At 70.2% G+C, this 222,943-nt stretch carries 212 protein-coding genes, 1 tRNA gene and 6 pseudogenes (2 of these 219 running past the window's edge); 115 read left to right on the top strand and 104 right to left on the bottom strand.

Going from position 1 to position 222,943, the window contains the following annotated elements; all coding sequences use genetic code 11:
• On the top strand, positions 1-1,154 hold the 3' portion of the coding sequence (locus GGQ91_RS02945; RefSeq protein WP_182591301.1) for a pyridoxal phosphate-dependent aminotransferase. Its footprint begins 67 nt before the window's first position; only the last 1,154 of its 1,221 coding nucleotides appear in the window; its start codon lies off the left edge, out of view; it ends in the stop codon at positions 1,152-1,154.
• Positions 1,155-1,297: 143 nt separating this feature from the next.
• Here GGQ91_RS02945 and GGQ91_RS02950 read toward each other — a convergent pair whose 3' ends face one another.
• Positions 1,298-2,224: a dihydrodipicolinate synthase family protein gene (locus GGQ91_RS02950; RefSeq protein WP_043357464.1), complete on the bottom strand. Its 927-nt coding sequence runs from the start codon at positions 2,222-2,224 to the stop codon at positions 1,298-1,300.
• Between the two features lie 388 nt (positions 2,225-2,612).
• On the opposite strand from GGQ91_RS02950, the gene GGQ91_RS02955 reads away from it, so the two are divergent.
• The 3 genes from GGQ91_RS02955 to GGQ91_RS02965 all read left to right on the top strand — a co-directional run bounded on the left by GGQ91_RS02955 (position 2,613) and on the right by GGQ91_RS02965 (position 4,988).
• A complete protein-coding gene (locus GGQ91_RS02955) occupies positions 2,613-3,329 on the top strand; it encodes an amino acid ABC transporter substrate-binding protein (RefSeq protein ID WP_403090817.1) in 717 nt (238 codons plus the stop codon).
• Positions 3,330-3,549: 220 nt separating this feature from the next.
• Complete coding sequence (locus GGQ91_RS02960) at positions 3,550-4,230, top strand: amino acid ABC transporter permease (RefSeq protein ID WP_043760078.1); 681 nt, start codon at positions 3,550-3,552, stop codon at positions 4,228-4,230.
• Entirely contained in the window at positions 4,227-4,988 is a 762-nt protein-coding gene (locus GGQ91_RS02965; RefSeq protein ID WP_043760076.1) for an amino acid ABC transporter ATP-binding protein, read from the top strand. The genes GGQ91_RS02960 and GGQ91_RS02965 overlap by 4 nt, the downstream gene beginning before the upstream one ends.
• A gap of 18 nt (positions 4,989-5,006) precedes the next feature.
• Here GGQ91_RS02965 and GGQ91_RS02970 read toward each other — a convergent pair whose 3' ends face one another.
• The gene (locus GGQ91_RS02970; RefSeq protein WP_043388993.1) at positions 5,007-5,735 is read right to left on the bottom strand and encodes an SDR family oxidoreductase; all 729 of its coding nucleotides are present in this window, start codon (positions 5,733-5,735) and stop codon (positions 5,007-5,009) included.
• Between the two features lie 266 nt (positions 5,736-6,001).
• On the opposite strand from GGQ91_RS02970, the gene GGQ91_RS02975 reads away from it, so the two are divergent.
• A complete protein-coding gene (locus GGQ91_RS02975) occupies positions 6,002-6,226 on the top strand; it encodes a hypothetical protein (protein ID WP_075382059.1) in 225 nt (74 codons plus the stop codon).
• 384 nt (positions 6,227-6,610) lie between these two features.
• Positions 6,611-7,351, top strand: a complete 741-nt coding sequence (locus GGQ91_RS02980; protein ID WP_182591303.1) for a DUF4336 domain-containing protein — start codon at positions 6,611-6,613, stop codon at positions 7,349-7,351.
• Positions 7,352-7,369: 18 nt separating this feature from the next.
• Here the strand turns inward: GGQ91_RS02980 and GGQ91_RS02985 are convergent, their stop codons facing one another.
• The 4 genes from GGQ91_RS02985 to GGQ91_RS03000 form a co-directional block, all read right to left on the bottom strand.
• Positions 7,370-7,615 (bottom strand): hypothetical protein, encoded by a 246-nt coding sequence (locus GGQ91_RS02985; protein WP_043357477.1) that lies wholly within the window; start codon positions 7,613-7,615, stop codon positions 7,370-7,372.
• A gap of 296 nt (positions 7,616-7,911) precedes the next feature.
• Positions 7,912-8,175 (bottom strand): hypothetical protein, encoded by a 264-nt coding sequence (locus GGQ91_RS02990; RefSeq protein ID WP_043357480.1) that lies wholly within the window; start codon positions 8,173-8,175, stop codon positions 7,912-7,914.
• 64 nt (positions 8,176-8,239) lie between these two features.
• On the bottom strand, positions 8,240-8,425 hold the full coding sequence (locus tag GGQ91_RS02995) for a hypothetical protein (protein ID WP_043357482.1): 186 nt from the start codon (positions 8,423-8,425) through the stop codon (positions 8,240-8,242).
• 20 nt (positions 8,426-8,445) lie between these two features.
• Positions 8,446-8,832 carry a hypothetical protein gene (locus GGQ91_RS03000; RefSeq protein WP_043357484.1) on the bottom strand — a complete coding sequence of 129 codons (387 nt, stop codon included), beginning with the start codon at positions 8,830-8,832 and terminating at the stop codon, positions 8,446-8,448.
• 238 nt (positions 8,833-9,070) lie between these two features.
• Between GGQ91_RS03000 and GGQ91_RS03005 the strand changes: the two genes are divergently transcribed.
• A complete protein-coding gene (locus GGQ91_RS03005) occupies positions 9,071-9,334 on the top strand; it encodes a hypothetical protein (protein WP_043389003.1) in 264 nt (87 codons plus the stop codon).
• 173 nt (positions 9,335-9,507) lie between these two features.
• Positions 9,508-9,696: a hypothetical protein gene (locus GGQ91_RS03010; RefSeq protein ID WP_043357488.1), complete on the top strand. Its 189-nt coding sequence runs from the start codon at positions 9,508-9,510 to the stop codon at positions 9,694-9,696.
• 16 nt (positions 9,697-9,712) lie between these two features.
• Here the strand turns inward: GGQ91_RS03010 and GGQ91_RS03015 are convergent, their stop codons facing one another.
• The 3 genes from GGQ91_RS03015 to GGQ91_RS03025 form a co-directional block, all read right to left on the bottom strand.
• Positions 9,713-9,958 (bottom strand): hypothetical protein, encoded by a 246-nt coding sequence (locus GGQ91_RS03015; protein ID WP_236961841.1) that lies wholly within the window; start codon positions 9,956-9,958, stop codon positions 9,713-9,715.
• A 196-nt stretch (positions 9,959-10,154) separates the two neighbouring features.
• Positions 10,155-10,484, bottom strand: coding sequence for a hypothetical protein (locus GGQ91_RS03020; RefSeq protein ID WP_236952769.1), 330 nt, complete (start codon positions 10,482-10,484; stop codon positions 10,155-10,157).
• Positions 10,485-10,569: 85 nt separating this feature from the next.
• The gene (locus GGQ91_RS03025; RefSeq protein WP_043357492.1) at positions 10,570-11,328 is read right to left on the bottom strand and encodes a CDP-diacylglycerol diphosphatase; all 759 of its coding nucleotides are present in this window, start codon (positions 11,326-11,328) and stop codon (positions 10,570-10,572) included.
• A 96-nt stretch (positions 11,329-11,424) separates the two neighbouring features.
• Here GGQ91_RS03025 and GGQ91_RS03030 point away from each other — a divergent pair, with 96 nt between their 5' ends.
• From GGQ91_RS03030 to GGQ91_RS03050, 5 genes are all read left to right on the top strand, one after another.
• Positions 11,425-11,805: a hypothetical protein gene (locus GGQ91_RS03030; RefSeq protein WP_043357494.1), complete on the top strand. Its 381-nt coding sequence runs from the start codon at positions 11,425-11,427 to the stop codon at positions 11,803-11,805.
• Between the two features lie 174 nt (positions 11,806-11,979).
• The gene (locus GGQ91_RS03035) at positions 11,980-12,282 is read left to right on the top strand and encodes a hypothetical protein (RefSeq protein ID WP_043357496.1); all 303 of its coding nucleotides are present in this window, start codon (positions 11,980-11,982) and stop codon (positions 12,280-12,282) included.
• Positions 12,283-12,634: 352 nt separating this feature from the next.
• Positions 12,635-13,165, top strand: a complete 531-nt coding sequence (locus GGQ91_RS03040) for a Ros/MucR family transcriptional regulator (RefSeq protein WP_043389007.1) — start codon at positions 12,635-12,637, stop codon at positions 13,163-13,165.
• Between the two features lie 178 nt (positions 13,166-13,343).
• Positions 13,344-13,604: a hypothetical protein gene (locus GGQ91_RS03045; protein WP_182591304.1), complete on the top strand. Its 261-nt coding sequence runs from the start codon at positions 13,344-13,346 to the stop codon at positions 13,602-13,604.
• Positions 13,605-13,936: 332 nt separating this feature from the next.
• On the top strand, positions 13,937-15,412 hold the full coding sequence (locus GGQ91_RS03050; RefSeq protein WP_182591305.1) for a protein adenylyltransferase SelO: 1,476 nt from the start codon (positions 13,937-13,939) through the stop codon (positions 15,410-15,412).
• A 16-nt stretch (positions 15,413-15,428) separates the two neighbouring features.
• On the opposite strand, the gene GGQ91_RS03055 is transcribed toward GGQ91_RS03050, so the two are convergent.
• Positions 15,429-15,644, bottom strand: coding sequence for a hypothetical protein (locus GGQ91_RS03055; RefSeq protein ID WP_043357502.1), 216 nt, complete (start codon positions 15,642-15,644; stop codon positions 15,429-15,431).
• 442 nt (positions 15,645-16,086) lie between these two features.
• Between GGQ91_RS03055 and osmF the strand changes: the two genes are divergently transcribed.
• The 7 genes from osmF (at position 16,087) to GGQ91_RS03090 (ending at position 21,763) form a co-directional block, all read left to right on the top strand.
• Positions 16,087-16,980 (top strand): glycine betaine ABC transporter substrate-binding protein OsmF, encoded by an 894-nt coding sequence (gene osmF, locus GGQ91_RS03060; RefSeq protein ID WP_182591480.1) that lies wholly within the window; start codon positions 16,087-16,089, stop codon positions 16,978-16,980.
• A gap of 118 nt (positions 16,981-17,098) precedes the next feature.
• Positions 17,099-18,289: an ABC transporter permease gene (locus tag GGQ91_RS03065; RefSeq protein WP_182591306.1), complete on the top strand. Its 1,191-nt coding sequence runs from the start codon at positions 17,099-17,101 to the stop codon at positions 18,287-18,289.
• Complete coding sequence (locus tag GGQ91_RS03070; protein WP_182591307.1) at positions 18,286-19,218, top strand: ABC transporter ATP-binding protein; 933 nt, start codon at positions 18,286-18,288, stop codon at positions 19,216-19,218. The genes GGQ91_RS03065 and GGQ91_RS03070 overlap by 4 nt, the downstream gene beginning before the upstream one ends.
• On the top strand, positions 19,215-19,958 hold the full coding sequence (locus GGQ91_RS03075) for an ABC transporter permease (protein WP_053609670.1): 744 nt from the start codon (positions 19,215-19,217) through the stop codon (positions 19,956-19,958). The genes GGQ91_RS03070 and GGQ91_RS03075 overlap by 4 nt, the downstream gene beginning before the upstream one ends.
• Positions 19,959-20,215: 257 nt before the next feature.
• The gene (locus GGQ91_RS03080; RefSeq protein WP_043389020.1) at positions 20,216-20,428 is read left to right on the top strand and encodes a hypothetical protein; all 213 of its coding nucleotides are present in this window, start codon (positions 20,216-20,218) and stop codon (positions 20,426-20,428) included.
• Between the two features lie 464 nt (positions 20,429-20,892).
• The gene (locus GGQ91_RS03085; protein WP_236952768.1) at positions 20,893-21,258 is read left to right on the top strand and encodes a hypothetical protein; all 366 of its coding nucleotides are present in this window, start codon (positions 20,893-20,895) and stop codon (positions 21,256-21,258) included.
• A gap of 52 nt (positions 21,259-21,310) precedes the next feature.
• Positions 21,311-21,763 (top strand): hypothetical protein, encoded by a 453-nt coding sequence (locus tag GGQ91_RS03090; RefSeq protein WP_043357521.1) that lies wholly within the window; start codon positions 21,311-21,313, stop codon positions 21,761-21,763.
• A 27-nt stretch (positions 21,764-21,790) separates the two neighbouring features.
• Here GGQ91_RS03090 and GGQ91_RS03095 read toward each other — a convergent pair whose 3' ends face one another.
• The 3 genes from GGQ91_RS03095 to GGQ91_RS03105 all read right to left on the bottom strand — a co-directional run bounded on the left by GGQ91_RS03095 (position 21,791) and on the right by GGQ91_RS03105 (position 22,856).
• Complete coding sequence (locus GGQ91_RS03095; RefSeq protein WP_182591308.1) at positions 21,791-22,102, bottom strand: hypothetical protein; 312 nt, start codon at positions 22,100-22,102, stop codon at positions 21,791-21,793.
• An 86-nt stretch (positions 22,103-22,188) separates the two neighbouring features.
• Positions 22,189-22,596 carry a hypothetical protein gene (locus tag GGQ91_RS03100; protein WP_043760055.1) on the bottom strand — a complete coding sequence of 136 codons (408 nt, stop codon included), beginning with the start codon at positions 22,594-22,596 and terminating at the stop codon, positions 22,189-22,191.
• Positions 22,596-22,856 carry a hypothetical protein gene (locus GGQ91_RS03105; RefSeq protein ID WP_043760054.1) on the bottom strand — a complete coding sequence of 87 codons (261 nt, stop codon included), beginning with the start codon at positions 22,854-22,856 and terminating at the stop codon, positions 22,596-22,598. Before GGQ91_RS03105 ends, GGQ91_RS03100 begins: the two co-directional genes overlap by 1 nt.
• Before the next feature lie 529 nt (positions 22,857-23,385).
• On the opposite strand from GGQ91_RS03105, the gene GGQ91_RS03110 reads away from it, so the two are divergent.
• From GGQ91_RS03110 to GGQ91_RS03125, 4 genes are all read left to right on the top strand, one after another.
• Positions 23,386-23,799: a Ros/MucR family transcriptional regulator gene (locus tag GGQ91_RS03110; protein WP_043389239.1), complete on the top strand. Its 414-nt coding sequence runs from the start codon at positions 23,386-23,388 to the stop codon at positions 23,797-23,799.
• Positions 23,800-24,018: 219 nt separating this feature from the next.
• Positions 24,019-24,264 carry a hypothetical protein gene (locus tag GGQ91_RS03115; protein ID WP_246410535.1) on the top strand — a complete coding sequence of 82 codons (246 nt, stop codon included), beginning with the start codon at positions 24,019-24,021 and terminating at the stop codon, positions 24,262-24,264.
• Positions 24,265-24,514: 250 nt separating this feature from the next.
• Positions 24,515-25,924 carry an MFS transporter gene (locus GGQ91_RS03120; protein WP_246410536.1) on the top strand — a complete coding sequence of 470 codons (1,410 nt, stop codon included), beginning with the start codon at positions 24,515-24,517 and terminating at the stop codon, positions 25,922-25,924.
• 124 nt (positions 25,925-26,048) lie between these two features.
• Positions 26,049-27,053 carry a helix-turn-helix domain-containing protein gene (locus GGQ91_RS03125; protein WP_182591310.1) on the top strand — a complete coding sequence of 335 codons (1,005 nt, stop codon included), beginning with the start codon at positions 26,049-26,051 and terminating at the stop codon, positions 27,051-27,053.
• On the opposite strand, the gene GGQ91_RS03130 is transcribed toward GGQ91_RS03125, so the two are convergent.
• Both GGQ91_RS03130 and GGQ91_RS03135 read right to left on the bottom strand, forming a co-directional pair.
• On the bottom strand, positions 27,019-29,160 hold the full coding sequence (locus GGQ91_RS03130; RefSeq protein WP_075381214.1) for a peptidase domain-containing ABC transporter: 2,142 nt from the start codon (positions 29,158-29,160) through the stop codon (positions 27,019-27,021). The two genes, GGQ91_RS03125 and GGQ91_RS03130, sit on opposite strands and share 35 nt — an antisense overlap.
• Positions 29,157-30,473, bottom strand: coding sequence for an HlyD family secretion protein (locus tag GGQ91_RS03135; protein WP_043389035.1), 1,317 nt, complete (start codon positions 30,471-30,473; stop codon positions 29,157-29,159). The genes GGQ91_RS03130 and GGQ91_RS03135 overlap by 4 nt, the downstream gene beginning before the upstream one ends.
• Positions 30,474-31,026: 553 nt before the next feature.
• Here GGQ91_RS03135 and GGQ91_RS03140 point away from each other — a divergent pair.
• Both GGQ91_RS03140 and GGQ91_RS03145 read left to right on the top strand, forming a co-directional pair.
• Positions 31,027-31,257, top strand: a complete 231-nt coding sequence (locus tag GGQ91_RS03140; RefSeq protein WP_043357549.1) for a hypothetical protein — start codon at positions 31,027-31,029, stop codon at positions 31,255-31,257.
• An 81-nt stretch (positions 31,258-31,338) separates the two neighbouring features.
• The gene (locus GGQ91_RS03145) at positions 31,339-32,229 is read left to right on the top strand and encodes an AraC family transcriptional regulator (RefSeq protein WP_043357551.1); all 891 of its coding nucleotides are present in this window, start codon (positions 31,339-31,341) and stop codon (positions 32,227-32,229) included.
• A gap of 4 nt (positions 32,230-32,233) precedes the next feature.
• On the opposite strand, the gene GGQ91_RS03150 is transcribed toward GGQ91_RS03145, so the two are convergent.
• Positions 32,234-33,595: an NAD(P)H-dependent oxidoreductase gene (locus tag GGQ91_RS03150; protein WP_043760044.1), complete on the bottom strand. Its 1,362-nt coding sequence runs from the start codon at positions 33,593-33,595 to the stop codon at positions 32,234-32,236.
• A 296-nt stretch (positions 33,596-33,891) separates the two neighbouring features.
• The gene (locus GGQ91_RS03155; protein WP_043357555.1) at positions 33,892-34,785 is read right to left on the bottom strand and encodes a LysR substrate-binding domain-containing protein; all 894 of its coding nucleotides are present in this window, start codon (positions 34,783-34,785) and stop codon (positions 33,892-33,894) included.
• Between the two features lie 131 nt (positions 34,786-34,916).
• Between GGQ91_RS03155 and GGQ91_RS03160 the strand changes: the two genes are divergently transcribed.
• The 16 genes from GGQ91_RS03160 to GGQ91_RS03235 all read left to right on the top strand — a co-directional run bounded on the left by GGQ91_RS03160 (position 34,917) and on the right by GGQ91_RS03235 (position 53,414).
• Entirely contained in the window at positions 34,917-36,221 is a 1,305-nt protein-coding gene (locus GGQ91_RS03160; RefSeq protein WP_053609664.1) for an MFS transporter, read from the top strand.
• A 32-nt stretch (positions 36,222-36,253) separates the two neighbouring features.
• Positions 36,254-37,117 carry a class II aldolase/adducin family protein gene (locus GGQ91_RS03165; RefSeq protein WP_182591311.1) on the top strand — a complete coding sequence of 288 codons (864 nt, stop codon included), beginning with the start codon at positions 36,254-36,256 and terminating at the stop codon, positions 37,115-37,117.
• 226 nt (positions 37,118-37,343) lie between these two features.
• The gene (locus GGQ91_RS03170) at positions 37,344-38,786 is read left to right on the top strand and encodes a CoA transferase (protein ID WP_182591312.1); all 1,443 of its coding nucleotides are present in this window, start codon (positions 37,344-37,346) and stop codon (positions 38,784-38,786) included.
• Positions 38,787-39,056: 270 nt separating this feature from the next.
• The gene (fumC, locus tag GGQ91_RS03175) at positions 39,057-40,514 is read left to right on the top strand and encodes a class II fumarate hydratase (protein WP_210281092.1); all 1,458 of its coding nucleotides are present in this window, start codon (positions 39,057-39,059) and stop codon (positions 40,512-40,514) included.
• A 46-nt stretch (positions 40,515-40,560) separates the two neighbouring features.
• Positions 40,561-42,288, top strand: a complete 1,728-nt coding sequence (gene poxB / locus GGQ91_RS03180; RefSeq protein WP_182591314.1) for a ubiquinone-dependent pyruvate dehydrogenase — start codon at positions 40,561-40,563, stop codon at positions 42,286-42,288.
• A 30-nt stretch (positions 42,289-42,318) separates the two neighbouring features.
• The gene (locus GGQ91_RS03185) at positions 42,319-42,714 is read left to right on the top strand and encodes a cupin domain-containing protein (protein WP_182591315.1); all 396 of its coding nucleotides are present in this window, start codon (positions 42,319-42,321) and stop codon (positions 42,712-42,714) included.
• A 31-nt stretch (positions 42,715-42,745) separates the two neighbouring features.
• Positions 42,746-44,257 carry a malate dehydrogenase (quinone) gene (gene mqo / locus GGQ91_RS03190; RefSeq protein WP_043389053.1) on the top strand — a complete coding sequence of 504 codons (1,512 nt, stop codon included), beginning with the start codon at positions 42,746-42,748 and terminating at the stop codon, positions 44,255-44,257.
• A gap of 107 nt (positions 44,258-44,364) precedes the next feature.
• A complete protein-coding gene (locus GGQ91_RS03195; protein WP_182591316.1) occupies positions 44,365-45,789 on the top strand; it encodes a cytochrome ubiquinol oxidase subunit I in 1,425 nt (474 codons plus the stop codon).
• Between the two features lie 6 nt (positions 45,790-45,795).
• Positions 45,796-46,782, top strand: coding sequence for a cytochrome d ubiquinol oxidase subunit II (gene cydB, locus GGQ91_RS03200; RefSeq protein WP_043389059.1), 987 nt, complete (start codon positions 45,796-45,798; stop codon positions 46,780-46,782).
• 47 nt (positions 46,783-46,829) lie between these two features.
• The gene (locus GGQ91_RS03205; protein WP_043760025.1) at positions 46,830-48,686 is read left to right on the top strand and encodes an FUSC family protein; all 1,857 of its coding nucleotides are present in this window, start codon (positions 46,830-46,832) and stop codon (positions 48,684-48,686) included.
• On the top strand, positions 48,683-48,898 hold the full coding sequence (locus tag GGQ91_RS03210; protein ID WP_236952766.1) for a DUF1656 domain-containing protein: 216 nt from the start codon (positions 48,683-48,685) through the stop codon (positions 48,896-48,898). The genes GGQ91_RS03205 and GGQ91_RS03210 overlap by 4 nt, the downstream gene beginning before the upstream one ends.
• A gap of 1 nt (position 48,899) precedes the next feature.
• Positions 48,900-49,895: an HlyD family secretion protein gene (locus GGQ91_RS03215; RefSeq protein WP_052083752.1), complete on the top strand. Its 996-nt coding sequence runs from the start codon at positions 48,900-48,902 to the stop codon at positions 49,893-49,895.
• Positions 49,896-50,006: 111 nt separating this feature from the next.
• Positions 50,007-51,038 (top strand): aldo/keto reductase, encoded by a 1,032-nt coding sequence (locus GGQ91_RS03220; RefSeq protein ID WP_043357881.1) that lies wholly within the window; start codon positions 50,007-50,009, stop codon positions 51,036-51,038.
• A 197-nt stretch (positions 51,039-51,235) separates the two neighbouring features.
• Positions 51,236-52,174 (top strand): pirin family protein, encoded by a 939-nt coding sequence (locus GGQ91_RS03225; RefSeq protein ID WP_043389064.1) that lies wholly within the window; start codon positions 51,236-51,238, stop codon positions 52,172-52,174.
• 168 nt (positions 52,175-52,342) lie between these two features.
• Positions 52,343-52,867: a hypothetical protein gene (locus GGQ91_RS03230; protein ID WP_043389068.1), complete on the top strand. Its 525-nt coding sequence runs from the start codon at positions 52,343-52,345 to the stop codon at positions 52,865-52,867.
• A gap of 31 nt (positions 52,868-52,898) precedes the next feature.
• The gene (locus GGQ91_RS03235) at positions 52,899-53,414 is read left to right on the top strand and encodes a hypothetical protein (RefSeq protein WP_043389071.1); all 516 of its coding nucleotides are present in this window, start codon (positions 52,899-52,901) and stop codon (positions 53,412-53,414) included.
• 141 nt (positions 53,415-53,555) lie between these two features.
• Here GGQ91_RS03235 and GGQ91_RS03240 read toward each other — a convergent pair whose 3' ends face one another.
• Entirely contained in the window at positions 53,556-53,999 is a 444-nt protein-coding gene (locus GGQ91_RS03240) for a Ros/MucR family transcriptional regulator (protein WP_343066748.1), read from the bottom strand.
• A 121-nt stretch (positions 54,000-54,120) separates the two neighbouring features.
• Here GGQ91_RS03240 and GGQ91_RS03245 point away from each other — a divergent pair, with 121 nt between their 5' ends.
• Positions 54,121-55,077 carry a helix-turn-helix domain-containing protein gene (locus GGQ91_RS03245; RefSeq protein ID WP_043357887.1) on the top strand — a complete coding sequence of 319 codons (957 nt, stop codon included), beginning with the start codon at positions 54,121-54,123 and terminating at the stop codon, positions 55,075-55,077.
• Between the two features lie 7 nt (positions 55,078-55,084).
• Here the strand turns inward: GGQ91_RS03245 and GGQ91_RS03250 are convergent, their stop codons facing one another.
• The 3 genes from GGQ91_RS03250 to ppk2 form a co-directional block, all read right to left on the bottom strand.
• Entirely contained in the window at positions 55,085-55,312 is a 228-nt protein-coding gene (locus tag GGQ91_RS03250; RefSeq protein WP_043357889.1) for a hypothetical protein, read from the bottom strand.
• A 522-nt stretch (positions 55,313-55,834) separates the two neighbouring features.
• Positions 55,835-56,083 (bottom strand): hypothetical protein, encoded by a 249-nt coding sequence (locus tag GGQ91_RS03255; RefSeq protein ID WP_124262955.1) that lies wholly within the window; start codon positions 56,081-56,083, stop codon positions 55,835-55,837.
• 80 nt (positions 56,084-56,163) lie between these two features.
• Complete coding sequence (ppk2, locus tag GGQ91_RS03260) at positions 56,164-57,081, bottom strand: polyphosphate kinase 2 (RefSeq protein WP_043357892.1); 918 nt, start codon at positions 57,079-57,081, stop codon at positions 56,164-56,166.
• 154 nt (positions 57,082-57,235) lie between these two features.
• Here ppk2 and GGQ91_RS03265 point away from each other — a divergent pair, with 154 nt between their 5' ends.
• Positions 57,236-57,511, top strand: a complete 276-nt coding sequence (locus GGQ91_RS03265; RefSeq protein ID WP_182591317.1) for a hypothetical protein — start codon at positions 57,236-57,238, stop codon at positions 57,509-57,511.
• A 59-nt stretch (positions 57,512-57,570) separates the two neighbouring features.
• Positions 57,571-58,431: a hypothetical protein gene (locus GGQ91_RS03270; protein WP_043357896.1), complete on the top strand. Its 861-nt coding sequence runs from the start codon at positions 57,571-57,573 to the stop codon at positions 58,429-58,431.
• Between the two features lie 115 nt (positions 58,432-58,546).
• On the opposite strand, the gene GGQ91_RS03275 is transcribed toward GGQ91_RS03270, so the two are convergent.
• The 5 genes from GGQ91_RS03275 to GGQ91_RS03295 all read right to left on the bottom strand — a co-directional run bounded on the left by GGQ91_RS03275 (position 58,547) and on the right by GGQ91_RS03295 (position 63,551).
• Positions 58,547-59,071 (bottom strand): cupin domain-containing protein, encoded by a 525-nt coding sequence (locus tag GGQ91_RS03275; protein WP_182591318.1) that lies wholly within the window; start codon positions 59,069-59,071, stop codon positions 58,547-58,549.
• Between the two features lie 95 nt (positions 59,072-59,166).
• Positions 59,167-60,525, bottom strand: coding sequence for an MFS transporter (locus GGQ91_RS03280; protein WP_083683655.1), 1,359 nt, complete (start codon positions 60,523-60,525; stop codon positions 59,167-59,169).
• A 44-nt stretch (positions 60,526-60,569) separates the two neighbouring features.
• The gene (locus GGQ91_RS03285; protein WP_182591319.1) at positions 60,570-61,484 is read right to left on the bottom strand and encodes an amidohydrolase family protein; all 915 of its coding nucleotides are present in this window, start codon (positions 61,482-61,484) and stop codon (positions 60,570-60,572) included.
• A 4-nt stretch (positions 61,485-61,488) separates the two neighbouring features.
• The gene (locus tag GGQ91_RS03290) at positions 61,489-62,724 is read right to left on the bottom strand and encodes an MFS transporter (RefSeq protein ID WP_043357908.1); all 1,236 of its coding nucleotides are present in this window, start codon (positions 62,722-62,724) and stop codon (positions 61,489-61,491) included.
• 86 nt (positions 62,725-62,810) lie between these two features.
• A complete protein-coding gene (locus tag GGQ91_RS03295; protein ID WP_053609648.1) occupies positions 62,811-63,551 on the bottom strand; it encodes a GntR family transcriptional regulator in 741 nt (246 codons plus the stop codon).
• Positions 63,552-63,691: 140 nt separating this feature from the next.
• Here GGQ91_RS03295 and GGQ91_RS03300 point away from each other — a divergent pair, with 140 nt between their 5' ends.
• A complete protein-coding gene (locus GGQ91_RS03300; protein WP_043389089.1) occupies positions 63,692-63,937 on the top strand; it encodes a hypothetical protein in 246 nt (81 codons plus the stop codon).
• Positions 63,938-64,301: 364 nt separating this feature from the next.
• Positions 64,302-66,620, top strand: coding sequence for a catalase/peroxidase HPI (katG, locus tag GGQ91_RS03305; RefSeq protein WP_043389091.1), 2,319 nt, complete (start codon positions 64,302-64,304; stop codon positions 66,618-66,620).
• A 106-nt stretch (positions 66,621-66,726) separates the two neighbouring features.
• Here the strand turns inward: katG and GGQ91_RS03310 are convergent, their stop codons facing one another.
• The 7 genes from GGQ91_RS03310 to GGQ91_RS03340 form a co-directional block, all read right to left on the bottom strand.
• Positions 66,727-67,881: a M20 aminoacylase family protein gene (locus GGQ91_RS03310; RefSeq protein ID WP_043389094.1), complete on the bottom strand. Its 1,155-nt coding sequence runs from the start codon at positions 67,879-67,881 to the stop codon at positions 66,727-66,729.
• A 78-nt stretch (positions 67,882-67,959) separates the two neighbouring features.
• On the bottom strand, positions 67,960-69,324 hold the full coding sequence (locus GGQ91_RS03315) for a DUF3100 domain-containing protein (RefSeq protein ID WP_236952765.1): 1,365 nt from the start codon (positions 69,322-69,324) through the stop codon (positions 67,960-67,962).
• Positions 69,325-69,427: 103 nt separating this feature from the next.
• Complete coding sequence (locus GGQ91_RS03320; protein WP_182591320.1) at positions 69,428-70,966, bottom strand: aldehyde dehydrogenase family protein; 1,539 nt, start codon at positions 70,964-70,966, stop codon at positions 69,428-69,430.
• A complete protein-coding gene (locus GGQ91_RS03325; RefSeq protein WP_182591321.1) occupies positions 70,966-71,850 on the bottom strand; it encodes an NAD(P)-dependent oxidoreductase in 885 nt (294 codons plus the stop codon). The genes GGQ91_RS03320 and GGQ91_RS03325 overlap by 1 nt, the downstream gene beginning before the upstream one ends.
• A 102-nt stretch (positions 71,851-71,952) precedes the next feature.
• Positions 71,953-72,864 (bottom strand): LysR family transcriptional regulator, encoded by a 912-nt coding sequence (locus tag GGQ91_RS03330; protein WP_043354113.1) that lies wholly within the window; start codon positions 72,862-72,864, stop codon positions 71,953-71,955.
• The gene (locus GGQ91_RS03335; protein ID WP_182591322.1) at positions 72,861-74,102 is read right to left on the bottom strand and encodes an amidohydrolase; all 1,242 of its coding nucleotides are present in this window, start codon (positions 74,100-74,102) and stop codon (positions 72,861-72,863) included. Before GGQ91_RS03335 ends, GGQ91_RS03330 begins: the two co-directional genes overlap by 4 nt.
• Before the next feature lie 37 nt (positions 74,103-74,139).
• On the bottom strand, positions 74,140-74,589 hold the full coding sequence (locus GGQ91_RS03340) for an Lrp/AsnC family transcriptional regulator (RefSeq protein ID WP_043354111.1): 450 nt from the start codon (positions 74,587-74,589) through the stop codon (positions 74,140-74,142).
• 148 nt (positions 74,590-74,737) lie between these two features.
• On the opposite strand from GGQ91_RS03340, the gene alr reads away from it, so the two are divergent.
• The 3 genes from alr (at position 74,738) to GGQ91_RS03355 (ending at position 77,843) form a co-directional block, all read left to right on the top strand.
• Positions 74,738-75,871 carry an alanine racemase gene (gene alr, locus GGQ91_RS03345; protein ID WP_182591323.1) on the top strand — a complete coding sequence of 378 codons (1,134 nt, stop codon included), beginning with the start codon at positions 74,738-74,740 and terminating at the stop codon, positions 75,869-75,871.
• A gap of 8 nt (positions 75,872-75,879) precedes the next feature.
• Positions 75,880-77,139, top strand: coding sequence for a D-amino acid dehydrogenase (locus GGQ91_RS03350; RefSeq protein ID WP_182591324.1), 1,260 nt, complete (start codon positions 75,880-75,882; stop codon positions 77,137-77,139).
• A gap of 338 nt (positions 77,140-77,477) precedes the next feature.
• The gene (locus GGQ91_RS03355) at positions 77,478-77,843 is read left to right on the top strand and encodes a hypothetical protein (protein ID WP_083936110.1); all 366 of its coding nucleotides are present in this window, start codon (positions 77,478-77,480) and stop codon (positions 77,841-77,843) included.
• Positions 77,844-77,869: 26 nt separating this feature from the next.
• Here the strand turns inward: GGQ91_RS03355 and GGQ91_RS03360 are convergent, their stop codons facing one another.
• The 7 genes from GGQ91_RS03360 to GGQ91_RS28340 all read right to left on the bottom strand — a co-directional run bounded on the left by GGQ91_RS03360 (position 77,870) and on the right by GGQ91_RS28340 (position 86,976).
• Positions 77,870-78,961, bottom strand: coding sequence for a protein-glutamate methylesterase/protein-glutamine glutaminase (locus tag GGQ91_RS03360; RefSeq protein ID WP_043389114.1), 1,092 nt, complete (start codon positions 78,959-78,961; stop codon positions 77,870-77,872).
• Positions 78,958-79,806 (bottom strand): CheR family methyltransferase, encoded by an 849-nt coding sequence (locus GGQ91_RS03365; protein ID WP_043354100.1) that lies wholly within the window; start codon positions 79,804-79,806, stop codon positions 78,958-78,960. Before GGQ91_RS03365 ends, GGQ91_RS03360 begins: the two co-directional genes overlap by 4 nt.
• Before the next feature lie 14 nt (positions 79,807-79,820).
• Entirely contained in the window at positions 79,821-80,294 is a 474-nt protein-coding gene (locus tag GGQ91_RS03370; RefSeq protein WP_043354099.1) for a chemotaxis protein CheW, read from the bottom strand.
• Between the two features lie 113 nt (positions 80,295-80,407).
• A complete protein-coding gene (locus tag GGQ91_RS03375; RefSeq protein WP_182591325.1) occupies positions 80,408-82,603 on the bottom strand; it encodes a HAMP domain-containing methyl-accepting chemotaxis protein in 2,196 nt (731 codons plus the stop codon).
• 48 nt (positions 82,604-82,651) lie between these two features.
• Positions 82,652-83,137 carry a chemotaxis protein CheW gene (locus GGQ91_RS03380; protein ID WP_043354088.1) on the bottom strand — a complete coding sequence of 162 codons (486 nt, stop codon included), beginning with the start codon at positions 83,135-83,137 and terminating at the stop codon, positions 82,652-82,654.
• Positions 83,137-85,215 carry a chemotaxis protein CheA gene (locus GGQ91_RS03385; RefSeq protein ID WP_182591326.1) on the bottom strand — a complete coding sequence of 693 codons (2,079 nt, stop codon included), beginning with the start codon at positions 85,213-85,215 and terminating at the stop codon, positions 83,137-83,139. The genes GGQ91_RS03380 and GGQ91_RS03385 overlap by 1 nt, the downstream gene beginning before the upstream one ends.
• A gap of 528 nt (positions 85,216-85,743) precedes the next feature.
• Entirely contained in the window at positions 85,744-86,976 is a 1,233-nt protein-coding gene (locus GGQ91_RS28340) for a methyl-accepting chemotaxis protein (protein WP_182591327.1), read from the bottom strand.
• A gap of 3 nt (positions 86,977-86,979) precedes the next feature.
• On the opposite strand from GGQ91_RS28340, the gene GGQ91_RS03395 reads away from it, so the two are divergent.
• From GGQ91_RS03395 to GGQ91_RS03405, 3 genes are all read left to right on the top strand, one after another.
• Positions 86,980-87,126 carry a hypothetical protein gene (locus tag GGQ91_RS03395; RefSeq protein WP_158498479.1) on the top strand — a complete coding sequence of 49 codons (147 nt, stop codon included), beginning with the start codon at positions 86,980-86,982 and terminating at the stop codon, positions 87,124-87,126.
• A gap of 173 nt (positions 87,127-87,299) precedes the next feature.
• Positions 87,300-87,581 carry an STAS domain-containing protein gene (locus GGQ91_RS03400; RefSeq protein WP_043389130.1) on the top strand — a complete coding sequence of 94 codons (282 nt, stop codon included), beginning with the start codon at positions 87,300-87,302 and terminating at the stop codon, positions 87,579-87,581.
• A gap of 35 nt (positions 87,582-87,616) precedes the next feature.
• Entirely contained in the window at positions 87,617-87,982 is a 366-nt protein-coding gene (locus GGQ91_RS03405) for a response regulator (protein ID WP_043389132.1), read from the top strand.
• A 97-nt stretch (positions 87,983-88,079) separates the two neighbouring features.
• On the opposite strand, the gene GGQ91_RS03410 is transcribed toward GGQ91_RS03405, so the two are convergent.
• Both GGQ91_RS03410 and GGQ91_RS03415 read right to left on the bottom strand, forming a co-directional pair.
• A complete protein-coding gene (locus GGQ91_RS03410; RefSeq protein WP_182591328.1) occupies positions 88,080-89,219 on the bottom strand; it encodes a hypothetical protein in 1,140 nt (379 codons plus the stop codon).
• Positions 89,220-89,242: 23 nt separating this feature from the next.
• Positions 89,243-90,199, bottom strand: a complete 957-nt coding sequence (locus GGQ91_RS03415; protein ID WP_043760000.1) for an antibiotic biosynthesis monooxygenase — start codon at positions 90,197-90,199, stop codon at positions 89,243-89,245.
• 1,050 nt (positions 90,200-91,249) lie between these two features.
• On the opposite strand from GGQ91_RS03415, the gene GGQ91_RS03420 reads away from it, so the two are divergent.
• Both GGQ91_RS03420 and GGQ91_RS03425 read left to right on the top strand, forming a co-directional pair.
• Entirely contained in the window at positions 91,250-91,732 is a 483-nt protein-coding gene (locus GGQ91_RS03420) for a nucleoside deaminase (RefSeq protein WP_043354062.1), read from the top strand.
• A gap of 86 nt (positions 91,733-91,818) precedes the next feature.
• Positions 91,819-93,231 (top strand): FAD-binding oxidoreductase, encoded by a 1,413-nt coding sequence (locus GGQ91_RS03425; protein WP_182591329.1) that lies wholly within the window; start codon positions 91,819-91,821, stop codon positions 93,229-93,231.
• A gap of 60 nt (positions 93,232-93,291) precedes the next feature.
• Here the strand turns inward: GGQ91_RS03425 and GGQ91_RS03430 are convergent, their stop codons facing one another.
• Complete coding sequence (locus GGQ91_RS03430) at positions 93,292-94,989, bottom strand: dihydroxy-acid dehydratase (protein ID WP_182591330.1); 1,698 nt, start codon at positions 94,987-94,989, stop codon at positions 93,292-93,294.
• Positions 94,990-95,361: 372 nt separating this feature from the next.
• Positions 95,362-95,997, bottom strand: a complete 636-nt coding sequence (locus GGQ91_RS03435; protein ID WP_236961850.1) for a LacI family DNA-binding transcriptional regulator — start codon at positions 95,995-95,997, stop codon at positions 95,362-95,364.
• Between GGQ91_RS03435 and GGQ91_RS28010 the strand changes: the two genes are divergently transcribed.
• From GGQ91_RS28010 to GGQ91_RS03455, 5 genes are all read left to right on the top strand, one after another.
• Positions 95,983-96,198, top strand: coding sequence for a hypothetical protein (locus tag GGQ91_RS28010; protein ID WP_246410581.1), 216 nt, complete (start codon positions 95,983-95,985; stop codon positions 96,196-96,198). The two genes, GGQ91_RS03435 and GGQ91_RS28010, sit on opposite strands and share 15 nt — an antisense overlap.
• Before the next feature lie 24 nt (positions 96,199-96,222).
• The gene (locus tag GGQ91_RS03440) at positions 96,223-96,885 is read left to right on the top strand and encodes a fructose-specific PTS transporter subunit EIIC (protein WP_343066754.1); all 663 of its coding nucleotides are present in this window, start codon (positions 96,223-96,225) and stop codon (positions 96,883-96,885) included.
• Positions 96,886-96,952: 67 nt separating this feature from the next.
• Complete coding sequence (locus GGQ91_RS03445; RefSeq protein WP_182591331.1) at positions 96,953-98,440, top strand: carbohydrate porin; 1,488 nt, start codon at positions 96,953-96,955, stop codon at positions 98,438-98,440.
• A 579-nt stretch (positions 98,441-99,019) separates the two neighbouring features.
• Entirely contained in the window at positions 99,020-100,309 is a 1,290-nt protein-coding gene (locus GGQ91_RS03450; protein WP_182591337.1) for an AraC family transcriptional regulator, read from the top strand.
• A complete protein-coding gene (locus GGQ91_RS03455; RefSeq protein WP_236961854.1) occupies positions 100,306-100,659 on the top strand; it encodes a GCG_CRPN prefix-to-repeats domain-containing protein in 354 nt (117 codons plus the stop codon). The genes GGQ91_RS03450 and GGQ91_RS03455 overlap by 4 nt, the downstream gene beginning before the upstream one ends.
• A gap of 82 nt (positions 100,660-100,741) precedes the next feature.
• Here GGQ91_RS03455 and GGQ91_RS03460 read toward each other — a convergent pair whose 3' ends face one another.
• Together GGQ91_RS03460 and GGQ91_RS03465 are read right to left on the bottom strand one after the other, a co-directional pair.
• The gene (locus GGQ91_RS03460; protein WP_053610318.1) at positions 100,742-101,167 is read right to left on the bottom strand and encodes a phospholipase A2 family protein; all 426 of its coding nucleotides are present in this window, start codon (positions 101,165-101,167) and stop codon (positions 100,742-100,744) included.
• A 114-nt stretch (positions 101,168-101,281) separates the two neighbouring features.
• Entirely contained in the window at positions 101,282-101,731 is a 450-nt protein-coding gene (locus GGQ91_RS03465; protein WP_182591338.1) for a hypothetical protein, read from the bottom strand.
• A gap of 501 nt (positions 101,732-102,232) precedes the next feature.
• On the opposite strand from GGQ91_RS03465, the gene GGQ91_RS03470 reads away from it, so the two are divergent.
• Both GGQ91_RS03470 and GGQ91_RS03475 read left to right on the top strand, forming a co-directional pair.
• Positions 102,233-102,736: a DUF892 family protein gene (locus tag GGQ91_RS03470; protein WP_182591340.1), complete on the top strand. Its 504-nt coding sequence runs from the start codon at positions 102,233-102,235 to the stop codon at positions 102,734-102,736.
• Between the two features lie 155 nt (positions 102,737-102,891).
• The gene (locus tag GGQ91_RS03475) at positions 102,892-103,497 is read left to right on the top strand and encodes a hypothetical protein (RefSeq protein WP_091994905.1); all 606 of its coding nucleotides are present in this window, start codon (positions 102,892-102,894) and stop codon (positions 103,495-103,497) included.
• A 75-nt stretch (positions 103,498-103,572) separates the two neighbouring features.
• Here GGQ91_RS03475 and GGQ91_RS03480 read toward each other — a convergent pair whose 3' ends face one another.
• The 3 genes from GGQ91_RS03480 to GGQ91_RS03490 form a co-directional block, all read right to left on the bottom strand.
• Positions 103,573-104,880: a TAXI family TRAP transporter solute-binding subunit gene (locus GGQ91_RS03480; protein ID WP_343066749.1), complete on the bottom strand. Its 1,308-nt coding sequence runs from the start codon at positions 104,878-104,880 to the stop codon at positions 103,573-103,575.
• Positions 104,881-105,042: 162 nt separating this feature from the next.
• Entirely contained in the window at positions 105,043-105,345 is a 303-nt protein-coding gene (locus GGQ91_RS03485; RefSeq protein ID WP_179697561.1) for a hypothetical protein, read from the bottom strand.
• A gap of 1,133 nt (positions 105,346-106,478) precedes the next feature.
• Positions 106,479-108,341 (bottom strand): putative bifunctional diguanylate cyclase/phosphodiesterase, encoded by a 1,863-nt coding sequence (locus GGQ91_RS03490; RefSeq protein WP_182591344.1) that lies wholly within the window; start codon positions 108,339-108,341, stop codon positions 106,479-106,481.
• Between the two features lie 457 nt (positions 108,342-108,798).
• Between GGQ91_RS03490 and GGQ91_RS03495 the strand changes: the two genes are divergently transcribed.
• The 3 genes from GGQ91_RS03495 (at position 108,799) to GGQ91_RS03505 (ending at position 111,670) form a co-directional block, all read left to right on the top strand.
• Positions 108,799-109,227: a MerR family transcriptional regulator gene (locus GGQ91_RS03495; RefSeq protein ID WP_043759986.1), complete on the top strand. Its 429-nt coding sequence runs from the start codon at positions 108,799-108,801 to the stop codon at positions 109,225-109,227.
• Entirely contained in the window at positions 109,163-109,552 is a 390-nt protein-coding gene (locus GGQ91_RS03500) for a carboxymuconolactone decarboxylase family protein (protein ID WP_182591345.1), read from the top strand. The genes GGQ91_RS03495 and GGQ91_RS03500 overlap by 65 nt, the downstream gene beginning before the upstream one ends.
• A 432-nt stretch (positions 109,553-109,984) precedes the next feature.
• Complete coding sequence (locus tag GGQ91_RS03505; protein WP_182591346.1) at positions 109,985-111,670, top strand: methyl-accepting chemotaxis protein; 1,686 nt, start codon at positions 109,985-109,987, stop codon at positions 111,668-111,670.
• A gap of 105 nt (positions 111,671-111,775) precedes the next feature.
• Here the strand turns inward: GGQ91_RS03505 and GGQ91_RS03510 are convergent.
• A pseudogene (locus GGQ91_RS03510) lies at positions 111,776-111,907 on the bottom strand (transposase); the annotation flags it as partial.
• 290 nt (positions 111,908-112,197) lie between these two features.
• Positions 112,198-114,909, bottom strand: coding sequence for a bifunctional diguanylate cyclase/phosphodiesterase (locus GGQ91_RS03515; RefSeq protein WP_182591348.1), 2,712 nt, complete (start codon positions 114,907-114,909; stop codon positions 112,198-112,200).
• A 623-nt stretch (positions 114,910-115,532) separates the two neighbouring features.
• On the opposite strand from GGQ91_RS03515, the pseudogene GGQ91_RS03520 reads away from it, so the two are divergent.
• The 8 genes and pseudogenes from GGQ91_RS03520 to GGQ91_RS03555 all read left to right on the top strand — a co-directional run.
• Positions 115,533-116,027, top strand: a pseudogene (locus GGQ91_RS03520) (transposase); the annotation flags it as partial.
• Positions 116,028-116,522: 495 nt separating this feature from the next.
• Positions 116,523-117,148 (top strand): annotated as a pseudogene (locus GGQ91_RS03525) (solute symporter family protein); the annotation flags it as partial.
• 394 nt (positions 117,149-117,542) lie between these two features.
• Positions 117,543-118,787, top strand: coding sequence for an urea ABC transporter substrate-binding protein (locus tag GGQ91_RS03530; protein WP_043389182.1), 1,245 nt, complete (start codon positions 117,543-117,545; stop codon positions 118,785-118,787).
• 5 nt (positions 118,788-118,792) lie between these two features.
• A complete protein-coding gene (locus tag GGQ91_RS03535; protein WP_179697558.1) occupies positions 118,793-119,659 on the top strand; it encodes a branched-chain amino acid ABC transporter permease in 867 nt (288 codons plus the stop codon).
• The gene (locus GGQ91_RS03540) at positions 119,656-120,717 is read left to right on the top strand and encodes an ABC transporter permease subunit (protein ID WP_053610313.1); all 1,062 of its coding nucleotides are present in this window, start codon (positions 119,656-119,658) and stop codon (positions 120,715-120,717) included. The genes GGQ91_RS03535 and GGQ91_RS03540 overlap by 4 nt, the downstream gene beginning before the upstream one ends.
• On the top strand, positions 120,714-121,472 hold the full coding sequence (locus GGQ91_RS03545; protein WP_052083746.1) for an ATP-binding cassette domain-containing protein: 759 nt from the start codon (positions 120,714-120,716) through the stop codon (positions 121,470-121,472). The genes GGQ91_RS03540 and GGQ91_RS03545 overlap by 4 nt, the downstream gene beginning before the upstream one ends.
• 1 nt (position 121,473) lies before the next feature.
• The gene (locus GGQ91_RS03550) at positions 121,474-122,199 is read left to right on the top strand and encodes an ABC transporter ATP-binding protein (RefSeq protein ID WP_182591349.1); all 726 of its coding nucleotides are present in this window, start codon (positions 121,474-121,476) and stop codon (positions 122,197-122,199) included.
• Positions 122,200-122,242: 43 nt separating this feature from the next.
• The gene (locus GGQ91_RS03555; protein WP_182591351.1) at positions 122,243-123,799 is read left to right on the top strand and encodes an amidase; all 1,557 of its coding nucleotides are present in this window, start codon (positions 122,243-122,245) and stop codon (positions 123,797-123,799) included.
• 33 nt (positions 123,800-123,832) lie between these two features.
• Here GGQ91_RS03555 and eutC read toward each other — a convergent pair whose 3' ends face one another.
• From eutC to GGQ91_RS03610, 11 genes are all read right to left on the bottom strand, one after another.
• Positions 123,833-124,624 carry an ethanolamine ammonia-lyase subunit EutC gene (gene eutC / locus GGQ91_RS03560; RefSeq protein WP_182591352.1) on the bottom strand — a complete coding sequence of 264 codons (792 nt, stop codon included), beginning with the start codon at positions 124,622-124,624 and terminating at the stop codon, positions 123,833-123,835.
• Positions 124,621-126,024, bottom strand: a complete 1,404-nt coding sequence (locus tag GGQ91_RS03565) for an ethanolamine ammonia-lyase subunit EutB (protein WP_182591354.1) — start codon at positions 126,022-126,024, stop codon at positions 124,621-124,623. Before GGQ91_RS03565 ends, eutC begins: the two co-directional genes overlap by 4 nt.
• A 29-nt stretch (positions 126,025-126,053) precedes the next feature.
• A complete protein-coding gene (hisN, locus tag GGQ91_RS03570) occupies positions 126,054-126,842 on the bottom strand; it encodes a histidinol-phosphatase (RefSeq protein ID WP_182591355.1) in 789 nt (262 codons plus the stop codon).
• A gap of 2 nt (positions 126,843-126,844) precedes the next feature.
• On the bottom strand, positions 126,845-127,780 hold the full coding sequence (locus tag GGQ91_RS03575) for a phosphotransferase (RefSeq protein WP_043387991.1): 936 nt from the start codon (positions 127,778-127,780) through the stop codon (positions 126,845-126,847).
• Positions 127,781-127,790: 10 nt separating this feature from the next.
• On the bottom strand, positions 127,791-128,771 hold the full coding sequence (locus tag GGQ91_RS03580) for a phosphotransferase (protein ID WP_043759974.1): 981 nt from the start codon (positions 128,769-128,771) through the stop codon (positions 127,791-127,793).
• Positions 128,768-130,060 carry a Zn-dependent hydrolase gene (locus GGQ91_RS03585; protein ID WP_182591357.1) on the bottom strand — a complete coding sequence of 431 codons (1,293 nt, stop codon included), beginning with the start codon at positions 130,058-130,060 and terminating at the stop codon, positions 128,768-128,770. Before GGQ91_RS03585 ends, GGQ91_RS03580 begins: the two co-directional genes overlap by 4 nt.
• A complete protein-coding gene (locus GGQ91_RS03590; protein WP_182591358.1) occupies positions 130,053-130,811 on the bottom strand; it encodes a DeoR/GlpR family DNA-binding transcription regulator in 759 nt (252 codons plus the stop codon). Before GGQ91_RS03590 ends, GGQ91_RS03585 begins: the two co-directional genes overlap by 8 nt.
• 105 nt (positions 130,812-130,916) lie before the next feature.
• Complete coding sequence (locus tag GGQ91_RS03595; RefSeq protein ID WP_182591483.1) at positions 130,917-132,761, bottom strand: ABC transporter ATP-binding protein; 1,845 nt, start codon at positions 132,759-132,761, stop codon at positions 130,917-130,919.
• 5 nt (positions 132,762-132,766) lie between these two features.
• Positions 132,767-133,687, bottom strand: coding sequence for an ABC transporter permease (locus tag GGQ91_RS03600; RefSeq protein WP_182591359.1), 921 nt, complete (start codon positions 133,685-133,687; stop codon positions 132,767-132,769).
• Positions 133,687-134,667, bottom strand: a complete 981-nt coding sequence (locus tag GGQ91_RS03605) for an ABC transporter permease (RefSeq protein WP_043347197.1) — start codon at positions 134,665-134,667, stop codon at positions 133,687-133,689. Before GGQ91_RS03605 ends, GGQ91_RS03600 begins: the two co-directional genes overlap by 1 nt.
• A 56-nt stretch (positions 134,668-134,723) precedes the next feature.
• A complete protein-coding gene (locus GGQ91_RS03610; RefSeq protein WP_182591361.1) occupies positions 134,724-136,283 on the bottom strand; it encodes an ABC transporter substrate-binding protein in 1,560 nt (519 codons plus the stop codon).
• 685 nt (positions 136,284-136,968) lie between these two features.
• On the opposite strand from GGQ91_RS03610, the gene GGQ91_RS03615 reads away from it, so the two are divergent.
• Positions 136,969-138,420 carry a carbohydrate porin gene (locus tag GGQ91_RS03615; RefSeq protein WP_182591362.1) on the top strand — a complete coding sequence of 484 codons (1,452 nt, stop codon included), beginning with the start codon at positions 136,969-136,971 and terminating at the stop codon, positions 138,418-138,420.
• Positions 138,421-139,016: 596 nt separating this feature from the next.
• Here the strand turns inward: GGQ91_RS03615 and GGQ91_RS03620 are convergent.
• From GGQ91_RS03620 to GGQ91_RS03640, 5 genes are read right to left on the bottom strand one after another with little or no spacing between them, the layout of a single operon-like run.
• The gene (locus tag GGQ91_RS03620) at positions 139,017-139,784 is read right to left on the bottom strand and encodes an amino acid ABC transporter ATP-binding protein (protein WP_043759968.1); all 768 of its coding nucleotides are present in this window, start codon (positions 139,782-139,784) and stop codon (positions 139,017-139,019) included.
• Complete coding sequence (locus GGQ91_RS03625; protein WP_075381171.1) at positions 139,777-140,433, bottom strand: amino acid ABC transporter permease; 657 nt, start codon at positions 140,431-140,433, stop codon at positions 139,777-139,779. The genes GGQ91_RS03620 and GGQ91_RS03625 overlap by 8 nt, the downstream gene beginning before the upstream one ends.
• Entirely contained in the window at positions 140,430-141,083 is a 654-nt protein-coding gene (locus GGQ91_RS03630) for an amino acid ABC transporter permease (protein ID WP_043346416.1), read from the bottom strand. The genes GGQ91_RS03625 and GGQ91_RS03630 overlap by 4 nt, the downstream gene beginning before the upstream one ends.
• A 44-nt stretch (positions 141,084-141,127) precedes the next feature.
• Entirely contained in the window at positions 141,128-141,958 is an 831-nt protein-coding gene (locus GGQ91_RS03635) for a transporter substrate-binding domain-containing protein (protein ID WP_043346418.1), read from the bottom strand.
• A 3-nt stretch (positions 141,959-141,961) separates the two neighbouring features.
• Positions 141,962-142,381: a RidA family protein gene (locus GGQ91_RS03640; RefSeq protein ID WP_182591484.1), complete on the bottom strand. Its 420-nt coding sequence runs from the start codon at positions 142,379-142,381 to the stop codon at positions 141,962-141,964.
• A gap of 213 nt (positions 142,382-142,594) precedes the next feature.
• Between GGQ91_RS03640 and GGQ91_RS03645 the strand changes: the two genes are divergently transcribed.
• Together GGQ91_RS03645 and GGQ91_RS03650 are read left to right on the top strand one after the other, a co-directional pair.
• The gene (locus GGQ91_RS03645) at positions 142,595-144,001 is read left to right on the top strand and encodes an aminotransferase-like domain-containing protein (RefSeq protein ID WP_182591363.1); all 1,407 of its coding nucleotides are present in this window, start codon (positions 142,595-142,597) and stop codon (positions 143,999-144,001) included.
• 368 nt (positions 144,002-144,369) lie between these two features.
• Positions 144,370-144,767: pseudogene (locus GGQ91_RS03650) on the top strand (transposase).
• A gap of 21 nt (positions 144,768-144,788) precedes the next feature.
• On the opposite strand, the gene GGQ91_RS03655 reads toward GGQ91_RS03650, so the two are convergent.
• The 6 genes and pseudogenes from GGQ91_RS03655 to GGQ91_RS03680 all read right to left on the bottom strand — a co-directional run bounded on the left by GGQ91_RS03655 (position 144,789) and on the right by GGQ91_RS03680 (position 152,098).
• The gene (locus tag GGQ91_RS03655; protein ID WP_081948847.1) at positions 144,789-145,067 is read right to left on the bottom strand and encodes a hypothetical protein; all 279 of its coding nucleotides are present in this window, start codon (positions 145,065-145,067) and stop codon (positions 144,789-144,791) included.
• Between the two features lie 417 nt (positions 145,068-145,484).
• On the bottom strand, positions 145,485-147,140 hold the full coding sequence (locus GGQ91_RS03660; protein WP_043388089.1) for a porin: 1,656 nt from the start codon (positions 147,138-147,140) through the stop codon (positions 145,485-145,487).
• A gap of 482 nt (positions 147,141-147,622) precedes the next feature.
• Positions 147,623-147,822 (bottom strand): annotated as a pseudogene (locus GGQ91_RS03665) (IS3 family transposase); the annotation flags it as partial.
• Between the two features lie 46 nt (positions 147,823-147,868).
• Complete coding sequence (locus GGQ91_RS03670) at positions 147,869-149,506, bottom strand: efflux transporter outer membrane subunit (RefSeq protein ID WP_182591365.1); 1,638 nt, start codon at positions 149,504-149,506, stop codon at positions 147,869-147,871.
• A 1-nt stretch (position 149,507) separates the two neighbouring features.
• On the bottom strand, positions 149,508-151,082 hold the full coding sequence (locus GGQ91_RS03675; RefSeq protein WP_043388087.1) for a DHA2 family efflux MFS transporter permease subunit: 1,575 nt from the start codon (positions 151,080-151,082) through the stop codon (positions 149,508-149,510).
• Positions 151,079-152,098, bottom strand: coding sequence for an HlyD family secretion protein (locus GGQ91_RS03680; RefSeq protein ID WP_236961860.1), 1,020 nt, complete (start codon positions 152,096-152,098; stop codon positions 151,079-151,081). The genes GGQ91_RS03675 and GGQ91_RS03680 overlap by 4 nt, the downstream gene beginning before the upstream one ends.
• 575 nt (positions 152,099-152,673) lie before the next feature.
• Between GGQ91_RS03680 and GGQ91_RS03685 the strand changes: the two genes are divergently transcribed.
• Together GGQ91_RS03685 and GGQ91_RS03690 are read left to right on the top strand one after the other, a co-directional pair.
• The gene (locus GGQ91_RS03685) at positions 152,674-153,330 is read left to right on the top strand and encodes a TetR/AcrR family transcriptional regulator (protein WP_051976314.1); all 657 of its coding nucleotides are present in this window, start codon (positions 152,674-152,676) and stop codon (positions 153,328-153,330) included.
• A 196-nt stretch (positions 153,331-153,526) separates the two neighbouring features.
• Positions 153,527-154,436 (top strand): annotated as a pseudogene (locus GGQ91_RS03690) (IS630 family transposase); the annotation flags it as partial.
• Between the two features lie 283 nt (positions 154,437-154,719).
• Here the strand turns inward: GGQ91_RS03690 and GGQ91_RS03695 are convergent.
• From GGQ91_RS03695 to GGQ91_RS03710, 4 genes are all read right to left on the bottom strand, one after another.
• Positions 154,720-154,809: transfer RNA gene (locus tag GGQ91_RS03695), tRNA-Ser, on the bottom strand.
• Positions 154,810-154,890: 81 nt separating this feature from the next.
• A complete protein-coding gene (locus tag GGQ91_RS03700; RefSeq protein WP_043379141.1) occupies positions 154,891-156,009 on the bottom strand; it encodes an ATP-dependent DNA helicase in 1,119 nt (372 codons plus the stop codon).
• A complete protein-coding gene (gene hemF / locus GGQ91_RS03705; protein ID WP_043759901.1) occupies positions 156,006-156,938 on the bottom strand; it encodes an oxygen-dependent coproporphyrinogen oxidase in 933 nt (310 codons plus the stop codon). The genes GGQ91_RS03700 and hemF overlap by 4 nt, the downstream gene beginning before the upstream one ends.
• A gap of 104 nt (positions 156,939-157,042) precedes the next feature.
• Positions 157,043-157,456: a hotdog fold thioesterase gene (locus GGQ91_RS03710; protein WP_182591366.1), complete on the bottom strand. Its 414-nt coding sequence runs from the start codon at positions 157,454-157,456 to the stop codon at positions 157,043-157,045.
• A 437-nt stretch (positions 157,457-157,893) separates the two neighbouring features.
• Between GGQ91_RS03710 and GGQ91_RS03715 the strand changes: the two genes are divergently transcribed.
• Positions 157,894-158,409: a Ros/MucR family transcriptional regulator gene (locus tag GGQ91_RS03715; protein WP_043355409.1), complete on the top strand. Its 516-nt coding sequence runs from the start codon at positions 157,894-157,896 to the stop codon at positions 158,407-158,409.
• Between the two features lie 61 nt (positions 158,410-158,470).
• On the opposite strand, the gene GGQ91_RS03720 is transcribed toward GGQ91_RS03715, so the two are convergent.
• Complete coding sequence (locus GGQ91_RS03720) at positions 158,471-158,650, bottom strand: hypothetical protein (RefSeq protein WP_043355407.1); 180 nt, start codon at positions 158,648-158,650, stop codon at positions 158,471-158,473.
• A gap of 276 nt (positions 158,651-158,926) precedes the next feature.
• On the opposite strand from GGQ91_RS03720, the gene GGQ91_RS03725 reads away from it, so the two are divergent.
• The 3 genes from GGQ91_RS03725 (at position 158,927) to GGQ91_RS03735 (ending at position 161,076) form a co-directional block, all read left to right on the top strand.
• Positions 158,927-159,388, top strand: coding sequence for a GNAT family N-acetyltransferase (locus GGQ91_RS03725; protein WP_043379130.1), 462 nt, complete (start codon positions 158,927-158,929; stop codon positions 159,386-159,388).
• A gap of 70 nt (positions 159,389-159,458) precedes the next feature.
• Positions 159,459-159,815, top strand: coding sequence for a hypothetical protein (locus GGQ91_RS03730; protein ID WP_182591368.1), 357 nt, complete (start codon positions 159,459-159,461; stop codon positions 159,813-159,815).
• A 130-nt stretch (positions 159,816-159,945) separates the two neighbouring features.
• Positions 159,946-161,076: a DUF2336 domain-containing protein gene (locus GGQ91_RS03735; RefSeq protein ID WP_182591369.1), complete on the top strand. Its 1,131-nt coding sequence runs from the start codon at positions 159,946-159,948 to the stop codon at positions 161,074-161,076.
• Positions 161,077-161,087: 11 nt separating this feature from the next.
• On the opposite strand, the gene GGQ91_RS03740 is transcribed toward GGQ91_RS03735, so the two are convergent.
• Entirely contained in the window at positions 161,088-161,417 is a 330-nt protein-coding gene (locus tag GGQ91_RS03740) for a hypothetical protein (protein WP_043355398.1), read from the bottom strand.
• 253 nt (positions 161,418-161,670) lie between these two features.
• Between GGQ91_RS03740 and GGQ91_RS03745 the strand changes: the two genes are divergently transcribed.
• Both GGQ91_RS03745 and GGQ91_RS03750 read left to right on the top strand, forming a co-directional pair.
• The gene (locus GGQ91_RS03745; RefSeq protein WP_043379122.1) at positions 161,671-163,563 is read left to right on the top strand and encodes a sensor histidine kinase; all 1,893 of its coding nucleotides are present in this window, start codon (positions 161,671-161,673) and stop codon (positions 163,561-163,563) included.
• Between the two features lie 27 nt (positions 163,564-163,590).
• The gene (locus GGQ91_RS03750) at positions 163,591-164,307 is read left to right on the top strand and encodes a peptidoglycan-binding domain-containing protein (protein ID WP_043355396.1); all 717 of its coding nucleotides are present in this window, start codon (positions 163,591-163,593) and stop codon (positions 164,305-164,307) included.
• Positions 164,308-164,379: 72 nt separating this feature from the next.
• On the opposite strand, the gene GGQ91_RS03755 is transcribed toward GGQ91_RS03750, so the two are convergent.
• Positions 164,380-164,670: a hypothetical protein gene (locus GGQ91_RS03755; protein ID WP_179697541.1), complete on the bottom strand. Its 291-nt coding sequence runs from the start codon at positions 164,668-164,670 to the stop codon at positions 164,380-164,382.
• Between the two features lie 318 nt (positions 164,671-164,988).
• Between GGQ91_RS03755 and GGQ91_RS03760 the strand changes: the two genes are divergently transcribed.
• Positions 164,989-165,327, top strand: a complete 339-nt coding sequence (locus GGQ91_RS03760) for a DUF1491 family protein (RefSeq protein ID WP_043355392.1) — start codon at positions 164,989-164,991, stop codon at positions 165,325-165,327.
• Between the two features lie 363 nt (positions 165,328-165,690).
• Here GGQ91_RS03760 and GGQ91_RS03765 read toward each other — a convergent pair whose 3' ends face one another.
• From GGQ91_RS03765 to GGQ91_RS03785, 5 genes are all read right to left on the bottom strand, one after another.
• Positions 165,691-166,740: a ketopantoate reductase family protein gene (locus tag GGQ91_RS03765; protein WP_043355391.1), complete on the bottom strand. Its 1,050-nt coding sequence runs from the start codon at positions 166,738-166,740 to the stop codon at positions 165,691-165,693.
• A 182-nt stretch (positions 166,741-166,922) separates the two neighbouring features.
• Complete coding sequence (gene dgcA / locus GGQ91_RS03770) at positions 166,923-167,906, bottom strand: N-acetyl-D-Glu racemase DgcA (protein WP_043355389.1); 984 nt, start codon at positions 167,904-167,906, stop codon at positions 166,923-166,925.
• Position 167,907: 1 nt separating this feature from the next.
• Positions 167,908-168,921, bottom strand: a complete 1,014-nt coding sequence (gene dgcN, locus GGQ91_RS03775; protein ID WP_043355388.1) for an N-acetyltransferase DgcN — start codon at positions 168,919-168,921, stop codon at positions 167,908-167,910.
• Between the two features lie 318 nt (positions 168,922-169,239).
• Positions 169,240-169,791, bottom strand: a complete 552-nt coding sequence (locus GGQ91_RS03780; RefSeq protein ID WP_179697539.1) for a GNAT family N-acetyltransferase — start codon at positions 169,789-169,791, stop codon at positions 169,240-169,242.
• A 131-nt stretch (positions 169,792-169,922) separates the two neighbouring features.
• A complete protein-coding gene (locus GGQ91_RS03785) occupies positions 169,923-171,089 on the bottom strand; it encodes a type III PLP-dependent enzyme (RefSeq protein WP_043355385.1) in 1,167 nt (388 codons plus the stop codon).
• A 719-nt stretch (positions 171,090-171,808) separates the two neighbouring features.
• Between GGQ91_RS03785 and GGQ91_RS03790 the strand changes: the two genes are divergently transcribed.
• The 7 genes from GGQ91_RS03790 (at position 171,809) to GGQ91_RS03820 (ending at position 184,452) form a co-directional block, all read left to right on the top strand.
• Positions 171,809-172,315 (top strand): GNAT family N-acetyltransferase, encoded by a 507-nt coding sequence (locus GGQ91_RS03790; protein WP_043355384.1) that lies wholly within the window; start codon positions 171,809-171,811, stop codon positions 172,313-172,315.
• A 504-nt stretch (positions 172,316-172,819) separates the two neighbouring features.
• Positions 172,820-174,919 carry a methyl-accepting chemotaxis protein gene (locus GGQ91_RS03795; protein WP_182591370.1) on the top strand — a complete coding sequence of 700 codons (2,100 nt, stop codon included), beginning with the start codon at positions 172,820-172,822 and terminating at the stop codon, positions 174,917-174,919.
• A 124-nt stretch (positions 174,920-175,043) separates the two neighbouring features.
• The gene (locus tag GGQ91_RS03800) at positions 175,044-176,546 is read left to right on the top strand and encodes a lipopolysaccharide biosynthesis protein (protein WP_051045044.1); all 1,503 of its coding nucleotides are present in this window, start codon (positions 175,044-175,046) and stop codon (positions 176,544-176,546) included.
• 90 nt (positions 176,547-176,636) lie between these two features.
• The gene (glcE, locus tag GGQ91_RS03805) at positions 176,637-177,824 is read left to right on the top strand and encodes a glycolate oxidase subunit GlcE (protein ID WP_179697536.1); all 1,188 of its coding nucleotides are present in this window, start codon (positions 176,637-176,639) and stop codon (positions 177,822-177,824) included.
• A gap of 148 nt (positions 177,825-177,972) precedes the next feature.
• Complete coding sequence (glcF, locus tag GGQ91_RS03810) at positions 177,973-179,301, top strand: glycolate oxidase subunit GlcF (RefSeq protein ID WP_043379110.1); 1,329 nt, start codon at positions 177,973-177,975, stop codon at positions 179,299-179,301.
• 672 nt (positions 179,302-179,973) lie between these two features.
• Positions 179,974-183,036: an Rne/Rng family ribonuclease gene (locus GGQ91_RS03815; RefSeq protein ID WP_182591372.1), complete on the top strand. Its 3,063-nt coding sequence runs from the start codon at positions 179,974-179,976 to the stop codon at positions 183,034-183,036.
• Between the two features lie 267 nt (positions 183,037-183,303).
• Positions 183,304-184,452 carry a methyl-accepting chemotaxis protein gene (locus tag GGQ91_RS03820; RefSeq protein ID WP_236952758.1) on the top strand — a complete coding sequence of 383 codons (1,149 nt, stop codon included), beginning with the start codon at positions 183,304-183,306 and terminating at the stop codon, positions 184,450-184,452.
• 40 nt (positions 184,453-184,492) lie between these two features.
• On the opposite strand, the gene uraD is transcribed toward GGQ91_RS03820, so the two are convergent.
• From uraD to GGQ91_RS03845, 5 genes are all read right to left on the bottom strand, one after another.
• Positions 184,493-185,002: a 2-oxo-4-hydroxy-4-carboxy-5-ureidoimidazoline decarboxylase gene (gene uraD / locus GGQ91_RS03825; RefSeq protein WP_278306233.1), complete on the bottom strand. Its 510-nt coding sequence runs from the start codon at positions 185,000-185,002 to the stop codon at positions 184,493-184,495.
• Between the two features lie 337 nt (positions 185,003-185,339).
• On the bottom strand, positions 185,340-185,645 hold the full coding sequence (locus tag GGQ91_RS28485) for a DUF2934 domain-containing protein (RefSeq protein ID WP_043379099.1): 306 nt from the start codon (positions 185,643-185,645) through the stop codon (positions 185,340-185,342).
• A gap of 13 nt (positions 185,646-185,658) precedes the next feature.
• Entirely contained in the window at positions 185,659-185,829 is a 171-nt protein-coding gene (locus GGQ91_RS03835; RefSeq protein WP_075381142.1) for a DUF3606 domain-containing protein, read from the bottom strand.
• Positions 185,830-186,066: 237 nt separating this feature from the next.
• Entirely contained in the window at positions 186,067-186,405 is a 339-nt protein-coding gene (gene yidD / locus GGQ91_RS03840; protein WP_182591374.1) for a membrane protein insertion efficiency factor YidD, read from the bottom strand.
• Between the two features lie 4 nt (positions 186,406-186,409).
• Positions 186,410-186,853: an iron-sulfur cluster assembly scaffold protein gene (locus tag GGQ91_RS03845; protein ID WP_182591376.1), complete on the bottom strand. Its 444-nt coding sequence runs from the start codon at positions 186,851-186,853 to the stop codon at positions 186,410-186,412.
• Positions 186,854-187,092: 239 nt separating this feature from the next.
• Between GGQ91_RS03845 and folE the strand changes: the two genes are divergently transcribed.
• The 4 genes from folE (at position 187,093) to GGQ91_RS03865 (ending at position 191,003) form a co-directional block, all read left to right on the top strand.
• Positions 187,093-187,911 (top strand): GTP cyclohydrolase I FolE, encoded by an 819-nt coding sequence (folE, locus tag GGQ91_RS03850; RefSeq protein WP_043379097.1) that lies wholly within the window; start codon positions 187,093-187,095, stop codon positions 187,909-187,911.
• Between the two features lie 20 nt (positions 187,912-187,931).
• On the top strand, positions 187,932-188,354 hold the full coding sequence (gene hisI / locus GGQ91_RS03855; protein ID WP_043355359.1) for a phosphoribosyl-AMP cyclohydrolase: 423 nt from the start codon (positions 187,932-187,934) through the stop codon (positions 188,352-188,354).
• Positions 188,351-189,334: a patatin-like phospholipase family protein gene (locus tag GGQ91_RS03860; protein WP_182591377.1), complete on the top strand. Its 984-nt coding sequence runs from the start codon at positions 188,351-188,353 to the stop codon at positions 189,332-189,334. The genes hisI and GGQ91_RS03860 overlap by 4 nt, the downstream gene beginning before the upstream one ends.
• A gap of 97 nt (positions 189,335-189,431) precedes the next feature.
• Complete coding sequence (locus GGQ91_RS03865) at positions 189,432-191,003, top strand: alkaline phosphatase D family protein (protein WP_053609314.1); 1,572 nt, start codon at positions 189,432-189,434, stop codon at positions 191,001-191,003.
• A gap of 179 nt (positions 191,004-191,182) precedes the next feature.
• On the opposite strand, the gene GGQ91_RS03870 is transcribed toward GGQ91_RS03865, so the two are convergent.
• Positions 191,183-191,614, bottom strand: a complete 432-nt coding sequence (locus tag GGQ91_RS03870) for a CBS domain-containing protein (RefSeq protein ID WP_043355353.1) — start codon at positions 191,612-191,614, stop codon at positions 191,183-191,185.
• 131 nt (positions 191,615-191,745) lie between these two features.
• Complete coding sequence (locus GGQ91_RS03875) at positions 191,746-192,567, bottom strand: rhomboid family intramembrane serine protease (RefSeq protein WP_043355351.1); 822 nt, start codon at positions 192,565-192,567, stop codon at positions 191,746-191,748.
• Positions 192,568-192,917: 350 nt separating this feature from the next.
• Between GGQ91_RS03875 and GGQ91_RS03880 the strand changes: the two genes are divergently transcribed.
• The gene (locus tag GGQ91_RS03880; protein ID WP_043379090.1) at positions 192,918-193,517 is read left to right on the top strand and encodes a PAS domain-containing protein; all 600 of its coding nucleotides are present in this window, start codon (positions 192,918-192,920) and stop codon (positions 193,515-193,517) included.
• Between the two features lie 230 nt (positions 193,518-193,747).
• Entirely contained in the window at positions 193,748-194,389 is a 642-nt protein-coding gene (locus GGQ91_RS03885; protein WP_043355343.1) for a PilZ domain-containing protein, read from the top strand.
• A gap of 27 nt (positions 194,390-194,416) precedes the next feature.
• On the opposite strand, the gene GGQ91_RS03890 is transcribed toward GGQ91_RS03885, so the two are convergent.
• Together GGQ91_RS03890 and GGQ91_RS03895 are read right to left on the bottom strand one after the other, a co-directional pair.
• Positions 194,417-194,998, bottom strand: coding sequence for an SCO family protein (locus tag GGQ91_RS03890; RefSeq protein ID WP_043355341.1), 582 nt, complete (start codon positions 194,996-194,998; stop codon positions 194,417-194,419).
• Positions 194,999-195,103: 105 nt separating this feature from the next.
• Positions 195,104-195,607: a PRC-barrel domain-containing protein gene (locus GGQ91_RS03895; RefSeq protein ID WP_043355339.1), complete on the bottom strand. Its 504-nt coding sequence runs from the start codon at positions 195,605-195,607 to the stop codon at positions 195,104-195,106.
• A gap of 178 nt (positions 195,608-195,785) precedes the next feature.
• Between GGQ91_RS03895 and GGQ91_RS03900 the strand changes: the two genes are divergently transcribed.
• Together GGQ91_RS03900 and GGQ91_RS03905 are read left to right on the top strand one after the other, a co-directional pair.
• Positions 195,786-196,256: a tRNA (cytidine(34)-2'-O)-methyltransferase gene (locus GGQ91_RS03900; RefSeq protein WP_182591379.1), complete on the top strand. Its 471-nt coding sequence runs from the start codon at positions 195,786-195,788 to the stop codon at positions 196,254-196,256.
• A 594-nt stretch (positions 196,257-196,850) separates the two neighbouring features.
• Complete coding sequence (locus tag GGQ91_RS03905; protein WP_043355336.1) at positions 196,851-197,207, top strand: hypothetical protein; 357 nt, start codon at positions 196,851-196,853, stop codon at positions 197,205-197,207.
• Here the strand turns inward: GGQ91_RS03905 and GGQ91_RS03910 are convergent.
• The 6 genes from GGQ91_RS03910 to GGQ91_RS03935 form a co-directional block, all read right to left on the bottom strand.
• Entirely contained in the window at positions 197,201-198,199 is a 999-nt protein-coding gene (locus GGQ91_RS03910; protein WP_182591380.1) for a lytic transglycosylase domain-containing protein, read from the bottom strand. The two genes, GGQ91_RS03905 and GGQ91_RS03910, sit on opposite strands and share 7 nt — an antisense overlap.
• Before the next feature lie 6 nt (positions 198,200-198,205).
• Positions 198,206-199,117 (bottom strand): CsgG/HfaB family protein, encoded by a 912-nt coding sequence (locus GGQ91_RS03915; RefSeq protein WP_043379424.1) that lies wholly within the window; start codon positions 199,115-199,117, stop codon positions 198,206-198,208.
• A 116-nt stretch (positions 199,118-199,233) separates the two neighbouring features.
• Positions 199,234-199,731: a curli assembly protein CsgF gene (locus tag GGQ91_RS03920; protein WP_182591382.1), complete on the bottom strand. Its 498-nt coding sequence runs from the start codon at positions 199,729-199,731 to the stop codon at positions 199,234-199,236.
• 4 nt (positions 199,732-199,735) lie between these two features.
• Positions 199,736-200,299 (bottom strand): hypothetical protein, encoded by a 564-nt coding sequence (locus tag GGQ91_RS03925; RefSeq protein WP_236961864.1) that lies wholly within the window; start codon positions 200,297-200,299, stop codon positions 199,736-199,738.
• Positions 200,300-200,536: 237 nt separating this feature from the next.
• Complete coding sequence (gene csgH, locus GGQ91_RS03930) at positions 200,537-200,818, bottom strand: curli-like amyloid fiber formation chaperone CsgH (protein WP_182591384.1); 282 nt, start codon at positions 200,816-200,818, stop codon at positions 200,537-200,539.
• 152 nt (positions 200,819-200,970) lie between these two features.
• A complete protein-coding gene (locus tag GGQ91_RS03935; protein WP_182591386.1) occupies positions 200,971-201,816 on the bottom strand; it encodes a hypothetical protein in 846 nt (281 codons plus the stop codon).
• Positions 201,817-202,365: 549 nt separating this feature from the next.
• Here GGQ91_RS03935 and GGQ91_RS03940 point away from each other — a divergent pair.
• Together GGQ91_RS03940 and GGQ91_RS03945 are read left to right on the top strand one after the other, a co-directional pair.
• Positions 202,366-203,037, top strand: a complete 672-nt coding sequence (locus GGQ91_RS03940; protein ID WP_246410539.1) for a hypothetical protein — start codon at positions 202,366-202,368, stop codon at positions 203,035-203,037.
• Positions 203,034-203,414 (top strand): hypothetical protein, encoded by a 381-nt coding sequence (locus GGQ91_RS03945; RefSeq protein WP_043379074.1) that lies wholly within the window; start codon positions 203,034-203,036, stop codon positions 203,412-203,414. Before GGQ91_RS03940 ends, GGQ91_RS03945 begins: the two co-directional genes overlap by 4 nt.
• A gap of 47 nt (positions 203,415-203,461) precedes the next feature.
• Here the strand turns inward: GGQ91_RS03945 and GGQ91_RS03950 are convergent, their stop codons facing one another.
• The gene (locus tag GGQ91_RS03950; protein ID WP_182591387.1) at positions 203,462-204,469 is read right to left on the bottom strand and encodes a dienelactone hydrolase family protein; all 1,008 of its coding nucleotides are present in this window, start codon (positions 204,467-204,469) and stop codon (positions 203,462-203,464) included.
• Positions 204,470-204,795: 326 nt separating this feature from the next.
• Here GGQ91_RS03950 and phnD point away from each other — a divergent pair, with 326 nt between their 5' ends.
• Genes phnD through phnE (GGQ91_RS03970) form a run of 4 tightly spaced genes read left to right on the top strand, consistent with a single transcriptional unit; the run spans position 204,796 to position 208,263 of the window.
• Positions 204,796-205,818, top strand: a complete 1,023-nt coding sequence (gene phnD / locus GGQ91_RS03955; protein WP_182591394.1) for a phosphate/phosphite/phosphonate ABC transporter substrate-binding protein — start codon at positions 204,796-204,798, stop codon at positions 205,816-205,818.
• A gap of 26 nt (positions 205,819-205,844) precedes the next feature.
• Positions 205,845-206,648 carry a phosphonate ABC transporter ATP-binding protein gene (gene phnC / locus GGQ91_RS03960; RefSeq protein WP_182591396.1) on the top strand — a complete coding sequence of 268 codons (804 nt, stop codon included), beginning with the start codon at positions 205,845-205,847 and terminating at the stop codon, positions 206,646-206,648.
• Positions 206,645-207,451, top strand: coding sequence for a phosphonate ABC transporter, permease protein PhnE (gene phnE / locus GGQ91_RS03965; RefSeq protein ID WP_043356475.1), 807 nt, complete (start codon positions 206,645-206,647; stop codon positions 207,449-207,451). Before phnC ends, phnE (GGQ91_RS03965) begins: the two co-directional genes overlap by 4 nt.
• Entirely contained in the window at positions 207,448-208,263 is an 816-nt protein-coding gene (phnE, locus tag GGQ91_RS03970; protein WP_043379068.1) for a phosphonate ABC transporter, permease protein PhnE, read from the top strand. The genes phnE (GGQ91_RS03965) and phnE (GGQ91_RS03970) overlap by 4 nt, the downstream gene beginning before the upstream one ends.
• Before the next feature lie 7 nt (positions 208,264-208,270).
• Here the strand turns inward: phnE (GGQ91_RS03970) and GGQ91_RS03975 are convergent, their stop codons facing one another.
• Positions 208,271-209,692 (bottom strand): M20 family metallopeptidase, encoded by a 1,422-nt coding sequence (locus tag GGQ91_RS03975; RefSeq protein WP_182591397.1) that lies wholly within the window; start codon positions 209,690-209,692, stop codon positions 208,271-208,273.
• A 329-nt stretch (positions 209,693-210,021) separates the two neighbouring features.
• Here GGQ91_RS03975 and GGQ91_RS03980 point away from each other — a divergent pair, with 329 nt between their 5' ends.
• From GGQ91_RS03980 to GGQ91_RS04020, 9 genes are all read left to right on the top strand, one after another.
• Positions 210,022-211,812 (top strand): peptide ABC transporter substrate-binding protein, encoded by a 1,791-nt coding sequence (locus GGQ91_RS03980; protein WP_182591399.1) that lies wholly within the window; start codon positions 210,022-210,024, stop codon positions 211,810-211,812.
• A gap of 15 nt (positions 211,813-211,827) precedes the next feature.
• On the top strand, positions 211,828-212,787 hold the full coding sequence (locus tag GGQ91_RS03985) for an ABC transporter permease (protein ID WP_182591400.1): 960 nt from the start codon (positions 211,828-211,830) through the stop codon (positions 212,785-212,787).
• The gene (locus GGQ91_RS03990; RefSeq protein WP_182591402.1) at positions 212,753-213,685 is read left to right on the top strand and encodes an ABC transporter permease; all 933 of its coding nucleotides are present in this window, start codon (positions 212,753-212,755) and stop codon (positions 213,683-213,685) included. Before GGQ91_RS03985 ends, GGQ91_RS03990 begins: the two co-directional genes overlap by 35 nt.
• Positions 213,686-214,065: 380 nt before the next feature.
• Positions 214,066-215,916, top strand: a complete 1,851-nt coding sequence (locus tag GGQ91_RS03995) for a dipeptide ABC transporter ATP-binding protein (protein WP_182591404.1) — start codon at positions 214,066-214,068, stop codon at positions 215,914-215,916.
• Positions 215,917-216,306: 390 nt separating this feature from the next.
• Entirely contained in the window at positions 216,307-216,519 is a 213-nt protein-coding gene (locus GGQ91_RS04000) for a hemin uptake protein HemP (protein ID WP_043353304.1), read from the top strand.
• Positions 216,516-217,394: a heme/hemin ABC transporter substrate-binding protein gene (locus GGQ91_RS04005; protein WP_182591406.1), complete on the top strand. Its 879-nt coding sequence runs from the start codon at positions 216,516-216,518 to the stop codon at positions 217,392-217,394. Before GGQ91_RS04000 ends, GGQ91_RS04005 begins: the two co-directional genes overlap by 4 nt.
• 24 nt (positions 217,395-217,418) lie before the next feature.
• Entirely contained in the window at positions 217,419-218,465 is a 1,047-nt protein-coding gene (locus GGQ91_RS04010; RefSeq protein WP_182591407.1) for an iron chelate uptake ABC transporter family permease subunit, read from the top strand.
• Positions 218,458-219,282 carry a heme ABC transporter ATP-binding protein gene (locus GGQ91_RS04015; RefSeq protein WP_182591409.1) on the top strand — a complete coding sequence of 275 codons (825 nt, stop codon included), beginning with the start codon at positions 218,458-218,460 and terminating at the stop codon, positions 219,280-219,282. The genes GGQ91_RS04010 and GGQ91_RS04015 overlap by 8 nt, the downstream gene beginning before the upstream one ends.
• 180 nt (positions 219,283-219,462) lie before the next feature.
• Positions 219,463-221,598 (top strand): TonB-dependent hemoglobin/transferrin/lactoferrin family receptor, encoded by a 2,136-nt coding sequence (locus tag GGQ91_RS04020; protein ID WP_182591411.1) that lies wholly within the window; start codon positions 219,463-219,465, stop codon positions 221,596-221,598.
• A 16-nt stretch (positions 221,599-221,614) separates the two neighbouring features.
• On the opposite strand, the gene GGQ91_RS04025 is transcribed toward GGQ91_RS04020, so the two are convergent.
• Both GGQ91_RS04025 and GGQ91_RS04030 read right to left on the bottom strand, forming a co-directional pair.
• The gene (locus GGQ91_RS04025; protein ID WP_043355178.1) at positions 221,615-222,547 is read right to left on the bottom strand and encodes a glycosyltransferase family 2 protein; all 933 of its coding nucleotides are present in this window, start codon (positions 222,545-222,547) and stop codon (positions 221,615-221,617) included.
• A 4-nt stretch (positions 222,548-222,551) separates the two neighbouring features.
• Positions 222,552-222,943, bottom strand: partial view of a glycosyltransferase family 2 protein gene (locus tag GGQ91_RS04030; protein ID WP_182591413.1) — the 3' portion only. It continues 643 nt past the right edge of the window; 392 of the gene's 1,035 nt are visible here — the last part of the coding sequence; its start codon lies beyond the right edge, outside the window; the stop codon is at positions 222,552-222,554.

Consider the following 222,943-nt stretch of genomic DNA (forward strand, 5'->3'; position numbering starts at 1 on the left):
GCATCGGGACGAGCCAGATCGGGCTGGTGGCGGATCGCGGGCGGGACGACCCGGAGGTCGTGAAGCTCTGGATCGGCGAGGGCGATCTGCCGACCCCGCCCTTCATCGTCGAGGCGGCCCACAAGGCGATGCTCGCCGGGCACACCCGCTACACGACCTCGCTGGGGCTGCCGGCGCTGCGCGCGGCGCTCGGCGCCTATCACGCCCGCCATTGGGACATGGAGATCCCGCCCGACCGGTTCGCCGTCACGGCGGGCGGCATGAACGCGATCATGCAGGCCGCCCAGGTGCTGCTGGAGCCGGGCGACGAGATGATCATCCCGTCCCCGGCCTGGCCGAATCTCGGCGAGGCGGTCCGCATCGCCGGCGGCATCCCGGTGACGGTCCCGTACCGCAGGCTGCCGGACGGACGCTTCGCGCTGCCGCTCGCCGATATCGAGGCGGCGCTCACCCCGCGCACCCGGGTGATCATGGTGAATTCACCCTCCAATCCAACCGGCTGGACCATGCCGCTGCCGGAGATGAAGGCCCTGCGCGACCTCGCCCGGGAGCGCGGCCTCTGGATCCTCTCGGACGAGGTCTACGCGCATTTCACCTACGGCAACCGGATCGCGCCGTCCTTCCTGCAGATCTGCTCGGAGGACGACCGGCTGATCGTCACCAACACCTTCTCGAAGAACTGGGCCATGACCGGCTGGCGCGCCGGCTGGGTGATCTATCCCCGTGGCCTCGCGCCCACCTTCGCCAAGCTCGGACAGTACAGCACCACCTCGATCCCGACCTTCGTCCAGCACGCTTGCATCGCGGCCCTCGAGGAGGGCGACGGCTTCATCCGCACCATGGTCGACCGCTGCGCCGAGGCCCGGGCGATCCTGATGGAGGGCTTGTCCCGTCTCCCGGGCGTCACGGTCGCACCGCCTGACGGGGCCTTCTACCTCATGGCCCGGATGGGCGGCGACGAGCCCAGCCTCGACCTGGCACTGCGCCTGCTGCGGGAGGCCAAGGTCGGGGTGGCGCCGGGGACCGCCTTCGGGCCGGAGGGCGAAGGTCTGGTCCGGATCTGCTTCGCCATCAGCCCGGCCCTGGCGCGAGAGGCGGTACGGCGGCTCTCGGGCGCACTCGGGACCCGCGACCCGGCCGCGTCGGCGCATTGAGCCGGGCGGGTTAGGCGGCCCCGCTCGCCTTGCACGCGCGGCGACGAAGCAGGGCGGTGATACAAGGCGGTGAAGCAGAGACGGTGAAGGCCTACGGGCCTTCCTTGCTCAGGGAGTCGCCTGTCCGAGGCCGCCGCGCCATCTCAGCGCCCCCAGCGCAGGACCAGCGCATCGTTCCGGCGGGCCAGTTCGATCAGCCCGGCGCGCGTGTCGGGGTGCAGCGGCTGGATCGGCAGCCGCGCGGTCTCGTGGGCGATCACCCCGCCCTCGGCCATCAGCGCCTTGCAGGCCAGCAGGCCGCATTGCCGGTTCTCGTAGTTGATCAGCGGCAGCCAGCGCGCGTAGGCGTCCATGGCCTCGTCCCGGCGGCCCGCCGCGTAGGCGTCGGTGATCTGCCGGATCCCGTCCGGATAGGCCCCGCCGGTCATCGCTCCGGTGGCGCCGGCATCGAGGTCGGCCATCAGGGTGATCGCCTCCTCGCCGTCCCAGGGGCCCACCACCGCTTCGCCGCCCAGCGCGATCAACTCGCGGAGCTTGGCTGCAGCCTGCGCGGTCTCGATCTTGAAATAGGCGACGTTGGCGATCTCCCGGGCCATGCGCGCCAGGAACGCGGCCGAGAGCGGCGTCCCCGAAACCGGAGCGTCCTGGATCATGATCGGGATCGAGATCGCGTCCGAGACCGCGCGGAAGAACTCGTAGATGCCGAGGTCCGGCACGCGGATCGTGGCCCCGTGATAGGGCGGCATGATCATCACCATGGCGGCCCCGGCCTCCTGCGCCAGCCGCGAGCGCTCGGCACAGACCTGCGTGGCGAAGTGGGTCGTGGTGACGATCACGGGCACGCGGCCGGCCACGTGCTCCAGCACGGCGTGCATGACGGTCTCCCGCTCCGCGTCGGTGAGGACGAACTGCTCGGAGAAGTTGGCGAGGATGCACAGGCCCTGGCTGCCGGCGTCGATCATGAAGTCGATCGCCCGGCGCTGCCCGTCGAGGTCGAGGGCGCCCGCGGCGTCGAAGACCGTCGGGGCGACCGGGAAGACGCCCCGGTAGGATTGGGCAGGCGAGGTCATGCGCGCTCCTTCCATCGAGAAGGCCGCGTTCCCCGGCGCGTGAATCGGTCCGGATTCGAGACCCGCTTCCTCCTAGCACGGAGCCGGCCTGTCCGCGGCCGCATCATATCCCCGGGACGATGCCCCTGTCGGTAGGCGTCCCGGGTTCCCCTTGATATGGGGAGCGCGGCCTTCCGGAGCGTGGCGCCATGCGGCGGCATGCTCTGACGGTCCATCAAGTCCCGGCCACGCGCTGGCCGCCCGAAACCTTTACTGCGTCCCGCGTCGACAGCTGAGAGCGACCTCGGCGACAGCGGCAGGACCTTCTATCGCGCTGGAGCCAACCACGATGCGCTTTGTCTCGACCCGCCTCGCCCTGGTCCTCGCCGCTGCGGCATGCCTCCTCGGAATGCCCGCGCAGGCGGACGACCTCGACGCGATCCGTGCGGCCAAGACCCTGCGCATCGGGACGGAGGGCACCTACGCGCCGTTCACGTTCCACGACGCCTCCGGGGCGCTCGTCGGCTTCGACGTGGAGATCGGTCGCAAGGTCGCCGAGAAGCTCGGCGTCACGCCGCAATTCCTCGAAGGCAAATGGGACGGCCTGATCGCCGGCCTCGACGGCAAGCGCTACGACGTGGTGATCAACCAAGTCGGCATCACCAAGGAGCGTCAGGCGAAGTTCGACTTCTCCGAGCCCTATATCCGGGCGCGGGCCGTGCTGATCACCCGCACGGACCGGGCGGACATCACGTCCTTCGCCGACCTGAAGGGCAAGAAGGCCGCGCAGAGCCTGAGCAGCAACTTCGCGCGCCTTGCCGAGCAGTCCGGTGCCGAGCTCGTCGGCACGGACGGATTCGATCAGTCGGTTCAGCTCGTGGCCACCGGCCGCGCCGACGCGACCGTCAACGACAGCCTGTCGTTCCTCGACTTCCACAAGCAGAAGCCGAATGCGCCCGTGAAGATCGTCGCCGAGCAGACGGACGCGGACGCATCCGGGATCATCATGCGCAAGGACAACCCCGCGCTGAAGGCTGCCATCGACAAGGCGCTGGAGTCGATCAAGGCCGACGGCAGCTACGCGGCGATCGCCCAGAAGTACTTCGGCGCCGACGTCTCGAAGTAGCCGTCCGGAAGGGGCCCGTCGCGGCGCCCCTGCGGGTCGCCTGCAGGCTCTGCAAGCCTGAAGGCTGCGAGGATCCGGGCGCGCCTCTGAAGGCAGAGCGCATCGGGATCCCTCCCCGAGGGGACGCGGGGATCCGCACATATCCTTCGGCGAAGGCCATGCCCCGAGGCCGAACCTGCGAAACCCGTAACCCTGTCCGACCGAAAGGAAACGTCGCCCTGTGCCGCACTGGCTCGACCTCATGCTCCAGTCGCTGGGGCCGCTGCTCGCGGCCGGCCTCCGCTTCACGGTCCCGCTGACCCTGATCGCCTTCATGCTGGGGCTCGGCCTGGGGCTCGGAACCGCGCTCGTGCGCCTGTTCGCCCCACGCCCGCTGGCGGCCTTGGCCTGGTTCTACGTGTGGATCTTCCGGGGCACGCCGCTCCTCGTGCAGCTCTTCGTGATCTTCTACGGGCTGCCGAGCACCGGCATCCTGATCGACGCCTTCCCTGCGGCCGTGATCGGGTTCACGCTCAATGTCGGCGCCTACACGTCCGAGATCATCCGCGCCGCCATCGCCTCCATTCCGAGGGGACAATGGGAGGCGGCCTACGCCACCGGCATGACGCCCGCTCAAGCCCTGCGGCGCACGATCCTGCCTCAGGCAGCGCGGGTGGCGGTGCCGTCGCTCGCCAACTCCTTCATCGCGCTGGTCAAGGACACCTCGCTCGCGGCCGCGATCACCGTGCCGGAACTGTTCCAGGCCGCCCAGCGCATCGTGGCCGTCACCTACGAGCCGCTGATCCTCTACATCGAAGTGGCGCTGATCTACCTCGTCCTGTCCACGTGCCTGTCCTGGCTCCAGACGCTCTTGGAGCGGCGGCTCGGGCGATACGGCGGATATCTGGAGGCGCGCGCATGATCGCCCTGTCGGCCATCGAGAAGAGTTTTGGCGGGAACGCGGTCCTGCGGGGCATCGATCTCGCAGTGCCCGAGGGCCGCGTCACGGCGCTGATCGGCCCGTCCGGCTCGGGCAAGTCGACGCTCCTGCGCTGCGTCAACCTGCTGGAGATGCCGCGGTCCGGTACGCTCGACCTCGGCGATATCCGACTCACCTTCCGACCGGACCGGCCGCCGACCCGGCGGGAGATGCTCGCGGTGCGCCGCCAGACCGGCATGGTGTTCCAGAATTTCCAGCTCTTTCCCCATCGCACCGTCATCGAGAACATCACGGAGGGGCTCGTCACCGTCGCCAAGTGGCCGCAGGCCAGGGCGCGGGCGCGGGCGCTGGAGTTGCTGGAGCGCGTCGGCCTCGCCCACAAGGCGGGGGACTGGCCTGCCAACCTGTCAGGCGGCCAGCAGCAGCGGGTCGCCATCGCCCGGGCGCTCGCCCCCTCCCCGCGCCTGCTCCTCTGCGACGAGCCGACCTCGGCCCTCGACCCGGAACTCGCAGCCGAGGTGGTGGACGTGCTGGCCAGCCTCGCGGGGGAGGGCATGACCATGCTGATGGCAACCCACGACCTGCGCCTCGCGCGGCGCGTCGCCGACACGGTGGTGTTCCTGGAGGGCGGCACGATCGTCGAGCGGGGACCGGCGCCGGACCTGTTCGCCCACCCGAAGGATCCGCGCACCCGCCGCTTCATCCGGACTCTGCTCGGTGAAGCCGCGGAGGAGGCGTGAAGGGCGATCCGGCCTGGATCAGATCGTCCAGCCGCCGTCGATCATGACGGCTTGGCCGGTCGTGTAGGTCGCGCCCGCCAGGTAAACGGCGAGGTCGGCGATCTCCTCGGCGGTACCCAGCCGCCCGATCGGCTGCCGCGCGATGAAGGCCGCGCGGGTCTGCGCGTAGTCGCCCTGCGCGCGGATGCGCTCTTGGAGCGACGGGCTCTCCACCGTGCCGGGGCAGATCGCGTTGCAGCGGATGTTGTGGCCGACATAGTCGGCCGCCACCGCCTTGGTCAGGCCGATCACCGCCGCCTTCGTCAACCCGTAGGCGAAGCGGTTGGGCACGCCCTTCACCGAGGAGGCAACCGACGCCATGTTGACGATGGCGCCGTCGCGGCGCTCCAGCATCCCGGGCAGAACCGCCCGGATCGTACGGATCATCGCCTTGACGTTGAGATCGAGGGCGAAGTCGAGGTCGTCGTCGCGCATCTCCAGGATGGTGCCGGCATGCACGATGCCGGCGCAGTTGAACAGGACGTCGACCACGCCGATCCGCGCGACCAGGGTGCTGACGGCGCCCGCATCGAGAACGTCGAGGATCGCGGTGCTGAGACCGTCGGCGCGCAGCCCGGCGAGGGCATCCGCGTTGATGTCGGTGGCGTGGACCCGAGCCCCGGCTTGGGCGAAGGCGAGCGCGCTCGCCCGCCCGATCCCCTGCCCCGCCGCCGTGATCAGGACCGTCTTCCCGGACAGATCTGCCATTGTTCGCTCCCAGCAGGCTGCACTTCGCCGCGTCGGCTCCTGGACCGGGATACGCCGGCCAGATCCGGGCATCCGGGCTGAGTGCCCCCCAGCGTTGTAGGTTCCGGATGGGCGGGGCTCCAGGCCCGATCGCCCCGTCCATCCGACCCGACGCCGCCGCCCGGAGCGACGCAATCAACCGACCGCGCGGGATGACCGGCACGGCGGCGGATCTCTGGATGCCCGTCCGGCGTTCTCACGACGAAACTTTTTCGTGGAGGATCGCCGTGGGGCTTGCCGCCTTCGTCTTCTTCGTCGTGCCCTGGATGGCCGTGGCGATCTGGCTCTCGCTGCGTCCGTCCGGCGCCCGCCTGGGCGCCCCGGCTGCTCCCTGGCGTCCGCTGACGGATTATCCGCCGCCGACGCGGGACCAGCAGGACAGCGCAGAGACGCAGAGCCTGGATTCGGGTGCGGCGCATGACGGCAAGCACGCACCGATCCAGGCCGTGTAGGGCCCGCTGAGGCGGCGGATGGTGGAGGTGGAGATTTCCACCTCCCGGCCAACAAGCGCCACATCATCCCATCCGCCGCGACCGCCCTGCGCCTCGATCCGTTCGGACCCTGGGCTGCACCAAGGGGGGGCAGCGGCGACGCGCGTCTGGATCGGTCCGGACGGTCCGGCACTCGGACGGGCCTGCCATGCGCCGACACGATCCTCAGGATCGTGAGCGCACTTCGACGCGCCGTCCTGGCTCCTGTGAGGAGGTCGGGCGCGCCGGCCGCGGCGGGGGCGTGGTCCGCCGGCCTGCGGCGATCCATCCCGGAAATCCGTTGCGCTTCCGCGGTTGCACAGGTTCGTGGGCGCGACGTTGCGCGGCCGAGGGAGAGACCGGGACTTGCCCGAAGCCACCTATCCGCCCCTCGACGTCCTCAAGCCGGTGGCCGATGGCGTCTGGATCGTCGACAGCGGGCCGCTCCGCGTCCTCGGCATCCCCCTCCCGGTCCGCATGACCGTCGTCCGCCTAGGCGACGGCGGACTCTGGCTGCACTCACCGACACGGTTCGATCCGCACCTGTACCGCGAGATCGCCGCATTGGGGCCGATCCGGCATCTGGTCGCCCCCAACATCGCCCACTGGACCTTCCTGAAGGCGTGGCAGGCGCATTGTCCGGAGGCGCTGACCTGGGCGGCTCCGAATCTCCGCCAGCGTCGCCCGGTCCGCCGCGCCGGCCTCCGCATCGACCGGGTTCTCGGGGACGATGCCCCCTCCGATTGGGCGGCCGATTTGCGCCAGATCGTCGTGCCGGGCGGCTTAGGGTTCCGGGAGGTCGCGTTCGTCCACGGGGCGAGCCGGACGCTGATCCTGACCGATCTCGTCCTCAACCTGGAACCGGAGAAGATGCCGGCGCTCCTGCGTCCGTTCCTGCGCCTCGCCCGCATGACGCGACCGCACGGCCAGCCGCCACCCTACCTGCGCCTCGTGATCAAACTCCGCCGGCACGACGCCGCGAGAGCAGCGAGCGACCTTCTCACCTTGGCTCCCGAGCGGGTCATCTTCGCACACGGCCTCTGGTTCGCCGGGGACGGCGCAGCGCGCCTCAGACACGCGCTCCGCTGGCTCGCGAAAGGCCTCTGAGGGCGGGCGGTATCGGGATTACGCCGCAGCGATCAGCCGCCGCATGATCCAGGCCCGGGCGGCCGCGAGATCCGCGAAGAGCGGCGGACAAGCCGGTGCGAGCGGGCCGAATCCGGCCTCCAGGAACCACTTTCCGGTGTCCTCGCCGTGCTGCGCCGAGAGGCGGACCAACACCGCGACCAGAAATCCGTCGGCGAAGACGAGCTGGCTCTCGGTATCGTCGCTGCTGGTCGCGACCTGCACGGCCTGCAGGCTCAGGATCATTCGGCCATCGACTTCAAGGCGAAGACTTCGGCCGGATCAGTCCATCGCACGTTGGCAACGGGCGCAGATCTCCGTACCGATCCCTCTGGTCAATCGACCCTTCGCGCCGAAGTTCCGACGTCGATAGGGTCCGGCCGGCAGCCGCCCCCCGCGATGGCGCAGTCGGGGATCGCCCGCCCCGCGAAGCAGGCGTGCAGATGGATGACGGCCCGCGCGCCGATTCGGTCCGGGCTCGGCCCGGCGGACGCCTTCGCGCGGGGCACCGACGATGCGTCGACCAGGAGAAGGGCGGTCGTTCAGGGCTCTTCCGGCGGGTCAGCCGCGACGGTGACGGCCCCCTCGATCGAGCGGGCGAGTTCGGTCAGCACCTCCTCCACCATCGGCGGCCAGGGTGCCTTCTCCTCGTCCATGAGGCGGGCAGCGCCGACCAGGGCGGCGATCTGCGCCTCATAGACGGGACGGCCGACGAGCTGCGCGTAGCGCACCCGCGCCGCAAGCGCCGTGGCGAGGCGCTGGACCTCCGCGATCTTCACGCTCGGCGCGCCGCTGCCGTCGCTCATCCGTCCATCCCTCCGGATCCTCGCCGATCCTCATAGGCCATGGGCGGGATACAGTCAGGACCGGCTACCAAGCCTGGAGGATCCAGCCGCAGGCGAGGGCGACGACGACGCCGGCCAGCAACGCCAGGGCGATGTCCCACAGCGGAGCGGTGAACGCTCCCGGCTCCGAGACGAAGCGTGTCAGACTCTCGGGCAGGACCGGTGCCGGCGGCCCGCGCCGCCAGCGCAGGCCAGTGCGGATGCGGCGCATGCGCAGATCCCCCGACCCTCTCAGGCGGTCTCGGCCAGGCGGCCGGCGGCGGCCTGCGCCTTCCGCGCCCCGCCCTTGGTGCGGACGAATTCGCCGAGCGGCTTGCAGGCCGGAAGGCCGATCACCTCCGCGGGCCGCATCCCGGCCGGCGGCACCGGATCGCACCGGGTCAGGGTGCCGGCGGCCTCCGCGGTCCCGGCGGATCCGCCATCCGCGCTCGGCAGGTCGACGCGATGCCCGATCAGGTACGCTTCGAGGTCGATCAGGCGGTGGCGCAGGCGCCAGATGTCGTTCTCGACGCCGTTGATCTGGACCAGCAGGTCGGAGACGGTACCCTGGCGCGCCGCGATGGCCGACAGCACGGCGGCCCGCTCGTTCAGCAGAACGGCTTTGACGGTCGGGTTCATGACGCACGCCTCCGAATGTTACTGCGCCACGATCCGCCAATTCCGCCTGCGAAATACCTCTCAAAATTGATTAGCCATTACGCCCGAAGGTTAACCGCGGAATTCGACGGCATCGCCGCGAAACGGCGCCTCCGAATGCACCACATGCCGGCGCGGGCGCGTCGCGGGCGCGGGAACTTCATGAACGGACAAGCGTCGGTTTCTCGCAGACCGACGCACGCAGTTCCGGGAGCTTCACATGCGCAGATCCGCAACCCTCGCCATGGCCGCCACCCTGAGCCTGGCTTCAGCCACCGCCTGGGCCGACCCCGTCGGCAGGACGGGAACCGGGGGCGGCCCCGATACGACCGCCAAGGCGCCCCACACCGCCGCGACCGGCCAGACGGTGCCCAACCCCGGCGCCCTCGGCCCGAGCGAGACCGGCAGCATCGAGCGGCGGGATGCCATCGAGGAGCGCAACGACGCGATCACGCGCGGAATCTGCATCGGCTGCAGCCGCTGAGACCGCAGGCCGTCCGGCCCCATCGCGCCCGGCCAGGCGGGCCATCTGCAGGGCGCCCCCAAGGGTATGACGAACCGTCATGGCCGGGGCGCCCTGTTCCGGGCGGGGGTTGAAGCCGCGGCCGCCGCGGCCCAAATCATCGGCCCTCACCCACCATGAACAGGAGTCGAAGCGTGGCGAACGAGTCTGTCGAACAGGCGACAGAGAAGACCTATTTCGGATTGACCCTCGCGCAGCATGCGGAGCGGATCCGAAAGCTCGCGACCGAGCGCGGTCTCACCGGCGATGTCTTCGACCGCGTGACCGCGAAGGCCGTCGCGATGATCCCGACCGTCAAGGTGAACGACGCCGCCCAGCGGTGAGCCCGGACGGGCCGGATCAGCCTTCGGCCCGCAGACCCTTGATGATGCGCCGGGCGATGGTCCGCACGGCCTCATCGTCCCGCGCCTCGCCCTCGACCGGATCCCACAGGTGGGCGAGGCTGCCCTCAAGCTCGTCCAGCAATTCCGGATGACGCTGCGCCAGAAACCGAACCGTCCCGAACAGCAGATGCTCGGTCGCCATCTCGCGACGACGGGCCTCGGCGACGGCATCGGGATGAAGCTTGGGATTCTGCGCGCTCATGGATGCCCAACGATCGGCGGCGGCGGCGGTTCGTCCCGCAAGGCGTGGTGCGACGCCGCGGAGCGGGCTTCAGCGAACGCGATATCCGCGACGGTTCGTGAGCGTCGCGGACACGCAGCGCACAAGATCGTGCCGGCCAGATCGTGCCGGCCCGGTGCGACTGGATCGGACGCGAGAAACGCGGCACGGGGCGCCCTCAGCGCCGCAGCGCCCCGAACCAGGTGACAAGGGGCTCCGCGAACGCGGCCCAGGTCCGCGACCACACCGTGCCGGTGCGTGCGTCCGCCGGGCGGGCGCCGGCCATCAGGGATGCCACCAGGGCATCCTCGCGGGACTTGCACTCGTCGAGGGCGTTGCGCTCGTCCCCGGCGCGGCTCTGACCCGTCGGCTGATGCCCGGAGGCGTCTCGAAGGCAGCGGTGCCACGCGCGCTCCAGCTCGGCCGGATCGGACGCTCCGGCGACCGGACCCGCGACGGCAGGACCGGTGGTCAGGAGGAGCATCGCGGACAAGCTGAGCACCGGCATGCGCATGATCGCTTTATGACCGATTCGCGCCCAGCTCGGATAGAACGTAGCAGCAACAGTGGCCGTGACTCGGGACGGCGGCCGATCAGCCGTGCCGGCCGGGCTTGGCCATCCGGCAGCTGTGATCCATCAGGTACTCGGCGCTGGCCTCCGGCTCCCGATAGGCCAGGAGGATCATCCCGCCCTGCGGATCCCCGGGATCCGCCTCCACCGCCGCGAAGCTCGCGTCGTGCAGATGCCCCTGCCAGCCCGGCACCCGGGCCAGCGCCGCGAACGGGTTGAACTCCGCCACCGCGTCCGGGGGAATCCGCAGCGCGACGTAACGCGCCTCCGCCAGCGGCACGGGGAACGGGGCCCAGGTCTCGCCGACGGCGCCGCCATGGGCCTTCAGGGCCGCCATGACGCTCCGGTGCATGCAGTCGAGATGGATGTGAAGCTGGTCCTGGCTGCGGCCGCCGACGGAATTCACCTCCAGACCCACCGCCGCGACCGGCAGCCGGCCCGGCAGCGCATCCGACACAAAGTGCCGGGCCGCGAGCGCCGCGCGCCAATAGGCGGCGCCCCGCGGTCCCTGGAGCACGGGCGCCTCGATGCCCGAGATGCTGTCGGTGGGCATCACCACCGTGTGGGTAGGCTGTCCCGGCGCGCGCAGCACCGCCGTCCCCGGGCGCGTACCATCGCCGAGGTCGACGGAGAGGCAGGGAAAGCTCCGGCCCGCCGCCTTCTTGGCGAGCACGCAGCCCTGCAGCGCCACCCAGAGCACGTCCCGCACCGGGTTCGCCGCGATGGCGGCCGGCACCGTGGCGAAGGCGAACAGGATCGCGGCGACCAGACGACGAAGCATGAGCAGATGTTCCGGTCCCCGGCCGCCGTTATGCTACAGGCGGCAGCGCGCCATCACTGTACGCGGGCGCCGTCGGCGCGAGGTTACGATTCCGCGATGCTGAGAGGGAAGGTGCCGTGGCTCGGCCTGATCCGGATCGCGGCCTGGATCCTGGTGGCCCTGATCGCCGCCGTCACGCTGGTGCCGATCGGGCTCCGCCCCGTCGTCACGGCCGAACCCAGCATCGAGCGCTTCGCCGCCTACGCGCTCGCCGGGCTGCTGATGGCCATGGGCTACCCGCGGCACGGGCGCTGGATCCTCGTCGGCAGCATCCTCCTCGCCGGCGGCCTGGAGTTTGGGCAGACCCTTACCGGGACCCGCCACGGCCGGTTCGACGATTTCCTCGTGAAAGCCGTCGCGGCCTTGGCCGGCGCGGTGGCGGGCCGCCTGCTCGCCGTCCTGGGCCGCGGGCGCCCGGACGACGCGACCTGCCGATGAATCCGGCCCGGCCGGACCGTCGCCGCGGACGCGGACGCGGACGTTTGCACATGTCCCAATGCATGTCGCCGATGCATGTCTGCGCCGCCAGCCCGGCATCCTGCGGTCGGTCTCCGGCGGAAACCGCCGAGCTTGACCCACGTTGGCTCAGGGGGCTCTCACGCGAGGTGCGGCATGTTCGGCGCAGCCAAGCTCACGGGACGGTTCTGGTTTCGCAAGACGTGGACGGGCAAGCTGGTCCTGCTCGTCGAGGAAGAGAAGCCCCGGTGGCTCAGCCGGACCGGCCTCACCAAGCGCCGCTGGCGCGACGCGCGCCTTCTCGACCTGGCTGAAGCCCCGATGCACGCGCTGATGACGCTCGAGCGCGGCTATCGCGGGGATCCCGCATCCGGTCCGGCGCGGATTCTGCAATCGGTGGTCCCACCCGGGACGCGCGGCGCGATCGCCACGCCGATCGGGACCGCCGTCAACGCGTGAGCGCCGCAGGGGCGCGGGCCGAGCATGGAGGGGCAGGGCTCGGCCCGCCTGCCGTTCGGCTTCTTACCCCCAAAGCCGGAGCGACCCTGCCACTGATCACGGCAGGATTAACACTTCCTGAAGCCGCCCGCCCGGGCCCGCGCCGCAGGCCCCCGTGCGGACGATCCGAGGGAAGCCGCGCTGCCAGCTCCGACCGGAATGATCCAGCGGCAGAATCGCTACTGATCTATGTTGGTATTCGCCCAGACATTCGGTAGATAACAGCCATAATAGGTTATCTTCGCTCATATATGGACTTGACTGTCGAGAGGCGGATCAACGTTCATGCATCACTCCAACGTGAGAGGCGTTCATGGAAGATAGCAATCCCGCACCGCATCAGGATCCTGTCGATTTCGTGGAGCTGACGGCCGACATTGTTTCCGCTTACGTAGCCAACAATTCCGTCCCGGTCCCCGATCTGCCGTCGCTGCTGTCCGGCGTTCATGCCGCGCTCGCCGGCCTGAGCCAGACGACGGTCTCGGCCGAGCCGGAATTCAAGAAGGCGACGCCTGCGCAGATCAAGAAATCGATCACCCCCGACGCCCTGATCAGCTTCATCGACGGCAAGCCGTACAAGACGCTGAAGCGGCATCTCACCGGCAACGGCATGACGATCGAGCAGTATCGGCAGCGCTACGGTCTGCCGCCGGACTATCCGACGACCGCATCCACCTACTCGGCGATGCGGGCCGAGTTCGCCCGCAATGCCGGCCTGGGCCACAAGCGCCGGAGCCCGGCCGCGAAGCGGGGCGAGCCTGCGGCGTCCGCCGCGGCGCCGGATGCGGACGGCACGAAGGTGGCCAAGGGCCGCAAGACCCGGAAGGCCGACGCGGAGGCGTGAGCCCTGAGGTTGCGGGCCCTGACGTGCGATCCCGGGGCCCGGACTCGGAATGACGGGATCGGGCGCGGCCAGGGCGGCCGCATCCACCCGTCAAGACCGCGGCGCGGAGTGCCGGAACGACGCCTGCGGCCATCCGTTGGCCCTGCGGAACGCCCGGCTGAACGCCACGGAGCCCAACGTGAACCGACCGATCCCCGCCCTTCTCCTCGCCGCCGCGACCGTGGTCGCCCTCCCGGCCGCAGCCTGGGCGCAGGATCGGCCCGGAACCGGACCGGCGCCCCGGACCGAGACCGCACCGAAGCCGGCGGCCGATACGAAGGATCCCGGCCGGACGGCGACGGAAGCCGTCACCCATCCGTCGGCCGTTCCGCCGACGGAGGGTCAGGTCGGCACTGGCAAGCCCCCGGCCACCGGGACCCCTCCGACGACGAGCCGCTAGCGCTCCATCACAGGCCCGGCGCCCCCAGCCGAACTAGGGCAGCCGCACGGGCCTGTCCCCGCCGGGGCGCGACTTCGAGGGATATCGGTCCGGCGGGACAGACGCGGCGTAGGCCCGCCGCCGTGGCCGTCGCGCCCAGCGGATCGGGCCGCCATCACAGGCCGCGCCTGCCGGTGGGGCCAGAGCAGCGGGTGCACGGAACCGTGCCCGTCTGCCGCGAGCGCTGCGGCACGCATCGGTGGAAACGACCCGGCCGGCCGGCGGTGACGCGATCGACGAGCTCCTTCAGGCTTCCGCTTGTCCCCCGCGCCCACCGTCCATAGATCCCGACGATGACGGCACTCCCCTTCGACAACAGCTACGCCCGCCTGCCGGAGCGCTTCTACGCGCGCCGGCCGCCGACGCCCGTGGCGGCCCCGCGCCTCGTCCGGCTGAACCGGGCGCTCGCCGCGGAGCTCGGCCTCGATCCGGACTGGCTTGCCGGCCCGGACGGCGTGGCGGCCCTTGCGGGAAACGCCGTCCCGGAGGGCGCCGATCCGATCGCGGCGGCCTATGCCGGACATCAGTTCGGCCAGTTCGTGCCGCAGCTCGGCGACGGCCGCGCAGTCCTCCTGGGCGAAGTGCTCGACCGGACTGGGCAGCGCCGCGATATCCAGCTGAAGGGCGCGGGCCCGACACCGTTCTCCCGGCGGGGCGACGGGCGGGCGGCGCTCGGTCCGGTGCTGCGCGAGTATCTCGTCAGCGAGGCCATGGCGGCGCTCGGCATCCCGACCACCCGGGCGCTCGCCGCCGTGACGACCGGCGAGCCGGTGGTGCGCGAGACGCTCCTGCCGGGCGCGGTCCTCACCCGCGTGGCCGCGAGTCACATCCGGGTCGGGACGTTCCAGTTCTTCGCGGTCCGGGGCGATGTCGAGGGCCTGCGGGCGCTCGCCGACCACGTCGTGGCCCGGCACTATCCCGAGGCCGCTTCGGCCGCGAACCCCTACCGCGCGCTGCTGGAGGGCGTCATCGCCGCCCAGGCCGAACTCGTCGCCCGCTGGCTGCATGTGGGCTTCGTCCACGGGGTCATGAACACCGACAACATGTCGATCGCCGGCGAGACGATCGATTACGGCCCCTGCGCCTTCCTCGACGCCTACGATCCCGGGACCGTCTTCAGCTCCATCGACCGCAACGGCCGCTACGCCTACGGCCAGCAGCCGCGCATCGCGCTGTGGAACCTGACGCGGCTGGCCGAGACCCTGCTGCCGCTGCTCGCCGAGGACGAGGCGGGCTCGGTCGCCGAGGCCGAGGCGGCGCTGGCCTCCTATGCGGCGCGCTTCGAGACGGCCTATCACGGCGGCCTCGCCCGCAAGCTCGGCCTCGCCGAGACCCGGGACGGCGACGCCGCTTTGGCGGGCGACCTCCTCAAGCGCATGGCCGAGAATCGGGCCGACTTCACCTTGACGTTCCGCACGCTCTGCGCCGCCGCGGAGCGGCCGGAGGCCGACGCGGGCGTGCGCGACCTGTTCGTCGATCCAATGGCCTACGATGCCTGGGCGAAGGACTGGCGCGGGCGGCTCTCGCAGGAGGCCCGCGACCCGGCCGAGACCGCCGCCGCGATGCGCCGGGTCAATCCGGCCTTCATCCCGCGCAACCACCGGGTCGAGGCGATGATCGAGGCAGCCGTGGAACGGGGGGATTTCGCCCCGTTCGAGACGCTGCTGACCGTGCTGTCCCGCCCCTACGCGGATCAGCCGGATCAGGCCGCCTTCGCCTTGGCGCCCGAGGACGGTGGCGTCGGCTACCGCACCTTCTGCGGCACCTGAGGCGTCGCGCCGGCGGTCACTGCCGCGGCCAGGTGAAGATCTCGCGCACCCCGCCCTCGTGCCGAAACCAATGGACGCGGGTGGCGGGGTTGAAACCGTGATCCCGGTACGACGTGGCGATCACGGAAACGAGAGTCTCCGCCGCCGACCGGTCGTGAATGTCGTAGGCCAGAAGTTTGGGAGCACCGCCAGGTTCGCGGGCGAGATCGCGGACCAGAATCGAATACGACATCCTCCCCTCCTTTCGACGCAAACGATCTACTCAACATTATATCTCTAAGGCTAGGATTGTTCGCGTCAGCATCGTGTAAAGGTTAAACATTATTAACCGGAGTGCGTTGATTTGATACGGTCGAGGTCGGAGGCGCCGGGCGCGGAGGTCATCGCTGTCGTCACGAGCCTCGCGAGGGGACCGAGAGCGGCGCGGGAGCGATGAGCGGGGCGCGGCCGGATCCCTCAGCTGCGCGTGCAAAGGCGGCGAAGCCATCCCCATGAAACGGAAGTCGAATCGCGTCGCGACCGTGGCCGCCGGCCTGTCTCCCGGGCTCAACGGGATCATCGCCCGCCCCAGCCGGACATCGCGCGCGGCAGGCGCCCGCCGAGACCGGACGACGCGAACGGGGGATCCGAAGGCCAAGGTGAGGCGGATCCTCGCGTGGTTCGTCGCACCGGCCCTGGCGCTGCTGGTCGCCCAATGTGGCCCGACGCCCGGCGCGCCGGCGGCCGGGATCGTCGTGGCCTCCAAGATCGACACGGAGGGCGGGGTGCTCGGCAACATCATCCTGCAGGCCCTGCAGGCCCGGGGCCTCCCGACGGTCGACAAGATCCAGCTCGGCGCCACCGCGATCGTGCGCCAGGCCCTGATCGAGGGTCAGATCGACATCTACCCGGAATACACCGGCAACGCGGCGTTCTTCTTCGGGAAGGCGGATCTCCCGGCCTGGAAGGATCCCGAGGCGGCCTATCGGACGGCCCGGGACTCGGATCGCGCGGCCAACGACCTCGTCTGGCTGACGCCCGCCTCGGCCAACAACACCTGGGCGATCGCGGTGCGCCAGGAGATCGCGCAGGCCGCGGGCCTGAAAACCCTGAGCGACTTCGGCCGCTACGTAGCGGGCGGCGGCGCGATCAAGCTCGCCGCCGCGTCGGAATTCGTGACCGCCCCGGGCGCCCTGCCGGCCTTCGGCAGGACCTACGGCTTCACCCTCAAGCCGGAGCAGCTCGTCATCCTGGCCGGCGGCGACACGGCCGCCACGATCGCCGCGGCGGCGCGGGGCACGTCCGGCACGAACGCCGCCATGGTGTTCGGCACCGATGGCGCCCTCGCGGTCGCGCGCCTCGTGACGATGGACGACGACAAGGGCGTCCAGCCGGTCTATCAGCCGGCGCCGGTGGTCCGCGGGGCGGTCCTCATGGCCCATCCCGAGATCGCCACGGTGCTGGATCCGATCTTCCGCAGACTCGACCTGGCGACGCTCCGGGATCTCAACGGCCGCGTCCAGATCGGCGGCGAGCCCGCCTCCGCGGTCGCGGCGGACTTCCTCCGGCAGAACGGATTCGTGCGCTGACACGCGTCGACAAGCCGAAGCTCTGCCGGCATGGGTTCTCGGCGGGTCGCGGGGACTCGTCGCGAGGCCGGCCACTTTTGCGCGGGCCCGCGCGCGCCGGCGCCGTCGGAGCTTGAGGATGGGGGGACATTCCGCGACGGGGCTGCTCCGCCCGGGCGTCGATCCGCTGGGCTCGGCCTTCGCGGCCCTGCTGGGACTGAGCCTGCTCGCGCTCCCGCTGATGACGACCCGGCCGAACCGGATCGCGGCCGGCACCGGGCTGACGGCCTGGTCCGCCCTCCCGTCGGGTGCGGTGCTCCTCCTCGGAGGCGTCGTCGCCCTCGGTCTGCCGCTGCTGGCGCTCCGGGCGGCGCCGCCCCTGCGCCTCGCCGCCGCCGCCGCGATCCTCCTGCTCCTCGGCCTGTCGGCCGGCTGGGCGGCCGATCACCTGACCCTGCCGGGCGACCGGTACGGCCGGGTCTCGCCGGATGCAGGCTGGTGGCTCGCCTTCGCGACGGCGGCCCTCGCCGTCGGCGACGGGCTGGCGCGGCTGCGGCCGGGACCGATCCTGCGGATCGCCCTGCTGGCCCTGCTGGTCGGCGCGACGGGACTCGCCCTGCGGACCGGGTTCTGGAACAACCTTTCGGTGCTGCGGGAATATGCCAGCCGCTCCGACACGTTCGGCCGGGAGTTGCGGACCCATGCCGTTCTCGCCCTCACCTCGGTGGCGGCCGCCGCCGCTCTGGGGATCCCGGCGGCCATCCTGGCGCGCCCGGTTCCTGCGCTGCGGACGGGCCTGCTCGCGACCCTCAACGTCGTGCAGACCATCCCGTCCATGGCGCTGTTCGGGATGCTGATCGCGCCCCTGGCCTGGATCGGCCGGGCGGTCCCGGGCGCGGCCGCCCTCGGCATTGCGGGAATCGGCGCCGCGCCGGCCTTCGTGGCGCTGTTAGCCTACGCGCTCCTGCCCGTGGCCGCCGCGACTGTCGCGGGCCTCGATGCCGTGCCCTGGCCGGTGCGCGACGCCGCCCGGGGCGTCGGCATGACCGCGCGGCAGCGGCTGCTCCAGGTGGAGCTGCCCCTCGCCCTCCCGGCGATCCTGACCGGAATCCGGATCGTCCTCGTCCAGAACATCGGGCTTGCGGTGATCGCGGGGCTCGTGGGCGGCGGCGGCCTCGGCGTGTTCGTCTTCCAGGGCATCAGCCAGAATGCGGGCGACCTCGTCCTGCTCGGCGCGCTGCCGACCGTCGCCATGGCGACCGGCGCCGCGGTGCTGCTCGACGCGGTCGTCGATCTGAGCCGGGGCCGGGCGGCGGAGCGGGTTCCATGATCGACCTCGCCCAGGTGAGCCGCGTCTTCGAAGGACGCACGGTCGTGGCGGACGTGACCCTCCGGGTCGAGGCCGGGACGATCCTGACGGTGGTCGGCACCTCGGGATCGGGCAAGACCACCCTGCTGCGGATGATCAACCGCCTGATCGAGCCGAGCACCGGCACGATCCAGATCGCAGGCCGCGACATCCGGGACGTGCCCCCGCATCTCCTGCGGCGCGGGATCGGCTACGCCATCCAGGGACACGGGCTGTTCCCCCACCGCACGGTCGCGGAGAACATCGCGGTGGTGCCGAAGCTGCTCGACTGGGACCGGGGGCGGATCGCAGCCCGGGTCGACGAACTCCTCAGCCTGTTCAACCTCGATCCGGCGGCCTACCGGGATCGCCTGCCGGCGGCGCTCTCCGGCGGCGAACAGCAGCGGATCGGCGTGGCCCGGGCGCTCGCCGCCGAGCCGCCGATCCTGCTCATGGACGAGCCCTTCGGCGCCCTCGATCCGATCATCCGCGGTCGGGCGCAGGAGGATCTGCGGACGATCCAGCAGCGCTACAACACCACGATCGTGCTGGTGACCCACGACATGGACGAGGCCCTGCACCTCGGCCACCGGATCGCCGTGATGGATGCCGGGCGCCTCGTGCAGGAGGCGCCGCCGGCAGACCTTCTCGGCGCACCCGCCACCGCCTTCGTCGGCACCCTCCTCGGCAGCGGCGACCGGGCCTTCCAGCTCATGGCCCTGCGCGTGGTGGACGATCTGGTGGAGCCCGGCCCGGCGCCGGGCCCGCCCATCCCGGCCGGGACCTCGGTGCGGGCCGCCCTCGCGGAGAGCCTGTGGTCCCGGCGCCCGGCCCTGCCGGTCAGCCGCGACGGCGTCATCCTGGGACGGGTGACGCGGGCGGCCCTCGAGGCGCAGGGCGGCCGGCCGTGAGCCGGGCCCCGCCTCTTGCCTGGGCCGCGCTCCTCGCCCTCCTCGGCGTGTTCCTGGTCGCTCCGGGCCGATTCGCGCCCCTGTTTCAGCCGTTCGCCCCCGGCGACACGCCGCCGATCTACGCGCAGACGCCGCTGCTGACGCTCGCCGTCAATCACCTCCTGCTGGTCGCCGCCGCGACCCTGACGGCCGCCGCGATCGCCGTCGGCCTGGCGGTCGCGGCCACCCGGCCGGCCGGGCGCGACGTGCTTCCGTTCGCCCGGTCGGTGGCCCGGATCGGGCAGACCTTTCCGCCGGTGGCGGTCCTGGCCCTGGCGGTGCCGATCTTCGGGTTCGGCGCCGTCCCGACCCTGATCGCCCTGGTGCTCTACGGGCTCCTGCCGATCTTCGAGACCGCGCTCACCGGGCTCGACGGGCTCGATCCCGCGCTGATGGAGGCCGCGCGCGGCATGGGCATGACCGACCGGCAGCGGCTCCTCCGCGTCGAACTGCCCCTGGCGCTGCCGATGATCCTGTCGGGGATCCGCCTCGCTGCCGTCATCGGCCTCGCGACGGCGACCATCGGCTCGACGGTGGCGGCCAGCACCCTCGGCGAAGTGATCATCTCCGGCCTCCTCACCGGCAACACCGCCTACGTGCTGCAGGGCGGCCTCGTGGTGTCGGCGCTGGCCCTCCTGATCGATGCCGGCTTCCGCCATGTCGAGCGCGGGGCGGCACGCCGGGCTGGATTTCGTTCCTAGACGCGACTAAAACGCCAGCGGGGCCGTACGCGCGGCCCTGGGGCGTGGAACCCCCTGTCTGATGGTTGGTGCCGACCAGAACGGCACCCGCATCCTTGGCCATACGGTCGGGGAGCCTGCGACGCATGTCCAGGCGTTCCGGCGCTAAAGGTCGTAGGGACCGTTCAGACACGGTTTTCCAACTCCCCGACTCGGGATGGTCGAAGGCTCGTTCGCGGGGGCGCACCGCGGATCAGAGCCCGCCGGGGGGATGGACCATGGGCTCCAGCGATCCCGAAACGCGCGGACGTCAGCTCGCCCGGCTGCGCGCGGCCTACGAGGGCCGTCCGGGGCGGCCGGACCGCGCCGGCAGTGGCGCGCGGCACTCGCGGGCGCTCTTGGGACGGATCCTCGTGGTGCTCGGCGGCCTGCCGGACGGGACCGGCTTGCCGGTGATCGGTCCGGGCGGGGACGGACGCGCCCGCTCGTAGCATCGGCCCGCCCACGCGCCGGAATCGCGCGGCATGACCGGCCCCAGACGCACGGCGGGCCAGGCGCATATGGACCGCCAGCCGGCCCGGCAGCGATGGCGACGCGCAGATCGAGCGACAAAAACTGTCAAACTCCAAACATATTGATTATTTAAACCCGCTATAACAATATTAACTCGACGCACACGATTCGTTCGGCCGTCGTCCAATTGCGCGATCGATGCCGACCGGTCTTGAAAGCGTCGGACTGGGAGGTCGCCATGACACGAAGGACCATCCACACAGCATTCGCCCCAGGACTCTCCGCTGTCGCGCTCGTCCTGATGCTGCCCGCTGCCATAACGGCCCGCGCCGAGGACATGCCGCGACAGGGCGATTTCAGGATAACTTACACATCGACAAATATCTCTGCGGCGAAACCTGTCACGATCGGCGACAACCGAACGGCTTCGGCAACGATCAACATGATGACCGCCGTCAACGAATCGGGCGGGCGGCTCCTGCACAACATGGCCGGACGCTGCACCTCCGCCCCGCTGATCGACACCGCCGCCAAGACCCTCGAGAATCACGGCTATTGCGACTACGTCGACGCCGACGGCGACCACGTCTTCGAGAAGTGGGACTATCCGGTCCAGCCCCTGGGCGCGGTCAACGAGGGCACGGGCGAGTGGATCGGCGGAACCGGCAAGTACGCCGGCATCTCCGGGACCATGAAGATCCGCTCCCGACGGCTGAACTCCCTCACGGACGGCGCCATCCAGGTGGTCGGCGAGAAGCTCGGCAGCTACAGCTTCACCAACGCGGTGGCCAGCGCGAAGCGGGACTGACAGGTTCGGGGCGACGGGACAGGCGGGCCGACTTGGCGGTAAGACGCCGTTCATGACGCCCGCCGACCGAGACCGGTTCGAAAAATGCCTCGCCCTCGCCGCCCAGGGCGCCACGATGGGCGAGCGCGCGGCCGCCCGGGCCGCCGCCGAGCGCATCGCCCGGGGCGCGGGCCTCACCTTCGCCGAGGCGGCCGAAGGGCTCCGGCGGACGGGACAGGAATCCGCCCACCGGGCGACCCGTCCGCCACCGCCCCGGCGGTCCTATCCCTGGGCGCAACCCAAGGCGCCGGTGACGCCCATCACGGTCGAGGAACTGCTCCACCAGAAGGCCGAGACGGAGGCGTGGCAGAAGCGGTCGGCGGCCGCCGCCGACCGCCGCCGGAAGCGGGAGCGCGCCGACCAGGACGCCTACGTGGCGGAGCAGCGCGCCCGGCAGGCGGAGCGCGACCGGGACTGGGCCCGCACCCGCACGGATCCTCCGGCCGCGCCGGGGGACGAGGCCTGAGCGTCGCTCGGCCGGCGGAGAGCCGTCTCAGCGGCGGGGCTGCGGACGCGCGCTCCGGTGCGCCCGCGCCCGGCGATGGCGCGGGGCGATCCGCGGCGTGGCCTGCGGCGGCGCTGCGGCGGCCGGGGGACCGGGCGCGACGCCGTCATGGGCCGCGACGATCCGGCGGGCCTCCTCGACGCTCATGTCGCAGGCGCTCGTCATGCCCTGCAGGGCGCCCAGGGCGCGGTTGTATTCGGGAAGGTTGGTGCATCCGGGAACGCCCCACGCCCAGGCGGGAGCCGGCACTATCCCCACCGCCGCCAGCACGAGGGCGACAAGACCGTTCCTGATCGACACGGATGCTCCTCCGCTCCCCGAGACCTGGATTCCGGCCCCCGGCGGGGAAACGCGGTCACACTGGTGGCGGGTTCACCGCCGCCGGGTCAGGCCCCGCCGCACATGTGCTGGGAGTCGGGCAGAGTCCAGGAATCCAGCGTGCGCAGGTTGGTCGTCGTATACATCTTGCCGCGATCGTCGCCCTTGGGGCAGCCGGTCGGCAGGGCGACGAGGCAGGTCATCACCCGATCGCCAACCCGCGACCGCGCGATCGCGTCGATATAGGCGTAGGAGACGCCGTAGACGCCGTTCTTGAGATCGACGCTCGTCCCCTCGTCGATCCCGTCGCCCTTCGGCTTCACGAGCTTGTCGCTGAACCGCGTCCCGATCCGCGAGATCGTGGTCGCCACGCAGGTGCCGACCCGTGTCGGCATCTGCGCCGCGGCGGTGCCGGGGGCGAGCCCGAGACCGACGACGAGCGCGCCCGCCAGAACCGCACCGGCCCGGCCCCCCATCAGGCGGCTTCGAGCAGGAAATTGGCCCGCCGGAACATCAGCTCGCGCCGGTAGAGGTAGACGCCGCCCCGCCGCATCGCCGCATGCGCCGCGTCCGCATCGAACCCGTACGGCTTGTCCCGCGCGGTATCGATGCAGCCGACATACATCCAGCGCACACCGTCGATGATCGCCGGGATCGGCTGGTCTTGTCGGACGGCGCAGAACTGCTCACCGTCCGTGGCCGCCACGAAAATGTAGAAGGTCTTCCGCGCGCACATCCGAACCTCCAGAGGTCTCGGGGGTGTAACCGCAAGGCAACGGTCAAGGGATAAACTGATTCCGCTGCAATAGTCAAGCTTCTGCCACATTTTCGTCACGCCCGAGACAGAACCGGCGCAGCCTCACACCCGCCACCCTTCGAAGATCGGCCGCGCCCGAGAGCCCGCCCCGTCCGGCGCGCCTCCCATCGCGAACGAGGCATGACCCGGCAAGGTCCGGCGCCGGCCTGGATCCATCGACGGCTCGGCCCCGTCGGACCGTCGCTTCGGCCGCGCTCCTTCGCCCGGCTTCAGGCAGCCGCACATTCCCTGCGCCCGACGGTGGACCACCCCGGCGCGAAGGCCGGACACCTCAGACAACAGCGCAGACCGATAAGCCTTCGGATCCGGCTCTCTAAGATCTCAATAAAATTTTGTATGCATAACAAGAGGTTTACCGGACATGCGAACAAGTATTGACAGGCCATAATGTACGAGTAGTCATAAGGACCGAGCGAGGTTGCCGGGACCAGAGATGCGATCGATCGCGTTGCCGAAAGACCAAGACCATCTCGAATCGACGATCAGCGAGGTCGCGGTGCGCGTCGTCACGGCCTACCTGTCGAACAACGCAATTCCTCACACCAGCCTGCCGCCGCTTCTGGCCACCGTGCACGGCGCCCTGTTCGCACTGACAGACCGGCCGAAGGCCGCCGAGATCCCCTATGAGCAGCCGACCCCCGCGCAGATCCATCGGTCGGTCCGCCCGGACGGCATCGTCAGCTTCATCGATGGCCGATCTTACAAGACCTTGAAGCGGCATCTCACGGCGCATGGGCTGACGCCGGCCTCGTATCGCGCGCGCTACGGGCTGCCGGAGGACTACCCGATGACCGCGCCCGGCTATGCCGAGCGACGTTCGGAAATCGCCAAGGCGATCCGGCTCGGCCGCAACGCGGCCTGACCGGCGCGATCCCCGGCGCCGCTCCCGGCTGCCGCGCGGCACCCCGACCGCGCCCGCGCACGATGGCCGGGCGGGCTCCCGCCGGGAGCCTCACCGGGCTCGGCGGACCAGCCTCGCGCTCGCTTGTGAACCGATCGTCCGCGTGGACGTAGATACCATGGACCTATGACGCGCGCCGGCGACGCTGGGACGGCGCGATCAGGCGAGGGGAATACGGGCATGAAGGGTCTGTCGGGCTGCGTCGTCATCCTGTCCCTGCTCGGCGGGGGAGCGGCCTCCGCACAGACCGTCCTGGCGCCATCCGGCGACTCGGCCGTGACGCAGCCCGGTGGGACGGCCGGTCGCTCCGCACGACGCAACATCCGGGAGGCCTACCGCAACGGCGACGTGATCGGCCATCGGCCCGGCCCGGTCGCTCCCGTATCGCAGCGCGATCGATCTAAGCACATGCAACCGCGCTTCTAGCGGGCGGCTGCGGACCCTATCAGCGCGGCGCGCGCCCAGGCCGGCTTCGCTCCGTCGGCGGAACGAGCGGGAGGCAGGGACGTCCGCGGCAGCCGGCCGGCCTGCGCGGCGCCGGATCTCGTGTGACCCGCGACAGCAGCGCCTCGTGCGTTTGTGGGCGCCGCCACGTTTCCCCGTTTGAAGCGCGCAGCTATGGCGGTGCGGCACCGGTTGCGCGCACGCTCCGGTCGGGAGAGGACACACGCCCTTGATGGACGCCCGCCTGCAGGCTGCGACGCCCTCCCATAGCGCCGCGCCCGCGGCCGGATCGGTGGCGGTCGTCACGCGGCGGCTCGATACCCTCCCGATCACGCGGCTCCACGTGGCGGCGCTCGCTGTCTGCACGCTGGGCCTGTTCACCGACATCGCCGAGGTCGCCTTGAGCAACGCCTTGGCGGCCATCTTCCTCGCACCGCCCCACAACATGCCACGGGGCAGCCTCTCGCTGCTCCTCGCCTCCGTCTTCGCCGGTGGGGCGGTGGGCGCCCCCTTCTTCGGGATCCTGGGTGATCGCTTCGGCCGCAGGCGCGCCCTTCAGGCCTCCCTGGCGCTGATGGCCGCCGGATCTCTGGCGGCCGCCGCGAGCCAGGGGCTCACGGCGCTGACGCTCGCCCGCACGGTCTCGGGTTTCGCGATCGGCGGGTTTCCGCCCCTCGTCGCGACCTACCTCGCCGAGGTGACGCCGGCGCGCCACCGCGGCGCGACACTGATGGTCTGTGCCGGGATCGGGCTCCTCGGCGGCTTGGCCGTCCTCCTCCTGGTGCAGGCGCTCGCACCGGGGGCTCCCCTCGGCGTCGAACCGTGGCGCTGGGCCCTGATCCTCGGGGGCGCCCTGGCGGCCCTGGGCAGCATCCTGTTCGCGGGGCTGCCGGAATCGCCGCGATGGCTGGCCTCGGTCGGGCGACCCGTCGAGGCCGACGGGGCCTGCCGCCGGTTCGAGCGCGCGGCCGGCCGGGCGCCGGTCGTGGGAGCAGCCGACCTCGCCCCAGCGCCGGCGATACACGGGCCGGCGATACACGGGCCGGCGGGCTTTCGCGCCCTGTTCACCGGGACGCGCCAGACGCGCCAGACGGCCCTGTTCGTGGGCCTCTTCACGCTCGCCCCCCTGGCGACGATCGCCTTCCCGCTGCTCAGCGCCGTCGTGATGGTGGAGAAGGGCTTCCGGGTCGATCAATCCCTCGCCTTCGCCGCGCTGTCGATGCTCGGCCCGCCGCTGGGCACCCTCCTGACCGCGCTGGTGATCGACCGGCTTGAGCGGCGCGCCTGCCTGACGGCCCTGGCGGCCGCGATGGCGGCCCTGGGCACGGCCTTCGCGGCGAGCGGCACGTTCCTGACGCTGGTTCTCGTCGGCATCGCCTTCAACACCGCCGCGGCGACCTACGGCAGCGTCCTCGCCGTCTACGCCACGGAACTCCTCCCGACGCCGCTGCGGGCCTCGGCCATGACCTGCGCCTGGGCCGGCGGCCGGGTCGCCGCCGCCCTGGCGCCGCTCATCCTCCTGCCGGTCCTTTCGGCCTACGGACCGCACGCGATGTTCGCGGTGATCACGATCGTCCTCGGGGCCAGCGCCGCGCTGCTGCTTGCCGGACCGCGCGGCTTGTCCGGCCGGGCCGTTGCATAGGCCGCGCGGGGACGCCCCGCATCGTCAGGCCCGATCGGCGTCGGTTGCCAATCCGGCAAGATTCACACGATAGAGTTGCACAGGCGCTGGGACAGCGCCGCCGGGCCGGACGGGAGTGTCACACGTGTTGAGCCCGGTGCTCGTCCCAAGCCTCGTCGAGACGACCAATCACGTCGAGCCCAAGCAGGCCTTCGAATTCTGGCGCTGCACGGCCCTGGCCGCTTTCGGCGACATCGGCCGGCGGCATCCCCGGGAGCGCTTCGCGGCCAAACGCCTGACCGTGGCGTCGGCCGGCTGGTCGCTGACCCATACGGTCAGCAGCCCGGTGGAGCTGGAGTTCCGGTCCCGGCACGTCGACCGGAATGCCCGCGCGATGGTGGTGATCGGCCTCGGGCTCGACGGCGTCGGCTATCACGAGCAGCACGGCCGCGGCGCGCAACTGAACCCCGGTGATATCAGCTTCCTGTCGCGGAACCGGCCCTTCGTGGCCGGCACCCAGAGCGCCTACGGCGAGATCCGGCTCGCCGTGCCGCGCGAGGTCTTCGAAGCCTGGGTCGGCGATGCGGACGCCTTCGCGGGCCGCAGCCTCAACCCGCACCCGGCCGGGGTGGCGTTCCGGACGCGCCTGTGCACCGTGGCCGCCTCCATCGCCTGGATGTCCGAGGGCGAGGCACAGACCGCGATCGAGGGCGTGCTGCACCTTCTCGGCCACCTCGTCGACGGCACGGCCCGGCGCACGAAGCCCGCGGAGGTTTCGCAAGCGGCGGTGGTCTCGCTCGCCCGCGCCCATATCGCGCGCCGGATGCACGATCCCGACCTGACCCCGCAGGACATCCAGAGGGCGCTGGGCCTGTCCCGGACGAGCATGTACCGCGCCTTCGCGGAGACCGGCGGCATCGCGACGGCGATCCGCGACGCGCGCCTCGACCTCGCGCGCCGACGGTTGGAAGCTGCCCGCGACGGCAAGGTGCGGATCGCCTCGATCGCCTATGCGTGCGGGTTCACCGACGTGCCGACCTTCAACCGCGGGTTCCGCAAGCGCTTCGGCCTGGCACCGGGCGACCTCCGGCCCGCGCGGCCTCAGGCGGACCGCATCAGCCCGCGGCAGCCAGATCCGCCGCGCCCCTGACCTGGGCGGGGAAATCGAACACCGCGTCCGCATGGGCGATCGTCGCCGGGCGATGGGCTACGATGACCCGCGTCATGCGCAGGTCCCGCAGAGCCTCGGCGATCACCGCCTCGGTGGCCTCGTCGAGATGGCTCGTAGCCTCGTCGAGGAACAGGATCTCGGGCCGCCGGTAGAGGGCGCGCGCCAGCACGATGCGCTGCTTCTGGCCCCCCGACAGGGTCGAGCCCATGTCGCCGACGAGGCTCTCGAAGCCCATCGGCATGCGGCGGATATCGTCCAGGATCGCGGCCCGGGCCGCACATTCGGCGATCCAGCCGGCATCCGGATGCTCGTCGAAGGCAGCGATGTTCTCGGCGATGGAGCCCGCAAACAGGCCGTCGTTCTGCATCACGCCGGCGATCCGGCGGCGGTAGGATCCGGCGGCGGTGCGGATGTCCTGGCCGTCGGCGGCGACGATCCCCTCGGTCGGGGGCGTCAGCCCCATCATCACCTTCATGAGCGAGGTCTTGCCGCATCCCGAGGGACCGGTGATCGCGAAGCAGGCGCCGGCCCGGACCGACAGCGAGACCCCGCGGAAGATCCAGGGCTCGTCCGCGCCGTAGCGCAGCGCCAGGCTTACGCCGGCGAGCGCCCCGGCCTTCAGGGCGACGACCGGCGCCGCGGGCGGCGCGGCGGCAGCGAGATCCTGCTCCTCGGGCTCGCACAGCACGATGTCGGCGAGCCGGTCGGTCTGCACGTCGAGCATGCGCAGCTTGAACCACGCGTCGATCAGGCTGCCGATCCGCGTGGCGAACTGGTCGCGATAGGCCAGGAACGCCACCAGCATGCCGAGCGACAGCGACCCGCCGATCACGGCGCGGGCGCCCAGCACCAGCAGGATCAGGCGGTCGAGGCCGAACAGGAACTCGTTCGCGCGGCCGAACACGAGGTCGAGGCGCTGCAGCCGCAGCCGGGCGTTCAAGGCCGTGACGAAGTGGTTCATCCAGGCGCCGCCGCGCCGCTCGCGCAGGTCGAGAAGCTTGACGCTCGCCATGCCGCGGACCGTCTCGATGAAGTGCGTCTGCTGGCGGGCCTCGGCCACGAGGGCCTCCTCGCTGCCCTCGCGATAGGCGCCGTAGGCGAAGACCCGGAGGATCGCGTTGAGCGCCGTCGAGGCCAGAACCACCGCGACCAGCCAGCCGCCATAGACCATCAGCATGGCCAGCATCCCGACCGCCATGAGGCCGTCGAGGACGGCCTGGACGAGGTCGGTCGTCAGGCCCTTCTGGATGGTGGCCAGGGAGCCGAACCGGGAGATCACGTCGCCGACATGGCGCTTCTCGAAATAGTCGAGGGGCAGCCGCGACAGGTGGTCGAACAGGCCGGCCGACCATTGGTAGTTCAGCCGGGTCCCGGCCAGCATGATCGCCCAGGTCCGGGCGATGCTGAGGCCGAGCTGGAGCAGCAGCAGCAATCCGAGGCCGATCGCCACCACGAGGAGCAGGTCGTGGTCGGCATTCACGATCACCTCGTCGATCACGACCTGCGAGGCGATGGGCATCAGCAGGGCGACGAGTTCGATCCCCAGGGAGAGGGCCAGCACCTGGGCCAGGGCGGCGCGGATGCCGGCCATGTTGCGGAACAGGTCGCGCAGCCGCAGGCCCGGGTTGGCCCGCTCGCGCTTGAAGCCCGGGTTCGGCACCGCCTCCAGGGCGACACCGGTGAATTCCCGCGAGGCCTCCGCGAGGCTGATCCGGCGCCGGCCGCGGCCCGGATCGTTGATGACGAGGCCGCCGCGCTCGACACGGGTCAGCACCACGAAGTGGTTGAGGCCCCAGTGCAGGATGCAGGGGAGCCGGAGCCGGGGCAGATCCGTGAGTTCGACCCGCAGGGCGCGGGCGGTCAGGCCCTGGGCGCCGCAGAGGTCGATCAGGTTGCGCAGGGTCATGCCCTTGAGCGACAGGGGATGGCGCCGCCGCAGCGTGGCGAGGTCAAGCTGGCGGCCGTGATAGGCCAGGACCATGGCGAGGCAGGCCATGCCGCATTCGGCAGCCTCGGCCTGGAGGACGACCGGCACCCGGCGGCGAAGCCCGAAGTCCAGCCGGGCGGCACGGGATGGCGCCGTCACGGGGCCGCCTTCCGGACCGGCAGGGCGTCGAGGCCGCCGCGCGTGACGAGGGCGAGGCTTTCCCGAACATGCGCGACGGGATCGAGCAGCCAGCGGTAGAGCGACCGCTTCTCCAGGGCGATATCGGCCTCGACCCGCATGCCCGCCTCGAGGCTGCGCCGCTCGCCATAGGCCAGCACGGTGTCGGAATCGGGCCGGACGACGATGCGGTACAGGTCGGTCCCCTCCCCCCGGGCGGAGGCGCGGCGCGCGAAATCCGGGGCGTCGTCGCTGCCCAGCGGCGCCCGCGTGACCTCGGTGACGACGCCGCGATGCAAGCCGAAGCGCTGGAACGGGAAGGCGGCGTAGCGCAGCATCACCGGCGCGCCGGCCTCGGCGAAGCCGATGGCCGACGAATCGACGAACAGGTTGGCCTGGAGGCGCCCCGCGCTCGGCAGCAGGGTCAGGAGCGTCGCCCCGGCCGCCACGGTCTGGCCGACCTGCGCGCGGATCGACGTCAGGGTCCCGGCCTCCGGTGCCCGGACCTCGATGGCGCGGCGCGCCTCGCTCTCGGCCTTCTGCTGCGCCAGCTGGGCGGCGGTCCGGTCGAGGTCGGCGAGGTCGCGGGCCAGCCGGTCGTCGTAGGCGGCGAGCTGGGATTTCGTGTCGGCGAGCTTGCCGTCGACCTGGAGGCGGCTCTGCTGGAACTGCGCGAGCTGCGCGCTCGCCTGCATGTAGAGGTAGTTCTGGCTCTGGAGATCGGCGGCGCGGGCGAAGCCGCGCGCCACGGCGTCGGCGAGTTCCTCGACCCGCGACCGGAGCGGCGGCACCAGCTTCTCCTGCAGCTCGATCTGCTTGGCGAGCTGGGCGGATTGCTCGCTCAGATTCGCCACCTGCTCCCGGAGGGCCTGCCGCTCCGTCCCGGCCAGATCGGCCCGGGCGGCCCGCTGCCGCTCCACGCTCTGCCGCTGGCGCTCCAGCTCGGCGATCACCCGTTCCTGCGTAGGCCCGCTCGCCGACACGGCGTCGAGGTCGATCGTGTAAAGCAGCTGCCCCCGGGCGACCTTGTCGCCCTCGCGCACCCCCGTCGAGCCGACGCGGCCGGCGACCGGGCTGGCGAGACTGATCAGACCGATATCGGGCGCGAGCAGGCCGACGGCGTGGATGCGGCGGGTATAGGTGCCCTGCCAGGCATAGAGGCCGATGGCCGCCACCATGGCCACGCAGGACAGGGCCACGATGCGGATCGGCAAAGGCTGGATGATCTGCGCCTCGCCCAGCCACGCATTGCGTCGCGCCTCTATAACTTCCAGTCGAAAGAGCGGACTTGGCACCCGGCTAAAGCAACCTTCCCAGAACGAGACCACATCTTCGAGGATAGCACGCCTCGGCGTCATCCGGCTTGCTCGGTCGCATCGTACGAGTGCTGTGTCAACACTGCACGGGAATGCGAATTTTGTATTCCCGATGTCGCGTCAGATTGTCGCATTTTTCTATAAAAATTCAACGATATCAATTACTTGAACGAAATGAGGATCCGGCTTGTTTTGCGCCGCAAAACAAGGTCAATTTTTGCGCGCTCTCGTGCTGCAGCGCAAAGATCGCGTCTTCGCGATGCTGTCGAGAGGCACGGGGCCCCAGCGAAGACGGCGCTTGATGCGAAAGCGCCTGGAGCGCGCCCTGGGAAAGGCAAGCCCGGTCAGTTTTTGCGCATTCGCCGAATTCGAGAGAACTCGACACGTATCGGCAGCCAGATACCGATTGACACGAAGCACATCTCTGTAATCCTAAAGGCAGGTGCCGACGTCCAAGGCGCCTCGACGCTGCGATCAGACAATAGATCGAGCAGAATAAACTTCTTCTTGAATCTCAATCAGGAGAACGATCATGCAGGACAGCATCGATACCGTCCGCGAGCTGAGCGCCACCGAGCTTGACCAGGTGGGCGGCGGCCTCGGGGTCGGCCTCACCGTCGGCCTGGGGGTCGACGCAAGCCAGGAACTCGGTGCGGTCTCGGGGGTCGTCGGCCAAGCGGGCAGCCTCGTGAGCGGCTTGGTGGGCAGCGTGCTCGGCGCGGTTGGCGGCCTCGTAGGCGGCGTGACCGGCGCCCTTCGCTGACGGAGGAGAATCGGGAGGGCGGCCGCGAGGCCGCCCTCCTCAGGCGCCCGAGGGCGACGAAGCCGGAACCGACTGGCCCGCATGGACAGCACGCCCGAGACCATCACGTACGCCACCAGCGGCAGTTCCGGACATCTCTCCGGCCGTCCCGAACTGACCTGCTGCGCGCCGGGCGACCGCGGTCTCCCGGAGATCACCTTCATCGATTTCCGCTTCGCCACCGGGGGCTGGAGCACGCATGCGGTCTCCGGTCTCGAAGTCGCCGCCAGCACGCAGCCCGCGGGGGCGCATCACGAGGTCGATTACGAGATCGCGGCGCGGCTGAGCGACCGCGAGGGCCTGCTGGTCCGGCGCCCCGGTCTGCACGGCACGACCCGGTGGGTCGGCCCGTATACCGGCCGGGTCCTGTCCTTCTCGGCGGCGGCCGTCGAGCGCCTCGCGGAAGCGCCCATCGGAAAGATCGCGTTTGCGACCGACGGGCGCGACCTCCGCGCCTGCCGGAGCACCTGTCACATCCTCAGCGCGCTGAGCTGCGCGCATCGGGACGATCCTTCGCCCGACCCGCTTTTGATCGAGAGCCTCCATCTGGCGGTCCTGCGCTCGGTCATCGCGGTCCGCACGGCGGGCCGGTCGGCCGGACCCGATCTGTCGGCATCGCAGGCCGGGCGCGCCTGCGCGTATATCCGGGAGCACCTGGACCGGGAGATCACCGTGTCGGCCCTGGCCGGGATCGTCGGGCTCAGCGAGGGCTACTTCATCCGGGCCTTCCGCCAGAGCACCGGGGTGACGCCGTACCAGTACATCATGCGCGAGCGCGTCGGCCGGGCCGAGGCCCTGATCCGCTCCGGCGCGGGATCCATGGCGGAGGTCGCCGCGCGGTCGGGCTTCACGAGCGCCGGCGCCATGAGCCGGACGTTCCGGAAGCTGGTCGGGCGCTCGCCGACCGGGCGCACGGCCGGCCGGCGCGCCTGAGCGCCTAGCCGGCGGCCCGCCCCGTCGCCCCACGGAACAGGTCCTCCATCTCGCGCCGGACGCGGATCGCCTCCTGGTCGGCCTCGTACGCGACGTCGCTCCAGCGCACGGCCCGGCCGGCGGGCACGTCGGTCTTGAGGACCATGTTGTGGGCGAGCCCGATCGGCAGGGCGTCCTGCGCCAGGGCCTCCGCCGCCGGCATCAGCTTGCCGTAGACGGTGAACCCGCCCTCGCCGTCGAGCCGCTCGCCGGCCCGCAGGGCGCGCTTGGCGGTGGCGGCGACGTCGCCGCGCCAGTCGCCGGTGGCACCCGTGGCCTCGCCGCGGACCGCGATGGAGGCCACCGAGATCCCGAGTTCCAGCCCGATCAGGTGATAGGGCTTGTAGGTGGCGGCGAACCGGCCGCTGGCGTCGGTCTTGAGGCCGTACTGGGCGAAGCAGTCGCGCACGTAGGGGCTCGGCGCCTCGAACACCGCGTAGACGCCCCAGCGCAGGTCCCGGAACACCGGCCGCCCGTCCCGCTCGACGGACGAGACCACCTCGACGGTGCCGCGCTCGGTGAGGAGGCCGCCATCCGCCACGGGCTTCAGGATGCTCGGCAGGTCGTCGACGCCGCAGGGCGGGAAGGCGAGGCCGTCGCGCGGGGGGGTGAGCCCGCAGGCATTGGCCACCGCGGCCATCTCCAGGGCCGACTTGGTGCCGTCGAGGAAGGAGTTGAACATCTGCGGGTTGAAGTCGCCGCCCGCGACCTGGCTCTCGCTGAAGCCGTAATGGCCCCAGACCGTGTCGGGCGTGGAGGCGTGGTAGGCCGGCAGGTACTTGGTGCCCTTGCCGGCGCAGATCACCTCCAGCCCGATCGTGCGCGCCCAGTCGACCAGCTCGGCGATCAGCGCCGGCTGGTCGCCCGAGGCCATGGAGTAGATCACCCCGGCCTCGGCCGCCTTGCGCGCCAGCAGCGGCCCGGCCAGCACGTCGGCCTCGACGTTGACCATCACGATGTGCTTGGCCGCCGCGAAGGCCCGCAGCGCGTGGCGGATTCCGGCGGCCGGGCTGCCGGTGGCGTCGATGACGATGTCCACGAACGGGCTCGCGATCATCGCGTCGGCATCCTCGGTGACGAGGGTCGTGCCGGCCCGGGCAGCCTCCTCCATTCCGCGCGCCGCGAACCGGGCCTCCTCCCAGCCGACCCGCCGCAGCGACGCGCGCGCCCGGTCGGGCGACAGATCGGCCACGGCGATCAGGTGGATCCCGGGCGTGCGTGGCGCCTGCGAGAGGTACATCGCGCCGAACTTGCCGGCCCCGATCAGGCCGACCCGGACGGGCCGGCCCTCGTCGGCGCGCCGCTGCAGCTTGGCGAAGAGGGACATGGGGCGTTCTCCCTGGGGGCGCACGGTCGGGCTCGGGTCCCGCCGCGTTTGCCGCGTTGTTTGGACCTGCACCTAGCGCGGCTCCCGATCCCGTTGAGACCCGCCGCATGACAAGACTGGCACAACCGTTTCGACCGAGGGGACGCGCGCCGGACCCTGCACCGCCATTGGCTCCGGGTTCCGGGCTCGCCTCGCGTGCCCCGGATCGACGGCGTGAGGTGCCCGCCGGTCGCCGAAGCGATCCGGCCGACGACGATCACCGCGCCCATGTCTTTCCGCGCCAACATCTTTCCGCGTCAGGCCGGAACCGCCCGGCTCTCCACCTCCACGTCGAGCAGCCAGCGGCGGAAGGCCCGGATCTTCTCCAGGGCCCCGTCGCGCTCGCGGTAGCAGATGAAGTGCAGGTCCCGGGACAGGCTCTCGAACCGCCCGCCGCCAAGGCGCACCAGCTGCCCGGCGGCGAGTTCGTCCCGGGCGAACCGCAGGGTCTCCAGCGCCACGCCGAGCCCCTGGACGGCCGCCGAGATCACCAGCGAACCCCGGTCGAAGGCCGCGCCCGATGCCCCGGTCGGGACGGGCAGGCCGTTATGGGCGAACCAGTCCGGCCAGCGGATGGGGCTGAAGGACGAGTCCAGCCGGGTGAAGGCCCCGGCCGACCCCGCGGCCCGGGCAACCTCCGGCGTGCACAGGGCGGCGATCTCCTCCGGCCCTAGGGACTCGACGGTCAGGCCGGGCCCGCGCGGCGGCCGGCCGTAGGCGATCAGGATGTCGATCTCCTCGTGCCGGGCGAGATCCAACGGGTCGGCGCTGGTGGAAAGGCGGATGGCGATGCCGGGATGCGTCTCCACGAAGGCGGGGAGCCGGGGCCCCAGCCACTTCGCCGCGAAGCTCGGCGTGCAGTGGACGGCCAGCGACGAGGGCGGCGGCGGGCTCAGCTCGGCACAGACCGCCTCGATGGCGTCGAAGGCGCTGGAGAGCCCCGCGAGCAGGCGCTGGCCGTCGGCGGTGAGCGTCGCCTGACGGTTCGCCCGCCGGAACAGAGCCCGTCCGAACCAGCGCTCCAGGGCGCGGATCTGGTGACTCACCGCCGAGGGCGTGAGGTGCAGCTCCTCGCTCGCCCGCGCGAAGCTGCCGAGGCGCGCGGCCGCCTCGAAGGCCCGCAGGGCGGGGAAGCTCGGGATCCGGCGCATGGGACAATCCGTGAATTGAATTCACGAAAAGCGTGAAAAATCGTCGTTTGTCAACGATTGGACGCAGCACGATAGTGCCGGCCGCGCCGCGCAGACGGTGGCGAAACGATAAAGTCTAGGGAGACATCGGAATGGCACAGGGGGTCATGACCCTCGTCGAGCCCAGTATCGACGAGACGACGCGGGTCTACCGCAAGGTTACGTGGCGCCTCGTGCCGTTCCTGTTCGCCTGCTACGTCGCGGCCTATCTCGACCGCGTCAATGTCGGTTTCGCCAAGCTGCAGATGCTGAGCGACCTGCAGTTCAGCGAAACCGTCTACGGCCTCGGCGCCGGAATCTTCTTTCTCGGCTACTTCCTGTTCGAGGTGCCGAGCAACATGATCCTCCACAAGGTCGGCGCCCGGATCTGGATCGCCCGGGTCATGCTGAGCTGGGCCGTCATCTCGGCGGCCATGATGTTCGTGACCTCGCCGACCTGGTTCTACGTCCTGCGCTTCCTGCTGGGCCTCGCCGAGGCGGGCCTGTTCCCGGGCGTGATCCTGTACCTGACCTACTGGTACCCGTCCGAGCGCCGCGGCGGCATCATCGCCATGTTCATGACCGGCATCCCGATCGCCGGCCTGATCGGCGGACCGGTCTCCGGCTGGATCATGAACGCGTTTGCCGGCACGGGCGGCCTCGCGGGCTGGCAGTGGCTGTTCCTGATCGAGGCGCTTCCGTCCGTCGTGCTGGGCTTCTGCGTCCTCGCCTATCTCGACGACGGCATCCAGAAGGCCAAGTGGCTGAGCGCCGACGAGAAGGCGCTGCTCGCCCACAATGTCGCCGCCGACGGCGCCTCCGTGACCGCGCACCGATTCCGGGACGGCTTCACCAGCGGCTGGGTCTGGCTGCTCTGCGGGATCTACTTCTTCTTCATCATGGGCCTCTACGGCGTCGGCTTCTGGCTGCCGACCCTGATCAAGGGCGCGGGCGTCTCCGACCCGCTGCAGATCGGCCTCCTGACCATGCTGCCCTACGGCGCCGCCGCCGTGGCGATGATCACGGTCGGGCGCCTGTCCGACGCGGCCCGGGAGCGGCGCTGGCACATCACGGTGCCGGGCCTCGTCGGGGTGGCGGGCTGGCTGGTCAGCATCCGGTTCAGCACGGACCTCGTGATCGCCGAGGCGGCGCTCACCGTGGCGACGATCGGCGTGCTGGTGACGCTCGCCCAGTTCTGGTGCCTGCCGACCGCCATCCTGGCGGGGGCGGCCGCCGCCACCGGCATCGCGGTGATCAACTCGGTCGGCAACCTCGCGGGCTTCGTGAGCCCCTACCTGATCGGCTGGATCATCGACACCACCAAGTCCACGAGCCTCGGCGTCTACACCCTCGCCGCGTGCCTCGCCCTGGGCAGCCTCCTGGCGCTGACGGTGCCCAAGCGCCTCGTCAACCGCTGACGCCCTCCCCTCACCCGACGAAAGGATACGCCATGCTCGACGATCATTCCCACGACGCGCCCGTCGCCCTCGACCTGCCCGACGACGATGCCGGCCGCAAGCGGACCTCGATCTACCAGCCGGAGCAGGCCGGCCTGATCTTCCCGGAGATCCCGGAATTCGCCAACCACGCCGAGGCGCGCGACTACCGCAAGAAGCACCTCGTGGCCGCCTGCCGCGCCTTCGCGATGCACGGCTTCGACTACGGCTTCGCCGGGCACCTGACGATCCGCGACCCGGAGCGTCCGGAGCTCTACTGGACCAACCCGATGTGCGTGCACTTCTCGCAGGTGCGGATGTCGAACCTGATCCTGGCCGACCACAAGGGCCGGGTGGTCGAGGGGCGCCACGCCATCAACCGGGCGGGCTTCGTCCTCCACGCCGCCGTGCACGACGAGTACCCCGAGGTCATGGCGATGTGCCACGCGCACACCACTTACGGCACCGCGTGGTGCGCCACCGGCCGGCCCCTCGACATGATCAGCCAGGACGCGGCGGCCTTCTACAACAGCCACGCGGTGATCGGCGCCTCGGCCGGCGCCGTGGCGGTGGAGAAGGAGAGCGGCCTCTCGGTCGCCCAGCAGATCGGCCGCAACCGCGGCGTGCTGCACCAGAACCACGGCCTGCTGACCTGCTCGCACCACAGCATCGACGACGCGGCCTTCTGGTTCATCGCCCTGGAGCGGGCCTGCAAGCAGCAGCTCCTCGTCGAGGCCTCCGGCATCAAGCCGCAGCTCCTCTCGGAGAAGACCGCCCACTACAGCCGCGAGCATGTCGGCAGCGACTATATCGGCTGGCTGCACTTCCAGACGCTGTACAACCACATCGCCGAGACCCAGCCCGACATGTTCGCCTGAGGCCCGGCGGGCGCCGCCCCCGCGCGGACGGCGCCGCGACGCGCATCGGGGCCGGCCGCGAGGCCGGCCCTGCCGCTATGGGCCGGTATGGGCCGGTATGGGCCGGCGCCCGGACGGCGCCGTCCGGATGGAGCGGGGAGCCGGTCCGTCCTGCCCATCAGCGGTACAAGATTGATTCATCCGTCGGCGGCCGCCACCCTGCACAGGTCATGTGAGGGCCGCGACCATGCGCAAGCGACACGCCGACGAGGACGCCCTGCGGTCGATCTTCGCGGAGGCGCTGGCAGCCCTGGCGCTGCCGCCCGATGCCGGAGACCGGCTGACGGTCACCGGCACGGAGAGCCTGCCGTCCTGCTTCCCCGTCACGGAGCTGGCGACGGCGGCGATCGGTGCCGCCGGCCTCGCCGTCTCCGAACTTCTGGGCCTGTTCGGAGATGCGCCCGCCGTGACGGTGGACCGGCATCTCGCCTCGGCGTGGTTCGGCCCGTCGGTGCGGCCGCGCGGATGGACAATGCCGGCCGCCTGGGACCCGATCGCCGGCGACTACCGGGCGGCGGACGGCTGGATCCGGCTGCACACCAACGCGCCCCACCATCGCGCCGCCGCCCTCTCGGTGCTTGACTGTCCGGGCGACCGGCAGGCGGTTGCGGCCGCCGTGGCCCGGGAGACGGCCGAGACCCTGGAATCGGCGATCCTGCGCGCGGGGGGCTGCGCCGCGGCGATGCGCAGCCTGGAGGCGTGGCAGCGACTGGACCAGGGCCGGGCGGTCCGGGCCGAGCCCCTCGTGGCGGTCACGGAGGCGCCCGGCCACGACTCCGGACGGTGGCGCCCGGACCCGGCCCGTCCCCTCGCGGGGATCCGGGTCCTCGACCTGACCCGCATCCTGGCGGGGCCTGTGGCCACGCGCTTCCTGGCCGGGCTGGGCGCCGACGTCCTGAGAATCGACCCGCCCGGCTGGGACGAGCCGTCCCTGGCGCCCGACGTCACCCTGGGCAAGGTCTGCACCCGGCTCGACCTCCATCGGGCCGCCGACCGACAGCGGTTCGAGGGGCTGCTCTCGGAGGCGGACATCCTAGTCCATGGATACCGCCCGGATGCCCTGGAGCGGCTCGGCTACGGGGAGAAGCATCGCCGGGCGTTCAATCCGAACCTGATCGACGTCACGCTCTGCGCCTATGGCTGGACCGGGCCCTGGGCCGGCCGGCGCGGCTTCGACAGCCTCGTCCAGATGTCGGCCGGCATCGCGGCGGCCGGACAGTGCTGGAAACAGGCCGACCCGCCGGTGCCGCTGCCCGTCCAGGCGCTCGACCACGCCACCGGCTATCTGATGGCGGCAGCGTCCATACGGGGCCTGATCGCCCGGTTGCGGGAGGGGCGCGCCGTCACCGCGAAGCTCTCCCTGGCCCGCACGGCGTTTCTGCTCACCGACCATGCCGGCGGCGCACCGGGGCCCGCCTTCAGCGGAGATCAGGATCGGGACTTCTTACCAAAGATCGAACACACGGCGTGGGGATCCGCCCTCAGGCTGTACGCGCCCGCGCGGATCGACGGCGTTCCCCTGCGATGGGATAGGCCCGCCCGAGATCTCGGATCTACGGAGGCTGCACTGGTTTCCAATTTCGATAGCGCGCAATTTTCCAGCCCGAACAGCAGCCGCGCTATAAATTGATCAATCCATCTAATATTTTTGCACCGGCGACATTACGCGACCCTTGACATCGATCCGCGTCGTCTGGCAATCGGCACGTACGATATGCATGACACTATGTTAATATATTCAAAAATTTGTAAAAAAAGAACAGAAAATTCCTGAAGATCTCGATTTGGCAACAGTCCATCAAGCAACAGGGAATATTAATACGATTTACCTCAAAGCACATCCGTTTCGCCGACCCAGACTTGCTCTGTGCCATACGGTTCGACACCGAGAAGGATGACGATGCCCGCGTCTGCCCCGGACCATCCTGTCCTGCGCGAAATCCCGATCGGCATCTCCGCCACGGGGACACGCCGCGAGACGGATTCGATGGGGGCGATCGACGTTCCGGCGGACCGCTACTGGGGGGCGCAGACGCAGCGCTCGCTCCAGCATTTCTCGATCGGCAACGATCGCATGCCCAAGCGGGTCTATCACGCCTACGGCTACGTCAAGAAGGCCGCGGCCCTGGTCAACGCCGCGGCCGGACGCCTGGAGGACTGGCGGGCGCAGGCCATCGTCCGGGCCGCCGACGAGACGATCGCGGGAAAGCTCGACGCGCATTATCCGCTCTACGTCTGGCAGACCGGCTCCGGCACCCAGTCCAACATGAACGTCAACGAGGTGCTGTCGAACCGCGCGATCCAGCTCCTCGGCGGTGAACTCGGCTCCAAGAGCCCGGTCCACCCGAACGACCACGTCAACATGGGCCAGTCGTCGAACGACACCTTCCCGACCGCGATGCACATCGCGACGGTGCTGGAACTCGACGAGGTGCTCCTCCCGCAGGCGCACGCCCTTGCCGACGCGATCGACGCGAAGGCGCAGGCCTGGATGGATGTGGTCAAGACCGGCCGCACTCATCTTCAGGATGCGACGCCGTTGACGGTCGGCCAGGAATGGTCGGGCTACGTGGAGCAGATGCGCGACGCGCTGGCCGGAGTCGCGGCGTCGCGGGCCGGGCTCTACAAGCTCGCGGCCGGCGGCACCGCGGTCGGCACCGGCCTCAACGCCCCGGAGGGCTTCAGCGCGGAGATCGCCGGCCAGATCGCCGCGCTGACCGGCAAGCCGTTCGTCACGGCGCCCAACAAGTTCGCCGCCCAAGGCTCCCTCGACGCCATGGTCGCCGCCATGGCGGCGGTGCGCGGGCTCGCGGTCGCGCTGATGAAGATCGCCAACGACATGCGCTGGCTCGCCTCGGGGCCGCGCTGCGGTCTCGGCGAATTGCTGCTGCCCGCCAACGAGCCGGGCTCCTCGATCATGCCCGGCAAGGTCAACCCGACCCAGTGCGAGGCCATGGTGATGGTCTGCATCCAAGTGATCGGCGAGGACAACGCCGTCGCCTTCGCGGGCGCGCAGGGCAACTTCGAGTTGAACGCGATGCGCCCGATCATCATCAACAACACGCTGCACGCGATCCGCGTGCTGGGCGATGCCTGCGAGAAATTCCGGACCTACTCGGTCGCGGGCACGGAGCTCAACCGGAAGCGGATCGACGAGACCGTGAACCAGTCGCTGATGCTGGTCACGGCCCTGTCGCCGGTGATCGGCTATGACCTCGCATCCAAAATCGCCCACCGCGCCAACGACGAGGGTACGACGCTGCGCGAGGCCGCCCTGGCCGAGGGCGTTCCGGCCGAGCGCTTCGACGCGGTGTGCGATCCCAAGACCATGACCGGCCACGGGCTGGCCGGCGCCTGAACCCGCCGGGACCATCCGTCGGGGCCCCTCAGCTGAGCGAGACACCATGAGCACGAAGGTCGCCGATCTGTTCGTCCGGGCGCTGGCGCAGGCCGGCGTGAAGCGCATCTACGGCGTCGTCGGCGACAGCCTCAACGGGCTGACCGAGGCCCTGCGCCAGGACGGCTCGATTGCCTGGATCCACACGCGCCACGAGGAGAGCGCCGCCTTCGCGGCCGGCGCCGAGGCGCACCTGACCGGCGACCTCGCGGTCTGCGCCGGCTCCTGCGGGCCGGGCAACCTCCACCTGATCAACGGCCTGTTCGACGCGCACCGCTCCCGCGTGCCGGTGCTGGCCATCGCGGCCCAGATCCCCTCGGCGGAGATCGGCCGGGGCTACTTCCAAGAGACCCACCCGCAGAACCTGTTCCAGGAATGCAGCCACTATTGCGAACTGGTCTCCTCGCCGGCCCAGCTGCCCGGCGTGATCGAGACCGCGATCCGCGTCGCCGTCGCCGAGCGCGGGGTCGCCGTGGTGGTGATCCCCGGCGATGTCGGCCTCATGGCCATGCCGGGGAACGCGCCCGAACTCTCCGCCGCCCTGGTGCCGCCCCCGCCCGTGGTGCGCCCGCGCGACGCCGACCTCGATGCGCTGGCCGGGATGCTCAACGATGCCGGCCGCGTGACCCTGTTCTGCGGCCGCGGCTGCGCCGGCGCCCACGCGGAGCTGCTGCAGCTCGCCGAGGCGCTGAAGGCGCCGGTGGTCCACGCGCTGGGCGGCAAGGAATACGTCGAGTGGGACAATCCCTACGACGTCGGCATGACCGGGCTGATCGGCTTCTCGTCGGGCTACCGGGCGATGCTCGACTGCGACACCCTGCTTCTGCTCGGCACCAGCTTCCCCTACCGCCAGTTCTACCCGGAGGACGCCAAGATCGCGCAGGTCGACCTGCGGGCCGAAAGCCTGGGGCGCCACTGCCGGATCGATCTCGGCCTGATCGGCGACGTCGGCGCGACGATCACGGCGCTGCTGCCGAAGCTGCAGGCGAAGACCGACCGGGCGCATCTCGACGACAGCCTCGCCCATTACCGCAAAGCCCGCGCCGGGCTCGACGCCCTGGCGGCGGGCAAGCCCGGCGGCAAGATCCACCCGCAATACGTCGCCCGGACGCTCAGCGAGGCGGCCTCCGAGGACGCGGTGTTCACGTTCGACGTCGGCACGCCGACGATCTGGGCGGCCCGCTACCTCGCCATGAACGGCAAGCGCCGGCTGATCGGCTCGCTCAACCACGGCTCCATGGCCAACGCCCTGCCGCAGGCGATCGGCGCGCAGGCGGCCTATCCCGGGCGGCAGATCATCTCGTTCTCCGGCGACGGCGGCTTCGCCATGCTGATGGGCGACCTGCTGACCCTCAACCAGCACAAGCTGCCGGTGAAGATCGTGGTGCTGAACAACGGCACCCTGGGCTTCGTCGAGATGGAGATGAAGGCCGCGGGCTTCCTCGAGACCGGCGTCGAACTGGTGAACCCGGACTTCGCCGCCATGGCGCGCGGGGCCGGCATCTTCGCCCGGCGCGTCGAGGATCCGGCCGAACTGCCGGACGCGATGCGCGCGCTGCTCGACCACGACGGTCCGGCCCTCCTCGACGTCGTCTCGGCCCGCCAGGAACTGTCGATGCCGCCGAAGGTCGGCCTCGAGCAGGTGACGGGCTTCGGGATGTGGCTCGCCAAGGCGGTGATCGACGGGCGCGGGACCGAGATCGTCGACCTCGCCAAGACCAACCTCTGGCGCTGACGCGCCGATCCCAAGCTGGAGGTCAGCCCGATGATCCGCTGCGTTCGCATCTGGACCGGTGACGACGGCAATTCCCACTTCGCGGAGGGCGTCATCGCCCTGCCCCACGGCGAGCGCGGCGACATCCTCAGCGGCACGACCGACGTGGTCTCGATCTCCTTCCGGGAGACGCAGGCCGGCGGCACCTACGCGTGGCATGCGGCCCCGACCCGCCAGTTCGTCATTACCCTGCGCGGCACCCTCGACTTCCAGACGAAGGCCGGGGCGCATTTCACGATCCGGCCCGGCGACATCCTCATCGCCGAGGACACGGCCGGCTCCGGCCATTCCTGGCGCCTCGTCGACGACGAGCCCTGGTGCCGGGCCTACGTGATCCTCGCCCCCGGCGCCGAGGCCCGGCTGCCCTTCGTCCCGAACGCCCAGTGAGTTCCCCCGAACCGGTGCCAGGAGTTCCGCGATGGCCGGCCTAAGCGACGACGACACTCCCGACGTGGTGCTCATCGGCGCCGGGATCATGAGCGCGACCTTCGGCACGGTCCTGAAGGAGCTGGAGCCGTCGCTGCGGATCGCGATGTTCGAGACGCTCCACGACTGCGCGCAGGAGAGCTCGGAGGGCTGGAACAACGCCGGCACCGGCCACGCGGCCAATTGCGAGTTGAACTACACGCCCCAGCGCCCCGACGGCAGCGTCGACATCGCCAAGGCCCTGGAGGTCAACACCGAGTTCGACATCTCGCGCCAGCTCTGGGCGCATCTCGTGCGGAAGGGCGCGATCCCCGATCCCCGCGCCTTCATCCATCCCTGCCCGCACATGAGCTTCGTCTGGGGGGCCGAGAACGTCGCGTTCCTCAAGGCGCGCTACGCCGCGATGTCGGCGCACCATTGCTATCACGGCATGGAATACAGCGAGGATCCGCAGGTCATCGCCGGCTGGGCGCCGCTGATCATCGAGGGCCGCGCCCCCGGCGAGCCCATCGCCGCCACCCGGATCGTCACAGGGACGGATGTCGATTACGGCGCCCTCACGCACCTGCTGGTCAAGCAGCTCGCGGCGCAGCCCGGCTTTTCCGTGCACTACAACCGGAAGGTCGTCGCCCTCGACCGGGTCGACGACGGCCGCTGGGCCGTCACCGTCGAGGACACCTACGACGGCACGCGCCAGACCGTGACGGCGAAGTTCGTGTTCATCGGCGCGGGCGGCGGCTCGCTGCCGCTGCTGCAGGCCTCGAAGATCCCGGAGGGGCGCGGCTACGGCGGCTTCCCGGTCTCCGGCATCTGGCTGCGCTGCGACGTTGACGCGGTCAGCGCGCGCCACCACGCCAAGGTCTACGGCAAGGCGGCCTCCGGCTCGCCGCCGATGTCGGTGCCCCACCTCGACACCCGCATCATCGGCGGCAAGCGCTCGCTGCTGTTCGGACCCTATGCGGGCTTCTCGTCGCGCTTCCTCAAGCACGGCGCGCTCACGGACCTGTTCACCGCGCTGACCCCGCACAACATCGTGCCGCTGCTCGACGTCGCCAAGGACAACGTCGCGCTGACCGAGTACCTCGTGGGCCAAGTGCTCCAGAGTTCCGACCACCAGTTCGCGACCCTGAAGCAGTTCTTCCCCAAGGCGCTGAAGCAGGACTGGACGTCGGCGGTCGCCGGCCAGCGGGTGCAGACGATCAAGCCGACCGGCCAGTCGAACCCGCTGGAGGAGGGCTACCTCGAGTTCGGCACCGAGCTCGTGGCCGCCGCCGACCACTCGATCTGCGCGCTGCTCGGCGCCTCGCCGGGCGCCTCGACGGCGGCCTTCATCGCGGTCGAGGTGCTGGAGAAGTGCTTCGCCGACCGGCTGACGCCGGAGGGCTGGCTGCCCCGCCTCAAGGCCGTGATCCCGACCTACGGCATCGACCTCAAGCAGGATGCCGAGGCCTGCCGGCGCAGCCGGGCCGAGACGGCACCGATCCTGAGGATCGACACCGTCTGACACTTCCGCGAGGCGCGGTTCCCCGCGCCCCGCCGGCGGACATCTGAGGGTGCGACGCGCCCGAGCGGGGGCGGCGGACCGGCGAGCTTCGGCTGGAGAGAGGAACGATGGACATCTCCGCCCTGATGCTGTCGCGCATCCAGTTCGCCTTCACGGTCTCGTTCCACATCATCTTCCCGGCCTTCACGGTCGGGCTGGCGGCCTGGCTCGCCTTCCTCCAGGCGCGGGCGATGATCTCGGGCGAGCCGGTCTACGACCGCCTGTTCGACTTCTGGCTCAAGATCTTCGCGGTCGCCTTCGGGCTCGGGGTCGTCTCCGGCATCGTCATGGCGTTCCAGTTCGGCACCAACTGGAGCGAACTCGCCCGCCGCACCGGGCCGATCCAGGGGCCGCTTCTCGGCTACGAGAGCTTCACGGCCTTCGCGCTGGAGGCCTCGTTCTTCGGCGTGCTGATGTTCGGCCGGCGGCGGGTGCCGCGCTGGTTCTACCTGTTCGCCTGCCTGATGGTCTGCCTCGGCACCAGCCTGTCGTCGTTCTGGATCCTCGTGAACAACTCGTGGATGCAGTATCCGACCGGCTTCGCCCTGCGGCCGGACGGCGTGTTCGTGCCGACCGACTGGTGGGCGATCCTCTTCAACGGGGTCGTCTGGGTCCGCTTCCCCCACATGGTCCTGGCCGCCTACGTCACCACCAGCTTCTGCGTGGCGGCGACGGGCGCGTGGTCCATGCTGCGGGGCCGGGACCGCGTCGAGGCCCGCGCCATGGTCCGGATGGGGCTCGGCCTCGCCGCGGTCCTCGTGCCGCTGCAGCTGTTCTTCGGCCACCTCACCGGCGACTACGTCGTCCGGCACCAGCCCTCGAAGATCGCCGCCATCGAGGGCCACTGGGAGAGCCGGGCGCCGGCCGGCGAGATCCTGTTCGCGTGGCCCGACGAGGCGCAGGAGACAAACCACTTCGTCATCGCCCTGCCCGCCCCCGCCGGCAGCCTGATCGACGACGGCACCCTCACCGGCAAGGTGATCGGCATCAAGGACATCCCCAAGGCCGACCGGCCGCCGGTGCTGATCCCGTTCTTCGCCTTCCGCATCATGGTCGGCTGCGGGCTGCTGATGCTGGCGCTCGCCTGGGGCGGGATGGCCTTCTACGCCAGCGGGCGGCTGGAGCGGGCGCGCTGGCTGCAATGGGCGATCTTCCTGTCGTTCCCCCTGGGCTTCGTCGCGACGCTGACCGGATGGTTCACCGCCGAGGTCGGGCGCCAGCCCTGGACGGTCTACGGCCAGCTCCGCACTGCCGATGCGGCGACGCCGTTCCTGACATCCCCGCAGGTGGCGACCTCCCTCGCCGTGTTCGGCGCGGTCTACGCGCTGATCTTCGCGGCCGGCACCGTCTACATCTACCGCATGCTCAGGGCCGGCATCCTGCCGACGCCCGCGCATGCGGGGAGCGCCGCCAACCCCAAGCGGCCGCTCGCCGTACCGGGCGACAGTCCCGGCACGCCCGGCGCCACGCCGACCGGCACACCGGCGGAGTGAGCAGCCATGATCGAATTCTGGGCCGCCGCCCTCGCCCTCACCCTGATGCTCTACGTGCTGCTCGACGGATTCGACCTCGGCGTCGGCATGCTGTTCGGGATCGCCCCGGACGAGGCGGCGCGCCGCCACATGATGCAGGCGATCGCCCCGGTCTGGGACGGCAACGAGACCTGGCTGGTTCTGGCCGCGACGATCCTGTTCGGGGCCTTCCCCGCGGTCTACGCGCTGCTGCTCTCGGCCTTCTACCTGCCGCTCCTCCTGATGCTCGCGGCCCTGATCCTGCGCGGCGTCGCCTTCGAGTTCCGCTACAAGTCCCGGCGGCTGCGGCGGGTCTGGGACGCGGGCTTCGTCGGCGGCTCCTTTTGCGCGGCCTTCGTGCAGGGCGTGACGGTCGGGGCGCTGGTGCAGGAACTGCCGGTCCGGGACGGGCTCTATGTCGGCGGGGCGTTCGGGTGGCTCACGCCCTTCTCGCTGCTCTGCGGGCTCGGCCTGTGCCTCGGCTACGCGCTGCTCGGCGCCGCGTGGCTGTGCGGCAAGACCGAGTCCGACGTGCGCGACCTCGGCTTCCGGCTGCTGCCGCGGCTCCTGCTCGGGGTGCTGGCCTTCCTGGGCGCGGCCTTCGTGTACGCACTGGCGATCAACCTGCGGGTGCTGCACCGCTGGATCGAGCGGCCCGAGATGCTGGTCCTGCCCCTCGTGGGGGCCGCGGCCTGCGCGGGGCTCCTCTACGCGGCGCGGCGCCGGAACGACGCCCTGCCGTTCCCGCTGGTGGCGCTGATCTTCGCCGCCGCCTTCGCGACGCTCGCCGCCTCGTTCCTGCCCTACATGGTGCCGTTCAGCGTGACGGTGACCGAGGCGGCGGCGCCGGAGGCGAGCCTGTCCTTCATGTTCTGGGGCGCGGGGATCGTGGTCCTGCCGATCACCCTGATCTACACCCTGGTCGTCTACCGGGTGTTCAAGGGGAAGGTCGACGTCGCCGAGCATTATGAGTGAGCCCGCGACCGGGCTCCCCGACCCGACCCGGCCGCTGAGGCCGCGCCGTGGCCGGTGAGGTCGCGCTCTCCGAGGACGCGCCGGGCCTCCTGCAGCGCCTCGCCGCGTGGTGGCCGCGGGAGGCGGCCGAGGCCGTGCGCATCGCGCTCACCGCCATCGCGGCGATCTGGCTCGCCATGTGGCTCGAACTGGCGCTGCCGCACTGGGCCGGCTGGACGGTCATCTCGGTGACGCTCGCCACCCGCGCGGCCTCCCTGCGCAAGAGCCTGTGGCGGGCCGGCAGCACGCTTGTCGGCGTCACCGTCGCGATGGTGCTGGTGGCCAATTTCGCCCAGGCGACCCTGGCCTTCGACCTCGCCCTGGCCCTGTGGATGGGCCTGCTCACCGCGGCCTCCAGCGTCGAGAGCGGCCAGCGCGCCTACGGCTTCGCATCCATGGGCTTCACGGTGCCGATCATCGCCCTGGCCGACGTGCAGAGCCCCGAGACGGTGTTCCAGATCGGCGTCGACCGCTGCTCGACGATCCTGCTCGGGATCGGCTGCGCCTACGCGTCGAACGTGTTCGTGGCGCCGGGCGTCCCCGCCGTCAGCCGCGCCCTGGCGGGGCGGCTCGAGGCGGCCGCGCAGGCCTGCGACGCCTGGATGGCCGCCCTGCGGCGGGGCGAGCGGCCGGGCCCGATGCCCATCGCCGCCGTGATGACGCTCGGCGAGGAGGTCACCGACACGTTCACCGAGCAGCCCTCCCTCCGTTCCGGCGGCCGGGGGATCCGCAACGCCGCCCCCCGGCTGCGGCGCGTGCTCGCCGCGGGCCTGCTGCGGGCCCTGCTGCCGGACCGGCCGGGATCGCGCTCGACCGACCTGATCGGGGCCGGCGGGGCGATCGCCGTCCGGCAGATCGGGCGCGTCCGGGTCTCGGCGCGGCTCCTGCGGGCCGGGGGCCGGGTGGGGCGGCGGCGCGTGCCGTTCCGCCCGCACCTGCTCTTGTGGAACGACCTGGACTGGGACGGCTGGCACGCCTTCGACAACGGCCTGCGCACCGCCGCCGCCGTCCTGCTCGTCAACGGCTTCTGGTACGTCACCGGCTGGTCGCACGGGGCCGGCGCCGCGACCTGGGCGAGCCTCGTCTGCGTCCTGCTCGCCGCCCATGCCGACCCGCGGGCGGAATCCCGCGCCTTCCTGATCGGCGCGCTGCTCGCCGCCGTGGTCGGGCTGACCCTGCGCTACACCCTGCTGACCACCACCGGGAGCTTCGCGCTCCTGGCCGCCGTGCTCCTGCCGGTGGCGATGCTGGCGGTGGTCGGCCGGGCCGACAAGCGTGCGATCTACGGCATCGGCTTCGGCTTCTTCGTCTTCGGCGTCCTCGATCCCAAGAACCCGATGACCTACGACCTCGCCGACTCGCTCAACACCGTGCTGGCCGAGCTGCTCGGGATGGCGGTGGCGGCGGTCGCGTTCGCCGCCCTGCCGCCGCCGGTGAGCCCCGCGACGCTGCGGCTGCGGGCCCGCCGCCGGCTGGTCCGGTCGGTGCGCGGCGCGGCCCTCGACCCGGCGCTCCTGCTGCCGCCCCGCGACCGCTATCTCGCCCGGGGTTTCGGCCGGCTCGCCCTCATCGGCGCGGATGAGGCGATGGCCCGGGGCGGCGAGCGCCTGCTCGTCATCGGGCTCCTGCTGCTCGCCCTGCGGGAGACGGACGACCGGGAAGGCCGCCGCGTCGGCCGGGCGGTCTGGGCCCGGCTCGCCGCGTCCCGTCCGGCAGAGGCGGATGCGGTGCCGGATCCCTTGCGCGAGCTCGCCGACCGGGCGACCCTGCCGCTCCAGGCGGAGCGCATCGGGGCGCTGGCCGCCCTCGTGTCGGATCTCGACCGCGCGGGCTGGCCGAACCTCGATCCGGGGGTGCGGGCGTGATCGGATTGCGGGCGGTCGACGTGCTGGGGCTCTACGTCGAGCCCGCGGTGATCTGCCTGCTCGCCGCCCTGGTGATCACCTGGGGCCTGCGCTGGATCCTGGACTGGATCGGCATCAACCACCTTGTCTGGAACCGCGCCCTGTTCGACTTCAGCCTCCTGACCGCCGTGACGGCTCTGCTGATCCTGTCCCTGCGCGTCCAGGGTCCGTGACATGGCCACGACCCCGCGACCGTCCCTGCGCGACTGGCAGCCGCCGCCCGCCTACAACGTCGCCGCCACCCTGCTGGCGCTGGCGGCGGCAATGGGCCTCGCCTACCTCGCCTTCCTCTACTACGCCTACACGCCCTGGACCCGGGACGGGCGCGTGCGCGTCTACACCGTGCAGGTGGCTCCCGAGGTCTCCGGGACGGTGGTGGCGGTCCGCGTCCGGGACAACCAGTTCGTCCGCAAGGGCGACGTGCTGTTCACGATCGATCCCGGCACGTTCAGGAACGCCGTGACCCAGGCGGAGGGCGCCCTCGCCAGTGCCCGGGCACAGGCCGGCTACCTCGCGGGTATCGCGCAGCGCACCGCCGAACTCGACGATCTCGCCACCACCCCGCAGCAGAAGCAGACGACCAGCGGCCAGGCGCAGGCCGCCCAGGCCAACGTGGTCCAGGCGGAGGGCGCGCTGGCGCAGGCGCGGCTCAACCTGGAGCGCACGACCCTGCGGGCCACCGTGAACGGCTGGGTCACCAACCTGCTGCTGCAGGAGGGCGGGTTCGCCGCCACGGGGCAGCCGGCGCTGACGCTGGTCAACGGCGACAGCTTCTGGATCGAAGGCTACTTCGAGGAGACCCAGCTGCCGCGCATCGGCGAGGGTGACGCCGCGCGGGTGTCGCTGATGGCGTGGCCGGACCGTCCGATCCGGGGCCGGGTGACCGGCCTCGGCCGCGGCATCAGCGTCGCCGACGCCGCCCCGGGCGTTCAGGGGCTGCCGACGGTCAATCCGATCTTCACCTGGGTCCGGCTGGCGCAAAGGGTGCCGATCCGGATCGACCTCGACGACGTGCCGTGCCCGATCGTGCTGGCGGCGGGGATGACGGCGAATGTCGCGATCCTGCCCGAGAAGGCCGGATCCCCGGACGCCCTGCCGCCCGACCGGCGCACCGGCGCGGCCGCCGGCCAGCGCTGCGAGGGGGCGCCGGTCGTCGAGTCGCGGCGCTGACGCGCACGGCCCTCGTCGTGGCATGCCCGCCGCCGGGAAAACCGGGGCGGCGGCCGCGTTAGACCGGCAGGCGCGCCGACATGCGGCGCCCGCGATCGCGATGAGGATCCGATGGACTACAGGCAGTTCGGACGCTCCGGCCTTACCGTGCCGGTGCTCAGCTTCGGCACCGGCACCTTCGGCGGCACGAACGAATTCTTCCAGCGCTGGGGCCAGACGGACGTCGCGGAGGCGACCCGCATGGTCGATCTCTGCCTCGATTCCGGGGTCAACTTCTTCGACACGGCCGACATCTACTCGGGCGGCGCCTCCGAGGAGATCCTGGGTCAGGCCCTCAAGGGCAAGCGCGACCGGGCGCTGATCTCCACCAAGGCGACCTTCCGGTTTAACGACGACCTGAACCAGGTGGGCTCCTCGCGCTACCACCTGGTCCGCGCCTGCGAGGCCAGCCTGAAGCGGCTCGGCACCGACCATATCGACGTCTACTTCATGCACGGGTTCGATGCGCTCACCCCCGTGGACGAGACCCTGCGGGCGCTGGACGACCTCACCCGCGCGGGCAAGATCGGCTACATCGGCGCCTCGAATTTTTCCGGCTGGCAGCTCATGAAGGCGCTCGCGACCTCGGAGCGCCACGGCCTCGCCCGCTACGTCGCCTACCAGGGCTACTATTCGCTGATCGGCCGGCACTACGAGTGGGAGTTGATGCCCCTCGGGATCGACCAGGGTGTCGGCTTGATGGTCTGGAGCCCGCTGGGCTGGGGCCGCCTCACCGGCAAGATTCGCCGCGGACAGGCCAACCAGAGCGGCCGCATCGCCGCCGGTGGCGCCGAGGGTGGGCCGCCTGTCTCCGACGAATACCTGTTCGGCGTGGTCGACGCCCTCGACGCCGTGGCGGCCGAGACCGGCAAGACGGTGGCGCAGGTGGCGCTCAACTGGCTGCTGACCCGGCCGACCGTGTGCAACATCGTGGTCGGCGCCCGCACCGAGGAACAGCTGAAGCAGAATCTCGGCGCCCTCGGCTGGACCCTGACCGCCGAGCAGGTCGCCCGCCTCGACGCGGCGAGCCACGAGACGCCGATCTATCCGTACTGGCACCAGAAGGGCTTTGACGAGCGCAACCCGAAGCCGACGGTCTGGTAGCCAGCGGCGCGCGGCCGGGACCCTGAGGGCGGAAATCGGAAACGATGCGTTTCGATCGTTTCTGTTTCAACTCGTGCGGTCCCGGTCCAGGATGCCTGCGGATGGCCGGCCGATCCCGAACGATGTCGGCTCCGCCATCCGGGGCGCCGCGCAGCAGCCGATGGCGCTCCTCCCTCCCCGCGCGAAGGAGCAAGGCGATGAGCTGGCACAGTGCCGAGGATCCGATCCCGGGCGACCATTTCAGCTGCGACGCGATCCGGACCCTGATCGTGCCCCGCTCGCGCGATCTCGGCTCCTTCGCGGTGCGGCGGGCGCTGCCCTCCACCGAGTGCCGGATGGTCGGCCCCTTCATCTTCTTCGATCAGATGGGCCCCTCCGAGTTCCTGCTCGGGCAGGGCATGGACGTGCGGCCGCATCCGCATATCGGCCTCTCCACCGTCACCTACCTGTTCGACGGCGAGATCATGCACCGCGACAGCCTCGGCACGGAGTTGCCGATCCGGCCGGGCGAGCTGAACTGGATGACCGCGGGCCGCGGCATCACCCATTCGGAGCGCACGGCCCCGACGCTGCGGCAGACCGGCTCCCGGCTGTTCGGCATCCAGAGCTGGGTCGCCCTCACCGACCGGGACGAGGAGAACGCCCCCGCCTTCGAGCATTACGACGCCGCCGCGCTGCCGGTCCTCACCGGCGAAGGCAAGACCGTCCGGCTGATCGCGGGCGAGGCCTTCGGCGCACGCTCGCCGGTGCGCACCTCGAGCCCGATGGTCTACGCCGACGTGGCGCTCGAGGCCGGGGCCGTCCTGCCCCTCGATCCGACCTACGACGAGCGGGCGATCTACACGGTGGCGGGCGCCATCGAGATCGCCGGCGACGGCTTCGGGCCCGGCCAGCTGCTGGTGTTCCGGCCCGGCGACCGCATCAGCGTGCGCGCCCTGGAGGGGGCCCGGTTCATGGTGCTGGGCGGCGAGCCGATGGATGGTCCACGCCACTTGTGGTGGAACTTCGTCTCCTCCCGCCCCGAGCGGATCGCGCAGGCCAAGGAGGATTGGCGCCAGGGCCGGTTCGACACGGTGCCGAACGACGCCGAATTCATCCCCCTGCCGGAGGATCCGCAGCCCGTCCGCTACCCCTGAGCCGACAGCCCGATCCGGCGGTCCGGCGTGCAGCGACAGGCGATCATGGCCGCTCGAACGCAACCCTAGCGCGAGTGTTAAGGAGTTGTTAACCATTTTCCATCGGTGTGGGACGGACACCGATGCCTCATCGGAGGCTTGCGCTGCACCCTGCCGGCAGGACGCGTGATGGAACAGACGAAGCACCCTAAGGCCGAGACGCTGACACCGATCGAAGCCGCCGCGCGCGACGTCCGCGAGCCGACGACCCGGATTCGGACCGGCAACCTGGTCCTTCTCGCCGCGGACGAGCGCGCCACCGCGCAGGGCCGGAATCCGAACCCGTCGCCGGTGGAGCGGTGGCCGGACCTGCTGGAGCGGGTGCAGGGCGCGGCCCGGTACATCCGGGACGTCGAAGACCGGGCGCAGGAGCAGGAGACGCACGTCCAGGATCTCCTGCGGCAGGTGCGGGCCGACATGGATGCGGCCCGCGCCCAGGTGCAGGCGGCCGAGCGGGAGACCCACGAGGTCCATGCGCAGGCGATCAAACTGATCCAGGCCGCCGAGGACCGGGCCGCGGCCGCCGAAGAGCGGGCTGCAGCGGCGGAACTCATGCTCCAACGCATCGCCGAGACGATCGACGCGGAGTTCGTGACGCAGGCGGGCCCACAGGACGCCCGGACCCGGGCCTCCGCCACCCGGGCGGCCTCGTGACCCGCGCGGGCCCGGCCGGATCGCGGCGGCGATGAACGCGGCCTTCTGGGCAGAGCTCGACGCACGCATCGCGCGCGCGGAGCCGGCCCCGGCGACCGCCGACGGCAATCCGGCGGTCGCCGGGCCGCTCCCGGTGGCGGCCTCCGGAGCGGGTCCCGAGACGCCGTCCGAGCCACCGTCCGAGCCACCGTCGCGGCCGGATGCGGACTGGAGCCAGGTTCTGGACACGCTGTCGGCCGCGAGCATCGCGGCCCAGGAGCAGGATCAGCGCCTGCGCCAGCGATCCGCCACCTGCGAGACCCTGTCTGCGGAGCTGCAGGCGGCCCGGCAGGAAATCGAGGCGCTGCGGGCGCATCTGCAGGAGGTGCAGACCCAGGCGGCACTGCGCGTCCGCGAGGTCGAGGCGCTGGCCGACGGGCGGGTCCGGGACGCCGACGAGCGCGCCGAGGCCGCGATCGTGCGGGCGGAGTCGGCCGAGGACTGGCTCAAGCGTATCGAACAGGCCAGCCGGGATCTGCTGCCGGACGGCCGGCATGCGGCCGCCTGAAGCGCGGGACGCCGGGCCTTTCGGAAACGCCGGTCTCCCGGTGGGTCATCGGCCCCGGGAAGACGGCCCGTTGCCCGGTCAGGAGAACCTCCTCGTCGGAATCCGAGGTGGGTCGGCCTCAGCCCGTCGGGATCCGCCGGCTCAGGCGGCCCGGTCGCGGGGCACGCCCTGGGCGATCGCACGCGCCAGCGCGGCCCGGCGTTCGGCATATTCCCGCGCGACCATCGGATAGTCGCCCGGCAGGCCGAAGCGGGCGCGATAGCTCTGCGGGTCCAGCCCATGCGCCGTCAGATGGCGCTTGAGGGTCTTGTAGACGCGCCCGTCGATGAAGCTCATGATGCCATCGGGCCGGACCGAGCCGCGGACCTGCGCCGCGCTCGGCTTGTCGAGCCGCACCTGCAGATCCGGGGCCGCCGCCACCGGCCCGCTCCCGGGATACGCCAGCGCGCTGATCGCGCTGTGGCACTGCGCGATCAGGGCCGGCAATTCGGTGACGGGGACCCGGTTATTCGACACGTAGGCAACGACGAGCCCAGCAACCAGCTCGATATTGGATTGGGGGCTCATCGGAGTCGATGGGGACACGGGGCGGCCTCCTGAATGGGATGAAAACCTTCATAGGTTGGTCCGTCCCATTGCGCTTGCCTGGAAGCGTGCTACCGTTTTCCTGAGCGCGCACGCGGGCGCCCGAATACAAGAAGTTGCAATGAGGACTTTGTTCTCGACGGCGGATTACGCGCCAGAAGACAGTTTCCGCTTCTGGCGTGAGACGATCTTCGATCGCATTGTGCCTGTCGAACTTACGCCCACCGCCGCTCACGGATTCGCCGGCTCCCTGGAGGCCGCCGAGGTCGGACCTCTGCTCATCACGCGGGTGACGCAGAGTGCCGTCACGACCGTCGCGACCCCGGACACGATCCGGCGGCACGGCAAATACGAGACGCTGAACGTCGCGATCACCCTGAAGGGCCGCGTGTTCAGCGCGCAGGACGATCGCACCGCGATCCAAAATCCCGGCGACATCGTCGTGATGGATCGGCGACCGGCCGTCATGGGTTCGGATGGCGACACGCAGACGCTGTTCATCGAGATGCCGCGCGCGTGCCTGGAACGGGCGCTCGGCTCGACGCGCCGCTTCACGGCCCTGACGATCGGGGCCGACCAAGTCGGCACGTCGATGGTCACGACCTTCTTCCAGGAGCTCGCCCGCACCGCCGGTCAGATGACCCCGGACATGGCGAACCGCATGGCCTCGATCGGCGTCGACTTGGTGGTCGCCAGCATCGCGGAGCGCCTCGCCCACGAGCCCCCGAGGAACATCCAGGGGATCCTCATCTTTCAGCGCGCCTTGGCCCACATCGAGGCCAATCTGGGCGACGTGAATCTCGACCCCGCCCAGCTCGCGGCGGCGGTCGGCGTGTCGCTGCGCCACCTGCAGACGCTGTTCCGCGAGCAGGACCGCAACATCGCAGACTGGATCTGGCGGCGGCGTCTGGAGAGCGCCGCACAGCGGCTCACGGATCCCGGCTTCAGCCACCTGTCCGTGGGCGAGCTGGCCTATAGCTGCGGCTTCAGTACCCAGAGCCACTTCAGCCGACGCTTCAAGGAGAGCTACGGACTCTCACCGAGCGATTACCGGAGGGCGCCCGGGATCGCGGGCTGACGGCCGGCTATTGGGGACGGGCCCCCGCGGAGTTCGCCCGGATCCATCCCGGCGCGAGGATGTCGCCGTCCTCCGTGATGATCCACGGGCTGGCATCCTCGGCGTCGATCGCCGCGACCGCGGCGGCCAGGGCGGCCCGCAGCGTCGGGAAGCTGCGCGAGTCGGCGACCCGGGCGGGCGCGTAGCCCGGCCAGAGAGTCAGTTCGGCGGGTCTGTCGAGGTCGGTCGGCATCATGGCGTAGGCGGGTCTGGAGGGGCACGCCGCCGATGCCGCGGACGTGCAGGGGAAGCGAGCGGAGCGCGGGAGGCCTCCCGGGCCGCCCGCCGAGCGGAACGCGACGCGCGTTCAGGCGGCTTTCGGCTTCGGCCGGGGAACACGCACCTCGACGGTTTGTCCGGTCAGCGGATTCAAGATCAGCATGGCAGCACGTCTCCGGTGGAACTGCCCGTAGAACGCCGGCCGATCGCATCCGGATCGGGGCGGTCGGTGCAAGTTTGCCGATTGGGTAAACCAATCGTTCACCGTGGCGGCGGGCCGTCCATCCGCCCCGTGATCGCCCCAGGATAGATCCGGGTCGCCGCGCCGATGGAAGGCCGCGCGCATACCGCTTTAGGAGGAGGTCCGGCACGGGCGCAGATCGGGCGCAGATCGCGCGCAAGCGGGCCGACCGGGCGCCGCCGGACGCGACCGCGCCGGCGGTGCGACGGGCCCCGCCATCCCGAGCGCGGCAGTCACGGGCCGAACGGCCCGGTTCGATCAGACCCGTTCGGGCTCCGCCAGCAGGATGGCGGCGCGGATCGCCGCCCGGCGCAGTCCGGTATCGGCCCAGGGCTGATCGATCAGCGTCCGGGCGAAGGGATGCGAGGCCACCGCCACCGCAGGGTCGATGCGGAAGCCGTCCCCGAACGCCACAGAGCCGGGCGTGGGATCGGCCAGATACGCGTCCACGACGGCCGAGACGTCGTCATCGACGATGTCGAGGGTCGTGAACAGGTCGAGGGTCATCGGGCGCTTCGCCATGGCGGCGCTATAGCGGCGTCTGCACGACAGGATCACGACTCTCGCCCCGGGCCGCGGCGCCCCGTTCAGTACGCGTCCGGCACGTACATCTCGGCGGGGACCGGACCGCGCACGTAATCCGCATGCCGCAGGCGGGCCGGCAGGTGGACCGGCGGGTGCTCCACGCTGCCGTACGGGATCTGGCCGAGCAGATGGCTGATGCAGTTCAGGCGGGCCCGGCGCTTGTCCACCGCCTCGACCACCCGCCAGGGCGCCTCGGGGATGTGGGTGCGCGCCAGCATATCCTCCTTCGCCCGCGTGTAATCCTCCCAGCGCCGACGCGACTCGACGTCCATCGGCGACAGCTTCCACTGCTTGAGCGGATCGCGGATCCGCATCTGGAAGCGGAATTCCTGTTCCGCGTCGGTGATCGAGAACCAGTATTTGAGGAGGACGATGCCGGAGCGCACCAGCATCCGCTCGAACTCGGGCACCGAGCGGAAGAACTCCTCGACCTCCGCCTCGGTGCAGAAGCCCATCACCCGCTCGACCCCGGCGCGGTTGTACCAGGACCGGTCGAACAGCACGATCTCCCCGCCGGCCGGCAGGTGAGAGACGTAGCGCTGGAAGTACCATTGCGTCCGCTCGCGCTCGCTCGGGGCCGGCAGGGCGGCCACGCGGCAGACGCGGGGGTTGAGGCGCTGGGTGATCCGCTTGATCACGCCGCCCTTGCCGGCCGAATCGCGGCCCTCGAAGAGGACGACGACACGCAGCTTCCGATCCTGCACCCAGTCCTGGAGGCGGACCAGTTCGTGCTGCAGGCGCAGCAGTTCGCGGAAATAGACCTTGCGGTCCAGGCGCTCGGGCTGTGCGCCGTCGGCGGCGAGCCGATCGAGGCGCTCCTCCTCGAGCCCGAGTTCCACCTCCTCATCGTAGCTGTCGGCAAGGTCGCGCCGGATCGCCTCCAGGGCGGCATCCAGGGCAGCACTGTCGTCGAGCCTCATCGCGGGTCCCCCTGCGTGTCGGACGGCCGAGCTAGAGCAGCCTTCCGTGACAGGCCTGAGAAGCGATCGGTCCGCGGGCGGACGATCCGGTATCGCACCCGTGATCGTTCCGTCATACGCTTCGGCCACGGAGCACCGCGACCGGAGACGCGTCATGGCTGGAGAAGCGACGAAGCCCCCGCCGGGGCGGGCGCCGGACGATCGGGATCCGGCCCGGGCCGAAGGCGAGAAGGTCGGCGCCCGGATCGACGCGGCGTTCGAGAAGCTCGCCAGGAAGCTGCGCGCCCGCGCCGACAAGGCCCATGGCAAGCTCGATGCGGCGACGCCGGCCGAGAAGCGCGCGGTCCTGCTCCGCCGCTACGAACTCTACGCGGATGCGGCGGCCTATCTCGAAGAACGGCTGGTGCAACGCGGGGAGCGGTCCACGTGATCTGCACCGACCCGGCCGGGCGCGTCGCCGCCGGCCGCAGCTGACGGCGAGGCCCGACCATGTTCGACGCGACCAAGATGCTCGCCGATGCCCTCGGCGAGCACCTCGCCGTCACCTACCAGCGGACCTTCGGCAGTCGGGAGCCGCGCTATGCCGAGATCATCGAGGCCTCGGCGCGCCTGACGATCGAGCGGATCGTCGGGAGCGATGCCCTCTACCATGACGGCGATCATACGGCCCTCGTCACCCTGGTCGCCCAGGACATCCTGCGCGGCCGCTTCCTGCACGAGGGTGTCACGCCGGAGGACTGGCTGCACATGATCCTGGCCGCCCTCTACCACGACATCGGTTACGTGCGCGGCGTCTGCGCGGGCGACCGGGCCCAGGCCTTCGTCATCGACGCGCGGGGCGGGACCGTGTGCCTGCCCCGCGGGGCCTCCGATGCGGCGCTGGCGCCGTATCACGTCGAGCGCTCGAAACTCGCTGTCCAGGAGCGCTTCGGCACGCACGATCTCGTCGATGCGGGCCGGGTCATCCGGGCGATCGAGCTGACCCGCTTCCCGGTGCCGGAAGACGACGCGCATCGCGAGACCGGGACCGAGGCGGGCCTGTTGCGGGCGGCCGACCTGATCGGGCAGCTCGGCGACCCGCTTTATCCGCGCAAGTTGAATGCGCTGTTTCACGAATTCGCCGAGATCGGCGTCAACGCGGAACTCGGCTACGACAGCCCGGCCGACCTTGCCGAGCGCTATCCGTCCTTCTTCTGGGGCAAGATCGAGCCCGTGATCGGGGATGCGATCCGCTTCCTCGACCTCACGGTCGAGGGCCGGGGCTGGGTCGCCAACCTCTACGCCCATGTCTTCGCCATCGAACACGACCGCCGCCGCATGGGCCCGCATCCCGGATCGGGGCCCGTCTGAGGCCGGCGGGGCGTCCGGCGGGAAGACGCGGTGGGCCGGCCGGGCGAGGCCGCTGTCGCACTCGACGCGGCCGCCGGGGCGCGGCGTCCGGCCTATCGCCGCGGGCGCCGGTCGCTCACGGATGCCTGTGGATCGGATCGACCCAGTAGACGGTCTCGGGCGTCTCGGCGGCCTCGACATCGGGCAGGTTGACCACCACCGCCTCGTTGTCGGAGCGCACCAGCACGCAATGCAGGGGCTCGTCGGTCGAGGCGTTGATCTCCTGGTGCGGCACGAAGGGCGGCACGAAGATGAATTCGCCGGGGCCGGCCTCGGCCACGTATTCGAGCTTGTCGCCCCAGCGCATCCGGGCCCGGCCGGAGACCACGTAGATCACGCTCTCCAGCTCGCCGTGATGGTGCACGCCGGTCTTGGCGTCGGGCTGGATCGCCACCGTGCCGGCCCAGATCTTCTGGGCGCCGACCCGGGCGGCGTTGACGGCCGCCTGCCGGAACATGCCGGGCGTCTGCGCGGTGTTGGCATCGAGCCGGTCGCCCGGGATGACCCGCACGCCGTCGTGCTTCCACCGCTCCGGGGCGCCCGGCTCGTGGGCCTCGTCGTGCGCATGCGGGTGCGTGTGATCGTCGCCGCTGTCGTGCATGTCGAATCCTCCCGCGCCATCATGGCATGGCGGCGCGGGATCGCCGAGGAGGCCGGTCGCGGGATCGACGGGCGGCCGGACGGTTCCCCGCCGCCTCAGCCCCCCGCCACCGACGGGGCCGGGCCGACGGCCGGCGGCCGCGACGGGTGCCGGCCGATCCAGAAGACCAGGGCACAGCCGATGCCCGTGAGGGCGCAGAGCGGCAGCAGGGCGACGGGGAAGCTGCCGGTCTGCTCGCGCAGCACCCCGATCAGCGAGGTGATCGCTCCGGTCCCCAGATGCGCCAGCGTGTTGATCGCCGCGATGCCGGCCGCCGTCTGGGCTGGCGGCAGCGTCTCGGTCGCCAGGGCGAAGAACGGGCCCTTGATCGCGTAATTGCCGAGCAGGACCAGCGAGAGCAGGACCAGGGTGATCCAGAGGGAGCCCGTCAGCAGGGTCAGGGCGAAGCTCAGCGAGGTCAGTGCCAGCGGCAGGGCCGTGCTCCAGATGCGCTCGCCGCTGCGGTCCGCCCGCAGGCCCCAGACGATCATGAACACCGAGGCGATGCCGAAGGGGATCATGTTCAGCAGGCCGGTCTCCAGGTTGCTGAGGCCGAACCCCTTGAGGATCTGCGGCATCCACAGCGACAGCGTGTTGCTGGTGGCCGAGCTGCCCGCGTAGATAACGGCGAGGAGCCAGACCTGACGGCTGGCGAGCACCGCCCACACCGCCGCGAGGCCGTGGGCGTGGTGGGATGAACCCGCCTCCGCGGCGCGGCGCTCGGTCTCCAGCCGGTCCGCCAGCCATCGGCGCTCCGCCGGGCTCAGGAAGGCCGCCTCGGCCGGCCGGCTCGGCAGCAGCGCCAGGGCGGCGATGCCGAGGAGAACGGCCGGGATCGCCTCCATGATCAGCAGCCACTGCCAGCCGCGCAGGGACGCGGCCCCGTCGAGGGTGAGCAGCGCCGCCGAGAGCGGCGAGCCGAAGAAGCTGGAGAGCGGGATCGCGACCATGAACATCGCCACGATCCGCGCCCGGTAGGCCTTGGGGAACCAGTAGGTCAGGTACAGGATCACGCCGGGGAAGAAGCCGGCCTCGGCCGCGCCGAGCAGGAAGCGGGCGGTGGCGAAGCTCGCCGGACCGGTGACGAAGGCCGAACCGATGCCGACGAGCCCCCAGGTGATCATGATCCGCGCGATCCAGATCCGGGCGCCGACCCGCTCCATGGCGAGGTTGCTCGGCACCTCGAACAGCACGTAGGCCACGAAGAACAGGCCGCCGCCCAGGCCGAAGGCCGCGGCGGAAAGGCCGAGGTCGCGGTTCATGGTCAGCGCCGCGAATCCGACATTCACCCGGTCGACGTAGGCGATGAAGTAGCAGAGCACGAGGAAGGGGATCAGGCGCAGGCCGACCTTCCGCATCGTTCGGCTCTCGAAGGCGGCCGCGTCCGCCCCGTGAGGCATGGTCGGTGTTGCCATGGTCCTGTCCTCGTTGAAATCCGGGCTGGCGCGCGCCGGGCGGCTCAGTGGTCGAAGCGGAAAAGGGCGGCGGGCGTCTCGCCCAGGATGATCCGGCGCTCGGCCGGGTCGGGTACCCAGGCGTCGAGGTCGCGCCGCGCCTCGGCGGGGCTGGCCTGGGTCTCGAACTGCGTGTGCGGCCAGTCGCTGCCCCAGAGCAGGCGCCGCGCACCGAAGGCACCGCGCAGGCGCTCGGCCGCCTGCAGCGCCGTCTGCCGGCCGGCCGCGCCGCTGCCGATGCGGTAGGCGCCCGAGAGCTTGACCCAGACGCGGCCGCCGCGGCCGAAGCCGAGGAGGTCGGCGAAGCCCGGATCGGCGATGCCGAGGGCAGGGTCGATCCGGCCGAAATGATCGACCACCACCGGGATGCCCGCTTCGATCAGCGGCGGCAGCAGATGCGCGAGGCGCCGCGCCTCGGCCTGGACCTCGATCTGCCAGCCGAGATCCGCCACGCGGGCGAGGTGGGCCCGCCAGACCGGACTGCCGAACTCCGGGTCCGGCCGGCCGATCAGGTTGAGGCGCAGACCGACGACGCCCTGGTCGGCGAGATCGCGCAGGGTGACCGTCTCCGCCGCGGGGTCCAGCACCGCGATGCCGCGCAGCCGCTCCGGGGCGGATCGCAGGGCCGAGACCATGTAGCTGTTGTCGGTGCCGAGGAAGCTCGGCTGGATCAGCACGCCGCGCGCCATGCCGTTCCGGTCCAGCATGGCGCGATAATCGGCGATGCTCGCGTCGTAGGCCGGGGCGTAGCGCCGGTCCCCGACCAGGGTGAGGGTCCGGGTGAAGACGTGGGCGTGGGTATCCACCGCCGCCACGCCGTCGCGCGCGTCGAGGCCCGTCTCGGCCGCCCGGCCGCGGACGGGGAATGCGAGCGCGACGCCGCCCGCGAACAGGGTACGGCAGAACAGGCGCCGGTTCATCGGATCATCTCACGGTCTGGGGGAGCAGCGCGCCGCCGGACTGCCGATCCGGCAGGAGCGCGACGGCGAGGAGGACGAGCCCGTAGGCGCCGATGGCCGACAGGCCGATCGCCGTCCCAAGGCCGCAGATCTCGCTGAGCAGGCCGACGCCGAGGGGCAGCAACCCGGAGGCGAGACGGCCGGCATTGTAGCAGAAGCCCATCCCGGTCCCGCGCAGGCCGTCCGGGAAGAGCTCGCTGAACAGAGCGGCGAGACTCGCGGGGATCCCGGCCGTGCAGAAACCGAGCGGGGCGCCGAGAAGGAGCAGCCCCGTGCCGCCGACCGGCACCAGCAGGTAGAGGACGACCAGGGCCATGCAGCCGGCGGCGAACAACGCCACCGTCCGCCGGCGGCCGAGCCGGTCCACGAGGCCGCCCGCCACGAGGCAGCCCAGGCCGAAGGCCGCGATGATGATCGCGAGGTAGAGCCCGGTGCCCGCCACGGAGGCGCCGCGCTCGACGCTCAGATACGTGGGCAGCCACGTGAACAGGGCGTGGAAGCCCCCGTGCGCCCCCAGCCCGAGCAGCGTCCCGATCACCGTGATCCGGCGCAGGCCGGGCGAGAAGATCAGGAGCGGCCCGATGGCCGGCCGGATCGGTCCGGCGGCCGGTCGGACCGGCTCCGGGACCGAGCGGCGGAGGTAGAGGACGAGGAGCGCGGGCGCGAGGCCGCAGGCGAACAGAGCCCGCCAGGCGGTCTCCTGATCCAGGACGGAGAAGGCCGCGGTAGAGAGGAGCACGGCCGCGCCCCAGCCGAGCGCCCAGCCGCCCTGGACGGCGCCCAGCGCCTTGCCGCGATGCTCGGGCCGAATGGCATCCGCCATCAGGACCGCGCCGGCCGCCCATTCGGCGCCGAAGCCGATCCCCTGCAGCGCCTTCACGATCAAGAGCTGGCCGAAGCTCTGCGCGAAGGCCGCCAGGAAGGTCGCGACCGCGAACCACAGCACCGTGATCTGAAGGGCCCGGACGCGGCCGATCCGATCCGCCATGAGGCCGCCGAGCCAGCCGCCGATCGCCGCCGTGACCAGCGTGACCGCGCCGATCAGGCCGGCCTCCGGGCGGCTGAGCCCGAAGCTCGCGACCAGGGCGGGGATGGCGAGGCTGAACATCTGCACGTCCAGGGCGTCGAGCGACCACCCGCCCAGACAGGCCCAGAAGGTGCGACGCTCGGCCGGACCGACCTCACGGTACCAGCGGAACACGGGCTTTCCTCCGCCCTCTAAAGAGGACTAGTCATTTATATGACTTAATGAGCATGGGCCCGATGGCCCGTCAAGCCGGCGGCCTTTCACCGGATGTCGATGTGGTACCGGAAGTCCTTGGCGGCGCCGCGCGTTACGCGCCACTCGATCGGGCGGGCATCGAAGCCGAAGGCGAGGCGCGCGATCACGACGACGGGCTCGCCCTCCGCGATCCCGAGGCGCTCGGCGTCGGTCGCATCGGCGATGCCGACCGTCAGGGTCTCCTCCGCCCGGGCGACGATCTCGCCGCACAGGCGCTCGTAGGCGGGGTAGAGCAGATCGCCGATCTCCGTCAGCGGCGCCTCGAGGAGCGGTGCGAAGCGCGCGGCCGGCAGCCAGATCTCCTCGGACAGGATCGGTCGGCCCTGCAGGAGCCGCGTCCGGATCAGGCGGATCGCCTCGCCGCTTGCGTCGGGGCCGAGGGCTTCACGCACGGCCGCGGGCGCCGGCCGGGCCTCGCGCAGCAGGATCCGCCCTTCCGGCACGGCCTGGCTCCCATCCGGCCCCAGATGCCGGAAGAACCGGAACAAGGATCGGTCGAAGCGCGGCCGGCGGACGAAGGTCCCGCGGCCCTGCTGGCGCTCCACCAAGCCGTCGGCGACCAGGACATCGATCGCCTTGCGCACGGTGCCGATGGCGACACGATGGGTCGCCGCGAGTTCCGCCTCCGTGGGAATCGGTTCGCCCGACCGCCAGACGTTGCGCGCGATCTGGAAGGCGATCGCGTCGCGCAGTCGCTGATAGAGCGGCAGACGGAGATCGGGCTGCGGCGCGGGCGTGAAGGTCATGTGTATGACTGTATGATCCTCGCGCATCGCCGCCAATGGGGCCGAGGGAGGCGGCGGTGCACAGCGTCGCAGGGCGGGACCCAGGCGCAGCGTCGCGGGTTTGAGCCCGGATGTCTGAAGACGGGCTCAGCGAGGAGCGGATGATCGAACGTCGCACGGCTCAGGAGAGCCGCCAGGGCCGGCGGGGCAGGCCGGTTCTCGTCGTGCTCGCCGTGAGTGTGGCGCTGATGATCGCCGCATGGGCCGGTCTGCTGATCTGGCAGGGCGCGGCATCGCCGCCCGATTACGCCAGCCAGAGCCAGGCCGCGGCCCGAAAGGTCGTGACCGGTTCCGAGACGGGCTCCGCCGGAGCCGCCCCGGCAGCCAGCGCGCGTCCGGCGCCCTGACGAGGAGCGGATTCACGCCAGAGGGTGCGCCAAGTGGTGCGCTGAGACGCCGAGACACAGATTCGCGAGGATCAGCGACCCCCGGGCGGGTATCCGTGTCGACGTGGAATCCCCGCGCGCCGTCGGTGCCTGCGGCGGCGGGTCGGATCACGGCAATGTCATCGGCACTATTGCGAGGCCGCCTGCCCCGGTCCTTGGAAGGACTTCGCTGCTCCGAACTTGATCCCGGGAGCGACTGCCTCATTTCGTCACCAGCCTCGAGCGCGACGGGGATTCCCCGGAGGTTCGAACTGCCTGCACCGCCCCGCCGCCTTCGATGCCCGAGCCTCGGGCGGCCGGCGGCTCAATGCCTAGGGGACCACTGATGAGCGAGACGATCGACAAGACGGACACCACGACGTTCCCGATGGCGGGCAAGTGTCCGTTCGGCGGCGACCGGATCGGTGGCGCCCACGGCAACCGGCCGACGCTGGAGAACTGGTATCCCCATCGCCTGCGGGTGGAAGTGCTCCACCAGAACGGGCTGGCGGCCGATCCCCTCGGGCCGGATTTCGACTACGCGGCTGAGTTCGCCAAGATCGACTTCGAGGCGCTCAAGCGCGACATCAAGCAGTTCCTGACCTCCTCGGTGGACTGGTGGCCCTCCGACTACGGCAATTACGGCCCGCAGATGATCCGCATGGCCTGGCACTCGGCCGGCACCTACCGGATCGCCGACGGGCGCGGCGGCGCCGGCACCGGCATGCAGCGCTTCGCGCCGATCTCCAGCTGGTGGGACAACGGCAACACCGACAAGTCGCGCCGCCTCCTGCAGCCGATCAAGCACAAGTACGGCAACGCCCTGTCCTGGGCCGACCTGATGGTCCTGACCGGCAATTGCGCCCTGGAGATCATGGGCCTGCCGACCTACGGGTTCGGCGGCGGGCGGCTCGACGCCTGGGAGGCGGACAACGCCACCTACTGGGGCCCCGAGGTGGTCGAGATGGGCTCGGTCTCGAGCTTCGACGACATGGTGAACCGCGACAAGCGCTGGCGCGGCAAGAACGGCGACGCCGACTACGACCTGGAGAACCCGCTCGCCGCCTCCCACCAGGCGCTCATCTACGTGAACCCCGAGGGACCCTACGCCAACGGCGATCCGCAGGGGTCGGCCAACGACATCCGGGTGACCTTCACCCGCATGGCGATGAACGACGAGGAGACCGTGGCGCTGATCGCGGGCGGCCACGCCTTCGGCAAGAGCCACGGCATGACCCCCGCCAAGGAGATCGGTCCGCCCCCCGAGATGGCGCCGATGGAGGCGATGGGCCTCGGCTGGCACAATCCGAAGGGGTCCGGCTCCGGCAAGGACACGATGACCAACGGCATCGAGGGCAGCTGGACGCCCGATCCGACCAAGTGGGACAACGCCTACCTGGAGAACCTCTTCAAGTTCGAGTGGGAACAGACGAAGAGCCCGGCCGGGGCGCTCCAGTGGACGCCGAAGGACCCGAACGCGCCGAAGACGCCGGACGCCCATGTCGCGGGTCAGATGCACCCGCTGATGATGATGACCTCGGACATCGCCCTCAAGGTCGATCCCGAGTACCGCAAGGTCTGCGAGAAGTTCCTCAACGACTTCGACGCCTTCACCCAGGCCTTCTCCAAGGCGTGGTACAAGCTCACGCACCGCGACATGGGTCCGAAGCACCGTTATCTCGGCCCGGAGGTGGTGATCGAGGACGGGCTCCTGTGGCAGGATCCGCTGCCGGAGCGCGACTACGACCTCGTCGGCGAGGCCGAGATCGCCGTGCTGAAGCAGGCGATCGCCGGGACCGGCCTGTCGGTGTCCGATCTGGCCTTCACGGCCTTCTCGGCGGCCTCGACCTATCGGGACAGCGACAAGCGCGGCGGTGCCAATGGCGGCCGACTCGCCCTCGCCCCGCAGAAGGATTGGGCCGTCAACCGCCGGGCCGCGCCGGTGATCGAGGCCCTGCGCAACGTGATGTCGACCTTCAACGGCGGGCGCAGCGACGGGAAGAAGATCTCCCTCGCGGACCTGATCGTGCTCGGCGGCTGCGTCGCCGTGGAGAAGGCGGCCCGCGATGCCGGAGTCGACACGCCGGTGCCGTTCACGCCGGGCCGGGTGGACACGACCCAGGCGCTCACGGACCTCGAGATGTTCGAGTGGCTGAAGCCGGTGGTGGACGGGTTCCGCAACTACGTCGATGACGGCTTCGGGCAGATGACCCGCAGCGTCTCGCCGGAGGAGATGTTCCTCGACAAGGCCAACCTGCTGACGCTGACGGCCCCGGAATGGACCGTCCTGACCGGCGGCCTGCGGGCGCTCAACGCCAACCACGACGGGTCGAACCGGGGCGTCCTGACCGATCGGATCGGGGTGCTGACGACCGACTTCTTCCGCAACCTGACCGACGTCGATCTGGTCTGGGAGAAGGCGGATGCGGACGGGATGACCTTCGCGCTCAAGGACCGTGCGAGCGGCCAGACGAAGTTCGAGGCGACCCGCAGCGACCTCGTCTTCGGGTCGAACGCACAGCTCCGGTCGATCGCCGACGCCTACGCGGGCAGCGACGGCCAGCGGCGCTTCGTGGCGGACTTCGTCAAGGCCTGGGACAAGGTCATGATGCTCGACCGCTTCGACGTGAAGGGTCACAAGCGCTACGCGCCGATGGCGGCCTGACACCCGCCCTCAAGATACGCCCGCGCGGCCTGCGCGGGCGTTATTCCGGAGCATGCGCCGCGGACGGACCGACGATGTCCGCGGCCGCGCCTTCCGTGCCGCAGCTTCAGGTCCCGAGGCTGTGTGCGGCCAGTGCAGCCCAGTAGGCCGCGCCGACCGGCAGGGCCTCGTCGTTGAAATCGTAGCCCGGATTGTGGAGCGGCAGGCTCGGCCGCGTCCCGTCGGTGCCGATCCAGGCATAGGCGCCCGGGCAGGCTTCGAGCATGTAGGCGAAATCCTCCGACGCCATGGAGGGGCCGACATCGCCGCGGCGCGCGGTGATGTCCGGGACGGTCCCGGCGGCCGCGAGGGCGGTGCCGACGGCATCGGCGGTGTTGACCGTGGCCGGGTATCCGAACCGGTACGCCACCTCCGCGCGGGCGCCGTGCGTGCCGGCGGTCCCGCCGGCGATGGCCTCGATGAGTTCCGCGACGCGCTTGCGCACCGCCTCGTCCAGGCAGCGGACCGTGCCGCGGATGACGGCGTGGTCGGGAATGACGTTGTAGGCGTCGCCGCCATGGATCTGCGTGACGCTGAGCACGACCGGCTCCGTGGGGGCGATGCGGCGGCTGACGATGGTCTGCAGGGCGAGGACGATCTCGGAGACGACCACGAGCGTGTCGGTGCCGCGCTCCGGCATGGCCGCATGGGTGCCGAATCCGGTGACCGCGATCTCGAACGTGTCCAGGGAGGCCATGATGGCGCCGACCCGGGTCGCGAAGGTCCCAAGGGGCAGGCCCGGCCAATTGTGCAGCCCGTAGACGGAGTCGCAGGGGAACAGCCGGAACAGGCCGTCCTCGACCATCGCGCGCCCGCCGCCCTCGCACTCCTCCGCAGGCTGGAAGATAAAGTGGACCGTCCCGGTCAGGTCGGTGCGAGCCGCGAGATGCCGCGCCGCCCCGAGCAGCATCGCCACGTGGCCGTCATGGCCGCAGGCATGCATGACGCCGGGCGTCCGGGAGGCGTAGGCGACGCCTGTCGCCTCCTGGATCGGCAGGGCATCCATGTCGGCCCGCAGGCCGATGGTCGGGCCGTCGCCCCGGCTCAGGGTCCCGACCACGCCCGTGCGCCCGAGCCCGGTCTTCACGGACAGGCCGCAGGCGGCCAGTTCCCGGGCGACGAGATCCGCCGTGCGGACCTCTTGGTAGGCCAGTTCGGGATGGGTGTGCAGGTCGCGCCGCCACGCGACCATCCGCTCCACGGTCTCTGCCTCGATCCCCATGTGGTCTCTCACCCATGCCAGAGGCCGCCGGAGCGCCTCGTTCCCCCTGCCTCACCCTACGCCGGACGGCGCGGCGGTTCACCCCAGCGGCGGATGCATGAAGAACTGCGCGATCAGGGCCGCACCGAGGAACGTCCCGGCATTGGCCATGAACGAGACCACCACGATCCGCCAGCCGAGGCGGCGGAAGGCGGGCACGTCCTTGGCGACGGAGAGGCCCGCGAAGGTCAGGATCGGCGTGGCCAGGGCCAGGAAGTTGATCTTGCCGGTCAGGGCGGCGATCTCGGCGGCGTAGGGCGTGCCGGGATAGGTCAGGGCCATGCCGATGATCGAGACCCACAGGACCGCCGGCAGGCGCCGGCCGAGGAGCAGGTAGACGATCCAGCCGGCCAGCACGGTGCCGATGATGATCGCCATCCCGCCGACGACCTTCGCGTCCGGGACGACGCCGTAGGTCAGCCAGTTGCCGATGAGCCCGTAGGCACCGATCAGGATCCAGGCCAGGACGGTCTCGGCGAGGCCGATCCGCACCTCCTGATGGACCGGTGCCTCCGCCTGCGGGTCGACCGCCGCCGGGCGGGCGGCATCCGGCCGGTTGCGGCCGAGGATCGGCTCCAGCTTGCCGTAGGCCCAGATCGTGAAGGGCAACGACAGGAACAGGGTGAAGTACGTGCCGATCGTCGTGGTGACGAGGTTGCTGGCCGCCGCGAAGGTCGCGACATCCTTGGCGACCTCGGGGGTCTGCTGAGCGGCGATCGCCCCCGAGGCGGCGGCCATCATGCTGCCGGAGCCGACGCCGGCGCCCATCGCCAGGGCCAGCGGGTTGAAGACGCCCAGGCTGGCGATCAGCCCGGCCAGCAGGGCGATGAACACCGCGCCGAACACCGTGCCGGTCAGGTACTCCGCCAGCACGCCGCGGCCCTCCGGAGAATCCATGCCGTAGCGCTCGCCGATGATGGCGAGGCTCGGCTCGCGGCCGACCGAGAAGGTCGCGCCGATCGCCTCGCGCTTGATGCCGAGGAGGAGCGCCACCGGCAGGCCGAACACCATCGTCCCGAAGAAATGGCCGAATTCCTGGAAGGCGAGCGCCCAGCCCGAGGCCAGGATCTTCGGCAGCGAGCCCCCGACCAGCAGGCCGAGCTTGGCGATGAAGATCAGCAGCGCCGGCTGGAGATAGGCGCCGGCCGCGTTCTGCAGGGCGCCCGTCAGCCGCAGGGGCGCCGGGAGGCGCGGGCTCATCAGCCCCAGGGCCCCGCCGAGGAGCAGGGCCCAGAGCAGCGGCAGCAGGACGATCTTGCCGGCCCCCACCGGGATGCTGACGTTGCCGATCGCCTCGGCGATGATGACGATGACCAGGGCGAGCAGGAACAGCGTCAGCTTCCCGCCGCCGGAAACGGGCGGCGCGTCCGGCCGCGTGTTCGTCGCAAACAGTTCGCCCGCCATCGTCATCCTCCCCGCCCCTCCGGGGCTGCCCATCGCCCTGCCTGCCGGACTTGGCCGCCGGTCGTGTCGGTTGATCCCGTCCGTCGCCCCCCGCGCCCGGCGCCTAGCCCACGTAGCCGAAGGTCACCGCCGGCTGGGCCGCGGTCTCGACCCAGACGCTCTTGGTCTGCGTGTAGGCCATCAGCGCCTCGCGGCCCGAGGAGCGGCCGAAGCCCGAGCGGCCGAAGCCGCCGAAGGGCGAGGCCACGTTGATGGTCTTGTAGCCGTTGACCCACACCGTTCCGGCCCGCAAAGCCGCCGCGACCCGGTGGCCGCGGCCGCCGTCGCCGGTCCAGACCGCGCCCGCGAGGCCGTAGGGCGTGCCGTTGGCCAGCGCCACCGCCTCGTCCTCGCCGTCGAACGGCAGGACCGTGAGGACCGGGCCGAACACCTCCTCCCGGGCGATCGCCGCGTCCGGCGCGACGCCGTCCACGATGGTCGGGCCGAAATAGAAGCCGCCCGTGTCCCGCAGGGACGCGGGGCAGGCGCCGCCGGCCGCGATGGTTGCGCCGGCGCTCGCCGCGGCCTCGACCATGCCGGCGATCTTGTCGCGTTGGCGCCGGTTGTTGATCGGCCCGATCTGCGTCGCCGGGTCGGTCGGCGCCCCCACCGGGATACGCGCGGCGGCGTGGGACAGGCGCTCCACGAAGGACGCGTGGATCGAACGGTGCACGAGGAGGCGGGAGCCCGCCACGCAGCTCTGGCCGGCGCCGCCGAAGATCGCGGCCTGCGCGCCGATCAGCGCCCGGTCGAGGTCGGCGTCGGCGAACACGATGTTGGCCGACTTGCCGCCGAGCTCCAGCACGCTCGGCACGATGGCGCGGGCCGCCGCGGCGGCGATCTGCGCGCCGGCCTCGGCCGAGCCGACGAACACGACGAGGCGGGTGTCGGGATGGGCCACCGCGGCGGCCCCCGTGGTCGGACCGGCGCCGGCGAGCACCGAGACGAGGCCGCGGGGCATCCCCTCGGCGCGGTCGCAGAGCAGGCCCAGCGCCAGCGAGGTCAGCGGTGTCAGCTCGGAGGGCTTCAGCACCACGGCGTTGCCGGCGCAGAGGGCCGGGGCGATCTGCCAGCCGGCGGTGAAGATCGGCGCGTTCCAGGGGGTGATCTGCACCACGGTGCCGAAGGGCTCGTGGCGGGTGTAGTTCAGGTGCGAACTCGGCACCGGGATGACGTCGCCGTGGAGCTTGTCGCACCAGCCGGCATAATACTCGAACATCTCGGCGACCTTGGCGACCTCGCCGCGTGTGTCGCGGATCGGCTTGCCGGCCGAGAGGGTCTCCAGCTCGGCCAGCGCCCCGGCGTGCTGCCGGACCAGGGCGGCGACCGCCCACAGGGCCCGGCCCCGGGCGGCGGCGCTCATCCCCCACCACGCGCGCTGGGCGTCGCGGGCCGCCGCCATGGCGGCCTCGACCACCGACGGCCCGGCATCGGCGAAGGTCGCGAGCACACCGCCGTCCGCGGGGTTGACGAGGTCGAGGGCGGCGCCGGTCCCGGCGAGGACCTCGCCGGCCACGACGCTGCCGATGCGGCCGCCCGGCAGGAGGTCGGTCAGGAGGGCGGCGACCCGGTCGGCGGCGGGCGAGTGCGGCGTGCCGGACATCAGTGGGCTTCCTTGTGATCGCGGTAATCGGCCATGCGGGTGAAGTCGGCCGTGTCGGGGATGGCGGCCTGCGTGGCCTGCCAGATCCGCTTCACCTCGGCGGAGAGCGGCAGGTCGATCCCGCATTCGGCGGCGAGCTCCAGGGCGAGGCGCACGTCCTTGCGCATCAGGCCGGCCGAGAAGCCGCTGTCGAAGGTGCCGGACTGGACCCAGCGCGGGACCATGACCTCGCTGATCGCGCTGCGGCCGGTGGCGGTGTTGACGACCTTGACCGCCTCGTCGGCCGAGAGGCCCGCGGCCTCCGACAGGCGCAGGGCCTCGCCGGTGGTCACGAGATGGGCCGCCACCAGCAGGTTGTTGACGAGCTTGACGATGTTGCCGGCGCCCGACGGCCCGACATGGGGGGCGCGGGCCGACATGGCCTCCAGGACCGGCCGGGCCAGGGCGTAATCCGCCTCCGCCCCGCCGACCATCATGGTCAGGGTCCCCTCGGCGGCGCCGGACGGGCCGCCGCTCACCGGCGCGTCGAGGAGCGCGTGGCCGGCCGCGGCGAGGCGCTCGGCCAGGCGCCGGGTGGTGCCGGGATCCGAGGTCGAGGTGTCGACCACGATTACCTTCCGGTCGGTCCGGGACAGGAGGCCGCCCTCCGCGGTGACCACCGCCTCCACGTCCCGCGCCAGCGGCAGCGAGAAGACCAGGGCGTCGGCCGCTTGCAGGACCTCGTTGAGGGTGTTGCGTGTCGTCACGCCGGCGGCCTCCGCGGCCGGGCGCCGGGCCGGACTGAGGTCGTAGCCCAGGACCGTGAAGCCCTTGCGGGCCAGGGTCGCGGCCATGCCCAGACCCATATTGCCGAGCCCGACGACCCCTACCGTTGCGATGGTCATGCCGATCCTTCCTCACGATGCGGCACTATCGTTCCGGTAATTGAGCGTTGCGACAACAACCGATTTCTGCACGATGCGTGCGGAAATTCAGCACGGTCCCGATCAGGCCGGCGGCGGCCGGAACGCCACCATGTGGTCGGCCAGCCAGCCCAGCAGCCGGGCCGCCCCCTCGGGCAGCCGTCGCCCGGCCCGGATGACCAAGTGGGCGCTCGCCTCGGACAGGATGGCGTCGCGCAACGGCACCGCGTCCAGGAGGTCGGCGCGCAATTCGGCCGCGACCACGAAGCGGGGCAGGAAGGCCACCCCCATGGCCGCCATGACGAAGCGGCGGTGCAGTTCGAAGGACGCCGTCTCCAGCCGCGGCACCAGCCGGAACCCGCCATCCGCCTCGACGCGGCCGAGGAGCTGGCGCACCCCGTGGTCGGGCGGCAGCAGGGCGGCCGGCTCGGTGGCGAAGCTGCGCAGGGGAACCGGCGCCGACCCATTGGCGAGGGGGTGCCCCTTCGGCAGGACGGCGAGCAGGGGCTGCCGGGCGGAGACGACGCCGCGGACATCCGGATGCGCGGGCGGATTGTAGACGAGGCCGATATCCGCCTCACCCCGCGCGATCGCCGCGAGGATGCCGTCGGTGGTGCCGATCTCGACCTGATAGGCGATGCCCGGATGGTCCTGCGCGAAGCCCGCGAGGGCGTTGTCGAGGAGGTCGATCAGGAAGCCGGCGCCGCAGCGCAGGCTGATCGTCCCCCGCTGCACCCCGCGCAGGCGCTTGAGCTGGTCCTCCAGGAGCGCCGCCTCGTCGGCCTGTCGCTGCGCGTGCTCGGCGACCAGACGGCCGGCCTCGGTGGGGACTACGCCCCGGGGCAGGCGTTCGAGCAGCGTCTCGCCGACCTGCGCCTCCAGCTCGATGATCTGCCGACTGACGGCCGAGGCGGCGACGTTCAGGCCCTCGGCGGCGGCCCGGACCGAGCCCGCGCGCACGACGGCGAGGAGGTAGCGCAGGGCGCGGTCGTTCACGGCGGCGGGCCTCCGGCGGCCGCACCGTGCCGGTCGATCGCGACGGTCCCCCGCGCCACGACGAGCACGGGCGCCTGGCGCTCGACGATCACCTGGGGCACGCCGCCGGCGCGGAAGGCGACCAGGTCGGCCCGGGCCCCCGGCGCCACCACGCCCGGGCCCAGCCCCAGAATCCGCGCCGGGACGGTTGTGACGGGGTCGAGCAGCGCGGCGAGCTCTCCGTCGGTGCGGAGATCGAACCGGTAGGCGGCGAGCTGGGCGCGGTCGACCATGCCGGTGACCGTGGCGGGATTCCAGCAGTCGCGGACATTGTCGGTGCCGAAGCAGACCGGGACCCCGAGCTCCCGCAGCCGCGGAATCGGCGGGCACCGGCGCCCGCCCGGCACGCTGCTGAGGATCGCGACCCCAGCCCGGTTCAGGCCTTCCGCGATCCGGCCGAGTTGGAGATCGTCGGCTTCCGCGAGGGCGAAGGCGTGGCTGATCGTGACCCGCCCGCCGAAGCCGGCCGCCGCCGTGCGGGCCGCGATCGCCGCGATCGTGTCGAGGCCGGCTTCGCCGCCATCGTGAAGGTGGATGTCGATGCCCCTTCCGTGACGCTCGGCCAGGGCGAAGACGATGTCCAGGTGACCGTCGCGATCGCCGTCGATGCCGACGGGATCGAGGCCGCCGACGAGATCGGCGCCCATCCGCAGGGCCTCGTCCAGGTCACCCGCGACCGGCGGGCATCCCAGGATCCCGCTCTGCGGGAAGGCGACGATCTGGATCTGCATCCGGTCGGACCAGCGCGCCCGCAGGTCGAGGATCTGGGCGAGGTGGTCGAGCCGCGTGACGTCGTCGATGTCGACATGGGTCCGCAGGCTCGTCGTGCCGCCGCGGAGCATGCGTTCGAGGAGGGCCTCGGCGCCCTGCGCGGCGAGCGGCACCCGCGTGGTCCGGCGGAAGGCCTTCTCGTCCGCGATGATCGCGCGGACGGTTCCCTGCGCCCGGTGGGGGCGCCACGCGAGGCCGAGCAGGCACTTGTCGAGGTGGACGTGCCCGTCCGCCAAGCCCGGCAGCACCAGGGCGCCGCCGAGGTCGATCGTGCGAGCGGCGGGGGGCAGCGGCGCGCCGGGATCGTGCAGGATGGCCACGCGGCCGTCCCGGATGTCGATGGTCGCCCGGCGGCCTTCGGCGAGCGTGACATCGCGCAGGCGCAGGTCGCAGGGGGCTACCGCGTCAGAACCGGGACTCGACGTCATGCCGGGGCTCCTCTCGCATCCTGATCCGCGGCGGCCATCAGAGGGGCCGGCCCGCCGCCACGACGGTCCGGATGGCGAAGCTCGATTGCAGCCGGGCCACGCCGGGGAGACGCGACAGGACATCCTTGTGCAGCCGCTCGTAATCGGCCGCGTCGACCACCTTGAGCTTGACCAGGTAATCGGCCGTCCCGGTCATCAAATAGCAATCCTGCACCTCGGGACAGCGCCGGACGGCCGCCTCGAAGCGGTTGAGGTAATCCTCGGTCTGGCGGTCCAGGGTGAACTGCGTGAGCACCACGAGGCCCGGCGCGTCGGCGCCGCCGCCGATCAGCGCCGTGTAGCCCCGGATGATCCCGGATTCCTCCAGCAGGCGCACGCGGCGGTGGCAGGCGGAGGCGGACAGGCCGATTGCGGCGGCGAGGTCGGCATTGCTGATCCGGCCGTCGACGCGCAGGGCCTGGATGATGCGGCGGTCGATCTCGTCCACGGCGGGTCACGAAGGATCTTCGAAATCGCCGTAGAAAATTGCACGAGCCGCCAATCGTCGCAAGACGCTTCGACACATCGCACGCCTGTTCGACGATCCTCCGTATAGCTTGGCGGCAGCGCATCAGGGAGCCGCCCCGGGGGTCGCCATGAGCAGGATCGATCGCGATCACCGGCCCGATGCCGGTCCCGCAGGCACGGCAGCCGCGCTCCTGACGATCGACCTCGGGGCCATCGCCGACAATTACCGTGCCCTCGCGTTGCAGGCCGGGCCGGCCGTCTGCGCGGCGGTGGTCAAGGCGGACGCCTACGGGCTCGGCGCCGAGCGGGTGGCGCCGGTCCTGGCCGCCGCCGGCTGTCGGCACTTCTTCGTGGCGCAGGTCGGCGAGGGCGTCGCCCTCCGGGCGATCCTCGGCCCCGGCCCCGTGATCGCCGTGCTCAACGGCGCCTCCCCGGGCAGCGAGGCGACCTGTGCGGCCCACGACCTCGTCCCCGTCCTCAACGACCGGTCGCAGCGCGACGGCTGGCAGGGTCTCGCCCGGCGCCTGGACCGGCGCCTGCCCGCGATCCTCCAGATCGATTCCGGCATGGCCCGGTTCGGCTTCGCGGCCGAAGAGGCCTGCGCGCTCCTCGACGCGCCGGACGCGCTGGCGGGCCTCGACCTGCAGCTGGTGATGAGCCACCTCGCCTGTGCGGGCGAGTTGGACAGCCCCGTCAACGCGGCGCAGCGCGCCGTCTTCGAGGTCGTCCGGCGGCGCCTGCCGGCCGTGCCCGCGAGCCTCGCGGCCTCCTCCGGGATCTTCCTCGGGCCGGACTTCCGGTTCGACCTGGTGCGCCCCGGCGCCGCCCTCTACGGGATCGCCCCGCAGGCGGACGCCCCGAATCCGATGCGGCCGGTGATCGGTCTGCGGGCGCGGGTGATGCAGACGCGCAGCGTCCCGGCCGGAACCCCCGTCGGCTACGGGCACGCGGCGACCGTCGGCCGGGACAGCCGCCTCGCCACCGTGGCGATCGGCTACGCGGACGGGTTCTTCCGCAGCACCGCCGGTGGGGCGGCCTGGTTCGGCGGCACGCGCCTGCCCGTGGTCGGGCGGGTCTCGATGGACAGCCTCGTCCTGGACGTCACCGACCTGGCCCCCGGCACGATCGGGCCGGGGGCGCTCGTCGACATCATCGGGCCGGAGCGCGACGTCGACGCCGTCGCCGCGGCGGCCGGCACGATCGGCTACGAGGTCCTGACCAACCTCGGCCACCGCTTCCACCGCGTCTATCTCGGAGCCTGAGGCCCGCCATGAACGTCCTCATCCTCGGCGGCGGCGTCGTCGGCGTCACCTCGGCCTATTACCTCGCCCGGGCCGGCCATCAGGTCACCGTGCTGGAGCGCCAGCCCGGCGCCGGCCTGGAGACCAGCTTCGCCAATGCCGGCCAGGTCTCGCCGGGCTACGCGGCGCCCTGGGCGGCCCCCGGGATCCCCGTGAAGGCGCTCAAGTGGCTGATGATGCGGCACCGCCCCCTGGTGCTCTGGCCGCGCCTGGAGCCCCGCCTCTACGGCTGGCTCACGCGGATGCTCGCCAACTGCACCGAGGAGGCCTACCGGCGGAACAAGGGCCGCATGGTCCGGCTCGCCGAGTACAGCCGCGACGTGCTGCGCGACCTGCGCACCGAGACGGGCATCGCCTACGACCACCGGGAGAAGGGCACGCTGCAGCTCTTCCGGACGCAGAAGCAGCTCGACCATGTCGGCGACGACACCCGCGTCCTCGACGCCTACGGCGTGCCCTACACGGTTCTGGATCCGGCGGGCTGCATCGCCGCGGAGCCCGCGCTCGCGGCGGTGCCGGACGTGTTCGTCGGCGGCCTGCGGCTGCCGGGCGACGAGACCGGCGACGCGCACCTGTTCACGCAGCGCCTCGCCGCGATCTGCGAGGGACTCGGCGTCACCTTCCGCTACGGGACGGCGATCGCGCGCCTGCACCATGCCGGCGACCGGGTAACGGCGGTGGAGACCGCCGATGGTGAGCTCCTGCGGGCGGAGGCCTACGTGGCGGCGCTCGGCAGCTACACGCCGGCCCTGCTGCGCCCCCTCGGGATCGCCCTGCCGGTCTACCCGGTGAAGGGCTATTCCCTGACCCTGCCCATCGCCGATGCGGCCGCCGCCCCGGTCTCGACGGTGATGGACGAGACCTACAAGGTGGCGATCACCCGGCTCGGCGACCGCATCCGCGTCGGCGGCACCGCCGAACTCGCCGGTTTCAGCAGCGCCCTGCGCCTGCCGCGCCGCGAGACCCTCGCGCGCTCGGTGCAGGACCTGTTCCCCGCGGGCGGCGACCTCTCCCGGGCCGCGTTCTGGACCGGCCTGCGGCCGATGACGCCGGACGGCACGCCGATCGTCGGGGGGACGCGGGTCGCGAACCTGTTCACCAACACCGGCCACGGCACCCTCGGCTGGACGATGGCCTGCGGCTCGGGCCGCCTGCTCGCCGACCTCGTGTCCGGCCGGGCCCCGGAGATCGCGAGCGACGATCTGGCGCTCGACCGCTACGCCGCGTGAGCCGGCCGGGCTTTCCGCGCCGCGTGGTGACGGCGGTGCCGGCACGCGGCGCCCTGGGGACGTGGCGCACGGGCACAGCCTCGCCTCGTCCTGCGCGGGGCCGGCCCCGACCCTGCCGGCGCCGAAGCGGCCGCCGCGAGCGGTCGCCGCGAGTGGTCGCGAAGCCCTGCCCCGGGCCTGCCCAATGATTCGGCACTCTTCGCGACACGACTGCAAGTTGATTACATCGCGTTCATGAAGCGCCGATGTCCGACATCACCGGACGACTTCACAACGGCCTGAGCAACCCTTCGCATCCCGTCGAGTTTAGGATCTGAACCAACGATCCGGGTGCGCAGATGAGTTTCATCGTCGTACAGGGCAGGGAAGATCAAGAGCAGGCGGATGCCGTGCTCAGAGGCGTCGCCGACGGGCTGGCCAGCCTGTTTCCCGTGCCCGATCATCCGCCCGGTGTTCAGGACCTGCTGGATGCCCGGACACAGGAGGCCGGCATCCGCGCAGGCAGCATCGCAACGTCGAGCGGGCGGAGTACGAAGCGCGCGAAAGCGGGTGCGCGCCGCGGCGGGGATATGGGGCCGCCTCCGGCCCGCGCCGTGAAGACGGCTCCCGCCGGGGCGCTGCGCGGATCGCCTCCGCAATACAGCCGCACGCGGGCGCGCCGGGCGAGATCCGAGGCGAAGTCCGAGCGTCGCGACCAGTCCTGAGCCCGAGGCCGGCGGTCACACCGGCCTCAGCGCGGCCCCGCCACGGTCAGGCCGAACCGCCGGATCTCCCCGGGCATCTGCTCGAGCGGCAGGACCTTGGCGGCCGCGCCGCGATCGATCGCCTCCTTGGGCATCCCGAACACCACGCAACTCGCCTCGTCCTGCGCCACGGTCTGCGCCCCGGCCCGGCGCATCTCCAGCAGGCCGTTGGCGCCGTCGTCGCCCATGCCGGTCATCAGGATGCCCAGTGCGTTCGCGGCCGCCGCCCGGGCGGCCGACCGGAACAGCACATCGACGGATGGGCGATGGCGCGCGACGAGCGGACCGTCCTTCACCGACACCGCGTAGCTGCCGCCCCGGCGCTCGACCATGAGGTGCCGCCCGCCCGGGGCGATCAGGGCCCGGCCCCGCAGCACCGGATCGCCGTCCTCCGCCTCCTTGACGGTGATCGCGCAGAGCCCGTTCAGGCGCTTGGCGAAGGCCGCCGTGAAGTGCTCCGGCATGTGCTGCACGATGACGAGGCCGGGGGACTCGGCGGGCAGCACCTCGAGCACGTCGCGCAGGGCTTCCGTCCCGCCCGTCGACGCGCCGATGCAGACGATCCGGTCGGTCTCGACCACGACGCGTCCGGGCACGGGCGGCGGCAGGACGACATCGGCCGAGAGCTTCGCTTCGACGAGCTGTCGCGGCGGCCGGCTGCCGCGCAGCTTGGCCCGGGCGGCCGCGCGCACCGCGTCGCAGACCCGCACCGTGGATTCGAGCAGGAACTGGCGGGTGTCGACCCGCGGCTTCGGCAGCACGTCGACGGCGCCCGCCTCCAGCACCTCGAACAGGATCCGGGAACCCGCCTCGGTCAGGGTCGAGCAGACGATCACCGGGAGCGGCTTCTGCGCCATGATCTTGCGCAGGAAGGTCAGGCCGTCCATGCGCGGCATCTCGAGATCGAGGATGATGACGTCCGGGATCTCCTCCTGGATCCGGCGGGCGGCGATGAACGGATCGGCCGCGGTACCCAGGACCGCGATGTCGGGCGCCGTCTCCAGGATGCCGCACAGGGTCTGGCGGACGGAGGCCGAGTCGTCGACGATGAGGACGCGGATCGGTCTCGACGCATTCACCGGCCGGAATCCCTCAGCTTGCTGAAGACGGTCGAGGACATCTGGTCGAGGCCCGCCACGCCGACGCCCGCCATCGATTCGGAATGGCCGACGATCAGGTATCCGCCGGGGCGCAGGTGCCCGGCCAGGCGTGCGACCACGGCCTTCTGGGTCGGCTTGTCGAAGTAGATCAGCACGTTGCGGCAGAAGACGAGGTCGACGTCCCGGTCGATCGGGTAGCTTTCGTCCATCAGGTTGAGCCGCTGGAACCGCACCCGGGCGCGCAGCTCGGGCACGATCCGCCCCTCGCGCCGGGCCGGATCGCGCGCGACCATCACGTAGCGCCGCCGCAGGTCCGGCGGCACCGCCTCCAGCATCTCCTCCGGGTAGATCGCCGTCCGGGCGCGGTCGAGCACCTCCGAGGAGATGTCGGTCCCGAGGATGGCGTAGCGGAACCGGTCGGCGGCCATGTCCTGCAGGACCATCGCCAGCGTATAGGCCTCCGCCCCGGTCGAAGCCGCCGCGCTCCAGACCTTGAGCAGCGGCCGGTCGCCCCGCGCCGCCAGCCGCGGGACGATCGTCGTGCGCAGCAGATCGAAATGCGCGGGCTCGCGGAAGAAGTCGGTCTTGTTCGTCGTCACGCAGTCGACGAGGTGCGGGAACTCGTCCGCGAGATGGCCCGCCTCGAACAGGTGGTGGCCATAGGCCTCGAGGGTCGGAAGATCGAGGGCGCGCATGCGCTTGCGCAGCCGGCCCTCGACCATGGTGCGCTTGGCCGGCGGCAGCTGGATGCCGGCATGGTGCTGGACGAGGTCGGCGACCGAGCGGAAATGCCGGTCGCTCAGGTGACCCGGATCGGTCTCCATGGTCCCGGGTCCGCTCAGGCGGCCTGGGGCGACGCGGCGAGCGCGGGCCCGTCGCCGTCCATGAGCGCGACGAGGTCGAACACCACCACGAACGCCTCGCCCCGGCGGCCGATCCCGGCGATGTAGCGCGCGTTCCAGCGGCCGCCGACCTCGGGGGCCGCCTCCATCTCGGTCCCGTCGAGTTCCGTCACCTCGATCACCCGGTCGGCCACGAACCCGACCCGGAGCGCCCGGCCCGGCATCGGCACGTTGAGCAGGATGATCCGCGTCGCCGGCGTGCGCGCCACGGGCGGCAGTCCGAGCTTGGTGCGCAGGTCCACCACCGGGTAGCTCTGCCCGCGCACGTCGATCATGCCGAGCAGGAAGGCCGGCGCCTGCGGCAGGGCCGCCGGGACCCGGTAGTCCAGGATCTCGTGGACGTGCTCGACGTCGATCCCGAAGGTCTCGGCACCGAGACCGAGGGTCAGGTACTGCCACACACTGGACATGCAGAGTCTCCGGATGGACTGCGACGCGCGCCGACGGCGGGATCCGCGCGGGGACGAGCGCCGCGCGGATCCGGGCCTCGCCCGACAGGTCGGGCGACCTGTCGGGCGAGGTGTCAGGCGACGCGGGTGAAGGCGGCGTCCTGCGCGTCGCCCTCGCCCATGTCGAGGGCGAAGCCCCCGGCCGCGGCCGGGTTGCGCCCCCCCGCCCGCTTCGGGCTCGGCGAGCGGATCGCCGCCGAGGGCGCGCCCATCCGCGTCGCGGTCGCGCGCAGCCGCGTCACCGCCTGATCGACACCGGCCAGAGGCCCGACCGATGCGGCCGCCTCGGTGATGCGGAAGTAGGCGATCGTCGCCTGCAGCTTCTCGGCCTGGGTGGCCAGTTCCTCGGAGGTGGCCGAGACCTGCTCGGAGGCGCTGGCGTTCTGCTGGGTCACCTTGTCGAGCTGCTGGATCGCCTGATTGATCTGGCCCGAGCCGACATCCTGCTCGCGGCAGGCGGCGGTGATCTCCTCCACCAGGCTGGCGGTCTTCTTGATGTCGGGCACGAGCTTGCCGAGCATGTCGCCGGCCTGCTGGGCGGCCTTGACGGTGTCGGACGACAGCGTGCCGATCTCGGCCGCGGCCGCCTGGCTGCGCTCGGCGAGCTTGCGCACCTCGCTGGCCACCACCGCGAAGCCGCGGCCGTGCTCGCCGGCCCGGGCCGCCTCGACGGCGGCGTTGAGGGCCAGCAGGTCGGTCTGGCGGGCGATCTCCTGCACGATGGTGATCTTCTGCGCGATGGTCTGCATGGCCTCGACGGCGCGGCCGACGGCGACCCCGCTGGCCTCCGCGTCCTGGGCCGATTGCCGGGCGATCGTCTCGGTCTGGCTGGCGTTCTCGGCGTTCTGCTTCACGTTGGCGGCCATCTCCTCCATCGAGGCCGAGGCCTCCTCGGTCGAGGCCGCCTGCTCGGTCGAGCCCTGCGACAGCTGCTCGGCCGAGGCCGACAGCTCCTGGGACCCCGCCGACACGTTGCTCGCCGCCGCGCTCGCCTCGGCCACGACGGCGCGCAGCTTCGTCAGCATGGTCTGCAGGGCGATGCCCATCGTGTCCTTGTCGGAGAGCGGCCGGGCCTCGACCCTGAGGTCGCCCTGGGCGATGGCGTTGGCGAGCGCGGCCGTCGCGTTCAGGTTCTCGGTCATGCGGCCCATGGCCCCCACCAGGTCGCCGAGCTCGTCGTTGGAGGTGACCTTCGCGGTCTGGCTCAGGTCGCCCATCGCCACCGCGTCGGCGAGGGTCACGGCGCGGCCGAGGCCACGGGAGATCGAGAAGGCGAGCCAGGTGGCGATGCCGAGGCCGAGGAGGAGCGCCGCCGCAACGGTGGCGAGCAGGATCGTCTGGCCCTCGCTCGCATCGGCCTTGGCCCTGCCGACGGCGTCGATCATGCGGCGGTTCTGGAATTCGGCCAGCGCGTCGAAGGCCCGGTTCGCCGCGAGGCTCAGCGTCGCGTATTCGCCGGAGGCGAGGTCGGCGGCCTTGACGGCGGCCCCCGTCTCGATGGTCGCCAGCGCCTTCTGGAACGAGGCCGACCAGGCGGCGTATTTCTGGCGCACCCCCTCGGTCGAGATGCCCTGCGCGGCGCTCGCGCGCAGGAGGTCGTCCATGGCGTGCGCGACCTCATCCCGCACCTGCTTGGCCGCGTTCACCCGCTGCTCCAGCACCTCGAGGGTCGTCGCACCGGTCGCCGATTGAAGCTGTCCCCAGGCCCGCTCCATGCGGATCTGGAAGGCGGCCGCAGACTTGGCCAAGTCGTCACCCGATGTCTCGCCCGAGCGGCCCTTGGCCAAGGTGTCGAGTTCCGAACGGAGCGCCGCCGTCGCCGGCCGACCCGTCGTGTTGATCTCGGCCCAGGTCCTGACGCCGGAATTCTGCTTCGTCAGATCGATGATCTTCCCGGCCAGGGCGCGCTGCTTCTCGTACTTGTCGGACAGGTCATCCAGCAGCCGCTTGCCCTCATCCGCGACGATGTAGCCCTTGGCCTTGGCCAAGCCCGCCACGGCGTCGTTGCGGTTGTCCGCAGCGCGCTTGCTGAACTCCGTCATCTGGGCGTCATCGGTGCTGATCACCGCCGCCCGCACGTTGCTGACGCCATTGATCGCGTGGCCCTTCGCGTCCAGCACGAGGGCCTGCAGCTCGGCGCGGCTGATGACGAACTTCATCGACTCCTCGGAAGACATCAACTTCTGATAGCCGACGCCGCCGGCCGCGGCGGTCAGGAGCAGGACGGCGCCGAAGCCGCCTGCGAGCTTGGCCTTGATCGAGAAACGCATCGTACTCACCCCACGCACGCAACACTTGGACAGGACAGCCACAAGATTTCAGTTGAGGATCTGCTCGAGTTCGGGGACGATGATGAATTCATCCCTCGCCTTGACGATCGACCGGATGTATTCAGGGCGCCACGTCGTGCCGACCGGCGGCACCGCCTGGCAGCTCGCCGGATCGATCTCCGTCACCGCGAACACCTTGTCGGCCACCAGCGCGACCACCACCGGATCGCCCCCCACTGCAACCTCCAGCACCAGGAAGCGCGTGTCCGGGCTGTCCGCCGCCGCCGGCATCCCGAACCGCTCGCGGATGTCGGCCAGGGGGATGACGTTGCCGCGCACGTTCACGATCCGGTCGATATGCGGCCGCGCCCCCGCCACCCGCGTCGCCGGGATCGGATCGATGATCTCGCGCACCATCCCGGCATCCAGCGCGAAGCTCTCCGTGCCGATCCGGAACATCACCACCTGCTGGCCGCCCCGCGACCCCGCCTGCGGTCCGGTTCCGAGAGAACCGCTCGTCACGCCGCCGCTCATCACGCCACCTCCTGATACGCGCGCGCGCCCTCGGCGCCGCCGCCGCTCACGAGCCGGCCGACATCGATGATCAGCGCCGCCGTGCCGTCGCCCAGGATCGTCGCCCCCGAGAACGTCGCCACGTCCGCGTGCAGCTTCGACAGCGACTTGATCACCGTCTGGTGGTTGCCGATGATCTGGTCCGCCACCAGCCCGACCCGGGCCTCGCCCGCCGCGACGATGATCACCTTCTGGTGCAGCTCCGGCTCGCCCGCGGCCCCGAACAGGCTGCGCAGCCGCAGGAACGGCACCAGCGCGCCCCGGATGTTCAGGAAGTCCCGCCCGCGCCCGCCGCGCTCGCCGGCGGGCAGCTCGACGCATTCCTCCACCGCCGCCAGGGGGATGACGTAGCGCCCCTCCCCCACCCGGATCAGCAATCCCTCGATGATCGCCAGCGTCAGCGGCAGGCGCAGGGCGACCGTCGTGCCGCCCCCCGGCTCGGTCGCGATGTCGATCGTGCCGCGCAGGCTCTCGATCGTCTTCTTGACCACGTCCATGCCGACCCCGCGCCCCGACAGGGCCGAGATCTCCTGGGCGGTCGAGAAGCCCGGCGCGAACAGGAACTGGTAGACCTGCTGGTCGGTGAGCACCGCGCCGGGCGCGCACAGGCCCTTCTCTTCGGCCTTGGCGCGGATGCGTGCCGCGTCGAGCCCGGCGCCGTCGTCGCGCACGCTCACCAGCACCTGGGCGCCGACATGCTCGGCGGTCAGCGTGATACGCCCGGTCGCGGCCTTGGCGGCGGCGGCCCGGCGCCCGGGCGCCTCGATGCCGTGGTCGATGGCGTTGCGGATCAGGTGGACGAGCGGGTCGGCCAGCCGCTCGATCACGGTCTTGTCGAGTTCGGTGTCCTCGCCGCCGGTGACGAACTCCACCGGCTTGCCGAGATCGCGCGAGAGATCGTGGATCAGGCGGCGGAAACGGCCGAACAGCGCGCCGATGGCGACCATGCGGATGCTCATCGTGGTGTCGCGCAGCCGCGCCGACAGGCGCTCGATCTCCTCCGCGATGCCCTTGAGGCCGGGATCGGCGCTCAGGCCGGCGAGCTGGCTCAGCCGGGCCTGGGCGATGACCAGCTCGCCGACCCGGTCCATCAGCTCGTCGAGCCGCTCCGCCTCGACCCGCACGCTGCTGGCCGGCCGCTCCTCGGCCCGCCGCGCCGGGCTCCGCTCAGCGGTCGGGGCCGCGGGCGCGATCGCCGGCGGCGCGACGGGTGGGGCTTCGACGGAGGCGATGGCGGCGAGACCCGCCGCCGGAGCCGTGACGGTCGGCGGCGCAAACGGCCCGGGCGCGGCCTCGCCCGGTTCGGGTGCGGCGTCCGGCTGCGCCGGCGAGACCGGGACCAGGGTCAGGGTCATCTCGTCCCGCACGAACAGGAAGACATCCTCGATCGCCTCGCGGGTCACGGCCGCGCGCAGCGTGACGTCCCAGCCGATGGCGAGGCTCTCGGGATCGAGGCCCGGCAGTTCGGGCAGCGCGTCGAGGCGCGGCACGATCGTGCAGGCGCCGAGGTCGCGCAGTTCGTCGAGGAGCGCCAGGGGATTGGTACCGTTGCGCAGCACGTCGGGCGCGAAGGCGATGCCGATCTGCCAGCCGCCCTCCACCATCGGGACGGGATCGGCGACCGGCTCCGGATGGGGGGCCAACGGCGCGGCGGCGGGGCGGCCGGTGGTGCCGAGGAGCTGCTCGAGTTCGGCCAGGATGGCCTCGCCGATGATGGGCGCGCTGGCCTCGGGCTCCTCGATGAGGCCGCGGATATAGTCCTTGGCCGAGAGGGAGACGTTGACGAGGTCGTGGCCGACCGCAACCTCGCCGCGACGGACGCGGTCGAAGGCGGTCTCGAAGTCGTGGGTGAAGGCGGCGACCTGCTCGAAGCCGAACATGGCGCCCGAGCCCTTGATGGTGTGCAGGGCGCGGAAGGCGGTGTCGATCAGGGCGCGGTCCTCGGGCCTGTCGCCGAGGTCGAGCAGGGTCGTCTCCAGGCAGGCCAGAAGCTCGGCGGCTTCGGCCCGGAAGACGTCGGCGGGATCGAGAGCAGTCATGGGGCGATTGGACCCGCTCACGCTAGACACAGATGCAGAATGAACCGCCCGGCTTCGAGCGAACGCGAAGACTTCGACTTTGTCACCGGGCGAATGTCTTTGAACTCAAGCGTTCGGCTGGATTGCCGAGTCGCGCCGCACCCTTACGGCGACGCGAAACGACGATCATCCGCCGCTCGATTTCGCCGGTTGTATATAATCCGACTAAAAATTTTCGGTTAACGCCGAGGTTTCGATGCCTGACGGACAGTATATCCGCCCATCGCCCAGAGTATTTGATTATCGGATACTGAGATCACGTGAGCCGTGGATCACAGGATCGCCGTATCCGGCATCCTGCGCCGGTCGGTCCGGCACGGGCTCTCGTCGTGCATCCCATGCGGATGGGGGCCGCGGCCCTGCTGGGTGCGGCCGGCGGAGAGACGGGGATGAGACGTGGGGCCGGTCGCGGCAGATCCGGCCGCGGCGCAACCGCCGACCGGGCCGGACCGGATTGCCCGCGGACCGCGCCTGGCGGCGCGCTCGGGTTCAGAACAGGTCGATGCCGTCCAGATCGTCGGCGGCCGGGCGCTGCGCGACCGGGGCGACCCCGAGCAGTCGCTCCGTCAGGCGCGCCCGGACCTCGCCGAGGGTGCAGCGCGCGATCGCCGCCTCGATCCAGGCCGGGTCGGCGCTGGAATCCGGCACCGCGCCGTCGCCCGCGCTCGCGCCGGAGAGACGGCCGAGTTCCGCACCGGCCGCGCGCAGCAGGCCTTCGACGTTCTCGATGCGCTGCTTGGCCCGGTCCTGGAACTGCATCGCCACGATCGCCGCCGACACGTCCTCGGTGATGGCCTGCGTCGTCTCGGCGGTCTGGCGCAGGACGCCGGCGACCTGGGCGTTCTGCTCGACGAGGGCCCGCATCACCATGCGGACGCGCAGCTCGGCGGTGCGGCTCTCCTCGGACATGTCGATCGCCGCGATGTCGCCCAGCAGGGCGTGGCTGCTGCGCAGGTCGGCCGCCATGGTGCCAATCTGCTGCTTGATCACGTCCGACAGGGCGTTGATGGTCGTGGCGAGGCCGCGCACCTCGTCGGCGACCACCGCGAAGGCCGCGCCGCTGCTGCCGGCCCGGGCGGCCTCGATCTTGGCGTTCAGGGCAAGCAGGTTGGTCTGGCGGTTGATCTTCTCGATCTCCGCCACGCTGCCCTCGACCGACGACAGGCCGTCGAGCGCCCCCGCCAGCCCCTGCGCGAGGGTCGTCCCGCGGGAGGACATCAGCGTGATCCGCGCGATCAGCGCGGCGAGCGTCTCGCCGAGGCCGGCGGCGACATCTCCGAGGTCCAGGGTCTTGTCGTCGATCCGTACGGTCTGAACCGAGGCGACGAGGCCGCGCACGATCTCCGACTGCTCGCAGGTCGAGGCCGCGATGTTCTGAAAGCGGTTGGACAGGCCGTGGACATTCGCCTCCACATCCGCGGAGACGATCCCGAGCTCGGCGATGAGGGCGTCCAGGAGCCCCCGCTGCTGCGCCGAGAGGCCGAGCCAGGCCTGGAGCAGATCGGCCGACCGCGTGGCGGCCGCCGGGTCGGCCGGGATCTCGATCTGCGGCGCCGGCGACGTATCGGCGGCGGGGGATGCCACCGTCTCGGGACGATCCGGCGGCGCGAGCGCGGAGCCGGACACCGCGCCGGGCACTGCGCCGGATCCGCGCCGTCCGTCGGCCCGCCGGAAGCGGGCCGGGACCTGCCTGAGAATGTCGTGGGCAGCTTGGAAGGACATCAGATGTCGGATCTCTCGGCGTCGACCGTCGCGCGCCGGTCAAGCCGCAAACCGATGGACGGCGTCGGCCCGACGGTAAGGATCGCCGTTAAAGAAAGCGTTATCACCGGCAATGAAGCGCAAGAGCGAGACAACAGATTTCTGTATTGACGCTTGAATTCCGTTCCATGATGAATCGAATTCCAGCTGTGCTGCGTCCGGCGGCGGCGGCAACAGCGGTGGATTGGTCTGCCGTCGGTCAGAAAGAATTTACCCGCCGCGGTGTTGTCTCCGCCGGAGAGGCGCAGCGGCGCCCAATCCTGTCGTCGAGGGCCTGAACCCGCATGTCCGAGGCTTCCGTCCTCACGCTCGAATCCGACTGCACCATCCGGACGGTCCGGTCGCTGCAGGGCGCTTTGGCGGCGGCCCTCGCCGGCGCGACGCGCCTCACCCTGGACTGCGCGGCGGTCGAGCGCGCGGACATCACCTTCGTCCAGATCGTGCTCGCGGCGGACAAGGCGGCACAGCGTCAAGCCACGGAGATCGCGCTGGCCAATGTGCCGCCGGCAGTCAGCGGCGCGTTCCAACGCGCTGCGATCGCCCTCCCCGGCCAGGCACTCCGCTAGGCCCACGCTTCAGGCACAAGAACGGGATCCTTGTCATGGCCACTGTCCTCGCCGTCGACGACTCGCCCAGCATCCGGCAGATGATCAAGGTCGTCCTCGGCCCGGCCGGCCACACGGTGATCGAGGCCGGCGATGGCGCCGAAGGCTTGGCGAAAGCCAAGAGCGCCAGCCTCAACCTCGTCATCACGGATCTCAACATGCCGGTGATGAACGGGCTGGAGATGATCAAGCAATTGCGGACGTTGCCCGCCTGCACGGGCGTTCCGATCCTCTTCCTGAGCACGGAATCGGATGAGGGCATCAAGCAGCAGGCGAAGGCGGCCGGGGCGACCGGCTGGATCACCAAGCCGTTCAAGCCCGAGCAGCTGCTGGCCGTCGTGTCCAAGCTGGTGCGCGCCTGAGGGCGCGGGGCCGGTCCCGGCGGCGCGGCCTTCCGGGACGCCGGCCCCGAGACGTCGGCGCCATCCCCCGCACCGCGAGCGGGGACGCGCGTCGCCGTCACTTCAGGTGGTAGGCGACCCCCGCGATCAGCGCCTTTTCCTCGGTGTTGATGGTGCGCCGCGGGTCGGCGCCAAACTTGTTGCGCCAATACTGGAACCCGGCGAAGACCTCGACCCGGTTGGGGGTCCCGGCGAGCAACTGCCCGACATCCAGGACAAGGTTCGTCTGTGAGGCGAACTCCAATTGCGTGTCGTTCTGGTTGATCGTGCCGTAGCGCCCCTTGGGCAGGATGATCGTGTTGAAGCCGGCCAGGGACAGCGGCAGCCCGGTGAACGGCAGCGGGATCGTGTAGGTGATCTCGAATTCCGGGGTCAACTTGAACTCGACACTGCGGAAGTGCGAGTAATCGAAGCCCGGCACGGCGCCATTCCCGGGAATGCCCGGCGTGGGCCCGTTCCCCGCAAAGCCGTTGCGGGAGAAGTCCTTGTAGCCCTGGACCTTCAGGTTCACGAACCCGGCCGGCACGTCGAAGGCGAAGCTGAGGCCGAAGGTGCCGGCCCGCTTCTCGGCGTCGAAATACGTGTCCTTGGTGTTGATGTCGGCCCCGAACGACAGGCCGACATCCTTGACGAAGCCCGGAATCGCGAAGGTCTCGGTATCGAAGATCTTGTTGAAGCTCAGGACGCCGCGATAGATCAGGTAGATTTCGGTCGCGCCGTAATCCTTGAACGGGCGCCGCTTGTCGCCCGCAGGATCCTGGGAGCCGGATGTGAGGATGTCGAGGGAGATGAGGTTGGTGCCATAAGCCCATGAGTCGGCGTGAAACACGTTGACGACGTTCTTCGGCACCTCGCGCGGGGCGAACCCACCCTGCGCCGTGCCGTCGGGACGCCGCACGAAGAGCCCGGGCTCCGCCGACGGGCCCTGGAAGCGGTAGCTAACCACCGTGTCGGAGAAGCCGAGGTACGAGGGCGGCGGCGCCGCCATCACGGTGGCGGCCGCCACGGAAATTCCGGCCTCCTGGCGCTCCGCGCGGGCCGGAGCCCGCGCCCCGGGAACGCGCGTGCCGCCTGCCGCCCCGGCGACCTCCGGAGCCGGGGACGTGGCCGAATCCGGCGAAGGCTCGGCCCGGGCCAGCCCGACCGGCCCGGATCCGCAGGCCAGCATCAGCAGACCCGCCGCGGAGAACGGCCTCATCCGGGATAGCAACCGGAGCCCGGTCAAGACAGCTTCCAGAAGGCAAGGATCATGATCGCGTAGGCGGCGATCAGCAGCGCGGCGCCCTGAAGGTTGGCCCGGGCCCGCCGCCCCGGAGCCGGCGACAGCCACCAGCCCAGCCGCCGGGCCGTCCAGGGCACCATCTGCGCGGTGAGGAGCACGCTGAACACGTTGCCGATGAACAGGGCGACCGGGAAATCCAGCTTCAGCATCCCGGAGAGGATCGGCGTGCCGACCAGGACCCCCCACAGGAACACGGTGGGGTAGAGCGTCAGCACGACGATCATGTTCATCTTCCACGCCGCGGGCGCCGGGCCTCCGGCGGGGGCGACGGTGCGGAACCATTGCTCGAAGCCGCTCTGCACCGTCCGCGTGTGGAATTCCGCGGTCAGCGGCGCCGCTTCGGCGACGAGGGCCCGCCGCTCGGGCGAGTCCATCCAGGTTTGCAGGTTCGCCTCGCCGTCGAAGCGCAGGATCGCGACGTAATCCTCCTGCACTCCCGGCACGGCCGGCTCGAACCGGTAGCCCTGCATGCCGGGCGCCTTCGATTGGGCGGCGGCGATCTTCTGCTCCCACTTGAGGTAGGCGGCCTCCAGGCCGGGCTTAACGCGGGTGCTGATCACCGCGCTGACCGGCGACGTGCGGGCTGCACTGGCATCGTCCTTGACGATATGGACGTCGTCGCGGCCCACGAGCATGGGCGTGGCGCCCTCGATCCGGGCCTGCCGCTCGGGCGAGGCCAGCCACGCCCGCGCCTGCTCCAGGCCGCTGAAGCGCTGCAGGATGACCCAATCCACCTGCAGCGGCGGCCGCGGCGGGATGAGCTGCTGCTCGATGAAGCCCGGAAAGGTCGCCACGACGGCATGGGTGTCGGACTGCCATCGGGCGAAGGCGTCGGCGCTCTCCGGCCGGATGGTCGTCTGCGTCACGATGGTGACGGACGTCGAGGCACCGCTCATGAACCGACGCACTTCCGTTGCACGACGCCCTGCCCTCGCCCGCTCGTGCGAAGCGGGGTGCGGCCCTCGGCGCTAAACCGAGCCACACCGCCGGGCGGATCGAAGCATCGGTTCGGGGACCATCACACCGCGACCGCGGCAGACTTGAAGAAGCCCGCCGCCCACGAAAGACGAGGAGGAACAGCCGAAGATTGGTCTCGCATCGCATAGCCGCCGTTCCGCCGGCGGCGTCGCTCTGCATGCCCCCATCAGCAAGCCGACACCAGTTAAAGTCAAGGCCTTGGCGGAAAAGATCAATGCAAATATTGTAAATATAATACAATACAGCTATAGATCGTTCTTTGACCCAAAACATCGAAAGGATAGTTATATCTCGGGGACGCAGCCAGAATCGCCGGACTTTTTCCAGCGCGCCGGCGCCTCGCGTGCCGCAGGTCTGGGACGGAGCGACAACAAAAAGGCGGCGCGCTGTCCAAACGGACGAGGCGGAGGCGGAAATATTTTTTCTTGTTCCTGCGTCTCAGACCGAGCGCCATCCGACTTCGCGAACTCCACGGTGCGACCGCAGCGCCTCGGATCTGCTGCAGGAACCGCGACCCCGGCGAATCTGATCGGCTATGCTTCGAATATTTATTGCATTCGTGAATATTTACAATTCAATTGCGATCTATGTCTTGACGGCGTTGACGCGTCTCCCGGTGCCATGTCTAGTCAGATCGTCGTCGGATCATGACCATCCGGTATTGGCGAACGGACATGCGCTTCACGGGACGCACGGCCTTGGCGGGACGACCTGATCTGCGAGAACCATCGCGGCGGATGCGGGCGCGGCTCGATCCCGCCCCCCCTCGCAACCTGCGCCGTTTCATCGACCCACGAGACCATCTGTCCCGAACCGAAGGCGATGCCGGCCTCCGAGGCAGGATTCTTGATCATACGGCGCCAAGTTCAAATCCGTCGATCGACGCCCATCCCCCCGGACATCGACGAGAACATCGCCGCAGATCATAGTCGCACTTGGCCTGAAAACATGACGATGCAGAGGATTCGATGACCGAAAAACACGAACAGTTCATGGCCCGCGCGATCGCGCTGTCGGAGAAGACGTCGCTGGTCGACAGTGCCGGCGGCGTGTTCGGCTGCGTGATCGTCCAAGACGGTGAAATCATCGCGGAGGGCGCCAATCGCGTCGTCGCCGAGAACGATCCGACGTGGCACGGGGAGATCGAGGCCATCCGCAAGGCCTGCAAGTCGCAGGGTACCTTCAAGCTGCGGGACGCGACGCTCTATACCAGCGCCGAGCCTTGCCCGATGTGCATGGCGGCCGCGTATTGGGCCGGGATCAAAAATGTCTACTATGCGGCTCAGGTCGAGGACGCGCTCGAATACGGCGGCTTCGACGACAGCATGATCTACGCCGAGCTCAAGAAGGATGTCGGGGAGCGCTCGATCCCGACCCAGCAGATCATGCGCGAAGAAGCCGTGGAGGTGTGGAAGAAATACGCCCAGAAGGCGGACCGCGTCCCCTATTGAGGGTCGGGCCGGGCGACCGACCGCAACCTTGAACCCGCTCGGGCAGATCGGTCCGGGCGGGTTCCTCGCTCGTGCAGGGCTTGGCCATGAATGCTGAGGATCTGAGGACGCTCTGCAAGGGTCCCGTTATCGACGCGGGCGATGCGCAGTTCCGGGACGCCCTTCATGGGAATCTGTGGAACCGGCTGATCCCGGACCGGGCGCCGCGCATGATCGTGAAGGTGGCCGACGAGGACGACATCATCGCCACCGTGAAGTTCGCCCGCGCGCATGGCCTCAAGGTGGTCGTCCGCGGCGGCGGCCACAACTGGTGCCAGCCGACGCTGCGCAACGGCGGCATCCTGATCGACCTCGAACGCCTCAACAGGATCCTCTCGATCGATGTCGAGCATCGCAGGGCGGTCATCCAGCCCATCCTCAGCAATCGCGAAATCCAGACGGCGCTCAACGCCCACGGGCTCGCCTTTCCGACCGGCCATTGTCCGCAGGTCAAGGCCAGCGGCTACTTCCTCGGTGGCGGCATGGCCTGGAACCCCACGGTCTGGGGATACGGCACCGAGAGCCTGGAGGCGATCGAACTCGTCACGGCCGAGGGCACGCTGATCCGGGCGAGCGAGGCCGAGAACGCGGATTTCTTCTGGGCCGCACGCGGCGCAGGCTCGGGTTTCTTCGGCATCGTCACGAAATACTTTCTGAAACTTCACCCGCTGCCGAGGGCGATTCATGGCAGTCAGTCCTTCTATCGGCTCGCGGATGCCCCGGCTGTCGGCACCTGGCTGGGGCAGGCCGCACCGGCGATCTCGCCCAGCGTCGAGCTGACCCTGTTCCTCGTCCAGGCCCCGCCCGCGCTGGCGGACAGGGCGGCCGGCAGCAACGGCTGGGTCTGCATGGTCACCGCGACCGCCTTCGAGGACGATCCGGAAGCGGCCCGGCGCGCCTTGCAGCCGCTGGACGATGCGCCGGTCGAGCCGCTGTCGCGTTCCCGGGTCACGCCCCTCGATTTCGAGCAGCTCTTCGATGCCTCCGGCGCGCTTTTCCCGGAGGGCGTGCGATCCAGAGTCGAAGCCACCTATTCCGACCACTGCCCCGGCGCGGTGATGGCGGCCATCCTGCCGGCCTGGCAGCGGGCCCCCTCGGCGATCTCGGTGTTCCTGACGACGATCTTCTGCGGGCCCCATGTTCCGGGGCCGCAACGGGACATGGCGCGCTCGATCACCTCCAAGATCTATGGCGGCCCCTGGACGATGTGGCACGATGCGGATGCCGACGCCGTCAATGCCGAATGGCATCGGGCGGTGACCGCCGTCTTGAAACCGTTCAACGTCGGGTACTACATCGGCGAGACCAACACGGTCGAACAGCCCGAGATCGTCGCCCAGGCCTTCACGCCCGAGAAGTGGCGGAGGCTGTGCGACCTGCGCGACAGGTACGATCCGGACCGCGTCTTCTTCGATTATTTCGACGGCCTCACCGCCGAGCCGAGTCGAGAGGTCGGATAGGATCGGACGTCGCGACGGTCGACCCGACGACGCAGGCCGGCCGCGCGATCGGACGAGGCCCTAGGCGTCGACCTTCGTCAGGAAGTCGAAGTCGCAGCCGTGCGGGGCCTGCGTGACGGTGCGGCGGTAGAGGGCCTTGTAGCCCCGGGCCGGGGCCGGCGGCGGCCGGTGGTCAGCGAGCCTGCGGGCGATCTCGTCGGCCTCGACCAGCAGGTCGACCCGCCTGTCCCGGATCGACAGGCGGATCCGGTCGCCGTCGCGCACCGCCGCCAGCGGTCCGCCCACCGCCGCCTCGGGCGCCACGTGCAGGACGATCGAGCCGAACGCCGTACCGGACATCCGGGCGTCGGAGATCCGCACCATGTCCGTCACCCCCGCCCGGGCGAGCTTCTTCGGGATCGGCAGATACCCGGCCTCCGGCATGCCGGCGGCGTGGGGACCGGCGTTCTGCAGCACGAGGATATCGCCCGGCTCGACGTCGAGGTCGGGATCGTCGATGCGGGCGGAGAGATCCTCCAGGCCGGTGAACACCACCGCCCGGCCCTCGGATTCGAACAGCGCCGGGGTTGCGGCCGCGCGCTTGAAGATCGCTCCGTCCGGGGCGAGGCTGCCCGACAGGGCGACCAACCCGCCCACGGCCGAGACCGGCTCGGCGAAGGGGCGGATCACCGTGCGGTCGACCCAGCCGGCGGGCTCGTCGAGGCGCTCGGCGAGGGTGCGGCCCTCCACATCGACGGTGTCGAGGTGCAGGAGCGGCCGCAGCTCGCGCAACAGCGCCCCCATGCCGCCGGCGGCGTGGAAATCCTCCATGTACCCCTGACCCACGGGCTTCAGATCGACCAGAACCGGTGTCTCGTCCGAGATCTGGTTGAAGCGCTCGGGGGAGACCCGGATGCCGAGCCGCCCGGCGATCGCCGTGAGATGCACGATGGCGTTGGTCGAGCCCGAGACCGCCATCAGCACCCGGATCGCGTTCTCCACCGACTTCTCGGTGATGACCTGGGAGGGCCGGATCTTCGTCTCGATGAGACGCACGGCGGCCCGGCCGGTCTCCTCGGCGGCCACCAGCCGGTCGGAATGCACCGCGGGGATCGCCGCGGTGCCGGGCAGCGACAGGCCCAGCGCCTCGGCGATGCAGGCCATGGTCGAGGCCGTGCCCATCACCGCGCAGGTGCCCTGCGTGACCGAGAGCCGTCCCTCGACTTCGGTGATCTCCTCCGCATCGACGGTGCCGGCCCGGTACTTGGCCCAGAAGCCCCGGCAATCCGTGCAGGCGCCGAGCCTCTGCCCGCGGTGGCGCCCGGTGGACATCGGGCCGGTGACGAGCTGGATCGCCGGCAGGTCGGCGGAAGCCGCCCCCATGAGCTGGGCCGGCACGGTCTTGTCGCAGCCGCCGATCAGCACGACCGCGTCCATGGGCTGGGCCCCGATCATCTCCTCGGTGTCCATGGCCATCAGGTTGCGATACATCATGCTGGTCGGGTTGAGGAAAACCTCGCCGAGCGACACGGTGGGGAAGGGCCGCGGCAGGGCGCCGGCCGCCAGCACGCCGCGGGAGACCGCCTCCACCAGCTCGGGCATGCCCCGGTGGCAGTTGTTGAAGCCCGACGGCGTCATCGCGATGCCGACCACCGGCTTGTTCAGGAGTCCGACCGAGATGCCCATGGAGCGGGCGAAGGACCGGCGCAGGTAGCGCGCGAAGTCGCGATCGCCGTAATTGGTCAAGCCGCGATCGAGGCCGTGCGGTTCGTCGGTCATCGTCGGATCCTGTTTCGAAGGCGCGGATGTCTGCGGTGTCGTCCCGGGCCTCGGGCACCCTGTCGGTCATGCCCTTCGCGACCGGAGACCGTGCCGGCCGTCGGAGCCTTCGCGCAGCCGATCCGGCCGGTCGCGGCCCGGCATCCGGAGGTGCGCGCCGAAGCCTTCGGCAGGTGGACCGGGACCGCTCGTCCGGACCGGGCCCGGCGGGAGGCTACCGCATGGCGTTTGCCCTGGGTAGCCGGAAGACCCGCTTCGGGCGCTGCCCGGCGCGGGCCGCCGACCCAACGCCCCGCGCGGCCGGAACCGGTGGCGTGTTCCGCCCGGTAGACACCCCGATCCGCGGCGCCGCGCGCGCGCTCAGGCAGACCGTCACCGTGTCCCAGTCGAACCGCGCGGGACGAGACAGCCGCTGAGGACCACGCGCCGGACCGGCTGATCCGGCCTCTCGATCCGCTCGAACAACAGGCGCATCGCCTGGGTGCCGATCTCGGCGACCGGTTGCTCGATCACGGTGAGGCCCGGTTCGGCGAGTTCGGTCCACGGCTCGTTGTCGAAGCCGGCGAGCGCGAGATCCCGCGGGAGCGCGAGATTCAGGGCACGGGCCGCCCGCACGGCCCCCATCAGGATGAGCCCGTTCGAGACCACGAGCGCCTCCGGCCTGTCGGGCTCCTGGAACCAGCGCGTGGCCTCCGCCATCGCCGCGGCCGCGTTCGGGGGCACGCTGCGGATCTGCGGCGCCAAGCCGTGCCGCCCCATCGCCTCCAGATAGCCGGCACGGCGCTCCTGCGCGGTCGAACTCGTCGAGCCAAACAGGCCGCCGATCCGCCCGTAGCCCTGGGCCGCCAGATGATCGACGAGGGTCGCGCAGGCCGCCACGTTGTCGAGGACGACGCTGTCGTAGGCCCCCGGCGGTCCGGCCCGGTCGATCAGCACCACCGGGAAATCGAACCGGCGCGCGCCGAGCCCCCCGGGGTCGGCGGAATCGACGCCATGGCGCCGGACCACGCGGGAACCCTGGGCTACGCCCTCGGGCAGATCGGCGCCAAGGCGGCCTTCGCCCTGATCGTCCCGGCGCTCGCCGGCTACATCGCCTACTCGATCGCCGACCGGCCCGGGATCGCCCCCGGCATGATCGGCGGCATGCTGGCGGCCAATCTCCAGGCCGGCTTCCTCGGCGGCATCGCGGCCGGGTTCATCGCCGGCTAGGCCGCCCGCTTCCTCAACACGCATATCCGGCTGCCCAGGAACCTCGAGGGCCTGAAGCCGGTCCTGATCCTGCCGCTCCTCGCCACCACGATCACCGGCCTCCTGATGATCTACGTGGTCGGCGTGCCGGTCGCGGCGGTGCTGTCGGCGCTCACGACCTGGCTCAAGGGCATGCAGGGCGCGAGCGCCCTGGTGCTCGGGCTCGTCCTCGGCGGCATGATGGCGGTCGACATGGGCGGCCCGATCAACAAGGCTGCCTACGCCTCGGCGGCGGCCCTGCTCTCCTCCGGCGTCGACGCGCCCATGGCGGCGGTGATGCTCGGCGGGATGACCCCGCCGCTGGGCCTCGCCTTGGCGACCCGCCTGTTCCCGGCCCGGTTCACGCAAGCCGAGCGCGAGGCCGGCGGCGCCGCCGCCGTGCTGGGGGCGGCCTTCATCACCGAGGGGGCGATCCCCTTCGCGGCGGCCGACCCCCTCCGGGTGATCCCGTCTCTGGTCGCGGGGTCCGCGGTGGCGGGCGCCCTGGCGCTCACCCTCGGCGTGACCCTGAAGGTGCCGCATGGCGGCCTGTTCGTCCTGCCGATCCCGAACGCCGTCACGAACCTGCCGGGCGCCGTCCTGGCGCTCGCCGCCGGCACCCTGGTCACCGCGCTCACGGTGGGCCTCATCAAGAAGCGCCCAGGCTGAGGCCCCGATCCGGAGCCCGGCGCACGACCGGGCCCGGACACCACAGAGCGTCACGGGGGGATCCGTCATGAAGGGTTTGGCGACGCGCGCCGCGCTCGCGCTCGCGTTGGGCTTGGCGCTGCCGCACCCCGGATGGAGCCAGGAGGCGGGGGCCGGCCGCGCCGTGCCGGCCACGGCCGTCGGCCCGGTGCTGCGGCGCCGGGCCAGCCGCCCGCCGCCGCGATCGGACGGCCCGGGCTCCGACGGGGCCGACAGCGCGGCCGGCGCCGCCGACACGCTCGGGCAGACCGCGACGCCGCCGACCCTGCCGCCCGGCACCCTGGATCCCGGCAACGGCCTCAGTCTCCTGGCCAATTACACCGGGCAAGGGGCGATCAACCCGGTCGGCGGCCTGCGGCAGGGCGCGGCTTATGCCGGCCAGCTCGTCCTCGGCATCGACGGCGACCTGCAGCGCCTCGCCGGGATCGAGGGCGGCGCATTCCACGTGGCGGTGACGAACCGGCACGGACGCAGCCTGTCGAACGATGTCATCGGCAACAACACCAGCGTGCAGGAGATCTACGGCGGCGGCCAGACCACCCGGCTGACGCTGCTCTCCTACCAGCAGAAGCTGTTCGACAATCGTCTCGACGTCGAGGTCGGCCGCTTGGTCGCCAATATCAGCTTCCTGAACTCGCCGTTCTACTGCAACTTCCAGTCTAATTCAGCCTGCGGCAACCCGACCTTCGTGTTCAAGACCTCGAATTTCACCTTCTGGCCGGTCTCCAGCTGGGGAGCGCATGCCAGGGCGTGGCTCACCGACACGACGTTTTTCCATGTCGGCGCCTACGAGGTGAACCCGCGACATCAGCAGCCGGGCGACAACGGCCTCGATTTCTCGCTCGAGGGCGCGACGGGCGCCATCGTGCCGTTCGAACTCGGCTACACGACCACCTTCGCCAACGACGTGCTGCCCCGCAATTACGGAATCGGCGGCTGGTACGACGCCTCGGATTACGCCGATCCGGTGCGCGACGTGACCGGGCAGCCCGCGGTGCTCACCGGCCTGCCGGCGATGACCCGGTTCGGCCGCTCGGGTGTCTACGCCCGGTTCGACCAGATGGTGTGGCGGCCGGATCCGAAGGCGATCCAGGGCCTGACGCTATTCGGCGTCGCGATGGCCGGCACCTCGGGCCGGCTCGTCGAGGACCACTTCCTGGAGATCGGCGCCCTGCAGACCGGCACCTTCGCGGGCCGGCCGTTCGATACGGTCGGCTTCGTCATCAACACGCAGGCCTTCGGCCGGCTCGCCCTGTCCAACATCGCCCTGGCGCAGGGCACGCTCGGCCTGTTCCGCAAGATCCCGACGCAGCAGGTGATGATGGAGCTGAACTACGGCATCCAGGTCAATCCGGCGATCCGGCTGACGCCGAACCTGCAATACATCGTCGATCCGGACCAGACCCGGTTCCCATTCTACCGCAAGACCATCCCCGACGCCTTCGTGGTCGGCGCCAAGCTGTCGATCGATCTGTTCACCCTGGCGGGGCTCGCGCGCGGTCGCGGCAGCCGGTGACCGCCGGCCGGGTGTCCCGGTCGGCCCAGCATCGCGCAGGCCGGCGGCGTCTGGGCCCGGCAGGTTCTCCGGCGCGCGCATGTCGATCCCGCGGGCCGCGATGTCGGTGTTTCCAGGCGGGATAGGGCTGCATCACGCCCGTCGGCTTGTCCGTCGACTTGTCCGTCGCCTTGCCCGTCGTCCCGCCGGTGAGCGCGATGGCCTGCGGGCCGAGGCGTGGCTGCGGGTGGAGGCGCGGCGCCGGGTCGGCATCGCCCCGCGCGAGGCCGCCCGCCGTTCCCGGTCCGTCACCCGGATCTCGGCCGCGTTGTTCTCCGGAGAGGGCGGGAGCCAGGCCTTCCCCGCCGCCGTGCACCACGCCGCGCCGTGCGCGACATGGCCGGAGCCGCAGATACCGACACACGATTGCGAAAACGCCGATCGACCACCTGTACCCGGACAAAAACCTTCATGAATACTGCATTTTAGTTGCATATTCAAAACATGTCACAGATTTTTTGACAATATTGATCCAGCGCAATGCCGCCGGGAGGGCAAGATTTTGAATTGAGCCCGAATTGGAGAAATGGGATTTGTGCAATGACCAGTCGCCTCGCTCTCGTGTGCGAAGACTCTTGTGACAGTCTCGAATTCTTCCACCCATCGGATGCGGATCTTTCCCCCTCCGTCGAAACCGTTCATGGCGGCGTCGCGAGCGCGACCCGTGCCGCTCTCCGGGAACTCGGCGCCGATCCCGTCCACATCCTGCGCGAGGCCGGTTGCGATCGCTGGGCGTCCGGAGACGATGCCAGCCCGATCTCGAACGCCGCGCTCGGCCGCGTGCTCCAGTTGGGGGCGAACCGCACGCGGTGCGGCCATCTCGGCCTGCTGGTGGGGCAGCGCATTGCCCTCGCCAAGCTCGGGCCCAGCAACATCCTGATCCGGAACGCGGCGACCATCGGCGACGCCCTCCATGTGCTGGAGACCCGGCCCTGGGCCTGGACCTGCGGCTCGGCGGTCCGACTCTTCGTCGAGGCCGACTTGGCGCTGCTTCATTACTTTCCCTACGAGACTGGCGCGACGGCAGTGGGCCTGCAGGCGGAGGGGGCGCTCGCCACCGTCGTCAATATCGTGCGCGCCCTGTGCGGCGCCCGCTGGTCCCCGTCGGAGCTTCTGCTGCCGCGGGCACCGCCGGAGCAGACCGATCCCTATTGGCACTTCTTCCGCGCGCCCGTCAGGTTCGATCAGGAATGGGCGGCCCTCGCCTTTCCGGCGCGCCTTCTGGAGCAACCGGTCCCGGGCGCAGATCGGACGGCACACCGGATCGCCGAAGGCCGCATCCGACAGGTCGGGGCGGCAGCTCCGCTCCCGATGTCGGACCGGTTGCGGCGGCTGCTCCGCGCGGAGTTCATCCAGGATCCGTGGTCCGGCCAAGCCGTCGCGCGCCATCTGGCGGTGCATCGGCGCACCCTCAGCCGCCGCCTGAGGGCCGAAGGCACGAGCTTCCGGTCGGTGGCCACCCAGATCCGGTTCGAGACGGCGCAGCAGCTCCTGGCCGATACCAACATGACGCTGGCGCAGATCTCGGCCTGTCTGGGCTTTTCCGAAGCCGCCGCCTTCACGCACGCGTTCAGACGCTGGTCCGGTACGACGCCGAGCATCTGGAGGCGTGGGAGCCGGCCTCCGGATGCGGCAGCCGATCCGGGGCCGCCCGATCCCGTACCCCTTCCTGAATGGACGGAACGGACCGGCCTTTCAGGCCGCCCTTGGGCGCCAAGGCCGCAATCGCCGGACGACCGCTTTCCCATGGACGGCAGACAGCATTGGTCAATCGAGCACAAGAATCCGGATTGCATGGCATCACCCGGCGAATTCAGGAGATCCCGATGAAAGCGACACGGACCATCTCGCTCGCAGCCCTCACCCTGGCTGCCATGCTGGGCCTGCCTCCCATCGGCTCGGGCGGACTCGGCATTGCGGCCGCGCAGGCCGCCGGCGGCTGTGGGCCCGGATTTCATCGGGGCCCCTACGGCGCCTGCCGACCGAACGTCTCCGGCGCACCGGGCTACTACGGGCCCCGGGGTGGCGGCGTGTACGGATACCGCGGCGGCGCCCGCTACGGATACCGGGGCGGTGCCGTCTATCGGGGTGCGCGGGTGTATCGGGGGGGCCGCGTATACGGGGGCCGCGCCGTTTACGGACGGCGCGTCGGCGGGTTCCGGGGCGGCTTCCGCCGCTGACCGCGCCGGCCAGACTTAACCGCGCCGGCCGGACTTGGCTGCCCCGCAGCCTTGTCCGGCCGACGCAACCGGAGGTCGTGCCCTAATAGGCGCGGTAGACGGCCCGATGGACGCGAGCCGGAGGAACGTCGTAGCGCACGGAGGCCGGAATCCGCACGGCCACCGGGGCATTCGGGTCGAACGGCAAGATCGCGGCCCCGGCTGCGATGAAGCCCGCCAGGGCGCGGATATCGTCCGGCTGCCGCAGATCGCGCGCGATGCGGTCCGTCTCCCATTGAAGCCGCAGATTGCAGGCCCGTGACGGCAATCCGCCGACGGGGGTGCAGGCGTCATGACGCGCACAGGCGGCATCGAGCGCATCGACGGGCGGCAACGGAGCATTGCTGCCGAGGCCACAATAGTTGCCGTGAATGAGCGCCGCAGGCTGCTGCAAGCCGGACGGCTGCGCCAGGGCGGGTGCGCTCAGGCAGGCGGCGAGGAGGAGCGGGGCGACGATTCGAAAGGTCATGGCTTGGGCCGAACCCATTCTGGGGCCACTCTGCCGGGGCGGGCCGCCGGCTCGGGCCGGATGATCGGGGGTTGGGGGTCGGGGTCTGCCGGCCTCGACCCTCTCGCGGCAGGATCAATACGGGCGGCAGACGCCCGCATAGGCATCGTAATAGGCGTAGGGTCCGCAGCGGCCGTAGGTGGCACCGTATCCGGTGGCGGCGGCAGCGCCCACGGCAGCCGCGCCCAGGCCGTAGCCGTAGGGACGGACGCCGTAGCGGCCATATCCGTATCCGTAACGGCCAACCCCGCCATATCGGCCGACCGCCCCATAGCGGCCGACCGCGCCGTAACGGCCGACCGCGCCGTAGCGGCCGACCGCGCCGTAGCGGCCGACCGCGCCGTAGCGGCCGCGATAGCCCACCCCCCCGCGATAGCCGCCGACCCGGACGCCCTGGACGCCGCCGGCGCGGAAACCACCGCCGCGGAAGCCTCCCCGGCCGCCGTAGAAGCCACGCGCTTCGGCCACCATGCCGCTCATGATCAGGGCGGCACAGGCCACCGACGCAATCTGCAGAGTTCTCATGGATGATCTCCGTTCAGGAGAACGACCTGCCGAGGGGCGCCGGACGCGAAGCCCTGCGGCCCCTCGGACACGTCTCGGCCGTACCGTACGCCGAGCTGCCGACGCCGCTTGATCCGCGGGGACTCGCGTGCCGGTGAACCGGCGCAGCCGCGTTGCGCCGCTCCGACCGCAGCGTTCCATCCTGAACGTCGCTTCCGTCCGGCGCCCAGGCGGCCCGAAGCCGTTGTCAATCGCGCCGGCGGCCGGTGTCTTCCCCGATCAAGCATGGGATCGCCGCGACTGCATAATGGGCCCTCCGCTTCGGTGCGGTGAGGCGAGGCAGGGAACTGACCTTGCGTGCCCGGTCAGGGCGCGACCGATCGGGCTTCCTAGCGGTCGGCGCGTTCCGCACATCCCGGCGATCGGAAGAACGCTGCCTCCGGTCCGCTCAAGGACGCGCGAAGCGGTCTCGGCATTTGAGAGATGCCTCGGTTGATCACGATGCAGCGTGAGGAGATGACCATGCCGATCAAGTCACCGAAGGAGCTTTTCGTGCGCATGTTGAGCGATGCGCGGCATCACGCGGAGCGCGCGACGAAGATTTACGAGGAGCTGGGCCAAGCCACGCAGGATCCGGCCATCCAAGAGGCGCTCCAGTCACGCGCCTTCATCCAAGAGAAGACGGTCAAGTCGCTCGATCGCTGCTTTCAGCTGATCGGCGAGAAACCGATTGCCTCCAACGGTCGGCTTCAAGAAGTCTTCCTCGAAGACTTCCGGCGCGAGCTGGCCGAGATCCAGGCCCCGGCCGCCAAGGCCCTGTTCATCCTGATCAAGGCCAATCACCTGATGCATCTGCGCATCGCCGAGTATGTCGCCCTCGTCGCCATGGCCGATGTGAGCGGTCACTTCGGGGTCGGCGTCCTGCTGGAGAGCTGCCTGGCGGACAAGATGGCCTTCACCGAGCGGACCCGTCGCCTGATCCGGCGGACGATCGAGAGCAAGCACGCCGTCAAGCTCGCGGCCTGACCCGCGGCCCGTCAGACCCCGGACCGGGCAGCCCGGTCCGGGGCTTCGGGCGCGCATGCGGAACCGGCCCATGGTCCACGCGCCCGGCGCGCGGACCATGGGCGCACGGGAGCCGCGGAGAACGAGCCATGCCCCCTGTCACGTCTCGAGAGGCGATGGCGGCTGCCCCTGCCCCTGCCCCTGCCCCTGCCCCGCGGGAGCTGCCGGGTGCCGACGGGCGCGCCAAGTCCCGATCCCTGGGACGTCGGGCCGCCGCCGAAGCGAAGCGCTACCTGGCCTTCGCGATCTACCTGATCGTCGTTTTCGGTACCCTGATCCTGTTCAGCATCAACATCTACGCACGGGTCGATCAGGATATCCCGCACTATCCGAGCTATCACTTCTATGCGCTCGGGCTGATCAACGCCCTGGTCCTGGCCAAGTTCATGCTGATCGCCGAGGCGGCGAAGCTCGGATCCCTCCGTCTCGGCCGGCGCATCACGCGCGGCCCCCTCGTCTACGGGATCCTGTACCGCTCCCTTCTGTTCACCGCCGTCCTGGTGGCGGCCTACGGACTCGAAGAGGTGCTGGTGGGGGCCTGGCACGGGAAGGCGCCGGGCACCGTTCTTCCGGAGATGGCCGGCGGCCCGCGGGGCGTGCTCACCTTCGCCTGGGTGATGTTCGTGGCGCTGCTCCCGTATTTCGCCTACCGGGAGATCGGCCGCGTGCTGGGCGGCGGTCGCCTGCGCGTCCTGCTCCTCCGCACGCCGGCGGCGCGCTAGAGCGCCTTCACGGCTTCGGTCGCTCGATCGCCGGCCGCAGCCGGCCCGAGCCACCGCCCGGGCCCGGGCCCGCCGTCAATGGGCGACCACGAGCGTCGGTGCGGACGGGAGCGCCGTCTCGGGGCCGAGGCTTGCGCGCCGGCGGTCGAGGGCGTCGCGCGCATGGGCCAGGGCCGTCGCGAAGGCCGACAGGCAGTCGGTGCTGACAGCCCCGGTGGTGCAGCCCAGCATCGCCGAGACGATCGCCCGGAATTCGCCCTCCAGGGCGGCGAGCTCCGCACGGTCGGCGCCGGGCGCCGCGTCGGCAATCTCGACCAGGCGCCGGACCGGGCGCCATTCCGCCTCCGATCGGCGCCGGGCCCAGCCCGCCGAGGCGGCGGCGAGGAGCGATCCGGCGAGGCTGATCACCACGCCGCCGAGATAGAGATATTGCTGGGCTTGGTCGAAGAAGCTCTGGTCCCCGTTGCTGAGATAGGACGCGACCCCCGGATGGACGGGCAGGATCGGGCTCTTGTCGTCCGGATCGGGCGCCTCGATCTGCGCGGCGAGCGGCGTCACGGCCGTGAGCTTGGCCTTTGTGGTCAGGATCGACCGGGCGATGGCGGCCGCGACGACGTTGGGCATCAGCTCCGAGGCGGCGAACCGATAGGTGACCGCCAGCGTCGTGACCGACTCGCTGGGCGTGGCGGGACGCGCCCGGAACGCCCCCACGGGCACGTCGATCGCCTCGAAGCCGGGGAACCGCTTGCCGATCGCCTCCGCCTCGTCGAGCGCGAGGATGCCCGGCGTGCCCTTCGTGGCGCGCGCGACGGCGGCGACCCCATCGACGATCTCGCCCGGCGCCATGGGACCGACCGCCAGGATGGCCGCCACCTTCTTCTGCCGGACGGCCTGGGCCAGCGCGTCGATCGGAAGAATGGCCCTGCCGACATCCTTGGCGGGGATGTTGAAGTAGCTCAGCACCATGTCGAGGACACGCGTGTTGGTGTCTTGCAGCGGCCCGGCCACGAGGCCGACGGTCTTGCCCGCCAGGTTGGCGACCGAGGTGACAGGGTTGTGCGGGGGCACGATCAAGGCGACCACGTCCCGGCGCAGGATGACGATGGTCTGTGCGTTGGCGGGTGCCCCCGCGTCGCTGCGCACGATGGCGAGATCGGTCCGGCGCTCCTCCAGAGCCTTGGCGCTCCCCGCGAGGTCGTCGACCCGCACGAGGTCGAGATTGACGCGGGGATGCTGCACCCGGGAGACGGACACGAAGGCCGTGATGAACCGCTCGGCCGTGCTGCCGGGGGGGCCGAGCGTGATGCGCAGGTTAGCGTGCGGCGACCAGACATGCGCAACCGCGAACGCGCCGGCGGCCACGAGCAGGATGGCGACGGCCACGAGCGCCCGGCTCCACCGCCGGGGCGGCTTGGCGCGGTGCCGCGGGCTTTCCGATCCCGTCCGGTCGGGATCGACAGCGACAGGCTTGGCATCCTGCATCGTGACCTCACACCGGGATTTCGGACCGGGGGCGTGTCGCGCGGAGGCGCCGGCCGGAACCGTTCAGCACGCCTCGCAGGCGCCCCCCTCCCCCGGGAGCCTGCGGTCGTTGCGGCGATCCCGCGGGTCTCGATGCCGCCTCTGCGTGCCCGGTTCGACGCCCGGCGGAGGATCGCTCACATCGAGGGGAGGCGTGGTGATCGCCTCGCGTTCGAGGCGGTTGAGCTGCGCCTCGCTGGGGATGGCGATGCCACCCTGCGCGAGGCGGATCTGCGCTTCCCCGCGGGTGGCCGCACCCGCGACTCCGCCGGGAAGGGCGAGCATCAGGAGGGCGGCCCCGGCCCGTGAAAACGGTGAAAACGCCATGGCGACCTCCTCGGCAGCCGCTGAACGGACGATACTCCGCCCACATAGCCCGTCTCGGCGGGCGCTCCTTGACCGAACCGGACAGGGACTGCACTCAACGCGCGCCGTATTCGGCGATGTGTCCTGGGAGACGACCCACGAAGTCCCGCGCACGCCGAACGCCCGACCTGATGTGGAGATCGAGCTGGCGGCTTGCGCGAAGCGGCCATTTCCCGCCGCGGCGTTCGGGGCGGGCCTCATGGCCGATGTGCGGCCCTCCGGGCGTGGCGAGGGCCGCCTCTCCGGATCTCAGGCCGAGGCGCGGATCGGACGAGCGGCGACCGTGACGAATGTCACCGGAGCCGCCCGGCGCAGGCGCCCGATCTGAGCCGGCGCAAGCCGTTCGACGATGTGCGGCAGAGCATCACCCCGGCCACCACGCACCGCGACACGGCCGGATCCACAGAGCACTTCAGGGGGACGACTGGCGGAGAAGGGGGACGCTCCGCACTTCCGGCCAAGTTCCTCGACACTCCGCCAAATCCGCCCCGGACACGCAGCGGAGGGTATAATGGAATGTGCATAGCGTTGGCGCGGAGCCCTGCAACTGCTCGGTTCCACCCTAGAGCGCGATCCGAGCGAGTTGAGTCGCCTGGGGTTTTGGCACGGACGGAGATGTGATTCGATGCACGGCTTTCTGATCAGGAGAGCCGGATGCCCTGTCCGCCGATCTGCGTGAACGCGTCGTGACGGCCATCGAAGCGGGAGCCTCGCGCCGTGATCTAGCCTGACCGTCTGGCGGGAGCCCCTCGGCCAAGCCTCGGGTCAAATCTCAATCCAGGCCGACCGCGAGTTTTTCAACGAAATCGGTCGTGAGCGGGCGGAACGGTGACGTCCGCTTCATCGCGAGGCCGGTGTTTCGGTTGCGACCCGATGCGGTCATGTCGTGACACGCGTTGCTGTCCTGTTAGCAGACACCCCCGCTGCCGTGTTGCGGATCAGTGACACTGAATTGGCTGACTTTGGCGACGGCCTCGCAATTGCGCTACGCAGCTTTCAGCTGGCGGAGGTCGAACTCGGCGTGAACGCCTCCGGGCTTCGCCATCCGTTCCTCGCGATAGGGTCGCCTCGGCGTTCCTGGTCAATCGAATGAGTCACCTCATGGCGCATAGATCCGGCACCGGGCTCTCGCGTGGTAAAATTGAATTTTTCCGCGATACTTGCGCCACCTTATTCTTGGAATGCTCGACTTTAAATAGGGCATCGACTTCCTGCGCAGGGCGCGGAGGACTGAACAGAAAGCCCTGCATCTCATGAGCCCCCTCGGAGAGGACAGCGTTACGCTGGATGTCCGTCTCGATACCCTCCACAAGGGTCGTCATATTGAGGCTCTGGCCGAGACCGATAATAGCCCGAATGATCGCGGCCGCCTCGGGTTTCTCGCCGATCTCGCGCACGAAGGACCGATCAATCTTGATCTTGTCAAAGGGGAACCGGCGCAGGTAGCTGATACTGGAGTAGCCGGTGCCGAAGTCGTCCATGGCGATGCGGATACCAAAACTGCGCAAGACGTGCAGTGTCTCAAGGTTCGCATCGGTTTCTTCCAGAAGTACGCTCTCGGTGATTTCCAGTTCGAGCCGACTCGGATCGAGGCCGCTTTCTGATAGAATCGAGAACACCATCGTCGCGAAGTTGCGCTGGCGCAGCTGATGGGCCGATACGTTGACCGCGACCCCGACGTGAGCGGGCCATCGCTTGGCATCCTCGCACGCCCGCCGCAACACCCACTCGCCCAACGGTACGATCAAGCCAGTTTCTTCTGCGATGGGAATGAACACCGCAGGGCTCACGAGGCCCCGCTCGGCGTGCCGCCACCGAACCAGGGCTTCAACGCCAGTCACGTCGTTGCTGCTGAGTTTGACGAGCGGCTGGTAGTGCACCTCAAAGCGCTCATTGGTCAGCGCCTCGCGCAGTTCCCGCTCCAAGTTGAGGCGGGCTCGTGCGCTTTCGTCCATCTGGGGTTCGAAGACCCGAAACGTCCCCCGCCCGTCCGATTTTGCTTGGTAGAGCGCCAGATCGGCGTTCTGCAGAAGCTGAGTGACGTCACGATCCATCTCGCCGGACAACACAATTCCGGCACTCATACCGATCTCAACCCGCAATCCGTCGAGCTCGTAGGGCGCGCTGACTGACGCGATCAGTCGCCGCGCCAGCGCTTCCGCCGCCTTCAGGTCCTTGACCCGGTGCAGGACGACGAACTCGTCTCCCCCCATCCGCGCGACGGTAGTCCCTTCACGAACTTCTCGCTGAAGCCGCTGAGCGACACACCGTAGAAGTTGGTCGCCCACCGCGTGGCCGAACCCATCGTTGACGAGCTTGAACCGATCAAGGTCGAGACACAGCACGGCGAGGGAACGACCCGGCATAGGCTGCCCCAGCATTCCGTTGCCAAACTCATGCAAGGCCATGCGGTTGGGCAAATCGGTCAGGGCGTCGTGCCGCGCCATGTAGGTGATACGGTCTTCGTTGCGGCGGCGCTCAGTCACATCCTCGAAGGTTGCGACCCACCCGCCGCCGCTCATCGCCCTGTGAGTCGCTGAGACCGTTCGCCCATCCGCGAGCTCCCGCAGGATTGACGTAGCCTGCCCCTCGATAAGCGAGGTCCGAGTGCCTTCACTCAGAGCATCGACCGTGGTGCCAGCTGCGTAACGTCCGAGGTCAACCAAGATCTCGATGATCTGTCGCTGGCTCATTCCGACATGCAAATGGTCTGTCGCAAGTCCGAAGATCTCCAGATATCTCTTGTTCCAGACCAACAAACGTCGATCCGCATCGAACATGCACAGGCCTTGGTTCATATTCTCCAAGGCTGCATCGAAGCGTCGATTTTGTTCAATCAGTTGCTCGTGCGGCACAGAGGACTGACTAAGCCACGGCACGAAGGTAGCTGTGGCATTGGAATACCAACACCAAATGCCACAAGAGGTTGGTAATTCCCAAGCATCGAGAGCAGACATGGAATGCGGTCAGCGTGTTGAATTTGGCATACGATAAGATAGATATCTTAATTTATTAGCTGCCTACTCGATGGGCATATGCACTTACAATCATCAACTTAGCGAACCAAAGACAGGCGCTCACTACAGCTTGTCCGATTGTATCACGGGCCGGCCTCTGCACGATGCGCACCGGCAAGCGCTGCAGTGTCGGGAGCGGGACCCATCCGGTCGTATGCATTTGCCGTGCTCAGTAAAGGAAGCGGAAGGGCTGAAATTCACCCCAAGCCATTCCGGAAGCGACCCAAGCCGGCCGTGCAGGCCGTTGTTAGGTTTTTCCGAAAGCGGTCCTTTGCAGGAACCCATCGACCTTGGCTCGCGGTATGGCGCGAACCGAGACATAGCGGCTGGATAGGGCCTTGACTTAGAGCGCACTCCAACTCCTAGCCTCAGATGCGTCGTGGCGAGAACGGTGCTCATGAAGATTGGCGAACTGGCGAAGCGTTCGGGACTGTCCGCTCACACCATCCGCTATTACGAGCGGATCGGACTGCTTCCCTATGCCGACCGGGACCAATCGAGCCAACGTGACTACGACGCATCGATCCTGATCTGGATCGCGTTCCTTGGCCGTCTCAAGACGACTGGAATGCCGATCCGGGAGATGCTGCGCTACGCAGCCTTGCGGGAGAGCGGCGTCGTCACCGAGGCTGAGCGCCGGGACATGCTGGAGCAGCACCGCGAGCGCGTCCGCGCCCACGTGGCTGACCTGCAAGCCTGCCTCCTCGTCCTCGACACCAAGATCACCGGCTACGCCGGTCCGGACGAGAGGACACAGGCCTATGACGAAATTCCCCCACAGCGGCAGCGAAAGCCGGCTCGAACGCGGACGACGGGCACTCGCTGAGATCGACGGCGAGGCCGGAGAGAAGGTCGTCGCCTCGCTCGCCGACATTGCCCCCGACTTCGCGACCTACCTGCTCGAGTTCCCCTTCGGCGACATCTACAGCCGCCCCGGCCTCGACCTGCGCGCCCGCGAGATCGCCACCATCGCGGCTCTGACAGCGATGGGCAACGCGGCCCCGCAGCTCAAGGTTCACATCGCGGCGGGCCTTAATGTTGGTCTCTCGCGCGAAGAAATCACCGAGATCATTATGCAGATGGCCGTCTACGCAGGATTTCCTGCGGCACTCAATGGCCTGTTCGCTGCCAAGGAGGTATTCGCGAAATGATGCGCCGACCGATGTGATTGCGGCGGGTCGAACGCAAACGTCATAACGAGGTCCGCTTCGAAGCGTTTGTCGCCCGAAAGCGGACCAGCGGAAAATCACCGAAAGCCGCCATTCCTATAACAACCCAGATCGGGCGTCATGGACATGTCCCGGGCTTCTTGAAAGCCGTCAGTCGCCGGCTGCCACACAAAGTCGGCTCAGGGGGATTGCGGGCCTAGACGCATGCCGAGCTTGCTCGTGTCGTTCTTCGAGAGCGAGCAACCGTGATCTACACTGTGATACCGCATCCGGCCCTTCAGTCGAGCCGACCCTGTCGGCAGAAACAGATCTCACGGTTGCGCGATACCCGTAGCCGTTTAGGCAGGTGGTAACCCTTGCTGGATGGTATGCCATCGGACGCCTCGTAGCGTTCCACTATCCGCCGGATCATCGATGCGTATCTCGATCAAGGCCGCGCTTGCCGGCCTTTTTGCTTTACTGGCAGTCATTATAGCCGGCGAAAGTGCCCTCACGCTGCTCAAGCTCAGCGCGATCCGTCACAGTGCGACCGAAGTCGCAGGCAACTGGCTGCCCTCCGTTCAAACGCTCGGCGAGCTGAACTCAGCCGTCGATAAGGCTCGCGTGCGCCAGTACCGGCTCGTAGCCGCGACGCGTGACACACAGCAACTGGCCGAGCATCGTAAGCAGTACTTGTCGGCAATCGAAGCCGCTGAACAGGTCAGCAAACGCTATGAAGCGCTTATCTCCTCGCCCCAGGAGCGCGCTCTCCACGATCAGTTCGTGCAAGAGTGGACCGAATTCGGAGCCATCGGCAAGCATGCGGTCGAGCTGATGGATGCAGGCCGCCAGCCGGAGGCGCTAACCGAGATTACGCAGCCTGAGATCGTGAGGCTCTACTCAGGCTTGTCTCAGATCATCACACAAGCTGTGGCCCTCAATCGAAAGGGTGCTCAGGACGAGGCGGACACGACCGTGTCCAACGTCGACGAAACAGCACGCGTGACCTACGTCGCGATGGTCGTCGCCCTTGTCCTTGCGCTTGGAGCGACGCTGTTCAGCCTCCTCCGCGTCGCGCACCCGATCACCCGCATGACGGCCACGATGGGCACGCTCGCGGCCGGCGATACCTCTGTCACGGTTCCCGGGGCCGACCGACGCGACGAGCTTGGCGCGATGGCCGCCGCCGTACAGGTGTTCAAGGACAACCTGATCCGCACCCGGCAGCTTGAAGCAGAGACTGCCCAGGCCCGTTTGGCTGCCGAGGAACAACGCAAGGCCGGCATGCGGCAGATGGCCGACAGCTTTGAGGCCGCCGTCGGCGGCATCATCGGCCTGGTGTCGTCCTCAGCGACCGAGCTGCAGGCGACCGCGCAGACCATGACCGCCACGGCGACGGAAACGGCGAGCCAGTCGACCACGGTGGCCGCGGCCGCCGAGGAGGCCGCCTCGAACGTCAACACCGTCGCTGCGGCCGCTGAGGAACTCGGTTCGTCCGTTCAGGAGATCGGTCGGCAGGTGGCCGGCTCGGCGGGTCTCGCGCGGACCGCTGTTACCGAGGCCGGTCAGACCGGCGGACTTGTTCAGGAGCTGAGCGCCGCGGTGTCGCGCATCGGCGATGTGGTCACAATGATCTCCTCGATCGCTGGGCAGACGAACCTTCTGGCTCTGAACGCGACGATCGAGGCGGCGCGCGCCGGCGCGGCAGGGCGCGGCTTCGCGGTCGTGGCGTCTGAGGTGAAGGCGCTCGCTGAGCAGACCGCCAAGGCGACGGGTGAGATATCGGGTCAGATCGCTCAGATCCAGGCCTCGACCGGTCAAGCTGTCACGTCGATCACCGGGATCACCGAACGGATCCGCGAGATCAGCGGCGTTGCGACCTCGATCGCCGCAGCCGTCGAGGAACAGGGTGCGGCGACTCAGGAGATCGTCAGGAATGTCTCTCAGGCGGCGCAGGGTACCGGTGAGGTGACAAGCAACATCGCGGGTGTTGCCGGTGCGGCCGAGGAGACGGGCGCGGCGGCGAGCCAGGTCCTCGGCGCGGCCTCGGAGTTGTCGCGCCAGTCAGAGCACCTCAGTGCTGAGGTTGCGCGCTTCCTAGCCACCGTGAGGGCGGCATAGAGCCTAACGAGGCCGTGCTTTTCAGGAGCACGGCCTCAACCATGCTGTCCGCTTCGCCACATCCCCTTACGAAAGCGGATCGGCTTAAAGCCGCCCGCTCAGCTCGAAGGTTTCGGCTGCAGGAGCTAGGGCGATCAGCGCCGTGGCGGTGATCGGACCCATACCTGGGATGGTCATCAGCCTGCGCGCCATCTCGTCCTCGCGAGCACGCTCGGCGATCTCGCGGTCGAGACTCGCAGGCCTGGATCTCCTCGCCCGAGACGTAGCCCCGGTCCGCGCCCATTACGAAGCGTCCATCCCGCCCTATCACCCTGGCGGACACTCTTAACAACCCAGGCGTTTCCCCACAGCCATTGTCGAGACCAGCCGTAAATGTCGGTTTGTGAAAGGCGTACGCAAATCGCCCGGACGTTCAGGGCGGCAACAACGTAATGAGAGAAAGGCCACTCCCGAAGGAGCGGCCCAAGTCAGGGAGGAAACGCCCACAAATGGGCTGCACGGTGTTGAGACGTGCGCCGCAGCAACTTTTATGCACTGCGGCGGTTCCGGAATGAACCATGCGGGTGACGGTCGACTGAGCGACGGCGCGCGTCCATGATCCGTTCTGGTCGACCGAACAGGTATCCCTGCAGCTCGTCGCATCCCTCAGCGACAAGGAAATCGCGCTCCTCGACGGTTTCAACCCCCTCGGCGAGCACCGTGATGCCCAACGCGTGACCCAGGGCGATGGCGGCGCGCATGACGGCGACGCCCTGGCTGCCATTCGACAGGTTCCGAACGAAGGTCTGGTCGATCTTGATCTTGTCGAACGGGAAACAACGCATGTAGTTCAACGAAGAGTAGCCCGTACCGAAATCGTCCATGATGATGGACACGCCCATCCGATGCAAAGCCTTCAGGATCTCCAGGTTCGTCAGGTCGTCCCGAAGGAGCACGCTTTCGGTGATCTCGAGCTCCAGCAGCTTCGCCGGCAGATCCGAACGTGCGAGTGCGCGTTCCACCACGGCGACGAGTTCCTTCTCTCGGAACTGCACGGCCGAGAGATTCACGGCCACGCGCAGGCCCGGCAGCCAACCGGCGGCGTCCTCGCAGGCGCGCTGTAGGACCCACGAGCCGATCTCGCGGATGAGGCCGGTCTCCTCGCAGATCGGAATGAACGCGGCGGGCGGGACGAGGCCGCGCGTGGGATGGCGCCAGCGCAGCAGCGCCTCGTACCCGGTCACCGCGCGGCTCGCCGCTCCGACGATGGGTTGGTAGTGCAGCTCGAACTGCCCCTTCTCCAGAGCACAGCCGAGATCCTCCTCCAGCCGCCGCCGTTCACGGTTCTCGCATTCCATCTGCGGTTGGTAGAGGCACCATGTGCGCCTGCCGGAGGCCTTGGCCCGGTAAAGGGCGATGTCGGCGTTGCGCAGTAGCGTTTCGGGCGAGCCGTCCGCCACGTCCGCCCGCGCCACTCCGATGCTCGTCCCGATCGAGAGGTGGACGCCCTCGATAACGAACGGGGTTCCGAGAGCGGAGACGATGCGTTCGGCCAGTCGAACGGCATCCGCCTCTTCGTCCTGCCCGAATCGCACGACGGCGAACTCGTCCCCGCCGAGGCGCGCCAGGACGTCGGGGGCGGCGATCAGAGCCGAGAGCCGCGCCGCGACCGCCCGAAGCAGCGCATCGCCGAGGGGATGGCCGTGGACGTCGTTGACCTGTTTAAAGCCGTCCAGGTCGAGCAGGAGCAATGCCCCCCCGCCGCCATCCATCGGCGTGCGCCCGCGTTCGGCCAGCAGCCGACCGGTGGCTTCCTGCAACAGGACGCGGTTCGGCAACCCGGTCAGCGCGTCGTGATGCGCCATATGGGCGATCATGGCCTGGGCGCGGTGCCGTTCCGTGATGTCCTCGAAGGTGCAGACGATGCCGCCACTCGGCACGGCTGCGGTCGTCACGCCGACGATGCGGCCGTCGGTCAGATCGCAGACCAGTGCCGCCGGGCGGCTCTCCCTCACACTGGCGGCGAGGATATCCGACAGTCGATCTCCCTCGGCCTTCGACATGGAGGCGATGATCTGACGGAGCAGGACATCGAGAGGGCTACCCGCTTCGCGTAGGAGCGGCGGGATGTCGAACAGCTCGGTCATGCGGGCGTTCAGGACGACGAGCCTGCTCTCGTGGTCGAGCAGCAGCACCCCCTGGCTCATGCTATCCAATGCGGTCCCGAACCGGGCGTATTCGTCCCGCAGGCGGCGGTCCGCCGATGCCCTTTCCTCGGCGGCAGCCTGCGCCGCGCTGGACGAGGCGAGGCGCTCTTGGGCGCGAAGCTGCGCCTTGGCGATCCTGACGATGAAAAACACGCCGCCGACGAGCAGCGCCACCGTCGCGGTCAAGGGCAGGGTCTGCGCCCGCCATGGGGTCAGCGTCGCCGAGATGGTGCGGCTCGTGCCCATGATGATCGGATAATGCTCCATGAGCTGGGCCGCGACGATCCGATCCTGCCCGTCGATCGGTGTCGTCATGCGTTCCACGCCGGAGGTTGGACGTTCCGCCCCTTGGACCCGCATCCATTTGAGCGGCGGGACCTTGCGTCCGATCGCGCCGGGCGGACGCGGATGGCGTGCCAGCATGGTCAGATCCGTGTGGACGAACGAGATGACGTCGGCCTCGTCGGGGGAGACCCTGGCATAGAGCCGCTCGAAGTAGCGGAGGTCTACGGCTCCAATCATGTAGCCGACGGATTGGCCATCGATGTCCGCGATGCGGTGGGCGACGATCAGATCCAGGCCCGAACCGTCCGGCCGGGCCGTGCCGGCGACGATAATCTTCCGTTCGGAGGGATCACGGCCGAGATCTTCGAGGAAAGAAGGACGGGACGATTCTTTATCTGCGGGCCGGTCGATCGAGGAGTTGATCGTCCTGCCCTGGAGGTCGATGATTGATATCTCCTTGACCTGGGGTAGGGCCGAGACGCCGGCACGGAGCTTGTCGTGCATGGCCGTGCTCGAGCCAAGCGACGCGAACGAGCGGTCGGCCGACGATCGAGCGCTGGCAAGCTCCCTCGCCACGTCCAGCTGAATGACCTCCATCGCCTGCATCGACCTGTCGGCCTGCTCGGAAAGCAGGGTCGTGAGGCTGACAAGGCTTCGCTCGGTGCTGCGGATCTCCAGCTCGTAGAGCTTTTGCGCCACGAGGATCCCGGCCCCGGTGAGGACCACGGCAAGGACGATGCCTGCAGTCGTAAGCGACGTTGCGGACAAGGTTGGATGTCGTGCCAATCGGATCGCCCGGCGCGCTCTGGAGGATCCTCGCAACGTCCAAGTCGAAGGCATGTCCGCTTAGCGTCCGTCTGGGCAGTTGTTTGACACAAGCTCGACGAAGCGCCTTGCCATCCGTGCAGCTTCACCGTGGCATCCCGAAGTTGAGGCGGTGTGAACAGCGTCGACCCTCGACCAGACTGAGACTTCCGAGCCCGTAGAGCGCCGCGAACAGGCAAGCGACCGCCGGCGCGCTGCTGTCGCGACCGCTCGTGACGCGAGTGCAGCCACCGTTAGACTCAGCTCGCAGAGCGCAGCCCCAACAATGCCGGTGGTGAGCTTCCGGCGTCGCACGCCCGGAGCATCGATGCCGTCGTCCGGTTTTCCGGATGCGGCGGAGGCGGGCTGGAGGGCAAGGTCGAGGCTCTATGCCGCGGGCAGAACATTGCCCGCAACGACCATCGAGGCGTGTCGACCAGCGTCCGCTTTTTCATCGGTGCGTCTGGAAGCAGATGGGGTGGATGGCGCCCGCTCCGACTGACGGCACCTGAGTGCCACGATGTGGTCGCTGTCGACGCAGCAGCCACGCGGCTGCAGGAGCCATCCCCCTGGAGATTACCACCGTCGTGGTGACCGGGCTGGCCGATCAGATCGGCGCCGTGCAGATCCCGCTCACCCGACTCGAGAAGGCGCTGCTGGCCTGGCATCGGGACAGTGACCTGTCGCGGCGCCTGGCGACGATCCCCGGTCTCGGCATCGTCTCGGCGACGGCGCTGGCCGCTTCGGTGAGTAGGCCCGAGCGCTTCCGCAATGGTCGACGGTTCGCCCCCTCGCTGGGCCGGACACCGCTGCAGAACTCCAGCGGCGGCAAGGAGCGCCTGGGCCGGATCTCGCGCATGGGCGACCGCGACCTGCGCCGTCTGCTCGTGATCGGCCTGACCCCTCTGGTCCGGCGCGCGAAGGCGATGCCGACCTCGGTCGACCCGCGGCTGCCGGCGCTGCTCCAGCGCAAGCCGGTCCGCGTTGTGACTGTTGCGGCGGCCAATCGCACCGCACGTGTCGCCTGGGCGATCATGACCCGCGGCGGTAGCGACCGCATACCGGCGGCCATTGCCGCCTGACGGCACGGCGAGGAGACTTTTCCAGGTTGCGCGGACGATGAGACTTGATGGCGAACCGGTCAGACCGGGAGGCGGGACACCCCGGAATACGTCGTCGGCGTCATGGCTCGCAAAGCAGAGTGGGACCCAGCGCGCGGATACCATCAGGGCCAGCGGTCAACATCAACGCCTGCATCGACAGGCCGGACACAAGACGGCACCCGACCAACGCGTCCGAAGCCCAACTCGTCACTTGCAATGCGGGCGCCTTCCACACAGGACGCTCCACCTTCGATTGTCGAAGAGCGTGTCAGCCCGCGAGTTTCCCTGCGATCCCATGAGGTCCGATTCCGCCATGATGTGGATGCTGTCCTGTCCTGCGATCGTCTGCTCGGCCAGGGTTGCCAGCATTCGTGGCGACGCCCGCCACTTCCGCGGCTCAAGCGAACGAGCTACGCTTCGATCGGCTCAGGGCGCGGCATGTTCGATCGGAATGGCCTAACCTTCTTCCTGGAACTCGCCCTCACGGTCGGGGGAAGCGGGTTTTCGGCTTCATCTGCGCCGTGGCGTTCGCGACGATGCTTGCGGTCGTCGCAGGACTGACGCTGTCCGGGGTGGCGACGGTCTGCCACGACCTCTGGGTCAACGTCGTTCGCCATGGGCATTCCTCCGAGTCCGAGCAGCTCACGGTCGCGCGGATCGCGACGGTCGCCATCGCCGCCCTGGCGGTGTTCCTGGGCATCGTCTTCGAGGGTCAGAACGTCGCGTTCATGGCCGGGCTCGCCTTCGCCGTCGCGGCCTCCGCGAACTTTCCCGCGCTGCTTCTGTCCATCACCTGGAAGCGGTTCATGACCCCGGCGGCGGTCGCCAGCATCGGCGTCGGGACGTTCTCCGCCCTCCTGATGATAGGGCTGTCACCCACCGTTCAGGTGGACATGCTCGGGAAGAACCTCGCCGACGCCTCGCGAGCCTGGTGGTTCGTCCCGATGAAGAACCCGGCCATCATCAGTATGCCGCTGTCCTTCATCGTGGCGGTCGCCGTCTCGCTCCTCACTCGAGAGGACGGCGTCGCGAGCACCTTCCGCGAGATGCGCCACCGGATCATGTTCGGGAAGGCGCGGGAAGCCTATCCGGAACGCTGACTTCTGGTCTCCGACGCAATGGGATGGGGTGTCGATTGACGCCCTGTCCCCGCGTTCAAGCTCCGGCGGACGGTCTGTCGGTATCAAGAGGCCTGAGAGGGACGGAGAGCGTTCTCGCCGCTGAAGGCCGGCGTGCGTGCGAGACCCTCCGACGGGACACCATGCTTGGTAGGACCGCACCGTGGCCCGGTTCACTGCCGCGGCGTCGTGATCGTTGTGTGGATTGTCTGCTGTCACGATGCCCCGCCTGCACCTCGTCCCGTCGCTTCCGCCGATGCCGCGCTTCCGATTTTTGACCGATCTGTGAGATTGATTGGCATCGACCTTGCGAATCTCCTGTCCGCCCGCTTCCGGTCACCGGACCCGAAGCGCGACGTCGAGAGGAGTTCGGGGGATGAGTGCGATGGACCGTCGAAAGGTGCTGAAACTGGCGATGGCGTCCGCAGCCGGCACCGTCGCGATGCCGTTCGTCGCGCGGAAGGGCCTCGCCGCCGAACCGATCAAGCTCGGCAGCCTGCTCGACGGATCGGGCGCGCTGGGCCTCGAAGGCAAGCGGATGATCGAGACCACCGAGTACGCGGTCGAGCAACTTAACAAGGCCGGCGGGCTGCTGGGGCGGCCGATCCAGCTCATCGCCTACGACACGCAATCGTCGATGCAGCTCTACACCCAGTATGCCCAGCAGCTCGCGCTCAAGGACAAGGTCGACGTCATCCAGGGCGGCATCACCTCGGCTTCACGCGAGGCGATCCGGCCCATCTTCGACCGAGCGAGGACTCTCTACTTCTACAACACCCAGTACGAGGGCGGCGTCTGCGACCGCAACGTGTTCTGCACCGGGTCGACCCCCGCGCAGACCGTCAACCACATCGTCGATTATGCCCTCAAGACCTGGGGCAAGAAGGCCTACATCATCGCGGCGGACTACAATTACGGACACATCACCGCGAGCTGGATGACGAAGTTCATGAAGGACGGCGGCGGCTCGGTGCTGGGCACCGACTTCTTCCCCCTCGACGTCACCAACTTCTCGTCCGCGATCAGCCGCATCCAGCAGGCGCAGCCCGATCTCGTCCTCTCGGCACTGGTCGGCGCCAACCATTCGGGCTTCTATCGCCAATGGGACGCGGCGGGCATGAAGTCCAAGATTCCGGTCGGGTCGAGCGTGTTCGGGCTCGGCGACGAACTGACGACGATGGATCCCTCCACGACGAACGGGATCATCACCTGCTACGGCTGGTACAACGACCTCGACACACCCGCGAGCAAGGCCTTCGTCGCCGGCATGCAGGCGAAGTTCGGCGCCGACGTCACGGATCTCAGCGAGCTCGACACCGCCACCTACGAAGGCATCCTGTTCTGGGCCGAGGCGGTGAAGAAGGCCGGCTCGATCGAGCGCGACAAGGTCATCGCCGCCCTGGAGAGCGGCCTGTCGATCGAGTCCCCGACCGGCAAGGTCACGATGGACGGCGCCACCCACCACACCATCCGCAACACCTATCTGGCCCGCCCGAAGGACCGGAAGTGGGAGATCCTCGCCACCTTCCCGAACTCGTTCCCGGCCGATACCGGCGGCGCCTGCGATCTGATCAAGAATCCGCGCACCAACAAGCAGTTCACGCCGGACCTGAAGGGCTGAGGGCGATGGATCTCGCCGGACTGCTCGCCTTCAACGTCATCACCGGCATCGCCACCCTGGTCCTGATCACCCTCGGCCTCGGGGTGATCTACGGGATGATGCGGATCATCAATCTCGCCCACGGCGAATTCATGATGCTCGGCGCCTACACGGCGGTCATGGCGAGCGGGGCCGGGGTCAACATCTGGATCGCGATGCTCGTCCTGCCGCCCCTGGTGGTCGGCGCGATCGGGCTGATCCTGGAGCGCACCGTCATCCGCTTCCTCTACGGGCGGATGATGGACACGATGCTCGCCACCTGGGGCATCAGCCTGGGCTTGATCGGGCTGATCACCACGCTCTACGGCAACGTGGTGCGCGGGGTCTCGACGCCGGTCGGCAGCTTCGACATCGGGCGCTACGGGGCGAGCCTCTACAGCCTCGTCATCGTGGCGACGGCTTTGGCCGCGCTGGGAGCGATGTTCCTGGTGCTGCGCTTCACCAAGTTCGGCCTGATCCTGCGCGCGACCATGCAGAACCCGCGCATGGCCGCGGCGCTAGGGGTGCAGCCGAACCGCATCTACATGGCGACCTTCGCCCTCGGCGCCGCCCTGGCGGGCCTTGCCGGCGGGGTCCTTGCCCCGATCTCGGGCGTCTCCCCGGCCATGGGCGCGGCCTACATCGCCCGCGCCTTCATCACCGTTCTCGGCGGCGGCCCCGCCATCGTCACCGGCACCGGCCTCGCTTCCAGCCTGTTCGGCGTCATCAACGAACTCGTCTCGTTCAAGACGACGCCGGTCATCGGCGACGTCGCCCTCCTCGTCGCGGCGATCCTGCTGATCCGCGTCCTCCCGCAAGGCATCACCGGCCGCTACCTGAGGCGCAGCCTATGACCTCCGCAGCCCCCGCCCGCCGGCTCTCCGCCGCGGGATTCCTGGCGACCCTGGCCCTCGGCCTCGCCATCCTGTTCGGGGCGCCGCACGCCCTCGATACGTTCGGCCTCGTTCAATGCACCGGCTTCGCGGCGCTCGCGATGTTCGGCCTCTCGCAGGGCTTCGTCTGGGGCTTCGCGGGGGTGATGTGCTTCGGGCAGGCCGCCTTCCTGGGGCTCGGCGGCTACGCCTACGCGGTCGCGGTCCTCAACATGGGCGACAGCAGCGTGCCGGTGCTGCTGTCGATCCTGGTGCCGATGCTGTTTGCCGGCCTGCTCGGCTACTTCATGTTCTACGGCCGGATCAGCGACGCCTATATCGGCGTCATCACGCTCACCGTGTCGGTGATCCTGTTCCAGCTCGTCAACGCCACCTCGGGCAGCCAGTACCGGATCGGCGTGGCGGAACTCGGCGGCTTCAACGGCATCCCGGCGATCCCCGCCCTCAACGCGCCCGGCCATCCCGACGAGCCCCTGGACATCGAGGGGATCTGGTACGCCGCGATGGGCGCGCTGATCCTCGTCTACGCCCTGCTGCGGGGGATCCTGGCGAGCCGCCTCGGCCGCGTGGTGGTGGCGATCCGCGAGAACGAGACGCGGGCGCAGCTGATCGGCTACGACCCGCGCCTCTACAAGCTCATCGCCTTCATGATCGCCGCCGGGGTCGCGGGCCTCGCCGGCTGCCTCTACGCCAACTGGGGCGGCTTCATCAGCCCGACGGTCTTCGCCCTGCCGATGTCGGCGCAGGTGATCATCTACGTGCTGGTCGGCGGTCTCGGCACCCTGATCGGGCCGATGCTCGGCGCGGTGCTGATCCAGGCGCTGATCATCGCCGCCGGCAGCCAGAGCGCGGTGGATTCCAACCTCGGCCTCGGTCTCGTCCTGGTCGGCTTCGTCCTGCTGGTGCCCCAGGGCCTCGTCCCGGTCGCCCGCAGCCTCGGCCTGCGCCTGCTGGAGCGGCGGCCGCGCAGGGTCGCCGGCACGGCGCAGGACGGGCTCGCCACGGGGAGCGCACGATGAACGCCCCGAGCCCGCTCACGGGCCATCACGGCGCGCCGCTGCGCCCCCTCGTCGAGGCTCGCGGCGTGACCATGCGGTTCGGCGGCGTGACCGCGGTGGCCGATGTCGACTTCACCCTCGGGGAGGTCGAGCTGCGCTGCCTGATCGGCCCCAACGGCGCCGGCAAGAGCACCTTCTTCAAGATCCTGACCGGTCAGCTCAAACCCACAGAGGGCCGGATCCGCCTGCGCGACACCGACATCACCGGGGCCGAGCCCCACGCCATCGCGCGGCTCGGCGTCGGCATCAAGACGCAGGTGCCCAACGTGTTCAACGGCCTCTCGGTCCACGAGAACGTCTTCGTGGCGGCCGGGCGGCGCAAGTCCATCGCCCGCACCCGCCGCATCGTCGACGAGACGCTGACGCGCCTCAACCTCACGGGCATCGCCGGGCGGACCGTCGGCCAGCTCGCCCACGGCCAGCGGCAATGGGTCGAGATCGCCACCGTGCTGGCCCAGGAGCCCGAGCTGATCCTCCTGGACGAGCCCGCAGCCGGCATGACCCACGAGGAGGTCCACCGCACGGCGGAGCTGATCCGCGAGATCAACCGCACCCACGCCCTCATCGTGGTGGAGCACGACATGCCGTTCATCCGGATGATCGCCAAGACCGTGACGGTGTTCAACCAGGGCCGGATCCTCATGGAGGATACGGTGGACGCTGTGCTGGCCGATGCCCGCGTCCGCGACGTCTATCTCGGCAAGCAGGCCGCCTGACATGACCGCCTCAGCCAGCCCGCCGCTCCTCTCCGTCGAGGGCCTGCATTCCGGCTACGGCCGCATCCCGATCCTCGGCGGCGTCACCCTCGCGGTACGCCCGGGGGAGTTCGTCGGCATCCTCGGCCACAACGGCATGGGCAAGACCACGCTGCTGCGCACCCTGATGGGCTACCTGCCGGCCACCGCCGGGGAGGTCCGGTTCGAGGGGGCCGACATCACCCGGCGCAGCCCGACAGCCCGGGCCCGGATGGGCCTCGGCTACGTCCCCCAGGGCCGGGAGATCTTTCCGGCGCTCAGCGTGCGCGAGAATCTGCGCATGGGCTGCCTCCTGTCGAAGCGCGGCGAGGACGAGACCATCGCCGACATCCTCGCCACCTTCCCCCGGCTGAAGGCCTATCTCGACCGGCCCGGGGGCGCCCTGTCGGGCGGCGAGCAGCAATTGCTGGCACTCGCCCGCTGCCTCTGCGGCGGGCCGACCATCCTGCTGCTGGACGAGCCGACGGAGGGCATCCAGCCCTCGATCATCGAGGAGATCATCGAGATCCTCCTGCGGATCGGGCGCGAGCGCGGGATCGCGCTGCTCCTCGTCGAGCAGAACCTCACCTGCATCACCGGCCTCTCGGAGCGCATCCTGATCCTTCAGAAGGGCGTCATCACCCGCGAGGTCCCGCCCGAGGTCGCACGCGACCGATCGCTGATCGACGAATTCGTCGGCATGGCCTGAGCCGCCGACGCCCCGCCTGTCCGTCCCAAGCCCGGAGTTTCCGATGGATGCCGCCCCGACCGACGCGCCCGATCTCGCCGGGATGCTGTCCGAGATGACCGTCGCCGACGCCCAGGCCGCCTTCGCGCGCGGCGTGACGGCCGAGGCCCTGACCCGAGCCTTCCTGGCCCGGATCGAGAACTACAACCCGCGCTACAACGCGGTGATCTTCCTCAACCCGCACGCCGTCGAGGAGGCGCGGGCGATCGACCGCCGCCGGGCCGCCGGCGAGGCCCTCGGGCCGCTGGCCGGGGTGCCGGTCGTGATCAAGGACACGATGGACGTCGCCGGCCTGCCAACCACGGCCGGCTGGCACTTCCTCTGCGCCAAGGCCGGGGGCGTCGACCTGATGCCCGCCACCGACGCGCCCGTGGTGGCACGGATGCGCGCGGCCGGCTGCGTCATCCTCGGCAAGACCAACGTGCCCGTGCTGAGCGCCACGGGCAGCCACGCCAACGACAGCTGGGCCGGCCCGACGCTCAACGCCATGGCGCCCGACCTCCTGCCCGGCGGATCGAGCGCCGGCACTGCGACCGCCGTCGCCGCCAGCCTCGCGGTGTTGGGGCTCGCCGAGGAGACCGGCGGCTCGATCCAGAACCCGGCCTCGGCGCAGGGTCTCGTCGGCATCAAGCCGACCTTCGCCCTGGTGCCCAATACCGGGGTGGTCCCGCTCGCCGGCAGCACGCGCGACGTGGTCGGGCCGATCGCCCGCTGCGTGCGCGACGCGGCGCTGACCCTCGATGCCTTGGCCGGCTACACCGCGGCCGATCCGAAGACCGTGGCCGGGATCGGCCGCCGTCCGAAGGGCGGCTACGCTGCCAAGCTGTCCGAGACGGCCCTGCGGGGCAAACGCCTCGGGCTCTACGGGCCGGGCTGGCGCGACCGGGCCCTCTCCGCGGAGACGATCCAGCTCTACGCCCGGGCCCAGGATGAGATTGCCGCACGGGGCGCCACCCTGGCGGCCGATCCCTTCGCGGGCAGCGGCTTCGCGGACCTCGGCCAGCCCGTCGCCGGCCTCGATCACTACGACGCCCGGGGCATCGAGAGCGTGCTCTACGACCTCCACCACTATCTGCAACGGCTCGGTCCGCAGGCCGCCTACCGGACCCTCGCCGAATTCGATGCCGCCACGAAGGCGGAAGATCCCCTGGCCCCGGGCGGCGTCCTCGACTGGATGAATCAGGTGCCGGCCTTCGCGGCCTGTCGCGCGGATCCCCTCGCCCCGCCGGATCTCTCGGATTTCCTGGCGGCGCGCGAGCGCTACCTCGACATCTTCACCGCGGTCATGGCGGAGCAGGGTCTCGACGCCCTGGTCTTCCCGCAAACCCGCGACGCGGTGCCGGCCCTGCACGGGTCGGAGACGATCCACGAGACCACCGTGTGCGAGATCAACATCGCCGGGCTGCCGGGCGTGGTCGTGCCGGCCGGCCGCTACGCCTCGGGCTCGCCCTTCTGCCTGATCTTCGTCGGGCCGCTCTGGAGCGAGGCCGACCTCCTCGGGCTCGCCTACGATTACGAGCAGGCGACCCGCCACCGCGCGGCCCCCGACCTCCGGGCTTGAAGGGATAGCGCCCCGCCGCGAAGGCGGCGGGGGCTACCCGGCCGGCAGAGCCGGCGTCGGATCGGCGGGATCCTCCCGGCGCAGCGCGACGCCGCTGGTGCCCTGGGCCAGCATCGCCCGCAGCAGCGCCTCCATCTGCCCGGCGGCCGCCTCGACCGAAAGGCCGCCCTCCCGGATGTTCGAGATGCAGTTGCGCCGGGAATCGGGCAGCCCCGGCTCCGGGCCGAACGTCACGTAGCAGCCGAGGCTGTCCGAGGCCGACAGGCCCGGCCGCTCCCCGATCAGAACCACGACGCAGCGCGCCCCCAGCCGCGCCCCGATGGGATCGCCGATCGCCACCCGCCCCTGGCTCGCGACGACCACCGGGGCGAGGCTCCAGCCCGCCCGGCGCACCCGCGCGGCGAGCGCGGCGGCGGCGGGGACCGCGTTCAGCGCGACCGCCGTGGCCGAGAGCCCGTCCGCGATCACGATGGCGACGTCGAAGCCCGGCCCGTGACCGTCGAGCACCGTGGCGGATTCCGGAGCGAGGCTGCGGCCCCGGTCCGGCCGGCGCAGGTACTCCGTCCGGTCGGACACGGCGGAGCGGACCTCGACCGACTCCAGGCCCTGGGCCCGCAGCGCTGCGCCGATCGCGGCCGCGTCGAGGGGCGTCCAGACCGCCTCGCGGGCGCGGGCATGGTCGAGGCCGAAGGCGAGCGCCGCGCCGGTGGGAAGGCCGGCGCCGTGCGCGCCCAGCGCGATGCGGGCCTGGGTCAGCCCGCGCAGATCGCGCAGCGTCGGGGTGCCCGCGTGGGCCGGCTTGGCCGGCTTCGCCGGGTCGCTCACGCGGCCCGCCCGGGCAGGAGCCGGGAGGCCGCGGCGAGGGCCGGGGGCAACTCACCCGTGGCGCTGGTGAGCCGGCCCTGCGCGTCCGTGATGCGCACGTCCCGGAGCCACGCCTCGAATTCCGGGGCCGGCGGACGGCCCAGGGTCTCGCGGGCGAAGACCGCGTCGTGGTGGGACAGCGACTGGTAGTTCAGCATCACGTCGTCCGCCCCCGGCACGGTGATGACGAAGTTGACGCCGGCCGCGCACAGCAGGGTCAGGAGCGCGTCCATGTCCTCGCCGTCGGCATCGGCATGGTTGGTGTAGCAGACGTCCACGCCCATCGGCAGGCCGAGCAGCTTGCCGCAGAAGTGGTCCTCCAGCCCGGCCCGGATGATCTGCTTGCCGTTGTAGAGGTATTCGGGGCCGATGAAGCCCACGACCGTGTTGACGAGGAGCGGGTCGAACTCGCGCGCCACCGCGTAGGCGCGCGCCTCCATGGTCTGCTGGTCGACGCCCCAATGGGCGTCGGCCGAGAGGGCCGAGCCCTGGCCGGTCTCGAAATACATGACCTGGCCGCCCGCCGGGCAGCGGCCCAGCGCCCGCGCCGCCTCCGAGGCCTCGCGCAGGACGGCGAGGTCGACGCCGAAGCCGGCATTGGCCTTCTGCGAGCCGGCCACCGACTGGAACACGAGATCGACGGGCGCGCCTTTCGCCATGGCCTCGATCGCCACGGTGACGTGGCCGAGGCAGCAATGCTGGGTCGGCACGTCGAGGCGCAGCCGCAGGGTCTCCAGAAGCTCGACGATGCGGATGTAATCCGGCAGCGAATCGGTGGCCGGGTTCACCCCGATGACCGCGTCGCCCGAGCCCATCAGCAGGCCGTCGAGGGCCGAGATCAGGATGCCCTCGGACGAATCGGTCGGATGGTTCGGCTGGTTCCGGGTGGCGAGGCGTCCGGGCAGGCCGATCGTGGAGCGGAAGCGCGTCACGACCGGCCGCTTGGCGGCCACCGCGACGAGATCCTGCAGCCGGCAGATCTTCGAGACCGCCGCGACCATCTCGGGGGTGAGGCCGGGCGCGAGGGCGGCGAGCGCCCGCGCGTCGGCGGCGGGGGAGAGCAGCCACTCGCGGAAGGCGCCGACCGTGAGGGACGAGACCGGCGCGAAGGCCGCCGCATCGTGCCGGCGGGCGATCAGGTCCGAGACCTCGTCCTCCTCCGAGGGGATCAGCTCCTCGGCCAGGAAGGTCTTCAGCGGCAGGTCCGCCAGCGCGATCTGCGCGGCCAGGCGCTCGACCGGCCCGTCGGCGCAGAGGCCGGCGAGCTGGTCGCCGGACCGCTCCGGCGTCGCCTTGGCGAGGAGGCGGCGCAGGTCGGGGAAGGTGAAGCGTGTGCCTTCGATCGTCGTCGCGTAGGCCATGGCGGGCGCTCCCGGCGCGCTGTCGGACGTCAGGGACCCCGATCCTGCAGGATGTCGAGGGCGGCCTCGTGCAGGTCGGGCGTGGCGGCGGCGAGCACCCGCCCGTCCGAGTCGAGGGTCAGCGCGGAGCCCGCCCAGTCGGTGATCACGCCGCCGGCCGCCTCGATCACCGGGACGAGGGCGAGGTAATCGTAGGGCTGGAGGCCGGTCTCCGCGACCAGATCGCAATGGCCGGAGGCCAGCAGACCGTAGGCGTAGCAATCGCCGCAGAACCGCCGGATGCCGACGCGGTCGACGAGGCGCCGGTAGCGCGCCGCGTCCGAACCGGAAAAGCCGTCGGGCGTGGTCGTGAAGAACCGCGCCGCGGCGAGGGACCGGCAGGTGCTGGCCCGGGTCGGCGCCCCGTTGAACGTGGCCGCGCCCGGCATGCCCGCCCAGCGCTCGCCGAGGGCCGGCATGTCGATGACGCCGACCAACGGCCGGCCGCCGTCGAGGAGGGCGATCAAGGTTCCGAACAGCGGCAGTCCGGTCACGAAGCTCTTGGTGCCGTCGATCGGGTCGATGACCCAGACCGGGCCCTCGCCCGGCGTCACACCCATCTCCTCGCCGACGATGCCGTGCTCCGGAAAGCGCGCCGCGATGCGCTCGCGCAGGAGCGCTTCGATCGCCCGGTCCGCCAGGGTCACGGGGCTCGCATCCGCCTTTGCGATGATGTCGAGTTCCGTGCGGAAGTGGCGCATCGCCACCGGTCGGGCCGCGTCGGCGAGCCCGGTCGCGAAAGCCAGAATCTCGCCTGCGGAGGGAAGCGCTTCCGGCATGGTTAGAGCGCCTTCAGGAAAGCAGGCCACCGCGTGTCGTTCATGATCGAGCGGGCGCGCATGTGTTTCCAGATGCCGTACTTGTAGAAATCGAAGTCGAGGTCCGAGATGCGGTTCTGCACCATCGCCCAGGTCGACCATTTCACGTCGGCCAGAGCTTTATGCACCATCAGCCGAGCGAAGAGCTGGTCGCTGTACCGACCGAAATACATCTCGATCACCGTGCGATCGACGTCCTCGGAGAAGAACATTTCTCCGCTCCAGATCGCGAGATCGTAGAGGCGATCGTTGTTGGAGGCATATTCGAAGTCGATCAGCAGGATCGAACCGTCCTCGCCGATCAGGAAGTTGCCGGGCATCGGATCGTTGAAGCAGGGCACGAGGTCGATGCCGGAGGCCTCCAGGGCAGCCCGTGCGAGGCGCGTCTGACGGGTGAGCCAAGCCTGATCGGGCGGCAGCAGCGCGCCGAGGTCGACGGCCTGACGGTCGTGCTCGTCGATCATGTCGAACACCGTCTTGGTTAGCGGCAGCAGAGGCGCGTCGTGGAAGCGACGATAGAGGGCAATCGCCTCGCTGCGCACGGCCGCGTCGGCGAAGTCGCGGTTGGTGGAGGGCCGGCGGCCCTCCACGAACTCCGCGATCTCCACGTCTTCCGCGTCGAGATAGTCGAAGGTGCGCGGGCCGAGGCCGATCGCCTCCGCCTGCCGGCTCGCGGCGCGGGCGGCGGCCCGATCGATGAACATCTCGGTGCCCCGCCCGGGCATCTTCACGAAATAGGGGTGCGCCTCGCCCGCGACCTCGACGCGCCAGTTCGTGTTGCTGATGCCGCCCAGGACCGGCCGATAGTGCATCGGCCGCCCCTGCCACGGGGCAACCCGGTGAAGGGTCGCCTCGAAGGCTCGCTCGGCCTCGGTGCGTCCGCCTCCGAAAGGGATCATGCCGCGCTCCTCACAGCGTCCTCAGGGTTTCCTCGAAGTCCGGGCGGCTGACCCGCGTGCGGCAGCGCAGAAGTCGCCAGCTCGCATATTTCCGGAACTCCAGGCTGCGCCGGGGCGAGACACGGTCCATCGCGAGCGCCCGCAGACCCCAGTACAGATCATCGGCGGCGGCGTAGGCGCGGCAGCGGCTGAACACGTCCGCCCGGCAGGTCCCCTCAGCGATTTCGATGCCAAGTCGCATCTCGCTCTCGAACGGACAGGCCTCGTTGAGGAAGGCGCCGAGCTGATGATGCGGGTCGGTATCGCAGGCCATGTCGAAGTCGACGAGGCGCAGCGCGCCGTCCGGCGCGAACAGCAGGTTGGAGGCGTGCGGGTCGGCGTGAGCCGGACGGCACCCGGTCCCGGCGGCGGCGAGCGCCGCCTCGATGGCGTCGCCCCAGTCGAAGAGGAACCACGCGTCCGGCGGCAGGTCCGCCGGCAGGGTCTCGCCCTCGGCGCCGAGGGCCGCGCGCAGGGTCCGGATGCCGTCGAAGACGCTCCACCGGCGGCCGAACGGCGCGCCGGCGCCGATGCGGTCGAAGGCCCCGATCACCGCCGTCATGGCATCGGGCTGGCGCAGGCGGTCGAGGGAGGCCGGGCGCCATTCGGGGCCGAGGCGGCGGAACAGGATCGCCCCCTGTGCCTGCGCCAGATGCAGCGGCTCGGGGCCGAGCCCCAGCACGGCGATCCGCGTCGCGGCCTCGAACGCGGCGGCGGGGTCGATGAGAGCGGCCGCGGCCGGCTCGGTGACCTTGAGGAAGTAGTCCGGGTCCGCATCCGGCGCCGGCGCCACCAGGAAGGTGGCCGACTCGACGCCGTGGTACGACGGCGACGCCGCGCCCGGGCACGCCACGCCGTAGCGGACCGGCCGGTTCGCCAGGAGGGGGATCGCCGCGAGGGCCTCCTCGGCCAGCCGCTCGTGAGCGCCGTCGGGCGCGCCCGGCGCCTTCACCGGACCTCTCCCCCGGTGCCGAGGGCCGCGAGACCCTCCGTGGCCAGCAGCATCAGCATGTCGGCCAGGACCTGGGTGCCGAAGGCCTGATCCTCCGGGGTGGCGAACTCGGTCGGATGGTGCATCACCCCGTCCCGGCAGGGCACCGCCAGCACGATCGCCGGGCAGACCGCCGCCAGGCTGATCGCGTCGTGGCCGCCGATCGTGTCGAGGGGCCGGGGCGGCGCGTCATTGCGGGCGCCGGCCCGCTCCGCGAGCCGGACGAGGCCGAGATGCATGGCGCCCGCGGGCCGCAGATCGATGGCGCGGACCTCCGATTCGACGCCGGCCCGCGCCGCCGCCGCGGCGATGAATGTCCTGAGCCGTGCTTCTGCCTCCTCCAGGATCGCCGGCGCGCCGGAGCGCAGCTCGATGAACAGAACCGCCTCGCTCGGGACGGTGTTGGGCGAGTTCGGGAAGACCTCCAGCCGCCCGACCGAGGTGTGCAGGTCGAGCCCGTAATCGGCCACCATGTCCTTCAGGTCGGCGATCAGATAGGCGGCCGCCAGCAGGGCATCGCGGCGCTCGGCCATCGGGGTCGGGCCGGTATGGGCCTGCCGGCCGAGGAAGGCGAGGCGGTACTTGGTGGCTCCCCAGTAGCGGGTGAAGGCGCCGAACCGCTTACCCTCGCGCTCCAGCACGGGGCCGCCCTCGATGTGGAGCTCGATGAACGCGTCCGGCACGGGGACCGTGTCGGTCCCGGCATAGCCGATCGCCGCCAGGGCCTCGTCGACCGCGATCCCGGCGCCGTCGCGGCGCTCCAGGGCCCAGGCCAGCTCGGCCTGGCCGGCGAACACGCTGCTGCCGAGGAGGCTCGGCTGGAAGCGGGCGCCCTCCTCGTTGGTCCAGTTAGCGACGACGAAGTTGCAGGCCGACCTCAGCCCGCGCTCCGCGAGGGACGCACGCACGGCACGGATCGCCTCGCAGGCCGCGACGACGCCGAGAGCACCGTCGAAGCGGCCGCCATTGGGCTGGCTGTCGAGGTGGGAGCCGACCATGATCGTCGGCGCGTTCCCCCCGGCGAGGTCGACGCGGCCGAACTGGTTGCCGATCCGGTCGACCTGCGGCGTGAACCCGTTCTCCCGGAACCAGCCGCCGAGCCAGTCGCGGGCGGCGCCGTCCTGGGCCGAGAGCGCGAGGCGCGTCATCGACCCGTCGCCGCCGCCACCGAAGCGCGATACGGCGTCCATCATCCCGTGGAGGCGAGCGGCATCGATCCGCACGGAGGACGGCGACGGTGTCTCAGGCATGGAGCACATCCACGTTCAGGTTTCGGAAGGCGTCGGCGAAATCGCTCGCCAGGGGCGCGTTGGTGACGAGCGTGTCGACGTCGCCGAGACCGAGGGTCCGGATCGTGCCGAGCCGCCCGAATTTCGAGCTGTCGGCCAGGATCACCGAGCGCCGGGTCTGCTCGACGGCGGCGCGGCGCAGGACCGCCTCCTCCTGGCCGAGATCCATGAAGCCGTGCTCGCGATGCACGGTCACGATGCCCATGACGGCGAGGTCGTAGACGTGCTCGCGCACGGCCGCGACGGTGCGGTGGCCGAACAGCCCGCGGTAATGCGGCTTCATCTCGCCGCCGAGCACGGTCACCTGCGATTGCGGATCGTCGGCGAACAGGGTGGCGATGCCGATGGAATTGGTATGGATGGTGATCCGCCGGCCGACCAACTGCCGGGCGAAGGCCAGGGTCGTGGTGCCGGTATCGATGAAGACGGTCATGCCGTCCTCCACCAGCGCCAGGGCGGCTGTCGCGATGCGCGCCTTCTCGCGCATGCCGACGCGCGCCCGCTCGTCGAAGGGCTGATCGTCCTTCTTCTGGTCGATGACGGCGCCGCCGTAGACCCGGCGGGCATGCCCGCGCATCTCAAGGTCCCGCAGGTCGCGCCGGACCGTCTCGGTGCTGATTCCGAGGCGGCTCGCCAACTCGTTGACCGATACGCGACCGTCGCGCTGCAACTCCGTCAGGATCAGTTGCAGGCGCGGCTCGGTTATACTCATCGGCGTCCGTCTCCCCAGGGTTGTAATCCCTCGTGACGGGACGCAACCTAGGAACGGGTTGGCATGGTCCTCGACGGGCCGCAATTCATCGGACTGCGTCATCTGTTAACCTGCAGCGTCGGCGTTGACCGGCCGCGCGCCGGGAGCCGTGACGCGGTGGCAGGCGGCGAGCGCGCCCGCGCCGCGCGTCACGAGGTGCGGCCCCTCGGCCGCGCAGGGCGCGAAGGCGCGGGGACAGCGCGAGCGGAAGGCGCAGCCGGCCGGAAGGTCGATCGGGCTCGGCGGCTCGCCGTCGAGGAGGCACTCCTCGGGGCGGTAGCGGCGCTCCTCCAGGGTCGGCATCGCCGACAGCAGGGCCTTCGTGTAGGGGTGGCCCGGATCGAAGAACAAGCGCTCGTTGTCGGCGAGTTCCACGACCTCCCCCAGGTACATGACGGCGATGCGGTTGCAGGCTTTGCGCACCATCGCGAGGTCGTGGCTGATGAAGATGTAGGTGAGGCCGTGTGCCCGCTGGAGCTTCTCGAACAGGGCGAGCAGCCGGAACTGCTCGGTCTGGTCGAGCGACGAGAGCGTCTCGTCCATCAGAAGTATCTCGGGCTCGAGCACCATCGCGCGGGCGACGTTGATGCGCTGGCGCTGGCCCGCGGACAGGCCCACGGGCAGCGCGTCGTAGAGCGCGGGGCTGAGGCCGACATCGTTCATGACCGCGCGGACGCGCTCGCGGATACGGCCGGCATCCCGCCATCCGTGGGTGCGCAGGGGCGCCTCGAGCATCGCGCCGATGCCGGTGCGGGGTGGCAGCGAGTTGAACGGGTCCTGCAGCACGAGCTGGAGCTTGCGGCGGAACCCGAGGAGTGCCGGTCCCGAGAGCGGCGCGATGTCCTGCCCGTCGCACAGGATCCGGCCGCCGCTGGGGCGCTCCAGGCGGCTGAGCAGGCGCATCAACGTCGACTTGCCGCAGCCGCTCTCACCGACCACCGCGAAGCTGTCGCCCTTGTGGATGTCGAAGGTCACGTTGCGCACGGCGCGGAGCGCGCTCGTCCCCGCGAAGGTCCCCCGCTCCCGCACCCGGTAGGTCTGCGACACGTCCTCCAGGCGGATGACCGGGCTCGATTCGGACCGGTCGCGCGCAGGCTCGCCGGTGCGTGGCAACGCGGGGGAGCGGGTCCAGATGGTCGGGATCTGGGCGACCAGATCGCGGGTGTAGGCGTGCCGCGGCCGGGCGATCAGGGCCTCGGTCGGCTGCTCCTCGACGAGGCGGCCGGAATCGATGACGAGCGTGCGCGACGCGGCTTCCCGGGCAACCGGAAGCGACGAGGAGACGAACAGGATCGCCGTCTGGAAGCGCTCCGTGAGCTCGCGCATCAGGCGGATGACCTGCGCGGCCACGGTCACGTCGAGGGGCTGGGTGACGTTGTCGGCGACGAGGAGCGCCGGATCCGAGATCATCGCGTCCACCAGCAGCGCGCGCTGCATCATGCCGCCGGAGAACTGCGACGGGTAATCGTGGAAGCGCCGGGCGGCGGAGGGTATCCTGACCGCGTCGAGCAGCGCGACGACCCGGCGGCGCGCCTCCGCCGCCGCGACGGCGGGATTCACGGCCCGCATCTTCTCGGCGATCTGGTGGCCGACGGGCAGCGTGGGGTCGAGCGCGCCCATCGGGTTGGCGCCGACATAGGCGATCTCCCGGCGCAGGGGCCGCATCGCGCGCGGGGCGAGATTGAGGATGTCCTGCCCGCGGAAGCGCACCGTTCCACGCGCGGTGAGCGGCGGCTCGAGGCCGTTGACCAGGGCCTTCGCCAGGACCGTCTTCCCCGCGCCGGTGGCGCCGACCACGCCGACGATCTCCCGCGGCGCGACGTCGAACGCGATGGCGTCGAGGATACGGCGCCCGGCGACAGGCCCGGCGAGGTCGACGCTCAGGTCGCGGACGGACAGGACCGGCGGCATGTCCATCAGGCGCCTCCGTGGATCGCGTTGCGCGCGCGCTCGCACGCCGCGCCGATCAGGTTGAGGCCGATGAGCGTCAGGCCGAGGAACACACCCGGCATGGTGGCGATCCACCACGCGTTCAGCAGATACTTCCGGCCATCCGCGATGATGTTCCCGAAGGTCGGCGTCGGCGGCTGCACGCCCAGACCGAGGAAGCCCAGCGTCGATTCGAAGATCATCATCCGGGCGATGTCGAGCACCGACGTGAACAGGATCGGCGGCACGAGGAGCGGCGTCAGCAGCGTCAGCACGATCCGGGCATGGGTGGCCCCCGAGACCTGCGCGGCCCGGACATATTCGCGACCGCGCTCGGCCATCGCGACGGAGCGCATCACGCGGGCGTAGACGGGCCAGTTCGACAGCCCGAGCACGAGGATGATGGCGGGGATCGTCGGCCGGGACACGCCGAGCACGGCGATCGCCAGGATGATCATGGGGATCGAGAGCTGCGCGTCGGTGATGCGCATGAGCACCGCGTCGGTCCGGCCGCCGAAATAGCCCGCGACCATCCCGAGCGCACAGCCGATGACGAGGGTCAGCGCGGTCGAGGCGACGCCGATCAGGAAGGAGTAGCGCAGGCCGATCAGGCAGCGGACGAGCATGTCGCGGCCGATCTGGTCCGTGCCGAGCGGGTGCGCCCAGTTCCAGTGCGGACCGGCGAAAAGCGGCGGCAGCAGGCGGGCGCGGACATCCATCTTGCCGGGATCGAGGCCGCTGAGCTCGGGATAGAGGACGGTGGCCAGGACCAGGATCCCGAGCAGACCGAGGCCGACGCGGAACCCGGTCGCCCGGGCCGCCCGTCCGAGGATACGGCGCCCGATCGAGCGGGAGCGTCCCGTATCGACCGGGACGGACCCGAGGGTGAGGCTCGACTCGACGCTCATCAGTAGGCGAGCCTCGGATCGATGATCGTGGCGGCCAGATCGACGAGGATGTTGATCACGACGAAGATCGCGCTGGTGACGATGGCGATGCCCTGGATCAGCGGGAAGTCGCGCTGGAGCACGGCGTTGATGGTGAGCAGGCCGAGTCCGGGATAGTCGAGGATGTATTCGACGATGATCACGCCGCCGAGCAGGCTGGAGAACTGGACGCCGAGGAGATTGAGCAGCGGTACGGCGGCGTTGCGCAGGACATGCGCCCCGACGATCCGCGTCTCCGTCAGCCCGCGGATGCGGCCGACCGCGACATAGGCCTCGCCCATCTGGGCGGCCACGGCGCCCGAGAGGGTGCGGATCAGCACCGGCGACAATTCCACCGCCAGCACGATGGCCGGGAGGATCGTGTAGGAGAAGCCCCCGTAGCCGACCGCCGGGAGCCAGCCGAGCTTCACCGAGAACAGCAGCGCGAGCACGATCGCGAGCCAGAAGTTCGGCAGCGAGATGAAGATCGACGAGACCGCGAACGCGAACCTGTCCGCGAGGCCGCCCGGCCTCAGCCCCGCGGCGATGCCGACGAGCGACGAGAAGGCCAGGGCGAAGGCCAGGGCCAGGGCAGCGAGCTGCAGGGTCATCGGCAGGGCCTCGCCGATGAGGGCGGCAACAGGCGCGCGCTCGGCCCGGGTCGCGTCGTCGAAATTCGCGCCGCCCGTGGCCGCGCCGTTGGCAGGCCGCACGAAGCTGTGGCCGAGGTCGCCGCGCACCACCTGCCCGGCGTAGCGGCCGAACTGGACCAGGATCGGATCGCGCAGGCCCATCCGGTTGGCGATCTGCTCCACGAGGGAATCCGGCGCCATCCCGCCGACCATCAGGCGCACCGGGTCACCCGGAACGACGCGCAGGAGCGTGAAGATCAGGAGCGAGACCAGGGTGATGATGATCGCCCCCTGCGCGAGGCGCCGGGCGAGGAAGCTGAGCACGAACATCGGGCGATGGGGCTACGGGTGACGCGCCGCCGGAGGCGGCGGGGATGGGGTGCAGATCAGGCCGTGCGCGCGGCGTCGATCGAGCCGTCGGGATAGATGAAGAGGCCCTTCAGGTCGGCCTGCATCGCGTGGATCATCGCCGAGGTGAAAAGCGAGAGGGCCGGCGCCTTGGCGGCCAGGAGCGGCATGGTCTCGGTCTGCAGGATCGTCTTGCGCGCCTCCAGGGTCGGCGCGTTCCGCTCCTTGTCGAGGCTCGCGTCGACCTCCGGATCCTCCAGACCCGTGATGCGGTGCGAGGACGCGTGGAAATGCGTGCGCAGCACCAAGTCGGGCTCGGGCGATCCGGTCGACCAGCCGCAATCGATCATGTGGCCCGGCCCGCCGCCGGGGCGATGATAGAGGCGCTCGTTCCAGGCCGCGGGTTCCAGCACGGTGAGGGTGACCGGAAAGCCCTGTTCGTTCAGCATCGCGGTGATGATCTCACCGTATTCCTTGGTCTTCGGGTAGAAGCCGACCGAGGTGATGTATTCCAGCGGCGGCAAGCCCTTCCCTTTCGGGAAGCCGGCCTCCGCCAGCAGCGCCTGCGCCTTGTCGGGGTCGTAGGCGGGATAGTTCTTCAGGTCGACATAGCCGAACTTCACCGGCGAGACGAAGTTCGACGAGGCGTGGCCCGCGGAGCCGAGGACATCGAGGATCACGCTCCGGTCGATCGCGTGGCAGGCTGCGAGGCGCAGGCGGACGTCGTTGAACGGCGGCTTGGAGCAACGGAACCACAGATACTTGTTCTCGACCGAGACGATCCGGCTGACGGCGATCTTCGGGTTGCCCTTGACGGTCTCGACCTGCTCGGGCTCCAGGCGCTCGACGATGGAAGCTTGCCCGTTCATCAGGGAGAGCATCCGGGTGGTCGAATCCGCCGTGAAGGTGAAGTCGATGCCGGGAATCGCCGGCTTCCCCTTGAAGTAGCCCTCGTGGGCCTTGAGCACCGTGGTGTTGCCGCGCTGCTCGACGAAGCGGAACGGGCCTGTGCCGTTGAGGCGCTTGGCGAGGACGCCGCCGGGGCCCTCGGCCACGTCCTTCGCCGACATGATCGGCAGGAACGAGGCCAGGAAGACGAAGAGGTGCGCCGGGTAGCCGCCCTTCGTCGTGTCGACGATCACCGTACGGTCGTCGGGCGTCGTGATCGTGAGCGTGTCGGTCGGTCCGGGATACCATTGCGCCGGTCGATCGGGCTGCGCGCCGTACTCGAAGGTCGCCTTCACGTCCTCGGCCTTGAAGGGTTTCCCGTCGTGAAATGCGACCCCGTCGCGCAGGGTGATCTGCAGGCGGTGCGGGTCGAGAAGCTTGATGTCGGTCGCCAGTTCGTAGACCACCTTGCCCGGATCATCGAGCGTCATCGGTGTGCGGGTGAGGAATCCCATCACGAAACCCTCGATGTTCTTCTGCGAGAGCGTCGTGTGGGCCGTCGGGTCCCAGTTCCCGGTGATGTTCTCCGCCGACAGGAAGACCAGAGGCCGCGCGCTCTGGGCGAAGGCCGAGGCGATCAGGAAGTCGGGGTTGATCTGCGCGCACGCGGCGATCGTACCGAACCGCTGAAGGAACCGCCTGCGATCCATCCCGTCGCCCTCCACCTTCGAACCGACGACACACATCGGTCAAAAACCACACAGCAAGCCACGTGCCAGTGTCGTGCATTGCCGGAGTACGGCGGACCCGCGATCGTCGCCGCGCGTAGACGCGACGGTGCGTGACGTGTGAGCACCGTGCTCACAGAGTAAACACGCTGCCGATTATCGGTCCGTTGGCGCCGAAGATGCCCATGCGGTGAGCAAAATCGCCCTCGACTTCATGTATCGAGCCGATCCGAGACGCGAACTCGCGAATATACAACGCAAAGTAGACGGTCTTCCGGCGTCTTTAGCAAAAGTAGCGGGATTAAATCGCAGTTCCACCATGACTGGCCGATGCCGCCCTCTCGCGCTCAACTGTGGCCGAAACATCTCGACTCGGTCAGACTCCACAAAAACCATGCACGCCCCATTGACGATGCAGAATCTCTCATGACACGTTGAGGCAGCGATGAGCTCAGACCCGCAAGAGTAGCGGTGTCCTTCGGCGAGACCGGATTCGGCTGACGACCGAACCGTGATCGGCCCGTCATCGAGAAGGCGCGCAGAACGCCGAACCAGTCACACCACCGGCACCGAATGGGTCCCGACGGCTCCCGGCCGCTCGGCCTGCCGCCCCGCGGCCGGTCCGCGCCCGGGCATGCGCCGGCCGGACCCCCGAACGGAGATCACGATGATCGGGGACATTTCGCGCTTCGCCTCACCATCCGGGACCGGCGCGGTCCTGGGCCTGCTCGTGCTCGGATCGGGCCTGACCGCACTTCCGGCCGCGGCTCAGACCGCGACGCCGGTGGAGACATTGAGCGACCAGACGCAGGCGCGGACGAACCCGGATATCGCAGCAAAAGCGACGTCGCCAATCCGCGTCGGTCCGCTCGCGCCTTGGGCGACCGAGATGGCGGCGGCCGGCTTCACCTTCGACATCAACATGTACGACTTCTACCAAGCCAACCCGTCCGCGGGTCTGCGCACGGGGCAGCAATCGAACTCCGCCTATTTCGTCCTGTCGATGACGGCGGACATGCAGAAGCTTGCCGGCATCGCTGGCGGCAGCATCAATTTCACCGAGACGCTCTTCGGGCTGGTGCGCAACCTCAACATGGCCGGCGACATCGGCGATACCACGATCGGGTATCAGCCGCCCTACAATCCGAACGACAACCGCCTGTCGCTCCTGACCTATCAGCAGAAGCTGTTGGACGACCGCCTCGTCATCGAGGTCGGCCGCACCCATCCGGGCCGCTATTACGCCCTGCCGCCCTGCAACTCGATCAACTCCTGCTTCCAGGACATCCTGTATTTCAATGCAGGCTGGACCTCGCCGCTCTACTCGGTCTGGGGGGCGAACTTCGCCTACAAGACGTCGCCGACCACGTACATCCAGGCCGGCGCCTTCAGCGTGAATCCCGGAACCAACGTGCTCTCGGGCTACGATTGGGGCTATGAGCGCCTGTCGGGCGCCCTCGCCATGTTCGAGATCGGCCGCGTGACCGATTACACGCAGGAAGCCTATCCCGGACGCGCCTCGTTGACCGGTTTCTACAACTCGGCCGATCATGACGACAACTTCAAGACCGTCTTCGGCACGTCCAAAGGCCTCAATCCCGGCACACCGGTCCTTCAGAAATCCGGGACGTCAGGTATTGTGCTGACCGGTACGCAGACCCTCTGGCGGGCCGATGGCGGACGCGAGGTCAATCCCCACCCGACCGCGATCTCGGTCTATACCGGGACCGGATATGCCTTCGATCCGACGATCCCGATCCGCTTCAACAGCTTCGTCGGATTGCTCCTGCAGGCGCCGGACCAGAGCCGTCCCCTCGACACCTACGGCATCAAGATCAACTGGCAGCGCCTCAACGAGAACTACACGCGCTTCCTCGCCGACGCGAATTTCATCTCGGGCGGGTCGGGCGCTCCCTTCTCCCGGGACAAGTTCGTATTCGAGCTCAATGCCCATTTCGCCATGCCGGGCGGCGTGATCCTTGAGCCGGTGGTCCAGTACCTCGTGAACGGCAATTCCTATTTCAATCCCTACACGGCGCGCCGCCCCAAGGACGGCTTCTATGGCGGCTTCACCCTGTCGGTCCCACTCGGCACCCTGCTCGGCTTGGCTCCAGGCTGAGGCTTGCCAATTCTGGCCGAGCGACGGGTTCGGCCAGCCCCTCTCCGGCGACGGCGTGCCAGCCTTGCCTGCCGCGCCGCACCGAGTCCGGCCGCAGGCGAACATTGCTAAGGCGGCCGTCACACAGCGCCAAGCGCAGACGGAATGTCATCTGCCGCCGCATCAGGGAAAGGACGATGGAGGGGCAGTTGGTCGAGGCAAGCAGCATCGAATCGAGGAATTAGCCCCGTCGCTGAGGCTGATGAGCCGGCGCGTTGGCAAGGATGTGCTGCTTGATCACGGATTCGTCAGATGTTTCACAACGATCAGTCGAGACTTCTCATCCAAGAACGTCCTCATACTTGGATGACTGCGAGGCCTCGCGCGCACCTCGGTTCAATCTGGGCACCCGACAAAGAACACCTGTTCTGCACGGGCTTCTTCAGCAACGTGTCTGCTCACCCGCTCCAGCAAAATCGTCTTCTGAAAACTTTCAACGGAAACAAGGCGCAAGCCGGAATCTGCCTTTGGCGGATGCGGCCATCCCATCGCAGCAAACACTCACATCGGTGCGTTTGCTCAGAAAGACGTCGTACTGCGAGAGCTCATAGGGTCCATCAAGGTCGAAAGATGAACCGTCGGGCCCGGTCGGACTGAGGATTGGTGAAGAAATCCGTTGGCGCCGCAATCTCTCGGATGCGGCCCCCGTCCATGAAGACGATTGTGTCGGCGATTTCGCGCGCGAAGCTCATCTCATGGGTTACGATCACCATGGTCAGCCCCTCCCGCGCAAGCTCGCGGATGACGCTCAGCACCTCTCCGACCATCTCGGGGTCGAGGGCGCTGGTGGGCTCATCGAAGAGGATGACCTTGGGCCTCATGGCGAGCGCGCGACTGATCGCGACGCGCTGCTTTTGACCGCCGGACAGCGTGTGCGGGTAGACGTCGGCCTTCTCGGTGAGGCCGACACGGGCCAGGATCGCGCGGCCCTCCTCCTCGGCCTCTCGCTTGGGACGGCCGAGGACGTGGACCGGCGCCTCGGTCACGTTGCCGAGCACGGTCAGATGCGGCCAGAGGGCGAAGTGCTGGAACACCATGGCGATGCTGGTTCGCGTGGACGCCAGCTCGCGCCGTGCCATCGGCCTCGTGGCCCTGCCATTCCCGCTCCGCCCGATGGGCTTGCCGTCGATGTGAACGGAGCCCGCGCTCGGCTCCTCAAGCCAGTTGAGGCAGCGCAGAAAGGTCGACTTGCCCGAGCCGCTCGGCCCCAGGATGCAGGTCGTCGTGCCGGGCGCGAGGTCGAGGTCGATGTCACGCAGGACTTCGAACCCATCGAAATCCTTGCACAAACCCCGGACCGAGATCGCGGCGTCAGTCTCAGCCATAGCGTCCCTTCCTCACCCGCTCCATGCGGCGCACGCCCGCCTCGACCACGAACGACATGAGCAGGTAGAGGCCGACCGCGGCGGCGAACGGCGCGAAGGGCGTGAAATGGTTCGCACTGACGAAATTCGCCGCGAAGGTCAGTTCCTGCACCGTGATGATCATGAGGAGCGCGCTGTCCCGGATGGTCGTGATCACTTGGTTCCCGATCACCGGGGCAGCGGTTATGGCGACCTGGGGCAGGATGATGCGCCGGTAGATCAGGCTGCGGGACAGGCCGAAGGCGTGCGCCGCCTCGATGTTGTCCGGAGCGACGGCGCGGAAGGCCGCCCGAAAGATCTCCGCGAGGTAGGCCGTCGTGTAGACCGTGAGCGACATCAGTCCGGCCCACCAGGGATCGAGTCTGAGGCCGAGCTCGGGCAGGCCGTAATAGACGACGTAGGCGAGCAGCAGGAACGGCACGCACCGCAGGAGATCGACGGCCTCGGCGAACAGGCGGCGCAGCGGATCCGGCGCCTCCGTGAGCACGACGGCGCCGAGGATGCCGATCGGGATGCTGAGCAGGAGGCACCCCAGTACGAGCGACAGGGTGTTGGCCGCCCCCCAGAGGAAGACGTCCCGGCTCTCCCAGACGACCAGAAGTCCGTTCACGGGCGCGCCAATCCGAAGCGCCGGGCGATCCTGCGCTCGACGACGCGCTGGCCGCGCACGAGCGTCGCGATCAGCGCGGTGTAGATGAGCGTCGCGACGAGGAAGGGAGGCAGCGGCTCGTAGGTCTCTGCGCCGATCCGGCCGGCTGCGCGGGTGATCTCGACCACCCCGATAACGGCCACGGCTGGGGTGCACTTCAGGAGGATCGTGACCTCGCTGACCAGGGGCCCGAGATTGGCCCGCCAGATTTGCGGGAAGACGATGCGGATGAAGGTGGCTCGCTCCGACATGCCGAAGGCGGCAGCCGCCTCACGTTGATCCCGGGGAAACGTCACGAGTGCCGAGCGCCAGATCTCGCTGCTGAACGCCGCCGTATTCAGCGTGAGCGCGACGATGGCGGCCGGAACCGGTTCGAGCTCCAATCCGGCCGCCGGCAGGACGAAGTAGACGAACAGGACGAGCGTTACGAACGGCGTCGCCCGGACGAGGCTGACGAAAGCGGCGAGAAGAGCCGGGACCCCGGGGATGCGGCCTTCACGTAGGAGCGCGAGGAGGAGGCCCAGGGGCAGGCTCAGAAGTATGCTGACCGCTGCCAGCGCGGCGGTAACCACCGCGCCGTCGAGGATGGTGCGTATCGCTGGCCACGTCATGGCCGTCACTCTCCGCGTCCGGTCTGTCGCCCCGCGCTCCCAGGCTACTTGGTTGGTGCGGACGGCATGTCCTTGAAGGCCCGGCCGAGCCACTTTTCCTGCAGAGCGTAGAGCTCTCCGCTCGCGCGCACCTTCGCCATGAACTGGTCGAGGTAGGCCAGGAGGCCGTCGTTCCCCTTGGCGACGGCCCAGGCCGCATAGGTCGGCGCGCCGACCGCCTCGCCCATCCTGAAGCGCTTCGGCTGGTCCTTCGTCAGGCTGACGAGGTTGACGACGCCATTGATCACGTAATCGAGCCGGCCATTGGCGAGGTCCTGATATGCCTCCGGCAGGGAAGTGTACTGCACCACCTTGCCGAGCTTTCCGCCTGTCTTCGCCAGCGTGGGTTCGAGATCGGCCAGGGCCGCGTAGGACGCGCCGCCGGACTGCACGCCGACCGTCTTGCCGGCCAAGTCGGGGACACCCTTGATCCGGGTCTCGTCCGCGCGGACGACGTAGTATTGCGTCGCTTCGGCGATCGGCATCGTGAAGCTCAGGCTCTGGATCCGATCGGGGGTGATGACGGCCGCCGTCAGGGCCACGTCGTATTTCCCGGTCGCGACCCCGGCCAGAAGCCCCGTCCAGGGTATGATCTGCTGGTCGATCTTGAACGGCGCCTCCTTGCGCAGCAGCGCGAGGAGGTCGTGGTCGAGGCCCATCGGCTTGCCGTTCTCGACGTACTCGAACGGCTTGTAGCTGTCCTCGGTCGCGACGACCATGGACCCCTTGGCCTTGATGTCGTCGAGGCTCGCCGCAGAGGATTGGGACGCCCCGACGCTCAAGCTCAGCGCCGCCGCGGCGGCGATGGCGAGGATCTTGTCCCGAACGGAAGCCATGGCTCAGTCCTTTTGCTCGCTCGACGAAAGGGATGGCGCGGCGCCCCGACGGGCGATCAGGTCGATCTCGACCAAGGCATCGTAGGCGAGCCCCGTCGTGCCTATGCAGGTTCGCGCCGGCAGGCGGTCGTGCGGGAAGAAGGATTTGTACGTCGCGTTGAACGCCGCGTAGTCGCGCTTGAACTCCGTCAGGAAGGCCCGCGCGACGACCACGTGCTCCAATCCCAGGCCGAGCCCGGCCAGGATCGTTGTGAGGTTGGCCATGACGTTGCGGGTCTGCGCCTCGATGCCGTCCGGCAGGAGGCCGGGGTTGGACGGCGTGTCTGGCATCTGCCCCGTGACGAAGACGAAGCCGTCGACCTCGACCGCGTGACTGAAGGGAGCGACCGGCTGCGGCCCGTCGGAGACCATGTGGAAGAGCATGGCCGACGGGTCTGATTCTGGCTTCGGCACCGCGATCTCCGTTCCGCAGGCTTGACCCGCGTGATGTCCCGTACCCAGGGTCGGGACCGTATTGTCATGATCAAGTTAGGCGACATTGTCGGACCTGGCGCGCGGATATGAGCGGCATCGCGCTTGAATTTCGGTCGTGGCTGCGGTCCGACCGAGACAATGTGTAGGACAATCGGTGCAGGTATGAGTCGACCCGGATGGATCGATGCCGTCGAGCGGACGGCCGGGGCTCGCTATTCGGCCATCGTCGGCGCGGTCGAGATCGCGCTGCGGGCCGGCGTCTTGCGACCGGGCGATCGGCTGCCGCCGCAGCGCGACTTGGCCGCATGGCTGTCGCTCAACATCGGGACGGTCAGCCGGGCCTATGCCGAGATGCAGCGGCTGGGCCTTGTCAGAGGCGAGGTCGGCCGCGGCACCTTCCTCAACCCAGTGCAGGATCCGGACGGACCGCCATCCCTTCGGGAGCCGGTCCCACGCCAGACCTTCGTCGACCTGTCCCACAACTTCCCGGCGCATGCGATGCATCACCCTGCGCTGGAGCTGATCCGCCCCGAACTCGACGGCGCCGTCGATCTCGGGGGCTTGCTCGCGAGCCAAGTCGACGTCGGTCTTCTCAGGCATCGGACCATTGCAGCACGATGGCTCGGTCGCTTCGGGATTGAAGCCCGGGCCGACGAGGTGCTGGTCACCTGCGGCGGCCAGCACGGCCTGCTGCTCTCCCTGATGGCGCTGACGCATCCGGGCGATGCCGTCCTGGCCGAGGAGCTGAGCTTCTACGGCCTGAAATCCGCGGCCGGCATGCTGGGTCGCTCGCTGGTTGGGGTCCGCATGGATCGCGAAGGCATCGTGCCCGAATACCTCGACGTGGTCTGCCGCCGGACCCGAGCGAAAGTCCTCGTCTGCACGCCGACGCTGCACAACCCGACCACCGCCACGATGTCGGACGAACGGCGGCGGGAGGTGGCCGAAATCTGTGCGCGCCACGACGTCCTGATCGTCGAGGATGATGTCTACGGCTTCCTACCCGACCCAATCCTGAGACCGCTGGCTGCATCAGCGCCGGACCGGGTCGTGCACATCTCAAGCTTGTCGAAGCTTGCGGGCCCGGGATTGCGTATCGGCTTCCTGCGGGTGCCCCGGCAGCTGGTCTCTGCTTTCGGTATTGCGCTGCGTGCGACCACGCTGATGGCATCGCCATTCAACGCGGAATGGGCGACGCGCCTTCTGGAGTCGCGGCGGATCGATCAAGTCGTCGCCGCGATGTGTGCGGAAACGCAAGCGCGGCAGGCACTCGTGGCTGGTCTCCTGCCTCGGCAAGCCATCCTCACCCAACCGAACGCGTACTATTTCTGTCTGAAGTTGGGGAACGGCTGGTCGGCGGAAGCCTATACGCAGGCCGCGGAGGAAGCCGGGGTCGGGGTTACGCCGATCAGCCTGTTCGAGGTGTCGTCGTTGTACCAAAGCGATACCGTCCGCGTCTGCGTCAACGCAGCGCCCGATCGCGAAACGCTTCGAGAGGCACTGGAGAAATTGGCGGGCCTGCTTGAGGTGGGTGCACCGCCTACGGTTCGATTCAGGGGCGCGGTGTGAGACGGGGCTCCACCGCTTTGGTCCCCTGACGACGCGTCACGGGGCGTCGACATCACGCCGGAGCGATCGCGCCCTTCGAATTCCTGCGAATCTCCGCCAACCAGCACGCCGCCGACGCGGCGCTCCGGCCCGCCCTGGCGTGAGATCTGTCTGGCTCAACATCCGCTTCGGAGGCGTTGTCCATCGGATTTGACCGTCCGGGTTGGGCGCATTGCTCCCGGGCTGGTTTCGAAGCCCCTCGCCATTGAAGCCGAGGGGCCGGAACACGCAAATCTCAGGTCTTTCGGCTGGGTGTGGACCGAACCAAGGCGTTGCAGAGTTTGTCGTTTTGTGATTCCGGGCGGCCGTTTTGCGGCCTGGAGGTGGCGATGGCGGACCTGTTCTGGCTCGTCCGATGAGCAGTGGGCGGTGATCGAACCGTTCATGCCCAAGGATCATCCTGAACCCGAGCGGAAGGACGACCGGCAGATCATTTCCGGCATCCTGCACGTGCTGACATCGGGCTCTCGCTGGCGCGATTGCCCGGTCGCCTACGGCCCGCGTACCACGGTCTACGCCCGTTTCAACCGCCGATCGCGGCGCGGCTTCTGGAAATCCACGCCCGCCGCGCTGGCCAAGGCCGAATGGTCAGGCGATGCAGCCGCCCTCGACAGCAGCCTCCAACCGCCTCAAAGACTTCCGCCGCATTGCCACCCGCTACGACAAACTCGCCCGCAACTACGCCTCGGCCCTCGCTCTGGCCGCCGTCATCGCCTTCTGGTGCTGATCAAGTCCACACCCTAGAGCGTCACTTGCCTCCGCCGCTCCCGGTCGAACCGACGCGTGAGGGCTGTGCTTCATTGCCGGCGGCGGCCGAGTCCGTTGCGATGCCATCTTCCGCTCGGCCGGACGGCGAGTAGGTGAACGCATCCTCATCGCCGGTGGAGCCCGGCTGACGCGTGATCACGCCTGGCGAGCCAGGCGGGACGACGACGGTTGTGCTGGTCGGCGTCTCGATCACCGCCTGTGCGACGGCAGGGGTCGCGAGGATTGCAGCGAGGACTGCACACAAAACGATCTTTTTCACAGAATGCACCGTAGAGAAACGTGGGGCATTATCCCCTGGGTGGTGTCAAACACGGATGGGCCACTATCGATCCGGCCTGATCGGTCGCACCTTGAACGCAATGTGCCAATGCACACGGCATGACCGTACATTGAACACAATATCGCGATCGATGTTGCCGATTCATTTCTGCATGAAATTCGTCAGATCCGCGCGCTAAATCTTTTATATATTCATGCCTCTCCCAAAGAGTATTTGGACCTTGCCCCGGCCCTTTCGGAGGGCATCGGGCGGCGATGGATGTCGGCGCTGCCGCATTGCCGCATTGTCGCATCGTCGGACACAAAAAACCCGGCACAAAGGCCGGGTGAGTAAGGTCCCTTTGCACGGGGACATCAAGACCGGGAAGCTTTGGAGATAACCGGTCTCGATCTGGAATTAGAAATCGCGTTGGACGCGGAAACGAACCTGAGAGATCGAGTCTTTCGTCGCGGTGGCAACAGCGAAGGTTCCGTTGTTGATGCCGGAGATGTTGGAGTAGGCCGTCGGGCTCTTGTCCAAATCGATAGCGCGGCCGCTCTTCAGTCCGATTTGCGTGTAGAACGCCTCGACGCCGATATCGAGGTCTTTGACCGGCGACCAGATGATGCTGCCACCAGCGACGAACTGGTAGGTGTCGCGCAGCGCTTGGCTCAGCTGGTAGAACCGAGTGCCTGGCACACCGACGGCGTTGGAGCCGAAGGCATTCGTACCGTTGGGGTTTTCTAGGCTGAAGATGGCACCTTGCGCAAGGCGGGCCCCATTCGAGAAGCTCTGCTCGCCATACGAGCCGAAGAAGGCCGAGCGCCATTCCGGCGTCCAGTAGTGCAGATACGAGATCGTGGTCGTGAAACTCGTTGACGTCTCAAGCTGACCAGTGAATGGATTGAGTGTAGCGTCGGCAAAATACTGATTGAATTTCTGGCCCTGAATGGTCTGCGTGCTCTGCGTGTAGCAGCCGGTATAGGCGCAGTACCCGGTGTACATCTGCGCGCCATTTCCATAGGCGCCCTGCAAGTAGAGAGAGTCGCCCGGCGCGATGAAGGGCGTGTTGATCTTCAAGCCGCCCTGTACGGCCCATCCGTACACACTGTTGGTGTGTGGGATGCTCACGTTTGAGCCCGTGCCCGTACCGGCGCCGTTGGCGACGTCGCCGACGTTCAACTCGTGCGCCGCAGCTGAGAGCTGGGCCGTGCCCCAGGCTTGATCGACGCGCAGGACGCCGACAAAGTCGGGCATCCGCTCGCGCTGGATCACATCGACCTGACTATAGCGGGTTGGAATACCGTTAGTATAGCCGATGAACACCGGAGCTGGCGAATTGCTTTGTGCGAAATTCGCAACGCTGGCGTTGACCGTGACACCAGCTGGGTTGTTCGTCGGCGAGAAGATCGGGGTTCGACGGAACACAGGGTCTTCTATGGACAGGGTCGCCGACAAACCATTGCCGAAGGTCGCCGTGTAGGCCAGCAGATTTGTAGAGAACACGTCGGATCCGAGAGTGGCGCCGGCGAACTCGAAATCGTGGGCGTAGAAATCGAAGAATGAGGAGGCGCGACCAGCGGTGAGCCCCGCGAACTGAATGAATGCCTTGTCGACATTCACATACTGCTGATCGCGGCCGAACTGATCGATGCCGAGACCGGGAAAGGCTTGACCGATGCGCTGCTGGGTCCCTGAAGTGCCGACACCAGAGTAGCCCGTCCGGGCGCCGGCATCGAGGCGCACGAAGGCTCGCAGGGTCCCATAAGCGGTTTGCGTGCGGGCATCGAGATTGATGCGCAGGCGCCCCTGGTATCCCGAGGTGTCACCACTGTTGGTGCCGCTTTGGCGGGTGTAGCTGGGCTGGTAGCCACCTTCGAACCGCGCACGGCCTCCGATACGAAGGCAAGTGTCAGTCCCAGGAATGTAAAAGAAGCCGGCGCCATAGGCGCCACAGACGCGGACGTACTCGACGGGGACAGCCTTATTGACCGGCAGGTCTGCGGCATGGGCTGCCCCCGCCGCTATGACTGCTGCAGCAGACGCAAGCAGCGCGCTTTTCAAGACACTCATCGATATCCTCAAAGCTTCGAGACCCGTGGTGCGGCAGCGCCCGTTTTCCGGATCTCGCCGCGAAGTGCATCGCCGCCTGCATCTGAAGGCAGGCTTGTACGGGGCGTTGGACTGCGATGCCCCGATGCAGGATCAGGATGCGCGGGTCGGCACGGTTGAGCAATGAGGCTTAATCCAGCTCAAGAACAGCGCGAATAATATGTGGCTATTTGGCAACAAAATACCCCTGTTTATCAGAAACAATCGAGCAATTTGGATGCAAATCGTGTTTCTCTTTGTTTCCGTATCTCTGCACTGCCCCACAAATGATTCCAAAAATGACCATCGGTGGCAATTTAACTCGCAGGCAGGATCAAATAGACGTGACTTTATGCCATGAACTGCCATTTTTGTTTCGGTTCTGGCGATAAATTTCAATCGCTACACATTCTCGTTAGGCAAGGGATCGCAGGCTCTCCGTGACCGGGGAACACATCGTCGCTGAGCCCGTCGCCCCGCATCAGCCAGGCCACGCGTCGCCGGCCTGCCGCCACGCCCTGTTCGTGCAGCTCGTGCGTCACACGGGGCTGCCATAGGTCTCGTGCGAGAGCGCGAAGGTGGAGCGAACAGGGGTGAGCAGCACGAGATCCTCGCGCTGCCGCCTCACAGCCGGGCGGCTCTTCCAGGCGAAGAAGCCGTTCGGGCAAGCGTTTAAGGCGACGCCGACACCAGGCCGCTCGGGCCTGATCTCACAGAAGCGGCCCGGCGCCCGCATGGGTGAGATCGGCAGCCGGGACAGAGACCCGGGACAGGTCTAGCGCCGGTGTCGGACCCGCCGGGAAGGTGCGTTCCCAGCCGCCCCCCAGCGCCTTCGACAGAGCCACAAAGTCAGTCGACATCGCCGCCGTCGCCTGGACGAGGTTGGTCTCGGCCTGCAGCACGGTCTGAGAGGCCTGGAGGACGGTGGTGAAAATCTCGACGCCCTGCGTGTACCGCGCCCGGGACAGCGCCAACGCCTGCCGCGCATCGGCCACCTGCCGCGCCAGCCGCGCCCGGCGGCCCTCGTCGCCCCTGAGCGCAGCCAGCGCGTTGACGACGTCGTGCCAGCCCTGGAGCACCGCCTTCTGGTAGGCGATCGCCGCCTCCTGCTGGCGGGCCCGCTGGAGGACGAGGTTCGACTTGAGCCGCCCGCCCTCGAAGAGCGGGATGGAGATCGACGGCCCCACATTCATGTATTGCAGGGACGAGCCCCGGAAGATCTTGCCCGGATCGACCGCGTTGACGACCGGGCTCGCCGACAGCGTCACGGAGGGGAAGAACTGCGCCTCGGCGACGCCGATCTCGGCGACCGCCGCGTGCAGGTTGGCCTCGGCCCGGCGGATGTCGGGGCGGCGCAGAACGAGACTCGACGGTACCCCCACGGGGATTCGCGGCGGCACCGGCGGGATCGCGCGGCCGGTCACCAGCTCCTGCGACAGGGAGAGCGGCGGCTCGCCGAGCAGCAGCGCGATGGCATTGATCTGCTGGATCTCCTGCTGCTGGAGCTGCGGCAGCTGCGCCTTGATCGCTTCGACCTGCTGGGCGGCGTTCGCCGTGTCGAGGCCCGTGACGAGACCCCGCTGCTGGCGGATCCGCACCACGTCGAGGATCTGCTCGTTGACCTTGATGTTGGCGAGGTCGATCCGGATCTGTTCCTGCGTCCCGCGCAGCTGCACGTAGTCGCGTGCGAGTTCCGCCTGGCTCGAGACCAGCGCGTCGCGCCGCTGCTCGGCGGCCGCGTCCGCCTGCGCCTGGGCGGATTCCACCGACCGGCGGACCTTGCCCCACAGGTCGAGTTCCCAGGAGGCGTCGAAGCCCAGCGTGTAGCTCTCGAAGCCGTTGGTCAGCGGCGCCGTCAGGTCGCTGCTGGAGGCGCTGGAGCCGCTGCCACCCGTGACGCCGCCGAGGGAGTTGGACAGGAGGCCGATCGTGCCGTTCTTGCTGAATTGCTGCCGGTAGACACTCCCCTGGCCGTTGAGGGTTGGCAGGCCGGCGGCGGCCGCAGTGCCGAGCTGGGCCCGGCTCTGGAACAGGCGCGCTGTGGCGGTCTGCACGTCGAGGTTCTGCGCCGCGACGCGGTCCTCGAGCTGCGCCAGGATCGGATCGCGGAAGGCGAGCCACCACGTCACCGCCGGCTCCACCGCGCTTGTGTGGGCGAGAAGCGGCAGCGGGGCCCGGGCCGGCTGGCCGGTGTCGAGGTAGTCGCTCGATTCCGCGAGCGGCGCCGCGGGGGGCAGGAAGTTCGGTCCGACTGTGCAGGCCGTCAGCCCGGATAGGGCGAGGGCCGCGCCGCCGCGCAGCCACGGGCGGGGCCGGGAGGAGATGCGGGAGGAGATGTGGGAGGTCATGTCAGTGTCCTCCCCCGCCGCCCTGCGCGGTCTTGGCCGAGATCAGGAAGCAGAGCGGCACGACCATCAGGGCGATGACGGCCGTGTACTGGAAGATGTTGCTGTAGGCCAAGACCTGCGCCTGCTTCATGTAGGTCTGGTAGGTGTGGGCGACCGCCTGCTGATGCACGACGGAGGCTGCGCGGCCGAGTGAGCGGAGGGTGTGCTCGCTCTCCTGGATCAGCGTGTTGTAGCCGGAGCGCAGCGGCGTCATGAACCCCGACAGGTGCGCTTGGTCGGCCTGCGTGCGCTCGGTGATGGCTGCGGTCGAGAGCGAGATCCCCAGCGACCCGAACACGTTCCGGAACATCGAGAACAGGGCCGCGCCGTCGCTGCGGTATTTCTGCGGCAGGGTCAGGTAGGCGATGGTCGAGATCGGCACGAACAGGAAGCCGAGCGCCGCGGTTTGGAGGGAGCGCATCAGCACCAGGGTCCTGAAGTCGATGTCGGGGGCGAGCCGGCTGGAATAGAACAGGGCTGCGCCCATGAAGGCGAAGCCGAACATGACGATGAAGCGCGTCTGGACGACCTTCATGAGCTGCCCGACGATGGGGATCAGGATGATCACCACGATCCCGCCTGGCGACAGGATCAGGCCGGATTTCAGCGCGGTGTAACCCAGCACGTTCTGGGCGAATTGCGGGATCACCACGGCGCTGGCGTAGAGGGCGAAGCCCATGGCGCCGATGAGCACGCAGCCCATGGCGAAGTTCTTGTCCTTGAACACGTCGAGGTCGATGATCGGCTTCTTCGCCGTCAGCAGCCAGCAGATCGCCCCGAACACGCCGAGGAAGCCGATCGTCGCCATGATCCGTATGAACGGCGAGCCGAGCCAGCCGTCGTCCTCGCCGCGGTCGAACACGATTTGCAGGCAGCCGATGCCGATCACGATGAGGGACAGGCCGATATAGTCGATGCCGCGCTTGGTCTTGCGCTTCTCCTGCTCGGAGGGCGGGTCCTGCACCAGGATGCTGTTGGCGATCACCGCCAGGATCCCGACGGGGACGTTGACGAAGAAGATCCAGCGCCAGTCCAGGTGCTCGATCAGGTAGCCGCCGAGCGTCGGCCCGAGCACGGGCGCCACCACGGTCGCCACGGCGGTCACCCCGAAGGCCGCCCCGCGCTTGGCGGGCGGGAACGTGTCGAGAATGATTGCCTGCTGGCTCGGCTGCAGGCCGCCGCCGAAGAAGCCCTGCATCAAGCGGAACACGATGATCTGGCCCAGGCTCTGCGAGATGCCGCACAGGAAGGACGACACCGTGAACATCGCGATGCAGATCAGGAAGTAGCGCTTGCGCCCGATCGTGTCGGAGAGCCAGCCGGCGATGGTCAGGACGATGCCGTTGGCGACGAGATAGGCGGTGAGCGTGTAGGTCGCCTCGTCGCTCGAGGCGGCGAGCGACCCCGCGATGTAGGGCAGCGCCACGTTGACGATCGTGGTGTCGAGGATCTCCATGAAGGCGGCGAGCGTCACCGTGATGGCGATCAGCCAGGGGTTGTAGGCGGGTTTCCAGCCTTGGTTCGGATCGCCGCTCATTTCAGCAGCACCGTCGGCTCGACGCTGACGCCGAGGGGCAGGGGCTCGTCCTTCTTCAGCCCGGAATCGATCACGATCTTCACCGGCACGCGCTGGACGATCTTGATGAAGTTGCCGGTGGCGTTCTCGGCCGGGAAGGCTGAGAACTTCGAGCCCGAGCCGCGCTGGACCGAGTCCACATGGCCATGCAAGTCGAGGTCGGGATAGGCGTCCACCGTGATGGTGACCTGCTGGCCGGGCCGCATGCCGTCCAGCTCGGTCTCCTTGAAGTTGGCCGTGATCCAGACGTCGGTGGTGACGAGCGACATCACCTGCTGGCCCGCCGTCAGGTAGTCGCCGGCATTGACGTTGCGCCGCGTGACCCAGCCGTCCTGGGGCGCGCGCACGACAGTCCACTCGACGTTGAGGACGGCTTGGTCCAGCTGGCCCTTGGCCTGCTCGGCCTGACCCTGGAGCTGGTCGACCTGCTGCTCGGACTGGCCGATATTCTGCTGGACCGGCATCGCCTGGATGACCCGGGCCTCGGCCTGCTCGACCTGCGCCTTCGCCTGCTGGTAGTTCGCGGCGGTCGTATCCACATCCTGCTGGGTGGTGGCCAGCTTCGGCAGGCTCTTCTGCCGGTCGTAATTCGCCTGCTGCAGGGCGAGGTTGGCCTTGGCCGAGGCGAGGTTCGCCTGCGCCAGCGCCAGCGCGGCCGGGAAGTTCTTCTTGGCGATCTCGACGCCGAGTTTCTGATTGGCGATCTGCGCTTTGCTCGCGTCGAGCTGACCCTGGGCCTGCTCCTGTCGGTAGACGTATTGTCGGGCATCGATGCGGAACAGCGGGTCGCCCTTGTGGACGAACTGGTTGTCGGTGACATCGAGGGAGATCACCTGCCCGGCGACCTGGGGCGCAATGCTGACGATGTTGCCGTCGGTATAGGCATCGTCGGTCGAGGCCTTGCCGCGGGTCGACAGCCAGAAATAGAGGCCGCCAGCCACCATCAGAAGGACCACGACCGCGCCGATGCCGATCACGAGCGGTCGGCGCTTGCTGCGCCGTTCAGCATCCTGATCCCGGCCGCCCTGTTCCGCATTGCTGGTCCGCCCATCGCGGCCCGATCCGTCCTGCCCGTCCGATCCTTTGCCGCGGGGGTGCTCTTCGTTCTGCTGACGCCCGCGGCGATCGTCATCGGCCGATCGATCCGCGTCCCGACGCCCGCGATCTCCTACGGATTCGCCTCCGTCATCGTCCTGATCGTCATCGGGATAATTGTCCTGCGCTTCGTCCCGGGCGCGGTCGGAGCTGCGGCGGCGGCTCGTCTCGAACGCCACGGACCTTGCACCGTCCCACCGTTCCTCGCGGTCGGATGCGCGTGCCGCGCGGCGCCCGCGATCATCGGCTTCGGAGCCGAGATCGATATAGTCGCGGCGGTCGCGCGGGCGGCCACCGGAGCGCGATCGACGGTCAGTATCATCGTCGGCCATGAATCGGATTCGCAACCCTATCGACCGCGCAGCCGAAGGAACACTCGATCACGCGGCCCACTTGCCTTAGACGCGGTCAACATAACCGAACCCGGCGGTTCGGATGTGCGAGGGTGGACGGAGCGATGTCAAGCGCCGCAGAGGTCGATCAGAAGGCCGCGCGTGGGCCAATCCCGCGCGGGGCGCGGCGCCGCGCGGAGATTGCCCAGGCTGCCGAGAAGGTATTCCTCGAGCACGGTTTCGCTGAGACGACGATGCAGATGGTCGCTCTCGCGGCTGGGTCGTCCAAAGAAACGCTCTATCGGCATTTCGGCAGCAAGGAAGATCTGTTCATCGAAGTGGTGGACAACCGGAACAACGAAGTCCGACAAGTTCTCGACTCAACTCTGGAGAGCGATGGGCCCATTCCAATCGTCTTGCAATCGGTCGGCATCGCACTTTTGGAATGCATGTGCAGCCCCATGGTGGTCGCGCTGGCTCGCATGATCGTGAACGAGACTCACAGGCATCCGGCGCTCGGGGAGGCCTTCTACGCGATGGCGCCGGGCCGTACCCTGCAGAAGCTCACGGGCTACTTGGCCGAGGCCCGGACCCGCGGGGAATTCACCGGCGACGATCCGGCGCGGGCGGCGGAGATCTTCACCGGCAGCATCATGGGCAAATTCGTTCCGCTGATGCTGTTCACCCCGCACACCTTCGCCATCGACCCCGATCAGATCAAGGACCATGTCGCCGAGGCGGTCTCTGTGTTCGCGAAAACTTATGTCGCAAAGGATCGTTAGCGGATAGATTGTTTTTTGACCCAAAAAATCCAATCTTATTTGAAATCAACAAACTATAAAACATTTCACCTAACAGTATATTCAATTATTTGTCCAGATCGACTAGAGATTTTTCGGAATGCGCTGAATCGGACGGTTGGGGTTCACACCGGGCATTTGGGCTGATTCATTGCGCGCTCCCTGTGAGGAGCACGTCATGGGCCGACCCGACAGCCAGGATCTACGTGAGCGGGTGGTTGACGCGGCAGGCGCGACATCGCGCCGGCAAGCGGCCAAGCACTTCGGGGTGGGTGCTGCGACCGCGATCCGCTGTATGACGGCACTGGCCACGACCCGGACGGTGGCGGCCCGTCCGCAAGGTCGGGCACGCCGCTGCAAGCTCGATCCGCACGAGGCGTTCCCGCGGGCCCTGATCGCCGAGCGGGATGACGTCACCCTGGAGGAGATGCAGGTCCGCTTGAAGGATGAGCACGACCGAACGGTTGGGCTGCGCACGCTGTGGAGTTTCCTGACGCGCGCGGCCTGACGTACACAAAAAGACAGCCCACGCCGCGGAGCACGACCGTCCGGACGTGAAGGCCGCCCGCGAGGCGTGGTTCGAGGGCCAGCCCGATCTCGGTCTCGCCCGCCTCGTGTTCCTCGACGAGACTTGGCCCTCGACCGACATGGCCCGCACCTGCCCCCCCCGCGGCAAACGGCTTCGCTCGAGCGTGCCGCACGGTCACTGGAAGACCACGACCTTCGTGGCGGGCCTGCGCTTGTCGGGCCTCGCGGCGCCGTTCGTGCTGGACGGTCCGATCATCCGCGACGCCTTCCAGACTTCCGTCGAGCGCGTGCTCGTGCCCGAACTCGCTCCCGACGACACCGTCGTGACGGACAACCTCGGCAGCCACACAGGGCCGGCCGGCGCGCGGCTGCTCTTCCTCCCGCCCGGCTCGCCCGACTTCAACCCGATCGAGATGGCCTTCTCAAAGCTCAAGGCGCTGCTGCGCAAGGCCGCCGAGCGCACTGTCGAGGGATTGTGGGCAGCCATCGGTCGGCTCATCGATACGATCACGCCCGATGAGTGTGCCAACTTCTGCGCCGCCGCAGGATATGAGCCAGATCAAATCGAAAACGCTCTAGCGAAATCCATCGCCCGCCGGAACAAACGCATTGGATGCGAGAGGGCATCCTCCTGCCTCATGTCTCAGCAGTAGATGCGGTTCAGCCTGTACAGGAGCGCGGCGGGTTCCAGGCCTGCCACGATCGGATCGCGAGGCATCGAATTGCCAGGGCGAACAGTCCTTATTTATCGATGACGCACGCGCGTCAGCGATAAATTATGATGAGATCGTAGCCGGAAACGCGCCCAAAAACGAAAATCTATGGCGTGCGTCACGGGACGACTGGCGGAGAGGGAGGGATTCGAACCCCCGATGCCCTTGCAGGCATGCCGCATTTCGAGTGCGGTGCATTCAACCGCTCTGCCACCTCTCCGCAAGGTGCCTCGATGAGACCGGCGGTGCCTAGCACGCGCGGTGCAGCTTCACAAGCGCGACGTCGCCCGCCTGCGCCGGATCAGACCACCACCGTGATCGCCTGCGCGGCGCGGGTCAGGCCGGTGTAGAGCCAGCGCGCCCGGTGCTCGCGGAACGCGTAGGATTCGTCGAACAACGTCACCCGGTCCCATTGCGATCCCTGGGCCTTGTGCACCGTCAGCGCGTAGCCGTAGGTGAATTCGTCCGTCTCGCGCCGCAGGAACAGCGGGATCTCCTCGTCCGAGCCGGTGATCATCGCCCGCAGCACCTTGATGTCGGTGGGCTTCCGGCGCAGGGCCGGGTCGTCCTCCGGCACCACGTCGAGCCGGATCAGATCCGGCCGCGGCGGTGCGCGCAGCGCCTGGACCGTCCAGGTCGAGCCGTTGAGCAGGCCCTTCACCCGATCGTTGCGCAGGCAGACCAGCTTCTCGCCGATCGCCGGCATCGGATCCGTGTGGCCGGCGAGTTCCCGGAGCCGGGCATTGTAGAGGCGGCGCGTCTTGTTGAGGCCGACCAGCACCTGGTCGCATTCGAGCACCTCGGCCGGATCCAGGGTGCGGCGCGACACGACCCGGCTCTGCCCATAGCTGCCGAGTTCCAGCCGCCCGCCCTCGCGGATCGTCATCGCCATCCGGACGATCGGATCGTCCTTGGCCTGCCGATGCACCTCGGTGAGCATCACGTCGGGCTCCGCCTCGGTGAAGAAGCCGCCGCCGCGCACCGGCGGCAGCTGCGCCGGATCGCCCAGGACCAGCACCGGCCGCTCGAACGACAGAAGATCGTTGCCGAGATCGGAATCCACCATCGAGCACTCGTCGATGATGATCAGATCCGCCTTGGCGGCCGGACCCGAGCGGTTCAGCGTGAAGGTCGGCCCGCCCTCCTCCGCCTCCTTGGTGCGGTAGATCAGCGAGTGGATCGTAGCGGCGTCGTAGCAGCCCTTCTGGCGCATCACCGAGGCCGCCTTGCCGGTGAAGGCCCCGTAGACCACCGTGCCGTCGACATCCTCGGCGATCCGGCGGGCGAGCGTGGTCTTGCCGGTGCCGGCATAGCCGAACAGCCGGAACACCTGGGATCCCCCGTCCCGCCGCCACGCGGCGATCGCCTTCAGCGCCGCGTCCTGCTGCGGGGCGTAGGCGGCCGGCAGCCCCGCACTCACGGCCAGCGCACGGTCGGCGGCATCGAGGAGAGGATCGAGGCGACGTTGCCGCCGGTCTTCAGGCCGAAGATCGTGCCCCGGTCGTAGAGCAGGTTGAACTCGACGTAGCGGCCGCGCCGCACCTGCTGCTCGTGGCGGTCCGCCTCGGTCCAGGGCGTGGTGACGTTGTCGCGCACGATCTTCGGATAGGCCTCCAGGAAGGCCTGTCCGACGTCGCGGGTATAGGCGAGGTCGGCCTGCGGATCGCCGCTCCAGAGATAATCGTAGAAGATCCCGCCGATGCCGCGCGGCTCGTTCCGATGCTTGAGGTGGAAATACTCGTCGCACCACGCCTTGTAGCGGGCGTGATCGATGCCGTGCGCCGTGCAGGCCCGCGCCAGGCAGGCGTGGAAATGGCGGCTGTCCGGATCGTCTTGATTGCGGCGCCGGTCGAGCACCGGCGTCAGATCGGCCCCGCCGCCGAACCACGCCCGCGTCGTCGCGACGAACCGGGTGTTCATGTGCACCGTCGGCACGTGCGGATTCCACGGATGGGCGATCAGCGAGATGCCGGTGGCGAAAAAGCGCGGATCCTCGGCGGCTCCGGGCATCTGAGCCCGGAATTCCGGCGCGAACTCGCCATGCACCGTCGAGATGTGCACCCCCGCCTTCTCGAAGACGCGGCCGCGCAGCATCGCCATGACGCCGCCGCCGCCGGGCCGGCCGGTATGGTCGGTCCGGTTCCACGGGGTCTTCTCGAAGGTTCCGGGGCCCTCGGGCGCATCTGGATGGAACGGGCCCGTCGCCTCCGCCTCGATGGCCTCCAAGGCCGCGAGGATGCGATCGCGCAGCGTCTCGAACCACGCCGCGGCCTCGGACTTCATGGCCGCCACGTCGGCCTCTGAGGGAGGCGCAGCCAGAGCTGCGCGCGCGTCATCCGGCATCGTCATGACACAGGCTTTTCCACCGTGCCGGGCGCACGTCAATGCGGGCGCGGCCTGCCGTGACCGCGCAGGCGTCCGGAGCCGCAACCCGCCGCGGCGGCGCGGGCGGCCTACGCCGGGCCCGGCCGCTCGCCGACGGGCTTGAGCAGCCCCGTGGCCGTCGCCACCAGATCCCCCGCCGCATCCCGGATCTCGGCCTCGCAGAAGATCACCGACCGCCCCGCCCGGGTCACCCGCCCCTCGGCGATCAGGATACCGCGCCCGGGTGCGAGGAAGCGGGTCTGCATGTCGAGGGTCACCACGGGGCGCCCCGCCTGCAGCCGGGCCGCCGTCCCGAGGGCGACGTCGAGCAACGTGCAGAGCGCGCCGCCATGGGCGATGCCGAGATTGTTGGCGTGCTCCGGCCGCAGGGCCAGGCGCAGGCGCGTCCGGCCGGCGCGCACGTCGAGGGCCTCGATGCCGCAATGATCCACGAACGGGATAGTGGCGCCGAAGACGGTGCCCGGTTCCGATTGCTGGTCCACGTCGATCGCCCCGGATCCCGTCTCACCCGGACGTTTATGGCCCAGATGCGCCCGAGGCCAGGACCGGCCCCGCGCAGATCACGTGACAGTCCGGCCGAAACGTTCATCCCGCGTCGACGCGCTGACGGGACATCGCGGCGGGCCGCCGCGTGAAGTTCCGGGCGTCTCATCAGACCCGAAACGGATCTTCGCAGAGGAAGCCCGCCGCTAGATCGCGACAGAAGGCATAATCGGCGCCCGTCCGCAGGCCGCGGCCACATCCAACCTCGCCTCCGGCATGTCGGTTTGCTCGACCAACGATTTCAGCTCGACCCACGGCTTCAACAATATGCGTGTTCATGACCGGGGCATTGTGTAGGGAAATGCTCGACGACGACTTGATTTTGCTGCACAGACGTTAGAACCGTCTCACCACGGTCGGATAGAGGGAATCATCGATGGACGACACCGCCACTGAGCAGCAGCAGACCTTTATCGAGCAGGCGTCGGACATCGTCTCGGCGTATGTCTCGAACAATTCGGTGCCCATCAGCGAGTTGCCCGGTCTGCTCGCCGGCGTTCACGCCGCGCTGACGAAGCTTTCGGCCCCCGCGGCGACCGTGACCGAGACGGCCGACAAGCCGACGCCGGCCCAGATCCGCAAGTCGGTGACACCGGACGCGCTGATTTCGTTCATCGACGGCAAGCCGTACAAGACGCTGAAGCGCCATCTGTCGCGCAACGGCCTGACGATCGAGCAGTATCGCGAGCGCTTCGGCCTGCCGCGCGACTACCCGTCGACGGCCGCGAGCTACTCGGCCCAGCGTTCGGAACTCGCCCGCAGCCTCGGCCTCGGCCAGCAGCGCCGCAAGTCTGCTGCGCCGGCGCCGGCGCCGGCTCCGGAGCCCGTCGCGGAGGTGGCCGAGAAGCCCAAGCGCGTGAGCCGCCCCCGCAAGGCCAAAGAAACGGCCTGAGCCCGGCCCCTCGGCCGGGCCCCTGGGACCCGGCCGGCCCGCAGCCCGCGTGCCGGCCGGATCACGCGAAGTCGGCGAGATCGTCGGCCACGTCGCCCGCGGCGACGTCCGTCTCGGCCCTGTGCCGCTCGACCGCTTCGGCCTCTTCGGCCGTCCCGGGTCGCGGCACCGGCCGCTCGGTCTCCGGATGCGCCTTGCCGGCCGCGTCGTCGGTGGATTGATCCGTCACCCGACCCGCCATGCTGCGCGCTCCCCGAACTTGAACGGGTAAGCAAAGCGCCAAAGCCCGTGCGTGTTCCGCCCCGCGAACACTCCCGCGAACACTGCGGGTGACCCCGCCGAAGCCCGGTCCGGCGCTCGTTCGCCTTCCTGAAGACGCTCTCCAGATCCCGTCGAAGGACGAGGCCGAGCGCCGCGACGGCACCGGCCTCGACGCGGCCCGTGCGGGCTGCGCCCGCGGGGGACGGATCGCGATGCGCCGCGTTGCACGTCCGGGCCGGCCGATCAGGAGCGGAATTTGGGCACTCGCTACGGGCTGGAGATCCGCGCTGCCGCGAGTCCCGACGCCGCCGGGCTCGCGGCCCTGCTGGGTGAGGCGGGGATCGCGGTCGGCGCCGCGGACCTCGCGACCCGGCTCGACGCCCTGCAACAGGACGGCGGCACCGCCCTCGTCGCCGTAGAATGGGGACCGCCGAGCGGCCTCATCACCGTGTCCCCCGTCCGGACCCTCGAGGCGCCGCGGCCCTTCGGCCTGATCACCAGCCTCGCGGTCGCGATCGAATCCCGCCGCCGGGGCATCGGCCGGGTGCTGCTGAAGGCGGCCGGCCGGGCGGCGCGACAGGCGGGCTGCGACCGGCTGCTCCTGGCCGCGGCGCCGGACCAGGAGGCCCTGCGCGCCTTCTGCAGGGCGGCCGGCTTCACCGATGCGGGGCAAATGCTCGCGCGGCCGCTGCTGAAGCGCGGCGCCGGAGAGGCCTGAAAGCCGCGACATCCTGGCCGCAGCCGACCGGGCCCATCGGGCGTTGTGACCGGAGACTGGAGTCCCCCCGATGACGCTGCGATCCGAGACCCCGCCGCCCCCTGCGAACCTGCCCTGCGATCCGCCACCGGATTCCGACACGCCGACCGCCGCGCAGCTCAAGGGTGACATCGACAGCGGCCGCACCGCCGACAAGACCCCGCACATGGATATCGGCGCGGCCCCGCTCGGGACCTGCGAGGAGGCCGGCGGGACGCCGCCGACGCCCCAGGAGGTCCGGATCGCCCGGCAGAACGAGCGTGCCCCCTCGGAGCAGGCGGCGAAGGGCTACGTGCACCAGCGGCAGCCCTGGGTCCTGCCGCTCTATGTCGGCATCATCGTCGCGGCGGCCGTGGGGCTCGGCCTCGTTCTCTGGCTGACGCGCTGAGGCCGAAGCGGGGCCGCGCGCGGGCCACCATGATGCAGGACGGCACGGTCGCGGCGGAGGCGGTTTAAAGGTCGATTCACGTCGATGCGGTTAGCGTGACCTTACTGCAGTCTTGCGTAACCGATCCTCCATGCCCCCATCCGTCGATGCTCCGCCGGACCTGTCCGGGCTCCTCGAACTCTCACGCATCGAGAATCTCGATCTCAAGCCGGTGATCCTCCGGGTTCAGACCGACCTGTTCGTCCGGGCGGCGGCCCGGGACAGGACCGAGATCGAGATCTTCGAATCGCTCGCCTGCGGCCTGATCCCCACGGTGGATGAGGAGACCGCCCGGGTGGTGGCCCGCAAGCTGGCCCCCTGCCCCGAGACGCCGCCGGCGGTGCTGGAGGCGCTCGCGCTGCGCGGCGGCGAGGCCCGCGACGCGGTGGTGGAACTGGCCCCGACCCTGAGCCATCGCCTGATCGAGGCGGCCCTGGCCGAGGGATCGGACATCGCCGCCCGCATCGCCGCCCGGGCCGGGTTGAGCCGCGAGGCGGTGGACGAGCTCTCCCGCGAGGGCCGCCCCGAGATCGACCGCGCGCTGGCCGCCAATCTCGGCCACACCCTGCGGGGGGCAGCCCTGGCGCGGCTCGTGAACCGCGGCCGCAGCACCCCCGACCTCGCCCGGCTCCTCCTGGTCCGGCCCGACGTCTCGGCCGCCGACCTCGTGCCCCTGTACCTGCACGCCGATCCGATCCGCCGCACGGTGATCGGCCGGGCCGTCGAGGCGACCGCCGCCCTGCGCCCCTGCCCGCCGGCGCCCCGCGGCCTTGGCGAGACCCTGACCGGCCTGTCAGCCGCCCGCGACGTGCCGGCCTTCATGGCGGCCCTGGCCGACGGCCTCGGCCTGCCGCGCGATTTCCTGACCGTGGTCGCCGACGCCAGCGCCCGCTACGACCTCCTGACCCTGGGTTTGCGGGCCGCCGGCCTGCACGAGGAGGAGGCGGTCTACATCTTCCTGACCCTCAACCAGGGTGTCGCGCGCTCGGCCGAGCGGGTGGCCGACCTCGTCCGGCTGTTCCGCACCGTGAGCCGGCCAGCCTCCCGGGACCTGATCGCCGCGATCCTCGACCGGCCCCTCGCCGAGCGCGGGCGCGGCGAGGCCCATCAGCCGCTGCACGGCCCGGAGGCGAAGCTGCGCCAGGGCGCAGAGCGCGTCGCCGCGCAGCGCCCCTCCCTGCCGGTGCGCGCCCGGGCGGCGGGCGGCGGGGAGCCGGCCTGACGGGCCGGACGTCAGCGGGGATCCACGGGCGGATCGCGCTGCGGATCGGCGCCCCGCCAAGCGGGCTGCCGATCGGTCTCCTCAAGGGTGTCGGTTGAGGCCGTCGGCTCCGCGGCGCGGCGGCTCAGTTCGGCCATCAGGCCGCGGGCCAGGACGGCGCGCACCGCCCGCTCGCGGGCCTCGGCTGGCACCGCGTCGAGGGCCGCCGGCAGCGCCGCCTGGGCGCTGGGCACCGCGTCGGCGAGCCGTCTCGCCTCGGCGGCCGGATCCGTCCCGGCTCGCAGCAAGGCAAAGTAGGAGAGCACGCCGATCACCAGCGCGGCGCGCAGCAGGACGGTCATGAGACGATTCCTCCGCTCGAGATCAAGCGGAAGCATTCGACGGATTTCCTCAACCGGGCCTCAACCGACCCGAGCTTTTCCGCGCAATGGTGAATGAAGCTTGTCCGCAATCGGCTGGTTACCTCGCGGAAAGCATCCCGATCAATCGGACAAGTCCCGCAACACTCGTTTAAGCCGGCTCTGCGACCGTCCGGAAGTCGTTCGAAGTCGAACCGGAGGCGCGACGGATGCGGGAACGCATTCTGCGCGGCGCGTGCCAACCTTGACCATTAAGACTGTCCTGACGTCGTTGATCGACGACCGGCTCGCGGGTCTCGTCCACGAATCCGTGGCCGACAATGCGCCGGCCCGTGCGCGCCACCAGCGCTTCCTGGTGTCGCGGCTGGCGACCGGCGCCGTCATGATGGTCGGTCTGCCGCCCTATCTGCTCTGGCGCGGGGTGCCGTCCGGCTTCGAGGTCCTGGCGATCGCGAGCCTGCTGCTGCCGGTCTTCGCCGCCGTCCTGCTCGCCCGCACCGGGTCCCTCTGGATCGCCCACGCGGTCTCCTCGGCGGGCCTGACCGGCCTCGTCGTCGCCCTGGCGGGCGTCACCGGCGGCGCCACCTCGCCCGCCGCGGTCTGGCTGGTGGCGATCCCCCTCGAGGCGCTGGTCTCCGGCTCGCTCCGCGCGACGATCGCGGCCTCCGTCATGGCGGTTCTCGGCGTGCTGACCGTGGTGGCCCTCGGCGCCTGGGCCGGCGCCCTGCCGGTCATGGACATCTCGGCGGGGATCGCGCTCCCGGCCTTCGCGATCACCGCGATCGGCCATGTCGCCGCCCAGGCTCTGGAGCACATGCGCAATGAAGGCGTCTGGCGCGAGCGGCTGCGCGACAACGAGGCCCGCGACCGGCTGCTCCTCTCGGCGATCGACGATCTCGTGACCTGGCACGACCGCAACGGCCGCGTGCTGGAAGCCTCGGTCTCGGCCACGCGGCTGCTCGGCAGCGACCCGGCCCGGCTGCGCGGCCATGGGCTGCTGGAGCGGGTCCATGTCGCCGACCGGCCGGCCTTCCTCAAGGCGGTGAGCGACGTGGCGGCGACCGGGCGGCCCGCGACCCTGCCCCTGCGCCTGCACGTCGAGGCCGAGGCCGGCCGGCCCGACGGCGCGAGCCTGATCCACGCCGAGATGCGCGCCCACCGGATCGAGCACGGGCCGCACGAGGCCGCCATGGCGGTGGTGGCGGTCACCCGCGACATGACCGAGCACCACCGGCATGCCGTGGAGCTGGAGCGTGCCCGCGCCGAGGCCGAACGCGCCGACGCGATCAAGGGCCGGTTCCTGGCCAACGTGACCCACGAGCTGCGCACGCCGCTCAATGCGATCATCGGCTTCTCCGAGGTCCTGGCGGGCCAAGGCGCCGTCAGCCTCGGCCCGGACCAGGCGCGGGAATATGCCGGCATTATCGGCGCCTCCGGCCACCATCTGCTCGGCGTGGTCAACACGCTGCTCGACATGAGCCGGATCCAGAGCGGCAACTTCGACTGCGCCCCCGAATGCTTCGACATCGCGGGCCTGCTTCGGGCCTGCTGCGACCTGATGCGCCTGAAGGCCGACGCCGCCGGCATCGTCCTCACCGTCGCCCCGTCGGGCCCGGTGGAGATCACCGCCGATCCCGCCGCCTGCCGGCAGGTTCTGATCAATCTCATCTCGAACGCGGTGAAGTTCACCCCGCGCGGCGGCCGGGTCGACCTGTCCCTGCGCCGCGGCGCGGGCAGCCTGGACATCGTCGTGGCCGATACCGGCGTCGGCATCGGTACGGACGACCTGCCCAAGCTCGGGACCCCGTTCTTCCAGGCGGGCAGCGGCGGCTACAAGCGCCAGCACGAGGGGACCGGCCTCGGACTCTCGGTGGTGCAGGGCCTGGTCGGCTTGCACGGCGGCGCCCTGCTGATCGAGAGCGCCCCGCAGGCCGGGACCGTCGTGACCGTAACCCTGCCCCTCGTCTGCCCGGCTCCGGCGGCCGACCATGGGCCGGCCCCGATCCGCACCGCCGTGCGGGGCGCCCCGGTGTCGCGCCGCGTGGTGCGCCTGCCGCTCGGCCTGTTCGACGCGGAGCCGAGCGCCGCCTCGGTCCCGGCCGACCCGGTCCTGCGCCGCACCGCCTGATCGGCAGATCCCCCGGAAGGAGACATGATGTCAGGCTACCGCGAGATCACCGTACCGGGCGAACCCAGCCGCGCACGCCGTCCCGCGCCGCGCCGCGCCGCCGTCCAGGGCGACTGGCGTGCCGTCCTCGTCGGCGCGTTGAAGGCGACGGGCGCCACCTGCCGGACCAGCCCGGGCACCGTTCTCGGCAGCCTCGCGGCCCTGTGCGCGGCGGGCTTCGTCTGCGTCAACGCCCTCGGCTACCAGACCGGGCGCCATCCGGCGCCGATCCTGCCCAAGCTCGCCCAGAAGGCGCCTGCCGCGCGCGAGGCGGCCCCGGCCGCCAAGGAGCCCGTCCGGGAGGCGGCCCGGGATCCGGTGCGCGTCATCGATCCCGAACGCGTCGCCGCGCCGGCGCCCGCCAAGCCGGCGGCCCGGGACGCGATCGGCGAGCTGATCCGATCCGATGAGACCACCGCCTCGGTCACCCCGAAGGCGTCGCCGGTCCGCCCGGCCGCGAAGCCGGCTCCGAAGGAGACGAAAGACGCCGCCAAGACCGCCAAGCCCGAGAAGGACGGTGATCCGGTGATGCGGGCCCAGAAGGCGCTGTCGAAGCTCGGCTACGCGGTGAAGCCCGACGGCGCGATGGGACCGGGCACGCGGGCGGCGATCGAGAAGTTCGAGCGCAGCGCCAAGCTGCCGGTCACCGGCGAGGCGACGGGCCGGACCCTGCGCGAGCTGATGGCCCGGGCCGGCCACGGTTAGCGAGACAGGGCGGCACCCCCGCCGCGCTTGCGGCGCGGGTGCCGATCGGCGTGAGAGCGCGGAGGCGGGCCCTCAGTATTGCGTGCCGGTGAACCGGCAGATCGTCTTGCAGCGTGGACCGCCATTGGCCTGCCAGGACTTCGCGTGTCCGATCGATCCGGTCATGTCCTGCGTGGGATTACCCCCGGGTCGATGCACGACGATGTTGCAGCGATCCTGCGGCGTCCGCTGGTAGCGCGGGCAGGATGCGGAATCGCGGTTGCCCAGTAAATCCATGAGCGTCTCCTGACGGGCGTGGGCCGACGGCACAACACCGCACAGGCCGGCGACGATCAGCGCCGCAAGCGAGGTCATTCTCCACATCGGAGTGCTCCTTAAATCATCGTGAGATGCAAATTCGGGCGCCCTTTGCTCAGATAATCAGCAAACAATACTATAGATGTGCGCTGTCGCACATCGATCAATTCTATTTTAATCCCGATAAATACTCGATTTTCTGAAGGAATATTCCGCCGCCTGAACCGTTATGGAGATGCCGGGCCGTGCACCGGCGGTTGCCCGGACCGGCGCTTTCGCGCATGGCGGAGGACGCGCCACCCGGCGCTCGCAGGGTTCCGGATCCGGCTGATCCGCCGGGACACAGGCCCTGCGGCGAACGGATCCTCACAGGGCTACAGACGCATGCGCCTGCGCTCCGATTTCTGGGTTTCGGCCCATCTGCGGCGTCTGGATGTCGCCGGCATCCCGGCCGTGCTGCGGCGGCGCGGGTCCGCGGAGGCGGGTGCGATCTTCGTGAAGGTCGACCGGCTCGACGGCAGCGCCGACCTCTACGGACCGGCGCCGCAGGCCCTGTTCGAGGCCGAGGAGAGCGGCGACCGCCGTTTCGCCGGGATCGTCACCGGCGGCAGCCCGCTCGACGTGGAGGAGCGCCTGACAAAGGAGATCCGGTTCGATTCCGATCTCTGGATCATCGAGATCGACGACCGCCAGGGGCGGCATTTCTTGGACTTGGCGGAGTGATGGAGGGCCGCGACCGGCCGGGCTGCGCCTGACGGAGGGCCGTCCCACACATCGCCAGCGTCCTGAGGTGCTGCGCAGCGGCCTCGAAGGAGCCCTCCGGGGATCGCGCGGCTGGCTGTAACCCTCCTTCGAGGCCTCCGCTGCGCTCCGGCCCCTCAGGATGAGGGGAGGGCCGGAAGGACCGAAGGCCAGAACGCCGTGTCCCGTGACGCGACGCGCTCCGGGGGAGCGGCTCCAGCGGCCGCTCGCCGTCGTTGCGAGCGCAGCGAAGCAATCCAGCGACGCCACGGCCGCCGATGTCGCGCGACCTGAATCGCTTCGCTGCGCCCGTGATACCGGGGCGGAGCGAAGCGACGGCGCCCGTCAGCCCTCGATGATGCGCTCGTCGAGCTTGCGGTCGACGGTCTCGACGGTGCGGTCGATCTCGGCGTTCGGATCACCGAGCTGGTGCGAGATCAGCTTCACCAGCAGGTCGACGCGCTCGATGTAGGGCGCACCGTTGGCCACCGCGCGCGCCGCCGAGGACGGCTTCAGCAGGCTCTCGGCCGCCTTGGCGTATTTCTCGAACGGCACCTGATCGGCCGGATCGGCGCCGAGCTTCCGGGCGATCCCGTCGACGTGGTCGTAGATCGCCCGCGAGCGCGCGAGGTCGCCGTGGACGGCGTCGTGGATCGATTGCGGCGCGCCCGGGGTGATGCACCGGTAATTGCCGGTGAGCAGCATCGACCACTTGGCCAGCGGCACGAACAGCGAGTCGAACACCTTCAGCTTCACCGGCACGTCGTGCCCGTCGAGGCGCACGGCGTCGATGTCGGCCTCCAGCTCGCGGAGAAGCGTGTTGTGCGCCTCGTCGGCGAAGGTCGCGGCCTTGAAGTTGGTCGGCAGGCCGACATGGAGGACGTTGGCCTCCTCCTCCGGCGGCCGGAAGGCCTGCGGGTCGGGGGAGCAGAGCGACACCAGCCCCGGCTCGAACCGGTCCCAGACGCCGGCATTGGTGTAGGCATCCTCAAGATCCATGGCGGCGAGCGCCGGGATCCGCTTGAGGTAGGGCAGCGGCGGCATGTTCATGATCGACAGGCACGGCAGCTTCGCCGCCGCGATCTTGATCATCAGGACGCGGATCGTGTGGTTGTTGTACTGCGGCTCCTGCATGGCGAGGCCGACGAGGTCGTAGCGCGACACGTCGACGTCTTCCGGCGGCATGGCGTCGACCTTGCCGGGCAGGTCGCGCGAGTGGATCGCGCGGTGCTCCTTCTCGTCGCGGAGCTTGATGCGGACCTCGGTGCCCTCGCGGTTGATCAGGTCGGCGGTCTTCCTGCGGCAGACCAGGGTCACGTTGTGACCGGCCATCAGGAGCTTGGTCCCCAGGAGCGAGCCGTAGGAGGCCCCCAGGATCAGGATGTTTCTGGCCACGTCGTTCCTCCCCAGCATTGAAGACTGCTGTTGTGTTGTCTGGCTGCGGGGAACAGCGCGTCCACGCCACGGCCCCATCGCACCGCCGATGGATGGCAGCCGGGCGGGCGGAACGCAAGCCTTCTGGTATACCTAATCCCAAACCCGTTGTGACGCCCCGCCGGTGACAGGCGAGGCGAATCCTATCCCCACAGCTCCGGCGTGGGCGGGTGCATCAGGCTGCCGTCGTAGCGGAGCGGCGGGTCGCGGTCGCGGGCGAGCAGCAGCGGCCCGTCGAGATCGACGAACTCGGCGCCCTCGGCGAGGAGCGCCGCCGGCGCCATGCCCAGCGAGGTGCCGAGCATGCAGCCGACCATGATCGCGAGCCCCCTCCCCTTCGCCTCGCGGGCGAGCAGCACCGCCTCGGTCAGGCCGCCGGTCTTGTCGAGCTTGATGTTGATCGCGTCGTAGCGCCCGGCGAGCGCGTCGAGGCCGGCGCGGTCGTGCAGGCTCTCGTCGGCGCAGACCGGCACCGGATGCGCGATCTCGGCGAGCAGGGCATCGGCGTCGGCCGGCAGCGGCTGCTCGATCAGCGCGACGCCGGCCTTCAGGCAGGCGGCGAGGTTGGCCTCGATGGTCTCGGGCCGCCACGCCTCGTTGGCGTCGACGATCAGCCGGGCATCGGGCGCGCCGGCCCGGACGGCGGCGATGCGCTCCGGGTCCCCTACCCCGCCGAGCTTGACCTTGAGCAGGGGCCGGTGGGCCGCCTTGCGGGCGGCCTCTTCCATGCTCTCCGGCGTGCCGAGGCTCAGCGTGTAGGCGGTGATGACCGGCTGCGGCGCCGGCAGACCGGCGATCGCCCAGGCGGGGCGGCCCTGGAGCTTCGCCTCGAGGTCGAACAGCGCGCAGTCCAGGGCGTTGCGCGCCGCCCCCGCTTTCATGCGGGTCATCAGCGCATCGCGCCCGATCCCGGCCGCGATCGCCTCCGCCTGCCCTTCGATCAGCGCGCTGACGCTCTCGACGCTCTCGCCATAGCGCGGATAGGGCACGCACTCGCCGCGCCCGACCGTGTCGCCGTCCGTGAGCGTCGCCACCACGACGGCGATCTCGGTGCGGCTTCCGCGGGAGATCGTGAAGGCGCCGGCGATCGGGAAGCGCTCGACGGCGAGGCTCAGGCGACGGGCCATGTCAGATCTCCGGGAACTCGGCGACGATCCGGTCGACCAGCCCGTCGACGCCGAAGCGCACCGGGTCGGTGGCGGGCAGGTCGTGCTCGGACGCGAGCGTCTCGAGGAGCGCCCGCGCCTCGCCCTCGGCAAGCGCCTGGGTGTTGACCGCGATGCCCACCGGCCTGATCGCCGGGTTGGTCAGGCTGCCGAGCTGGACGGTCAGGTCGATCACCTGGCGGATGGTGGGGAGCGGGTGCTTCACGCCGCGCATCGTAGTGCGGGTCGGCTCGTGGCAGACCACGAAGGCGTCGGCCTGGGCGCCGTGCAGCAGGCCGAGGCTCACCCCCGCGAAGGACGGGTGGTAGAGCGAGCCCTGGCCCTCGATCAGGTCCCAATGGTTGGAGGCCGCCTCCGGCGAGATCGTCTCGACGGCGCCGGAGATGAAGTCGGCCACCACGGCGTCGATGGCGACGCCCCGGCCGGAGATGAACACGCCGGTCTGGCCGGTGGCGCAGAAATCGGCGTCGAGGCCGCGCTCGCGCATGCCGCGCTCCAGGGCGAGCACGGTGTACTTCTTGCCGACGGAGCAGTCGGTGCCGACGGTGAGCAGGCGCCGGCCCGACCGCTTGGTGCCCTTGCCGGTGGGGAAGCGCTCGTCGGTGTGGCGGACGTCGTGGAGCTGGCGGTTACGCCGCGCGGCGGCCTCCGCGATGGCCGGAATCGTACCGAGCTTGACATGCAGGCCGCTCGCCACGTCGAGCCCGGCCTCGATCGCCGCGACGATCTCCTTGACCCAGTGATCCGGCAGCACGCCGCCGGCATTGACGACGCCGATCACAAGGGTCCGGCACCCCTTCGCCAGGGCCTCCGGCAGGGTCATGTCGGGGATGCCGAGATCGGCGGCGCAGCCCGGCAGGCGCATCTGGCCGACGCACCATTCGGGGCGCCAGTCCTTGATGCCGTAGGCGGTCTTGGCCGCCAGCGTGTCGGGCACGTCGCCCAGGAACATCAGGTAGGGCGTGGCGATCTGCATCGGTCGAGCAACCTTCTCCGGGAGGCCGGCGGACCGTCTATGCGGGATCGCGGGCGCCGGGCGCAATGCACGAGACCGGCCAAGCGGGTGGACGCGGCCGCCGTCGCGGGCATGACCGGGTTGCGTCATCCTGAAGGGACGCCCCTACGACCCTCTCCGCAACCCGAGGTGCCGCAGCGCAGGGAGGCCGCGAAGGAGGCCTCCAGGGATCGCGCGGCTGGCTCGAGGGCTCCTTCGAGGCCCGCTCACGCGGGCACCTCGGGATGAAATCGCGTTGGGGAAAGCCGATCTCACCCCCGCGGCGTCTGGTGTCCCCGTTCAGGCGGCGCGTCGTCGCGCCACCCCCGCCTCGTTGGCCACCGCGCCCACCGGCGACTGCACGCCGGTCGCCCGGACCATCCCCTCGACGCCCGCCAGAGCGCCCGCGCGCAGCTCGAGACCGAGGAAGCGCTCGCGCTCGAACGGCCCCGGCAGGGTCAGGCCCTCCGCGAGCGCCCGGTCGAAGCCGAAGCGGGCATAGTAGGGCGCGTCGCCGACCAGCAGCACGGCGCCGTGGCCGAGGGCCTCCGCCCGGCCGAGGGCCGCCTGCATCATCACCGAGCCGAGCCCCTGCCCCTGGATCGCCGGATCGACGGCGAGTGGGCCGAGCAGCAGCGCCGGGCGGGCGGGCCCGGCCTCGACGTGCCACAGCCGCAGAGTGCCGACGAGGCGGCCGCCCCGAATCGCCGCGAAGGCGAGTCCGCGGGCCGGCCGACGGCCTTCGCGCAGGCGCTCCGAGGTCTTGGCATGGCGGTTGCCGGGAAAGCACGCGTCGAGCAGGCGCTCGCGCGCCGGGACGTCGTGGACATGCTCCGCGCGGATCTCGATCATGGCTGTGCCCTCCCCGGGCCGGCAAGCGGGAGAAGCGGTGGGTTCCGACGGACGGCCGAAGGCGATCCGTCGATGCGACAGCGGGAGATCGCTCCCGGCAGCGACACGCTGCCGGGAGGTTCTGCAGCAGGTCAGATGACGATCTGCTGAAGGGGCGGGAAGCCGTTGAAGGCCACCGCCGCGTAGGTGGTGGTGTAGGCGCCCGCACCCTCGATCAGCACCTTGTCGCCGATCGAGAGCGAGACCGGCAGCGGATAGAGCTGCCGCTCGTAGAGCACGTCCACCGAGTCGCAGGTCGGGCCGGCGATGACGCAGGGCTCGGTCGCGTCGCCGTCCCGGGCGGTGCGGATCGGGTAGCGGATCGCCTCGTCCATGGTCTCGGCCAGCCCGCCGAACTTGCCGATGTCGAGGTAGACCCACCGGACCTCGTCGGCGTCCGCGGACTTCTTCGACACGAGCACGACCTCGGCCTCGATCAGGCCGGCATTGCCGACCATGCCGCGGCCCGGCTCGATGATCGTCTCGGGGATCTGGTTGCCGAAATGCTTGGTCAGGCCCCGGAAGATCGCCTCGCCGTAGCTCTCCACGCCCGGCACCGCCTTGAGGTACTTGGTCGGGAAGCCGCCGCCGAGATTGACCATCGACAGGCCGATCCCGCGCTCCGCGCACTCGCGGAAGATCGCCGCCGCGGAGCCGAGCGCCCCGTCCCAGGCCTCGGTGTTGCCCTGCTGCGAGCCGACATGGAACGAGATGCCGTAGGCCTCCAGCCCCTGGCGATGGGCGTGCTCCAGCACGTCCGCGGCCATCTCGGGCACGCAGCCGAACTTGCGCGAGAGCGGCCAGTCGGCGCCCGCGCCGTCGCACAGGATGCGGCAGAACACCCGGATCTCGCCGGTCGGCACGTCCGTGGCCACGGCGGCCCGGGCGATCTTCTCGACCTCGGCCTGGCAGTCGACCGCGAACAGGCGGATGCCGAGCTTCAGGGCGCGGCCGATGCAGCGCTCCTTCTTGATCGTGTTGCCGAAGGAGATCCGGTCGGCGGTGGCGCCGGCGGCCAGCACCATCTCCATCTCGGCGACGGAGGCGGTGTCGAAGCACGAGCCCATCTCGGCGAGCAGGCGCAGCACCTCGGGGGCCGGGTTCGCCTTCACGGCGTAGAACACGCGGGTGTCCGGCAGGGAGCGCGCGAAGGCGGTGTAGTTGTCACGCACGACGTCGAGATCGAGGACCATCACGGGGCCCTCGTCCTGACCGAGGTCGCGGCGCACGCGCAGGAAGTCACGGATGCGGTCGGTCATAGTCGTCTCCCGGCACGGGTTCGCGAGCGCCCTACGCGGGGCGCGCTGTCGAAGATGACGGCCAGGACTGGCCGTCGGCGTCAGGGGGCGATGCGTCGCGCGGACCCACGCGCTTTGGAGACGCGTGCGTCAGTGCGGGCGCAGAGCACCCGGAAGCTGCCGTGGATTGGAAGGGATGACCCCCACCGCACGCCGGGCAAAGAGAAACAAGCCTCTTCGGTGCCGGCCTGTGGAGGGCCGACGAGACCAAAAAAGCCCGTTCGTCGTTGCTTTAAGCTGCGTCCCCCGTGGAGAGCGGGGTTCGCCGGTTTCGCCTCCGGCTGCCGGTTGTTGTCGGGGTCCGGTGTTGCCACCTGGATGCCGGCCGTAGGGATCCACCCTTGCGACCATCGATCCTTTAAGACCCCTGGCGGCTGTCCGGCAGTTGACCGGATGCCCACCAACCGACACGCGGCCACAGGCACGTGCGAAATTGGGCACGGCGCATATACGGAGACAGGCCCGGCCCGGCAAGGGGAAGATGCCCCGGACCGCCCGCTTTTCCGCCCGGAATCCACACCCCGTGCGGCCCGTTGCAAAAACGACGCAGCCCGACCGGGCCGAAGGCGCCGTGCGGGCTTCCCAAGCGGGGCGGAAGCGGGCATCTGACCGGAGCGGGCAGAACACGCAGGTAAGCAAGCGATGGCCGGGCCGACCAGATCCACCGCGACGGCGCGGGCGTGAGCGCCCCCCTGCGCAACCCGGTCGGCGACGGGCTCCCCGAGCCGACGATCCGGACCGCCACGCTCGCCGATCTCGACGCCCTGGTCGCCCTGGAGCACGCCGCCTTCGCCACAGACCGGGCGGAGCGCCGGGCGATCCGCCACGCGATCCTGTCGCCCACCATGGACGTGCTGGCGGCGCTGATCGACGCGCCGGATGCGGACCCGACGCCGGTCCTCGTCGGCGCCGCGGTGCTGGAGCGGCGGCGCAGCAGCCGGATCGCCCGGCTGGCGTCGATCGCGGTGGCGCCGAATCGCGGCGGCCTCGGCCTCGGCGGCCGACTCCTCGACGCGGCGGAGGCGCAGGCCCGCAGCCAGGGCTGCGACCGGCTCCGGCTGGAGGTGCGCGCCGACAACGGCGCCGGCATCCGCCTCTACGAGCGCCGGGGCTATACCCGCTTCGCCGTGCGGCCGGACTATTACGAGGACGGGATGGAAGCCTGGCGCTACGAGCGCGGGCTGTAGGCGTCGCGCAGGGCTGCCGCCGATACGCGGGCCGCCTGCGGGCCGGCAGCCATCACGTTGACATCCGGATGCGATCGAAGCCGTCCGCTCCCGCGGCCCTGTTCGTCGTCACGAGGGGACGCGGCGGCCCGACGGGCAGGACACCGAGCAGGCGAGCCCCGCCCGGGACTGCTTCGCCGCACGCTCCTGCAGGGTGCCGGCAGGCCGGCCGCGCTCGGCCTCGGGCCGTTCGCGGATGCGACCGCAGGGCGCCAGATCCGCCTCGCGCCGTTCGACCGCGGGGAGCAGCCCCGCCGCGCCGCCCAGGCCACGCTGATTTCAGCGCTTATAAATTCGGCACAACCCCCGTAAATTGACTCGCCTCTCAATCAAATTCGCGTTCTATTATAAAATCTCGATGACAATATCCGTATAAAATCGCAATTATACAACACATGATCCGCCGATTGCCTGACAAAACCTAACGTTTTAAGACAAAGCATCGCAGACCTTGAGACTTTACCCATGACTCGCTGGCTGGGGCGCTTCTCGATCCGGACGTTGTTGTCCCTGGTGATCGTCATCATGGCCTGCATGGCGCTGGCCAACGCCGTCAGGACACTCTTCGACGAGCGGGCGCAGGCGATGGGTGCGGTCAGGGCGGTGACCTTGACGCAGGCGAGCCAGGGACTCCTCCGGACCATCCTGCCGCTGCGGCTGGAGCGCGGATCGACCCTCGCCCTCGGGGGTGAGGCGCCCGCGGACGCGAAGACCCTGTCGACCATCGCGGGCAGCCGGCAGGCGCTGATCGAGAATTACCGCCAGGCTCAGCGCAGCCTGAGCGATCTGGCCGAGCCGACGGTCAGCGCGACGCTCGATCGCCTGAACGCGGCCCAGGAGGCGATGGCGGCCCTGCGCCCCCGCATCGACGCGGCCCTCAGGCTGCCGAAGGCCCGTCGTGAGCCGGCGCTGCGGGACGCCGCGATGGCCGCCTTCCAGGACCTGCTCGAGGCCCTGACGGCCACGCTGAAGGCGGTCGACGCGGCCATTCCCCGGTCCGATCCCGTCCTGGAGCGCTATCTCGCCCTCAAACAGGCGGCCTGGGACACGCGCGTCGCCAGCGGCAACGTCGCGGTGCGGGTGCAGACCTCCCTGATCGCCGGAACGTCGTGGTCCCTGCCCGAGACCGTCGCGGCGGCTGAGGAGCGGACCGAACTTCTGTCCGCGTGGCGGCGCACGACCGAGGCCGCGACCGACGTCTCGGAGACGGTGCGGGCCGCGTTCGTGCGGGCGAAGGCCGACAATTTCGAGGGCGACACCAAGGCCATCGCGCAGGCGGTCTTCGACGCGCTCAGCACGCACACGCCCCCGCACCACACCTTCGCGGAGCTGCGCGACCGCAACACCGAGAACCAGCGCTCCCTCGTGGCCCTCTGCGACGCGGCCCTCGACGCGATGGTGGCGCGCGCCGAGACGCTCGCCGACGCGGCCCGGACCGACGTCGTGCACAGCGTCGCGGCGCTGCTGGCGGTGATCCTGCTGGTGGCCCTCGGCCTGTGGACCCTGTTCGGCGGCGTGCTGCGCCCGCTCCGGGCGCTGACGGCGACGATGCAGGCGCTGGCGGACGGGGACGCCTCCGCCACGGTCCCGGCGCGCGCCTACCGCAACGAGATCGGCGCGATGGCGCGGGCCGTCCAGGTGTTCAAGGACAACCTGATCCGCAGCCGCCAGCTCGAAGCCGAGGCCGCCGAGGCGCGGCTGGCGGCGGAGGCGCGGCGCCGGTCCGACCTGCGGGCGATGGCCGAGCGCTTCGAGCAGACGGTCGGCGGCATCATCGCTCAGGTCTCGGACTCGGCCACCGCCCTGCAGGGTACGGCCCAGACCATGACGGCCACCGCGACCCAGACCGCGAGCCAGTCCAGCACCGTGGCGGCCGCCGCCGAGGAGGCCGCCGCCAACGTCAACACCGTTGCGGCGGCGGCCGAGGAACTCGGGGCCTCCGTGGAGGAGATCGGCCGGCAGGTCGAGGGATCGACCAAGCTCGCCCAAGGGGCCGTCTCGGAGGCGGGACAGACGGGCACGCTGGTCCGGGACCTGAGCGGCGCGGTCGCGCGGATCGGCGACGTGATCGGGCTGATCGCGGCGATCGCCGGCCAGACCAATCTGCTGGCGCTCAACGCGACGATCGAGGCCGCCCGCGCCGGCGAGGCCGGCCGGGGCTTCGCGGTCGTCGCCAGCGAGGTGAAGGCGCTGGCGGCGCAGACCGCGCGGGCGACCGAGGAGATCGCCGGCCAGATCGCCGGCATCCAGGGCGTGACCGGCCGGGCCGTCGCGGCGATCGGCGCGATCACGGGGCGGATCGAGGAGATCAGCGGCGTGGCGAACGCGATCGCCGCGGCGGTGGAGGAGCAGGGATCGGCCACCCGGGAGATCGTCCGGAACGTCGGGCAGGCGGCCGTCGGCACCGGCGCGGTGACCAGCACCATCCTGGGCGTCGCCGGGGCCGCCGAGGAGACCGGCCGGGCCGCCGACGCGGTGCTGGCGGCGGCGTCCGCGCTGTCGCGCCAATCCGCGACGCTCACGGCCGAAGTCACGCGCTTCCTCGACACCGTCCGGGCCGCCTGACCGGACGGTGTCGGAGGCCCCGCGGGTCTCCGCCCCGATCTCGCCCGGTTAGGGGAGTCTTACGGCTCGCGCGCTACAGCGCGGGAACGGGCGGGGCGACCCCGCCGCGCATGAGACGCCGTCCATGGCCGTGATCGCCGCCTTCGTCATCAATGCGGGGCTCAACTTCGTCCTCGGCCTGCTGATCGCCAAGCTGCTGGGGCCGGCCGATTTCGGCCGGTTCGCCCTCGCGACCACCGGCGCCATCGTGCTGAACACGGTGCTGTTCGAGTGGCTGCGCCTCTCGGCGACGCGGTTCTACTCGGGACGGGTGCGCGTCGACGAGCCGTGGATCCGCCATGGGCTCGACCGGGCCTATCTGCGCATCGGCCTGCTGCTTCTAGCCGCCGCCGCCCTGTGCGGGGCCTTCGGCTTCGCCGGCGGCGCCGACGGGCGCGAGGCGGTCCTGTGCGGAACCGGCCTCGCGGCGCTCGGCATCGGCGTGTTCGACTACCACGCGGCCCTCGCCCGGGCCCGGTTCGACGGCAAGCTCTATCTCGGCCTCGTCGCGGTGAAGAACGTCCTGTCCTTCGCCCTGATGGCGGCGGCGGCGTGGTGGCTGCCCCAGCCGGCCTGGGTGCTGGCGGCGGCGGGGCTCAGCCAGCTCCTCGCGGTGCTCCTGCTGCGCCACCCCCTGCGCGACCCGCACACGCCCTTCGAACGGCCGCGCCTGTCGGCGACCTGGAGGGTCTTCGCCCGCTACGGCCTGCCGCTCATCGCCGCCAACACCGCCTATCAGTGCCTCGCCTTCGTGAACCGGGGCGCCATCGCCAGCCATGCCGGCTTCGCCGAGGCCGGCTACTTCGCACTGGCCGCCGACGTCACCGCGCGCGCGATGACGACGCTCGGCACCGCCCTCGACCTGCTCCTGTTCCAGCTCGCCGTGCAGGCAGAGGAGCAGAGCGGCCGCGCCGCCGCCGAGGCGCAGGTCGCCGCCAATGCCGGCACGGTGTTCGCCCTGCTGGCACCCTGCGCGGTCGGTTTCTGGGCGGTGCTGCCGGCCCTCCAGGGACTGGTCGTGCCGGACGCCTATCGCGGGCCGTTCGAGACCTACAGCACCGTGCTGATGCCGGGCCTCTTCTGCCTGTCGATGATGTTCTACGCCCTCAACCCGGTCTTCCAGATCCGCCGCCGGACCCTGCCGGTGGTCGCCGCCGCCCTGGTCGGCCTCGCGGTCAACGGCGCCGGCCTTCTGATCCTGCCGGACCGGATGGGCGGGATCGGCGTCGCCCTGGCGCAGACTGCCGGGCTCGCCGCCGCGGGATTGTGGCTCGGCTGGCGCGCCCTCACCGGCGCCGAGCGGATCGTGCTGCCCTGGGGGGAGATCGGCGTCGCGGCCCTCGCCTGCGCGGCGATGGGCCTCGCGCTCGCCCCCTTCCGGCACCTGCCGCCCGCCACCGCGCTGGCGGTCCTGGTCCCGGCCGGGACGGCCCTCTACGGGGCGCTGGTCTGGATCTTCGACATCGCCGGCCTGCGCCGTCAGGTCCTGGCGCGTCTGCGTCCCGCGCGGACCCTGGCGGCGGAGCAGGGTTCCAGGCCCCAGGCAGGCGCCTTCGCGGCAGCCCCGCACAGGAAACCCGCCCGCTGAAACCCCGCGACTCCACCTCCGCTTGAATCCGCCGCCGGATCCGGCGACACCCGTCCTGGAATGGATACAAACAGGACCGGGACGGAAACGATGGGCGTGTACGAGCCCGGCACCGAGGCGGAGGCCGGGGAGATCGTGCGGGCGGCCGCCGGGCGCGGCGAGCGCCTGCGGCTCGCGGGCGGCGGCACCGCCACGGGGCTCGGTCGGCCCGCGCAGGACAGCGCGACGCTCTCCGCGAAGGCGCTGACCGGCGTCACGCTCTACGAACCCGCCGAGATGGTGGTGGCGGCCCGGGCGGGCACGCCGCTGGCCGAGGTCGAGGCGCTGCTCGCCTCCCGGGGCCAGATGCTGCCCTTCGAGCCGATGGACCTGCGCGGCCTCTACGGCAGCTCCGGCGCGCCGACCCTCGGCGCGGTGGCGGCGATCAACAATGCCGGCCCGCGCCGCATCAATGCCGGGGCGGCCCGGGACAGCCTGATCGGCGTGCGCTTCGTCAACGGGCGGGGCGAGGCGATCAAGTCGGGCGGGCGGGTGATGAAGAACGTCACCGGGCTCGACCTCGTGAAGCTGATGGCCGGCGCCCACGGCACGCTGGGCCTGCTCACCGAGGTCACCTTCAAGGTGCTGCCGGCCTGCGAGCGCGTGGCGACCCTCGTCTTCTCCGGGCTGGACGATGCCCGGGCGGTGACGGCCCTTTCGGAGGCCCTCGGCTCGCCCTTCGAACTCACCGGCGCCGCGCATCTGCCGGCGGGGATCGGCGCCCCGGAGGCGCGGACCCTGATGCGCCTCGAAGGCTTTTCCGACTCCATCGACTACCGCACGGGCGAGCTGCGCCGCCTGCTCAAGCGCTACGGCCAGCCCGAGATCGTGGACGGCGAGGCCGGCGCCGCCCTCTGGCGGTCCGTGCGGGACGCCGCGCCGCTCGCCGAGCCGCGGGAGGCCGCCCTCTGGCGGATCTCCACCGCGCCGACCCACGGGCCGGCCCTGGCGGCGGCGGTGGCGGCGGAGCGCCCCGCGCGTTGGTTCTTCGACTGGGGCGGCGGCCTGATCTGGCTCGCCACCGGTGCCGAGGGCGATGCCGGCGCCGATGCGGTGCGCCGGGCCGTGAAGACCCAGGGCGGCCACGCCACGCTGGTCCGCGCCCCCGACGCCGTGCGCGCCGCCGTGCCGGTGTTCCAGCCGCTGGCCGAGCCGCTGATGCGGCTCACCGCCGGCATCAAGGCGGCGCACGATCCCGCCGGGGTGCTCAACCCCGGCCGGATGTACGCGCAGGTTTGAGGTTCATCCCCTTCCCCCGCGGGGAGGGGCCAGGAACGGGGTGGCTGAGGACCGGGCGCAACGGTGCCTCCTGCGCCACCCCCACGCGGGATCCGCGATCCCGGAACTCCGCCCCGCAAGGGGGGCGGAGAGCAGGCAGGAAGAGACCGTGCAGACCAATTTTGCTCCCGCCCAGCTCGCCGATCCCGCCATGGCGGCCTCGGAGAAGATCCTGCGGACCTGCGTGCATTGCGGCTTCTGCACGGCGACCTGCCCGACTTACCTGCTGCTCGGCGACGAGCTCGATTCGCCGCGCGGCCGCATCTACCTGATCAAGGACATGCTGGAGGGCGGCAAGCCGGCCTCGCAGGAGGTGGTCAAGCATATCGACCGCTGCCTCTCCTGCCTGTCGTGCATGACCACCTGCCCGTCCGGGGTGCACTACATGCACCTCGTCGACCATGCCCGGGCCCATATCGAGAAGACCTACGCGCGGCCGGCCGGCGACCGGTTCCTGCGGACGCTGCTCGCCCAGGTCCTGCCATACCCGAACCGGTTCCGCCTCGCCCTCGCCGCCGCCAAGCTCGGAAGCCCGGTCCGCGGGCTGGTGGCGCGGCTGCCGCGGGTCGGCAACCGCCTCGCCGCCATGCTCGACCTGGCGCCCGCCGGGATGCCGCCCCGCGAGCCGACCAACCGGCCGGGCCGGTTCCCGCCGACGGGCGGCCCGGCGACCAAGCGCGTCGCCCTGCTGCGCGGCTGCGCCCAGAGCGTGTTGCGGCCGGACTTCAACGCGGCGGCGATCCGGCTGCTCAACCGGCACGGGATCGAGGTGGTGCACGCCAACGAGGGCTGCTGCGGGGCGCTGACCCACCACATGGGCAAGGAGGATTCCGCCCACGCCCATGCCAAGCAGACGATCGACGCCTGGGACGCCGAGATCGCCAAGGGCCTCGACGCGATCTTGGTCACCGCGTCCGGATGCGGCACGACCATCAAGGATTACGGCTTCATGTTCCGCGACGACCCCGCCTATGCCGAGAAGGCGCGGCGCGTGTCGTCCTTGGCCAAGGACGTCACCGAGTATCTGGCGTTGCTCGACCTCGCTCCGGTGGCCGAGAACGACCTCGTGGTGGCCTACCACTCCGCCTGCTCGATGCAGCACGGCCAGGGCATCCGGCTGGAGCCGAAGACGCTGCTCAAGCGGGCGGGCTTCACCGTGAAGGACGTGCCCGAGGGCCATATCTGCTGCGGCTCGGCGGGGACCTACAACATCCTGCAGCCGGAGCTGGCTGCGAAGCTGCGCGCCCGCAAGGTCGCCAACATCGAGCGCGTGCGCCCCGACGTGATCGCCACCGGCAACATCGGCTGCGCCACGCAGATCGGGAAGGGCACCGGCATCCCGATCGTCCACACGGTCGAGCTGCTCGACTGGGCGACCGGCGGCCCGAAGCCCGCCGCGCTCGCCGGGGTGGCGCCGCGGATCGCGGCGGCGGAATAGGATCCTCCCGGTCGGATCGCCGCCCCGGCATCGCGCGCGCACGCACCGGGCCCAGGGGACGCGCTACGACGCAGGACCGCGCACGCAGGGACGGCGGCTCCGCCCTCGCGCGCCATGACAGCCCCGTGACATCTATTCACGCTTGACCCTTGCCAAATCCGCACAGCGGTCTGTAATGATGAGGACCCCTCTCCGGTCCCGCCGGTCGCCGCAACGGCCCGCGGACGTGACCGAATTCCTTGCGAAAACGGTCGCGGTGTCGCGGCGGGCCGTTTCGGTCCGTCTGACGGCGACGGGTGTCGCCCGTGATCGGGCAGGTGTCACACGACGCGGCGGAGCTTCTCCGCCGCACCCCAGAATTCACGGCCGATCCCCATCGGCCGAGATTGTTTCGCGAGGTCGGGACCACGATGGACGGACGCACGGCCCAGCATAGAGCTGCGCGTGCCCCGGAGGCGCAAGAGGCGCGTCGCACCGGTCCGTCCCTCCTCCCGGCCTGTTTCAACCCCAGGCGCCCAGGGCGCCGAACGGCGGTTGACGGCAATTTCCCCTCGAACCCATCCGCCTCGGCGACGAGGCCGGCACCCCACCCGACAGGTTTGACGTCGGGCGAGGCGCCGCCGGGACCACGGGCACGGAGAACGACGTCGGCCGCCATGCCGAGAGTCCGACATGGCCAACAAAATGCTGATCGACGCGATGCACCCGGAGGAGACCCGGGTCGTCACGGTCCACGGGTCTAGGGTCGAGGAGTTCGATTTCGAAGCCGCCAACCGGCGTCAGCTGCGCGGCAACATCTATCTCGCCAAGGTGACCCGGGTGGAGCCGTCGCTCCAGGCGGCGTTCGTGGAGTATGGCGGCAACCGCCACGGCTTCCTGGCCTTCAACGAGATCCACCCCGACTACTACCAGATCCCGCTCGCCGACCGGCAGGCGCTCCTCGAGGAGGACGCCCGCGACGCCGAGGAGCACCGCGAGCGCGAGGAGCGCCGCCGCCGGTCGCCGCGCCGCTCCCGCGGCCGCCGCGCCGAGGCCCGCGCCCGCGGCGCCGACGAGACCGTGAGCGCCGAGGACGGGCACGAGGCGTCCCAGACCGAGGATCAGGCCGAGATCCGGACGGAAGCCGGTTTCGATCCGGCCGCCGAGCCCGATACGCTCGCCGAGCATCCCGAGGCCGTGCGGGAGGCCCTCGCCTCCGAGACCGCCGCCGGCGACATCCCCGTGGCGCAGGACGAGCCGGCGCAGGCCGCCGAGGCCGCCCCTGCCGAGGCGCCGTTCGACGCTGCCCCCGCCGAGGCCGCCCCTGCCGAGGCGCAGGCGGCGCACGACATGGCCGGGCCGGTCGCTGACGACGCCGCCGCCGAGCAGGACGCCCCGGTCGAGGCCGAGGCCCGCATCGCCGTGGCGGGGGCGCTGACCGTCGCCGAAGCGCCGGCCGAGTCCCTCGCGGAGGAGACCGCCGAGCCGGCGGACGCCGACGAGGCGGATGACGCGTCCGACGAGGACGACGAGGAATCCGACGACGAGGATGAGGACGAGGACGAGTCGGAGGACGACGAGGACGAGTCCGACGAGGATGAGGACGAATCGGACGAGGATTCCGACGATCCCGACGCCGAGCCCAAGATCGCCCAGGTCGGCGGCAACGGCGACGCCCTGGCCGAGATCCCCGAGCGGCCCCGCCACTACCGCCGCCAGTACAAGATCCAGGAGGTGATCAAGCGCCGCCAGATCATCCTGGTTCAGGTGGTCAAGGAGGAGCGCGGCACGAAGGGCGCGGCGCTCACCACCTACCTGTCGCTCGCCGGCCGCTACTCGGTGCTGATGCCCAATACCGGTCGCGGCGGCGGCATCTCCCGGAAGATCACCTCGGCGGCCGACCGCAAGCGCCTTAAGGAGGTCGTGCAGGATCTGGAGGTGCCCGAAGGGATGGGCGTCATCCTGCGCACCGCCGGCGCCTCGCGCTCCAAGCCCGAGATCGCCCGCGACTTCGAGTACCTGATGCGGCTGTGGGAGTCGGTCCGCGAGCTGACGCTGACCTCGATGGCGCCCGCGCTGGTCTACGAGGAAGGCTCGCTGATCAAGCGCGCCATCCGCGACCTGTACAACAAGGATCTGGACGAGGTTCTGGTCGCCGGCGAGGACGCCTACCGCGAGGCCAAGGACTTCATGCGGATGCTGATGCCCGGCCAGTCCAAGGTCGTGAAGCCCTACCGCGACCCGACGCCGATCTTCGCCCGCTTCGGCGTCGAGCAGCAGCTCGACGCGATGTTCTCCAGCCACGTCTCGCTGAAGTCCGGCGGCTATCTGGTGATCAACCCGACCGAGGCCCTGGTCTCGATCGACGTGAACTCGGGCCGCGCCACCCGCGAGCACGACATCGAGGACACCGCCCTCAAGACGAACCTGGAGGCCGCCGAGGAGGTTGCCCGCCAGCTGCGCCTGCGCGACCTCGCGGGCCTGATCGTCATCGACTTCATCGACATGGAGGAGAAGCGCAACAACCGCGCCGTCGAGAAGAAGCTGAACGAGTGCCTGAAGAACGACCGCGCCCGCATCCAGGTCGGCCGGATCTCGCCCTTCGGCCTCATGGAGATGAGCCGCCAGCGCATCCGCACGGGCGTGCTCGAATCCTCCTCGATCCCCTGCGCCCATTGCGGCGGCTCGGGCTTCGTGCGCGCCACCGCCTCGGTGGCCCTGCACATCCTGCGCTCCATCGAGGAGGCGCTGCTCAAGTCGGCGAGCCACAACCTCGTGCTGCGGACCCGCACCGAGGTCGCCCTCTACATCCTCAACCAGAAGCGCGGGCACCTGCGCGAGCTGGAGATGCGCTTCGGCGTGACCATCACGATCGCGGCCGACGAGCGGCTGGCCGCCACCGCGGCCTTCCAGCTTGACCGCGGCGAGCCGGCTCAGCGCGCCGAGGGTCCGGTGACGGGCGTGCGCGCCCAGGCGATCTCGCCCACCACGGAGTTCGAGGACGAGGACGAGGAGGCCGACGAGGTCGAGGCCGAGGTCGAGGCGGATGCCGAGGGCGAGGCCGAGGAGGGCCGCGCCGAGACGCGCGAGGAGGCGACGCGCGAGGAGGGTGAAGGCCGCCGCCGGCGGCGCCGCCGCCGCCGCCGGGGCGGGCGTCAGGACGGTCGCGCCGAGGAGGATCGCGGCGACGATGATCGCCAGGAGGGCGAGCGTTCGGACGAGGACGGTCGGGACGAGGACTGGGACGGCGAGGAGCCGGCCGCAGCCGAGGCGCCGGCCGAGGCCGTCGCAGCCGAGGCCGGGGAGACCGATGAGGCCGTGGCCGGCCCCGACGAGGCGGCCCGCGCCGAGGACGAGGGCGGACGCCGCCGCCGCCGCGGACGCCGCGGCGGTCGCGGACGGAGCGAGGGCCGCACGCGGGACGCCGCCGAGACGGAGGATGCTCCCGACGCGGTGGGCGAGACGGTGGCCCTGTCGGCGGAAGAGCCGGTGAGCGCCCAGGCGGTGGCGGAGGCGGTTGAGGCCGCCCCGGCGGCCGGCCGCACCGAGACCGCCGTGGATCTGCCGGTGGCGGAAGCCGAAGCCCCTGCGCCGGCCGACCGAGAGCCCGCCGCTGCGCCGGACGCCGCGACCGCTGGCCCGGCGGAGGTCCCCGCGGAGCCCGTGGCGGTGGTTCTGACGCCGCCCGCCGATCCGGACCGTCCCAAGCGCGCGGGCTGGTGGTCGCGCACCAAGGCCGCTCTGACGGGCGAATGAAGCATTGCGCCTCCAGATAGATCCATATCTGGAGGCGCAACCTCTGGCAGCGCCGCCGATTGCACTTCCGCAGAGTGCTATATCGGCGGCGGGCAGATCCGGTTATCCTTCACCATTGATTGAAGGTTCTGTGCGAGGGTCCGCTTCGATTCGGATATCGGAGTGTCCCGCATGTTCAGTTTGCGTCGGCAGCGTCACGTTTCTGACGCGGTCGCAACCCCGGTCATAACGCCTGCGCCGTCCACGATTCCGGCGGCGGCGCTGGTCGTGGAACCTCTGCGTCCCGAACCCGAATCGACCGTCGATCGCGAGTGGCTGTCGCTCCTGGCGCGCCTGTCTGCCTCCGCCTCCGACGCCGGGACCTCCATCGGCTGGATGACCCACGACGCCTCCGGCACCGCCGAGCAGGCCCGTCTGATCGCGGCAGCGAGCGAGGAACTCGCCGCGACGACGGGGGAGATCGCCGCCCGCTCCTCCTCGGCGGCCGAGACTGCCGAGACGGCCCGGGCCGGTATCGTCACCTGCGTGGGCGACCTTCACCGCGCCACCGAGGGCATGCGCGGGATCGAAGAGGGGACCGAAGAGATCGGCAGCCGGCTCGACAGCTTCTCGACCGCCGCCCTGCGGATCGAGGAGATGGCCGGCACCATCGCGGCGATCTCGGCCCAGACCAATCTGCTGGCGCTCAACGCCACCATCGAGGCGGCACGGGCCGGCGAGGCCGGCCGCGGCTTCGCGGTGGTCGCCGCGGAGGTCAAGACGCTGTCGGCGCAGACCGCCAAGGCGACCGACGAGATCCGGGCGCGGGTCAGCGGCCTGCGCGAGGAGATGGCGGCGATGCAGGCCGCGGTGACCCGCAGCCGCAACGCGGTCGAGGCCGGCGCCTCCGCGATGATGCGGGCCAATGCCCGCGTCGAGGCCGAGAGTGGCGCCGTGGCGAATGTGGCGGCGCAGATGCGCGAGGCCTCGGAGATCCTCGGCCAGCAGATGCAGGCCACCGGCGACATCGCCCAGAATGTCGGCCGCATCGCGGAAGGCACCGACAAGGCGCGCCGGGAGATCGGTGATGCCCTGGCGCAGTTGAGTCGGATCGAGGATCTGGGGCGTACCCTGCTCGATCGCCAGATCGGGACCAGCGCGGATCAGCAAGTGATCCGCCTTTCGGCGGATTGCGCGGCCTGGCGCCGCGCGATCGCGGCGACCCTGGTCGGGATGCGCTCGACCGACACGCCGCCGGAGGGGATCCCCGCCGATTCGACGCGCGCCGCCGCCATCGAGCGGCCGCTGGCGCAGGCCCGCGAACAGGCAGCCGCCCTGATCCGCCACGTGCGCAGCCAGGCCTGGGATCAGGCGACCACGGCCTTCGTCGCCTTCGAGGCGGCCGTGAAGGAGGCCCGGTCGGCGATCGAGGCCTGAGACCCGGGCCGGTTCCGGGACCGCCGCGTCGCGGGTCGTCTTACGGCGTGATCAGGCGGTCCAGGCGCATCCGGGTAATCTGGGCGACCTCCTCCAGCGCGGTCGCTTCCTCGACCGCCGGATCCCGGCCGAGCCGAGCCTCGAAGATGGACCGGATCTCGGCCCGTCCCCGGCCTCGCACGGCGATGATGAACGGGAAGCCGAAGCGCGCCCGGTAGGCGGCATTCAGGCGGTCGAAGACTTGCGCGTCGGCCTCGCCCATGCGGTCGAGGCCCGCACTCCCCTGCTCGCTCGCGGAATCCGCGGTGAGGCTGCGGGCGCGGGCCTCGGGCCCGGCGAGTTCCGGATGGCCGTTCAGGAAGGCGCGGCGGGTTTCGACGGGGGCGGCACGCACCGCCGCCATCATCGCCGCGTGCAGATCCGCGATGTCGGCGAAGGGCCGCCGGGCCCAGGCGGCCCGAGCCACCCAGGGCGCATGCTCGAAGACGCTGCCGAGGAGCGCCTCGAAGGCCGGCGCATCCATGTCGTTCAGGGCGGCGAGACCGGTCACGCGACCGGTCCTGCGTTGGCACCGGGCCGGGCTCGGGCAGCGGGGACGGAGGGCTTCAACGGGGACTCCTGTCGCACGGGTGAGCGGACGGCCCGTTGCGGTGGAGACCGGGCCTTCGGGGCCGAAGGTTTCTCACGGCGCGCGACCGCGCAAGGCCCAGCCCAGATCGCGCCCTGCGCGTTGCACGGCCATGCGGGCGATCCCCCGCGACCTTGTGGTGGTCCTCCGCCGATCTCGCACAAGCCGGCCCCGCCGACCAGATGCCGCGCCCCGGGGGCTGTCATCCCGCGCCGCCTGGTCGATGGCGGATGATGCCCCGGTCTCGCTAGACCGCCGCTCAGGCCGGCGGCGAACCGGATGCCGGATGGTTCGGCCGATCCGCGCTCTTCCGGCGCTCCCGCTCCTTGCGCAATTCCCGCTCGGCCAGCAGCCAGAACTCGATCTCGAAACCCTCCGGCCGGTGGTTGCGCTCCCAGAGTTCGTAGGCCCGCTCGCGGATCTGCTCGAACGTGAGGGCATCGGGCGACCGGGCCGGAGGCTGGGTTACAGCGTCGTCGGATCCGGACGAGGGCCCGGGCTCGACCGACGGCGTCACCGCCGCCGGAAGCTCCGGGGGCGGTCGGAAATCGGGGGGCACGTCCACGATGCCACCGCGCTCAGGAGGCCGGCTTGTCGAGATAGGCGGCCACGCTCGTGATCCGGCTTCCAACCATGGTCACAGCCTTGCGCAGCCGCTCCTCGCTGACGCCGAAGCGCTGTGCCCACTCCTCGCGGATGGCGCGGTCATAGATGTCGATATGCGTCTTGCCTCTGAATTCGGTGGACATTCTGTGCCCGCTCCGGTTCGCCGTGAGCCGCGGACATGCCGGGCTCTCCGCAAGGACAACCGGGGTCGAAGCCTTCGGTTGCGGCCGGTCGCACGGCGAGCGCCGCCGGCTCGCGGACCGTATCCCGTACCGGGTCGACGTGCCTAGTGGACGGGTCGGAGCTGCGGGCTGATCGGGTGCCGGAGCATCGATCCCGTCGCCTGCTGCTTCAGCTGAAACAGGCCGGGATCGCGACCTTCACCGCGCGTCCGCTCCACGCCCCTCCGCCACCGCCTCACAGGCGAAGGGTGACGGCGGCGCCTCGACGCCGCGCCAGCGGCCATAGGTCCAGGGGCGGTACCACGCTGCCCCCGCGGGCAGCTGCTCCGGCACGAGATCGATCCCGTGGGTTCCGAACGGGCCGCAGCGGCAGATCCGGGCGACGCCCATCCAGCCGCCGGGCCAGACCCCGTGCCGGGCGATGGCCGTGTCGGTGTATTCGGAGCAGCTCGGCCAATGACGGCATTGGCGGCCGATCAGACCCGACAGGGTGAGCTGATACAGGCGGATCGCCCAATGGGCGGCGCGCCGGACCATGCCCTCAGGCGGCCCGTCGCTTGGCGGCGATCTGATCGAGGGCGTCCACCACCGCGTCGAAGGTCAGGAGCGTCGAGGCATGGCGCGCCTTGAACGCCCGCACCGGCTCCAGCACCGCGAGGTCCGCCCAGGCGCCGTCGGGCGCAGGCCCGTTCTCCTTGAGCATCGCCCGCATGGTCTCGCGGACGCTGCGCAGCTCCTCTGCCGTGGTGCCGACCACGTGCCGGCCCATCAGCGACGAGGAGGCCTGCCCCAAGGCGCAGGCCCTCACCTCGTGGGCGAAATCCGTCACCCGGCCGTCCTCGCCGAGGACGAGGTCGACCGTCACGGTCGAGCCGCAGAGGCGGGAATGGGCGGTGGCGCTGGCATCCGGGTTCTCCAGCCGACCGAGCCGGGGGATATCGGCGGCAAGTTCCAGGATACGGCGGTTGTAGATATCGTCGAGCATCGGGTCCTCAACCGGAGGCGTCAATCCCATCGGGACTCTGCCGCGTGCATCGCGCATTGCGCGTTGCCCCGCGAACGATGATATAGGCGCCGTACGGTCGCTTCGCGAGGAGGCGGGCCGTCGACCAGGGTCGCGCCCACGGCCACGGTGGTGCTCACGGCTTTAGACCATCCCGGGGCGCCGGCTTGAAACCTTTTCGAGCCCGGGAACTTCCCTCGAACGCCCGACCCGATCCGACGATGTACGCAAAGCCCGACAGCACCCCGATGAAGTCCCGCATCGCGCGGGCCGGAGATGCCATGGATGCCGCGCTCAAATCCTTGTCCTACCAGGGCGATGGCCAGGGTTTCGGCCGGAACGGGAGTGATGGGCAAGGGCTGAACGGCATGCGCAATGACAATCGGCCGGTGGATGACGGGCGTCCCATCGAGGTCGCGCCCGAGCCGGCTTCCGCCACCCGCGTCCCGGACGGGATCGAGACCGGCCGCCCGAGCCGCGCCGAGGCCGAGGCCGCCGTGCGCACGCTCCTGCGCTGGGCCGGCGACGATCCGACCCGCGAGGGCCTGCTCGACACGCCGGCCCGGGTGACCAAGGCCTACGAGCAGCTGTTCGGCGGCTATGGGGTCGATGCCGAGAAGCTCCTCGAACGCGTCTTCGAAGAGGTCGAGGGCTACTCGGACATCGTGCTGGTGCGCGACATCCCGTTCCACTCCCATTGCGAGCACCACATGGTGCCGTTCATGGGCCTCGCCCACATCGCCTACTACCCGACCCGGGGCGTGGTCGGCCTGTCGAAGCTCGCCCGCGTGGTCGACACCTTCGCCCGCCGCCTGCAGACCCAGGAGACGATGACCGCCCAGATCGCCGACGTGATCGAGAGCATCCTCAAGCCCCGCGGCGTCGCCGTGATGGTGGAGGCCGAGCATCTCTGCATGGCGATGCGCGGCGTCCAGAAGGCCGGCGTCTCGACCATCACCAGCCAGTTCCGCGGCGTCTTCAAGGACAATGCCAACGAGCAGGTCCGCTTCCTGACCCTGGTGCGCGGCGGCGCCAAGTAGCCTCAGGCGACGACCTGCCCATGACTGCCCGCGACATCGCTTTCGCTCCCCCCGGCACCCGCGCCGAGGTCGAGGAAGGTACGGCCCTCACGCCCCGATTCGACCGCGACGGGCTCGTCGCCTGCATCGCGGTGGACGCGCAAGACGGGCGGGTGCTGATGCTCGCCCACATGAACGCCGAATCGCTGGCGCGCACGCTCGAGACCGGCGAGGCTTGGTACTGGTCGCGCTCGCGGGGCGAACTCTGGCACAAGGGGGCGACCAGCGGTCAGATCCAGCGCGTGGTCGAGATGCGGGTCGATTGCGACCAGGACGCCCTGCTGATCCGCGTCGAGGTCGGGGGCGACGGCGGCTGCTGCCACACCGGCCGGCGGGACTGCTTCTACCGCAGCGTCGTCCGTGAGGCGGACGGCCAGGTCGTCCTGAAGGCCGCCGGGCGATGAACCACCCTCTTGCCACACGGTGGCAAGACGAATCCGCCGATCCCCATTTCCTTCCCGGAACCGTCGAGCCGGTCCGGCCGTCGCCGAGTGCCGGACCGCGGGTCGGGCTCGCGCTCGGCGGCGGCTCGGCCCGGGGCTGGGCGCATATCGGGGTGATCCGTGCCCTCGAGGAAGCCGGCATCCATCCGACCGTTGTGGCGGGCTGCTCCATCGGCGCGGTGGTCGGCGCCTGCTACGCGGCCGGGCGCCTCGACCGGCTCGAAGCCTTCGCCCGGGCGCTGACCCGGCGCCGCGTCGTCGGGCTCATCGATCCCCGTCTGCCGGGCTCCGGCCTGATCGCCGGCAACCGCCTGCGCCAGCGCCTCGCCGCGGATCTCGGCACGCGCCGCATCGAGACGCTGCCCATCCGCTTCGGCTGCGTCGCCACCGAGTACGGCACCGGCGACGAGATCAGCCTCACCGAGGGCCCGGCGGTGGATGCGGTGCGCGCCTCCTACGCGATTCCCGGCCTGTTCCCACCGGTGGCCCACGCGGGCCGCGTGCTGATGGACGGGACTCTGGTCAACCCGGTGCCGGTGGCGTTGGCCCGGGCGCTGGGTGCCGACCTGGTCATCTGCGTGAACCTCAACGGCGATACCGGCGGTCCGGTGGTGCGCGAGGCGCCGCACCCGCCCCCGCGCCGGGGCCTTCTGCAGGTGGTGCGCGGACGCCTGCCGGGTTTCGACCGTCCCGAGCCCGAGCTCGTCGTACCGGGCATCGCCCGGGTGGTGCTCGACGCCTTCAACACCACCCAGGATCGGATCTCGCGGGCGCGGCTGGAACGCGACCCGCCGGACGTCGCCATCGGCCCGGATCTCGGCGCCTTCGGGCTGTTCGATTTCCACCGCGCCGCGGAGGGCATTGCTCTGGGGCACCGCGCCGCCCGGGCCGCCCTGCCCCGGATCCGCACTATGCTGGAAGGTGCCGCGGCTCGGGCGTGAGGCTGTCGGGACCCGATCCAGCCCGCCTGCGTGCCCGCCCGTCATCCGGCTGTCGCGACCGCCTGCGATGGGCGCCCTGCATACTGGAGGGCTTCCAATGTATACGAGTCGCCGTCAGATCCTGCTGTCCGGGGGCGCGAGCCTCGTCGGGCTGGCCTCCGGCCTCGGGCGCCCCGGCCTGAGCCGTGCCGCCGACCGGCCGGTCCTCACACACGGCCTGCAATCGGGCGATGTCGGCACCGACTCGGCGGTCGTCTGGGCGCGCTCCGACCGGCCCGCCCGGGCGATCGTCGAATGGGCGACCACCGAGAGCTTTTCCGACATCCGCGGCGGCGTCTTCGCCGACGCCCTGCCCGAGACCGATGGCACCGTGAAGGTGGCCCTGACCGGGCTGCCGGCCGGCCAGGACGTGTTCTACCGGGTCCGCCTCCAGGACATCGCCGCCCCGACGATCGTCGGACCGGCTCAGATCGGCCGGTTCCGTACCGCGCCGGCGGACAGGCGCACGGTGTCGTTCTGCTGGTCGGGCGACACGGCGGGCCAGGGCTGGGGCATCGACGAGGCCCGCGGCGGCATGACGATCTACTCGGCCATCCTGAAGAACCGGCCGGACTTCTTCATCCATTCCGGCGACACGATCTACGCCGACGGGCCGATCCAGTCCGAGGTGAAGCTCCCCGACGGCAGCCTGTGGCGCAACCGGGTCACCGAGGAGGTGGCCAAGCCCGCCGAGACGCTCGCGGAGTTCCGGGGCCGGCACAAGTACAACCTCACCGACCGGAACGTGCTGGCGATGAACGCCACCGTGCCGATCCTGGCGCAGTGGGACGACCACGAGGTCACCAACAACTGGTGGCCGGGTGAACCCCTCACCCGGGCCGAGCACCTCAAGAAGAAATACTCCGACCCGAACGTCCTGGCCCTGCAGCTGCGGGCGGCCAAGGCGTTTCACGAGTACATGCCGATGCGCTTCGAGCCGGCGGAACCCGGCCGGGTCTACCGCAAGATCGCCTATGGCCCGCTGGTCGACGTGTTCATGCTCGACATGCGCTCCTACCGGGGCCCGAACGGCGAGAACAAGCAGACGGAGTACGGCCCCGAATCCCACTTCCTCGGGCCGCAGCAACTCGCGTGGCTGAAGCAGGCGCTGCTCGACTCCCGCGCGACCTGGAAGGTGATCGCCGCCGACATGCCCCTTGGCCTCGTGGTGACCTACGACGTCGACCGGAATTTCGGCTCGGAGGCGGTGGCGCAGGGCGACGGGCCGCCCCTGGGGCGCGAACTGGAGATCGCCGACCTCCTGCGCTTCATCAAGAGCGCGGGGATCCGCAACACGGTCTGGCTCACGGCCGACGTGCACTACACGGCCGCCCACTACTACGACCCCAACAAGGCGCAGTTCCAGGATTTCGACCCGTTCTGGGAGTTCGTCTCCGGCCCGCTGCACGCGGGCACCTTCGGGCCGAACGCCCTGGACAACACGTTCGGGCCGCAGCTGCGCTTCGTGAAGGCGCCCGACAAGGGTCAGGTGAACCTGTCGCCGGCCGCCGGCTACCAGTTCTTCGGCCACGTGGCGGTGGACGGTCGGACCGAGCAGATGACCGTGACCCTCAAGGACGCGGCCGACACCGACCTCTGGCACGTCACCCTCGATCCCATGAAGGCGTGAAACGGACCGCGGGCGATCATGGGCTTGAGCTGTCGGCCCGCTCGTCCGTCGACGCGGAGGCGCGCAGGTCCCCTCTCCCATGCGGGAGAGGGCGCGCGTCGCGCTCCGGCACCGCCGGCCTGCTCTGAACCGGTGAAGCCCGGGGGCGGAGGGCGCGAGAGACGTGAGGCTTCGCGCCCCTACGCCATCGTGATGTAGTCGCGCAGGGCCTGCTGCTCGGCCTCGACGGAGGCGATCTTGCGCGCCACCACGTCGCCGATCGAGACCAGGCCGATCAGCCGCCCGTCCTCGCAGACCGGCACGTGGCGGAAGCGCCCGTCGGTCATCAGCGCCATGACCTCCTCGATCGTGGTGCTCCGACCGCAAGTCGTGACCGCGGTGGTCATATGGGCCGAGACCGGCGCGTCGAAGGCCGAGCCTCCGTGCCGGGCCAGCGCACGCATGATGTCCCGCTCGGAAATGATGCCCGCCACCGTCCCGTCGGCATGGGCGGCCACCAGGGCACCGATCCGCTTGTCGGCGAGGATCTGGATCACGTCCTCCAGGGTCTTGTCGGGGCTCACGGTGACGACGGAGCTTCCCTTCTCGGCGAGGATGCGTGCGACGGTCATGGCTCTCTCCCTTGTGACGCGTCCGGTACGCCGTCAGCCCGCGGCGCCCTGATTGCGTTCTCGGCCGGGTTGGGCCCGGCGCGTTCACATTGTGGCGAGTGTGTGACCGATCCGGCCGGATGGCAAGGTGCTCAGTGCCGCCGCGGCTCCCGAGGGTCGACGAGGGGGAACAGGAAGAAGCCCGCGATGAAGCCGCCGAGATGCGCGTCCCAGGCGATGGCGGCGTTCTCGCCGACCAGCGGCATGCTGACGAGGCCGAAGAGCAGGTTGGTCAGGAGCCAGATCACCAGGAACGACACGGCCGTCCGGTTGCGCAGCAATTCGGGGATCGTCTCGGCGGGCCGGGCCGGCGGCACCTGCCAGGCCGGCGCGCCGTAGCCGGAGACCGGCGGCTGGAACACGAAGCGGGCGGCGGCCGCCATCAGGGCCGAGATCCCCGCCGAGGCGCCGACCAGCGGCCCGGCGCCCAGGGGATCGATCAGGATGTGGAACAGGCCCCCGGCCGCGGTGCCGGCAAGGGCGAGGACGCACCAGCGCAGGGCGCCGCAGCGGCGCGCCACCGGGGCGCCGAAGGCCGCGAGCCAGACGCTGTTGAAGATCACGTGCATCCACGAGCCGTGCAGCAGCGCGTAGGTGACGAGCGTCCAGGGCTGGAGGGCGTGCTCGCCCACGATGTAGCGGGCGAAGGCCTCGCGGGCCGCCTCAAGGCTGGGATCGCCCGTATCGGCGGCCGCGCGGATCACCTCGGTGGCTTGGCCGGGATCGAACCAGAGGGTCCAGCGCGCCGGGATCAGCGCCAGATCGAGGACGAGGCGGATGTCCCAGGTGTCCGGCAGCAGGAACTCGCGCACCGCCTGGATCGCCAGAAGAAGCCCGATCGCGAGGGTGACAACCCCCGGCATGTTGAACACGGGCACGCGGCTCTGCCGCGGAAAGTCGGGGGAGGCATCCATCGCGGCACCATGTCGGGGCGCGGCGCGACTGGGCAAGCCCCGGCGACGTATTGAAGCTCGCAAAGACGCAGAGGATACCAGTCCATCACACGGCGCCCATCTGTCTTCGCACCGGTTCCGCCCCGGATGACGGCTGAGCGCCGCGCGGGGTGCGACGATTGTGTCGCCGGCCCTGACGCGCTAACCCCCGGGCCGCGCGTCGCCGGTCGGTCCAGCGATGCGCGGACGCACCGGGCCGGCACGGCCCATGCGCCCAGACGCGGTGAGCGCCCGGATCGGCCCGTCACACCCGCGCGGATGTGCCAGAGTGATCCGGGGATGAACCACAGGCGTTGAGAATCGGGACACCGATGAAACATCCCACCAGCCGCATGCTCCACGCCTACTGGGAGCGCCTGCGCGGAGAGCGGGCTGCTCCGGAGCGCGCCGAGATCGAGCCGGGCGAGATCCGGCACCTTCTCGCCGACAGCCTGATTTTGGAACTCGACATGCTCGCCCGTTCCGCGACGATCCGGCTCGCAGGGACGCGGGTCTGCGCCCTGTATGGCCGTGAACTGAAGGGTGAGCCCTTCGCCCGGCTCTGGGGCTCCCGGGCCCCGGATCCCTGGCGGATCGTCGAGATCGTCGCCAGCGACACGCTCGGCGTCGTGGCGGGCCTGCGCGGCACGAATGCGGCCGGCGAGGCGGCGGACCTCGAACTCCTGCTCCTGCCCCTGCGCCACCGCGGCCGGACCCAGGTCCGCGCCCTCGGCACCCTGAGCCTCGACGGTGCGCCGCACTGGCTCGGCCTGCGCCCGCTGATGGAAGCCGAGACAACCTCCCTACGCATCCTGCCCAGCCGCCGTCCCGAGGCGGGGCCGCCCGCCCGCACCGCCGTGCGCACGAGCGCCACCTATCCCGGACCGGTGCGCCACGGTCACCTCCTCGTCCACGCCGGCGGACGCGCCTGAGGATTGTATTCATTCGAAGATTCACTGGGATGACGCTCGCTGCCACGAGCGGATCCGCGCGGGAATCCGAGAACACCGTCACGGCGAAAGTCGATCGCGCCCGTCGAGGCAACGTCCGATAGTGAATGCTTCTACAGGGCCGAAACACGCAGAAGCAGGAAAAAAGGGTTTCGTAACAGTCCGAGCTTAGTCTGTACCGGCCTTTATCTCGGCGTAGGACCTATCTCGGAATGATCGCGGTCGCGGCCACCGCCGGAACAGATCGACGCGGGGCGCCCCCCGAGCCGGCGCGCGGTGCGGCCGACCAGCGCCGGCACCAGCGCGTGCGGGTCGCCGTGCTCGGCCGCTACATGCTGGCCGATCGTCGGGAGTACCCCTGCCAGACGGTGGACATGTCGCCGGGCGGCGTGCGGCTGACCTGCGCGGTGCAGGGCGAAGTCGGCGAACGCGTGGTGCTCTACCTGGAGCATATCGGCCGGATCGAAGGCGTGATCGCCCGCCCCTGCGCGGACGGCTTTGCGGTCCAGCTCAACGCCACGCCGCGCAAGCGGGACAAGCTCGCCTCCCAGCTCACCTGGCTGGCCAACCGGGAGATGCTGGGGCTGCCGGAGGGGCGCTCGCACGAGCGTCTCGTCCCGACCAACACGGCCGTGATCCTGCGCGTCGAGAGCGGCCGCGAGATCAGGGCACGCCTCATCGACATCTCGATGTCGGGCGTGGCGATCTCCTGCCCGGTGCCGCTGCCTCTCGGCGCCGCCGTCACGGTGGGCAGCACGCCGGGGCGGCTGGTCCGCTATTTCGAGGGCGGCTTCGGCGTGCAGTTCCTGCTGCCCCTCTCCCCCGACCGCTTCCATGCCGGGATGACGCTGTAGCGCGTCCCCGGCCGGACCACCCCGCGCTCAGATCTTCCTGGCGAGCTGCGCAGCGACCTCGTCGGCCGGCCGGGTCAGGTCGAGGGCGCCGAGGAAGTGGTTCTGCGCGTCCATGATGTACACCAGGGCGGTATGCTCCATCGTGTAGTCGCCGTCCTTGGCCGGCACCTTGCGGGCATAGGCCCGGTACGCCTTCTCGGTGGCGGTGACCTGCTCGGGGGTCCCGGTGAGGCCGGTGATGCGCGGATCGAAACTCGACAGGTAGGTCTTCAGGCTCGCCGGATCGTCCCGCTCGGGATCCACCGTGATGAAGGCGACCCGCATCGCCTGGCCCTTCGGCCCGAGGGCGGCCAGCACGGCGGAGATCTGCTGCAGGGTGGTCGGGCAGACATCCGGGCAGTGGGTGAAGCCGAAGAACACGAGATGGGTGGCCCCGGCGAAATCGCGCTCGGTGACGGTGCGTCCGTCCTGGTTCACGAGGGTGAACGGGCCGCCGACGCCGGGTACGCCCACCGGCGCCTTGTCGGGCAGGAACGCGAACACCGCCGCCCCGGTGAGGCCCACGAGGCCGAGGCAGAAGGCGAGAAGCGGGACGAGGGCGCGGCGCATGGGACGGGTTCCGACCTCCGGGGGAGGCCGGCACAGCACACAACGGCGCGCGGAGGCAAGCCGGCGCGGTGCCGCCGGCCGCCCGGCCCCGCGCCGTCGGCGCGGTCAGGGCTTCTGCGCCGGCTCCCCCGCGGGGCTCGCCGGAGCGGCGCCCTTCGGCGGCTCCTTGCCGAGATAGACGTATTCCGGCGCCGCCCGGAGCTGGTCCTTGGTCGTGTCGATCCGTGCCTGAAGGGTCTTGCCGTCGGTGCGGTCGAGCTTGAGCACGGACGGGTCGACCGCGACGTATTTCGAGCCGATCCCCAGGAAGCCGCCGACCCCGATGATCCAGGCCTTCACGGCGCCCTTCTGGTCGAGGACGAAATCGGCGATCTGCCCGATCGTCTCGTTGGCGCCGTTGACGACGCTGGAGCCGATCAGCTTGCTGGCGACCATGTCGTCGGGGGTCTGAGCCACGAAGGTCGGGCGCAGGTTGTCGGCCATGGTGGCGGGTGCGCCGGGAACCGGGGTCGCGGCGCTGCCGCCGTCCGGCTTGGTGCCGTCGGTCTGCGCCGAGGCGGTGGCGAGGCCGGCCAGCAGGAGGGCCGAGGCGAGGAGCGGGGTGCGCATCGGAGCAGGTCTTTCAGACGGGGGCCGAACATGGGGTGGCGCCGCCTCAAGGTTCTGGCGGGGCTTAAGTTCCGCCCGGTCTCGGCGTCGGCGGGGGCCGCCGCGGCGGTTTGCCGGCTGTGCGTCGTCGGCGCGGGCCTTTGACGGCGCGGGCCCCACCCCGCACAAGGCGGGTGTCATGCTCCGCCTCGCCCTCTACCAGCCCGACATTCCCCAGAACACCGGCACGATGCTGCGCATGGCCGCCTGCCTGGGGCTCGCGGTGGAGATCGTGGAACCCGCGGGCTTCGATGTCTCCGACCGGCACCTGCGCCGCTCCGGGCTCGACTACCTCGACCACGTGGCGATCACGCGGCACCGCTCCTTCGCGGCCTTCGCGGCGTGGCGGGCCGAGGCCGGGATCCGGCTCGTCCTCGCAACCACGGCGGGCGCCCTACCCTACACGGACTTCGCCTTCCGCCCGGACGATTGCGTGATGGTGGGACGCGAATCCGCCGGCGTACCGGAGGCGGTGCACGCGGCGGCCGATGCCCGGATCGTGGTGCCGATCCGGGCCGGCCTACGCTCGCTCAACGTCGCGGTTGCGGCCGCGATGATCGCCGGCGAGGCCCTGCGGCAGGTGGGCGGGCCATCGCGGGCGGGCATCTAGAATCTGAACGCGGCCGGATTGGCCGCGCGAACGGCTGCGTTCGACCCGATACCGTCACTCAGCGGACTGTGACGCCATCCCTTAGGCGGACCGTGCGGGCTGCGCGGGGCCGTCGGCAGAGTGATCCGCCCCCCGTGAAGGGGCAGTCCTTTTGGCGCTGCAGCTTGCCGCGCTCCGGGGGATCGCCTTGAGCGGCCCTCACCGACATCCCACCGGATCGCTGTGCCATTGCCGATCAGGCCCGTCCCGCAGGCATCGGTCGGACGAGGGGGCGCCTGCGCCAGGTGCCGCCGCTTGCAGGCCACCAGGAGCCGGCCGTCTCGCCGACATGACTTGCGGATGTGGAGATGGCCCCCTCGGCGACGTGGCGCGGCGGTCCGCCGAGCGCCGGTCGATGCTGCGAAACGGGGCGGCGAAGTCGCGCGGGCCTCGGCCGCGCGCCCGACCGGCGGCCGCGGCCCAGATCTGGCCTCTGGAGTTCGAGCGAAATCAGAATTTCGGAACTGGCAGGATAGGTGAATGTTCTGATAGACGCTGAATAATGTAGTTTCAGGCCGACGCGGCGACTCGCCTGCACGGCCGTGAGGTTCGTCCATGTCCGGATTTGCACTGCGGACGATTGTGTTCGCCGCCGCCGCCGCGGGGAGCATCACCGCCGCTGCGGCGCAGGGCGCGCCGGTGCCGAACGTGAACGACTGCACCTTCATCCGCGACCCGACGGCCCTCCGGGACTGCATCGAACTCTACGAGGGGCAGCGCCTCGCGCCCGGCCCGCGACCGGCTGCGTTTCAGCGGGCGCCGGTGATCGACCGGTCCCTGCTTGAGGCGGCAGGCCCAATCCCGGCGGCGGGGGCATCACGGCGCGGGAAGCGGCGCAGGCTTCGGCAGAGCCGCCAGCCGACCACGCCCGCCCAGGCGGTCCGGATCGAGCAGCTCGCGCCCCCTCAATAGACCGCCTGGACGAGGCAGGTGCGGCCTTCGCCGTTCAGGACCGCGCAGAGGGCCTGCTCGGAGCGCGGCTGCGGGCTCCGTGCCGACGGGCGCTGGGGCCTCGTCCTGGCGGAGCGCGCCGTCGACGGCACGGGCCCGTCGCGCAAGACCGGCTCGGTCCCCAGCAGGGACGCAGGACGCAGGAGCGGGTCGGCGCGGCCGGCCCAGGCAGAGCCGAGACTGCGCGGGGCGAAGAAGGCCAGCGCCGTCCCCGGCAGGGACCGGCCGCTCTGCAGGGCCCACTCCTCCAGGGGGCGGCCCGTAATGCGGATCACGTAGTCGCGCGTCTCGGCGGGCATGCCCGAACGGCCGTCGAGCCATCCGCGCACGCGCTGAGGGCCGGCATTGTACGCGGCGGCCGCCAAACCGAGATTGCCGAAGCGCGCGCGGTGCTCGCGCAGGAGTTCGGCGGATTTCGGAATCGCCTCCACGGGATCGAACGGGTTTCGCAGGCCGCGCTCGGCGGCGGTCCCGGGCATGAACTGGGCGATTCCCTGTGCGCCGACCGGACTGACCGCATAGGGATTGAGGCCGCTCTCCTGACGCAGAAGGCGCAGGAAGAAGTCGGGCGGCAGGTCGTTGGCCGCGGCCGCGGTCGCGATCAGCCGGTCCAGGTCGCCATCACCCCGCGAGAACAGCAGTGACGCGGCATCGATCGGCTGGAACGCGCCCCGATCCAGGACCAGAAGGTCGGCCATGGCCGGACTGATCGCCGGACTGATCGCCGGCCACCGGACCAGGCTGGCCACTGGCCCAATCGGCGGCGGCGCACTTTGCGCGAAGGGTGTGAGGTCGGCCGCATCCGGCGCCATCGGGGCACGCGCGGTGCTCGATGCCCGGGGCGCGATGATCGGGGTCAGGGCGGCGGCCAGCACGAGACAGAGGGCGAGCGGCCCCCGCACGCCCCTGCGGCGGTGGCCGAACCGGAGCGGGCGTGCGACGGGCTCCAGCATGGCGGTTCAGGACTTGACCACCACCGGCCCCACCGGCGCCACCGGCGCCTCTGCGGCCGGAACCTCGAGCGGCGTCGGCTTGTCGCGGGCGAGGTACGCGTCGACCAAGCGCGTCCCGAGCACCGGGTCCCGGAAGCGCCAGAGCTTCTTGCGCGTGCCTTCCATGATCGTCGCGTAGACGGCGAGGTCGATCGCCTCGCGGACGGCCATCTGGGTCGGCTCGTTGCGGGTCACACCCGCCTCGACCTGCAGCAGCTTGGCCACCGCCACGTAGCGGTACGCGTTGGCGTTGAGGGCGACCGAGTAGATCGTCTTCGTCACCGTGACGCTGTTGAGCACCTCGCCGCTCTGCACGGAGACGATGCGCATCGCCACCGTCACCTCGTCGCGCCGGTATTTGGTGTCGCCGCCGATGCCCAGAAGGTTGGCGCCGGCGCCGCCCGTGACGGTGTTGGCATCGTAGCCGATGATGCCGCCCTCCACGATCAGGCCGGCGAACCGGATCGGCGGCAGCGGCTTGGCCTCCACGCCCTCGAATTCCTGGCGCGTGGCCCGGATGAGCTGCCGCTCCTGCAGCAGATTGGCGAGACCGGTGCGCTCCACCACCGAGAACCACTGGCCGCGGCCGGCGCGCCGCAGGGCGTCGACCACGAAGGCGCCCCCGCCCTGCGTGACCGCGCGGGAATATTCCGCGATGTTGTCGTTCGGCTTGTTCTGACCGGTGAGGTCCGGGAAGCTGTAGATCGCGATGTCGACCCGGCGGGTCGGCGGCGGCAGCGTCTCCAGATTGAGGTCGGTGGGCGACGGCGGCGTCACCACCGGGGCCTGGGCGAGCAGCTCCCGCTCCCAGGGGGCGCAGGCGGCGAGGCCCGCACACAGGATGACGGCGCCGACCAGGCTGTTCAGAAGGCTACGCACGGGCAACGCCGTCTCCGTTCCGGTCCGCATGCCGGTCCGCCGCGTCCGCTCGCGCGGCACAGGTCGGCGAAGCCGGCCGCCAAGGATGATCGGTTTCCATCGTCCTGCGCCCGGCTTCAGGGCGCGCCCGAGAGCGGCGTCGTGGCGATCGCGCTGCCGCCGGCCGCCGCCGTCGCCGGGACGACAATGGTGGTGGTCGACTGGCCGTCGAAGATCTGGAGCTGGATGTTGGTCCCCAGACGCTGGAACGTGACCTGGGATCCGCCGAAGCTGTAGCTGCCGCTCTGCTGGGCGTTCTCGCCGAAGAGGGCCTGGGTGATCTGGTTCGCCAGCGAGCTGTAGATCTGCGTCTGCAACTGCTGGGCGAAGATCTGACCGGGGGTCTTGGTGTTGGCGTTGCTCTGGGCCGCCGAGAACAGCTGCTGGTCGCGCTGGGCGGACCGTTGCGCGTCGTTCTGGGCGGCGGCCTCGGCCTGCAGCCAGGCGCCGTTCAGGGGGCTTCCCCCGAAGGACGGGTTGATCGGCTGGTAGACGAGGCTGCTGGCCTGCGCCTCTACGCCCGCAAGGAGAGCCGCGCCGCAGACGAGCGGCCCGAGGAGACGGGACAAGCGCATGGGGTTACCTCCGGGTGACCGAGACGTTGGCGCCGTTGCCGACTTGCGTGATGCTGATCGGCAGGGCGTTGTTGCCCTGCTGCTGCGCCGAGATGGCGTTGTTGTCGCCGCGGACCGTGATCGTCGCGGCCGCGCCGCTGCCGTCCTGCCGGGTACCGACGGTGTTGGAATCGCCGAAGACCGAGACTGTCGACTGATTGTAGGAGCCTGTCTGCTGCTGCGTCACCGTATTGCGCGCGCCGATGATGCTCTGGACCGCGACATTCCCGTAGCCCGACATGTCGATCGTGGAGATGTTGCCTGTTCCGACCTGAAGGGCCCGGGCTTGATTGGCTGCCGGCTGGGGCGGGAGGCTCGGGCTGAGCAGCAGGATGCCGGACTGGTTGCCCAGGATGTAGTCGCTCTCCTGGATCGCCCGCCCCGGAGCACCGGCCGCGGCGCGTTGGGCTAGGGCTTGGATCTGTTCGATCGCGACGCGATCCTGGGCCGCCGCCGAGCCGGCCATGAGCGGGAGGACGAAGAGCAGCACTTGACCTGCGGTCCGGCTGCGGCGCGTGCGGCGCATCATCTGTCCCCCCTGCTTGTTTGGCCCACCTTAAATCAGTGCTATTCGATAACGTACAGCAAAATATCTTATCCACACGGCTTCTAAGCCGGCGTGTGGTGACTATGGCACAATGAATTCTGATAAGAATCGACCCGCTGTCGCCGTTGGCAGCCCATGTCAATGAATCGACGGATAATTTCCCGATAACGAAAAAGTGGTATGTCAACCGACTGACATCGGCGATTATCGATCAGCCGATCAAAGATCGTATATGCTGATATGACCGCAGTTGATCTTGCGCCCGTCGACCAGCACGGACGCGTCGATCCGGAGCTGGCCGTTCGGCAGGACGCTGACGGTCAGATTGCCGACATCCCGGGTTTCGCCGGGGGCGAGGTCGAAGCCACCGCCCTGCTGCATCGTCGCGGTGCCTGCCGGATCCGATTTCCGCACGACCAGGCTGTACCGCCCTGCGGTGCCGCGGGGCGCCTCGACGCGAAGAGCCAGACGCGTCGTTTCGGCCGAGCGGCTCTCGACCACGCGACAGAGGACGGGCGGATCGACGGTGAGGCTGGGCATGATCGAGACTGCGCCTGGGATCGAAGTCGCTGGGATGGCGAGAGAAGGGACGCTCCCGCAGGAGCGCCCCTTCCAGGACACGTCAGACTGGGGATGGGCCTCAGCCCGATCCATTAGTGCTGGCGGATCGTCACGCTGTTGAAGCCGCCGATCTGCGCGAAAGCAGCATTGGCCGAGTTCGCCGACTGCGTGATGGATCCATAATTGCCGAAGCCGTTCTGATAGCCGAAGGCGCCGACAGACGATCCGGTCTGCGTGATCGACGCCTCGTTGCCTCGGCCGATCTGGAGCAGGGCGGCGTAGTTGGTGTTGCCGTTCTGGCTGATGTTGCCTACGTTATAGTCGCCGGACTGGACGATCGCGGCATAGGCGTTGTCAGCTCTGTAGTCTTGCGTGATGCGGGCCCTGTTGTTGTCGCCGTTGAACTGGAAAATGCCCGCGTAGGTGTTCTTCGATCCGGCCTCGGCGGTGATCCACGCCTTGTTCTTGTCGCCGTTCTGCTGGAACTGCGCCACGCCGTTGGTCCCGAGCTGATTCGAGTCGACGGAGTTGGCGATGCCTTGCTGGAACGAGCCGTTGGCGACGCCGATCGTCGGATTGCCGTAGCGATTGCCGGCGATCGTGCTCACGGTGTTGTTCGAGCCGCCCTGCGTGACCTTCAGTTCGTTGAACGCACCGTTCTGCAGAATGGTCTGGGCGCCGTTCGAGACGCCGTTCAGGTTGCTCTCCGACAGATTCGGGACTGACAGGTCGACATTGGTCGAGAGCTTGCCGGCCTTATTGTTCGTTCCGGTCTGATCGACAGCCGCGGAGTTCGATAGACCGCGCTGGATGACGAAGGCTTCGTTCGCGGTAGTTCCAGCGCCCATGACGGGGGTCTGGGACTGCGCCGAGGCGCCTGTCGCAAAGGCCGTCAGACCGGCGACCGCCGCGGACGCCAGAACAACTGACTTGAACATAGATACACTCCCATTTTTATTTATGTGTCCTCTCGAACACAATCTATGCCATCGCAGTCGCTCTATCGTTACAGCGATTTAACGGCTTTTTAAGCGTATCCATAAGCCGATGATGGGTGTCAAGCGTGAGTTAGGCAAAAATCTACAATCTTTACAATTTTCTGGTTTCCTTTTTCAGATGAAGGTGCCGTGAATTCAGTATGAATGGCGCGTCGAAAGACGAACATTCTCAACTGTTTAAAGTGGCCCTGCCGCGATCGCTGACTTAGAATCCATTCCACGGGATAGGCAGTCTTCGTTAGTGCCATCACAGGTCGGTATAGGCGTGTTAAATTGGTCACATCAGTTATGGCTGAAAGTGGTATGTTGCTGGCCAAGCAAGAATGCTCCGAAAGGTGATGTGGGACGGGTCTCACAGGGCCATGCCGCCGTCGCCGCTTAGGATCCGTCGACTGTGCTTGAGCCGAAAGGTTTTCGCGGACGACGAAGAGATCGAATTCACCGCAAGACGAAAAATCGTCTGCGATACGCGTTGGGTGGGAGGCTACGATGAGGCAGCGCGGCCGATCGCTGATGCAGGTCCTGCTCGCCACCGCGACCCTGGGGTCCGTCGGCGCCAACTCGGCCGAGGCTCCGCCCGCGGCCCCGGCCCCGCCGGCAGCCTCACCACAGACACCGCCCGCGCAGCAGCCAGCCTCCGCCAGGGCCGCGTCGACGCAACCGGCGCCCGCCCCCGCGGGCTGCGACGCCACCTGCGTGCGCGCCAACAACGAGATCGCGTCCCAGATCTGCGCGCCGCGGATCGAGGCGCAGGCGCCGACGGATTTCGAGTGGGTCTCGCGGCCCTTCGCCAAGATCTTCCAGCAGGCGGAGGCGCCCGAGGGCGCCGCCACGGTGGTGCGCTATCGGGGGGATTCGATCCGCTTCCTCAGCCCCGCGAAGGAATGGGTGCGGGTGACCTACGAGTGCGGGTTCGATGCGGCCAACCGCTCGGTCGCGTATGTGCGGGTGCGGCTCGGCCGGCTCGACCAGGCGGACGCGCCCGCACAGCCGCCGCAGCAGGTCCGGGCCAATGCTTCGTCCTCGCAGCCGATGGCGCCCCAGGCGCAGCAGCAGGCTGGCCGCGTCGGGGCGCCGGTCCCACGCAGGCTGCTTCCGTCGGAGCCGAGCGAGGTCGAGATCCGGCAGGTCAACCCGCGGATCCGGCAGGCGCAGCCATGATCCCGACCCGGTCCCGGCAAGCCAGGTCCCGGCAAGCCAAGGCCGTCCTGGCCCTGCTGGCCGGCCTCGGTGCGGCCCCCGCCGCCGCGCAGCCGAGCCCGCTCTCGGTGAACGATTGCACCTTGCTGCCGGACCCGGGCGCCCTGCGGCGCTGCCTCGATCAGGCGGAGGGACGCGTGGTGGCGCCCCTGCCGCCGGTCGCGGGGCCGGCCACATCCGAGCGCCCCGAACAGGTGGTGCAGGCCGCGCGCGGCGCCCCGGTCGCCAAGCCCGGCGCCAAGCCCGGCGCCCTGCCGCCGACGGATTTCCTCGGCAACAGGCGGGAGCCCGCACCGCGGGCCCATCCGTCGGGACGGACGGTCATCGATCTCCAGTGACGCCTGCACGGCGTCGATCCGGCGTCGATCCGGCGTCGATCCGGCCGTCACGGCCGCCGGAACGCGGCCTCGAGCGCGTCCGAGACGCTCGACAGGGTCGCGGCGCGGGCGGCGGCGTCGGAGCCGATATGCGGGTCGTGCTGCACGCACGGGGCGGTATAGGTGAACGGCGTGGCGTTCGGGCCCTCCACGAGGGCGCCGTCCTCCGCCTCGCGGATCGCGCAGGCCCGGACCGTCTGCGCGCCCTTGGCGACCACGGGGTGGGCCGGCCCGTTCGGGTTGTCGAAGACGTGCTGCGCGCCGGGATAGACGGTCAGGCCGACATCGGCGCCGGCCGCCTTCAGTCGCTCGGCGTAGGCGGCGCAGGTCGCGGCCGGATTGTAATCGTCGCCGCTGCCCCCGAACATCCGGATCGGCCGGTCCATTAGGGCGGTGTCGTCCCGGAATCGGATCGCGCAGTCGGCATAGACCGGCAGGTACAGGGCGGGGGTGACGCCGGAGCGGTTCCAGGCCGCGTCGAAGCGCTTGAGGCTGGCATACAGCGCAGCCTGGCCGCCGCGCGAGAAGCCCATCACGGCGATGCGCGCCGGATCGACCCGCGGATGCTGGGCCAGCACGCCCAGCGCCCGGTAGATGTCGAGGATCAGGTTCGTGCGCGCGAGGAGACTCTGATCGGTGTTGACGCTGGTCAGGCCCCGGCCGGTGAAGCCGTCGATGGCGAAGGTCGAGATCCCCCGCGCCGCCAGCGCCCGCTGCCAGAACTCGATGTTGCCGCCGAGGCCCCCGGAGCCGTGCATCAGGATCACGGTCGGCAGCCGCTCCGACCCCGGCTTGGCGATGCGCAGGAGCCCGGCGACCGTGACGGGCTTCGCACCCTCGGACGTGCCGGTCAGGAACTGCCGGTCGGTCAGCGTCAGGCTCTCGAAGGGATGCATCTCCACGCGGGCGGCATAGCTGCCGAGATCGGCGACGCCGTCCTGCGCCGGCTCGGCGGAGGCCGCACGCGGGCTGCAGGCCAGGAGGCCGGCCGTCAGGAACAGGATTGATCGCCGCATCGAAACGCTCCACAGCCGCGCGATACCGTATCAGCGGCGCGGCGGCCCTGTCGCGGCGCGCCAGGACGGAACCGGTTTCCCTTCGGCGCCCGGTGTCACGCCCTGGGGCTCCGGCGGTGGGCACCTGGATGCCGACGGAAACGGGACGCTTCGGAGCCGCCGCAGGCCCCTGTCACCGGGCCGTGTCCTTCAACTTCTGTTCCACGGACTGCCTTGCATCGCCCGGAAGCCGCCGCCTACAAGTTTGCCGACTTAAGGCTCGGCCGCGATCGAGCGAGGACATGACGGCGCCGGCCCGAGGCACGGCTCCGCAGGGAGGATACCGCGTGACATTCGCCCGATACGGCGCAGCCCTGGCGCTGCTCTGCGGCTTCGGTTCCCTGTCGCCCGTCAGGGCCGACGCGTGTCCCAACCGCGGCCAGCTCGACGATGCCTATTGCGACGCCGACAAGGATCTCGTCGCCGACGTCCCGGCCAAGACCCGTGACCCGAGCGTCATCGTCTTCGCCTACACGCCGGTGGAGGATCCCGCGGTCTACGAGAACTCGTTCAAGCCGTTCACGACCTACCTCAGCCAGTGCACGGGCAAGCGGGTCGTCTACTATCCGGTCCAGTCGAACTCCGCCGAGATCGAGGCGATGCGCTCCGGCCGGCTCACGGTGGCGGGCTTCTCGACCGGGCCCCTCGGCTTCGCCGTCAACATGGCCGGCGCGGTCCCGTTCGCCGCCAAGGGCACCGAGAAGGGGTCTGAGGGCTACAACCTGATCGTCGTGGTGAAGGCGAGCAGCCCGTACAAGACGCTGGCCGACCTGAAGGGCAAGCGCGTGGCCCACACGGCGCCGTCGTCGAATTCCGGCAACCTCGCCCCCAAGGCCCTCTTCCCCGAGCAGGGGCTGAAGCCCGGCGAGGATTACAAGCTGATCTATTCGGGCGGGCACGACAAGTCGGCTTTGGGCGTCGGCACCGGCGACTACGACGCCGCCCCGGTGGCCTCGGACGTGTTCTACCGGATGGTCGCCCGCGGCACGATCAAGGGCGACGCTTACCGGGTGATCTACACGAGCGAGAAGTTCCCGACCTCGGGCTTCGCCTATGCCCACGATCTCAAGCCGGACCTCGCCGAGAAGCTGAAGCAGTGCTTCTACGATTTCCGCTTCCCGCCCGACATGGTGAAGGATTTCGAGGGCGACGACCGGTTCGCGCCGATCACCTACCTCAAGGACTGGGCGATCGTCCGCAAGGTCGCGGAGGAATCCGGCACGCCGTACAACAAGGTCGCCTACGAGCGCGAGGCCGCCCGCGAGGCCGAGGCCGCCCGCAAGAAGGCCGCGGACGCGCCCAAGCCGTGATGCAGGCTGTGACGGCGGGAAGCGCGATGCGCGCGGTCAAGGACGGACCCGACGGCGATCCCCGGGCGGAGGATCCCCGCGCCCTGGTGATCCGCGGGCTGACCAAGGAATACCGGCCCGGCCAGCCGGTCCTGAAGGGCATCGACCTCGTGGTGCCCGGCACCGGGCTCACGGCGATCATCGGGCCGTCCGGCACCGGTAAGAGCACCCTGATCCGCTGCATCAACCGGCTGGTCCAGCCGACCGCGGGGCAGATCCTGTTCCGCGGCGAGGACCTCGCCCGGCTCTCCGGCCCCGCCCTGCGCCGGGCGCGCCGCCGGATCGGGATGGTGTTCCAGGAGTACAACCTGGTCGAGCGCCTCTCGGTGATGGAGAACCTGCTCTGCGGCCGCCTCGGCTACGTGCCGGCGTGGCGCGCGTGGCTGCGCCGCTTCCCCGAGGCCGACATCGCCCGCGCCTTCGACCTCCTCGACGCGGTCGGCCTGTCGGGCTTCGCCACCCGCCGGGCCGACGCCCTGTCGGGCGGCCAGCGCCAGCGCGTCGGCATCGCCCGGGCGATCATGCAGGAGCCCGAGATCGTGCTCGCCGACGAGCCGACCTCGTCCCTCGATCCGAAGAGCTCCGTGGAGATCATGGAGATCCTGTCCCGGCTCGCGGCCGAGCGCGGCGTGCCGGTGGTGGTCAACATCCACAACGTGGCGCTCGCCCAGCGCTTCGCGGCGCGGATCGTCGGCATGTCGGGCGGGCACGCGGTCTATGACGGGCCGCCCGACCGGCTGAGCGAGGCCGACCTGCGCGGCATCTACGGCGGCGAGAACTGGCTCGAATGATTCCGACCGCCCGACCGGCCTCCTCCGACGCCGCCGGCCGCGTCGCGTTCCGGCCCAACTGGACCGCCCGCGCCGGCTGGGCGCTCCTCGCCCTCTACGCGGTCTACGCGGCGACCCAGCTCGGCTTCTCCCCCGAGCGCTTCGCCGGCGGCCTCGCCCACGGGCAGCAGTTCCTGGCCCGGATGTTCCCGCCGAACTTCTCCCGCTGGGAGCTGATCCAGTCGGGCATCCTCGAGAGCCTGCAGATCGCCGTGATCGCGACGGTGATCGGCATCGCGGTCGCCCTGCCGATCGGCTTCCTGGCGGCCCGCAACCTGATGCCGCCCTGGGTGACGTGGCCGACCCGCATCCTGATCGCGCTCTGCCGGTCGTTCCACCCGATCATCGTGGCGATCCTGTTCGTGAAGGCGATCGGCTTCGGGGCGCTCGCCGGCGTCATGGCACTGATCGTCGCCTCGGTGGGCTTCATCGCCAAGCTGTTCGCCGAGGCGATCGAGGAGATCTCCCTGAAGCAGGTCGAGGCGGTGCGGGCGACCGGTGCCGGCTTCCTGTCGACCCTGATCATGGGCGTGCAGCCGCAGGTTCTGCCGCGCTTCATCGGCTTCGCCACCTACCAGCTCGATTCCAACCTGCGGAACTCCACCATGGTGGGCATCGTCGGCGGCGGCGGCATCGGCGCGACGCTGTTCACCGCCTACCAGCGCTTCGACTTCGACGTCGTGCTGGCGATCCTGATCGTCATCGTCGCCCTGATCATGGTGGCCGAGATCGTCTCCGGCTGGGCCCGCAAGGTGTTCCAGTGAGCGTCGCCCTCGCCCCCGCTTCCGCCGGCCCGCGCCACTGGCAGCGCTTCCCCCTGTGGAAGCGGCTGGCGCGGCTCGCCTTCACGCTCTGCGCGGTGGCGGCCTTCGTGGCGAGCCTGCGCACCATCGAGGTGATCCCGGAATTCCTCTACGACGCCCCCGAGCAGCTGGCCGACCTGTTCGGCCGGATGTGGCCGATGGATGCCGGCTATGTCGGGCCGACCCTGCGGGCGCTGGTGGAGACGCTCCACATCGCGACGCTCGGCACCCTGATCGCCATCGCGATCGCGGTGCCGATCGGGCTGATGGCGGCCCGCAACGTCACGCCCAACCGCGCGCTGAACCTGTTCGCGAAGTTCGTGTTCGTGACCTCGCGCTCGGTGAATTCCCTGGTCTGGGCGCTGCTGTTCGTGGCGGTGTTCGGCCCCGGCCCCCTGGCCGGGACCCTGGCGATCGCGCTCCGCTCCGTCGGCTTCACCGGCAAGCTGTTCGCCGAGGCGCTGGAGGAGGCCAATCGCGGCTCGATCGAGGCCCTGCAGGCCGCGGGCGCCGGCCGGCTCTCGACGCTGCTGCTCGGCTACTGGCCGCAGGTGAAGCCGGCCTTCTGGTCGATCGCGCTGTTCCGGTGGGACATCAACATCCGCGAATCCGCCGTGCTCGGGCTGGTCGGCGCGGGCGGCATCGGCGTCGCGCTCGATACCGCCCTGAACCTGCTCTACTGGGATCAGGTCGCCGTGGTGCTCGCCGCGATTTTCGGCGTCGTCATCCTGGCCGAGATCGTCGTGACGGCGCTCCGCGCCCGGACGCTCTGAGGGGGCCTCACCGCCCCAGCGACATGCCGAGGGGCGGCGCGACCTCCGGCGGCAGCGGCGAGACGTAGCCGGACGCGCCGACCCGGCGGGCGAGGTCCGCCTTGGCGGCGTCGCGCAGGGCCGCGTCGGTCACCGCCCGGGCGCCGGTGGCGGCCATCGCCTTGGCGACCTGCACCATCGCCTTGTGGGCCGCCGGGGTCTTGCCCTGCGCCACCACCTGCCAGGTGTGGAACGGCGTGCCGATCGCCACCGTGGGTGCGTGGGCCTGGACGGTGGGCACCACCCAGCTCACGTCGCCGACATCCGTGGAGCCGACCGCCGGGTTGCGCGGCGCGTCGAGGGGCACGAGGAAATCGGCGAGCGGCGCCTCCGTGCGGGGCATGCCGATGGCGCGGAACACGGCGTCGATGTCGCCGTCGGTCAGCGTCGACCGGATCTTGCCCGCGAAGTCCCGGTCGGCCTCGTCGAAATGCGGCGGCCCGAGCTCCTCCATCACGCCGTGGAGCGCTTGCTCCAGGGGATCGTTGCCCAGCAGGTTCGACACCGCGCTGACGATTCGCACCTCGAGGGCGGTCTCGGTCATCAGGGCGGCGCCCTCGGCGATCTTCTTCACCCGCTCGACCAGCGCCAGCATGCCCGGCAGGTCGCGCGCCCGGATCGAGTAGCGCACCGTGGCGCCGGCCTGGACGACGTTGGGGGCGATGCCGCCGGCGTCGAGATAGGCGTAGTGGACCCGCGCGTCGGACGGCATGTGCTCCCGCATGTAGTTCACGCCGACGCTCATCAGCTCGACGGCGTCGAGCGCCGAGCGCCCGAGATGCGGGGAAGCCGCCGCGTGGGCGGTGCGCCCGGTGAAGACGAAATCCGCCCGGGTGTTGGCGAGCGCCACCGGCGGCGCCACCTCCCAGAAGCTGCCCGGATGCCAGGAGATCGCGATGTCGGCATCCGCGAAGGCGCCGGCGCGGACCATGAACGCCTTGGCGGCGCCGCCCTCCTCGGCGGGACAGCCGTAGTAGCGCACGCGGCCGGGGGTGCCGGTCTCGGCGAGCCAGTCCTTCAGGGCGGTGGCGGCGAGCAAAGCCGCCGAGCCGAGGAGGTTGTGGCCGCAGCCGTGGCCGTGGCCGCCCGCCTCCACCGGCCGGTGCTCGGCGACGCCCGCCTCCTGCGACAGGCCCGGCAGGGCGTCGTACTCGCCGAGGAAGGCGATGACCGGCCCGCCTTCACCGGCCTCGCCCATCACGGCGGTGGGGATGCCGGCGACCTGCTCGGTTACCCGGAAGCCCTGGTGGCGCAGCTCGGCGACGTGCTCGGCGCAGGAGCGCGCTTCCGTGTAGCAGACCTCCGGCATGCCCCAGACCCGGTCGGACAGGGCGATCAGCCGCTCCGTCTGCGCGTCGACGTGGCGCCACACGGTGTTGCGGTTGTCCATCGTGTCGTCTCCCGGAAGGTCGCGCGTCGCGTTCGCGCCATCATAGCGGGCTCCGCGCCGTCATCGCGAGCGCAGCGAAGCGACCCAGGGCTGCGCACGGTCAGGGGACGTGGCGCTGCTGGATTGCTTCGCTGCGCTCGCAAAGACGGCGGCGTCGCGCTGCTCGGCTCGGTGCGGCAGGAAAGGGACTGGCATGCAGGGCCGGGGCCATGCTGTGCACGAAGCGAACCTTCCTCAACACGTTTCAGTTGAACCGTCACTGGCCCGCCCCTTGCCAAGGCCGCCACCGGAATGTTGCTGTGCCGCGTGGCGGTCAACGGGATGCGTACATGGACGAGCGGGATCTGCGCGGCCTCATCGGGCAGGTGAAGGGCGGCCGCCTGTCGCGGCGCGCCTTCGTGCAGCGGATGGTGGCTTTCGGCCTCACCGCGCCCATGGCCGGGCTGATGCTGGCCGGGAACGGAGTCGCGATGGCGGCCGATATCCGGGCCGGCTACAAGCCGACCAAGGCCGGCGGCGGCGGCGCCCTGAAGCTGCTCTGGTGGCAGGCGCCGACCCTGATCAACCCGCATTTCGCCATCGGGACCAAGGACCAGGACGCCTCGCGGATCTTCTACGAGCCGCTCGCCGCCTGGGACGCGGACGGCAACCTCGTGCCGGTGCTGGCCGCCTCGATCCCGTCCAAGGAGAACGGGGCGCTCGCCGCCGACGGCCGCTCGGTGGTGTGGACGCTGAAGCCCGGCGTGACGTGGCACGACGGCAAGCCGCTCACCGCCGACGACCTCGTCTTCACCTGGGACTACGCCCGCGACCCCGCCACCGCGGCGGTGACGGCCGGCTCCTACAAGGATTGCAAGGTCGAGAAGGTCGACGACCTCAGCGTCCGGGTGCTGTTCGACAAGCCGACGCCCTACTGGTGCGACGCCTTCGTGGGCATCGTCGGGATGGTGCTGCCGAAGCACCTGTTCGGGCCCTATAGCGGCGCCAAGTCCCGGGACGCGCCGCAGAACCTCGCCCCCGTCGGCACCGGCCCGTACCGATTCGTGGAGTTCCGGCCCGGCGACATTGTCCGCGGGGAGCGCAACCCGGACTACCACCTGCCGAACCGGCCGTATTTCGACACGATCGAGATGAAGGGCGGCGGCGACGCGGTCTCGGCGGCCCGCGCGGTGCTCCAGACCGGCGAGTACGACTACGCCTGGAACATGCTGATCGAGGACGAGGTGCTGAAGCGCCTGGAGACCGGCGGCAAGGGCCGGGTCGACGTGGTCTACGGCGGCAAGCTCGAGTTCCTGCTCCTCAACGCCACCGACCCGAACGTCGAGGTCGACGGCGAGCGCGCCTCGATCACCACCAAGCACCCCGCCTTCTCCGACCCCAAGGTCTGCCAGGCGATGAACCTGCTGGTCGACCGCAAGTCGATCCAGACCTACATCTACGGCCGCACCGGCAAGCCCACCGCCAACACGGTCAACGGGCCGGAGCGCTTCGTCTCCAAGAACACGAGCTTCGCCTTCGACCCGGCCAAGGCCAACGCGCTCCTCGACGAGGCCGGCTGGAAGAAGGGCTCCGACGGCATCCGCGCCAAGGACGGCAAGAAGCTCAAGCTGCTCTTCCAGACCTCGATCAACGCGCCGCGTCAGAAGACCCAGGCGATCATCAAGCAGGCGGCCGCCAAGGCCGGGATCGAGATCGAGCTGAAATCGGTGACCGGCTCGGTGTTCTTCTCCTCCGACCCGGCGAACCCCGACACCTGCACGCATTTCTACGCCGACATGGAGATGTACGCCTACAGCATGACCCAGGCCGATCCGGCGATCTGGCTGCTCATGTACGCCTCCTGGGAGGTGGCCCAGAAGGCCAACAAGTGGCAGGGCCGCAACGTCGTGCGCTGGCGCAACGACGCCTACGACAAGGCCTACAACGCCGCCCAGAGCGAGCTCGACCCGGTCAAGCGCGCGGCGCTTCTCATCACCTGCAACGACCTCGCGGTCTCCGAGAACGTGCTGCCGCTGATCCACCGCGCCGAGGTCTCGGCGGTGGGCGCCACGCTCACGGCGCCCCGCAGCGGCTGGGACAACGACCTGTCGTTCCTGCCCGACTGGTACAGGGAGGCCTGAGCGGGAGCACGGGCCATGGGCGCCTACATCCTGCGACGGCTCCTGATCGCGATCCCGAGCCTGCTCGGCATCAGCCTGATCCTGTTCACCGTCCTGGCGCTCGCGCCGGGCGACCCGTTCGGCGAACTCGCCAGCAACCCGAACGTGCCCCCGGAGGTGCGGGCGGCCCTGCGGGTGAAATTCGGCCTCGATGACCCGATCCTCACCCGCTACCTGCACTGGCTCACCGCCATGCTGCAGGGGGATTGGGGCTTCTCCTTCGCCAGCCGGGTGAATGTCGACACCCTGATCCTGCAGCGGCTGCCGACGACCCTGTTCATCGTCGGCTCCTCGCAGGTTCTGGCGCTGCTGATCGCGGTCCCGGTGGGCCTCTACGCGGCGCGCCGGCCCTACTCGCTCGCCGACCAGGTCGCCAACACGCTGGCCTTCGTGGGCTTCTCGCTGCCGACCTTCTTCACCGGCCTGCTGTTCATCCTGCTGTTCTCGATCAAGCTCGGCTGGCTGCCCTTCGTCTACCAGGCCGACCTGCCGGGCTCCGGCCTGCCCTGGATCTGGGCGAATGTCCGGCAGGCGATCATGCCGGTGGCGGTGCTGGGCTTCTTTCAGGCCGCCTCCTACACCCGCTACGTGCGCGCCTCGGCGCTGGACGTCGCCCGCCTCGACTACGTCACCACGGCCCGCGCCAAGGGCCTATCGGAGGGCACGGTGACCCGCCGGCACATCGCCCGCAACGCCCTGATCCCGGTGGTGACGCTCGTCGCCCTCCAGATCCCGGCGGTGTTCGGCGGCGCCATCGTCACCGAGCAGATCTTCCGGATCCCCGGCATCGGCTCGCTGCTGATCGACGCGATGCTGGCCAACGACACGCCGGTGGTGATGGCGGTGACCTTCGTGTTCGCCGGCCTCGTCATCCTGTTCAACCTCGTCGCGGACCTGCTCTATGGCTGGCTCGACCCTCGCATCGCCCTCCGATGAGGCGGTGCCCGTCGCCCGCGCGCCGGCCTCGCCGGCGCGGGAGACGTGGCGGCGCTTCCGGCGGCACCGGCTGGCGCTCGCCAGCGTCGGCGTGCTGGCGCTCCTCGTCGCCGGCGTGGTGTTCGGCGGCCTGCTCTGGCCGGTCGCCATCGACGATATCGACTTCGCGGCCCAGCTCCAGGGCCCGTCCTGGGACCACCCGTTCGGCACCGACGATCTCGGCCAGGATCTCCTCGCCCGGATGATCTACGGCGGCCGGATCTCGCTCGCCGTGGGCTTCGCCGCCATGGCGGTGGCGAGCCTGATCGGCGTGCTGGTGGGCGCGCTCGCCGGCATGTCGCGCCGGTTCCTCGACCCGGTGCTGATGTGGCTGACCGACCTGTTCCTGTCGCTGCCGCAGCTGCCGCTGCTGCTCCTGGTGATCTACCTGTTCCGCGACAGCCTGAAGGCCGTGTTCGGCAGCCAGGGCGGCGTGTTCCTGATGATCGTCGCGGTGATCGGGGGCCTGCGCTGGATGCCGGTCGCCCGGCTGGTGCGGGCGCAGTTCCTGAGCTTGCGCGAGAAGGAGTTCGTGGAGGCGGCCCGCTCACAGGGGGCGACCACCGGGCACCTCGTGCGCCGCCACATCCTGCCGAACGCCCTGGGGCCGGTGATCGTGGCGGCCTCCATCGAGGTCTCGTCGGCGATCATCGCGGAATCGACGCTCTCCTTCCTGGGGCTCGGCTTCCCGCCCGACATCCCGACCTGGGGGCGGCTGCTGTTCGACGCCAAGGACCATCTCGACGTCGCCCCGCACTGGGCGCTGTTCCCGGGGGGCGCGATCTTCCTGACGGTGCTGTCGATCAACTTCATCGGCGACGGTTTGCGCGACGCCCTCGACCCGCGCCGGGTGCTCTAGGGCATGCGGCGGGGCTTCGAGGGCTGCCGGCTTGCCGTGACCACGCCTGCCCCCGCAGAGGGGCGGACAGACCGGAAGGCCCTTTCCGGCACTGGGGCTTCAGGATCGGGTGCGGGTCCCCTCTCCCGGGCGGGAGAGGGACAGGGTGAGGGATCAGGTCTTTCAGGATGGGGCACGCCCTGTCGGAGCGTCGACGGTGTGCTCGGTCCTGAACCTTCTCATCCCTCACCCCAACCCTCTCCCGCACGGGAGAGGGGGCCCGTCGCGCTCCGTCATCAGCGTCGGTGCGCATCGGAGAGGCGGGAACATCGTCGCGTCGGAGGGCGCGGGGACGGTGTGGAGTCGCCCCGTCGAACCCCGCTGGATCAGGAGTGAAGCCCGTGACGGATCCGATCCTCTCGGTCTCCGACCTCACCGTGTCCTTCCGCTCGGAGGGCCGCTGGCACGCGGTGGTGCACGGCGTCTCCTTCGATGTCGGGCCCCGCGAGACCGTGGCGCTGGTGGGCGAGTCCGGCTCCGGCAAGAGCGTCAGCGCCCTGTCGATCCTGCGCCTCCTGCCGCGGGACGCGAGCCGCATCGGCGGCAGCGTGCGCTTCGCGGGGCGCGAGCTGCTCACGGCCCCCGAGGTCGAGATGCGGCGGGTGCGCGGCGATTCCATCGCCATGATCTTCCAGGAGCCGATGACCTCCCTGAACCCGGTGCTCACCATCGGCTTCCAGATCGCCGAGGCGCTGATCCGGCACCGGGGCCTGTCGCGGTCCGCCGCCGAGGCGGAGGCGCTCCGGCTCCTCGACAAGGTCCGGATCCCGGCCGCCCGGTCGCGCCTGCACGAGTACCCGCACCGCTTCTCCGGCGGCATGCGCCAGCGGGTGATGATCGCCATGGCGCTGGCCTGCCGGCCGAAGCTCCTCATCGCCGACGAGCCGACCACGGCGCTGGACGTCACGATCCAGGCCCAGATCCTCGACCTCATCAAGAGCCTGCAGGACGAGGAGGGCATGTCGGTCCTGTTCATCACCCACGACATGGGCGTGGTCGCCGAGATCGCCGACCGCACCGTGGTGATGTACCGGGGCCGCGCCGTGGAGGCCGGCCCGACCGCACGGATCTTCGACGCCCCCGCCGAGCCCTACACGCGGGCGCTGCTGGCCGCGGTCCCGCGGCTGGGGACCATGGCGGGCCGCGCCCGCCCGATGCGCTTCCCGGTGGTCGACCGGGCGACCGGCCTGGCGGCGCCGACGCCCGAGACCCCCGACACCGTCAGGGCCGCCGAGCGCCCGGTGCTGGAGGTGCGCGACCTGACCGCCCGGTTCGACATCCGCTCCGGCCTCCTCGGCCGCGTGACCGGCCGCGTCCACGCGGTGGAGCGGGTCTCATTCAGCCTCGCGGCCGGGGAGACCCTGGCGCTGGTCGGCGAATCCGGCTGCGGCAAGTCCACCACCGGCCGCGCGATCCTGCGCCTCGTCGAGCCGCTGTCGGGCTCGGTCCTGCTCGACGGCGAGGACATCACCGGCCTCGACCCGAAGACCCTGCGCACCCGCCGCCAGCGCATGCAGATGATCTTCCAGGACCCGTTCGCGAGCCTCGACCCGCGCCTGAGCGTCGGTGCGGCGGTGGCCGAGCCGCTGCTGATCAACCGCCTCGCCGCGCCCCGCGAGGCAAGGCTTCGGGCCGAGGAGCTGCTCGCCCGGGTCGGACTCGCGCCCGAGACGGCCGGGCGCTTCCCGCACGAATTCTCCGGCGGCCAGCGCCAGCGCATCTGCATCGCCCGGGCCCTCGCCCTGACCCCCCGGCTGATCGTCGCCGACGAGGCGGTCTCGGCGCTCGACGTCTCGGTGAAGGCGCAGGTCGTGAACCTGATGCTCGATCTCCAGGCCGAGTTCGGCCTCGCCTACCTGTTCATCTCGCACGACATGGCGGTGGTGGAGCGGGTGAGCCACCGGGTGGCGGTGATGTATCTCGGCGAGATCGTGGAGATCGGACCGCGCGCCGCGATCTTCGGCGACCCGCAGCACCCCTACACGAAGAAGCTGCTCGCCGCCGTGCCGGTCCCGGATCCGGCCCGGCGGGGCGCGCGGCACGCCCTGCCGGACGACGAGATCCGCAGTCCGATCCGCGCGCCCGACTACATGGCGCCGGAGCGGCTCTACCGGGAGGTCGCGCCTGGCCACAGCGTCCAGGATTGGGGGGGCGACTGGGACGCGGGCCCGCGTCAGGGCGCGGCGGCCTGAGGCCGCTCAGCTCCGCCGCTCCGGCGATCGGACGCAGCGCCTCGCCCGCCTCACCGCTGCGGCGATCGCGCGGCCGGACTGGGCGCGCAGCGTGGCGGCCCATGCCGGCCCGCTCTGGGCGCGGGCCCCGATGGCACCCGGTCGTCGCGGTCGACAGCGCTCCGGCCGATATCGCTCGGGTCGAGGGTCTCGACGGAGCCGAACCGGTCCAGCGCCGCATCGGCGGATCCGAAAATCGGAATCGCCCGGCCTCTACAGGAGATTTATGAAGTATTACGACGCCACCGCAGCGGGGTGGCGCCCGCAATCGATTGCCGCTAAGCTGTTCGTCTATCCAAGTAAGTCTTTCATTTGAAGATTTACAAACAACAGCTCTGGAGCGATCGGTCCATGTTGCGTGCCGAAGGAGAGGGGCAGCGCGGCTTTCCGGCTGGGACCCGCGCGGGGCCCGGCGCGACGCAGCCCGTTCCGCTGCCGGAGCCGGCGGCCGAGATCGGCTCGGCGCGTCTCCTGCAGGGGCGCCGGGAGATCGTCATCCGCCACGGCGGCCACGCCTATCGCCTGCGCGTGACCGCGAGCGACAAGCTGATCCTGACCAAATGAACGGCCCCGCCCCGATATCGCGCCGCACCCTCCTGGCCGCCGCCGCGGCCGGTGCGCTCGCCCCGCGCGCCGCCGCCGCGCAGGCGGCCACCCGCATCGCCGCACTGGGCGGTGCCGTCACCGAGATCCTCTACCGCCTCGGCGCCGGCGGCCGGATCGTCGCGGTCGACACGACCAGCCTCTACCCGCCCGAGGCGCTGCGCGAGAAGCCGAATGTCGGCTACCTGCGGGCGCTCTCGGCCGAGGGCCTGCTGGCGCAGCAGCCCGACCTGATCATCGCCGCCGAGGGGGCGGGCCCGCCCGCGGTCCTGGCGCAGCTGCGCGAGGCCGGGCTGCGTGTGGAGACCGTGACGGAGCCGCCGAGCCCCGAGGGCGTGCTGGACAAGATCGAGACGGTCGGGCGCCTCGCCGGGCTGGAGCGCGCGGCCGAGGCCCTCGAGGCCGAGGTCCGCGCCCGTTTCGCCGACCTCGCGGCCCGGCGCGCCCGGATCGCCCGGCCGGCCCGGGCCCTCGTCGTCCTCTCGGTCCAGGGCGGCCGGACCGTCGTCGGCGGTGCCGGCTCCTCGGCGGACGGCATCCTGACCCTGGCGGGCATCGCCAACGCGGCCACGGGCCTGGAGGGCTTCAAGCCGATGACCGACGAGGCCATCGTGGCCGCCGCTCCCGACGCGGTGGTGATGATGCAGAACGGCCCGGAGCCGCCGAAGCCCGAGGGTATCTTCGCCCCCGGCACGGCCCTCGCCCAGACCCCCGCGGGCGCCCAAGGCCGGCTGGTGGCCATGGACGGGCTCTACCTCCTCGGCTTCGGTCCGCGCACGCCGCAGGCCGCCACGGACCTGATGCAGGCGCTCTACCCGGACCTGCCGCGTGACTGAGCCGCGCGGCGGCGGGCGGCGCGCGTGAGCCGGCGGTCCACGGCGCCCTGGGTGCTGGGGATCCTGGCGGCCCTGGTGGTGTCCGCCGCCCTGCTCTCCGTGAGCCTCGGGGCGATCCGCATCCCGGTGGAGCGGGTCCTCGCGGTCCTGCTGGGGGACGGCAGCGATCCGGCGCGCGCCCGGGACGCCCTCGTGATCCTCTCCATCCGCCTGCCCCGCACCCTGCTGGGGCTGATGGTCGGGGCGGGGCTGGCGGTCTCCGGCGCGCTGATGCAGGGACTGTTCCGCAATCCCCTGGCCGACCCGGCTCTGGTCGGGGTCTCGTCGGGGGCGGGGCTCGCCGCCGCGCTCATCATCGTCCTCGGCGACCGCATCCTCGCCCATCTCGGGCTGCCCGGGCCGCTGCCCTACGCGGTCCTGCCGGCCGGGGCCTTCCTCGGGGGCCTGGGCGCGACCCTCATCCTGTACGTCCTCGCCACGCGGTCCGGGCGCACCGCCGTGGCGACGATGCTGCTCGCCGGGATCGCCCTCGGCGCGCTGAGCGGCGCGCTGACCGGCCTGCTGACCTTCGTCAGCGACGACCGGCAATTGCGCGATCTCGCCTTCTGGTCCCTCGGCAGCCTCGGGGGCGCCACCTGGGCCAAGGTCGCGGCCTCGGCGCCGCTGATCCTGCCGGTGCTGGCCGCGGTCCCGTTCCTCGGCCGCGGCCTGAACGCCCTGGTCCTCGGCGAGGCCGAGGCGTTCCATCTCGGCGTCCCGGTGGAGCGGCTGAAGCGCGCCTGCATCGTGCTGGTGGCGGTCGCGGTCGGCGCCAGCGTGGCGGCGGCCGGGGTGATCGGCTTCGTCGGCCTCGTGGTGCCGCACGCCCTGCGGCTGCTGATCGGCCCGGGGCACCGGCTGCTGCTCCCGGCCTCGGCGCTCCTCGGCGGCGCCTTCCTGATCCTCGCCGACGTGGTGGCGCGCCTCGTCGCCGCGCCCGCCGAACTGCCCATCGGGATCGTCACGGCGCTGGTCGGGGCGCCGGTCTTCCTGTGGCTGCTCCTCGACCGGGTGCGGCCGGACGATGTCTGATCCGGCCCTGCTCACGGCGCGCGACCTGACCGTCACGGTGGCGGGGCGCGACCTCGTGCGCGACGTCTCCCTGGGGGTGGAAGGCGGCACCCTCCAGGTGATCGTCGGCCCGAACGGGGCCGGCAAGTCCACCCTCCTCCGCCTGCTCAGCGGCGCCCTGCGCCCGACCCGGGGCACCGTCGCCTATGCCGGCGCGGCAATTGAGACGATCCCGCCCTGGCGGCTCGCAGCGATGCGGGCCGTGCTGCCGCAGGCGGCGCGCCTCGCCTTCCCGTTCGCGGCGGCCGAGGTGGTCCGGATCGGCCTCGACGGCATCGGCCGGGGCCTCGGCGCCCGCGACCGCGCCGCGATTCTGGCCCGGGCCCTCGAACAGGCCGACGTGGCCCATCTCGCCGGGCGCGCCTATCCGACCCTGTCGGGCGGGGAGCAGGCGCGGGTGCAATTCGCCCGCGTGCTCTGCCAGCTGGAGGCCGGCCGCACGGTCGCGGCGCGGCAGGTGCTGTTCCTCGACGAGCCGACCGCGAGTCTCGACCTCCGCCACCAGGGCGCGCTTCTCGACGCGGCGGCCGGGCTGGCAGCGGCCGGCATCGCCGTGGTGGCGATCCTGCACGACCTCAACCTCGCCGCGGCCTATGCCGACCGGCTTCTGGTTCTGGACGGGGGCCGGCTGGTCGCGCGCGGGCGACCGGCCGAGGTCCTGACGGACGAGCTGATCGCGCGGGTCTTCGGCGTTCGCTGGCCGGTCGGCCGGGTGCCCGAGGGCGACCAGCCCTTCCTCCTGCCGCATCGGGATGTGGCCGGCCGGACACCGACCTGACCGGATTTCGTGGATCCTCGACGTCGTCCGGCCGGCGCCAGGACGGCCTTCTCGGCATGCCGGCCCGACATCCCAGAAAAATCTGTTGCGCATCGCCGTCGCGATCGGCGAGAAAAGCTTCAGCAAGCCAGCCATCCGCCAGCCAGCTCTTGGAACGACTGTGCGGGGGCGATCGTCATCATGGCTTATGCTTTCCACCGGGCGCTCGTCGCCCTCGGCGTTGCGCTGGCGACTCTGCCGGGCGCCCGGGCGGAGGAGTCCGGCCCGGCCGCGCGCCTCGAGTCCGAGATCGGCCTCGATACGCTGTCGGTCACCGCGACGAAGACCGCCGTTCCGGCCGTCGACGCCCTGGCGGGCACGAGCGTCGTCCCGCGCGCGGCCCTCGACCGGCTCCAGCCCGGACGCCTGTCCGAGGTGCTGCGCGACGTGCCCGGCGTGACCACCCAGGAGAACCGGACCGATCCCGCGCAGGCGATCAACATCCGCGGCCTGCAGGATTTCGGCCGGGTCAACGTCCTTGTCGACGGCGCGCGGCAGGACTTCCAAGTCTCGGGCCACGGCGCCAACGGCGTGTTCTACCTGGATCCCGAACTCGTCGGCGGCGTCGACATCACCCGCGGGCCCACGGCGACGATCTACGGCTCGGGCGCCATCGGGGGCGTCGCAGCGTTCCGCACCCGGTCGATCGACGACATCCTGGCCCCCGACGAGACCGCCGGCTTCGTGCAGAAGCAGGGCTTCGGCACGAACGGCCAGCGCTTCGTGAACAGCTCGGCGCTCGGCACCCGCATCGGCACCACCGCGGACCTGTTCGGGCAGTTCGTCTTCCGCGACACCGCGCCCTATCGCGACGGCGCCGGCCTGCCGGTGCCCGATACCGGCAGCGACCTGAATGCGGGCCTCGCCAAGCTCACCCTGCGGCCCGCGGACGGACACGCGATCCACGCCACCGCGCTCCTCCAGCGCTTCGACTTCGTCAATGGCGGCGACACCGGCGGCGGGGCCCGCTTCGCCAACGCCGTGCAGGCCGACACCTACACCGTCAGCTACCGCTTCGCCCGGCCGGACGTGCCGCTCGTCGATCTCAGCCTCGACGGCTACGCGACCACGACGCACGACGCCCTGACTTTCCTGCAGGACTCGCCGCGGGGCGTTTACGGCCGGCTCGGCACCCGGGCCGGCGACCGTCTGACCTACGACATCGCGACGTTGGGCTTCGACGCCCACAACACCGCCCGGTTCGAGACCGGTCCGGTCGCGCACGCGCTCACGCTCGGCGGCGACGGCGTGGCGAATCGCGTCCGGACCACCGACCGGGCCGGCGGCTTCGGGGCAGCCTTCACACCGTCGGGGCGGCGGGACCTGGCCGGCGCCTTCCTGCAGGACGAGATCCAAGCCGCGCCGTGGCTGCGGATCGTCGGCGCGCTCCGACACGACAGCTACCGGCTCGACGGGGGGGCCTATCGCGCCGGCGGCGCGCGGGTCTCGCCGAAGATCACGATCGGCGTTGCGCCGCTGGGCGGCCTCGAACTCTACGGCACCTATGCCGAGGGCTATCGCGCGCCCACCGTCACCGAGACGCTGGTGCAGGGCCTCCACCCGTTCCCGGCCTTCACGATCCTGCCGAATCCGGCCCTGCGGCCGGAGGTGGCCCGCACCGTCGAGGGCGGCGTCAACCTGCGCGCCGACGCCGTGATGGGGCCGGAGGATTCCCTGCGCGCCAAGCTCGCCGTGTTCGACACCGCGGTCGACGCCTTCATCGACATGCAGGCGGTCGGGCCGACCTACTTCGTCCCGGCGATCCCCGGCATCCCGGCCTCGGCCTGCGCCGCCCGGCCCGGGCGCTTCCCCTGCGTGATCCCGGTGCGCTCCTACCAGTACCGCAACATCGCCCGGGCCGACCTGTCGGGCGTGGAACTGGAGGGCATCTACGATTGGGGCCGGGGCTTCGTGTCGCTCGCCGCCACCCATATCGACGGTCGCGACCGCGCCACCCGCGAGAGCCTGCTCACGGTGCCGCCGGACCGGATCGGCACGACGTTGGGCCTGCGCTTCCTCGCCGACCGGCTCACCGTCGGGACGCGCCTGACCCTGGTGGATGCGCGCACCGACCTCCCGGCGGGTTCCCGGAACCGGGCCACCAAGGCCTACGGGCTGGTGGACCTCTTCGCCACCTATGCGGTCACCGACCGGGTCACGGCGGATGTCGTCGTCCAGAACGCCCTCGACCGGCGCTACCGCCAGTACCGCGACGCCCTGGCAAGCCCGGGCCTCGTGGCCAAGGCGGCGCTCAGCATCGCGTTCGCGACCCGCTAGGAGACGCTAGGAGACGCTACCGGTAGCGCGACGGGTGATATTCCCGGTAGCTCAGGCCGATGACCGCCGCGAGCAGGCCGGCCCCCCGGCACAGCGTGTAGCCGCCGCCGATCAGGGTCTCCGGCCTGAGGGACAGGCCGGCGATCCCGAGCCGCAGCAGACCACCGCCGAGGCGCGCGAGGCCGCGGCCCGCATTGGCGAGGCGGCCGGTCACCGTCTCCGGGCGGAGCCGGCCGAGATAGGCCTCGACGTTGCCGCTGCGGTACCAGCGGGCCAGCAGCCAGCGCACCCGCATCCGGTGCGTCGGGATGCTGTCGTAGACCAAAGCCGTCTCGGCCCAGGCGATCCGGTGCCCGGCCTGCAGCAGGGACCGGAAGAAGAAGGTGTCCTCGCCGCCCAGGGTGTTGAAGCGCATGTCGAAGGACAGGCCCAGCGCCCGGATCACCCGCAGGTCCAGGAGCGCGTTGGCGGTGTAGCCGTCCTGCACGAAGCCGTCGCGGACCGGCAGGCGCTTGGCGAAGAAGCCCCCCGCCGCCGCCCAGGTGGGCGGCACCCGGTCGAAGAACGGCACGACCGGCCCGATGCAGGCCGCGGCCCCCGTTCCGAGGGCGGTCTCGAGCAGGTTGTGGAGCCAGTCCCGGTCGGGGAACTCGTCGTCGTCGATCAGCGCGACCCAGTCCGCGCCGGCCGCGGAGGCCTCCGCGAGGCTCCGGTTGCGGACCGCGGCGAGGCCGCGGGTCTCCTCCCGGGCATAGGTGACCGGGAAACGGCCGGTCGCCCGGTAGGCCTCTACGACCGGCACGGCGGCGCGGCTGCGCCCGTTGTCGATGATCAGGATGCGCAGGGCGGTCTCGGCGAGGTTGCCGAGCCGCTGCTGGTCCAGCGCCTTGAGAAGGCGCGCGAGCCCGACGGGCCGCTCGCAGGTGCAGATACAGATGCACAGGCGCATCGTCTCACCTCTGTCCGATCGGGAGGGCGTGTAGCCTCGGCCGCAGGCGCTTGCCCGCCGCTTCCAGCAGCGTCGCGGCCAGGGATTGCCACATCCGGGGATGCCGGAGCGCCAGGGCGGCGCCCTGGATCCACAGGCCGGCCTGGGCGGCCTCGATGACCTGGGCCATCATGCGCATCATCGCGAGGCCGTCGCGGTAGGCGCGGCTGCCGTGGCGGATCTCAGCGGACCGCGCCCGGGCCTCCGCGAGGCGGCCGTGCTCCGCCCGGGCCGCGAAGGCCGCCTCCAGGCGCGCAATGTCGGCTTGGCGCAGCCGGTGGGACAGGGAGGTCGGGCCGCGCCGATAGCCGTAGCCCGCGTCGCTGGTGACCACGAACCGCGCGCCCGCCGCGAGGG

Origin of the sequence: Methylobacterium fujisawaense, from assembly GCF_014138435.1 — a bacterium.
GTDB classification, from domain to species: Bacteria; Pseudomonadota; Alphaproteobacteria; order Rhizobiales; family Beijerinckiaceae; genus Methylobacterium; species Methylobacterium fujisawaense.

Excerpts from the sequence above, each read along its gene's own strand:
- GGQ91_RS02950 (WP_043357464.1), bottom strand. The coding sequence starts at position 2,224 with ATGACCTCGCCTGCCCAATCCTACCGGGGCGTCTTCCCGGTCGCCCCG.
- GGQ91_RS02955 (WP_403090817.1), top strand. The coding sequence starts at position 2,613 with ATGCCCGCGCAGGCGGACGACCTCGACGCGATCCGTGCGGCCAAGACC.
- GGQ91_RS02965 (WP_043760076.1), top strand. The coding sequence starts at position 4,227 with ATGATCGCCCTGTCGGCCATCGAGAAGAGTTTTGGCGGGAACGCGGTC.
- GGQ91_RS02970 (WP_043388993.1), bottom strand. The coding sequence starts at position 5,735 with ATGGCAGATCTGTCCGGGAAGACGGTCCTGATCACGGCGGCGGGGCAG.
- GGQ91_RS02985 (WP_043357477.1), bottom strand. The coding sequence starts at position 7,615 with ATGATCCTGAGCCTGCAGGCCGTGCAGGTCGCGACCAGCAGCGACGAT.
- GGQ91_RS02990 (WP_043357480.1), bottom strand. The coding sequence starts at position 8,175 with ATGAGCGACGGCAGCGGCGCGCCGAGCGTGAAGATCGCGGAGGTCCAG.
- GGQ91_RS02995 (WP_043357482.1), bottom strand. The coding sequence starts at position 8,425 with ATGCGCCGCATCCGCACTGGCCTGCGCTGGCGGCGCGGGCCGCCGGCA.
- GGQ91_RS03000 (WP_043357484.1), bottom strand. The coding sequence starts at position 8,832 with ATGAACCCGACCGTCAAAGCCGTTCTGCTGAACGAGCGGGCCGCCGTG.
- GGQ91_RS03005 (WP_043389003.1), top strand. The coding sequence starts at position 9,071 with ATGCGCAGATCCGCAACCCTCGCCATGGCCGCCACCCTGAGCCTGGCT.
- GGQ91_RS03015 (WP_236961841.1), bottom strand. The coding sequence starts at position 9,958 with ATGAGCGCGCAGAATCCCAAGCTTCATCCCGATGCCGTCGCCGAGGCC.
- GGQ91_RS03020 (WP_236952769.1), bottom strand. The coding sequence starts at position 10,484 with ATGCCGGTGCTCAGCTTGTCCGCGATGCTCCTCCTGACCACCGGTCCT.
- GGQ91_RS03025 (WP_043357492.1), bottom strand. The coding sequence starts at position 11,328 with ATGCTTCGTCGTCTGGTCGCCGCGATCCTGTTCGCCTTCGCCACGGTG.
- GGQ91_RS03030 (WP_043357494.1), top strand. The coding sequence starts at position 11,425 with ATGCTGAGAGGGAAGGTGCCGTGGCTCGGCCTGATCCGGATCGCGGCC.
- GGQ91_RS03035 (WP_043357496.1), top strand. The coding sequence starts at position 11,980 with ATGTTCGGCGCAGCCAAGCTCACGGGACGGTTCTGGTTTCGCAAGACG.
- GGQ91_RS03040 (WP_043389007.1), top strand. The coding sequence starts at position 12,635 with ATGGAAGATAGCAATCCCGCACCGCATCAGGATCCTGTCGATTTCGTG.
- GGQ91_RS03050 (WP_182591305.1), top strand. The coding sequence starts at position 13,937 with ATGACGGCACTCCCCTTCGACAACAGCTACGCCCGCCTGCCGGAGCGC.
- GGQ91_RS03055 (WP_043357502.1), bottom strand. The coding sequence starts at position 15,644 with ATGTCGTATTCGATTCTGGTCCGCGATCTCGCCCGCGAACCTGGCGGT.
- GGQ91_RS03065 (WP_182591306.1), top strand. The coding sequence starts at position 17,099 with ATGGGGGGACATTCCGCGACGGGGCTGCTCCGCCCGGGCGTCGATCCG.
- GGQ91_RS03070 (WP_182591307.1), top strand. The coding sequence starts at position 18,286 with ATGATCGACCTCGCCCAGGTGAGCCGCGTCTTCGAAGGACGCACGGTC.
- GGQ91_RS03080 (WP_043389020.1), top strand. The coding sequence starts at position 20,216 with ATGGGCTCCAGCGATCCCGAAACGCGCGGACGTCAGCTCGCCCGGCTG.
- GGQ91_RS03085 (WP_236952768.1), top strand. The coding sequence starts at position 20,893 with ATGATGACCGCCGTCAACGAATCGGGCGGGCGGCTCCTGCACAACATG.
- GGQ91_RS03090 (WP_043357521.1), top strand. The coding sequence starts at position 21,311 with ATGACGCCCGCCGACCGAGACCGGTTCGAAAAATGCCTCGCCCTCGCC.
- GGQ91_RS03100 (WP_043760055.1), bottom strand. The coding sequence starts at position 22,596 with ATGGGGGGCCGGGCCGGTGCGGTTCTGGCGGGCGCGCTCGTCGTCGGT.
- GGQ91_RS03105 (WP_043760054.1), bottom strand. The coding sequence starts at position 22,856 with ATGTGCGCGCGGAAGACCTTCTACATTTTCGTGGCGGCCACGGACGGT.
- GGQ91_RS03115 (WP_246410535.1), top strand. The coding sequence starts at position 24,019 with ATGAAGGGTCTGTCGGGCTGCGTCGTCATCCTGTCCCTGCTCGGCGGG.
- GGQ91_RS03120 (WP_246410536.1), top strand. The coding sequence starts at position 24,515 with ATGGACGCCCGCCTGCAGGCTGCGACGCCCTCCCATAGCGCCGCGCCC.
- GGQ91_RS03140 (WP_043357549.1), top strand. The coding sequence starts at position 31,027 with ATGCAGGACAGCATCGATACCGTCCGCGAGCTGAGCGCCACCGAGCTT.
- GGQ91_RS03145 (WP_043357551.1), top strand. The coding sequence starts at position 31,339 with ATGGACAGCACGCCCGAGACCATCACGTACGCCACCAGCGGCAGTTCC.
- GGQ91_RS03150 (WP_043760044.1), bottom strand. The coding sequence starts at position 33,595 with ATGTCCCTCTTCGCCAAGCTGCAGCGGCGCGCCGACGAGGGCCGGCCC.
- GGQ91_RS03155 (WP_043357555.1), bottom strand. The coding sequence starts at position 34,785 with ATGCGCCGGATCCCGAGCTTCCCCGCCCTGCGGGCCTTCGAGGCGGCC.
- GGQ91_RS03160 (WP_053609664.1), top strand. The coding sequence starts at position 34,917 with ATGGCACAGGGGGTCATGACCCTCGTCGAGCCCAGTATCGACGAGACG.
- GGQ91_RS03165 (WP_182591311.1), top strand. The coding sequence starts at position 36,254 with ATGCTCGACGATCATTCCCACGACGCGCCCGTCGCCCTCGACCTGCCC.
- GGQ91_RS03170 (WP_182591312.1), top strand. The coding sequence starts at position 37,344 with ATGCGCAAGCGACACGCCGACGAGGACGCCCTGCGGTCGATCTTCGCG.
- fumC (WP_210281092.1), top strand. The coding sequence starts at position 39,057 with ATGCCCGCGTCTGCCCCGGACCATCCTGTCCTGCGCGAAATCCCGATC.
- poxB (WP_182591314.1), top strand. The coding sequence starts at position 40,561 with ATGAGCACGAAGGTCGCCGATCTGTTCGTCCGGGCGCTGGCGCAGGCC.
- GGQ91_RS03185 (WP_182591315.1), top strand. The coding sequence starts at position 42,319 with ATGATCCGCTGCGTTCGCATCTGGACCGGTGACGACGGCAATTCCCAC.
- mqo (WP_043389053.1), top strand. The coding sequence starts at position 42,746 with ATGGCCGGCCTAAGCGACGACGACACTCCCGACGTGGTGCTCATCGGC.
- GGQ91_RS03195 (WP_182591316.1), top strand. The coding sequence starts at position 44,365 with ATGGACATCTCCGCCCTGATGCTGTCGCGCATCCAGTTCGCCTTCACG.
- cydB (WP_043389059.1), top strand. The coding sequence starts at position 45,796 with ATGATCGAATTCTGGGCCGCCGCCCTCGCCCTCACCCTGATGCTCTAC.
- GGQ91_RS03215 (WP_052083752.1), top strand. The coding sequence starts at position 48,900 with ATGGCCACGACCCCGCGACCGTCCCTGCGCGACTGGCAGCCGCCGCCC.
- GGQ91_RS03220 (WP_043357881.1), top strand. The coding sequence starts at position 50,007 with ATGGACTACAGGCAGTTCGGACGCTCCGGCCTTACCGTGCCGGTGCTC.
- GGQ91_RS03225 (WP_043389064.1), top strand. The coding sequence starts at position 51,236 with ATGAGCTGGCACAGTGCCGAGGATCCGATCCCGGGCGACCATTTCAGC.
- GGQ91_RS03230 (WP_043389068.1), top strand. The coding sequence starts at position 52,343 with ATGGAACAGACGAAGCACCCTAAGGCCGAGACGCTGACACCGATCGAA.
- GGQ91_RS03235 (WP_043389071.1), top strand. The coding sequence starts at position 52,899 with ATGAACGCGGCCTTCTGGGCAGAGCTCGACGCACGCATCGCGCGCGCG.
- GGQ91_RS03245 (WP_043357887.1), top strand. The coding sequence starts at position 54,121 with ATGAGGACTTTGTTCTCGACGGCGGATTACGCGCCAGAAGACAGTTTC.
- GGQ91_RS03250 (WP_043357889.1), bottom strand. The coding sequence starts at position 55,312 with ATGATGCCGACCGACCTCGACAGACCCGCCGAACTGACTCTCTGGCCG.
- GGQ91_RS03255 (WP_124262955.1), bottom strand. The coding sequence starts at position 56,083 with ATGACCCTCGACCTGTTCACGACCCTCGACATCGTCGATGACGACGTC.
- ppk2 (WP_043357892.1), bottom strand. The coding sequence starts at position 57,081 with ATGAGGCTCGACGACAGTGCTGCCCTGGATGCCGCCCTGGAGGCGATC.
- GGQ91_RS03265 (WP_182591317.1), top strand. The coding sequence starts at position 57,236 with ATGGCTGGAGAAGCGACGAAGCCCCCGCCGGGGCGGGCGCCGGACGAT.
- GGQ91_RS03270 (WP_043357896.1), top strand. The coding sequence starts at position 57,571 with ATGTTCGACGCGACCAAGATGCTCGCCGATGCCCTCGGCGAGCACCTC.
- GGQ91_RS03275 (WP_182591318.1), bottom strand. The coding sequence starts at position 59,071 with ATGCACGACAGCGGCGACGATCACACGCACCCGCATGCGCACGACGAG.
- GGQ91_RS03280 (WP_083683655.1), bottom strand. The coding sequence starts at position 60,525 with ATGGCAACACCGACCATGCCTCACGGGGCGGACGCGGCCGCCTTCGAG.
- GGQ91_RS03285 (WP_182591319.1), bottom strand. The coding sequence starts at position 61,484 with ATGAACCGGCGCCTGTTCTGCCGTACCCTGTTCGCGGGCGGCGTCGCG.
- GGQ91_RS03295 (WP_053609648.1), bottom strand. The coding sequence starts at position 63,551 with ATGACCTTCACGCCCGCGCCGCAGCCCGATCTCCGTCTGCCGCTCTAT.
- GGQ91_RS03300 (WP_043389089.1), top strand. The coding sequence starts at position 63,692 with ATGATCGAACGTCGCACGGCTCAGGAGAGCCGCCAGGGCCGGCGGGGC.
- katG (WP_043389091.1), top strand. The coding sequence starts at position 64,302 with ATGAGCGAGACGATCGACAAGACGGACACCACGACGTTCCCGATGGCG.
- GGQ91_RS03310 (WP_043389094.1), bottom strand. The coding sequence starts at position 67,881 with ATGGGGATCGAGGCAGAGACCGTGGAGCGGATGGTCGCGTGGCGGCGC.
- GGQ91_RS03315 (WP_236952765.1), bottom strand. The coding sequence starts at position 69,324 with ATGGCGGGCGAACTGTTTGCGACGAACACGCGGCCGGACGCGCCGCCC.
- GGQ91_RS03320 (WP_182591320.1), bottom strand. The coding sequence starts at position 70,966 with ATGTCCGGCACGCCGCACTCGCCCGCCGCCGACCGGGTCGCCGCCCTC.
- GGQ91_RS03325 (WP_182591321.1), bottom strand. The coding sequence starts at position 71,850 with ATGACCATCGCAACGGTAGGGGTCGTCGGGCTCGGCAATATGGGTCTG.
- GGQ91_RS03335 (WP_182591322.1), bottom strand. The coding sequence starts at position 74,102 with ATGACGTCGAGTCCCGGTTCTGACGCGGTAGCCCCCTGCGACCTGCGC.
- alr (WP_182591323.1), top strand. The coding sequence starts at position 74,738 with ATGAGCAGGATCGATCGCGATCACCGGCCCGATGCCGGTCCCGCAGGC.
- GGQ91_RS03350 (WP_182591324.1), top strand. The coding sequence starts at position 75,880 with ATGAACGTCCTCATCCTCGGCGGCGGCGTCGTCGGCGTCACCTCGGCC.
- GGQ91_RS03355 (WP_083936110.1), top strand. The coding sequence starts at position 77,478 with ATGAGTTTCATCGTCGTACAGGGCAGGGAAGATCAAGAGCAGGCGGAT.
- GGQ91_RS03365 (WP_043354100.1), bottom strand. The coding sequence starts at position 79,806 with ATGGAGACCGATCCGGGTCACCTGAGCGACCGGCATTTCCGCTCGGTC.
- GGQ91_RS03370 (WP_043354099.1), bottom strand. The coding sequence starts at position 80,294 with ATGTCCAGTGTGTGGCAGTACCTGACCCTCGGTCTCGGTGCCGAGACC.
- GGQ91_RS03375 (WP_182591325.1), bottom strand. The coding sequence starts at position 82,603 with ATGCGTTTCTCGATCAAGGCCAAGCTCGCAGGCGGCTTCGGCGCCGTC.
- GGQ91_RS03380 (WP_043354088.1), bottom strand. The coding sequence starts at position 83,137 with ATGAGCGGCGGCGTGACGAGCGGTTCTCTCGGAACCGGACCGCAGGCG.
- GGQ91_RS03385 (WP_182591326.1), bottom strand. The coding sequence starts at position 85,215 with ATGACTGCTCTCGATCCCGCCGACGTCTTCCGGGCCGAAGCCGCCGAG.
- GGQ91_RS28340 (WP_182591327.1), bottom strand. The coding sequence starts at position 86,976 with ATGTCCTTCCAAGCTGCCCACGACATTCTCAGGCAGGTCCCGGCCCGC.
- GGQ91_RS03395 (WP_158498479.1), top strand. The coding sequence starts at position 86,980 with ATGTCGGATCTCTCGGCGTCGACCGTCGCGCGCCGGTCAAGCCGCAAA.
- GGQ91_RS03400 (WP_043389130.1), top strand. The coding sequence starts at position 87,300 with ATGTCCGAGGCTTCCGTCCTCACGCTCGAATCCGACTGCACCATCCGG.
- GGQ91_RS03405 (WP_043389132.1), top strand. The coding sequence starts at position 87,617 with ATGGCCACTGTCCTCGCCGTCGACGACTCGCCCAGCATCCGGCAGATG.
- GGQ91_RS03410 (WP_182591328.1), bottom strand. The coding sequence starts at position 89,219 with ATGAGGCCGTTCTCCGCGGCGGGTCTGCTGATGCTGGCCTGCGGATCC.
- GGQ91_RS03415 (WP_043760000.1), bottom strand. The coding sequence starts at position 90,199 with ATGAGCGGTGCCTCGACGTCCGTCACCATCGTGACGCAGACGACCATC.
- GGQ91_RS03420 (WP_043354062.1), top strand. The coding sequence starts at position 91,250 with ATGACCGAAAAACACGAACAGTTCATGGCCCGCGCGATCGCGCTGTCG.
- GGQ91_RS03425 (WP_182591329.1), top strand. The coding sequence starts at position 91,819 with ATGAATGCTGAGGATCTGAGGACGCTCTGCAAGGGTCCCGTTATCGAC.
- GGQ91_RS03430 (WP_182591330.1), bottom strand. The coding sequence starts at position 94,989 with ATGACCGACGAACCGCACGGCCTCGATCGCGGCTTGACCAATTACGGC.
- GGQ91_RS28010 (WP_246410581.1), top strand. The coding sequence starts at position 95,983 with ATGGCGCCGGACCACGCGGGAACCCTGGGCTACGCCCTCGGGCAGATC.
- GGQ91_RS03445 (WP_182591331.1), top strand. The coding sequence starts at position 96,953 with ATGAAGGGTTTGGCGACGCGCGCCGCGCTCGCGCTCGCGTTGGGCTTG.
- GGQ91_RS03450 (WP_182591337.1), top strand. The coding sequence starts at position 99,020 with ATGACCAGTCGCCTCGCTCTCGTGTGCGAAGACTCTTGTGACAGTCTC.
- GGQ91_RS03455 (WP_236961854.1), top strand. The coding sequence starts at position 100,306 with ATGAAAGCGACACGGACCATCTCGCTCGCAGCCCTCACCCTGGCTGCC.
- GGQ91_RS03460 (WP_053610318.1), bottom strand. The coding sequence starts at position 101,167 with ATGACCTTTCGAATCGTCGCCCCGCTCCTCCTCGCCGCCTGCCTGAGC.
- GGQ91_RS03465 (WP_182591338.1), bottom strand. The coding sequence starts at position 101,731 with ATGAGAACTCTGCAGATTGCGTCGGTGGCCTGTGCCGCCCTGATCATG.
- GGQ91_RS03470 (WP_182591340.1), top strand. The coding sequence starts at position 102,233 with ATGCCGATCAAGTCACCGAAGGAGCTTTTCGTGCGCATGTTGAGCGAT.
- GGQ91_RS03475 (WP_091994905.1), top strand. The coding sequence starts at position 102,892 with ATGGCGGCTGCCCCTGCCCCTGCCCCTGCCCCTGCCCCGCGGGAGCTG.
- GGQ91_RS03485 (WP_179697561.1), bottom strand. The coding sequence starts at position 105,345 with ATGGCGTTTTCACCGTTTTCACGGGCCGGGGCCGCCCTCCTGATGCTC.
- GGQ91_RS03490 (WP_182591344.1), bottom strand. The coding sequence starts at position 108,341 with ATGTCTGCTCTCGATGCTTGGGAATTACCAACCTCTTGTGGCATTTGG.
- GGQ91_RS03495 (WP_043759986.1), top strand. The coding sequence starts at position 108,799 with ATGAAGATTGGCGAACTGGCGAAGCGTTCGGGACTGTCCGCTCACACC.
- GGQ91_RS03500 (WP_182591345.1), top strand. The coding sequence starts at position 109,163 with ATGACGAAATTCCCCCACAGCGGCAGCGAAAGCCGGCTCGAACGCGGA.
- GGQ91_RS03505 (WP_182591346.1), top strand. The coding sequence starts at position 109,985 with ATGCGTATCTCGATCAAGGCCGCGCTTGCCGGCCTTTTTGCTTTACTG.
- GGQ91_RS03530 (WP_043389182.1), top strand. The coding sequence starts at position 117,543 with ATGAGTGCGATGGACCGTCGAAAGGTGCTGAAACTGGCGATGGCGTCC.
- GGQ91_RS03535 (WP_179697558.1), top strand. The coding sequence starts at position 118,793 with ATGGATCTCGCCGGACTGCTCGCCTTCAACGTCATCACCGGCATCGCC.
- GGQ91_RS03540 (WP_053610313.1), top strand. The coding sequence starts at position 119,656 with ATGACCTCCGCAGCCCCCGCCCGCCGGCTCTCCGCCGCGGGATTCCTG.
- GGQ91_RS03545 (WP_052083746.1), top strand. The coding sequence starts at position 120,714 with ATGAACGCCCCGAGCCCGCTCACGGGCCATCACGGCGCGCCGCTGCGC.
- GGQ91_RS03550 (WP_182591349.1), top strand. The coding sequence starts at position 121,474 with ATGACCGCCTCAGCCAGCCCGCCGCTCCTCTCCGTCGAGGGCCTGCAT.
- GGQ91_RS03555 (WP_182591351.1), top strand. The coding sequence starts at position 122,243 with ATGGATGCCGCCCCGACCGACGCGCCCGATCTCGCCGGGATGCTGTCC.
- GGQ91_RS03565 (WP_182591354.1), bottom strand. The coding sequence starts at position 126,024 with ATGGCCTACGCGACGACGATCGAAGGCACACGCTTCACCTTCCCCGAC.
- hisN (WP_182591355.1), bottom strand. The coding sequence starts at position 126,842 with ATGCCGGAAGCGCTTCCCTCCGCAGGCGAGATTCTGGCTTTCGCGACC.
- GGQ91_RS03575 (WP_043387991.1), bottom strand. The coding sequence starts at position 127,780 with ATGATCCCTTTCGGAGGCGGACGCACCGAGGCCGAGCGAGCCTTCGAG.
- GGQ91_RS03585 (WP_182591357.1), bottom strand. The coding sequence starts at position 130,060 with ATGCCTGAGACACCGTCGCCGTCCTCCGTGCGGATCGATGCCGCTCGC.
- GGQ91_RS03590 (WP_182591358.1), bottom strand. The coding sequence starts at position 130,811 with ATGAGTATAACCGAGCCGCGCCTGCAACTGATCCTGACGGAGTTGCAG.
- GGQ91_RS03595 (WP_182591483.1), bottom strand. The coding sequence starts at position 132,761 with ATGCCGCCGGTCCTGTCCGTCCGCGACCTGAGCGTCGACCTCGCCGGG.
- GGQ91_RS03600 (WP_182591359.1), bottom strand. The coding sequence starts at position 133,687 with ATGAGCGTCGAGTCGAGCCTCACCCTCGGGTCCGTCCCGGTCGATACG.
- GGQ91_RS03605 (WP_043347197.1), bottom strand. The coding sequence starts at position 134,667 with ATGTTCGTGCTCAGCTTCCTCGCCCGGCGCCTCGCGCAGGGGGCGATC.
- GGQ91_RS03610 (WP_182591361.1), bottom strand. The coding sequence starts at position 136,283 with ATGGATCGCAGGCGGTTCCTTCAGCGGTTCGGTACGATCGCCGCGTGC.
- GGQ91_RS03615 (WP_182591362.1), top strand. The coding sequence starts at position 136,969 with ATGATCGGGGACATTTCGCGCTTCGCCTCACCATCCGGGACCGGCGCG.
- GGQ91_RS03620 (WP_043759968.1), bottom strand. The coding sequence starts at position 139,784 with ATGGCTGAGACTGACGCCGCGATCTCGGTCCGGGGTTTGTGCAAGGAT.
- GGQ91_RS03630 (WP_043346416.1), bottom strand. The coding sequence starts at position 141,083 with ATGACGTGGCCAGCGATACGCACCATCCTCGACGGCGCGGTGGTTACC.
- GGQ91_RS03635 (WP_043346418.1), bottom strand. The coding sequence starts at position 141,958 with ATGGCTTCCGTTCGGGACAAGATCCTCGCCATCGCCGCCGCGGCGGCG.
- GGQ91_RS03640 (WP_182591484.1), bottom strand. The coding sequence starts at position 142,381 with ATGCTCTTCCACATGGTCTCCGACGGGCCGCAGCCGGTCGCTCCCTTC.
- GGQ91_RS03645 (WP_182591363.1), top strand. The coding sequence starts at position 142,595 with ATGAGTCGACCCGGATGGATCGATGCCGTCGAGCGGACGGCCGGGGCT.
- GGQ91_RS03660 (WP_043388089.1), bottom strand. The coding sequence starts at position 147,140 with ATGAGTGTCTTGAAAAGCGCGCTGCTTGCGTCTGCTGCAGCAGTCATA.
- GGQ91_RS03670 (WP_182591365.1), bottom strand. The coding sequence starts at position 149,506 with ATGACCTCCCACATCTCCTCCCGCATCTCCTCCCGGCCCCGCCCGTGG.
- GGQ91_RS03675 (WP_043388087.1), bottom strand. The coding sequence starts at position 151,082 with ATGAGCGGCGATCCGAACCAAGGCTGGAAACCCGCCTACAACCCCTGG.
- GGQ91_RS03685 (WP_051976314.1), top strand. The coding sequence starts at position 152,674 with ATGTCAAGCGCCGCAGAGGTCGATCAGAAGGCCGCGCGTGGGCCAATC.
- hemF (WP_043759901.1), bottom strand. The coding sequence starts at position 156,938 with ATGACGATGCCGGATGACGCGCGCGCAGCTCTGGCTGCGCCTCCCTCA.
- GGQ91_RS03715 (WP_043355409.1), top strand. The coding sequence starts at position 157,894 with ATGGACGACACCGCCACTGAGCAGCAGCAGACCTTTATCGAGCAGGCG.
- GGQ91_RS03720 (WP_043355407.1), bottom strand. The coding sequence starts at position 158,650 with ATGGCGGGTCGGGTGACGGATCAATCCACCGACGACGCGGCCGGCAAG.
- GGQ91_RS03730 (WP_182591368.1), top strand. The coding sequence starts at position 159,459 with ATGACGCTGCGATCCGAGACCCCGCCGCCCCCTGCGAACCTGCCCTGC.
- GGQ91_RS03735 (WP_182591369.1), top strand. The coding sequence starts at position 159,946 with ATGCCCCCATCCGTCGATGCTCCGCCGGACCTGTCCGGGCTCCTCGAA.
- GGQ91_RS03740 (WP_043355398.1), bottom strand. The coding sequence starts at position 161,417 with ATGACCGTCCTGCTGCGCGCCGCGCTGGTGATCGGCGTGCTCTCCTAC.
- GGQ91_RS03750 (WP_043355396.1), top strand. The coding sequence starts at position 163,591 with ATGTCAGGCTACCGCGAGATCACCGTACCGGGCGAACCCAGCCGCGCA.
- GGQ91_RS03755 (WP_179697541.1), bottom strand. The coding sequence starts at position 164,670 with ATGTGGAGAATGACCTCGCTTGCGGCGCTGATCGTCGCCGGCCTGTGC.
- GGQ91_RS03760 (WP_043355392.1), top strand. The coding sequence starts at position 164,989 with ATGCGCCTGCGCTCCGATTTCTGGGTTTCGGCCCATCTGCGGCGTCTG.
- dgcA (WP_043355389.1), bottom strand. The coding sequence starts at position 167,906 with ATGGCCCGTCGCCTGAGCCTCGCCGTCGAGCGCTTCCCGATCGCCGGC.
- dgcN (WP_043355388.1), bottom strand. The coding sequence starts at position 168,921 with ATGCAGATCGCCACGCCCTACCTGATGTTCCTGGGCGACGTGCCCGAC.
- GGQ91_RS03780 (WP_179697539.1), bottom strand. The coding sequence starts at position 169,791 with ATGATCGAGATCCGCGCGGAGCATGTCCACGACGTCCCGGCGCGCGAG.
- GGQ91_RS03785 (WP_043355385.1), bottom strand. The coding sequence starts at position 171,089 with ATGACCGACCGCATCCGTGACTTCCTGCGCGTGCGCCGCGACCTCGGT.
- GGQ91_RS03795 (WP_182591370.1), top strand. The coding sequence starts at position 172,820 with ATGACTCGCTGGCTGGGGCGCTTCTCGATCCGGACGTTGTTGTCCCTG.
- GGQ91_RS03800 (WP_051045044.1), top strand. The coding sequence starts at position 175,044 with ATGGCCGTGATCGCCGCCTTCGTCATCAATGCGGGGCTCAACTTCGTC.
- glcE (WP_179697536.1), top strand. The coding sequence starts at position 176,637 with ATGGGCGTGTACGAGCCCGGCACCGAGGCGGAGGCCGGGGAGATCGTG.
- GGQ91_RS03815 (WP_182591372.1), top strand. The coding sequence starts at position 179,974 with ATGGCCAACAAAATGCTGATCGACGCGATGCACCCGGAGGAGACCCGG.
- GGQ91_RS03835 (WP_075381142.1), bottom strand. The coding sequence starts at position 185,829 with ATGTCCACCGAATTCAGAGGCAAGACGCATATCGACATCTATGACCGC.
- yidD (WP_182591374.1), bottom strand. The coding sequence starts at position 186,405 with ATGGTCCGGCGCGCCGCCCATTGGGCGATCCGCCTGTATCAGCTCACC.
- GGQ91_RS03845 (WP_182591376.1), bottom strand. The coding sequence starts at position 186,853 with ATGCTCGACGATATCTACAACCGCCGTATCCTGGAACTTGCCGCCGAT.
- folE (WP_043379097.1), top strand. The coding sequence starts at position 187,093 with ATGTACGCAAAGCCCGACAGCACCCCGATGAAGTCCCGCATCGCGCGG.
- hisI (WP_043355359.1), top strand. The coding sequence starts at position 187,932 with ATGACTGCCCGCGACATCGCTTTCGCTCCCCCCGGCACCCGCGCCGAG.
- GGQ91_RS03860 (WP_182591377.1), top strand. The coding sequence starts at position 188,351 with ATGAACCACCCTCTTGCCACACGGTGGCAAGACGAATCCGCCGATCCC.
- GGQ91_RS03865 (WP_053609314.1), top strand. The coding sequence starts at position 189,432 with ATGTATACGAGTCGCCGTCAGATCCTGCTGTCCGGGGGCGCGAGCCTC.
- GGQ91_RS03870 (WP_043355353.1), bottom strand. The coding sequence starts at position 191,614 with ATGACCGTCGCACGCATCCTCGCCGAGAAGGGAAGCTCCGTCGTCACC.
- GGQ91_RS03875 (WP_043355351.1), bottom strand. The coding sequence starts at position 192,567 with ATGGATGCCTCCCCCGACTTTCCGCGGCAGAGCCGCGTGCCCGTGTTC.
- GGQ91_RS03880 (WP_043379090.1), top strand. The coding sequence starts at position 192,918 with ATGAAACATCCCACCAGCCGCATGCTCCACGCCTACTGGGAGCGCCTG.
- GGQ91_RS03885 (WP_043355343.1), top strand. The coding sequence starts at position 193,748 with ATGATCGCGGTCGCGGCCACCGCCGGAACAGATCGACGCGGGGCGCCC.
- GGQ91_RS03890 (WP_043355341.1), bottom strand. The coding sequence starts at position 194,998 with ATGCGCCGCGCCCTCGTCCCGCTTCTCGCCTTCTGCCTCGGCCTCGTG.
- GGQ91_RS03895 (WP_043355339.1), bottom strand. The coding sequence starts at position 195,607 with ATGCGCACCCCGCTCCTCGCCTCGGCCCTCCTGCTGGCCGGCCTCGCC.
- GGQ91_RS03900 (WP_182591379.1), top strand. The coding sequence starts at position 195,786 with ATGCTCCGCCTCGCCCTCTACCAGCCCGACATTCCCCAGAACACCGGC.
- GGQ91_RS03905 (WP_043355336.1), top strand. The coding sequence starts at position 196,851 with ATGTCCGGATTTGCACTGCGGACGATTGTGTTCGCCGCCGCCGCCGCG.
- GGQ91_RS03910 (WP_182591380.1), bottom strand. The coding sequence starts at position 198,199 with ATGCTGGAGCCCGTCGCACGCCCGCTCCGGTTCGGCCACCGCCGCAGG.
- GGQ91_RS03920 (WP_182591382.1), bottom strand. The coding sequence starts at position 199,731 with ATGCGCTTGTCCCGTCTCCTCGGGCCGCTCGTCTGCGGCGCGGCTCTC.
- GGQ91_RS03925 (WP_236961864.1), bottom strand. The coding sequence starts at position 200,299 with ATGATGCGCCGCACGCGCCGCAGCCGGACCGCAGGTCAAGTGCTGCTC.
- GGQ91_RS03935 (WP_182591386.1), bottom strand. The coding sequence starts at position 201,816 with ATGTTCAAGTCAGTTGTTCTGGCGTCCGCGGCGGTCGCCGGTCTGACG.
- GGQ91_RS03940 (WP_246410539.1), top strand. The coding sequence starts at position 202,366 with ATGAGGCAGCGCGGCCGATCGCTGATGCAGGTCCTGCTCGCCACCGCG.
- GGQ91_RS03945 (WP_043379074.1), top strand. The coding sequence starts at position 203,034 with ATGATCCCGACCCGGTCCCGGCAAGCCAGGTCCCGGCAAGCCAAGGCC.
- GGQ91_RS03950 (WP_182591387.1), bottom strand. The coding sequence starts at position 204,469 with ATGCGGCGATCAATCCTGTTCCTGACGGCCGGCCTCCTGGCCTGCAGC.
- phnC (WP_182591396.1), top strand. The coding sequence starts at position 205,845 with ATGCGCGCGGTCAAGGACGGACCCGACGGCGATCCCCGGGCGGAGGAT.
- phnE (WP_043356475.1), top strand. The coding sequence starts at position 206,645 with ATGATTCCGACCGCCCGACCGGCCTCCTCCGACGCCGCCGGCCGCGTC.
- GGQ91_RS03975 (WP_182591397.1), bottom strand. The coding sequence starts at position 209,692 with ATGGACAACCGCAACACCGTGTGGCGCCACGTCGACGCGCAGACGGAG.
- GGQ91_RS03980 (WP_182591399.1), top strand. The coding sequence starts at position 210,022 with ATGGACGAGCGGGATCTGCGCGGCCTCATCGGGCAGGTGAAGGGCGGC.
- GGQ91_RS03985 (WP_182591400.1), top strand. The coding sequence starts at position 211,828 with ATGGGCGCCTACATCCTGCGACGGCTCCTGATCGCGATCCCGAGCCTG.
- GGQ91_RS03990 (WP_182591402.1), top strand. The coding sequence starts at position 212,753 with ATGGCTGGCTCGACCCTCGCATCGCCCTCCGATGAGGCGGTGCCCGTC.
- GGQ91_RS04000 (WP_043353304.1), top strand. The coding sequence starts at position 216,307 with ATGTTGCGTGCCGAAGGAGAGGGGCAGCGCGGCTTTCCGGCTGGGACC.
- GGQ91_RS04005 (WP_182591406.1), top strand. The coding sequence starts at position 216,516 with ATGAACGGCCCCGCCCCGATATCGCGCCGCACCCTCCTGGCCGCCGCC.
- GGQ91_RS04015 (WP_182591409.1), top strand. The coding sequence starts at position 218,458 with ATGTCTGATCCGGCCCTGCTCACGGCGCGCGACCTGACCGTCACGGTG.
- GGQ91_RS04020 (WP_182591411.1), top strand. The coding sequence starts at position 219,463 with ATGGCTTATGCTTTCCACCGGGCGCTCGTCGCCCTCGGCGTTGCGCTG.
- GGQ91_RS04025 (WP_043355178.1), bottom strand. The coding sequence starts at position 222,547 with ATGCGCCTGTGCATCTGTATCTGCACCTGCGAGCGGCCCGTCGGGCTC.